Here is a 217,300-nt window from a genome sequence, read left to right as displayed (position 1 = left end):
GTCAGCGGGGCCATCCGGCGGCAGTCGGGCGTGATGTTTGCGGCCAGCCAATGCGCCATTTCGATCAGCGCAGGAATGGCAGTTTGAGGTGTTACGGCGCGCCCTGCGTTTACGCTATCGGCGCGCAGGATCAGGCCGTTTTCGCCCTGTTCCAGCCGGATGTCGGCGCTGTCACAGTGCAGCAGCGGGTGCGGGCCGCAATCCACGGCAAAGCCTGCTTTTGCGGGCAGGTCGGGCAAGCTGGCCAATTGCGCCAGCAGATCGCGGGTCAGCCGGTGGGTCATATCGCCTGATTGCCAGAAGGGATTGACCAGAATGTTGCGACGGCTTTCATGCGCAGGGTCGGCATCCAGCAGACCCAGATCGCCAAGCGCGTGCAGAACCCTGTCGTGACCGGTTGCGGTGACACCACGGATCTGCACGTTGGCGCGGTTGGTGATCTCTAACGTTCCGTGGCCAAAGCGTTGCGCCAGAGTGCACAGGCCCAGCATCTGGTTCGCCGTCAGCCGCGCCAAGACAGGGCGCACGCGCATCACCAGCCCGTCGGCGGCCATCATCGGGCGGTGCGCACTCGGGCACCAGCCTTTGACGCGGGGGGCGCTCATCGGGGCACCTCCACACCGGCCAGAACCGAGTTGCGCCTTGTGTGCCACAGACCTGCGTCCAGAAGGGCCGTGAACCGTTCCTGCATGGCGCGGTGCGCTTGCGGGTTGGCATCGCGCAGGAACGCGTCGGTTTCGGGATCGCCCAGTGTTGCGTCGTGGTAAAGATCGAACAGATGCGCAGGCACGGCCCCCGCCAGATGGGCAAAGCCTGCCATGTGGTCCAGCGTTGCGGCAATTTCGGCGGCACCGCGAAACCCGTGGTGTTTCATGCTGTCGATCCAGCCCTTACGGGTGGCGCGGGCATGCACCACGCGGGCGATTTCTTCGGTCAGGGCTCGGGCACGGGGCTGCGCGGGGTTGGTGTTGTCCAAATGGTACAACGCGGCCTTGCCCCCAGTCACGGCCTGCGCTGCGGCAAAGCCTGCCTCGTGGCTGGCATAATCGGCGGCCAGCAACAGATCGGTTTCGGGCAAGTCCTGCGGATGCACAAAGCTGTCGGCCTGCGCCACGCGTGCGCGGATGCCCGCAGAGTCGTGGCGTGCCTCGGTGCCGTCCAGCGCCCAAGCACTGGCCCGCAGCCACGCCAGACCGGCCTGTGTGCGGCCCGTTTCAGTGTAATCTTCCAGCGCGGCCCCCATGCCCAGACCGAACTGACCCGGTTGCGGGCCATAGACGCGTGCCAGACCGGTGGCTGCGACAAAAGGGTTCCAGTCGGGGGCTTCGTCGCGGGCGGCAAGGGCACGCACCGCTTGGGCAAACAACGCCAAAAGCGTGGGAAACACATCACGAAACAGGCCCGATACACGCAGGGTCACATCCACACGGGGGCGGTCCAGTTCGGTGATTGGCAGGACTTCGATCCCCGACACACGTTCAGATCCTGCATCCCAGATCGGGCGCACCCCCAGCAGGTGCAGCGCCATGGCGAATTCTTCGCCTGCGGTGCGCATAGTGGCCGACCCCCACAGATCGACGATCAGGGTGCGGGGCCAGTTGCCTTCGTCTTGCAGGTGGCGACGCACCAGCTCATCGGCCAGCCGCACACCTTGGGTATGGGCCGCGCGTGTGGGCACGGCGCGGGGGTCGGTGGTGAACAGGTTGCGCCCCGTGGGCAACACATCGCGTCGCCCGCGATAGGGCGACCCCGACGGTCCCGCCGCAATGCGCCGCCCGTCCAGCGCATCTAGCAGCGCCTGTCGTTCGGTTGCGACCGATTGTGCGGTGGCAAAGGGGGCATCGCCGCGCGGCGTGCGCCCCCAGATGTGCAGCCCCTCGCCAAACTGGCTTTCCTTGATGTCGCAGACAAACCTGTCGATCCGCGTGATCGCCTCGGCGCTGCACGTGGCACTGCCCAGCCCCAGATCCTGTTCGACGTTCTGTGCCTGTGCCTCGGCGCGGATGTCATCCTGAAGCCGGTCGCGGCGGCGCGGATCCAGACCGTCTGCGGTAGAAAACTCGTCCAGCAGGGATTCAAGCCGCGCCAGCCGTTCAGGGGTGCCGCTGGTGCGCAGGGGTGGCGGGATATGGCCCACTGTGACCGCGCCGATCCGGCGTTTGGCTTGTGCGGCCTCTCCGGGGTCGTTGACGATAAAGGGATAGATCACCGGCAGGGCCCCCGTCAGCACCTCGGGCCAGCATGTGTCGGACAGGGCAACCGATTTGCCCGGAAGCCATTCTAGCGTGCCGTGCGCGCCGATATGCACCAGCGCATCGGCGTGCGTTTGAAGCCACAGGTAAAACGCCACATAGGCATGACGCGGCGTGCGCGACAGATCGTGATAACTGTCGTCGCGCCCCTGTGCGGTGGCGCGTTCGGGTTGCAGCGCGACCAGTACCTTGCCGCATTGGATGGCTGCGAAGTGGAACGCGCCGCCCTGCACATCGGGGTCGTCTTCGGGGCGGCCCCAAGCATCGGTCAGCTGCGCGCGCAGGCTTGGTGGCAGACGCGCAATTGCGGCCCTGTAATCGGACAGCGGCCAGCGGGTGCTGCGGGCCAGCAGTGCATCTTGCAAGGGGCCGCAGCCCGCACCGGTGTCATAATCTGCGCTCTGCAAATCCTCCAGAATGGCACGGGCCGATTGCGGGGCGTCCAGCCCGACGGCGTGGCCCATGTTCCAGTCTTTGCCCGGATAGGTGGAGAGCACCAGCGCCACGCGCCGCTGTGGCGCAGGCGTGGCGGCCAGCCGTGTCCAACCCTGCACACGGTCAGCAATTGCGGCAACGCGCGCGGGGTCTGATCTGTGGGCAAAGCGGGAATATTGCAGGTCGGGGTCGCGTTTTTGCGGATCTTTGAAGCTGGCAACTCCGGCTGTGATGCGGCCGTCGACCTCGGGCAGGACCACATGCATGGCCAGATCGGCGGGCGAGAGGCCACGGTCGGCATCTGCCCATGCCTTGCGGGTCGATGTGGCCAGCGCCACCTGAAACACCGGAACTTGCGCCGTATCCAGCGGCGAGGTGTCGTCAGCGCCCTTGCCCGAAAAGGCAGTGGCATTGATCACGGCGGCGGGGGCAAACTGCGCGACCTGACGACGCAACCAGCCTGCCGCGTCAGGCGATTTCAGCGAGGGTGCAAAAACCGCGCCCACATCAAATCCGCGCTCCCGAAACGCAGCGAACAGGGCAGTGATCGGGTCAAGGTCGGCCGCAACCAGATAAGAGCGGTAGAAGACGATCAGGATGCGCGGCTTGGTTCCTTCGGAAACGGGCTGTGGCAAGAGCGTGACCAGCGGGCAGCAAGGCCCGGTTTCAGGGGTCCATGCGCCAACAGGCGACAAGGATTTGGCCCCGATCACCGGCCCCGCATACAGTCCCGCAGCAAGCGCCATTTGTGCCAGTGCAGCCTGCGCGGCCATTGCGCCGCCGGTATCGCACAACTGCGTCAGCCGTCGCAGGGTGGATATGGGCAGTGTCGACATGTCGTCCAGCCGCTCGTCCATGCGCCCGTCTGCCGGCAGCACGGCCAGCGCGATGTTCCTTTCCTGCGCAAGTGCGCGGATTTGCTGCAAACCGTAGGGCCAGTAAGGCACGCTGCCGATCAGCCGGATTAGAATGCCGCGTGCACCCGACAGCGTTTGTTCGATATAGGTATCGACCGAAAGCGGATGTTTAAGCGCAACGATATTGGCCAGTCGCAGGGACGGCAAGCGCCCTTGCGGACCGCCGCCACGACGCCAGCCCTCTGCAAAGGCGCCAAGGTCGGAATCCGACAACGATAGCACCACCAGATCCGCAACACTCTGACCCAGATCTGTTGGTACTTCGGTCTCGTCCAGCCCGTGGCTTTCGCGGAAAACGACATGCATTGGCGCGACTATCCGGCCACGACGGGCTGCGCTGCTGCATCCAGCGCCGCGCGGATCACCTGTACATTGATGTTGTCATGTTCGGCAATTACGACCAGCCGCCCTGCGCGGGTTTCGTCGGGTTTCCACGGGCGGTCGTACTGGTGGCGCACCCGCGCGCCCACAGCCTGAACCAGCAGGCGCATCGCCTTGCCCCGTACCGCAGCATAACCTTTGACCCGAAGGAGGTTGTGCGCCTGGGCCAGCTTTTCAATTGCCTGGACCAGATTTTCGGGATCGGCCAGTTCGGGCACGTCAACGACGATGCTGTCAAAGTCGTCGTGTTCGTGTTCGTCCGCCCCGTCGTGATGCGAGGGACGCGCATCCATGTCGTCTTCAGCGGCGGCATTCAGCCCCAAAATAATGCGCGGATCAATCAACCCTTCGGCCACTTCGACCATGCTGATCGGGTGCGGTGCCTTGGCGGCAATCATGGCGCGGGCACGCGCGACACCTTCGGGGCCGGCAAGATCGGGTTTGGTCAGCAAGATGATGTCGGCGCAGGCGATCTGGTCTTCGAACACCTCGGACAGGGGCGTGTCATGGTCAAGGTTGTCATCTGCCAGACGTTGCGCATCTACCGCCGCCACATCTGGGGCAAACCGCCCTGCGGCGACCGCTTCGGTGTCGGCCAGTGCAATCACCCCGTCCACTGTGATGCGCGACCGGATGTCGGGCCAGTCGAACGCCTTGAGCAGCGGTTTGGGCAATGCCAACCCCGAGGTTTCGATCAGGATGTGATCGGGGCGCGGGTCCAGCGCCATCAACGCTTCGATGGTTGGTATGAAATCATCTGCAACGGTGCAGCAGATGCAGCCGTTGGCCAGTTCAAGGATGTTTTCCGCGGGGCATTCAGGGATGGCGCAGCTTTTGAGTATCTCGCCGTCTACGCCCACATCTCCGAATTCGTTGACAATAACGGCCAGCCTGCGGCCTTGAGGATCAAGCATCAGTTGCCGGACCAGCGTGGTTTTGCCCGAGCCCAGAAAGCCGGTGATGACGGTGACGGGAAGTTTTGCAAGATCAGACATGGGGCACCTCCAAGGGCGGAATGCGGGCGACACAGTTGCGTTTGAAATGTTCGGGTCGTTCGCGCCACGGGATTATCCCGTCGGCGGTGGCAAGGTACTGTGCGGCACCGTTCAGGATCATCGCCGGATCGGCGTTTTCATCCACATTGCCATAGACATAGGTCCAACGCGCGCCGCCCCGAAGGGCGACGGTGCAGCCGTGATCGCAGTTTTGCAAACACTCAACCGCTGTCACCCGCAGCCCGGCAGGCCGGTCAAGTTGTGTTAATGTATCAAAAAGTGCCTGTCCGGACCGGCGGCTGTCTTTGGCCATCTGCTGTCCGGAGCGGCATTTGATACAGACCAGCAATTCGGTCTGATCGTTCATAGCTTCTGGCTCCATATAAAATGGAACGCGGCAAAAGGTGGCGAGGTGTTTCTGCAAGGCAGATCTGCCCCGACACCGGAACACCCCGTCCGGTTACGTCGTATGGTGATGGCAGGTCTCCCGGCTTACGAACTCGGAACCTTGCGGTCCTGCGACTGTGATACCTTCCCAGCGGGATGCCAGTGGCCTTACACAGTCTATTCGCTCACGGTCGCGGGGGCGGCTGTGCTTTACCGTGAAAGATCGCGGCTGCACATTCCCTTTTCACCTGCTTGCGCAGGCACCAATCACCCGCGCATCTGCGCTGAACGCAAAAGCCTTGTCAAGATAATGCTAACGACGCATCATCACACCTTACCCGAGCCTTAAGCTCTCTAGATGTTCAGTCCCGGCATCTGGTGGATCGGATTTAGGATGAATCTATCTGGCTCTGAAGTCCAGATTTTGCAGATGTATTCGTAGGGCGTGAGGCCGCTGAGGGTCTTGAGGCGGCGTGCGAAGTTGTAGGCTGCCATGAAATCGGCAAGGTGCGTGCGCAGCTGATCATGGCTGTCGTAATGGCCTCGTTTCACCGTCGCCTCCTTAATCGTTCGGTTCATCCGCTCGACCGGGCCATTAGTCCACGGATGGTTTGGCTTTGTCAGGCGGTGCTCGATCCCATTTGCCTCGAGTATGCTGTGTTCCGGTTGCGGGGCCGCTCGGCGAACTGGATGCCGTTGTCCATTGCCCGGCAGTGGATCGCTGTATTGCAGCTCTGACGGCGTGCGTGGTCGTGGCACTACCGTGACGAACTTGTCCCATAATGCTTCCTTCCAACCTGCGAAAGGATCGCACCATCAAACCGTGGGATCAAACATCTAGTGTACGTCTGAGAACATTTAACGTACCGGATCGAAAATGGCGTTTTTGATCCGGCAATCGCGCACCACGTCCCGCCCGCAGGGCACCGGCTTCAGATCGCGCGACAGGCATATGCGGGCCTCTTGGATCAGGCCGTTCTGGCAGGTGATGGTGATGCCGTCGCGTGCAAAGCCAGGGTTGGATTGCAGGAATGCCTCTTCGACAACCGAGGCGGGCAGCTTCATGCGGCTGGTGATCTTGCGAAAGACCGGCGGGCGCACCACAGCGGCATAAGCTTCGCGCGACAGAGCGTAATAGGCGTCAGCGCTTAGGCCCGTGCAGGTGCCGTGTTTCTTCCATTGGTGCCACGCCAATCCGGATGTGCCCATGATGTCAGCCATTTGCGCGGTCATACCCCGCGATGGCGGGCGTTCTGTTGTGTTGCAATAAGAGGGGTAGCCGCGATGGTATTGCGGCCACAGGCCATGCAAAATCCAGCCGTAATCATGGTGGGCATCGCATTGCGGTGACTTGCGCGCGTCGCCCTCAAGCACGCACCAGTTGGGCGACCATGACAGGGACAAAACGTAATAGTCGAACGCGCCCCCGCGGTCATTTCCGGCCCATGCAGGCAGCGCCATCATTAGCCAGAACAGTCCTGCGCGCATTCGCCTCTTCCCTTATGCCCCTTACGCCAGTATATAGCGCACAAGTTCCCCGACAATGGAAACCGTTCTGCCCCGCAGGACAGCCTTTTCAGGCGACGGGAAAGTTATGCTAGAAGGAGCGAGACAATGGCAAAACCGATTATGGCCAAGGCGACAGCCGTCTGGCTGGTGGACAATACGACAATCAGCTTCAAGCAGATTGCCGACTTCGTTGAAATGCACGAGTTGGAGGTGCAGGGCATCGCTGATGGTGACGTGGCCACGGGCGTCAAAGGCTTTGACCCTGTTGCCAACAACCAGCTGACGCAGGACGAAATCGACACTGCCGAGAAAAATCCGCTGCACAAGCTGAAGCTGAAATTCAACGCCGCCGCCCAAGGCGAGGAAAAACGCCGTGGTCCGCGCTATACGCCGCTGTCAAAGCGTCAGGACCGTCCGGCCGCGATCTATTGGCTGGTCAAGTTTCATCCCGAATTGGCGGATAGCCAGATTTCCAAGCTGGTGGGCACGACCAAACCGACCATTCAGGCAATTCGCGAGCGGACGCACTGGAACATCGCCAACATCCAGCCCGTTGATCCGGTGGCCTTGGGGCTGACCAAGCAATCCGAACTGGATGCCGCGGTGCAAAAAGCTGCTGCCAAAAAGGCTGCCGAAGGTGCCGTGATGACCGACGACGAACGCCGCAAGCTGGTCAGCACCGAACAAAGCCTTGGTATGGACGCCGAACCCAAGATCCCGACAGCGATCGAAGGTCTAGAGACCTTTAGCCTGTCGGGTCATGACGAAGAAGAAGACGAAGAAAAGAAAAGCGCCCACCTGGATGCTGGCAATCTTTTCAACCTGCCCGAAGGCAGCGACGACGAAGAAGACGACGACGCCTGATCGCACGGACATTGACACCATTCGGGGCGGTAGGAGAGATCCTGCCGCCCCTATTTGTTGGGGCGATCGTGGTGCGCAAATGTGCGGAATTTTAAAAAATGAATCCGGAGGCATTTTCTGTCTTGCACGAATCCACAATGCGTATAAACGCGCTTTCACAGACGCCAACGCACGCGCCTCTGGCCGGTCAGCCTAACTGACTGACCCGCGTTTATGTAGCGACGGTAACGTCTCTGATTCTCAACCCCGCCCTTCGATGGGCGGTTGTCATTGGAGATGACCATGAACGTTACATACCGCGGCATTGTCCGCGCCTCTTGCGCTATTTCATCTGATCGTGCGGCTGATTACATCGCCAGCCGCCAATTTGAACGCCCGACACTGGTGCTGGACCCCATGCGGGTGGCAACGCAGTATGATGCGCTGGCCGAAGGCCTGTCCGGTGCCCGCATCCATTATGCCGTAAAGGCAAACCCGCAACCCGAAATTATCGGCACACTCGTGGCCCGTGGATCGCGCTTTGACGCGGCCAGCCGGGCGGAAATCGAGCTGTGCCTGAGCCAAGGCGCACAGCCTTGCGACATCTCTTTTGGTAACACCATCAAGAAAGTCTCGGATATCGCGTTCGCATACGGCGTGGGCATCGACCTGTTTGCCGCCGACGCGGAAGCAGAGCTGCTGAAGCTGGCAGAGCACGCCCCCGGCGCGCGCGTCTACATCCGCGTGATTGTCGAGCATTCGCAAGCCGACTGGCCGCTGAGCCGCAAGTTCGGCTGCGCCGCGTCGAAGGTTGTGCCGCTGATGGATATGGCTGTTGAATTGGGTCTGCGCCCTGTGGGTATATCGTTCCACGTGGGCAGCCAGACCCGCCGTGCGGCGTTCTGGAACCCCGTTCTGGACGAGATGGTCAAAGTCTGGGCGATGGCGAAAGACGCAGGTCACGATCTGACCGTGCTGAACCTGGGCGGCGGTTTTCCCGCGTTCTACGGCGAAAGCATCGACACACCGCGCAGCTACGCGTCGGAAGTGATGCACGCCGTGCGCGCACGGTTTGGTGCTGTGGACTATGTGATGGCAGAGCCGGGCCGTGGTCTGGTGGCCGAAGCTGGCCACATCGCAGCCGAAGTCCTGCTGGTGTCGCGCAAATCGGATGATGACATGCACCGCTGGGTCTATCTGGACATTGGCAAGTTCTCGGGCCTTGCCGAAACCATGGACGAGGCGATCCGCTATCAGTTCGAAACCGCGCGGGATGATGACGAATTTGGCCCATGCGTACTGGCAGGGCCGTCATGCGACAGTGCGGACGTGCTTTACGAAAAGCGTCCAATGATGTTGCCTGTCAGCCTGAGTGCCGGTGACAAGGTGATGATTCGCAACTGTGGTGCATATACCACCACTTACGCGACCATCGGTTTCAACGGATTTCCGCCGCTGGATGTGATCGTTCTGTGAACGGTTGACCGCGCGGAATAGGGTCGTCTGCTTTGGGAGGAGCAGGCGACCTTTTTAGCTGTGTGACGATGAATTCAAACGGGTTTGCGGGCGCGCAAAGCGGCGGTGATCGTGCCGTCGTCAAGGTAATCCAGCTCGCCCCCGATGGGAACGCCTTGGGCCAAGGTGGTTAGCGTCACGCTGCCCTCAAGCTGGTCTGCGATGTAGTGGGCGGTGGTCTGTCCATCGATCGTCGCGTTTAGCGCAAGGATGACTTCGCGCACGTCTTCGGCGTCGATCCGGTCAATCAGGCGGGGTATGCGCAACTCTTCGGGGCCGACGGCATCCAGCGCCGAAAGGGTGCCCCCCAGAACATGATAGCGGCCCTTAAAGACGCCTGAACGCTCCATCGCCCACAGGTCGGCGACGTCCTCGACCACGCACAATTCGCCGTTCTGACGTTTGTTCGAGGTGCAGATGTCGCAAACGTCCGTGGTGCCGACGTTGCCGCAGTTCAGACATTCGCGGGCGGTGGCCGCGACGGTCTGCATGACATCTGCCAGCGGTGTCAGCAGCAGGGCGCGCTTGCGGATCAGATGCAATACCGCGCGCCGCGCCGACCGCGGGCCAAGGCCCGGCAGTTTCGCCATCATCTCGATCAGGGCGTCGATGTCATCGGTCGAGCTCACGCGTGGTCTTTCAGGTACATCCCTGCCCGGTAGGGGGGTGTTACAGCCCGACCCTCCGGGGGGAGTTTAAGGGGCAAGATGTAGCCCGTTCAGAAGGGCAGTTTCATACCGGCGGGCAGGCCGAGACCCTCGGTCATCTTGGACAATTCTTCTTGCGATTTTTCGGCAGCCTTGGCTTGGGCATCCTTGATCGCGGCAAGGATCAGATCCTCGACAACTTCCTTGTCGTCGCTGTTGAAAATGCTGGGGTCGATTTCCAGTGCGGTCAGGTCGCCTTTGGCCGTGGCGGTGGCCTTGACCAGACCCGCGCCGGATTCGCCGGTGACCATGACGTTTTGCAGTTCGTCCTGCATCTGCGCCATCTTGTCCTGCATTTCCTTGGCTTTTTTCATCATGCCGGCCATGTCGCCCAGCCCGCCCAGTCCTTTAAGCATTGGTGTCTCCTTGGGTGTGTCGTTTATCTGTTATGTGATGTCGTAGCCCGTTCAGGGCAAGGGTCAGTCTTCCTCGAAGGGGTCCCATTCGTCTTCGACCTCGGGCAGCGCTTCGCCCTGCGCCTCGGCGGCGATGTCTTCGGGGGTTCGGATCGCTGTAATCCGCGCCTTGGGGAATTGGGCCATGACGGCCATGACCAACGGATGTGCCTCGGCCTCGGCACGTTTCTCCAATTCGGCGGCATCGCGCACTTCGGCTATGGTTTTGCCGCCGCCGTCATTGACGATGCTGACAGCCCAGCGGTTGCCAGTCCACGTTTGAAGCCGTGCACCCAGCCGTTGGGCCAGATCGCGCGGGGCGTTTTCAGCAGGCACGAATTCAATGCGGCCCGGTTGATAGGCGGCCAGACGCAGCGAGGTTTCAACCTCAACCAACAGTTTCACGTCGCGGTTGGTGCGGATCAGTTCGATTACGTGTTCAAAGCTGGGAAAGCGGGCAAGCGCGCTGTCCGCATTGACCGCCAAAGCCGTCGTCGGACCGCCACCACTGTGTGAAGCGGGGCGTGCAACCTGTGCATAGGCCTGAGTAGCGCCACCAGATGGGGCACCACCGACCGAGCCACCGTTGCCGCCCGGTGCTGGGGGCGGTGTGCTATTGAGCTTGCGTACCAGTTCCTCGGGCGTGGGCAGGTCGGCCACATGGGTCAGGCGGATGATCGCCATTTCGGCGGCCATCATCGCGTTGGGAGCGGCGGCGACCTCGTCCAGCGCCTTGAGCAGCATTTGCCACAGGCGCGTCAGCACCCGCATCGGCAGGTTTTCGGCCATCGTCTGCCCGCGCTGGCGCTCGTCGGGAGAGACTGTCGGGTCTTCGGATGCCTCGGGCGTGATCTTGACCACGCTGACCCAATGGGTGATCTCGGCCAGATCGCGCAGCACTGCCATCGGGTCGGCCCCGTCGGCATATTGCGCCCCCAGTTCGGTCAGGGCTGCGGCGGCGTCGCCGCGCAGGATCATGTCCAGCAGGTCCAGCACGCGGCCACGGTCGGCCAATCCCAGCATCGCGCGCACTTGTTCGGCGGTGGTTTCGCCCGCGCCGTGGCTGATGGCCTGATCCAGCAGCGATGTTGCATCGCGCGCCGATCCTTCGGCGGCGCGGGTGATCAGGGCCAGCGCGTCATCGGCAATCTCGGCGCTTTCGGCGCTGGCGATCTTGCGCATCAGCGCAATCATCACTTCGGGTTCGATCCGGCGCAGATCAAACCGCTGGCAGCGCGACAGCACGGTGACCGGCACCTTGCGGATTTCAGTAGTGGCGAAGATGAATTTGACGTGGGCGGGTGGTTCTTCCAGCGTTTTCAGCAGCGCGTTGAACGCACTGGTCGACAGCATGTGCACTTCGTCGATGATGTAAATCTTGTAGCGGGCCGAGGCCGCGCGGTAGTGGACCGAATCAATGATTTCGCGGATGTCACCCACGCCGGTACGCGATGCGGCGTCCATTTCCATGACGTCCACGTGGCGACCTTCCATGATCGCAACGCAGTGTTCGCAAATGCCACAAGGTTCAGTTGTGGGCGTGCCGTTGCCGTCGGGGCCGATGCAGTTCATGCCCTTGGCGATGATCCGTGCCGTGGTGGTTTTGCCGGTGCCGCGAATGCCCGTCATGATGAACGCCTGCGCAATGCGATCCGCGTCGAAAGCGTTCTTCAACGTGCGCACCATCGCATCCTGGCCGACGAGATCGGTAAAGGTCTCGGGCCGGTATTTGCGGGCCAGAACCTGATATTGGACGGGGGGAGTATCGGTCATGGCAACCTTGCTGGATTCGAGTGACCGTATAAACCTATGTGCTGGGGGCGGCGGCGTCTACCGTCCAACCTCACAATGACCATAGGGTGATGCCGGTTCCGATTGTTCCCAGCGCCATAGTCACAGCGACGATGATGAAATAGCGTGGTGTTTTGATGGATGCGTCGCGTTGGCTGAGGCGGCTGTGGGTGCGTTTGGCCTGACGCTGGGCAGACCAGAACATGAACAGGGCGGCGGCCAGAAAGATCGACGCGACGGCTTTGGCGACCCAAGTTGGTTCGAAAGCACCGAATACGGCCCTAAGGCCGATGGCGACGGCGATTGACGCCATGCCTGTGCGCATCCAGCCCGCGAACGTGCGTTCGTTGGCAAGGCTGGTGCGGTCCTCTGCCCAGTCGGTGCGCTCTTCGGCCAACTCATTTTGGTCTGACATTGAACCAATGTGAGGCAAGGGTGCTGGCTTGACAAGCGAACCTAGTGCCAAAATGAAGAAAGATCATACGTTTGCCCGCCCTCAGGTTTCAGGCGGCTGTGATAGCTGGCAGGTTGGGCAATGCGATATATTTGCCGCGCAAGACCTGTGAATTTTGGGGAATGCCGCTTTGCCGTACAAAGAAGGCTAGGGTGAGAGATTGGACAACGACCCAAGCGGGACTCGTTACGGCTGCTTCCTTCCGGATCTGACCGGGTTGGCGAGGCGCTCGCCCGCGCCAACCTCTCACCGCCCCATATAGGGGGCGTGTCGCGGCATGGCAACCATTTGACTACATCGAGATGCGCAGTTTCAGAAATCCGGCATCTGTTATGCCGACGTGCGCTGGGGCCAGATCAGCGATCTGGTCCAGAAGCGGCATGGCTTCGGGTGCAGTTTGTAGCACAGCAGTGACGCCAAGACCCGTTTTAAACCGCCACGTGTCGGCGGCCATTGCCGGCGCGGGGCCCTCGGCCAGTGCATGCAGGGCTGCTGCGGTGACAGATACATCGGTGCGCAACGCTATTTTGTCAGGCGACAGGCCGGGAAACCCACCGCCCCCTGCAAGGCGAAAACTGTTGGCGGCCACCAGAAATTGCTGGTCGTGGTCGATCGGGCTGCCGTTCCAATGCGCGCTTGCAACGCGCCGCGCCCGAGGGTTGATCATGCGGCCCGCCGCGCAATAGCGGGGCGGTTGTGTGGGGTCGAATGTGACAGTCAGGCCAGAGATCACGTCAAAAAGGAAACCCGGAACATCGCGCCGGGTCAGGGTTTGATCGGGTATGTCGGGGCGGAGGTGTTCAAAGGCGATGGCACAGCGTTCCAACCACTCCAGTATCTCTGCGCCAGTGGCGCAAACGGCCCAGACCATGTCACTGTAGGGCAGGATCATCGCCACATGCCGGCGCTGGATGACGCCGGGTGGCACGTTCAAAAAGTTCTGGGGACCGGCAGTGCCACCTTTGGCTGTTGTGCAGGTGGCAGCAAGGATGGGCAAGGACTGATAGGCGGTATCGCGCACGGCAATCCGGACGGCGCGTTTCATGCCGTGGGCCAGCAGATGCGTGGCGTGATCAGCGCGGACATAGGCGAAAAAGCTGTGCAGGTGCATGTCGGTGTGGCCCACGGGTTCACCCATGTGGGCCTGCGTCAACCTGCTGGCGGCTGCGGTGGCTTGCAAGATGGCAGGGTGCTCGGGGGTGTCTTCGCTGGTGGCGTGCAGGGTGCAGTGGCTGTCGCACACCTGCCAACCGTTTGTCGTGCGCTCCAGCTTGATGTCGATCACGCCAAGCGCGCGTGCCGCGAAGCCGGGCATCACGGCGGGCACTTGGTCCAGTTGCCCGCTGTTGGCATCAACACCGTCGACGTCCCGGTGATCCGGTCCGGGCAAGGACAGGTGGGTGTGGCCGCAAATGATTGCTGTGACGTCGGGCAACCGTGCGGCGGACAGTGCAAAATTTTCGTCCCTGTCAGCCGCAGTATCCGGCACGATACCCGCATGGGCCAGCACAACGATCAGATCGGCCCCTTCGGATTTCATCTGCGGGATCAGCGCTGCCAGTCGGGCCATCGGATCGACGATGCGGGCGCTTTGGTTCAGTTGCAAATAGTTCCAGACCCCTGTTTGTTCCGGCAGGGCAGAAATCACGCCAATGCAAACCGGATGCAGGGCGCCATCATCGCCACGCACCTTGCGCCGCAACAGTGTATAGGGGCGCAAGAACGGCAAGGCCGCGGATTCGAAATTGGCGCTGAGTACGGGGCAGTTCGCCCCTTTTAACAGGCGGTGCGTGACGTGCAGGCCGTGGTCTACGTCATGATTGCCCAGACCGATGGCATCATAGCCTGCCAACGCCAGGCACGCCGTGATCGGGTGTTGTGCCAGATGCGCGGGGGTGGTCATGACATCTGCCATTGCGGCCCCTTGCAGCAAATCGCCGTTGTCCAGTGTTAGCACCAGCGCATCGGGCCGCGCTGCGCGGGCCTGCTCTATCAGCGTGACCACCCGCGACAGGCCGCCGGTCGGACGTGTGATGTCCAGCGTGTGGTCATGTGCGGTCAGCTGCATATGGATGTCGCTGGTGGCCAGAATGCACAGTTCGGCAGTGACCGAGCCGTTATCTGGGGGAGGCAAAGGCGAAATGGCGTTGACCATATCAACGATCCGTAAAGTAGAATTTTGGACAAATAAATCCCCTTGGGTTGCAAGGTGCAGGTCACAAGGATTTTTCATGGGATTGAACCCGTTTTGCCCGCGTGGCACAGGTAAAAATGGTACGAGGGAGACGACACAGATGCGATACGCAGAGCAGGTGACTTTCGGAGGTTCGGCGTTGGACCGCGCAGGCGAGATACGCGCAAACCCCGAGGCCATGGCCGCCGCCCGCACCCATCCCGACGCCCGTGCAATTGCGCTGTGGCGCGGCAAGCCGCTGATCGTGCGCATCCGGCCCACCATTCTGATGCGCCTGCCGATGGACCATCCGATTTTGCAGGATGCGGTGGAAGAACCTATATTTCTTGGCCGCGAAGACGGCGCACCACTTTTTGCCTTTAATCTGTCGAAGTGGGAGCCGGACCAGACCGATATGGCGGCACTGGGTGGCTTTCTGGACCCCAGCGAACAGCACCATCCGACGCTGGAAGACCTTGAAGTCTTTGCCGAGTTGCGCCGCGTTATGACATGGCTCAGCCCGCGCGATGCCGAACTGGCCGCCACTGCCAAGGCGATTATCGGCTGGCACGAAAGCCACGGCTTTTGCTCGAAATGCGGGGCCGCCAGCGAGATTGCCGATGCTGGATGGAAACGTGATTGTCCTGCCTGTCACGCCAGCCACTTCCCGCGCACCGATCCGGTTGTGATCATGTTGATTACCAACGGTAATTCGGTGCTGATGGGTCGCTCGCCGGGGTGGCCGGACGGGATGTATTCCTTGCTGGCTGGCTTTGTCGAACCCGGCGAGACGCTTGAGGCCGCCGTGCGCCGCGAAGTCTTTGAAGAAAGCGGTGTGCGGGTCGGGCAAGTGGACTATCTGGCCAGCCAACCCTGGCCCTTTCCGGCGTCATTGATGTTTGGCTGCCACGGCATAGCGACCAGTGAAGAAATCAACATTGATCCGATCGAGATCGAAGATGCGATATGGGTCAGTCGCGAGGAAATGGTACAGGCCTTTGCAGGTGAGCATCCGCGCATGTTGCCAGCGCGGAAAGGTGCAATCGCGCACTTTTTGCTGGAAAACTGGCTTGCAGACACACTGGATTAAGATGAAACTCTTTAAGATCTCAAAAAGAGAACAGGCCACACCATGAAATTTTCAACCCGCGAGGATATCGAGGCGCCGATTGATACGGTATTTGACATGCTGTGCGATTTCGAGGGCTTTGAACGGTCCGCCATGCGCCGCGGTGCCGAAGTGCAGCGCGTTGACCGGCTGGCTAAACCCGGCGTCGGGATGATGTGGGATGTGGTGTTCTCCATGCGCGGCAAGATGCGTAAGGTGCAGTTGGAGATGGCACGTTTCGAGCGGCCACAGGAGATGCTGCTGGTTTACCGCGCAGCGGGGCTTGAGGGGACTTTTCAGATCGAACTAATGGCGCTGTCACGTAGCCGCACGCGAATTGCGATATCGTTCGAGCTGGTGCCTATGAACCTGTCGGCACGGTTGCTTGTGCAGTCGTTGAAGCTGGCAAAAACATCGCTGACCAAGCGTTTCAAGCTGCGCGTGGCGGAATATGCCAAAGGCATGGAAGAACGGCACAAGCGCCTAGCGTGAGGCCGTACGTGGAAGTTTGAAAATAAAGCATGTGCCGGTATCGTCCGACTTTACCTGCATTTCGCCATTGTGCGCCCGCGCAATCTGGTCGGCAATATACAACCCCAGACCCAGACCGTTCTGGTTGTTGTCCGGTTCGGTGCCGGAAAACGGTTCGAAGACACCTGCTTTCCGCTCGGGTGGAATGGGCTTGCCGCTGTTGTGCACCTCAATGACCAGATCGCTGCCAACATCGCGGGCGATCAGGCGCACAGGCGTCGTATTGTCGCCATGTGTTGCGGCGTTTGCCAGCAAGTTCGAGATTAACTGCGAGATGCGCTTGTCATCGGCCAGCACCGGGTCGGCGAAATTCAGATCGGACTCGAACCGCGTGTCAGGATGGGCAAGCCGAGTCTCCTCTAGCGTGTGAACTAACACTTTGTGCAATTCTGCGTCAGAGGAGGTCGCCAGATTGATGCCGCTGCCCAGACGTGCGTGGGCAAAGTCCATCATATCGTCAATCAGCGCTGACATGCGCCCGACTGACTCCTTGATGCCGTTCATCAGCACTTGTTTGGTCGGGTCGCCCTCTTTGCGTTGCAACATACGTGTCGCGGCATTGATGGCGGCCAGCGGGTTGCGCAAGTCGTGGCCCAAAATGGCAATGAACTGTTCGCGAAAACGCGCTTCTTCCTCGCGGTTCTTCAGATTGGCCCTGTTCATTTTGTCTTCGGTAATGTCGCGGGCCGAGCAGAAATACCGGTCGCCTTCGGGCACACAGTTCCATGACAGCCAGCGATAGCTTCCATCGCGGTGCCGGTACCGGTTTTCAAAGCTCATGACCGGTTTGCCACTTTGAAGTATCTCGAAGGCGCGCGCGGTTCTGGCTACGTCATCGGGATGGACAAAGTTCAGAAACATCTCGGCTTCAACTTCATTGGCGCGCCAACCCAATACCTTGTACCATGCGGGGTTGGTGCCCTCAAATTTGCCATTGGCACTCAGTACGCCCAAAACTTCGGGAGTGGCATGCCAAGTCAGGCCGTATTTTTCGAAAGAATCAGGCATTTGTCGGACTCAAGTTTAGAGATGGTAAACATTGCCGCAAGCGCTGGGACAGAAGTCCGGTACTTCTGTCCAGAAGCTAATTCTATACTTCATACAATGCACAACTGTCTGAAGCAAATGGATATTAATGCGGCGGCGGCTTGCACTGTCCGCATTCAATCGCGCCCGTCCGCCGCAGGATACACGCCCAGAACCTTGATCATATTGGTGAAATACGCCAGTTCTTCCAGCGCACGGGCCACTGCCGGATCTTCGGGGTGGCCTTCGATGTCGGCATAGAATTGCGTGGCAGTAAACGCGCCGCCCACCATGTAGCTTTCCAGTTTGGTCATGTTGACGCCATTGGTCGCAAAGCCGCCCATCGCTTTGTATAGCGCCGCCGGAATGTTGCGTACCTCAAAGACAAAGGTGGTGATCATATGATCGGCGCGGCGGCTGTGATCGGCCTTGGGGGACATCAGCAGGAACCGTGTGGTGTTGTGGCCCTGATCCTCGATGCCATTGGCCAGAACGGTCAGCCCGTGGATTTCGGCAGCAACAGCCGAGGCCAGTGCACCCACGCCCGTTTCACCTGTGGCTGCAATCTCGGCGGCGGCACCGGCGCTGTCCGCTGCGGCCTCTGATGTGATGCCATGGGCGTCCAGAAACGCCCGCGCCTGCGGGATCAGCACCAGATGCGCACGCACGTGTTTGATATCGTCCAGCGTCTGGCCGGGGTTGGCCATTAGCGCGATCCGGACCCGAACAAAGGCTTCGTCCACGATGCGCAGGCCGGATTCGGGCAGCAACCGGTGAATGTCGGCCACACGGCCATAGGTCGTGTTCTCGACCGGCAACATGGCAAGATCGGCGGCACCGGTTTTGACGGCGGCAATAACGTCATCGAAAGTGGTACAAGGTACGGGAATCGCTTCGGGCCGTGCCTTGAGGCAGGCTTCGTGACTGTAGGCACCCAAATCTCCCTGAAAGGCGATACGTTCCGGCATGATTGATCCTTTGTCTTAGGGCCCGCTGTATTTTGCGGGGGGCAGGGCGATTGGTCGCGGTAACTACACCTTGCCACAGCCAAGGGGAAGCCGTAGAAACCGCGCCAAACCCATAGACGTGGATGCGAGATAAATGTTCGACACTATGACGATAACAAAGGTCGCCGGTGCCCTGTGTGGCGCTCTTCTGATTCTCTTGCTGGGCAAGTGGGCAGCCGAGGGCATGTATCATGCCCAAAGCCATGGCGAAGCGGCCTATGTGATCGAAGTGGCCGACAGCGGCGAAGATAGCGCCCCTGTTGAAGAGGTGAACTTTGACGAGCTTATGGCCGTCGCGGATGTTGAATCGGGTGCCAAAGTTTTCCGCAAATGCTCGGCCTGTCACAAGCTTGACGGTACGAACGGCACAGGTCCGCACCTTGATGGTGTTGTCGGCCGCGAAATCGCGTCGATTGGCGAATTCAGCTATTCGGGCGCTCTGACCGAGTTGCCAGGCGACTGGACACCAGAAGAACTGAGCCATTTCATCGAAAACCCGCGTGGCTATGCGCCGGGCACGGCGATGGGCTTTGCCGGCCTGAAAAAACCACAGGATCGCGCCGACGTGATCGCCTATATGCAAAGCGTCACAAACTGATCCGACCGTTTTGCGAATTTACAAAAGGCCGCTTGCTTGGTGCAGGCGGCCTTTTTCGTGCGCTCAAGCATTTGTGCTGACGTTTCTTTGCCGTTCACGGAAACTCAACTTGTAACCGGTGCTGCTAGCCCTTTAGCGTAGATGTGCCATATTGCGTTGAAACCAACGCCAAAAACGACCCCCACCAAGGAGGACAGGTATCATGATGTCACGCCCCCGCAGACCACAGGCCCAGGTTATCGCCAAGGCCCGCAGCGCTAAACCGGACACAGGTGTCTGGGCCGCGGGTCTTGCCGTGCTGCTGGCGCTGATGCTGGCCCTGCCGGTCTGGGCCGACAGCCATGCCGCGACCGACAGTGCGGACGCCCAAGACATTATCAACACCCACGGATATTCCTTTTACGGCGATCTGACCTATCCGCAGGATTACAAAAACTTTTCCTATGTGAACCCCGATGCACCCAAGGGCGGTGAAATCTCGCTGGGCGTGGTGGGTACATTCGATTCGATGCACCCCTACACCCGCAAGGGCCGCGCCGGGGCATTGTCGTCAATGATGTACGAAAGCCTGCTGGGCGATGGGCCGACAGGCGCATCGGTGCCTGCGGATGTTTACGGCGAATCCTATGGGTTGTTGGCAGAACGTTTGGAGTATGACGAAGGCAAGAATTGGGTGATTTTTTACATGCGCCCCGAGGCGCAATTTTCCGACGGCACGCCGGTCACAGCCTATGACATCGAATTTTCGCACAACCTGCTGCTGGACGAAGGTTTGAAATCCTATGCCGACGCGGTGCGCCAGCGTATTCCCAAGGTCGAGGTGATCGACGACCACACCATCAAATTCCACTTCACGCCTGGCATTTCGCGACGCAGCCTGATCGACCAGGTGGGTGCAGTGCCCGCATGGTCCAAAGCGTGGTACGAGAAAACCGGCGCTGGCCTGAACGAAAGCCGCCTCGAGGTATCGCCCGGCTCTGGCCCCTATGTGATCGACAGCGTCGATGTGAACCGTCGCGTTGTCTACAAACGCAACCCCGATTACTGGGGCGCCGATCTGCCGTTCAACGTCGGGCGCAACAACTTTGACCAGATCCGCATCGAATATTTCGGTGACGACACCGCGTCGTTCGAAGCATTCAAAGCGGGCGAATACACGTTCCGCCGCGAGAGCGATTCAAAGAAATGGGCGACGGGCTATGATTTTCCCAAGGTGAAAAGCGGCGCGATCAAGGTCGAAAACCTGCCGGACGGCTCGCCTCCTACGCCGGCGGGTATCGTGTTCAATCTGGATTCAGAGCCGCTGAAAGACCGCCGGGTGCGTCAGGCGCTTGCGCTTGCATTCAACTTTGAATGGACCAACGAAAGCCTGCAACACGGGCTGTTCAAACAGCGCGCTTCATTTTCGCAAGACACCGACGTGATGGCCAACGGGTTGCCCAAAGGGGCCGAACTGGAACTGTTGCAAAGCCTTGGTGATCTCGTGCCTCCAGAGATGCTGAACGAACCTGTGGTGATGCCCCACACGTCCAGCCCCGAACGTTTGCTGGACCGGCGCAACGCCCGTACCGCAATGAAACTGCTGGACGACGCCGGATGGGCCGTGGGTGATGACGGCATTCGCCGTAACGCTGCGGGCAAGGTTCTGAAGCTCAATTTCCTGTTCAACTCTTCGGCGTCGGGAACGCTGTCGGGGGTGATGGAGAACTATGTTTCGAACGTGAAGAAGCTGGGCGTCGACATCACCTTGGAAAAGGTTGATTCGTCGCAATACACCAGCCGCGAGCGGGACCGCGACTATGATCTGGTCTATGATCAGTATCTGACCTTCCTGATTGCCCACACAGGATTGAAACAGGCCTACGGGTCGGAAACCTCGGCGTTTTCGCTGTTCAACCCTGCGGGCCTGTCCAGCCCGTTGGTGGACGCCATCATTGACGCAGGCCTGAATGCCCAGACCAGCATCGAGGAAAAGACCGCGCTGACTGCGCTGGACCGTGCCTTGCGCTATGAATTCTTCATGATGCCCGTCTGGTACAACCCCAGTCATTGGGTTGCCTATTATGACCAGTACGAACATCCCGAGACGATCCCGCCCTTTGATTTGGGGTATATGGATTTCTGGTGGTACAATCAGGAAAAAGCCGACGCCCTGCGCGCGTCGGGCGCGCTGAGGTAAACAGCACATGGGCGCCTATATTCTAAGACGGCTGGCGTTGGTTATACCGACGCTGCTGGGTATCTTGTTGGTCAATTTCGTGCTGACCCAGTTCGTTCCCGGTGGTCCGGTAGAACAGGCCATTGCCCGTGCCCAAGGCGGCGGTGATGTGTTCGAAAGCTTTGCCGGCGGCAACAACGATGCCGGCGGAATGGACGCGTTGAACACCGCCTCGGATAGCAAATATATTGGCGCCCGTGGCCTGCCCCCCGAATTTATCGCCGAGCTTGAGAAAGAGTTCGGCTTTGACAAACCGCCCGTGGAACGGTTTTTCCGCATGGTCTGGAACTACATGCGGTTCGACTTTGGCGAGAGTTACTTTCGTTCGGTCAGCGTGGTCGATCTGATAATCGAAAAGTTGCCGGTGTCCATTACACTTGGTCTGTGGTCCACGCTGATCGCCTATATGATCTCGATCCCGCTGGGCATCCGCAAAGCGGTCAAGGACGGGTCACGGTTTGATACATGGACGTCGGGCGCGATCATCGCGGCCTATGCAATCCCCGGTTTTCTGTTTGCGATCCTGCTGCTGGTGCTGTTCGCGGGGGGATCATATTGGCAAATCTTCCCGCTGCGGGGGCTGACCTCGGATAATTTCGAAACGCTCAGCGCTTGGGGCAAGGCCAAGGATTACGTATGGCATATTACATTGCCGGTTCTGGCCAGCACCATCGGTGCCTTTGCCACGCTGACCTTGCTGACCAAAAACAGCTTTTTGGATGAGATCAAGAAACACTATGTGATGACCGCCCGCGCAAAGGGGTTGTCGGAACGCCGCGTGCTGTATGGCCACGTTTTTCGCAACGCCATGCTGATTGTCATCGCAGGTTTTCCGGCGGTGTTCATCGGCGTGTTCTTTGGCGGGTCGCTGATCATTGAAACGATCTTTTCGCTCGACGGTCTGGGCCGTCTGGGGTTCGAAGCCGCCGTGGCGCGTGACTATCCCATCGTGTTTGGCACTCTGTTCATCTTTGGTCTGATCGGTCTTGTGGTCGGCATCCTGTCGGACCTGATGTATGTGCTGGTCGATCCGCGCATTGATTTCGAGCGGAGGGAAGGCTGATGGCCCGCGAAACCGATCCCGTCATCGCGCAGCCTGTGCTGGCCCCGCGTCGCCGGTTTTTTGCCCTGTCGCCGCTGAACAAACGCCGCTGGAGCAACTTCAAGAAAAACCGCCGCGCTTTGTGGTCGTTGTGGATTTTTGCCGTTCTTTTCGGGCTAAGCCTGTTCGCCGAATTTCTGGCCTATGACAAGCCGATCCTCGTGCGATATCAGGGCGAATTCTACACGCCGATCTGGAATTTCTACTCTGAAACCGATTTTGGCGGCGATTTTCAGACCGAGGCTGTCTATCGCGACCCCGAGGTGAAATGTCTGATCGCCACAGGCGGTATGGATGCCTGTTTCGACGACCCCGACGCGCTGATCATTGATGCTGCAGACAGCGAGATTGATGGGCAGAAAATCCAGCGCGGCTGGGCGATCTGGCCGCTGATCCCCTATTCGTTCAATACCGCCGTGGACCGTCCGGGTGCAGCACCCTTGCCGCCCAACAGCCAGAACCTGCTGGGCACCGATGGCACCAAACGTGATGTGTTGGCGCGGGTCATCCACGGGTTCCGCCTGTCGGTTCTGTTTACGCTGATCGTGACGGGTGCAGCCAGTCTTTTGGGTATTTTAGCGGGGGCGGTTCAGGGCTTCTTCGGGGGATGGACCGATCTGATTTTTCAGCGGATTATCGAAATTTGGACGTCCACACCCAGCCTGTACGTCATCATCATCATGTTCGCGATATTAGGGCGTAGTTTCTGGCTGCTTGTGTTCCTGCTGGTGTTGTTCAGTTGGACGGGTCTTGTCGGGGTGGTGCGTGCCGAATTCCTGCGGGCGCGCAATCTGGAATATGTGCGTGCGGCGCGTGCCCTCGGCGTCGGTAACATGACGATCATGTTCCGTCACATGCTGCCCAACGCGATGGTGGCGACGCTGACAATGCTTCCTTTCCTCATTACAGGCACGATTTCGACGCTGGCGATCCTTGATTTTCTCGGCTTTGGCCTGCCGTCGTCGGCACCTTCGCTGGGCGAGCTGACCTTGCAAGCGAAACAGAACCTGCAAGCGCCGTGGCTGGCGTTCACCGCCTTCACTGTGTTCGCGGTGATGCTGTCGCTGTTGATCTTTATCTTTGAAGGCATCCGCGACGCCTTTGATCCGCGAAAGACGTTTTCATGACTGATCCCATCCTCAAGGTGGAAAACCTCAAGGTTTCGTTCCGGCAGGACGGCGCGCTGACCGATGCGGTCAGGGGCGTGTCCTTTACCGTCGCACGCGGCGAAACCGTGGCACTGGTGGGCGAAAGCGGCTCGGGAAAGTCGGTGTCGGCGCTGTCCACCGTGTCGCTGCTGGGTGACAGCGCCGAGGTATCGGGTTCGGTCACCTATGACGGGCAAGAGATGATCGGTGCCAATGACGCACTGCTGCGCAAGGTCCGCGGCAACGACATCTCGTTCATCTTTCAAGAGCCGATGACGTCGCTCAACCCGCTGCACACCATCGAAAAACAGCTGACCGAAAGCCTTGCTCTGCATCAGGGGCTAGCGGGCAAGGCTGCGCGCAGTCGTATTCTTGAACTGATGGACAAGGTTGGCATCCGCGACGCTGAAAGCCGTCTGGGCGCCTATCCGCACCAGTTGTCCGGCGGGCAAAGGCAGCGTGTGATGATCGCGATGGCACTGGCCAACCAACCGGACGTGTTGATCGCGGATGAACCCACCACGGCGCTGGACGTGACCATTCAGGCGCAAATCCTCAACCTGCTGGCTGATCTGAAAAAGACCGAGAATATGGGGATGCTGTTCATCACCCACGATCTGGGCATTGTCCGCCGCATTGCCGATCGCGTATTCGTCATGCGCCACGGCGAAGTGGTCGAAAGCGGCCCGACGGCCGAGATTTTTGCCAATCCGCAGCACGAATACACCAAGGTGCTGCTCAGCGCCGAACCCTCTGGCGCACCGGACGCCGTGGCCGTCGATGCGCCCGTGGTGGCCGAGACCGAGCATCTGAAGGTCTGGTTCCCGATCACCACTGGCCTGATGCGCCGTGTCACCGGTCACGTAAAGGCGGTGAACGACGCCAGCCTGACCGTGCGCGCGGGTGAAACCATGGGCATCGTCGGCGAAAGCGGTTCGGGCAAGACCACGTTGGCGCTGGCCGTGATGCGGCTGATCGCGTCCGAGGGTCGCATTGTCTACATGGGACAGGACGTGCGCAAATGGTCGACGCGCGAATTGCGGCGGCTGCGCTCGGAAATGCAGATCGTGTTTCAGGATCCGTTCGGATCGCTAAGCCCGCGCATGACCTGCGCCCAAATCATCGCAGAGGGGCTGACGGTCCACAAAGTGGACGCGCACCGCGATCGCCGCGAACTGGTCAGCGAGGTGATGGTCGAGGTGGGTCTTGATCCCGCCACGATGGATCGCTACCCGCACGAATTCTCGGGTGGCCAGCGACAGCGTATCGCCATCGCACGTGCGATGGTGCTGCGGCCCAATCTGGTGGTTCTGGACGAACCCACAAGCGCGCTGGATATGACGGTGCAGGTTCAGATCGTCGAGCTGCTGCGCAATTTGCAGAAAAAATACGGGCTGGCCTATCTGTTCATCAGTCACGACCTGAAAGTCGTGCGCGCGATGTCACATCAGGTGATGGTGATGAAGCAGGGCGACGTGGTTGAACATGGCAGTGCGGCCGAAATGTTCGACAATCCGCAAACCGAATACACCCAGACCCTGCTGCAAGCGACGCATTAGGGCTATTGCACTGACGTCAGCTGTGACGTGTGAACCGGCGTCACGTGCAGCGCGGAAATTCCCGCAACGGGTTGCGGTGTTGGCATGTTGGCCGCAATGACCAATGCCAGAGCAGCAAACAAGCCGGCTGCCGTCCAGAATGGTCTCTGCGGTGTACCCTTTTGCATATGTGACGTGGGTAATACGCAGGTGCGCCGAATTCCCGTCGCGGTTAGGCTTGGCTTACTGCCCGCACAACCTGTCAAACTCGGGGCGGTGGTTCAGAACGCTTGGCCTCGCGCTGGTCGTGTGGCCGCGTCTGTGCGAGCGGCTGTGGTCACTTTCAACAGATTGCTTACGTCCTGTCAGAACGAATGCTGTGTGAGGATTGCACGAACCAGTGACCTTTGGGCAGCCAGCGTTTGCGAGGCGTCGCTTGGGGGACGTCTCGCGTTTGGATTGTGCCGCTGCGTGTGGCGGTTCTGAAACTATTGGCGTAGATCATAAGCATGTTGCGTCCTTCCAGTTTGGTGTTTCGTTTCTTGTAATATGCAGCGAACGCGTGGATCATGCGACTCAATTGGAATTTCCTGATGTAAGCTGAGGTTTCATATGGATTGGCGCTACATGCCACCATTGGCGGCGCTACGGTCCTTTTCGGCCTTTGCTGAAAAGGGCACGCTGGTGGGTGCGGGCGGTACGCTGGGCGTCAGCCACGCGGCAGTCAGTCAGCAAATTCGCAGCCTTGAGGGTCACCTTGGCGTGCCGCTGGTTGATCGGACAGGGCGCAATCTGGAACTGACCGAGGCAGGGGTCGTACTGGCGCAAGCCTGCAGCGAGGGGTTTGGCAACATTGCCCGCACGGTCGAGGACATCACCGGTGTCAGCGACGCGCGCGCGGTCCATGTTTCGACCACGCCCACGTTCGCGGCCTCGTGGCTGATGCCGCGGTTGCCTGCCTTTCAGGTCGAAAACCCGTTGATTAAACTGCTGATCGACCCGACGCCCAAGCTGGCCGAGCTTTCCCCGGGCGGGATTGATCTGGCGATCCGCTACGGTGTCGGGCCGTGGGGGCGGTACGATTGTCAGATGCTTCTGGAATCACCGATTGTGGTAGTTGCGGCGCCTTCGCTGGTTGCCGGGCGACCGGTCGACAGCCCCGCCGATCTGGCCTGCTTGCCGTGGCTGGAGGAGTTGGGCACCACAGAAAGCACCACATGGCTGCACCGTCATGGTGTCGAACAGGGGGCTGTGGGGGCCTATATGCAGATGCCGGGCAATCTGGTGTTGGACGCCGCGCGGGGCGGGCAGGGAATCGCAGTAACCGTGCGCGCCTTTGTGGCGGCGGACATCAAAGAGGGGCGTCTGGTGGAGTTGTTTCAAGAGCCGCAGGCAGGTGCCGGCTATCATCTGGTCACCAGGGCGGGCGTGATGCGGCCCGGGTTGCGCACGTTTGTGCGCTGGCTGGCGCGTCAGGTTTCGGTCTGATCTGAGGGTCGAAGGATCAGGACGACGGGCCAACCATAAAGCATGTCATGTTGCGCGCCTGCAACCTGCGACAGGCCAGATCGGCGGTGTCGCGGGTCATGCCTACAAAATGCGCATCAAAGCCTTGCGGGCGGCGCACGACCTTGCGCAATGCGCCATCCAGTGTCGAAATCTCGGTCAGGGCTGTTTTCAACAGGACTTTTTCAGCCTGATAGCGGCTGGGGAAGCGGCCGACGTTCACGCCCCAATGCCGACCACCCGAGGTAGACAAACGGGTGACGATTTCAGGTCCAGGCACAGCTTCGGGTGCCGTGGCAGCGCTGGTGTTGACGCTGGCCAGAACCATATCCTCAGGGCGCGCGGCAGGGCGTATTGATGCAGTTTTGGGTGCGGCAATGGATGCTATCGTCGGTGTCGCATCAGCCAGTGCTGCGGCTTGTGCTTCGACCAGCGCAGCGGAAATGTCTGTGGGTGACACAGCAGGCGGCGGAGCTTGGGCCACAAGAACCGGTTGCGATGTTTCGCCCGGACGCAATGTGGGGCGCAGGCTGCGCGTGACGGCGCCCGTAACGCGAATGGTCTTTCCGGCACCCTGAAGCCTTTGGCCGTTGCCGGAAATCACAACAGGTTCGTCCGTATAAGATGGACCCGCAGGCTTGCGGACAGGCGCGTTGCTGGGGGAGCGGCGAAAGCCGAGGTCCATCAATTCAGCGACCTTGGCGTTGCGTGATGCGGTGGATTTACCGCCAAACACCGTTGCAATAACACGCTCGTTTCCGCGCTGTGCCGATGCGGTCAGGTTGAACCCTGCGGCGCGTGTATAGCCGGTTTTGATACCGTCGGCACCCTTGTAGGACGCCAGAAACCGGCGGTTGGTATGATACACCGTCTTGCCACCTGCATCCGCCGAACTGCGCGAAAACAGATTGTAGTACTGCGGATAGTCGTACAGCACATGGCGACCCAGAATTGTCATGTCACGGGCCGTGCTCAGGTGGCCTTCTTCGGTCAGACCGTTGGCGTTCTTGAATGTGGTTCGGGTCATACCCATCGCCTTGGCGGTACGGGTCATCCGACGGGCAAAAGCCGCCTCCGATCCGCTTATGGCTTCGCCGATGGCGGTGGCCGCGTCGTTGGCGGACTTCACCGCAGCGGCGCGGACCAGATAGCGCAGTTTGATCTTTTGACCGGGGCGTAAACCCAGCTTCGACGGCACTTCTGACGCTGCTTTTTTCGATACGGTCACCACCGTGTCCATCGAAATCTCGCCTTTGCTGACGGCCTCGAAGGCGATGTAAAGTGTCATCATCTTTGTTAGCGATGCAGGATGAAGGCGCGCGTTTGAATTGTGTTCGTGCAAAACCTCGCCTGTTCGGGCGTCGATCACATAGGCTGCATAGGGGGCAGCTAAGGCGCTTAGCGGCAGAACCACCAGCATCCAGAATGCCACGAAAAGAAATAGCCCGAAACGAGCCGGCTGAGCGCGCCGAACCTTCACTGGGAACCTGCCTTTTTTTATCTGCCTCGTGACCCCCGATTATTTCGAGTGGCCGATTATGGAATAATGCTAACACAGGTTGAATTGGTAAAACAGCCTTATTATTAAGGGGTTCTTAGAAATCTGAAGGGCGTTTTTGTCCATATCTAGGGGTTGATCGAACAACAGTGTCCACACCAAGTAATGTGTCGATAATGTGGCAGCGCCGCTACAAGACTCAGGGGTGCTTTGACAGCAGGTCGGGCAGCGCACCCAGATCGCTGATTTCACGAAAGCGCGGATGGTCTTTGGGCGCTTCTGCGTGCTCAATATCCCATAGCAGATCATGCGGAACATAAACGCCCCAGCCACCTGCCTCCAGCATCGGGCGCACGTCCGAGGCCAGAGAATTCCCGATCATCATGCTGCTTGCCGCACCGTCATAGGCATCAAAAATACGGGTGTAGGCGGCGGGCGTCTTGGCCGAAACAATCTGAATAGCGTCAAACATATCGCCCAAACCCGATTGGGCCACTTTGCGTTCCTGATCCAGCAGATCACCCTTGGTGATCAGCAGCACGGGGCCAACGGCCTGCGCGGCCCGCAAGGCGTCGGCGGCATGAGGAAGCAGGTCAACCGGATGTTGCAGCATGTCCTGCCCAGCGGCGATCAGCTCTGCAATGACGGTTCCGGGCACCGAATTGTCTGTCACCTCAAGTGCTGTTTCGATCATCGAGAGCACGAAGCCTTTGATGCCAAACCCGTAATGCCGGATGTTGCGCCGCTCGGCCTCTAGCAGACGGGTCATCAGCGCGTCGGGTTCAGTGTGGGGCGCCAATAACTCGGCAAACCGCTCTTGGGTCAGTTTGAAGAAGCGCTCGTTGTGCCACAGCGTGTCGTCCGCATCGAAGGCAATAGTTGTTAAGGTTTGATCCATAGCCGGGACTGCCTCTTTTCATGGGCCGTTTGGACGTTATATAGAGGACTCGGAAACACACAACGGATATGGGTGACGGCTTTGAAACTCCGACAGGCGCATATGATGGCGGGCAAGGTAGATGACGAGGGCGATTCCTCGGTCATTACCGAAACTAAGCCAAAAACAAAGCGGCCTCCGTTGTATAAAGTGCTGCTGCTGAACGATGACTACACGCCGATGGAATTCGTCGTGCTGGTGCTTGAACGCTTTTTCGGGCTGAACCATGCCCAAGCGTTCGAGATCATGCTAACCGTTCACAAAAAAGGTCTGGCCGTGGTTGGTGTCTTTAGCCACGAGATCGCCGAAACCAAAGTGGCACAGGTAATGGATTTTGCGCGGCGCCATCAGCACCCGCTGCAATGCACCATGGAAAAAGAAGACTGACGGCGATGTGGTCGCTGGGTTCTTGGGCCGCTTCCCTGTCAGGGAAGCGAGATGTGTTTATGGCAAAATTTCAGATGGGTGCCCCATGATCGGTGCGCGCTTGCCGCTGGCCGCCGAGGTCGGGTTCGACACTTCGGGCCGGATTGCGGTTTTTGCGCCTGCCGTTGGGGTCGACCTGAGCGCGCTGGCTTCTTGCGAGGTGATCTCGCCTTTGCGTCCTGTTCACGACCATTTCGAAGCAATGGGCCTGACCTGTCGCACCGCCCCCGAGGGGCGTTATGACGCCGCCGTGGTCTGCGTTCCACGCGCCAAGGCCGAGGCGCACGCGCTGATCGCCGACGCCTGCGCTGTGACAGAAGGCGCTGTGGTGATCGACGGGCAGAAAACAGATGGCATCGACAGTTTACGCAAAGAGATGCGCAACCGGTCCGGCGTAACCGATGCTATTTCCAAGGCGCACGGCAAGCTGTTCTGGATACAATCAAGCGACGCCTTCACGGATTGGGCCCAAGGCCCCGTTCTGACCGATGGCGGGTTCTGGACCGCGCCGGGCGTGTTCTCTGCCGATGGTATTGACCCCGCGTCGGAAATGTTGGCCGCTGCCTTGCCCGAAAAGCTGGGCAAACAGGTTGCCGATCTGGGCGCTGGTTGGGGCTTTTTGTCCGCCCACATCCTGACTCGCAGTGATGTAGAGGCAGTGCATCTGGTCGAGGCGCACCATCTGGCGCTGGAATGTGCGCGGCGCAACGTTACCGACCCGCGTGCGCAATACCACTGGGCGGACGCCATACGCTGGACCCCACCCGGACGGATCGACACCGTGGTGATGAATCCACCGTTTCACACCACACGCAACGCAGATCCGTCACTGGGACAGGCGTTTGTCGCGGCCGCAGCAAGGGTGTTGACCCCGCAGGGCAGCCTGTGGATGGTGGCAAACCGGCATCTGCCCTACGAGACGGCGCTGGAGCAACAATTTGCCCGTGTCGAAGAAGTGGGCGGCGACGGACGGTTCAAGTTGACGCGGGCGACCAAGCCCAGACGCAGGACATAAGGATCAGGCGATGTCATTTTCGATTTCAGGAAAGACGGCGATAGTGACGGGGTCGGCCAACGGTATCGGTCTGGCCATCGCGCGACAGTTTGCCGACAAGGGCGCCAATGTAATGTGCGCCGACATGGATGAAAAGGCGCTGATCCAGCAGCTTGGCGACAAGACGGACGAGGGCAAGATCCGCTATTTCGCCGGTGATTTGCGGCAACGCCTGACCATTGCAAATCTGGTGTCGGCCACGATCGACGCCTTTGACGGGATCGATATTCTGGTAAACGCCTCGCGGCAGGTGATGGAAACCGACGCACTGGATGTGGATGATACCAGCGTCGAAATCCTTTTGGAGCAGAACCTTATGACATCGCTGCGTCTGACGCAGCAGGTGGCGCGCCGCATGATCAAACAGGCCGAAGGGCAGACCGAGGGGCAAGTCGGGTCGATCATCAATCTGTCGTCCATCGCCGCACGGCACACACGCCCCGAACTATTGGGCTACTCCATCGCCTCGGCGGCTCTGGAGCAGATGACGCGGTCGATGGCGCTTGCGCTGGCGCATGACCGCATTCGGGTGAATGCCGTGGCCTTTGGTTCGGTCATGTCGGCCTCGCTCAAGTCGTCGATCATGGATCACCGCGAATGGCGCGAAGATATCGAAAACCACACACCGCTTGAACGCATCGCCAGCCCCAGCGAACTGGTGGATGCAGTGCAGTTTCTGGCCTCGGAAGGCGCGGGCTTTATCACCGGCGAGACGATCACGGTTGACGGCGGGCGCAGCCTGTTGGATCCGGTGCGCGCACCGGCACACTGAGGCATCCCCCTATGACAGATGAATTTGCTGTACAGAAAACGCAGGCAAGTGCGTGGTTTCGCAGCCTGCGCGACGAGATTGTCGCCGCCTTCGAAGGGCTGGAGCAAAGCCACGGCACCGGCCCGCTGGCCGATGCGCAGCCCGGATCGTTCGAGGTGACCGAAACCACGCGTGCCTCGGATGACGGGTCAGACGCAGGCGGCGGATTGATGAGCGTCATGCGCGGCGGGCGCGTGTTCGAAAAGGTCGGCGTGAACGTCTCGACGGTCTACGGCACGTTGGGTGAGCGGGCACAATCGGCGATGGCCGCGCGCAAGGGCATTCCGGGCATGACAGACGATCCGCGCTTTTGGGCGTCGGGCATCAGTCTGGTGGCGCATATGCAAAACCCGCATGTGCCTGCGGTTCACATGAACACCCGCATGTTCTGGACCCCCCATGCGTGGTGGTTCGGTGGCGGCTCCGATTTGAATCCCTGCATCGAATACGCCGAGGACACTGCCCATTTCCACGCCACGCAGCAGTCGCATCTGGACCCGCATGGCACGGATTTGTACCCGCGTCTCAAAGCATGGGCTGACGAGTATTTCTATATTCCGCACCGAAAACGGGCGCGTGGGGTTGGTGGCATTTTTATGGATGACCATTCGACCGGTGACTGGGATGCAGACTTTGCCCTGACGCAGGACATCGGGCGCGCATTCCTGCCCGCCTTTGTGCCATTGGTGGCCGCACGGCGGGTGATGCCGTGGAACGATGCGGACAAGGATGCGCAGCTTGTGCATCGCGGGCTCTATGCTGAGTATAATCTGGTCTATGACCGGGGAACCAAATTCGGGCTGGAAACCGGCCACGACGCCAATGCGGTGCTGATGAGCCTGCCACCTTTGGCAAAGTGGATCTGAGAGCAGGTTGACGTAGGCGCGGCTACGAGCTGCGCCAGCCCGCCTCCATCATCGCGGCGCGGTAGTTGGGGGCGGTGCGCATCTGCCCGCCCAGCCCTTTTGTCATAAGCAAGGCGTGCATCTTTGGAAGTTGCCAGCAGGGCACATGCATCACCATGTGATGTTCAAGGTGGTAATTAACGTAGTAGGGCGCAACCAGCGTACGGGCGACCGGCCCTGCATGCGTAGTGCGCACGTTTTGCAGTGGATTGTCCGACTGTTCGACCGCGCCATGTTCGGCGATGTTGCGCACGCGCAGGACAAACTGGAACCAAGTCAGATAGGGCAGTAGCCAGAACGCCAGCCCCCACCACCAATCGCCAACCAGACTGATGGCCAGCGCAATGCCGATAAACACCGGAAACGCGCGGCCAAGGGTGTTGGATTTAAACGCCTGCGCCGATTGTGTTTTTGCCGCATCAATGGCGTCGTCGTCGCCTGCAAGCTGGATGAACATCAGTATTTGCCCAGCCAGTTGCTTGATGCCGGTCTGCCCCGTCAGGTCGCGCAGAAACTTGCGCCGCATCGACGCGTGGCTGGTCGGGAACTTTAGGCTGAGCGCAAGGTCGGGGTCTTTGTCGGTCTGGGTAAAACGGTGGTGCGTCAGGTGATAATGCCGGTAAGCGTGCAGGTCGGCCATGATCGGCCAGCCGCACAGCCATTCGCCCACCCAGTCATTCAGCTTGCGCGATTTGAACAAGGCGCTGTGGGCGGCTTCGTGCATCAATATGGCAAGACCCAGCTGCCGTGATCCGATCAGAATGACCGCCAGCAGGAAGGTGGCGGGATTGGGCCAAAGGGCAAAAAGGCCAATGGCAAATGCGATGGTGCCCCAACAATGCGCAACCAACCATGCGCCCATCAGGTCGGAGCGTTGGGCAAGGGGGCGAATCTCGTCGCTGGTTAAAAATGCTTTTCCGGGTGTCATGGCGTAATCGTGGGGCGTGATGCCCGCTTGCGTCAAGTGGGACGCGGCGTTGCCTATGGGGCTCTGCCCCCGGCGCTGACGCGCCGTCCCCGGAGTTTTTCGGGCAAGATGAAGGTGCTAGTGCCAGTCGAAGAAGTCTGGGCCTGCCTTGGACAAAAGCTCTTGGGCAAGGTCGCGGCCCATGTGCGCGCCATCGGCAATCGGGCCGGTGCGGGTGCCTTTGATCGCCTCGGAGCCGTCGGGGCGAAGCACTTCGCCGCGTAAGGTCAGCGTGTCGCCATCCAGCAGGGCGAGGCCCGCGATGGGCGTCTCGCACGAGCCGTCGAGCGTGGCCAGAAAGGCACGTTCCGCAGCAAGACGCTGCCCGGTGGGCGTGTCGTGGATGGCCGCAAGCAGACGGGCGGTGGCGGCGTCACCCTCGCGGCGTTCGATCCCTATGGCCCCTTGGGCAATAGCGGGCAGCATGTCGGCGGGGTCGATCGGGGTGGCGGGCACGTCGGCCATGTTCAGGCGGTTCAGCCCTGCGGCAGCCAGAAAGGTCGCCTTGGCCACGCCATCAGCGAGCTTGCGCAGGCGGGTTTGCACATTGCCGCGAAATTCGACCACATTCAGGTCGGGGCGGCGGTGCAGCAATTGTGCACGACGGCGCAGCGACGAAGTGCCGACAGTGGCCCCCTGCGGCAGCTCTGCGATGGCGCTGTAAGTGGGCGACACGAAAGCGTCGCGCACGTCCTCGCGCGGCAGATAGGTGTCCAGCAGCAGGCCGGGGGGCTGCTCTGTCGGCATGTCCTTCATCGAATGCACCGCGATGTCGATCTTGCCTGCGGACAGGTCCTGTTCGATTTCGCGGGTGAACAGACCCTTGCCGCCGATCTCTTTCAGCGGGCGGTCCTGTATCAGATCGCCGGTGACCTTGATCACCACGATCTCGAACGCCTCTTGCGGCAGATCGAATGCGGCGGCCAGACGGTCGCGTGTTTCATAGGCCTGCGCCATCGCCAGCGGCGATCCACGGGTGCCGATTTTCAGAGGGCGGTCGGGGGATGGCAGGGTCACGTTGTGCGGGCCTTTGGTTGGGAGAAGGTGTGTCACGGTGTCCTGCCACTGCAGGCCCGACTTGACAAGTGCCCCTCGCCAATAGACCTCGGGCGCAGCAAGAAGGGGACAGCGGATGACCGAAGGCAAGACGATTTTGCGCGCACTGGTAGGCGAGACCCAAGCAGTGCCGCCGATCTGGATGATGCGGCAGGCGGGGCGCTATCTGCCCGAGTACAAGGCGACGCGCGCGCAGGCGGGTGATTTCCTGTCGCTCTGCTACAACCCCGAACTGGCCTGCGAGGTCACCTTGCAGCCGATCCGCCGCTATGGCTTTGACGCCGCGATCCTGTTTGCCGACATCCTGTTGGTGCCACAGGCTCTGGGCGCGGACCTGTGGTTTGTCACCGGCGAAGGGCCACGCCTGAGCACGGTCACCACGCAAGCGGATTTCGACAAGCTGGGTCCGGTCTCGGACATTCACGAGACGCTGTCGCCGGTCTATCAGACTGTGCGCCTGCTGACCGAAGCGCTGCCGCGCGAGACCACGCTGATCGGCTTTGCCGGCGCGCCGTGGACCGTGGCCACCTATATGATCGCGGGCCAAGGGACCAAGGATCAGGGGCCTGCGCACGCGCTGAAGGCCGAGAATGTCGCGCTGTTCGAGGCGCTGCTGGAGCGGATCACGCAGGCCACCATCGAATACTTGTCGGCGCAGATCGACGCCGGTGCCGAGGTGGTCAAGATCTTCGACAGCTGGGCCGGTTCGCTGAAGGGTGCGGATTTCGACCGCTACAGCCTGGAGCCCGCCCGCCAGATCACCGCAGCACTCAAGGCGCGGCATCCCGGCATTCCGATCATCGGTTTCCCGCGCGAGGCGGGCGAGAAATACATAGGCTTTGCCAAGGCCACCGGCGTCGATTGCGTGGCGCTGGACAATTCGGTGTCGCCCGAGTGGGCGGCGGCCAATGTGCAGGTCGACGGCTGCGTGCAGGGCAATCTGGCGTCTCACCATATGGTCACAGGTGGCCAGTCGCTGGTGGACGAAACGCGGGCGATCGTGAGGGCGTTCTCCAAAGGCCCGCATATCTTCAATCTGGGCCACGGAATCACGCCGGATGCCGACCCCGACAACGTCCAACGGATGATAGATACGGTTCGCGAAGGATAACGTCCGTTTCAGGGTTGACCTGACCGCGTGCCTGTCATACTTCGCACGCCGATGGCGCGGTAGCTCAGTTGGTTAGAGCGATCGACTCATAATCGATAGGTCGGGAGTTCAAGTCTCCCCCACGCCACCATTTCCAACCAACATTCAGGGCTTTTCCCGATTGCCGTCCGCCCATGCGGCGCGCCTTGGTTTAGGGCTGATGGCTTATAACAGGTCGGGCGCATCGGCGCGGTCGTGCTGGCGCAAACGCGGCAAGGCCCAGCCCGCAATGCTGACTGTCAGAACGATGCGAAACAGATGGTGGACCGTCACCGCCACAGGGCTGATACCCAAACTGAGTGCGACCAGCCCCATTTCGGTCACCCCACCCGGCGCAAGGCTGATGACCAGCGCGATGAACGGCAGGCTTGACCACGGCGCCAGAGCAGAAGCAAAGGCGACGGCTACGGCCAACATCGCGGCCACACTGATGCAGCCGAACCCGAACGCCCGCCCCAGGCTGCGTAGCGACGATCCGGCGAAAAGAGCTCCCAAACCCGCTCCGATCACCAGTTGCGCCGCTGCCAGCAGCCACCACGGGCTTGCCACGTCCAGCACGCCGGAACCGTGGGCAATTGCGCTGAGCAGCATGGGGCCAATCATATAGGACGCAGGCAGGCGCAGTTTGCGGCCCAGCCAGATGCCAATCACGCACAGAATGGCCAGTTCCACCAGATCAAGCAGCCCCGCAGGCGTGGCGTCAAATGACTGCCCTGCGGCGCTGCCAACCACGATGCCGGTCAGTAGGTAATAGGCCGTGGGGATTGCCACAATCACCAGAACGACTCGGGCAAAATGCTGGGTGCTCAGCAGGCGCGGGTCGGCGCCTGCGGCCTCGCCCAGCGTTACGGCTTCGATCAATCCACCGGGCATGGCGGCGAAAAAGGCGGTGGCGCGGTCCAACCGTGCCAGCCTGCGGTAAATCAGAAAGCTGAGCGCGTGGGTGATCACGACAAAGGGGATCACGGCCATCACCGACAACCATAACTGCGGCAATTGTTCCAGCAACGCGGGCGAAAACGTGGCGCCGATCATCACTCCGATCAGCGACACGCAGGCTTTGCGCAGGGTTTGCAGCATGGGCCGCGGCGAGGTGTCGGGCACGCCGGCACTGCGCCAGACCGACCAAGCGCCAACCAGTATCAATGCGCCAAGCAGAAAGGGCAGCGGCACACCCAGCCAGAGCGCAATGGCAGCACCGATCGCACCGATCAGCAGGATCAGACTGGTGGGGCGTAGTTCGGCGTGCAGGTCTGCTAGGGTCATTGGCATGGTGTTCGGCGCTGCTTTCGCGGTGTTTCACGCCATTTGCACAGAGACAGTTGCCGAATTCCAGCCCGCGTGGCGATTCTACTACCGGGGGTCAATGCTGTAGCATGTTGTGGGCTTGGTGGTTTCGCACAGCCATCGTCAGATTTTTCGGGTAAATCAGGGGTGCTTGCTTTAGCCTGTGGCATTATTGTGCCAATTATTTTGCCGCAGGTTCGTCAATTCCCGCAGGAAAACAACACCTGCACGCCGAAGCGGGTCCGAGGTGCTGTATTAAGTGATCCGTCAATAGCCAAAGTTTGTTCTATCTTGCACTATTGTCAAACAGCACCTTTGTTGCGGGTGCGGTTAAAGGTTACAAATTTGGGTGACAGCCCAACAACCTTGCCCTACCAATCGGCCGCAACGACACAAGACCGATGCGCCGCAAGAGTGCATCTTTAGGGAGGAAGACCATGAATATCACGCGTAAATCATTTCTGTCACTGGCAGGCGCCGCAGCGCTGGCGCTGGGGATGGGCATTGCACCTGCGTCCGCGCAAGAGGTCACGTTAAGTCTGCACCAGTTCCTGCCAGCGCAAGCCAACGTGCCCCGTCTGGTACTGGACGTTTGGGCCGACAATGTCGAAAAAGACAGCGGTGGCCGCATCAAGGTGGACCGCTATCCGTCGATGCAACTGGGCGGCACGCCGCCAGAACTGATGGATCAAGCGATTGACGGCGTTGCCGATGTTGTCTGGACCGTTGTGGGCTATACCCCCGGTCGCTATCCGTCGACCGAAGTGTTCGAACTGCCGTTCATGATGACCGATGCCCGCGCCGCAAGCCGCGCGTATTGGGAAATGTTCGAAACGCACATGAAGGACACAGAGTTCAAAGACGTACATATTCTGGGCACTTGGGTACACGGACCCGGCATGATCCACGCCAATCGTGAAGTGAAAGTTCCCGCCGACATGGAAGGCCTGAAAATTCGCGGCGGTTCGCGTCTGATCAACAACTATCTGTCGGAACTGGGTGCAACGCCCGTTGGCATGCCCGTGCCTGCCGTGTCCGAAGGCCTGTCCAAAGGCGTGATCGATGGCACCACGATCCCGTGGGAAGTTACGAGCGCGTTGAAAGTGCCGGAGTTGGTGAAAAACCACACCGAGTTCGAAGGCAAGGCGCTGTATGTTCTGACATTCGTTCTGGCGATGAACAAAGACCGTTATGAGGCGCTGCCCGATGATCTGAAAAAGGTGATCGACGACAACTCGGGTGTGGAATTCTCGGTCTTTGCCGGTGGCACTCAGGCCGATTCTGATGGTCCGGCACGCGAAGCTGCAGTTGCTTTGGGAAACAACATCGTCACCGTGCCCGAAGAAGACGCCAAAGCGTGGCGTGAAGCGGCCCAGCCTGTCTATGACGCGTGGATTGCCGACATGGAGACCAAGGGTATCGACGGTCAGGCCCTGATCGACGAGGCCACCATGCTGATGGAAAAGTACAGCCAGTAACCTGACTGGCACGCTGCTGCGGCGTGTGGAGGCACGCGCCGCAGCACTTTCTCTTCCTGATTACCCAAAACCGGAGTCCTCATGACACGCCTGGTCACCTGGCTTGCCCGTGCCACTGCCGTTCTCGGCGGTCTGGTTCTTGTTTTACTGATTGTACTGACAACCCTGTCGATCGCCGGTCGCAGTCTGAGCAAGCTGTTTCACACAGACTTTGCGCAATCAGCCTTTGGCGGGCTGTCGAACTGGGCAATCAATGCGGGTGTGGGCGAGATCAACGGCTCTTACGAGTTGCTTGAGGCGGGCGTTGCCTTTGCCATTTTCTCGTTCTTTCCGGTCTGCCAACTCTATGCCGGCCACGCGACGGTGGATGTGTTTACCTCGGCTTTGCCTCAGCGTGCGCTGATGGTGTTGCGGGCGTTTTGGGAAATCGTGCTGTCGGTAACGATCGTATTTCTGACATGGCGGCTGTCGGACGGCATGATGCGTTATGTGAACAATGGCGAAACCACGCTGTTTCTCGAATTTCCCGTCTGGTGGAGCTATGCCGCCAGTCTGGCAGCGGCCACCGTCGCCTCTGTCACCGCAGTCTATTGTGCCTGCGCCCGTATCGCCGAAGTGGCCCTGAGCCGTGCGATCCTGCCCAACGACCCGATGGGGAAATAACCGACAATGGAATGGTTTCTTGATCTTTTGCCGCTGGCAGACCTCAGCCGTCTCGAGCTTGGGTTTTGGTCCTTTCCGATCCTGCTGGGGCTGATCTTTTTGCGTGCGCCCATTGGCCTTGCCATGCTGTTGTGCGGATTTGGCGGCTGGTATTTCGCGATGAACGGCAACCCCACGCCGCTGCTGGCCAAGCTGAAGTCCGAGACCTATTCGACTTTTTCCAGCTATTCTTTGACGATCATTCCGATGTTTTTGCTGATGGGCCAGTTCGCCACACTGTCGGGCATGTCTACGGCGCTGTTCAAGGCCGCTGAGAGCTTTCTTGGGCACCGGCGCGGCGGTGTTGCGATGGCCTCTGTCGGGGCCTGTGCAGGTTTTGGCGCGATCTGCGGGTCGTCATTGGCCACTGCCGCCACCATGAGCCGCGTGGCCCTGCCGGAATTGCGCCGCTACGGCTATTCGGGCGGGTTTTCAACGGCGACGCTGGCGGCTGGCGGCACGCTGGGCATCCTGATCCCGCCCTCGGTCATTTTGGTGATTTACGCGATCATCACTGAACAGAACATCGCCAAACTGTTCCTTGCTGCCTTTCTCCCCGGCATCCTTGCGGCGCTGGGTTATGTCATCACCATCTCGATCTATGTGCGTCTCTATCCTGATTCCGCAGGCACCCGCGAACCGCAGCCGATGTCAGAGCGCTGGGCGGCGCTGGCGGAAACATGGCCTGTGCTGTTGATCTTTGGTCTTGTGGTGGGGGGCATCTATGCGGGCTGGTTCACGCCGACCGAAGGTTCTGCCGTGGGTGCTGCGGGCACCGGGCTGGTGGCGCTGGTTTCGGGCAACCTGAACTGGGCGGTGTTCCGCAATTCACTGATCGGCACTGCCAAAACAACCGCGATGATCTTTTTCATCGTACTGGGGGCGGGGTTCTATAACGGCTTTCTGGCGCTGTCGGGCGTGCCGCAATTTATGGCCGATTATGTGCTTGGTCAGGGCTTCAGCCCGTGGATGGTGCTGATCATCATTCTGGTTTTTTATCTGGTTTTTGGCTGCGTGATGGACAGCCTGTCGATGATCCTGCTGACAGTTCCGATCTTTTTTCCAGTCATATCGGTGATGGATTTCGGCATGACACCCGAGCATGTCGCGATTTGGTTTGGCATTCTGGTGCTGATCGTGGTCGAGGTCGGGCTGATCACGCCGCCCGTCGGTATGAATTTGTTCATCATCAACGCGATGGATCGCACCACGCCAATCACCGAGACCTACAAGGCTGTGATGTTCTTTGTCGGTAGTGATATTGTCAGGGTTGCGATCCTTGTCGCCTTTCCTGCCATCACCCTGTTCCTGATCCCCTGAAAGGCGACGCCATGACCCACACGCCAATTCTTGCCCCACATTCGGTGACGCGCGAGAATCGTGCGGATGGAACCATCGTGCTGACCGCCGATACGCCATTGGGCGAGGTGGCGCGCAACAGCGGTGTCTGGCTGGACCATTGGGCGCGAGCCACGCCGGATACCGTTTTTCTGGCCGAACGCTCGGGCGCGGATTGGCGGCGCGAAACCTATGCCAGCGCGCGGCAAAAGGCGCGGGCGATTGCGGGCTGGTTTTTGGGGCAGGGCATGGGGGCGGACACGCCGGTGTTGATCCTGTCCGGCAACAGCATCGACCACGCGCTGCTGACGCTGGGCGCGCACTATGTTGGCGTGCCAACGGTGCCAGTGGCCGAGCAATACACGTTGATCCCTGCTGCGCACGGGCGGCTGGATTATGTGGTGAACCTGATCAAACCCGCGCGGGTCTTTGCCGTTGATGGCGCAGCCTATGCGGCGGGTTTGGCGCGGGCTAAATGCCCTGCAATCGCATCAAGCCCCGGTGAAACGGGGGCGACCCCCTTTGCCGATCTGCTGGCCCATTCCGATGCGGGTGTGGATGCCGCCTTTGCCAAGGTCGGGCCGGATACGGTGGCGAAAATCCTGCTGACGTCGGGCTCTACCTCGGACCCTAAGGGGGTGCTGACCACCCAACGGATGATGACGACCAACCAGACCCAACTGGCCCAAGGTCTGCCGTTTTTGCGCCAGCGCCCACCGGTGATCGTGGACTGGCTGCCGTGGAACCACGTTTTTGGCGGGTCGCATAATTTTAACATGGTGCTGTCGGGCGGCGGCAGCCTGTATATCGACGACGGCAAACCGCTGCCGGCGCTGTTCGGGCGCACTCTTGAGAACCTCGCGATGGTGCCCGGCACGGTCAGCTTCAATGTGCCAGTGGGCTTTGCCCAGTTGCTGACCGCGCTGCGCAGCGATGATGCCCTGCGTGAAAGCTATTTCCGCGACCTTGATATGATCTTTTACGCAGGTGCGTCCCTGCCGCAGGAAACGTGGGTCGGGCTGGAAGAACTGGCGGCCCGGACAGGTCGGCGCGTGCCGTTGATCACCTCGTCGTGGGGGTTGACCGAAACCGCACCCGCTGCGCTGTTGCAACAGGTGCCGACCGAAGGCGCTGGCACCGTAGGCGTGCCACTGCCCGGCGTCACGGTCAAGCTGGTGCCAGATGCCGATATGCGCTGCGACGTGCGGGTCAGCGGGCCGTCGATCATGCAAAGCTATCTGAACAATCCGGCCAAGACCGCTGAAGCTTTTGACGACGAAGGCTTTTTTATCACCGGTGACGCGATGCGTTTTGTCGATGCGGGTGACCCGAACCTTGGGCTGCGCTTTGACGGGCGCATTTCCGAAGATTTCAAGCTGATGACAGGTACATGGGTGCAGGCGGCGAACCTGCGGCTTGTGATGTTGGGGTTGTTGGCCCCTTATGTGGCCGACATCGTGGTGACGGGGCAAGGGCGTGACCAGATCGGGCTGCTGATCGTGCCGAACCGCGCGGCGATCGAAAAGGCGCAGATTGATATGGAAACCGACGGCGGTGCCTGTATCAGCCCCGCGCTGGCCAATATTTTACGCGCCCGTTTGCGCGATAAGGCGACGGAGGCCACAGGCTCTGCCACCCGCGTCACCCGCGCGCTGATTCTGTCAGAGCCGCCCGACATGGGCGAAGGCGAAGTCACCGCCAAGGGCAACATCAACTTCGCCAAGCTGCTCAGCCGTCGCGCGGTGCTGGTGGACCGTCTTTACGATGACGCCGATCCGGCAGCCATTACGATTTAGCGCACGATCTTGCAATAAGTTGCGCAAACGCGCTCATCCTGTTGCGATACTCTGAAATAGGCGCACGATAGCGCATATTTGGGATGTCTTTGGGAGGAGCGTCAATGTGCAGCTTAGCCAGCGCGAATGCAGCCAGCTATTTCGTGGATCGCCATGTTCAAGAGGGTCGCGGCGACAAGGTTGCCTTTCGCGAATACGGCAGCGGGCGCAGCCTGACTTACGAGGCTTTGGAAGAGGTTTCGGGGCGTGTGGCGGCGGCCTTTTCGCAGCATGGAATTGTGCCTGAACAGCGTGTTGCCATGCTGGTGTTGGACACCATCGAATTTCCGCAGATATTCTGGGGCGCGATTAAGGCTGGGGTCGTTCCGGTTCCGCTGAACACCCTGCTGGCTACGTCGGTCTATGACGCGATCCTGCGCGACAGCCGCGCCACCACCTTGTTCGTGTCCGAGGCGCTGTATGACACAGTTGCGCCCGCGCTGGCGGACAATCCGTTTGTGAAGCATGTCATCCTGATCGGTGACGGGGTGCAGGCTGGCACAATTGCCTACCAGACTTTTGTCGAAAGCGCCGAAGCACCCGCAGCGGCTTTTGATGCATGCCCAGACGAAGTTGCCTTCTGGCTCTATTCCTCGGGTTCGACGGGTCAGCCCAAGGGCGTGCACCATATCCATTCCAGCCTGAAGGCCACCGCCGATACCTATGGTGCGCAGGTGCTGGGCGTGCGCGAGGACGATGTTGTGTTTTCGGCGGCGAAGTTCTTTTTCGCCTATGGGCTGGGCAACGCGATGACCTTTCCGATGGCTGCGGGTGCCACCACGGTATTGTTCGCGGGCCGCCCTACGCCGGATGCTGTGATTGACATTCTGAACACCGAAAAGCCAACCATTTTCTGCGGTGTGCCCACGCTTTATGCGGCGATAGTGGCCTTTATGGACAAGAGCGGGCCCCCCGCGGCCCCCTTGCGCAGTTGCATTTCCGCAGGCGAAGCACTGCCCGAGGATGTGGGCAACCGGTGGGAGAAACACACGGGCGTCGAAATCCTTGATGGTGTGGGTTCGACCGAGATGCTGCACATTTTCCTCAGCAACCGCCCCGGCGATGTTGTCTATGGCACCTCGGGTGTGCCGGTGCCGGGGTATTCCGTGCGGCTGGTGAACGAGGCGGGCGAGGACGTGGCCACAGGCGAGGTTGGCGAGTTGTTGGTGCAAGGCGACAGCGCAGCAAGCTGTTATTGGAACCAGCGCGCGAAATCACGCGTCACATTCGAGGGCGTATGGACCCGCACCGGCGACAAATACGAACGCCGCGCCGACGGGCGGTTCATCTACTGCGGGCGCACCGATGATATGTTCAAGGTCTCGGGCATCTGGGTCAGCCCCTTCGAGGTCGAAAGCGCTATCATCAGCCACGCGGACGTGCTTGAGGCCGCCGTGGTGGCTGCGCGGGATGATGACGGGCTGGAAAAGCCCAAAGCCTATGTGGTGCTGAACGCGGGCGTGTCGTCCGAAGGCATCGAGGCGGCGTTGAAAGAGCATGTGAAAACGAAAATCGGCAAATGGAAGTATCCCCGCTGGATCGCCTGCGTCGATGAATTGCCCAAGACGGCAACTGGCAAGATCCAGCGCTTTAAACTACGCGAGGACGCATGATGGACTGGACCAATGGATTTATCGAGATTGACGGGGCATCGTTGGAATACGCCTGCTTTGGCGCAGCTCCGGGGGATGCGCCGACACTGGTGATGCTGCACGAAGGCCTTGGCAGTGTGGCGCAATGGCGCGATCTGCCGCAGCAATTGGCGGACCGGACAGGCTTTGGCGTGCTGGCCTATTCACGAGCGGGCTATGGGCAGTCCAGCGCGGCCGCTTTGCCGCGCCCGTTGGATTATCAAACGCGCGAGGCGGTGGACGTTCTGGGTCCGCTGCTGGATGCGGCTGGTGTGCAGGATTGCGTACTGCTGGGCCATTCCGACGGGGCGACGATTGCCGCGATCTATGCGGGCAGCGTCAGCGACATGCGGGTGCGCGGGCTGATATTGATTGCGCCGCATTTCTTTACCGAAGCGGGCGGGTTGGCGGCGATTGCTGCGACCAAGACCGCCTATGAAACCGGTGATTTGAAACAGAAGCTGGCCAAGTATCACGCCCGCCCCGACAACGCCTATTACGGCTGGCACGACATCTGGACGCATCCCGATTACGCGGCATGGAATGTTGCGGACTGTATCGACCACTGGCGGATTCCGGTGCTGGCGGTGCAGGGCACGGACGATCCCTATGGCACGATGGCGCAGATCGACGAGATTGACGGGCGTATCTATTCGCCGCTGGAAACGCTGGTTCTGGACGGTGTCGGCCATGCGCCGCACCGCGAAGCCACCGAACAGACCGTTGCTGCCATCACCGAATTCTGCGCACGGTTGAAACGTATGGAAGAGGCCGAGGTGGAGCTTGCCTGAGTTACCTGGCGGCACCCCTGCGCCGACGCACGCCTATGTGCCCGGCCAGACGGCCCGCCACCCCGAGGGCTGGTTCGATCCGCTGAAAACCATCGATGCCGACCCTTTTGACAGTCCTGCAATGCGCGCCGGACTGGACTATTTGCACGCCGGCTACTTCTGGGAATGCCACGAGGTGCTTGAAGCTGTCTGGCTGGCGCTGCCCGATCCTTCTGTCGAACGGCATATGGTGCAGGCGGTGATCCAACTGGCTAATGCGCGTCTGAAACTGGCGATGGGGCGACCCAAGGCCACGTTGCGTTTGTGTGTGATGGTGCAGGAACATCTGGTTGCAGGCCGCGCCAGTCGACCGATTCCGGGCGCGACACCGCCCGAGTTGCTGGAATGGGCTGACAATACCGCCGAACTGGCCAAGCGGGTGACAAATGGTGAATTATAGTGCCATAAGGCGGCAGTATTGCGCCTTTGTGTTGGCTGAAATCGCCTAACTTTGTAACTATACTACACAACAAGCCAGTGCAGACCAATATGCACTCCGCCAAAAGGACACTGACACCGTGACCAAAATCATTGATTTTCGCACCGACCCCAGCAAATACCGCCACTGGCGCGTCGCATATGATGGCCCTGTGGCCAATCTGTTCATGGACGTGGACGAAGATGCAGGCCTGTTCGACGGGTATCAGTTGAAGCTGAACAGCTATGATCTGGGTGTGGACATTGAACTGGCTGATGTGGTGCAGCGGATGCGGTTCGAACACCCCGAAGTCAAAGTTGTGGTGATGCAGTCGGGCAAGGACAAAGTGTTTTGCGCCGGTGCAAATATCCGGATGTTGGGCGGCGCCCAGCACAGCCACAAAGTGAACTTTTGTAAATTCACCAACGAGACCCGCAACACCTTCGAGGCCGCTGAGGCCGACAGCGGCCAGAAATACATCGCTGCCGTCAAAGGCGCATGTGCAGGCGGCGGATACGAGCTGGCGCTGGCGTGCAACCACATCATGCTGACCGATGACAGCACGTCGTCGGTGTCTCTGCCCGAGGTGCCACTGTTGGCCGTTCTGCCGGGCACTGGCGGGCTGACCCGCGTTACCGACAAACGCAAGGTGCGCCGCGACCGCGCCGATATCTTCTGTTCGACCGAGGAAGGCGTGCGGGGCAAGCGGGCGCAAGAATGGCGTCTGGTGGACGAGGTTATTGCAAACTCGAAATTCGACGAAACCGTACAGCAGCGGGCCCGCGAGTTCGCCGGCAGCTCGGACAAGGCGGACGTGGCGCAGGGCATCACTCTGAACCCGATTGACCGGCAAATTGCGGATGATGGCAGCGTGTCTTACGAGCTGGTCGAAGTGGTTGTGGAACGCGCCGCCCGTCGTGCTACGATCACCATCAAAGGTCCGGATGAGGCCGCCCCCGTTGATATGAACGCGTTCACTGCCCAAGGCGATGCTGCGTATCTGCTGCGTTTGGCCCGTCAGCTTGATGACGCCATATTGCATCTGCGCCTGAATGAAATGGAAGCGGGCCTGTTGGTGTTCCGCACCCAAGGCGACCCCGAAGGTTTTGCAGCGCATGAAGCGTTGTTAATGGACAACGCTGGTCACTGGCTGGCCAACGAAGTGCTGAAGTATTGGAAGCGTATCCTGAAACGGATTGACGTGACCTCGCGCAGCATGGTGGCGCTGGTCGAACACGGATCGTGCTTTACCGGTATCCTTGCTGAAATCCTGTTCTCGGTGGATCGCAGTTACATGATGGAAGACGCCTTTGACGGGGACAACCGGCCGATGGCGACGATCACTCTGACGGGTGCGAATTTCGGCCCGATGCCGATGTCGAACGACCTGACCCGTCTGGAAACCCGTTTTCTGGGAGAACCCGAAGCGGTAGACAAAGCCAAGGCAGCCATGGGCGAGCAGCTAGAGGCCGAAGAGGCCGAAGAACTGGGTCTTGTGACCATGATCCTTGATGACATCGACTGGGAGGACGAGATCCGCATCTTCATGGAAGAGCGCGCCAGCTTCTCGCCCGATGCGATGACAGGGATGGAGGCCAACCTGCGCTTTGCCGGACCGGAAACGATGGAAACCCGCATCTTCGGCCGCCTGACTGCTTGGCAAAACTGGATTTTCAACCGCCCCAACGCGGTTGGCGCAGATGGCGCGCTGCAACGCTACGGCACGGGCAAGCGCGGCGATTACAACATGGAACGCGTGTAACTGAACCTTTGGTGCGCAGCCGCGTGCCATCTCGAAAACCGCAGGTGCCAGAGGCGCACCGACAGGGAGAACGAACATGATGGACCTGATCAACGTAAGCTATGACACCCAGATTCCCAACAACGTGGGGCTGAGCCAGGATAAGAAAGTGCTGAAGGCGCTGGAAAAATGGCACCCGGGTTACATCAACTGGTGGAACGACCTGATCCCGCAGAATTTTCAGGAATCGATGGTTTACCTGCGCACCGCTGTCAGCGTGGACCCCAAAGGCTGGGCCAAGTTCGATTATGTGAAGATGCCGGAATACCGCTGGGGCGTGCTGCTTGCCCCCGAGGTCGAGGGCCGTACGATTCCGATGGGTGAACATTACGGCGAACCCGCTTGGCAAGAGGTTCCGGGTGAATACCGCAACATGCTGAAACGGCTGATCGTGATTCAGGGCGACACCGAACCCGGATCGGTCGAACAGCAACGCTTTCTGGGTCTGACCGCGCCGTCGCTTTACGACATGCGCAACCTGTTCCAAGTGAACGTGGAAGAGGGCCGCCACCTGTGGGCGATGGTCTATCTTCTGCAAAAATACTTTGGCCGTGATGGCCGCGAAGAGGCTGACGATCTGCTGGTGCGGTCGTCCGGATCGGACGAAGCACCGCGTATGCTGGGGGCGTTCAACGAGGAAACGCCCGACTGGCTGTCGTTCTTCATGTTCACCTATTTCACCGACCGCGATGGCAAGATGCAGCTTGAATCGCTGGCGCAATCGGGCTTTGACCCGCTGTCGCGCACCTGCCGTTTCATGCTGACCGAAGAAGCGCATCACATGTTCGTCGGCGAAACCGGTGTGGGTCGTACGATTCAGGCAACGCTGGAAGCGATGGCGAAACACGGCATTACCGACCCGTATGACATCAACAAAATCCGCGATCTGGGTGTGATCGACCTGCCGACGATCCAGAAAAAGCTGAACCTGCACTATACGTTGTCGCTGGACCTGTTCGGCCAAGAGGTATCAACCAACGCTGCCAATGCCTTCAACTACGGTATCAAGGGCCGGTACATGGAGCAGCGGATCGACGACGATCACAAGTTGCAGAACGACACCTATGCCGTCACCTCGATCAAGGACGGCAAGATCGTAACCGAAGAGGTGCCCGCCCTGACAGCGATCAACATGCGTCTGCGTGATGATTATGTGCGCGACGCTGCCGGTGGTGTGGGCCGTTGGAATAAACAGATCGCCAAAGCGGGTGTCGATTTCGAACTGAAACTGCCGCACGAAGGCTTCCACCGTCAGATCGGCGTATTCTCGGCCGTGGCCGTGGACCCCGATGGCAATATCATCTCGTCAGAGGAATGGGCCAAGCGTCAGTCGGAGTGGCTGCCGACCAAGGCTGATGGCGATTATATCCAGTCGCTGATGAAGCCTTGCTATGAACCCGGTCAGTACGCGTCGTGGATTGCAGCGCCCAAAGTCGGGATCGACAACAAGCCCGGCGATTTTGAATACGTCAAACTGCACATGGCCTGATGCCTTGACCCAAGGCAGGGTATATCCTGCCTTGGGCGCACGCATTTCCCCTCTCGCTCAGGAGACGACCCATGCAAACCAAACGCGCCGTGGCATATGCGCCGCAAACCCATGCGCTGGCCGCTGATCTGGCCACGCTTGAAGGCCCCTGTGTCGGCTGCAAAGGCTGCGAAGGGCTGTGTCAGGCGCTGATCGACGCTGTGCTTGTCCCCGACATGATTCTGAACGGACGCACAGTATGAACAAGCCGTTGAAACAGCACCTGATCGACCCCGAGATTTGTATACGCTGTTACACCTGCGAAATGACCTGCCCCGTGGGCGCGATCGAGCATGACGACAATAATGTCGTGGTGGATGCGACCAAATGCAACTTTTGCATGGATTGTATTCCGGTTTGTCCCACAGGGTCGATTGATGAATGGCGTGTAGTGGAAACCCCTTATTCGCTGGAACAGCAATACGAATTCGAAGAACTGCCCGACCAGCAAGAGATAGAGACAGCGGCCCCGTCAGAGGGAAGCGACGAGGTTGCCGATCCCATCGCGGCGCTTTTGGCCGAGGCGCATCAGGGCGCGGGTGGCAAGGCGCGTGCCCCTATCAGCGCGGCCAAGGCGGCGGTGAATATGTACAACCTCGGCAAGCCGGCCAGGATGACGGTGCAGGGCAATTACCGACTGACAGACGATCCTGACCATGATGTGCGCCACATTATCCTTGATCCCGGCGCGCTGCCGTTTCCAGTACTTGAGGGGCAGTCCGTGGGTATCATCCCGCCCGGCAAGGATGCCGAGGGTAACGCCCATCTGCCGCGCCTTTATTCAATCTCAAGCCCCCGCGACGGGGAACGCCCCGGCTATCACAATATCTCGCTTACGGTGAAGCGTGAGGACGGGGGCCTTGCCTCGAACTATCTGTGCAATCTGGCGCAGGGCGACACTGTGAATGTCACCGGCCCGTTTGGCGCAACTTTTCTGATGCCCAACGACACCAAGGCGCGGCTGCTGATGATTTGTACCGGCACCGGATCGGCCCCCATGCGCGCCTTTACCATGCAACGGCAACGCAGCAATGCAACTGCGCAGATGACCATGTTCTTTGGTGCCCGCACACCTGACTCGCTGCCCTATTTCGGTCCGCTCAAGAAAATACCCGAAGCACAAATGAAACAGCATCTGGTTTTTTCGCGCACCGGTGACAAGGAATATGTCCAAGATCGCATGGTAGCCGAAGAAGAGGCGGTTGCCGATTTGCTGGCCGACGAAAATACGTATATCTACATTTGTGGCCTGAAGGGTATGGAGGAGGGCGTGGAACTCGCGTTAACCTCGATCTCCGAAAGTATCGGGCAGCAATGGACCGCTTTGCGCGATGTGATGCGCGAAGAGGGTCGATATCATGTGGAAACCTACTGACGTGCCAGAAAAAAACCCGCCTTTTGTCCATGAAATCCGAGTGGCATGGGGCGATTGCGACCCCGCGCGCATTGCCTATACCGGCCGCCTGCCGGTTTTCGCGCTGGACGCGATCAATGCATGGTGGGAGGCGCATCTGGACGGTGACGGCTGGTTCCAACTGGAACTGGACCGCAATGTGGGGACGCCGTTCGTGAACCTGTCGATGGATTTCCGCAGCCCCGTCACCCCGCGCCACCGGTTGATGTGTACGGTCTGGCCGCAGCGTCTGGGCGAGAAATCCATTACCTTCCGTGTGGACGCGCACCAAAACGGGGTGCTGTGTTTCGAGGGCACGTTTACCTGCGTCTTTACCGTGGCCGATATTTTTAAAAGCCAGCCCGCACCACCCGACATCCGCGCGGTGGTCGAGCCGTTGATCCGGCCATGATGCGTGATGACTGACCAATCCAACACACCCACCAACAACCCGCTGATCCAGCGGTTGGCCGCGCGGGTGCGCGAGGCCCGCAAGGCGCAGAAACTGCCGCGCCGTACATTGTCGGACCGCTCTGGTGTGTCACCACGGTATCTGGCGCAACTGGAATCGGGACAAGGCAATATTTCGATCCTGCTGCTTGCGCGCGTGGCCGATGCACTGGGTGTGTCTGTGTCGGCGTTGTTGGCGGATGATGCGCCGCTCAGCGATGACACATTGCGCGTGGCGCATCTGTTTCAGTCTGCGGGGCCGGATGTTCAGGGGCGCGTGCGCGCGATGCTGGCGCCGAATGCCCCCGGCGGGGCGCGGGCACAGCGCATCTGTCTGGTGGGCCTGCGTGGCGCGGGTAAATCGACACTGGGCAAGGCCGCGGCGGCAGCACTTGGTATCCGGTTTCTGGAACTGAACAAGATGATCGAGACTCAGGCCGGTATGCCGGTGTCCGAGGTAATGGCGCTGTATGGCCAAGACGGCTATCGCGATCTGGAGCAGGAAGTGCTGAACGATGTGATCGAAAGCGAAAGCCGGCTGATCCTTGCAGTTGGCGGCGGTATTGTGGCCGAAGAGCACACCTTTGGCACCTTGCTCGAGCGCTTTCATACGGTCTGGGTGCGCACCAGCCCAGCCGAACATATGGCCCGCGTCCGCGCCCAGGGCGACCTGCGCCCGATGAGGGACAATCCTGCTGCGATGGACCAGCTCAAGGCGTTGCTGACCGCCCGCACGCCGCAATATGAGCGCGCGCAGGCGCAGGTCGATACGGCCAATCGTCCTGTGCAGTCGTCGGTGAACGACCTGCTGGCCGTGATTGCCAAACACCGTTTTGTCGAAAGCATTTCCGTTTGATCAAGGCTGAAATCACAGCCGCCCTGCAAGACAGTTTTTGGTCGGCGGCAGATCATTTGCTGATGTTCCACACCAACCCGTGGGAACTGGACGAGGCACTGCTTGCCGCTGGTTACGGAATGGGCCCCTGCGAGGCGATGGATTTGCTGGGGCTGGATCTGGTGCTGGCACGGCGGCAGGTTTCTCCATCGCCCATTCTGCCGCGTATTGTTTCCGAAGGGCGCATGGGCAAGAAAGCCGGCGTCGGCCACTACCGCTATCCCGGTGGCGGCGGCGCGGTGATCGACCCGCTGATCGAGGATCTGATTTTGGAAGAGGCATGGTTCGCCAAGGCCACGCGGTATGAACTGCCCGACGCAGAACTGGTGGTGCGGATGCAGGCGGCGCAGGCGGCAGCGGTGGCGCAGTTGCTGGATCAGGGTATTGAACAGGATGACCTTACCAAAGCCTGCCGGACCGCACTTCACGCCCCATAGCCCTGTCGCAAAAAGGGGCGGCGCACGGCATCCCGATCTGTTCCCTTGCCTGCTTAGACCCAAGCCATCTCGGCGGGCCGGAACTCGAACGAGATGTGGTGGCCCGCGCCGACCAGCCCCTTGCGGGTGAAGTTATTCAGCGACCGCCAGTAGGGCTGAATGGTGACGCCGTCATCTTGCAATATCTTCTCGCCAATCTCCATCAGTTTGCGGCGCGCATCCGCGTCGGGTGTCGCCAGTGCCTTGGTCAGGTTCTCGTCGAAATCGGGGTTGGAATAGCCAAATTCGTTCCACGCTTCACCCGTGCGATACGCCAGCGCCCAGGTTTGCACGCCAAGGGGGCGGTGATTCCAGTCGGTCGACGAGAACGGATATATGTTCCAGTCGTTCCAAAAGGTTGAACCGGGCAAGATGGTTCGTTTGACCTTGAAGCCCGCGTCGCGCAGTTGCGCGGCCACCGCGTCGGTGGTGTCCTTGCGCCATACATCGTCAATCGAAATCAGTTCATGCTCGAAATCGGCCATACCGGCCTCTTCCATCAGGGCTTTGGCCGCTGCCGGATTCACAACGCGCGGGGGCAGCTCGAAATACTCGGGATGCATCGGGCCGATGTGGTGGTTTTCAGCAGGCATGCCGCGCCCGCCATAGCCCAGTTCCAGCAGTACCGCGTTGTCGACTGCCATGCTGATGGCCTGACGCACGCGCTTGTCTGCATAAGGCTTTTTACCGCCAATTTCGGCCAGTTGATTGGGCCGGATCACGATGGTGGCAGCGGTCACGATCTCGTTCTGCACCCAACCGTCAAGCGTGGTCATAATGTCGATGAATTCGCTTTCAATCGAATACATCCCGTCCACTTCTCCGGCCTCGGCTGCTGCCACCCAAGAAGTGGGGTCGGTGCCGTAGTCGATATAGGTCAACTTGTCGATATACGCGCCGTTGCCTTCGTTCCACCATGTGTGGTCGGTGTTCCGCTCAAGCACGGCACGCACACCAACGACAAGCTCTGTGGGCAGATAGGGGCCGGTGCCGACAGGGTTTTCGATCATGGTCTCGGGGGCGAATCCGGCCGGCACGATGGCCGCAGGATAGTCTGCCATGCCCGGAATTAGCGAGATGTCAGGTGCAGGAAGGTTCAGCTTGACGGTGTGATCGTCCACGATCTCGATGGCACCGTCCAGCGCCTTGCCGGTATCTTCGTCGATGATGGTGGCAAAACGGCCAGCCATCGAATTGCCTGCGACGTCTTTTTCACACCAGCCCGCGATATTGCGTGCCACGTCGGCGGCGGTAAATGCGGTCCCGTCGTTCCACGTCACACCCTTGCGCACGTGCAGGGTGTATTCGGTGGCATTGTCGTTAATGTCCCAGCTTTCCAGAAGCTGCGGCTTGAAGGTGCCGTCGTTTTCATAGGACACAAGATATTCCAGCCAGCCGCGCGAAAAGTTCGCGATCTGCGACCAGTCGAACGTGCGCGGATCTTTCATCGCGCGCACTTCCATTTGAATGCGGACTTCGCCGCCTGTCTTTTGGCTTTCGGCATTGGCAGGCGCTGCCATGCCCAACATGCCGTATGCCGTGGCGGCGGTGGCACCGAAGGCGCTGGCCAAGGCCAGAAATTCACGGCGGTCCACAGCATTGGGACCGATCTTTTGGGCTTGATTCGTGATCGTTGCAGGCAAGGGATGCCCTGTGCGAGTCAAAAACGTCATTTTGCTCCTCTCTTTTGACACCGGCTGCCCGGGCAAAGATGTCTTATGTGCATGCCACGCAGGGATGCGCGCACATGGTGTTGCAAATTGCCCGTACAGAACATCGCCCCGTTCAGAATGTAGGTTGAATTCAAATATTCAAACCTGACCCGTCCACTTATCGGCCAAAAAGCGCTGTCTTTGAAACAGCGCCTCTGTTTGACAGAACTTGCGCAGTGCGGATCGGAAATCCCGCTCGGGGGTTAAACCGGAGAAGCGGCCTGGCGGGCCTCTTGCAGCAGGGCTGCGATACGGTCGGCGTCGGCGACCTCATTGATCAGCATCAGCACAAGGCGGGCATTCAATGCGTGGCTTTCGGCTTCGGACAGGCCTTCGTGGGCGTGCATGAGGGCGGTGTAGATGCTGTCGCCCTGCGGGCCAAGGTTGTCTTGAAGGATCATTGTGTCTGTCCTTTGGCGCGGGCCAGTGCGGGGTTGATCTGGTCGGTGTCGCTGCTGTCGAAACGGGCGCAGATATGGCCGTCGGGGCGGATCAGGTAATAGCCTGCGCCATAACGCTGGACCAGTTCGGGGCCGGGGTCCGTGATATGCAGCGCGCGAACGCCATCGACTTGCGGGGCTGGATCGTCACCAAAGCTGAGCAGGGTAAAAGCACCCTGCGCACGTTCGATCAGCCAGCCATCGCTGGTCGGGGCGTCGATCAGGGATTGGCCGACCAGCGGGTGTTCGCCGCTTTGCAATGGCATGCCGTGCAATGAACAAGGCTGCGACAGACGGCCCGAGTTGATCAGCTTGCGCGCGAAGGGGTGGGTTTCGGCAAGGTTCAGAACCTCATTGCGAAACAGTGCCTCGATGGGGGTTTTGGGCGTCATGAAGTTGGTGGCACGGGATGAGTTCAAGATGTTCTCGGAAGAGCCGTGGCTGCGTTCGTCATGATAGCTGTCCAGCAGGCTGGCGGGTGCATCGCCCGACAGCACAGCCGCCAGTTTCCAACCCAGATTGTCCACGTCCTGAATGCCGCCATTGCCGCCACGCGCGCCAAAGGGTGATACCACATGGGCACTGTCACCGACGAACAACACGCGATTGTGGACGAAATTTTCCAGCTTGGCACAGCGGAATTTATAAACGCTCATCCAGTCCAGCCGGAACGGCGTGTCGCCGACGATGGCCTTGATCCGCGGGATCACCTTTTCTTCGGTGGCCTCGGCCTTTGGGTCGGTATCGGGGCCCAGTTGCAGGTCAATCCGGTAGATGTTGTCGGGCTGCTTGTGCAGCAACGCGGATTGGCCGTGGTGAAAGGGCGGCGCAAACCAGAACCAGCGTTCGGGGCTGTCGGTTTCAAACGGGCTTTTCTGCATTTCCACATCGACGATCAGAAAATGCTCTTCGAAGGTCTGGCCTTCGAATGATAATTCCATACGTTTGCGTGTGGGCGAAGCAGCCCCTTCGGCGGCGATGTAGTAATCGGCCTCCAGTTGATAGGGACCGTCGGGGGTTTCGATGTCGATTACGACATGATCACCGTTGTCGGTGTGTCCCGTCACCTTGTTGAGAAAGCGCAGGTCGATCAGATCGGGAAATTCCTGCGCCCGTTCCACAAGGTATTGTTCGACATAGTATTGTTGCAGGTTGATGAAGGCGGGGTATTTATGGCCCTCTTCGGGCAGCAGATCAAAGCTGTAAACCGGCTTTTCGCCATGAAACAGGCGACCTACTTTCCATGTCACGCCCTTGGCCAGCATCCGGTCACCCACACCGAGGCGGTCAAAGATTTCCAGCGTCCGCTTGGCCCAGCAAATGGCCCGCGATCCGACCGAAACCACGTTGTTGTCGTCCAGCACCACAGATTTCACACCGTGTTGCGCCAGATCAATCGCCATCGCAAGGCCAATGGGGCCTGCGCCCACGATCGCGACAGGGTGGCGTGGCTCGGGCGCGGTCAGGCCCGCAGGGGCTGTGTAGGGAAAGGCGGCGTAGTCATAGGCCATGAGCGGGGTCCTTCAGGGGCGGATCGGGGCGAAAATTGCGCTAAGCCCGACGATAAGGAAAAGCATTGCGGTGATTGCCATCAACCGCTTGAAATCACGGGGGCGGCTGCGCGCCCAGTCGCGCCATGCGGGCAACACGGCAAGGGGACCGGGCCACGTCTTGCCGCTGTTGGCGACGGCAAAGCGACGGGCCTGAAAAAGGGCGCGGAACATCAAAAAGGCCCAGAGGGCAAAAACTGTCCCCAGCGCCGTCAGGATCACCGCGCCCCAAGTCGTCATGATTGCAGGTCTTCCCACATTTCGACGTCGCGCTTGTCGGTCCAGATGCGGGGATGCGCGATGCCGCGTGCCTCGTCATAGGCGCGGGCGACGTTGAAAGGCAGGCAATGCTCGTAGATCGCGTAATCGGCGAACTTGGGGTCGCAAGCTTCGCGCACGGCGTTCCATGCGTCCTTGAGTGATCCGCCGCGTGCTGCAACACGGGCGGCGGCGGCATAGGTGCTGTCGACGAAATCACGGGTGTTTTCGATGGCGGCGTTTACCATTTCCTGACCCACCAGTGCATCGCCACGGCCCGGCGCGATGGCATCGACGCCGTAGGCTTTGATCTTGTCCAGCGTGGCACCCCATTCGCCAAAATAGCCGTCGCCGCAATAGCAGGCCGAGTGGTATTCGACGATGTCGCCAGTGAACATGACGTTCTGGTCGGGGACATGGGCCACGATGTCACCCGCAGTGTGGGCACGGCCCAGATGCATCAGGTCGACGCGGCGGTTGCCCAGATAGACGGTCATCTTGTCATTGAAGGTGGTGGTGGGCCACGTCAGGCCGGGGATGCTTTCGTGACCTTCGAATAGACGGGGGAAGCGCTGGAATTCGCTGTCCCAGTCCTCTTGGCCGCGTTCTGCGACCATGCCGCGCGCCATGTCGGACATGATGACCTGATTGGCGTCAAAGGCCGACGCGCCCAGCACGCGGACTGCGTGATAGTGGGTCAGCACGACGTGGCTGATCGGTTTGTCGGTGACGCTGCGCACGCAGTCGATGACCTTGTTTGCCAGGCGCGGGGTGGCCTGTGCCTCGATGATCATCACGCTGTCGTCGCCGATGATGACGCCCGAGTTCGGGTCGCCTTCTGCGGTGAAGGCATAAAGACCCTCGCCGACTTCGGTGAACGAGATTTTCTTTTCGGTCATGTCCCCTTGGGACGCGAATGCCTTGGCCATGAGTGTGGTCCTTTTTGGTCGGTGCCGGAGCCTCCGGCGGGAGTTTTTTTAGCAAGATGAAGGTGCGGTTAACGCTTGTAAGGATCATCCAGCGCAGGCAGCAGCGTGCCCAGACAGTCGCCAAAGCCGATGCGATAGCCGTCACCCGATGCGTGGCCATGCAGGCCCAGCGTGTCGCCGTCTTCGACAAAGCTGCGGGTTTCACCTGTGTCCAGGGTGATGGGTTCCTTGCCGCCCCAGCTGAGTTCCAGCAGGCTGCCGCGTTCGGATTTCTCGGCACCCGAGATGGTGCCAGAGCCGAGCAGATCGCCCGGTGTCATCGGGCTGCCTGCGGTTGTGTGGTGCGCCAGTTGCTGTGCCGCAGAGTAGTACATTTCATTATAGTTGGTGCTGGCAACAACGGTGGCGTCCTTGCCTTTGGGGGCAAGCGTGACGGAAAGGTCGATGTTGTAAAGCATCGGGCCGGTGTCCTTGAGGTGGTCAAGCAATTCGAATTCACGCTCGGGCGTCGAGGTGCGGAACGGCTCAAGCGCCGCTTTGGTCACGATCCACGGGCTGATTGTGGTGGCTGTCGCCTTGGCCTGAAACGGGCCCAGCGGCTGATATTCCCACGCCTGAATGTCGCGCGCCGACCAGTCGTTCAGCAGCACGTAGCCGAAAATCGCGGCGTCGGCCTCGTCCACGGTTAGCGGGCCGTCCGATGGGGTGCCGACGATGGCACCCATCTCAAGCTCGATGTCGAAGCGTTCGCAGGGGGCAAAGCGGGGCAGGTCGTCGTTCGGACCCTTCAGCTGGCCCCAGGGGCGGCGGATGTCTGTGCCCGACACCACAACCGAAGAAGCACGGCCATTGTAGCCGATAGGAATGTGCAGCCAGTTCGGCGGCAGCGCGTTTTCCGCGCCGCGGAACATGGTGCCGATATTGGTTGCGTGGTGGCGACCGGCGTAAAAGTCGGTGTACTCGGCCACGACCATAGGCATGTGCATCTGCGCGTCTGCCATTGGTACAAGCAGCGGTTCGATTTTGCTTTGCTCGGTGCTGCCGTCAGATAAGAGCTGGATCAGCCGTTCTCGCAGGGCAGCCCAGACAGCGGGGCCTTCTTCCATGACCTCGTTCCAGAAGGGCACATCGAACAGCGGGTATTCGGTGAGAGTCACAAGGCCCGCTTCTTCGGCGGCGGCCAGATCAAGGATCATGTCGCCGATTGCCACGCCGCAGCGCGGATCGTCGTCACCGACCGAGAACACGCCGTAAGGCAGGTTGTTCAGCGGAAAGTCGGTCTCGGCGGAGTTGGCGCTGGTGATCCAGCTTTTCATCAGGGGCATATGTGTTTCCTATAGAGTTCGGGTGGCCCATAAGAGCCACCCCGGTATTTCAGATCAGGACTGCGGCAAGCGTCATTTCTTGCCCGGCGTGCCGTCGAATTTCTTTTCGATGTCGGTCCAGCAGTCGATGTAGTTGTCCTGCAACGGGGCCTCTTTGGCGGCAAATTCGGTCAGGTGCTGCGGGAACCGTGTTTCGAACATGAAGGACATAGTGTTGTCCAGTTTCTCGGCCTTGAGGTCGGCATTGGATGCCCCTTCAAAGGCATTCTTGTCGGGGCCGTGGGGCAGCATCATGTTATGCAACGACATGCCGCCGGGGACAAAGCCCTGCGGTTTGGCATCATACTGGCCGTAAATATTGCCCATCATCTCGGACATAATGTTCTTGTGATACCATGGCGGGCGGAAGGTGTCTTCGGCCACCATCCAGCGTTCGCGGAATAGCACAAAATCGATGTTGGCCGTGCCCTCGACGCCGCTGGGGGCGGTCAGGACGGTAAAGATCGACGGGTCAGGATGGTCGAACAGGATCGCGCCAACGGGGCAATAGGTGCTGAGGTCGTATTTCACCGGCGCATAGTTGCCGTGCCATGCGACCACGTCCAGCGGGCTGTGCCCGATCTGGGTCTCGTGAAACTGACCACACCATTTAATCGTGACGGTGCTGGGTGCATCGCGGTCTTCATAGGCGGCAACCGGCGTTTTAAAGTCGCGGCGGTTGGCCATGCAGTTTGCGCCGATGGGCCCCCGACCCGGCAGGTCGAATTTCTGGCCATAGTTTTCGCAGACAAAGCCGCGCGCGGGCCCGTCCAGTACTTCGACGCGGTAAACAAGACCGCGCGGAATGATCGCTATTTCCTTGGGTTCCAGATCAATGACACCCAGTTCGGTGCAGAACCGCAGGTGGCCTTCTTGCGGGACGATCAGCAGTTCGCTGTCGGCGGAATAAAAGTAGCTGTCGACCATGCTGTCGGTGACCAGATAGATATGGCTGGCCATGCCCACTTGGGTGTTCACGTCACCGGCGGTGGTCATCGTGCGCATACCTGTCAGCCATGTATAGGACTTGTCGGAATGCGGCACCGGATCCCAGCGGTACTGGCCCAAGCTGGTGACATCCTGCGGGATATGCGGCGCCGATTTCCAATAGGGCAGGTCGATCCGTTCGAACCGGTGCGAATGCTTTACCGACGGGCGGATGCGGTAACACCACGTCCGTTCGTTCTGGTGGCTGGGCGCGGTAAATGCGGTGCCGCTAAGCTGTTCGCCATAGAGGCCGTAGTTGACCTTTTGCGGGCTGTTCATGCCTTGGGGCAGGGCGCCGGGCAGGGCTTCGGTTTCAAAATCGTTGCCAAAGCCGGGCATGTAACCGGGCGTGGTGCTGCCATTGTCAGGCGCTTGGACCATGGTGCTGGGTTTGGTGAGCGTGTTCATTGCGGTGTCTCCCGTGCAATGCCTGATGTGGCAGTCTTGCGGATTCGGTGTCGGTGTAATAGTTGAATTTGTAACTAACAACCATTGCAGGTGGAAAATGGCCGAAACCGACACATTCGATCTGCAAACATTTCTGCCCTACCTGCTTAACCAGGCCGCCGAGGCATCGTCGCTGGATTTCCAAAGCGTTTACAAAAGTCGCTATGGCATGTTGCGCAACGAATGGCGGGTTTTGTTTCACTTGGGTATGTACGGGCGGCTGACCGCATCAGACATCCGCGACCGGTCGGGGATGCACAAGACTAAGATCAGCCGCGCGGTTCAGCGTCTGGCCGAACGCCGGTTTCTGACGCGCGACCGTGACACACAAGACCGGCGGGCCGAGCATCTGGAACTGACCGCGCAGGGGCAGGCCGCCTATCGGGATTTGCGCAAGATCGCCAAGGATTATGACGACGCATTGGCCGAGATGCTGGGCAACGAAGACGTGGTCTCCCTGCGGCGTATGCTGCTGCGGCTGGCCCAGCGAGTGTCTTAGGCCGGTTAGAAGTCGACGGTTACGCCCGGCAGGTTCAGCGATTTGATCAGGTCGCGCAGCTCTTGCCGTGCGGCCACATTCGAGATGTTCAACTGCTTGACGCCGATATCCTTGAGGTCCAACAGGGTCAGCCCGCGCGGGAACAGCTCGCGGAACACCACGCGCTCGGAAAAGCCGGGGGCGATGCGAAAACCGATGCGTTTGGCCAGCATCTTGATCGCGCGTTCCATCTTTTCCTTGTTGACCATGCGCTGGGCACCCATGCGGTTGCGCACCACGATCCAGTCAATGGGCTGAAGCCCCGCCTGCGCGCGCAACTGCCGCGCGTTCCAGACCATTTCGGAATAGACAGACGGCCCAAGGATTTTGTCCCCCGTCGCATCAATCCGCGCCAGCAGATCGAAATCGACAAAACTGTCGTTGAGCGGCGTAATCAGCGTGTCTGCCAGCGAATGCGCCACCTGACTCAGGCGGGTGTGACTGCCGGGGCAGTCGATCAGAATAAAGTCGTTGTCAGGCTCCAGCGATGCAACGGCGGCACTCAGCCGATGGTCATAGATATTCTCGCCCGGTTTCAGCGTGCCGGGGTCGATCTCGGGCAGGTCGTGCACGTCGGGGCTGGGCAGGTTCAGTCCGGCGCTTTTCAGGAAAGATTGCCGGTTTTCGACATAGCGCCCAAATGTCCGCTGCCGCAGGTCCAGATCCAGTGCGCTGACCTTGTGGCCCATGCGCGCCAAAGCGGTTGCCACATGCATCGACACGGTAGATTTCCCCGCGCCGCCTTTTTCGTTTCCGACGACGATAATATGCGCCATGCCTGTCCCCTTGCATCCGCTGTTTGTGTGCGGTTTGCCTTCTTTGGCACACTATATGTTGTGGATCGACCTGTGAAAAGCAGGGAGAGGCGCAAAGCTGGCAAAAATGACAGGGTTACGGGTGCTTGATCGGGGTGGGCAGCGCTGCGTGTCTTGTGTTCGGGCCGGGTGAGGTTACGCAAATCCCGAAGAGCGGTCCTTGGAGTGCTGCGCAGAGAATGGCGGGTTTGAGCCCAGAGTTGCCGATGCTGCACCGAAACCTGCACCGAAACCTAATGTCGGCTTCGGCTTAAGATCCCCGCATTGCTGCAACAAACAGGTTTGGATCAACGGTCGCTTGTCGCATTGTCCTGCTTATGATGCGCAACCTCTTCGTTAACATACCGACGATTGCATTTCTGTTGCTGTTCCATTTGAGCGATGAACGGCTCGGGGCAGCATTTATAGGGATGCCGTTGGCTTGGGTGGTTGTTCTGTCCAAACAGCGCCAACCCGTCGTTGTGCGGGGACTCAACCTGCATTTCGCGTTGATCGTTCCATTGCTTTTTCTGGCGTGGCGTTTCGGTCCAGTGACGTTCGCGAACTGGACCGAGGCTTGGGTGATGGCATCAGTGGTTTGGGCAACGGCTGGGGCCGTGGTACACGCCGTATGACGGGAGGCACTTCCTAGTGTGACGGGTCTGTGGCGGTGATCGCTATGTCCCTTGCAACACGCTGGCTAGGCCGAGGAGATGCGAACGTACTTTTCTTTGCCACGAGCGTGACGACCGGCGCTGACGATTACCTCTGACAGGTAAAAGGCGAAACCAAAGAGCAAGCGCGTGCGACGGTGAGAGGCCGTGCGCAACTGGCCATTGGCGCAGATGAAGCGAAATGGTGCATTGCCCGCATACCAGCCCTTATCTAACCCTGACAGAACGCCCGCTTTCGGTCAGCGTCAAAGATGCGTCAGGTTCCACATTGTCCCCCGCTCCAACAAAAAGGGCGCGGCCATTGCTGGCCACGCCCTTTGTCATCACTGCAGGCAGGCTTAAAAGCCCAGACCGGCATATTTGTTCTTGAACTTCGACACGCGGCCGCCGGTGTCCATCAGGCGGCTGTTGCCGCCGGTCCACGCGGGGTGCACAGAGGGGTCGATGTCCAGCGACAGTTGGTCGCCTTCTTTGCCCCAGGTCGATTTCATTTTCACCACGGTGCCGTCCGTCATTTTGACGTCGATCATGTGATAGTCGGGGTGTGTATCGGCTTTCATGATCCGGATCCTTACGCGCTGGCGCCCGACTTGGGCTTGTAGTTGGTGACTTCTGCGATACGCGCGGATTTACCACGACGGGCCCGCAGGTAATACAGCTTGGCGCGGCGGACACGGCCACGACGCACGACGGTGATGTCTTCGATGTTTGTCGAGAACAGGGGGAACACACGTTCCACGCCCTCACCAAAGGAAATCTTACGCACGGTGAACGAACCGGCAATGCCTTTGCCGTTGTTGCGTGCGATGCAGACGCCTTCGTAGTTCTGGACACGGGTGCGTGTGCCTTCGGTCACTTTGTAACCGACGCGGATGGTGTCACCCGCTTTGAAGTCGGGGATTTCTTTCCCCAGCGCAGCAATCTGCTCCGCTTCGATCTGTGCGATCAGGTTCATCTGACCTTCTCCTTTATGCTCGTGGTTGCTCCACGAAGATTTGCGCGCCTCAGAGCTTCCTGTCTTCATCGGGTCCGGCATCGCCGCCCGCAGGGAGTGTTCAAGCACCGTTCCTTGTTACGTGTCCTGCGCTGTGTCGGTTCACCGAAGGGGTGCCACAGGCAAAACGGTCCGGGCGGCATGGACCGATTCCGAACTTGCGCGGTATAGGGTGGATATGCAGGCCCGGTCAAGGGGGCGGGGGCACGCGCGTGACACTGCGCGATGTGGCGCAGGCGGGTTTTACACTGGCGCGACGCTGTGGCTTTGCTAAAGAACCAGCATGACCCTGTTTACGCCACATCTGTATCGCAAGACAACCGCGCTGGTCCGCGCGATGCATGTGCTGTTGTTTGTGGCGTTCTCCTGCCTGACTCCGGGCACGATGCCGATGGCGCAGGCCGGTGGGCTGACGCTGGTGCTGTGTACCGGCGGCGGTACGACCACCGTGACGCTGGACGCCCAAGGCAATCCGGTCGAGGCCGGGCACAGCCGCTGTGACTGGTCCGCAGGCTTGGCGAATGTGGTGCTGCAAAGCCCGCTGATGGTACCCTCGGCGCTGCAAATCCGCGCCTATGTGCCAGTGATCAACACGGCTGCGCTGGTCACGGCGCAGGTCAAGCGTACCCAAAACCACACGCGCGGCCCGCCAGCACATCTCTGACACGACGCCCATTTTCAACACTCCTGTCAGAGGAACTTCTCATGGTCTCTATCGAGCCTGCAACCGCGCCTGCGCGGGTATCCGACACACATGCCTTTTACCGCGCCGCTTGGCGTTGGCATTTCTATGCGGGGCTTTATGTCATCCCGTTTTTCGCAATTCTCGCCCTCACGGGTATGGTGATGCTGTGGATCGCCTTTCTTGGCGGTCGCGATGGCGAACGCATCCCCGTGGTGCCGCAACAGGCTGTGCTGGCTGTCAGCGTTCAGGCCGATGCCGCGATTGCTGCCGTGCATGATGGTATGCTGGTGCAGTACATCGCCCCGCGTGCGGCGGACCGCGTTGCGGTGTTTCGCGTTGATGTGGACGATGCCGCCACGATGGTGGCCGTAGATCCTTACACCGCCCGAGTGGTGCAGACGTGGCCGCGCCGGTCGGGCTGGTACGATCTGGCGGACAACATCCATGCGGAACTGCTGCTGGGTGTCACCGGCGACCGGATGTTGGAAATCGCCGCGTCGCTTGGCATGGTTCTGATCGCGACCGGTCTTTATATGTGGTGGCCGCGTGGTGGCGGTTGGCGTCGGGCGCTGGTGCCGTCGCTGCGGGGCGGGCGCAGTGCATGGAAATCGCTGCACGGTTCCATCGGTCTGTGGCTTTCTGTGGTGCTGGTGTTCTTTTTGCTGTCCGGCCTGTCATGGTCCGGCGTCTGGGGGGAAAAGCTGGTTCAGGCGTGGAGCCAGTTCCCGACCGAAAAATGGGACAGCGTCCCGCTGTCGGATAAGACCCATGCCAGCATGAACCACGGCCCGAAAGAGGTGCCTTGGGCGTTGGAGCAAACGCCGATGCCAGCCTCGGGCAGCACAGCGGGCACACCTGCCGCGGCAGCCGCGCCCGACATCGACAGCATTGACACGCTGGCCCGCCAGATCGGTTTTGACGGGCGTTACCAGATGAACCTGCCGCGTGGTGCCGACGGTGTCTGGACGCTCAGCCGCGATTCCATGAACAACGACAGCCTCAGCCCGATGGCTGACCGCACAACGCATATCGACCGCTTCACGGGCAACATTCTCGCCGATGTGCACTTTGCTGACTATTCGCTGGCGGGTAGGGCGATGGCGGTGGGTGTTGCGCTGCATATGGGCATGCTGGGGTTGTGGAGCGTTCTGGCCAATACGTTGGTTTGCCTGTGCGTGCTGGCGCTGTGCCTGACCAGCGTGGTCATGTGGTGGAAGCGGCGCGCGGGCAGCGGTCTGCGGCTGGCCGCACCGCCGCTGCCGCGTGATATGCCGCTTTGGCAGGGCGCGGTTGTGGTGGGCCTTGCCGTGTCTTTGGCATTCCCGATGGCGGGCTTGACCCTGCTGGCGATACTGGCGCTGGATACGTTTGTGATCCAGCGCTTGGTGCCGCTCAAGCGGGTCTTGTCCTGACGGACGGCCTCGGCCCGCACTGTGTCGGGCCGGGGCCGTCTGCGCCAAGGGATGAAACACGCCGTTTGCGCGCTAGGTTCTGCAAGGCACAGAAAAAAGGACATATCGCATGCCCAACACAGCCCTGATCACCGGCGCATCCTCCGGGATCGGCATGGAATTCGCCCGCTATCACGCGTCCAAAGGTGGCGATGTGATCCTGACCGCACGGCGTAAGGACACGCTTGATGCGCTGGCTGCTGAAGTTCGGACTGCGCATGGTGTCAACGCCCACGTCGTTGCGCTGGACCTTGGTGCCGAAGGCGGGGCGCAAGCGCTTTACGATCATGTCAAAGAGGCGGGCCTGACCGTCGATATCCTGATCAACAACGCAGGCTTTGGCGGGCAGGGGAGGTTTCTGGATCGTGAATTGGCCAAGGATCTTGCGATGATTGATCTGAACGTAAAGGCGCTGGTGACGCTGACCCATTGCTTTGCCGCCGATATGGTTTCAAACGGCGGCGGCAGGATTCTGAATGTGGCCTCTACCGCTGGCTTCATGCCCGGCCCGTTGCAGGCGACCTATTTTGCCACCAAGGCCTTTGTGACGTCGTTTAGTCAGGCGATCGATCAGGAATACCGCAAGCGCGGGCTGACCTGCACCGCCTTATGCCCGGGCTACGTCAAGACCGAATTCGCAGACGTCAGTGACCTGAACGGGACCGATCTGGTCAGCAAGGGCGGCGCCACACCCGACGACGTGGCGCGCCATGGATACGAGGCGATGATGCGCGGCGCTCTGGTCACGGTGAACGAGGCCAAGCTGGGGTTTATGGTGAACTGGATCATCCCGCTGTTGCCGCGCCGCGCGGTGCTGAAAACGGTTCAGCGGATGCAGACCAAGAAATGACGCCGTTCATTCGCCCTTGTGGCGTGCCCACAGGTCGGGCCGCCGCTCGGCGGTGATCTTTTCAGACATCTCGCGCCGCCACTCCGCGATTTTCGCGTGGTTGCCCGACATCAAAACCTCGGGGATCGTGCGGCCCTGCCATTCGGCAGGCTTGGTGTATTGCGGATGTTCCAGCAGTCCCGCCGAGTGGCTTTCATCAACCGCGCTTTCCGCATTGCCCAGTACACCGGGCAACAGGCGTACGGTGGCGTCAATCATCGCCTGCGCCGCCAACTCGCCCCCTGTCATTACAAAATCGCCCAAGGACACTTCTGTGATACCAAAGGCTTCCAGCACCCGCTCGTCCACGCCTTCGAACCGCCCGCACAACATGGTCACACCATCGCAACGGGCCAGATCGCGGGCCATCGCCTGATCAAAGCGCCGACCACGCGGCGACATATACAGGATCGGCCAGCGTCCGCGCGCGTGGCTTTGTGCCTCGGCGATAGCGGGGCCGACCACATCGGCACGCAGCACCATGCCCGCGCCGCCACCTGCCGGAGTGTCATCGACGTTGCGGTGCTTGGTCAGCCCGTGTTCGCGCAAATCATGCGTGTGCAACTGCCACAGCCCGTCCTTCATGGCGCGTCCCGTCAGGCTTTCGCCCAACACGCCGGGGAAGGCCGCGGGAAACAGCGTGATAACCCGCGCCTGCCAGACGCCCGCCAGCGGAGCGGTTTCGTCCATCAGCGACGACGGTTTCAGCGTTGCCCGAATGCTTTTGCGGCCATGTGATTTCATGTGTTTTTTCCTCGGACTGCGGCCAGAATCGTTTGTTTTGCCGCCTTGCGCGCGTTGCGGGCGGCATGTGTGCGGTTGGCGTGCAATAACGCATCTAACACAGTTTGATCCAGTGCCGCATCGGCCATCGGGTGCGGTATGATCTGCGCCAGAGTTTCAGGCGGCACGCCACTTTGGCCTGCGAAATCTTGTCGCGCCAAGTGGGATAGCCGGGTGTGGCGTGCAGCAGGTCAGTCATTTGTGGCTTTAGCCGGATCGCCAGATGCGCTTTCAGCAATGCACGGTTGCCGCGCCGAACCTGCTGGGCGGTCGACATGCCGGTGTTGTGAAAGCCGATGTGCAACACCACCTTGGCAGGCATCAGAAACCCTCGCGCTTCAGCGCATCCCTTGCCGCGCGCCAGTCGGTATCGGACAAGTCGGATCGGTTCAGTGCCAGCACTGCATCAAGCACGCCCTGAGGTGGCGCAGGGTTTTCAGGGGCGCGTGGCGTTAATGTGTTCGTGTCGACACCGCCCAGCAGGTCCAGCAAGGAGGCAAGGGGCCCCAGTGGAGAAGTGCAGGTTTCCAACGGTCGGACGATCATCCGGATATCGGGCACGGCAGTGGCGATCTGCGATATGATTTCGTCCAGATTGGCAGAGGCAGCAAAATCAGCGACGTATTCGTCAACGCTCAGCGTGATGCGCTTGGCCCGCAAATGCTGCACATAGCAACTGCGCAACCAAGGCGTCGCCGCGCGGGTGGTGAAATACAGGATTTGCTCGGCGTCCGGTACGGCAGCGGCAAAGGCCTGCGTGATCGCGTTGATGATGCGGGGGGTGGCGTCATAGGACATCAGTCCGTGCCTTCCGGGCATGTGGCCTGACAGATCCTCGGAGCTGATCACCACGTCTTTGCCGCGCGGGGCCCAACCCTCGGCCAGCACGGTGGCCTCATATTGGATCAGCGCCAGATCGGACTGGCTGCGGCTGACCGAATAGGCACGAGCACTCTCGCAGAGGGCCACCATGTCGGGGCGCAGGATGATATGGCAGTGCGGGCGCAAGATTTTGCGGTTGGCCTGCAAGGTTTTTTGTACTGTGGTCGTGCCGGTCTTGTGAAATCCTGCGTGGATGATGATGCGCATGGCAGACGTCCGATCAGCCGCCATGCGCACGCAAAGGCAGTGTCACGCGATAGCGATGATGCCCAAGATGACCAGCAGGAACACCACCAGCGCCACAAGAATCAGTAATTTGGCAACGCTCAGCGCGGCACCCGACAGGCGGCCAAAACCAAGCAGGCCGGCGACCGCGGCCACCACAAGCAAGATGAGAATAATCTCTAACATGATCTATCCTTTTACAATCGGGCGCAAACCGCCCATCTGCAAAGGAAACGTTCAAGCCCACGCACGGTTCCGTGATCACGGCCACAGCCCGTCCGGCGGGTCGGCCACGATACGCCCTGCGGCCAGGTCCACGGTGGGCACGGCCGCCAGCGTAAAGGGCAGCAAAACCGTGGCGCTGCTGTCTGGCAAGCTTACTTCCAGCAGGTCCGCCGCACCGTGGTTCTGCACAGATTTGACGCGGCCCAGCTCGGTGCCGCCGGTGTCCACCACCGTCAGCCCCACCAGATCGGCCTGATAATATTCATCGTCCGGCAGCGACGGCAACTGGTCGCGATGCGCGTGCAGCGTCACACCCTTGAGCGTATCGGCCTGTTCTTTGGTCGCCACCTCTGCAATGCGCACGACAAAGCCGTTCTTGACCGAATGGACAATAGCCAGCGTAAACGACCGCGCACCAGTTTCATCGGTCAGCGGGCTATAGGCCTCGATGTCTTCGGGGGTTGCGCAGAACGATTTGATCCGCACTTCGCCCTTTACCCCGTAGGCCCCGCTGATGGCGCCCACGCAAACCAGTTCATCCTTGCTCACTTTACACCTCTGCAAATTCCGTCGCGCATCACGCCGCCCGCATCCGTGCATCGCTGTGCGGCAGTTTGACTTTCATAAATCCAACCGGCGGCGAAAGCGACCGGCAACAGGATAATCATACGAAAGAGTTTGAACACATTGACCACGCCCTATTGTCTCATTGATCCCGTTTACCCTGTCGCCCCCGCAACCGAGTGTCCAGAGCCGCAACTTTTGCCCTCTGCTCCGGTGCAAAAGACCGCCCGTGCGGGCTGTGTCGCGTGTATTCTCGCTTCGGCATCCACATCTCAACGGCAAGCCGCTGATTGTTGCCCGCTTTTCCGCCGGTGATACAACAGCTTACCAATTCTACCGGCTTCAGGGCAGGTCTCCCCTTGTACAGTCGCCAAGCACAGCCGATATGTGCTGCTATGAATTATTCCAGCGCCCTTCTCCAGCCGTCTTTGCGCACGCGCGTGGCCCGATTTACGGACCGGCCCGCAGTGCAGAACTTCATCCTTGCCGTGATCTTGTTCAACGCCATCATTCTGGGGTTTGAAACCTCGGACGCCGCGATGAAGGTCGCCGGACCGCTGATCAAAACACTGGATTCCGTCTGCCTCGGTATCTTTGTTGTCGAGATTGCGCTAAAAATTTACGGGCGCGGTTTCGCGTTTTTCAAAAGCGGCTGGAGCCTTTTCGATTTTACGATTGTGGCCATTTCGCTGATCCCTGCCACCCAAGGCCTCAGTGTGCTGCGGGCGATGCGGATCTTGCGATTGTTGCGGGTGATTTCGGTGGCCCCGTCGCTGCGTCGCGTGGTTGACGGGTTGGTCAACGCCCTGCCGGGTGTCGGATCGGTCTTTTTGCTGATGGGCATAATTTTCTACATCGGTGCCGTCATGGCGACCAAGCTTTTCGGCGGTGCATTCCCCGAATGGTTCGGGACTTTGGCGCGCTCTGGCTATTCACTGTTCCAGATCATGACACTGGAAAGCTGGTCTATGGGCATCGTGCGTCCGGTGATGGAGGTCTATCCCTATTCGTGGACGTTCTTCATTCCGTTCATCATGGTTACGACCTTTGCGGTGGTGAACCTGCTTGTCGGCCTGATCGTGAATTCGATGCAGGACGCGCACAACGAAGAAACCAATGAAAAGACAGACACATACCGCGACGAGGTTTTGCAGCGCCTTCTGGAATTGGAAGCCCTGATCAAAGCGCAAAACGACGTGCGCAAGGACTGAGAACTGTCAAGCCGGTGGCCAGGCCTGTCAGGGTGCTTCCATAATAAAGGCCCGCACCACTTGCATGGAACGGGCCCGAAATCAGACACTTGCCAGAGTTATTCCTCTGCAGCTGCCTCTGCCGGAGCGTTGGCGGCTTCTTCGAGGGCTGCTTTCTTGGCTGCTTTCTCTTCAACGCGCGCTTGGGCTTTCTTGCCGGGCGTACCCTTGTTGGGGTTGTTACGCTCGGTTTTCTCTTTCACGCCAGCGGCTTCCAGCATACGCGCGACACGGTCTGTAGGCTGTGCGCCCTGACCCAACCAGTGCTGGATGCGCTCGACGTCCATCTTCACGCGGTCTTCGCTGTCTTTGGCCAGCAGCGGGTTATATGTGCCCAGTTTCTCGATGAAACGGCCATCGCGTGGCATGCGGCTGTCGGCAGCAACGATACGGTAAAAGGGGCGTTTTTTGGAACCGCCGCGGGCGAGACGAATTTTCATGGCCATGGTTGGTATCTCCTAATTAATGGCTTGGACGGGGGTAAACCCGTTTCAGGTCTGGTGCTGTTTGTGGTGCTGAATGACTTCAGCGATGATGAAGTTCAGGAACTTCTTGGCGAATTCGGGGTCGAGGTCGGCCTCTTTCGCCAAATCTTCAAGCCGTGCGATCTGTGCGGCTTCGCGCGTGGGATCGGACGGGGGAAGGTCGTGTTCGGCTTTGAGTTTCCCCACTGCCTGTGTGTGTTTGAACCGCTCGCCCAAAGTGTAGACAAGGATGGCGTCCAGCCGGTCGATGCTGGCACGGTGGCCTTTCAGCAGCTCTGCTGCACGGGTGATGGCGTCGGTCATGTGGCGATCTCCTGTGGTCCGGGGTGCCGGTACACCCCCATCGCGCCATAGACGGGATGATGATAATCGTCCTGTCGTGTGGCGCCCAAGGCCGTGGCAACGCGCACTGAGGCATCGTTGCCTGTCGCGATCATGCTGACCAGGGTTGTCCAGCCGAGCGTCTCATAGGCATAGGCGCGCGCCGCGCGGCCCGCTTCGGTGGCGTAGCCCTTGCCGTTGTCGGACCAGATGTACCAACCAACTTCGGCTTCGGGCCAGTCAAGCGGATTGTGCAGGCCGACCAGGCCAATGGCGATGTCGTCGTCGCGTGTCGTTACGATCCAGCGCCCATAGCCGCGCATGGTCCAGTGACCCAGCACCTGACAGAGATAGCGCCATGTCTCCGCTTCGGTCATCGGGCCGCCCACAAAACGCGAGGCTTCCGACCTGTAGAATGCGGCGAAGGCAGGCACGTCCCGTGGCGCGGGCGCGCGCAGGACAAGCCGATCGGTCGTCAGCGTGGGAATATGCGGGGTTGCGGAGGTCATTTCTTCTTCCCGAAACCGGAGAGGCCCGAAGGCAGACCCATGCCGCCCCCGCCAAAGGGGTTCTGGCCGCCCATCTGCTTGGCGGCGGCTTCCAACGCCTTGGGGTCCATGCCTGCGGCCATGTCTTCGGGGCTGGGGCCGCCCTTGCCGAACATGCCTTTCATGGCCTGTTTTAGCATGCCGCCTTTGCCCATCTTGCCCATTTTCTTCATCATATCGGACATTTGGCGGTGCATTTTCAGCAGTTTGTTCAGCTCGGACACTTCCATGCCAGACCCGCGTGCGATGCGCTTTTTACGGCTGGCCTGCAGGATCTGGGGTGCCGCGCGTTCTTTTTTGGTCATCGACTGGATCATGGCGATCTGTTGCTTGAGGATCTTGTCGTCAAAGCCAGCTTCTTCGACTTGCTTGGCCATTTTGCCCATGCCGGGCATCATGCCCATCATGCCTTGCATGCCGCCCATCTTGATCATCTGTTCCAGCTGCATGCGCAGGTCGTTCATATTGAACTGACCTTTGGCCATGCGCTTCATCATCTTTTCGGCCTGTTCGGCCTCGATGGTTTCCTGTGCCTTTTCGACCAAGGCGACGATGTCGCCCATGCCCAGAATGCGGCCTGCGATACGCTCTGGCTCAAAGGTTTCAAGCGCGTCCATCTTTTCGCCGAGGCCGACGAACTTGATCGGCTTGCCGGTGACCGCGCGCATCGACAGGGCCGCACCGCCGCGCCCGTCGCCGTCCATACGGGTCAGCACCACGCCGGTGATGCCGATGCGGTCGTCAAAGTTCTGGGCGGTGTGCACCGCGTCCTGACCTGTCAGACCATCCACCACCAGCAGCGTTTCACGCGGGTTGGCGACGTTGCGCACTGCTTCGACCTGTTGCATCAGCTCTTCGTCGATCGACAGGCGGCCTGCGGTGTCCAGCATGTAGACGTCATAGCCGCCCATGCTGGCCTGCGTCTTGGCGCGTTTGGCGATGGCGACAGGGTCTTCGCCCTTGACGATGGGCAGGGTGTCGACACCGATCTGCTTGCCCAGAATTGCCAGCTGTTCCATCGCCGCCGGACGGTTGACGTCAAGCGACGCCATCAGCACGCGCTTGCCCTCGCGGTCTTTCAGACGCTTGGCCAGTTTCGCGGTGGTGGTGGTTTTCCCGCCGCCCTGCAGGCCGACCATCAGGATAGGCGCGGGCGCGTTGTCGATTTTCAGCGCACCGGGTTCGCCTTCGCCGGTCAGCGTGTCGATCAGCGCGTCGTGCACGATCTTGACGACCTGCTGCCCGGGGGTGATCGACTTGGTCACGGCCTGACCTGTGGCCTTGTCCTGTACCGCTTTGACGAAATCGCGGGCCACGGGCAGCGATACGTCGGCTTCCAGCAGGGCGACGCGCACTTCGCGCAGGGCGGTTTTAACGTCCTCGTCGGACAGCGAACCCTGTTTGGTCAGACGGTCAAAGACCCCGCCAAGCCGTTCGGATAGATTTTCAAACATGCCAAGCGCCTTTCGTGCCCGTTTCAGTCTGCCCCCTATGTAGGGAGCGGTGAGGAATTTCCCAAGTTCAAACCAAGAGCGCCCCCGTGGGCGCAACGCGCTGACGGAGGGCGATCCCTGATCTGTCAGGGACCGGAAGGCTGATGCTCCCGGAGTGTTGGGGGGCGTTTACGGCGCTGCGGCGCGCGAGTCAACAGTCTGGCGTTTACAGCTGGGCGCGCTGGAAGTGCATCAACCAACTGCTACTGTCGCGCATTTTCTGTTGGTTTCGCCCCGGCATAGCGGTCAATGTCACCAGCGTAGTCAGCGGTAGTGGTCAAGAGCAGACATTTCTTCTGAAAAAGACGCCGTAAAAGTTTGCGTAGATATGTACGTAAACCACCTCAAGCTGCCGTTTCGGGCAAATACTACTGTTTGAGCCAACCGTTGATTGCCGCCACGATCTTTGGCGGGCCGGACAGGTTGGAATAGGCTGTGATCAGCGGGTGCCGTCCTTCGCTCATGCCCTTGGTAATGACCAGAACAGGGCGAGACAGTTTATCTCCCTTGGACCCAATCGTGGTTTCCAGCTCGGCGTGGCTGACGTTGTCCAGATTGTGGGAAACCTGTGTGTACCGGCGCATGGATTTGCGCCGGATCGTCACAGTGCCCGCGTGCCGGTCAAAGATGATCTGCAACCGCTCGATCAGCATCGCCATGACCACAGCGCCGATGCCGCCGCCAAAGACGGCAAAAGCCAGTCCGAACAGCAGATTTTCGGACATGATGAACAGGCCACTGCCCACAAAAACCAGGATAAACCCCGCCAACAAAAGCGCGATCAACCATGGCGTTTCGTCAAGGATCAAACGGTCGGGCGTATCGTGCAGCACTTTCATGGCTTGTACTTCAACAGGGCGGAGGGACAGAATTCAGACATAAAAATCCGGCGCATTATTGCAATGCGCCGGATGCTAGAGCCGCTTGGGCATCTGTGTCAAAGCCTGTGTCTGACGCGCGCCAGACACCGCACTGTTCAGGCAGCCAATTCGGCCACTTGTGCCTTGGCTTCGGCGATCGAACCTTCGGCGTCGACCGACAGGCGATCAGCGGCAACAAGTTGAACGTCGGTGATGCCGATAAAGCCCAGAACGTGACGCATGTAGTTGGTGGCGAAATCGATCTCGGATCCAACGGGCGTGCCGCCGGTCGCTGCAACAAGAATGGCGCGTTTGCCGGTCAGCAGACCTTCGGGGCCAGCTTCTGTATAGCGAAAGGTGATGCCTGCACGGCAGATCATGTCGACCCACGCCTTGAGGTTGGTGGGGATGCCAAAATTGTAGACCGGCACGCCGATCACCAGCACGTCAGCAGCCTTCACTTCTGCGATCAGCTTGTCGGACAGGGCCAACAGTTCTTTTTGTGCGTCGGTGCGGTCGGCCTCGGGGGTAAAGTTGGCGCCGATCCAGCTTTCGTCGATGTGGGGCAGGGCGTCGAACAGGTCGCGGGTGACAACGTCGCCGTTCAGGCGGGCAACGACGTCTTTGCTCAGGTCGCGGGTGACGGATGTTGCGCGGCGGGCGGATGCATCAATGTGCAGAATCGATTTGGCCATTTTCAGGTCCTTTCAAAAGGAGGATACTTCGAAACAGAAAATAGCCATTGTAAAAACACACGCAATTGGCCAAAACTCACATTGACTGTTGAAAATTGCACACTTCTGAACTGGACTTCGGCGCATGGACAATTGGGACGAAATCAAGACCGCCTATCAGGTCGCGCGTATGGGCACAGTCAGCGGTGCAGCTGATGTGCTGGGCGTGCACCACGCTACGGTGATCCGCCATATCGACGCGCTGGAAGCCCGGTTGGAGGTCAAGCTGTTTCAGCGCCACGCACGCGGATACACAGCAACCGAAGCGGGTGAGGATTTGTTTCGCGTGGCCAAGGCGACCGATGACCAGTTTAGCCAGCTTGTCGGGCGTATCAAAGGACGCGGGGCGGATGTGTCGGGTGATCTGGTGGTTACCTCGCTGACCTCTCTGGTGCCGCGGATGGTGCCTATTCTGACTGAATTCCAGCGTGAAAATTCCGATGTGGTTATCCGCTATCTGACGGGCGCGCGCCTGTTCCGGCTGGAATACGGTGAAGCGCATGTGGCGATTCGGGCGGGCTCGCCGCCTGCGCAGCCTGACAATGTGGTGCAAAGCCTGGCGCATCAGCGAATGGGCCTCTATGCGTCCCGCCGCTATGTCGAGGAATGCGGACTGCCCAAGGATTGGTCACAGTGCAGCGGGCACCGTTTCGTCGGCACCAACAACGACCAAAGCCGCGCGCCGTTCAACAGATGGCTGCGCGAAAAGGCCCCCGACATCGTATTCAGCTTTCGCAGCGATGAAGACCGCGCCATCGAACAGGCTATTCTGAACGGCGCGGGTATCGGCTTTGCCGCCGTCCTAGAGGCGCGGGCCAATCCCGATCTGGTCGAGGTGTTTCCGCAAGAAGAGGAATGGTCGGCCCCGCTGTGGTTGGTCACCCATGTGGACTTGCACCGCACAACCAAGGTGCAGGCTTTTCTGACCTTCCTCAAGCGTGCGGCAAAGAGCTGGGACACATCAAATAATGTCTAAACTTTCTGCGGGTGCGCAGGGGCATCTGGCAATGCTGGCCTTTTCCGCGCTGGTGGCCGGGTCGTTTTCGCTGGGGGTTCAGGCCGCCAATGCGATTGACCCCACAGCGCTGAATGCCGCGCGGTTTGCGCTGGCGGCGGTGATTACCGGCGTTGTGGTTGCCGCTACAGGCAAGGCGCGTGCGGTACACTGGCAGGCGCCTTGGCGCTATCTGGTGCTGGGTGGGTTGTTCGGTATCTATTTTGTGTTGATGTTCGAAGGATTGAAAACCGCACCCGCCGTCAGTGCGGCGGCGGTTTTCACCCTGACGCCGATCCTTGCAGGGGGGTTCGGCTGGCTGGTATTGCGTCAGGTCACCACGCCACGCATGGCATTGGCACTGGCCATCGGGGCTGCGGGTGCTGTCTGGGTGATCTTTCGCGCTGATCTGGCAGCATTGAGGGCCTTTGAGGTCGGGCGCGGCGAGGCGATTTATTTCGTCGGCTGTATCAGCCACGCGCTTTACGCACCGATGGTGCGCAGGTTGAACCGCGGCGAACCTGCGTTGGTATTCTCGCTGGGCACATTGGTCGCGGGGTTTGTGTTGTTGACCATCTACGGCTGGTCCGACATCCGCGCGACCGACTGGCTGAACCTTCCCGCGATTGTATGGATCACGCTGGTCTATGTCGGGGTCTTTGCCAGCGCAGTGACCTCGGTGTTGCTTCAGTTTGCCTCGCTGCGGCTGCCCTCGGCCAAGGTGATGGCCTATACCTATCTGACACCATCATGGGTGATCATCTGGGAAATCGTACTGGGCAATGGCGCGCCGGGCGGCATGATCCTGATCGGCGTAGCGCTGACCACGCTGGCGCTTTATCTGCTGCTGCGCGATGACGGTGCCATAACCGGAAAGTGACCGGTCAGGGAACCTTTAAGATCGGTGCGGCGTTACCACTGCACAATTAAGGAAATAAAGGATCTCTCATGCGTGGTATTTTTTACATCATCGGCGTTGTCGTCGTCGTTCTGGTTATTCTGCGTCTGGCAGGTTTGGTCTAAACGCTAGCGTTCTGGCGTGTCGGACTGGCCATCGCCATCCAGTTCGAGCGCCAGAAAGCGTTCGAACGCATCAAGATTTACAGGTTCAAACTGTCCGAACCCCTGCATCCAGACGGACGCGGTGCGCATCGCATCGGGTTCCAATTTACACCATTTGACCCTTCCACGCTTTTCCTGTGCGATCAGGCCTGCGCGCGTCAGAATGGTCAGGTGCTTGGAAATCGCCGCCAGAGACATCTCGAACGGCTCGGCCACATCGGTGACGGCCATATCATCCTCAAGCAACATCGTCAGGATCGCCCGCCGCGTCGGGTCGGCCAGTGCCGCGAATACCTGATCCAGATCATGTGTCATGGCCTGTCATAGCGGGGCTTGGCGCCAAATAGAAGCGTCACCAGCGCGGATGGACCGGACCCTGCGATGGCCATCGGTGCGTGTGGCGCGCATAGGTGGCCGCATCCAACCCGATATCACGCGCCAAATGGGGGTTGATCCGGCGGATGTGCAAACCGCGGTGCGGGCAGACGGCACTGCAAAAGATCGCCAGTATCCGGACGATACGTGAGCCTTGAGCATAAGTTGCCGGACCGCTGAAAGCGGATGTTTTGAAGCAGCGTGCCATGATAAACCCGTGAAATATGAAGGTATCGAAGTATTGGGCCGAAACAGGCCGCCCTTCAATCCGGAATAGTTTGACAAGACCTGTGCGATAACTGCACACATTTGCCATGCAACGCCCGCTACCTCCTCTGAATGCCTTGCGTGCCTTCGAGGCCGCAGGCCGCCACGAAAGCTTTTCGCGCGCGGCGGATGAACTGCGGGTCAGCCATTCGTCAATCAGCCGTCATGTGCGCGGGCTGGAGGATTGGTTGGGCGCGCAATTGTTCCGCGATCTGCCGCGCGGTGTGGCCCTGACCCCGGACGGAGCGGCCTATCTGGCGGATGTGACTTCGGCTCTGGAAACGATCAGTACGGCGACCGACCGGCTAACCGCACGCCCTGCCGGCACCTTGGTGGTGAACGCCGAGCCGCTTTTTGCGACGAAATGGCTGGTGCCGCGTTTGGGTGCCTTTCATGCTGCCCATCCCGATATTGAAATCCGGCTTGAGGCGTCGACCGGTTTGGCCGACGTTGCCCGCTACGAGGCGGATATCGCGATACGTTTTTTGGCGGTTGCAGGTTCCGACCCTCAGGCGGTCCTGCTCAGCGATGCGCCGATCTATCCCTACGCGGCGCCCGATCTGATCCCTGTGCCACCGGATGATCCGGCCAAGTTGCTTCACTATCCCCGTTTGCGGGACCGTTACAAAGACACATGGGCGATCTGGGCCAGCCTTGCAGGTCTGCAACCGCCCGAGACCGATCCCGCATGGCGGATGCGGGCGCATCTGGCGATCGAGGCCGCCGTGGCGGGGCAGGGCGTCTATCTGGTGTCGTCGGATGTGGTGGCGCAAGATGTCGCGGCGGGGCGACTGCACCGCGTGTCGGACATCGGGTTTCGCGATGGCGGGTTCTATCTCAAGCAGGCCGAAGGCGGGACGCGACGCAAAGCCATCCGGATATTCTCCGACTGGATGCTGGAGCAGGCGGCACCTTGGCGCGTGGATGTCAAAGATCAACCAAATGGTTGAATATGCAAAAACGCCCGTGGCAGATGATTTCGGGGTTGGCCAATGACGCAATGTCCCAAAAGGGATGTCCATAAATACAATAGAAACAAATAGTTACGGCAGGTTATCTGCATGCCATCCTGCCATTGACTCAAATCCCGCATCGCCGTAGCTATCCCTTCAAGTTTCCAAGTGGGGGACACCGCGTGGCGGGGCCAGAAGAACAGCAGCGCATGCGGGATCTCGAGGCCAAGATCAAAGCCCTGAAAGGCGAGGATCAGCCCGAGGCCCACCACTACGACGACCATCACTCTCAGGCCCAGATGGCCTGGCGGATGGTGATCGAACTTGTAACTGGTCTTGGGATCGGTTTCGGGATCGGTTTCGGGCTCGACAGTCTTTTGGGCACCAAGCCCTGGCTGATGATCCTGTTCATACTTCTGGGCTTCGCGGCCGGCGTAAACGTGATGATACGCAGCGCCCGCGAAATGCAGAGAGACGGAATGGCCAAAGCGGCCAAGAGTGACGACGCCCCGCGGGGCACAGACGAAGGGCCCTGAGAATGGCAGACGAAGCACAAGCAGTAGCCGGCGCAGCACATGGTGCGGATGGTGGTCTGGTCTTTCACCCGATGGACCAGTTTCTGGTCAAGCCGCTGTTCGGCCATGCCGGTGATCCGGTGTTCTGGTACACGCCCACAAACGTGACGCTGTGGCTGGGTCTGGCTGTTTTGGCGATCTTTGCGCTGATGGTGCTGACCACGTCGCGCCGCGCCGTTATCCCCTCGCGCGGTCAATCGGTTGCGGAACTGGCCTATGGCTTTATCTACAAAATGGTCGAAGACGTGGCGGGCAAGGACGGGGTTAAGTATTTCCCGTACATAATGACCCTTTTCATGTTCATCGTTTGCGCCAACTTCCTTGGCCTGCTGCCCACGGCCTTTACGCCCACGTCGCACATCGCGGTGACCGGATTGCTGGCCATTGCCGTTTTCCTTGCCGTGACCGTTCTGGGCTTTGTCCTGCACGGATTTAAATTCCTTGGCCTGTTCTGGGTTTCGGCGGCACCACTGCCGCTGCGCCCGATCCTCGCCATCATCGAGATCATCTCGTACTTCGTGCGCCCTGTCAGCCACTCCATTCGTTTGGCGGGCAACATGATGGCAGGCCACGCAGTTATCAAAGTTTTCGCGGCATTTGCTGCGGTCACGGCCATCGCGCCGCTTTCGATCGCAGCCATTGCGGCAATCTACGGGCTCGAGGTTCTGGTGTCCTTTATCCAAGCCTACGTCTTTACCATTCTGACCTGCGTGTACCTGAAGGATGCTCTGCACCCTGCGCACTAAGGTTCGAACGACTACGCAAATCAAAATTCCATCGTAAGGAGAAAATCATGGAAGGCGATATCGCACAAATGGGTCAATTCATCGGCGCAGGCCTGGCCTCCGTCGGCATGGGTGGCGCAGCTATCGGTGTGGGCAACGTTGTTGGCAACTTCCTGTCGGGCGCCCTGCGCAACCCGTCGGCTGCTGCTGGCCAGACTGCAACAATGTTCATCGGCATCGCGTTCGCAGAAGCTCTGGGGATCTTTTCGTTCCTCGTCGCTCTGCTGCTGATGTTCGCCGTCTAAGCGTCTGACGATTATTCCTTACGCTGTGGGCGGCGCGGTCAGCCGTGTCGCCCATTGGACTGATTGTTTGACTGGAGGCCATGATGGCAACTGAACCTATCGACCTGGAGGTCGCAGGAACCTGTACAGATGCAGCTGGCAGTGCCATCGGCATGCCGCAGCTGTGTGACGCATGGTTCGGCAACCAGATTTTCTGGCTGCTTGTCACCCTGGTCCTGATCTATTTTATTCTGTCACGCATCGCTCTGCCCCGGATCGCAGCCATTCTGGCCGAACGTCAGGGGACGATCACAAATGACATCGCCGCAGCCGAAGACCTGAAAGCCAAAGCGCTTGAGGCCGAGGTTGCTTATGACAAGGCACTGGCCGATGCCCGTGCCGAAGCAGGTCGTATCGTTGACGCCGCCAAGGCTGATATGAAGGCTGATCTTGATGTTGCCATCAAGAAAGCCGACGCCGAGATCGCCGACCGCGCAGCCGAAGGCGCAAAAGCAATTGCCGAAATCCGCGAAGGCGCTCTTGTCGCCGTCAAAGACGTCGCCAAAGACACTGCGAAAGAAATCGTCGTGGCAATGGGTGGCAAGGCAGACGCACGCACCGTAACAGCTGCGGTCACCGCACGGATGAAAGGATAAGACGATGAAAAAACTGATCGCCCTGTCCCTCGTTCTGTCGGCATCGCCCGCTTTTGCGGCCACCGGGCCGTTCTTCTCGCTGCGCAACACCGACTTTGTGGTGCTGATCGCGTTCCTGATCTTTGTTGGCGTTCTGGTGTACCTTAAGGTGCCCGGTAAGTTGATGGGGATGCTGGACAAACGCGCGACCGGTATCAAATCCGAACTGGAAGAAGCCCGCGCTTTGCGCGAAGAGGCCCAAACCCTGCTGGCCAGCTATGAACGCAAGCAGAAAGAAGTTCAGGAGCAAGCTGACCGGATCGTCGCCGCAGCCAAGGAAGAAGCAAAAACCGCGGCTGAAGAGGCGCGCGAAGATCTGAAAAAATCCATCGCCCGTCGTATTGCGGCAGCAGAGGGTCAGATCGCTTCGGCAGAAGCTTCGGCAGTGAAAGAAGTGCGTGATCAGGCTGTGACGATCGCAGTCCAGGCCGCGCGCGACGTGATCGCCAAGCAGATGACCGCCGCTGAAGGCAACAAGCTGATCGACGACGCCATCAGCCAGGTGGACGCCAAGCTGCACTGATCCTGACAGGATCATACACATTTTAAACCCGGGGCCAGCGCCTCGGGTTTTTTCGTTTCAGGGCAGCTTGATCGCGTTTGCCTGATGTGAACCATGCCACAGCAGCCAGCGCGCAAATTGCGATTTCAATCGCAAACGTCCAATGAAGCAGGAACGATGCCACCCACCAATTGCGGGTTGCAGGCACCACCACCAATGGTGCGGCCCAATCTGTGACAGGCCAGCCCCATGTGACCTGCCCGACAATGCTGTCCAATAGCAGGTGCAGCATTGCCCCCGCAGCGACGCCAATCGTGACACTGCTACCGCGCCACCAACCGGCCAGACCCAGCAGTACCCAAAGTACGGGCTTGTGGGGCAGATAGGCGTGGTGATGGTGTTGTCGGGCATCCACCAGATAGAACCACAAAAGGTCAATGTCGGGCAGGACAGACCCTGCCAGAACGGCGGCGATCAGCTTGGGTGTTGCGTTTGGCCGTGCACAACGTATCACCAGATAGGCTGCGGGCAAATGTGCTACAAACATCAGTTGTGCGTTTCGTGGTCCAATCTCTGGCGGGCCACATCTTCGTTGCGTTCGGCCTTTTGCTGATCGCGCAAGGCGCGTTCGACATAGTCCAGATGCGTCTCGACGCATGCGCGGGCCGTGTCGGGGTCGCGGGCTTGTAATGCGTCGTTGATTGCGCGGTGCTGGTCCAGCAGGGCGCTGCGCGTCGTGCGCTGTTTGAACATGACCTGACGGTTGTAGAAAACCCCGTTGCGCAGCAAGTCGTACATCGACCGCATCATGTGCAGCATGATCACGTTATGCGATGCCTCGACGATGGCCATGTGAAACTGCGCGTCCAGCACGCTTTCGGTATCTGCGTTGCGGGCGGGGTGGGCCGCTTCCATCTTGTCGAAAATGGTCTGAACCACTTGAAGATCAGTGTTCGATGCCAGCCGTGCGGCGCGTTCGGCGGCCAACCCTTCCATATCGCGGCGGAACGACAGATAGTCGAACACCGCTTCGTCATGGCGGGCAAACAGTTGCGTCAACGCCGGCGAAAAGGCAGAGCCCAGAACATCGGCCACATAGATCCCCGCACCCGGACGGGCGGCCAGCAATCCGGTTTCTTGCAAGCTGCCAATGGCGTCGCGCAGGGACGGGCGGGACACGCCAAGGCGGTCAGCCAGTTCCCGTTCCGCAGGCAGACGCTCACCAGGCCGCAGGATGCCGCGCAGGATCAGCATCTCGATCTGGCGCACCACGGCGGATGAGAGTTTCTCGGGGGTTACGGGGCGAAAGGGCATCCGGTATCCTTTTGGAATTGGTCAAATTATATGACCGCGACCCCGCCTTGGTAAAGGGCAGCCTGTGCAGACGTTCATCAGATAGTAACCAAGTTGTACGTATTTTGAGGGAATGCGTACATTTCTTCTTATTGGACTTTGGCTGCTTCTGATGGCCTGCAACACGCCCGGCCCGCATTTTCGCGGATTACCTGCCACGCGCGTTACCGTGGACGGTTCGACTTTTGATGTCCGCGTGCGCGACCGGCTGGCCGAGGCACTGCGGATCAATCCCGAATACGCCCCGCGCTTTGGCCCGATCCGCGATCGTGCAGCGGTGGCGATGGAGAAGGTATCGGGCTGCACAGTGACCGAAGTGCGCGGCGATCAGGCGTTGGCCACCGGATTGCTGGATTGCGGTAGGGGGCCGCCACACCGCACCATGACAGCGGGCGGGCATTACGAATGCGTTGCGGTTGATACGCCGGGGGCGGCGGTTGGTTATCAGTGCGATCCGATTTAAGGCGGAAGGGTGCCTGAATCCGGACAAACAGGCGAATTGCCGCAATATCTTGTGGATAACTGCTTGAGGAAACGCTTTCCCTAGCGGTTATCGTTGACAGATCGTCATAGGCTCCGTCATCCTTTGATCCATTGGAATCGGACCAAAGGCAGCCGTTTGCGCTTTTCCAGACTGAAACTGACAGGCTTTAAAAGCTTTGTGGACCCCACCGATCTGATCATCGCGGATGGTTTGACCGGCGTTGTGGGGCCGAACGGCTGTGGCAAGTCGAACCTGCTTGAGGCGCTGCGCTGGGTGATGGGCGAAAACCGTCCCACGGCCATGCGCGGGGGCGGGATGGAGGACGTGATCTTTGCCGGTGCCGCCACGCGGCCCGCGCGCAACTTTGCCGAAGTCAGCTTGCACATCGACAATTCCGATCGTCTGGCCCCTGCGGGGTTCAACGATCACGACCACATCGACATCGTGCGCCGGATCACCCGCGATGTCGGTAGCGCCTACAAGGCAAGCGGTAAGGACGTGCGGGCCCGTGATGTGCAGATGCTGTTTGCCGATGCGTCCACCGGTGCCCATTCACCCGCGCTTGTCCGGCAGGGGCAGATTTCGGAACTGATCAACGCCAAACCCAAAAGCCGCAGGCGGATTCTGGAAGAGGCGGCGGGCATTTCCGGTCTGTACCAGCGCCGCCACGAGGCCGAGCTGAAGCTGAAAGGGGCCGAGGCCAACCTGACCCGCGTCGATGACGTGGTGGAACAGTTGGCCGCGCAATTGGCGCAACTGGCGCGGCAGGCCCGACAGGCGGCGCGCTATCGCGAGATCGGCACCGAGTTGCGCCGCACCGAAGGCATGTTGCTGTACCGTCGCTGGCGCGAAGCTGACGATGCGCGCGCCAATGCAGACGAAGCACTGCGCACGCGTGTGACCGCTGCGGCGCAGGCTGAGGGCCGTGTTCAAAGTGCGCTTAAGGCCCGTAGCGCGGCCGAAGACGGGTTGCCAGCACTGCGCGAGGAAGAGGCAATTGCCGCAGCTTTGGTCCAGCGCTTGATCGTGCAGCGCGACACGTTGACGGATCAGGAGGCGCAGGCGCAGCGCACTATTGAAACCTTGGTCAGCCGCATCGACCAACTGGCCCGCGACATCGAACGCGAGGGCGGGCTGAACCGCGACGCGGGCGAGACCATCGAGCGGTTGGAATGGGAACAGGCCGAACTGCGCAAGGGCGCGGAAGGGCATGAGGATCGTCTGGACGCCGCCATCGAGGCCGCTCACGAGGCCGCTTTGGTGCTGCAATCGCGCGAGGCTGATCTGGGTGGTCAGACCGAAGATGTTGCACGTCTGTCGGCGCGCCATGGTTCGGCGCAGCGGTTGCTGGATGATAGCCGCAAGACCGAAGACCGTTCGGAGAGCGAAGCGACCAAGGCACGGGATGCTGTCGCGGCCTCGCAGGAGGCGCTGGCCAAGGCCGGCACCGATTTCGAAGCAGCGGAACAGGCGTCACGCGTGGCCGAGGACGCAGCACTGCGGGCCGATGCGGCGCTGACCGAAGCAGAGACTGCCCGTGCCGACGCCCAGACCCGCGAGGCAGACGCCCGTGCCGAACGCTCGGAGGCGGAGGGCGAGATGAACGCCCTGCGTGCGGAAGTGGGCGCGCTGGCCAAGCTGGTCGAGCGGGACACGGCGGAAGGTGGTCAGATCCTGGATCGCTTGCAGGTGCAAAAGGGGTTCGAGAAAGCCCTGGGTGCGGCACTGGCTGATGATCTTCGTGCGCCGCAGGTCGAGGGGGATGGTCCGTCGGGCTGGGCCGTGTTGCCCGCCTATGACAGCGACCAGCCTTTGCCCCAAGGGGTCACGCCGATCACGCAACACGTGTCGGTGCCGGAGGTTCTGACGCGCCGTATGTCACAGATCGGGCTGTGCGATGCAGAGGATGCCGCCCGTCTGCAACAGCAGTTGAAACCGGGCCAGCGGCTTGTGTCGCCCGAAGGCGATTTGTGGCGCTGGGACGGTTTCCGTGCATGGGCAGAAGATGCACCTTCTGCGGCGGCACTGCGGCTGCAACAGTTGAACCGGCTGGAAGAATTGAAACAGGGGCTGGAGCATGCCAGCCAGCGGGCCGAAGGGGCGCGATCGGCGCATGAGACCCTGACAGCGCGGCTGGTGGAGCTGTCCAACGCCGACAAGGCCGCCCGCGAGGCGCGGCGCGAGGCCGATCGTCTGGTGGCTGACGCGGGCCGCGCGCTGAGCCGCGCCGAAGCTGACCGCAATCTGGCCGAGGGGCGTTTGGAATCGCTGTCGATGGCGGTGAAACGCCACGAGGAAGAAGCAATGACCGCCCGCGCCCGCGTGCTTGAGGCGCAACGGGCGCTGGACGAGTTGGACGATGTGGACGAAGCCCGCGCCGCTGTCGAAGACCTGCGGATGACGGTCGAGGCGGCGCGTATTACAATGATGTCGCGCCGTTCCAATCAGGACGAATTGCGCCGGGAGGGCGAGGCCCGCACACGCCGGTCGCAAGAGGTGACCAAAGAGCTTTCGGGCTGGCGGCACCGTCTGGAGACCGCCGAGAAGCGCAGCACCGAACTGGTTGAGCGCAAGGCGCAGTCAGAGGCCGAATTGAAAGCCGCACAGGCGCTGCCCACTGAACTGGCAGGAAAACGCGCCGAACTGTCCGAGATGATGTCCGAGGGTGAAGCACGCAAAGCCGCGGCGACCGATGCGCTGGGCGTGGCCGAAGGCGTGCTTCGTGAGGCAACCGTGGCCGAGCGCGAGGCAGAGCGCGCTGCCTCGGAGGCACGTGAGGCGCGTGCTGCATCGCAGGCCCGTGCCGAAGCTGCCCGCGAAACGGTGCAGGCCGCGGCAGAGCGCATCGCCGAAGAACAACAGCAAACGCCCAACCAGTTGCTGACCGCATTGGATGTCGATCCCGGCCAGATGCCCCGTTCGGAGGTGCTTGAGGCCGATGTGAACCGTCTGAAACGCCAGCGCGAAGCCTTGGGCGCTGTGAACCTGCGGGCCGAGGAAGACGCACGCGAGGTGCAGGAAGAGCATGATACGCTGGTCAGTGAAAAGGCCGATCTGGAAGAGGCAATCAAGACCCTGCGCGCGGGGATTGCCAGTCTGAACCGCGAGGGGCGCGAACGGTTGCTGACGGCATTTGAGCAGGTGAACAGCAACTTTTCGCTTTTGTTCACGCATCTGTTTGGCGGCGGCGAGGCCAATCTGGTGATGGTGGAATCTGATGACCCGCTTGAGGCCGGTCTGGAAATCATGTGCCAGCCGCCCGGCAAGAAACTGTCGACGCTCAGCCTGTTGTCGGGGGGCGAACAGACGCTGACGGCGATGGCATTGATTTTTGCGGTGTTTCTGGCCAATCCGGCGCCGATCTGCGTGCTGGACGAGGTCGATGCGCCACTGGACGATGCGAACGTGACGCGCTTTTGCGATCTGCTGGACGAGATGTGCCGCCAGACCGATACGAGGTTTCTGATCATCACGCACCATGCGGTTACGATGGCGCGGATGGACCGGTTGTTCGGAGTGACGATGGGCGAACAAGGTGTCAGCCAGTTGGTGTCAGTTGATCTGAAAAAGGCCGCGAAGCTGGTGGCCTGACCCCCGCCCACGAGAACGCCCGCCCCCGAAGGGACGGGCGGAATATTCAGTCAAAAGCGTGAATTATTTGGTTTCTTGCATCGCTTTCAGGCTGTCTTCGGTCATGTCGACATAGACGCGAACTTCGCCGCCGTCGTTACCACGCTGGATGTTCAGGCTTGCCATATCCACACGGACATGGTCTTCGCCAATACCGAGGAAGCCACCGATATCCAGCAGAGCGCCGGTCAGCTTGCCGTCTTCCGAGACATACAGCTCGCCCACTTCGCCGATGCCTTCCATCTGGGCGTCAAACACTGCGGCACCGGTCAGGTCTTCGGCTGTCAGGTCATCAAACTCGACCTGTGCCCAGCCGTCCATCGCAACGGTTGGAGGATTGGCGGTAAAGGTGTCATTGTTTTCCGACGCATCCATGTCCGCACCGGTTTTCATGTCTTTGTCGGCCGTCATGTCGGCAGTCGCTGCGGTGTCGGTGTTGTCGGTTGCTGCGGCATCTGCATCGGCTGCCTGTTCAGTGTCAGCCTGCATATCCGTCGCGGCGGGGTCTGTGGCAGCCGTGTCCGTTGTCATGGTGCTGTCCGTGGCATCGGCGTTGTCAGTTGCCGCGCTGTCTTCGGCCCACATGCCGATTACGGATGTGTCATATTCGGGGGCATTTTCCAGCGTCTCTGCTGTGCCTTTGAATACGACATAATATTCGCCGCGATCGCTCATGCCGCTGACCAGATTCAGTTGGTCAATATTTAGCGCAACGCTGCGTTCGCCAACGCCAAGAAAGCCGCCGATGTCCAGCAGAACGGCGTTAACTTCGCCGTCGGGGCTCATGATAAGATCATTCACGTCGCCCACGCGTTCCCATTCGATCGCATCTGTATCGATCTCTTGGGTCGTTACGTCTGCTTGGGTGACATAGACGGCCTTGCCGATCAAATCGGATGCGCGAACGGTCTGTGCGCTGCTGACTGCTTCAACTGTAGAGTCGACAAAAGGCGACTGCATCTGGGTTTGTGCAAAAGCCGAAGTTGCCAACAGGGCTGCGGCTGCGGTGGTTGCTAGAAACTGTTTCATGTGATCCTCCTGATCGTGTGACTTGATGTGGGAAGAACACGATGGAGTGAGACTTGTTCCCGCTATTTTCCTTTAAAATCGGTTCCTTATGTCATTTGATGTAGAGCGGATTTTAGCCGATGCAGAGGTGGGGGCAGGATTTACCTCTTGGTTTCAACGGGTCCGCCCATTTTCACCCAATCCGAGAAACCGTTTTTCAGGTGTGCAGATTTGAAACCCATGTCATTTAATGTGTCGACCGATATCGCCGAGCGCCATCCCGAGGCGCAATGAAAGACGAATTTGCGGTCCTCGGCGAAGATTTCCTTGAAGTAGGGGCTGTCGGGATCAACCCAGAATTCCAGCATTCCGCGCGGGCAATGAAAGCTGCCGGGGATAAAGCCCAGACGTTCGCGTTCGCGCGGGTCGCGCAGATCGACGATTTGCACGCCGGGGTCATCCATCATCGCAATCAGATCCGCAGTTTCGATTTCTTCGATACGGGTGCGGGCGTCGGCGACCATCTGGGCGCTGGTTTTTTTAAGAGCCATGTGGGGTGTCCTTTAGAGTTGGTTCAACAACGCCGGTGTCGGCCATGCGTCGGCGGGCAGGCCAAGGCGCTTTTGTTCGGCTTTCACTGCGCTGCGGGTGCCCGCGCCCAGAATGCCGTCAATCTTGCCAACATCATAGCCCCTGTCGCGCAGTGTTTGTTGCAGCTGTTTCATCTGGGCAGTATCCAGTCCGGCATCGGGGTTGCCCGCATCATAGATGTCGGCGCCTCCCAGACGGGTGGCGAAATAGGCGGCTGTCAGCACATAGGTGAACGACTGATTCCATTCGAAATAGACGCTGAAGTTGGGATAGGTGAGGAAAGCGGGCCCTTTGTGGCCTTGGGGCAGGATCAGCGATGCAGGCAGATCGGCCAAGGCGCCGCTGCGGGCAGTCACGCCCAAGGCCTGCCAGTCGGCAGCAGGTTTGACGGTGTCCAGCCCGCTTTGCGACCAATCCATCGTGGTCGGCACGCTGACCTGTTGCAGCCATGGTTGGTCCGGCTGCCAACCCAGGCTTTGCAGCATCTTTCCCCCCGAAGTCAGCGCGTCAACGGGCGAGGTTTTCAGCTCGATATGACCGTTGCCATCGGCGTCGACACCGTTTTCGATGATGTCCAGCGGTAGCATCTGCACCATACCGATTTCGCCGGCCCAAGCGCCGGTGGTGGTGCGTGGGTCGAATTCGCCGTCAGAGTGCAGGCGCATGGCGGCCAGCACCTGCGGGCGGAACAGATCGGGGCGACGGCAGTCGTGCGCCAGTGTGGCCAGCGCGTTGGCGGTGTTAAAGTCGCCTTGGAACGCACCATAATCGGTCTCGAACGCCCAGAAAGCCAACAGCACTGTGCGGTCCACGCCATAGGTCGCTTCGATGGCATCAAAGGTGCTGTCGTATTGCTGGGCCAGTTGCAGCCCTTTGTTCAACCGCTGGGACGAAATCAGTTGCCGCGAGAATTCGATAAAGGGTTTCTGGAACACACCTTGCGCCTGATCGGCCCTGAGAACGGCAGGATCCTGACGCACACCTGACAGGAACGCATCAGCCGAGGCTGCGGGGATACCCATGTTGACGGCTTCGGCTTTCAGCCCCGCTTTGAAGTCGGCAAAGGATCCACCGCATTGGGCAAAAGCCGCCGCAGGCAGGGTCAGGGCAAGAGCGAGAAAAGCAAGGCGCAACATAAATGGTCCAGTTCAGAGTAAGAATACGAGGGCTGTAAGACCCAGAAAAGCACCCCATGTCTTCCATAGGATCGCGCAGGCCGCGTCAATGTCTGCCGGTTTCAACGGCACACGACCGCCTGCGTTCACCCAGGCGAGCGGCTGGATCGCGCCATCATAGCTGCGGGGGCCTGCCAGTGCGATGTTCAGGGCGCGGGCCATTGCGGCCTCGGGCCAGCCTGCGTTGGGGCTGCGATGGCGGCGGGCGTCGGCGGTGATGGCGGACCACTGGTGCAAGCCGCCGGAGAGGGCGGCAATCAGCAGGGCGGTCAGACGTGCGGGAATCCAGTTCAGCACATCGTCCAGCCGTGCGGCTGCCCAGCCAAAGGCGCGGTATTTCTCGGTGCGATACCCTATCATGCTGTCGGCAGTATTCACGGCCTTGTAGATCACCAGCCCCGGCAAGCCGCCGATCAAAAACCAGAAGGCGGGTGCGATTACGCCGTCGCTGAGGTTTTCAGCCGCGCTTTCGATGGCGGCGCGGGCGGTTGCGCTGGTGTCCATGTCGCGGGTGTCGCGGCTGACGATCATTGCGACGTTGCGGCGGCCTTGTTCCTGCGACATTCGCAAGCCGTCGGCCACTGCGCTTACATGCTGCACCAGCGACCGCTGCGCCAGCAGGGTCGCGGCAGCGATTGTGACGATCACGGGGCCGAACAGGTTCAGCACTGCGCCAACAGCGCCGCCGCCCAGCACCAGCACCGCCACAGCCGCGACGCCGCGCCATTTGCGATGGGGGCCGGTGTTCAGCCGCGCGTCAAGCGCACCGACAGCGCGCCCCATCAGCACGGCAGGGTGCGGCAGGCGCACCCACAGCCATTTCGGTTCGCCCAACGCTGCGTCCAGCAGCAGGGCAAGGATCAGCAGCAGGGGCGTGTCCATTAGGCGGCCTCGATCCGGGCCCAGCAGTGGGGCGCGGGCAGGCCAAGACGCAGCCATGTGTCGGAATAGGGAAAGATGCGGCTCCAGATTTGCGCATCGGCAAGGCGGTCGCGCCAAGCAGTGGCATTATCGACGTCATAGAGGCGGAACAGATCGGTGCCCCCGACAACAGACGCGCCCTTGGCCGCCATGATCGTGTCCAGCCGTGCGGCATCCTGCGCCAGCCGCGCCCGCGTTTGCGCCGCCCAGTCGGGATCGGACAGCGCTGCGGTGCCCGTCGCCAGCGCGATGCCTGACACAGGCCACGGTCCCAGCATGGTGCGCAATGCGCCGATCAGCTTGGGATCACCAATGGCAAAGCCCAACCGCAGCCCTGCCAGCCCCCAGAATTTTCCAAAGCTCTTCAGGATCACCGTGCCCGAAGCGGCCGCCTGCGCCATCAGCGAAGCATCGGGGGTGACGTCGCAAAAGCTTTCATCGATTACTCGCAGGTCGTTTTTCAGATCATCAATGGTCCAGATCCGTCCGTCGGGATTGTTGGGGTTCACCAGAACCTGCGCCACGCCCCTTTGGGTGACCTCCCATCCATGTACCTGAAAGGCGGCAGCGTGTTCGTTATAGGTCGGCCCCGGGATCGCAACGCTGCCCGCTGTGGCCAGCCGTGGCATCTGCGCGATCAGCGCCGAGGCGCCGGGTGCGGCCAACACGTCGGCGTGATCTGGCACATTCCAGAACGCGCGTGCCGCGGCCTCGAGCCGGGCGGTTGCGGTGGCATCGGGCAGGGCGGTCCATGCCTCGGGCGCAAGCCGTGGCACCGGATAGGGCACGGGGTTGATCCCCGTGGACAAATCCACCCAATCGCTGTGCGCGCCGCCAAAGCGGGCAAGCGCTGTGTCCAGATTGCCGCCATGATCCCGATTTTGTGCCACTCAGGTGTCCTTTTGCCGTTTTTGGCTGATTGTCGCCCTATTCACACGGCCCCAACGGCGAAAACAAGCCGGTTTAGGATTGATTTACGACTTGTCAGGATTTGGGAGCTGTCATTAACACTTTGTTAAGGTGTTGGGCAGATTGCTGAGGTCAGGCCTAATTGGCGCCGGGGATTATGCGGATGATGGATGTTTTGATTGTCGAAAGCGAAGCGGGTTTGTGCGATCTGTGGCGCAAGCATCTTGTACGTTCGGGCATGAACGTGCGCGTGGCAACCACACAAGAGGATGCAACGCAGCAGATCGTAGAAGCCTGTCCCGACATTATTATCCTTGATCTGGTGCTCAGGGACGGCAGCGCGCTGGCGGTTTCGGATTTCGCCAGCTACCGCTGCCCCGACACGCAGGTGATCTTTGTGACCAACACGTCGTTCTTTTCCGATGGGTCGATCTTTGCCCACGCGCAGAACGCCTGCGCCTTTGTTCAAAGCCGGACCCCGCCCGAGGATCTTGCCGCGATGGTCGAACACTATGGTCTGAAAAACGTAGCTCACTCTGCCTGATCTAGCCGCGCCCGTGCGGTGCGTTGAAATCGGGGTTGGGGTTGATCGGGATGATCCGGTTCGGATTTATGGTGTCGTGGCTGTAGTGGTAGTGGCGCACGATGTGATCAAAGTTGACCGTCTCGGCCACGCCATCCCATTGATATAGCTCGCGCGTGTAGGCCCATAGGTTAGGGTAATCAACGATCCGCGCGCGGTTGCACTTGAAGTGGGTGTGATACACTTTGTCGAAACGGACCAGCGTGGTGAACAACCGCCAGTCAGCCTCGGTGATCTGGTCACCCATCAGATAGCGGTTCTGGCCCAGCCGTTCTTCCAGCCAGTCCAGCGTGTCGAACAACGGATGCACGGCCTCGTCATAGGCCTCTTGGGTGGTGGCAAAGCCTGACTTGTAAACGCCGTTGTTCAGTGTGTCGTAGATGCGGTGGTTCACGGGTTCGATCGCGGTGTGCAATTCCGCGGGCCAGTAATCGTCGGTGTTGCCGGTGATCGCGTCAAAGGCACTGTTCAGCATCCGGATGATTTCCGCGCTTTCGTTGTTAACGATGGTTTCGCGCTGCTTATCCCATAGGATCGGCACCGTGACGCGGCCCGAAAACGTCGCATCAGCGCGGGTGTAGATGTCGCGCGCATAGGGCAGGCCGAACAACGTGTCGCCGGTGGCACCGTCAAAATCTGTGTCAAAGGTCCATCCTTCGCCCAGCATCTCGGGATGCACGACGGACAGGCCGATGTGATCCTCCAGTCCCTTGAGCTTGCGAAACACCAGCGCGCGGTGCGCCCACGGGCAGGCAAGCGAAACGTAAAGATGGTAGCGCCCCGATTCGGCGGCAAATCCGCCCTCGCCAGATGGGCCGGCGGACCCGTCTGCGGTGATCCAGTTGCGAAACTTGGGCTGGGTGCGTTCGAATTTTCCACCCGAGGAATCCGTATCGTACCACTTGTCCTGCCACTTGCCGTCCACGAGCAAACCCATATCTATCTCCTTTGCTGGTTGACCCAAACCTAGGGCGCGCACGGGCAAAGGCACAGCGCAGTCATCGCGCAGCCCCCCTGCGCAGGCGCACATTTCGGCAACAGCCGCAGTGCAGCATTTTGAAGATCATGGTAAATTTACTTGATGCTAAGCAAAGATGCGCCAAGTTTTAACCCGACAACATTGGGGACGACCATGACGACATTTCTGCCAAAAGAGGTACAGGCCGGTCTGGACAGCGCCCGTTTGGCCAGTCTGAAGAAGGCTTCGCGCCTGCGTGTGAACATTGATGGGGTGACCCATCCGGTGCTGCGCATGTGGAAAACCGGCTTTTCGGTCGATGCGTCAAGTGCGCCTTATTTGCGTGGTTATGTCGATCTGTATGATGGTGCGATCCATCTGTTCCAGTGCCTGATCGTTGCCACAGACGAAGAGGCCGGCGAGATGATCTATGAATTCAAACGCGCGACCGCCGTCGCGGACAAGCCTGCGCTGGATTTTGAAAAGGTGCCGGATGCGCCTGTCGCCCTGCTGACCGACCGCCCTGTCGTCGAAATGTAATCTGCCGGAGTGCGGACGGCCTGTTGGGGTGTTTGACCGCGCCCCTGTCGGAGCGCAATCATGACCGTTCTGTTCAGGCGCATGCGCCTGAACGCCAAAGCCTTACTGCAAGTCGCCAAATGCCTTGGTCAGACGCGCCACAGCCTCTTGCACGCGGCTGCGCTGGGTGGCGATGTTGAAGCGCATGAATGTCTCGCCACCCGCGCCAAAGGTGGGTCCGTAGTTGGCGGCAATCTGCGCGTCTTTCTCGATACGGCGGGTGACTTCTTCGCGGCTCATGCCGGTGCCGGAAAAATCCACCCAGCTGAGGTATGTTGCCTGCAACGGCATCGACTTCAGACCCGGAATGGCGTTCACGCCCTCGTCGAAAATCCGCGCGTTTCCGGCGAGGTATTCCATCAACGCGTCAACCCAAGCTGCCCCTTCGGGCGAATAGGCCGCCGTTGCCATAAACAATCCGAATGCGTTGGGCGACAGGCCAAGGGCCCCCATGCGTTTGGCGAACTTGGCCCGAAGCGCTTCGTCCTGAATAATCACGTTGCCGACATGTGCACCCGCGATCGAAAAGGTTTTGGTGGTGGCCGACATCATTACCAGACGGTCCGCAATGCCGTCGATCTGGGCCATCGGGATGTGTGTATGGCCGGGCATTACCAAATCGTGGTGGATTTCGTCCGAGACGATGATCAGATCGTGCCGCTTGGCAAAGGCAGCGACGCCTTCCAGTTCGGCCTGCGTCCAGACGCGACCACCGGGGTTGTGTGGGCTGCACAGCAGCAACAGCGTTTCCGATCCGTCCATCTGCGCATCCCACGCGTCGAAATCCAGCGTATAGCGGCCATCGGTCAGGGCCATCTGGCATTCGACAATGCGGCGGTCGGCGGCCTCGATCACGCGGGCAAAAGCATGATAGATCGGCGTGAACATGACCACGCCGTCGCCCTGTTTTGTATAGGCGTCGATGCACATGGCGGCACCGTTCACCAATCCGTGGGTGCTGAAGATCCACTCGGGCTGGATGTCCCAGTTGTGGCGTTCTTTCATCCACCACTGGATCGCGGCGCGATAATCGCTGTCGTCACCGAAATAGCCGAACATACCGTGATCGACCCGCGCCTGAAGGGCGTCGATGACACATTTTGGGGGCTGGAAATCCATATCGGCCACCCACATTGCAAGACCGTCATCGGCAGAGACACCATATAGCTTCTCCATCATGTCCCATTTTGCGCAATGGGTGTCACGGCGGTCTATGATGTCGTCAAAGCTCATGGGGTCTCTCCTGTGATTGTGCCCGCATTGCTAACGTCCCTGCGGCCAAGCGCAAGGGGCCGTTGCACCGACGCCCGTGTTGTCCTACATGACCTGCCATGAAACGCCCTATCCTTTTGCACCCCGATCCACGGCTCAAGAAGCTTTGCGCGCCCGTCACTGATATGACGGACGAATTGCGCAGCTTGGGCGACGATATGCTGGCCACCATGTACGATGCGCCGGGTATCGGGCTGGCCGCGCCACAGGTGGGCGTTCTGGAGCGGCTGATCGTGCTGGACTGCGTCAAGGCCGAGGGTGAAGCGCCCCGCCCGATGATCATGTTCAATCCCGAAATTATCGCCGCATCGGACGAGACGAATGTCTACGAGGAGGGCTGTTTGTCGATCCCCGAGCATTTTGCCGACGTGACCCGCCCCGCTGAAGTACAGGTGCGCTGGATCGATCGTGACGGCAAGGAGCACACCCAAGAAATGGACGGACTGTGGGCGACTTGCGTGCAGCACGAGATCGACCATCTGGATGGCAAGCTGTTTATTGATTACCTCAAGCCGCTGCGCCGCCAGATGATTACCCGCAAAATGACCAAGCTGAAACGCGAACTGGCGCGTGACAAATCATGAGCACACGCCCGATTTTGACATGGCCCGATGCGCGCTTGACGGAAGCCTGCGCCGATGTTGGCGCGGTAACCGCAGATGTGCAGATACTGGCCGCTGATATGCTGAAAACGATGTACGCCGCACCGGGGCGTGGGCTGGCAGGGCCGCAAATTGGTGTGATGCAGCGGATTTTTGTCATGGACACCGGCTGGAAAGAGGGCGCGCCTGATCCGCTGGTGTGTATTGACCCGCAGATCGAGATACTGGACCAGACGCCTGCGACGCACAGCGAAGGCTGTTTGTCGATCCCCGGCGTTTCCGCCGAGGTCATGCGGCCTTCGAGCGTACGGCTGTTTTATACCGGCCTTGACGGCGTGCGGCAGAGCCGTGATCTGATCGGCTTTGATGCGGTCTGTGCGCAGCATGAATATGACCATCTGGACGGCGTTCTGACCTTTGACCGCATTGATGCAGAGGCGCGCGCCGCATTGCTGGCCGAATATGAAGCGATCGCTACATGACCGTGCGCCCGTTTGTCCCATGGCCGGACAAGCGTTTGCGCACGGCCACAGCGCCGGTCGAGACGATCACCGACGAGATTCGCGCACTGTGGGCCGATATGGTCGAGACGATGGACGCAATGCCCGGCGTCGGTCTGGCTGCACCGCAGATCGGGGTGATGCTGCAAGTGGCGGTGGTCGATGCCACACCGGACCGCAGTCGCCGTATTCTGCTGGCAAACCCGATGATCCTGACAGCGTCGGACGAGGTTGAAGCGGGCACAGAAGCCTCGCCCAATCTGCCCGGTGTCCATGCCGAGATTATCCGCCCCAAAAATGTGACTGTCCGGTTTTTGAACCCGCAGGGCATGATTGACCGCCGCGATTTCGAAGGGCTTGAGGCGCGTTCGGTGCAACACCAGATCGACCATCTGGCGGGGCGGATGTATTTTGACAATCTGGGCCGTGTGAAACGCGATATGCTGATCCGCAAGGCGCGCAAATCGCGTTAGTGCCTGACGGACAGGAAAGGACACCCTATGCGTATTATCTTTATGGGCACGCCTGATTTTTCGGTGCCGGTGCTGGACGCGCTGGTGGATGCAGGCCACGAGATTGCAGCCGTTTATTGCCAGCCACCGCGTCCGGCGGGGCGTGGCAAAAAGGATCGGCCCACACCTGTTCACGCCCGCGCCGCCGCGTTGGGGCTGGAGGTGCGTCATCCGGTGTCGTTGAAAGCGCCCGAAGCACAGGCGGAATTTGCTGCGTTGCAGGCAGATGTGGCCGTGGTTGTCGCTTATGGATTGATCCTGCCCCAAGCCATTCTGGATGCACCGGCGCGCGGGTGCCTGAATATTCACGCAAGCCTGTTGCCACGCTGGCGCGGGGCGGCACCGATCCACCGTGCGATCATGGCGGGCGATGCTGACACCGGCGTGTGCATCATGCAGATGGAGGCAGGGTTGGATACAGGGCCGGTGCTGCTGCGCGAGGTGACGCCAATTGGCGAGACCGAGACGACGGCCGAGTTGCACGACCGGCTGAGCGCGCTGGGCGCGGGCGCCATCGTCGCGGCGCTGGAACAACTGGACGGGTTGGAACCACAGGCGCAGCCCGAGGAGGGCGTGACCTATGCCCACAAGATTGACAAGGCCGAGGCGGCGTTGGACTGGTCGCGTGATGCGGTGGACGTGGACCGCCAAATTCGCGGGCTTTCGCCGTTTCCCGGCGCGTGGTTCGAACGGGAGGGCGTGCGCATCAAGGTGTTGGGCAGCCGTCTGGCAGAGGGGCAGGGTGCTGCGGGGGTGGTGCTGGACGATACGCTGTGCGTTGCGTGTGGTACGGGCGCCGTGCGATTGACCCGCTTGCAAAAGGCAGGCCGCGGGGCGCAGGATGTCACAGAGTTCCTGCGCGGTACGGCGTTGCCCGCAGGTACGCAGCTTTAGGAGAGACGCGATGTTTCCCGTCCTGATAGGCACCGTGGTGATCGCGGGCATCGTCGGCTATGTCTCGGAGCGTTCGGGCTTTACCCACAATGGCATCTTGCAAAGCATCATTATCTGCATTGGTGGTGCGTTTTTGTTTTATTTCGTGCGGCTGATGTTCGGGTTCGGGTTTTCCAGCGCGGGGCTGAACGCGATTGTGTCCAGCATCGGGGCGCTGGTTATTGTCCCGACCCATTGGCGCAGATAGCTGGCCGATTGCTGGGGTTCAGGATTTTGGCGGGGTTGACCGATAGGTTGGCAGTTGCCAGCCAAAGGCGAGTGATCCTGCACGCAAGATCCATGTGATACCCGCACCTGCGGCCAACGCAGGCAGCCCTGTTGCCACATAGGTTGACGTCACCCACAGCGCCAGCGCGCCGCCAAAGGCAGCCGAGACGTAAAGTTCGCCCTGCTTCAGTACAACGGGCACGTCACCCACTACGACGTCCCGCATCAGGCCACCCATGCAGCCGGTGATCATGCCCATCAGGACTACGATGGGTGCCGGCGCGCCAAGGTCCAGCGCAACACCGGCCCCCGCAGGCACGGCGATGGCCAGCGCAAAACTGTCCAGCCAGACCAGCGTGCGCAGGCGGCTTTCCAGCAGGTGGGCGGTAAAGAACACCACGATGGCCGCCCCGCAGGCGACGGCGATATACGTGGGCTGGGCAATCCAGAACACCGGATTGCGGTCCAGCAACACATCACGCAGGGTGCCGCCGCCCATTGCGGTCAGGCAGGCGATGAACAGAAAGCCGACGGGGTCCATCTGGGCGCGGCTGGCAACCAGTGCGCCGGTCAGCGCAAAGATCAGCACCGAGCCGAAATCGAGAAGCGCCAGCCAGCTCATAATGCACCCCTGATCCAGTCGAGCGCACGTTGATATACCTGTGCGATGTCGTCAGGTGCGGTGCCATCCAGCGCCAACCATCCGAAGCGTCGCAACTCGCCGTCCGGGTCTGCGTTTTGCCACAGGTCGCGCACAGGCGGTACAGTGCGGCACAGCGCAAAGTGCCAGCGCTCGGCTTTGACGATGTTGTCAGAGGTGCCCAGCAGCAGGGCTGCGCGTGTTTCCAGCCCGCCGACGGCAAAAAGCGCCTGTGCGGCCGCATTTTCAGGGCGTGCAGCCTGCGGTAGGGTGCTGTGCACCAGCGCAATTTGCGGGTGGGTCGCGATGGCCAGACGGCGTGGCGCACCATCGGGATGCAGGGCCACGGGGCAGACAACGGATTTCATTTCGACTTGGTCTTGTAAGGAGCCATCCCGGCGCGCGCCAGTGCATCGGCGCGTTCGTTTTCGGGGTGGCCTGCGTGGCCCTTGACCCATTTCCATGTCACGTCATGGCGGGCTTGGGCCTGATCCAGTCGCTGCCAAAGTTCTGCATTGGCCACCGGCTTTTTTGCGGCATTTTTCCAGCCGTTCTTTTTCCAGCCGAAGATCCACGACGTTATGCCGTTTTTGACATAGTTGCTGTCGGTCACCACGGTGATCTTGCTGGCGCGCTCCAGCGCCTCGAGCGCGTTGATCGCGGCCAGCAATTCCATGCGGTTGTTGGTGGTCGCAGCTTCGCCGCCGTGCAATTCGCGTTGCTTGACCACAGTCCCGTTTTCCATTGCCAGCATCAAGGCACCCCAGCCGCCCGGGCCGGGATTGCCGCTGCACGCGCCATCGGTATATGCAAATAAATCAGCCATGAGCGCGCAGACATAGCCAGTTGGCATAGGTGCCGTCCAGCCCCTTGTCACGTCCATGCGCGCGGGCGTCGATGACAAAGCCTGCCTGCGTCAGAAGTTCGGTCAATTCGTCTTCGGGATAGTAGGTGTAGAGCCGCCCGATGCTGTCGCGGGCCGCGCCGGTACCCAGTTTCATGCCGATGTGAAACAGCCCGCCGCTGCGCAGAGCCGTCTTGATCGCGGCCAGATGGCGGGGCATGTCAGCGCGTGGGGCGTGTAGCAGGCTGAAGTTGGCCCAGATGCCATCATAATGGCCGTTGATATCTTCAAAAGTGCCAAGTTGCGCCGTCACGCCACTGTGTTGTGCAGCCATTACCACCATTTCGGGAACTGCGTCCATTGCGACCACATCAAAGCCTGCCCGCGCCATTCGACCCGCCGCGCGGCCCGGACCGCAACCCAGATCCAGAATGCGGCCCCGTCCGAGGGCCGCCATGAAATCGGTCAGTTGCGGATCTTTGTGGTCGGTCATGGCGGCGTAATTTGCCGCTTGGGCCGCGTAGACTTCCAACGTGGCTTTGTCGCTCATGCAAAGACCCCGATGGCCAGACATATCAGCACGATGCCGGTCAGCAGAACCCGCAAGGGCATCCACCACACAGGGGCCAGCCCCCAACGCCAAAAGGCGAAATCAAGCAGCAGCAGCCCCGTGAAGCCCGCCATCAGGTTCAGCCCAGCCGCGACAGGTCCGTTGCCAGTCATTAGGAACGCCCAAAGTGCAGGGATCACTGACAGTGCATAGCCAGTGGCCGCTTGGGCCCCTTCGGCTTTGGTGGCAAACCCCCAAAGAACGCCCGACATAAACGACAGGATCACAGCGCCATAGAACAGCTGCACATAGGGGCCGACGAACCGCGACCCCAGCGTGCGCATGGACCATTCGGCAAGGTCGGCATTCAGGACAGTGGCCGCGCCCCAGACAAAGGGGATCAGGCCCAAAAGGCCCAAGATCAGCGGTGCTCGGGGGGGTGTGGTCATCGGGGGGCGTCCTGTCATGACAACCGGTGGCGAGGTGATGGGTCTCCGTCCCATACCAGTTCCATCGCGACGCCGCCCGGTTCGGCGAACATCATATGCTGTGCGGGGCCGTCGCCCACCGCTTGGGGCATGATGTCGACGGTGACACCGGGCCAGCCTGCGACCAGCTTTGCAGTTTCGATCAGGCTGTCTTGGTCGGGTACGGACAGCGCAAGTTGGTGCAGGTCGATCTGGGTGCGCCGATTGAACGACGTGGCGGCTGGCTGTGTCTGCCACAGGGTCAGGTGCAGATTGCCGTCAGAGACCGTGTTGCTTGGATAGGACAGGTCTTGGGCGATTTGCAGCCAACCCAGACATTTGACAAAGAAACCCGTTGTCGTGTCGAGATCGCGCACAGCAAGTCCGAGGTGGCTAAGGCCAGTGGTCTTGGGCATTCGGGTCTCCTTCGGGTGGGTCAGGCAGGGGTGCGTAGCACGCGCGGCACTTTGAACTCCACGTTTTCCACGGCGGTTTCGACCATTTCGGTGGTCACGTCGAACCGTGCTTTGAGGGCGTCGATCACCTCGTTAATCAACACTTCGGGTGCGGATGCGCCAGCGGTGATGCCGATAGATGCGATGCCTTCCAGGCTGCGCCAGTCGATGTCGTCTGCGCGTTGCACCAGTTGCGCATAGCCACATCCTGCGCGGGCGCCCACTTCGACCAGACGGCGCGAGTTGGAGGAGTTCGGCGCACCCACTACCAGCATGGCGTCGCATTTGGGTGCGATGGCTTTGACCGCTTCCTGACGGTTGGTTGTCGCGTAGCAGATGTCTTCCTTGTGCGGGCCGATGATGGTCGGGAAGCGTGCCTTGAGGGCGGCGACGATGTCGGCTGTATCATCCACGCTCAGGGTGGTCTGGGTGACGTAGGCCAGCTGCGCGGGGTCGCGCACGTCGATGCGGGCCACATCGTCGGGGGTTTCAACCAACAGCACCTCGCCTTCGGGCAACTGCCCCATCGTGCCGACGGTTTCGGGGTGCCCGGCGTGGCCAATCATGATCATTTGCAAGCCTGCCTCGGAATGGCGCTGGGCCTCGATGTGGACCTTGCTGACCAGCGGACAGGTGGCGTCGACATAGACCATTTTGCGGCCTTCGGCGGCGGCTGGCACTGCTTTGGGCACGCCGTGGGCTGAAAAAATCACGGGGCGGTCATCGGGGCATTCTTCCAGTTCTTCGACGAACACGGCACCTTTGTCGCGCAACCCGTCCACGACAAAGCGGTTGTGCACGATCTCATGGCGCACATAGACGGGCGCGCCCCACTTCTCCAATGCCATTTCGACGATCTTGATGGCGCGGTCCACACCTGCGCAAAATCCGCGCGGCGCGGCAAGATACAGGGTCAGGGGCGGTTTGGTAGGCATGGTCGGCTCCGGTCAGGATGATAGATGACAGGTAGGTCGTTGCACGGGCCACGTAAACCCCGCTCTGCGACAGTCGGTTGCTGGGCCGTCAGATCAGGCGTGCAACCTTGGTGCGGTTCGCCACGCCCGACTCGTGATTGGCGGGCGGAGGTGTTTCGGGGCAGCATGTGGCGAGATTTCAGCCATCTGCGTGCAATCTTTGTGGAAATTATCAAGAAAAAACCGGACCACTGTGCAAAGAGGTCCGGTTTCATTGATGCACCAGCAATGCCTGAAAAAGCCGCGTAAAACCGGTTGCGCCAGCTTGACAGCGACGCAGCGGCTTAGCGTTCGTTCGCAACCGCGCTGGGGCGTGGGGCGGGTTCTTCGCGGGGTGGGCGACCGATCACGTCGCGCAGCTCGTCCAGTTCGATGAAGTTGTCGGCCTGACGGCGCAGATCGTCCGAGATCATCGGAGGCTGGCTGCGGATGGTCGAGACGACAGAGACACGCACGCCCTGACGTTGCAGGCTTTCGATCAGCGGACGGAAATCACCATCGCCCGAAAACAGAACAATGTGATCCACACGCGGAGCAAGCTCCATCGCGTCAACGGCCAGTTCAATGTCCATGTTGCCTTTGACCTTACGGCGGCCCATCGAGTCGGTGTATTCTTTGGCCGGTTTGGTCACCATGGTGAAGCCGTTGTAGTTTAGCCAGTCAACCAGAGGGCGAATAGGTGAATACTCTTCATTCTCCAGAAGTGCGGTGTAGTAGAACGCGCGAAGCAATTTGCCACGACGCATGAACTCTTGTCGTAGCAGTTTGTAGTCGATGTCGAAGCCTAATGCCTTCGCAGCCGCATACAAATTGGACCCATCGATGAACAGCGCGAGCCGTTCGTCCTTGTAAAACATAAAACGTCCTTTCGAAAATCGCCCAGTCTGCCTGTTTCCGTGAGTGTATTGTTGAGTTAGGACAGGGCGTATCGCGCGAAAATAGGTATTTTTGAATATGTCGCAAGGCACCCGAGGGGTCAAAAGAGACATTGAGTTGTTACAATTCCGGTCAGATATACTGCTTGCCTTGGGGTCAAATCAGCGATCTTCCGCCGGAACGCCGCAGGAAACGCTGAATTCAGCCTGTGCGTGCATTGTAAATGCGGGTGGAGTGATTCGCGCGATAAGCCCGTTTTACGCCACGCCCTGCTTTCCCGCAGGCGCAGGGCCGGACTATGTAAACGCAGCCGTTGCGCTGAAATGGGATCGCACTGCCAAAGAGGTTCTGACCGCCCTGCACCGGATCGAGGCCGAGTTGGGTCGCAGCCGTGTCCAACGGTGGGGTCAGCGCACCGTCGATCTGGACCTGATTGCAATAGGCGATCAGGTAATGCCGGACGCGCAAACCTTTGCACATTGGCGCGATCTGCCGCTGGACCAGCAGATGAAAGAGGCGCCGGACCAGTTGATCCTGCCGCATCCACGGATGCAGGACCGGGCCTTTGTGCTGGTGCCGCTGGCCGATGTCGCGCCCGATTGGGTGCATCCGGTGTCGGGGTTGAGCGTGGTTCAGATGCGCGACGCGCTGGACCCTGCCGTGCGCGCCGAGGTGGTGGCGCTTTAGCCAGCGTCGCTGCGTCGCTATGACCCCTGTTTTCGCCTTGTCTTCGGGTGCGGATGCGCATAGATACACGTCTTCTGATGATATTATCCGATGCAGGAGCACCCAAATGGCCCGCGTAACCGTAGAAGACTGCGTAGATAAGGTTCCAAACCGCTTTGAGCTGGTGATGCTTGCCGCACACCGGGCGCGCGAGATTTCGGCTGGCTCGGCTGTGACTGTGGACCGTGACAACGACAAGAACCCTGTCGTGTCCCTGCGTGAAATTGCAGAAGAAACACAAGGTGCCGACGACCTGCGCGAGCGGATGATCGAAAGCAACCAGAACCAGATTGAAGTCGATGAGGCCGAAGAAGATGCAATGGCGCTTTTGATGGGCCAGGAAACAGCTGACAAGCCCGACGAAGACAGCATGACCGAAGAAATGCTTCTGCGCCAGTTGATGGCGGCTCAGGGACAAGGCTAACGCCTTAAGGTGCGGACCAAATGATCTCTGCCGATGACCTGATCGCGCTGGTCCGCAACTATAACCCCAAGACAAATGAAAAGCTGATCCGCGCCGCCTATGATTATGGCGGCGAGATGCACGAGGGGCAGTTTCGCCATTCGGGCGAGCCGTATTTTAGCCATCCGGTGGCTGTCGCCGCGATCCTGACCGAACAGCAACTGGATGATGCCACGATCATCACCGCGTTGCTGCATGACACGATCGAAGACACCAAAGCCTCTTACAAAACCGTGTCGGAACTGTTCGGCGATGATGTCGCCACGCTGGTTGATGGCGTGACCAAGCTGACCAATCTTCAGCTCAGCTCGTTGGAAACCAAACAGGCCGAAAATTTTCGCAAGTTGTTCATGGCCATGTCCAAGGACATGCGGGTGATTCTGGTCAAGTTGGCAGACCGCCTGCACAACATGCGCACGATCAAATCCATGCGCGTCGACAAGCAGGTGCAAAAAGCCCGCGAGACAATGGACATTTTTGCGCCTTTGGCGGGCCGCATGGGCATGCAGTGGATGCGTGAAGAGCTGGAAGATCTGGCCTTTCGCGTGCTCAACCCCGAGGCGCGCGCGTCGATCATCCGCCGTTTTGTCACCCTGCAACGCGAGACAGGCGATGTGATCCAGCGGATCACCAATGACATGCGCCACGAACTGGAAAAGGCCAAGATCGAGGCTGATGTTTTTGGCCGTGCGAAAAAACCGTTTTCGATCTGGCGCAAGATGCAGGAAAAAGAGCTGACCTTTTCGCGCCTGTCCGACATTTACGGATTTCGCCTGATCACCGAAAGCGAAGAAGATTGCTATCGTGCGCTGGGCGCGATCCACCAGCGGTGGCGGGCGGTGCCTGGACGGTTCAAGGATTACATCAGCCAGCCCAAGACCAACGGCTATCGGTCGATCCACACCACCGTATCGGGGCGCGACGGCAAGCGCGTCGAGGTGCAGATCCGCACCCGCCAGATGCACGACGTGGCCGAAAGCGGCGTGGCGGCGCATTGGTCCTATCGTGACGGGGTGCGGTCGCAGAACCCGTTTGCCGTCGATCCGGTCAAATGGATCGCGGGGCTGACAGAACAATTCAATGACGAAGACGATCACGACGATTTCCTCGAAGCGGTCAAGCTTGAGATGTATTCGGATCAGGTGTTCTGTTTCACGCCGAAAGGCGACGTGGTGAAGCTGCCGCGCGGGGCGACGCCGATTGATTTCGCCTATGCCATTCACACACGGATCGGCAACGCATGCGTCGGCGCCAAGGTGGACGGGATGCGGGTGCCGTTGTGGACGCGGGTGAAGAACGGCCAGTCGGTCGAGATTATTACCGCCGAAGGGCAGACCCCGCAGGCCACATGGCTGGAGATTGCCACAACCGGCAAGGCCAAGTCCGCAATCCGCCGTTCTTTGCGCGAAGAAGACCGCGAGCGGTTTATCAAGCTGGGTCAGGAACTGGCGCGTTCGGCGTTTTCCAACGTGGGCCGCAAGGCCACCGACAAGGCATTGGACACTGTGGCCAAACACCTGCGTCTGTCTTCTGGTGACGAGGTTCTGGCGCGTCTGGGCAGTGCCGAGCTGACGGGTCGCGAAGTGGTGCAGTCGATCTATCCCGATCTGGCCCCGAAGGCGGGCAAAAAAGTCGACAAACGCCGCGCGGTGATCGGTCTGCTGCCGGGGCAAAGCTTTGACCGTGCGACCTGTTGCCAGCCCTTGCCGGGCGAGCGCATTGTGGGCATCACCTATCGCGGTCAGGGCGTCGTCGTGCACGCGATCGACTGTCAGCGGCTGGTGGATTTCGACGACCAGCCCGACCGCTGGCTGGACCTGCACTGGCACGACGGCAGCCATCCGGCTGTTTATGGAGCAACACTGGATTTGACGATTGGCAACGATGCAGGTGTTCTGGGCCGGATCTGCACCCTGATTGGTGACAGCAGCGCAAATATTTCCAATCTTGAGTTTCTTGACAGGAAACCGGACTTTTACCGGCTGCTGATAAATGTTGAACTGCGGGACGTGGAGCATTTGCATTCGCTGATGCTGACACTTGAAGCCGAAAGCGAGGTTGCGTCTATCGAACGCTTCCGTGATGTCACCAAAGGTGCGGCCGATCCGGCACGCGCCCACTGAGCCCGAACGGGAAGGATCCAGCCCAGGTGATCTTCAAACGTCGAGATCCCAAACCGTTCCTTCGCGCACTGGCCGAGGCCTTGTGGCCGCGCGGAGGTTGGACACGGGCGTTTCACTATGTCAAACACCGGATGCGGCGCCTGCCCGACACGCCCGAGTGCATTGCGCGCGGCATCTGGGCAGGGGTTTTTACCACCTTTACGCCATTCTACGGGCTGCACTTTGTCGTAGCCGTGATTGTCGGCAAGGCGATGCGGGGCAATCTTCTGGCCGCACTGATGGCCACATTCTTTGGCAATCCGCTGACCTATGTTCCGATTGGCATCGCGTCGCTGCAAACGGGCAACTGGTTGCTGGGCACCAAAGTGGATCCTGACGCGCACCGGTCGTTCGGCGGTAAATTCTACGACGCGGCTTCGGACTTGTGGGGCAATCTGATTGCGGTGGTGCAGGGGCATCCAACTGACTGGAGCGGGCTGGAGCGGTTTTTCCACGAGGTGTTTTTTCCCTATCTGGTCGGCGGTATCATCCCCGGTATCATCTGCGGCACAATCGCCTATTACATCGCCGTGCCATTGCTGCGCGCCTATCAAAAGCGGCGCAAGGGGGCGATCAAGGCCAAATTCGAGGCGTTGAAGGCCAAGGCTGTGGAAAAAGCGGCGGCCAAGGCGGCCAGCAAATCGGACTCGTGGCAGGAACGGGATTAGTCGGGGGCGCTGCCCCCGCGCCATGCGGCGCTCCCCCGGAGTTTATCTGGCAAGATGAAGCAACGATGTATCGGTACAAAGAAGCCCTCGCGCTTGGGCTGTGGCGGTATTAGGCTGCGGCGCAAACAAGTTCTGGAGTAGCATTATGAAACCGCTCGGCCCCTTACGTCTTGGTGTGAACATCGACCACGTGGCCACTGTGCGCAACGCCCGTGGCGGTGACACGCCCGACCCGTTGCGGGCCGCACGGATCGCGCAAGAGGCGGGGTGTGACGGGATCACAGCGCACCTGCGCGAAGATCGCAGGCATATTTCGGACGCGGACATCGAAGGGTTGATGGACATGCTGAGCGTTCCGCTGAACTTCGAGATGGCGGCGACCGACGAGATGCAAAAGATAGCTTTGCGACATCGTCCCCATGCGGTGTGCATCGTGCCGGAAAAACGCGAGGAACGCACCACAGAAGGCGGGTTGGAAGTGGCACGCGAAGAGAACAAGCTGGCGCATTTCATAGCGCCGCTGCGTGAGGCGGGGTGCCGTGTGTCGATCTTTATCGCCGCGGACAAACGCCAGATCGAAGCGGCGCACCGCATCGGCGCGCAGGTCATCGAGTTGCATTCAGGGGCCTATTGCGATGCCCATCACGAAGGGCGTTTCGACGATCGCGACCGCGAACTGGAGGCATTGCGCGAGATGTCCGGTTTTGCGCACGGGCTGGGGCTGGAGGTGCACGTGGGTCATGGGCTGACGTATGAAACAGTGCAGCCGGTTGCCGCCTTTCCCGAGGTGATGGAGTTGAACATCGGACATTTCCTGATCGGCGAGGCCATTTTTCGCGGCTTGCAGCCCGCCATTGTCGAAATGCGCCGTCTGATGGAGGACGCCCGTGGATAACTATCGTTTCAACATCCCGCGCTTTGCCACCTTTTATCTGGGGTTGAGCATTGGCCTGCCCGTTCTGATTTATCTCATCCGCCAGTACGTTGGCATTAATCTGAGTTCGGGCGGGGTGTCGCTGATCCCGATCATGCTGACCACATTGAACGAAGGCGCGCGATTTGTACGGGCGACGGGCCGACGCCCCGAAGGCCGCGAGGCGTGGAAGATGGCAGGATTGTTTGCGCTGTTCGGTGTTATGTTGTCGATGCTTTTGGCGGCCGTTGTGCTGGTGGTGGCCCCTGCAATGCTGGGCGATCTGTCCAGCCTTGGATTCGGATTTGTGGCGGCGATGGTGGTGGTGATGGCTGTCGTTTATGTGCTGGTGGCGCGGGTTTTCTTTGGCTTGGGCGCACGCAGCGAAGCGCGGCGGCTGCCCTGAGTTGGCTGTGGCGCCGTGCGGCGCTAGACTGGTCAGAACGCTTGTGACCTATGGAAGGGTGATGACATGATATCTGCTGTTCTGCGCGCTGTTCTGGCGCAGGGTTTGATGGCGTGATTATGGCCGTTACGATCAATCCGGCCACCTGCGCGGACACCGCGCGATGATATTGGGCATCGGTACGGATCTGGCCAATATCGAACGGATTCAGGGCACGTTAAATCGCTTTGGCGACCGCTTTCGCAACCGCGTGTTCACCGAGGTCGAACAGGCCAAGTCCGAGCGGCGCAGGGATGTTGCGGGCACCTATGCCAAGCGATGGGCCGCCAAGGAGGCGTGTTCAAAGGCGTTGGGCACCGGATTGCGCATGGGTATTTCGTGGCGAGATATGGCGGTCAGCAATCTGCGCACCGGGCAACCGGTGATGCATGTCACCGGATGGGCCGCCGAGCGGCTGGCTGCCATGACCCCTGCGGGGCACGAGGCGATCATACATGTGACCCTGACGGACGATCACCCTTGGGCGCAGGCCTTTGTGGTGATCGAAGCGCGGCCCTTGGCAGGTTGACGCATTGGCCGCATCTGGCCTGCCTTGACACCTTGTCGCTGCACCCGCATGTAGCATGCTGACCCAAGCAGGAGCGCCCCATGGCTGCCAAGGAAAAGTCCGGCAACGGATTCGTCGAAACGATCAAGACAATTGTCTATGCGCTGCTGATCGCAGGTGTGTTTCGCACCCTGTTCTTTCAGCCATTCTGGATCCCGTCCGGTTCGATGAAAGAGACGCTGCTGATCGGTGATTTCCTGTTTGTGAACAAGATGGTGTATGGATATTCCTATGCCTCTTGCCCCAGTCTGATCCTGCCACGCTTTGGTGTCAACGTAGACGCCGAGGATATTTGCGGGGTCTTTGACGGTGACAACACGCGTCTGTTTGGCGGCACGCCGAAGCACGGCGACGTGGTCGTGTTCCGCCATCCGGTGTCGGGCCGCGACTATATCAAGCGGTTGATCGGGCTTCCGGGGGATACTGTTCAGGTCAAGAATGGCGTCGTGATCCTGAACGGCGAACCTTTGCCGCAGGAACCTGCAGGCACGTTTTCCGAGCCGATGCTCCGGCAGGGGCCGCAAGGACTGGTGCCACGCTGTGAAAACGGACCCGTCGGCGAAGGCGGCACCTGCACCAAGTCGCGTTTTACCGAGACGATGCCCAATGGTGTCAGCTATACAGTTCTGAATATGGCCAATCAGGGGTCCGACAACACCAATGTCTACCAGGTGCCCGAGGGGCATTATTTTTTCATGGGCGACAATCGCGACAACTCTGCGGACAGCCGGATTGCGCAACTGGCCGGTGGCGTCGGTTTCGTGCCCTATGAAAACCTGATCGGGCGTGCGGACCGGATCATGTTCTCGTCTGCGGGTCGTTCGATGCTGTTCTTCTGGACATGGCGTGGCGACCGGTTCTTCAAAGGTATTTACTAGGCGATTTGATGAAGATTTCGAGCGAGCTCAAAGACTTTCAAAAACGTATCGGACACGAGTTCGCCGATCCTGCACTGCTGACCGAGGCGGTGACCCACGCGTCGATGTCGTCGCCGACGCGTGGCGACAACCAGCGGCTGGAGTTTCTGGGCGACCGTGTGTTGGGTCTGGCGATGGCGCAAGCGCTGCTTGAGGCCGACACCGAAGCCGCCGAGGGCAAGCTGGCCCCGCGTTTTAACGCGCTTGTGCGCAAGGAAGCCTGCGCCGATGTCGCCCGCGAGATTGACGTGGGCGCTGTGCTGCGTTTGGGCCGGTCAGAGATGCTGTCAGGGGGGCGCCGCAAGGAGGCGCTGCTGGGGGATGCGATGGAGGCAGTGATTGCCGCGGTCTATCTGGATGCAGGCTTTGACGTGGCGCAGGCGATGATCATCCGGCTTTGGGGCAAGCGTATTGGCGAGGTCGACGCGGACGCCCGCGACGCCAAGACCGCCATGCAGGAATGGGCGCAGGCCCAAGGGTTGCAACCGCCGCGTTATGTCGAAGTGAACCGCGAGGGGCCGGATCACGCGCCCGTCTTTACCATTGCCGCGCAGCTGACCACTGGGGCCGCTGCCCAAGCCACTGCCAAATCGAAACGTCAGGCCGAACAGGCCGCCGCCGCCGCGTTGCTGGCGCAAATGGAGAAGTCCCAATGAACACCCGCGCCGGTTTCGTCGCCCTGATCGGAGAGCCGAACGCCGGCAAATCCACCCTGTTGAACCGGATGGTTGGGGCCAAGGTGTCGATCGTCACCCACAAGGTTCAGACCACCCGCGCCCGCATACGCGGTGTCGCCATCGAAGGTGATGCGCAGATCGTTTTTGTGGACACCCCCGGCCTGTTCCAGCCGCGCCGCCGTCTGGATCGCGCGATGGTTGCTGCCGCATGGGGCGGGGCTGCGGATGCCGACGTGGTGGTGCTGATGGTCGAGGCGCACCGGGGCGTGTCCGAGGGCGTCGAGCGTATTCTGGAAGGGTTGGCCACCATCGGCGACGGCCGCAAGGTGGCGTTGGCCATCAACAAGATCGATCGCGTGGAATCGCAAGTTCTGCTGGGACTGACCAAGGATATGAACGACCGCTATGCCTTTGCCGAGACGTTCATGATCTCGGCTGAAAAGGGCTTTGGCGTTGACGCGCTGCGCGCCTGGCTGGGCGGGCAGTTGCCCGAGGGGCCGTGGCTGTACCCCGAGGACCAGATCGCCGATCTGCCTATGCGTATGATTGCCGCCGAGATGACCCGCGAAAAGCTGACGCTGCGATTGCATCAGGAACTGCCCTATCAGTTGACGGTCGAGACCGAGAATTGGGAAGAGCGCAAGGATGGCACCGCGCGGATCGACCAAGTGGTGTATGTCAGCCGCGATGGCCACAAGGGCATTGTGCTGGGAAACAAAGGCGAGACGATCAAGTCGGTCTCTAAGGCCAGTCGCACCGAACTGGAAGAATTTCTGGGCCGTCGCGTGCACCTGTTCCTGCAGGTGAAGGTGCGCGAGAAATGGCAGGAAGAGGCCGAGCGGTATTCGCAGATGGGGCTGGATTTTAAAGATGGCAACGTCTGAAATTTTGGCAAACCGATCCTCCGGGGGGAGTTTCTCGGGCAAGATGAAGCTATGAGCCGTCTGACCGCACGGTTTTGGGTCGATGCCTATCTGACGCGGCTTCGTCTGTTTGATATTCCCGCTTTTGTGGTCTCGCACGGCGACGACACTGGTGGCGCTGTGCTGGTCAAGCTGAACACGCTGGACGGTCAGGCGACATTATTCCACCGCAGCTTTGATCTGGAGAGTGACGCACGGGTCTGGACCGAACTGGCCAAGGGGCCCGAGGCAGAAGTGGATGCTGTGCTGACGCGCCAGCGCGGGTTCGATCCCGATCTGTGGGTTATCGAGGTCGAGGACCGCGCGGGCCGGCATCTGCTGGATCACGACGGGCTGGCCTGAGCATGGACTGGCGTGGAACAGGCATTTTGCTGGCCGCACGCAAACATGGCGAGACGTCGGTGATCATCGAGGTATTCACCGAGGACCGGGGGCGTCATGCGGGCGTGGTGCGCGGTGGCACCAGCCGCAAGATCGCGCCGATCTTGCAACCGGGCGCGCAGCTGGATGTGGCGTGGCGCGCGCGGCTTGAAGATCATATCGGCAGTTTCACCGTCGAACCTGTGCGCAGTCGGGCGGCGCAAGCAATGGGCGACCGGATGTCGCTGGCGGGTCTGAATGCGGTGACGGCACTGCTGTGCTTTTGCCTGCCCGAGCGTGAGGTTCACGCCCCGCTGTACCGGCGGACCGAGGTGCTGTTGGACCTGTTGGGGCAGAACGATCTGTGGCCGCTGGCCTACCTGCGGTGGGAGTTGGCTCTGCTGGAAGAGATGGGTTATGGGCTGGATCTGTCAGCCTGTGCGGTTACCGGGGCGACCGAGGGGTTGGCCTATGTCTCGCCCAAGTCGGGGCGGGCTGTATCGGCTGAGGGTGCTGGTACATGGGCCGACCGGATGCTGCCCTTGCCCGATGTGCTGCGCGGACGCGGTGATGCGCCGGATGTCGAGATTGCACAGGGTTTACACACCACAGGGCATTTTCTGGAGGCGCATCTGGCAGCGGATCAGGGCAACCGCGCCTTGCCTGTGGCGCGTGCGCGATTTGTCGAAGCGTTCAGTCGGCGGCTCTGAACAGCATTTCGCGGCCTTTTTCGTTCTTCAGGATCATCACGTCACCCAAAACCTCGATCAGGGTCATGTCTTCCAGTGCGGTGAAGAAGCGGGCCTCGTCTGCAAGCGCGGGGCAGGCGCGGCGGGTTGCTTGCAACGGGCCTGCGTCAAACCACGGGTAGGGCGTGGTCATGGTGCCAGCAAACCCGTTACAGGGCCCTTGGCCTGCGATCTTGCCGGTTTCGGGAAAGCGCAGCGTCGCCGCGGCTTTGAATGCCTGACCGTCGATTTCGGTCAAAGTCCAGGTTTTGCCGCCCGCACCATAGGCACGTGCGGTTTCATCTGCTTTGCAGGACATGGCGAAGGTCAAGGCGAGGATGAGAAGTATGCGCATGGCGCTGACTAGCGCAACGCCAGCACAAGGTCGATCAACGCGGTATAGGCGTTGGCGGAATCGTGCCGTTTGGATTTGGGCAACATCGGCATTCCGATCAGCGCCCCATAGGCGGCGCGGGCGAAATCGGGGTTTTTGAGGCCCAGCTGTGTCAGCAAGGTCACCATATATGTCAGACGCTCGGCATCGACCTGCGCCAGCGCGTCGGCGGCGTCTTTGTTCTCTTGAGCCCAAGAGCGGATTGCGGGTGCTGTAGTATCGTCGAGAACATGCTTGCCAAATTCCTGAAGACGGCCGGCGGGGGTGCCATCACCTTCGAGCTGTGCGACCACGTCGGCAAAAGCCTGACTTTTCCAGTGATCCAACAGCGCCTGATGAAAGGCGGGAACATCGGTGAAGTGCCAGTAGAACGACCCTTTGGTCGTGCCCATCCGGCGGGCCAGCGGTTCAGCGCGCAACGCGGGTGGACCATCGCTGCGCAAGGCGGCGATGCCTGCGGTGATCCATTTCTCGCGATTGAGACGGGCGTGTTTCATGCCATCGGGTGTAGAGCGTCACAGGCCCCCTGCCAAGCGGCATATGCTGCAAGTGCAGCATATGCGCGGAAGCTTGCAGGGCATTTGGGCAGGTTGCCCGATAAACGGGCTGTTCGGGGTGGCGCTACCCCAGCAAACGGCGCGCGATGACCTGTGCCTGAATCTCGGCGGCACCTTCGAAGATGTTAAGGATTCGGGCATCGCACAGCACGCGGCTGATCTTGTATTCCAGCGCAAAACCGTTGCCACCGTGGATTTGCAGGCCGTTGTCGGCAGCAGCCCATGCCACGCGGGCCCCCAGCAGTTTGGCCATGCCCGCCTCGACGTCGCACCGGCGACCTTGGTCTTTTTCGAAGGCGCTGAAATAGGTCAGTTGGCGGGCGATCATGATCTCGACGGCCATCATCGCCAGCTTGTTCGCAACGCGCGGAAATTCGATCAGCGATTTGCCGAACTGTTTGCGGTCTTGGGCGTATTGCATCGAAATATCCAGCGCCGACTGCGCCACACCAATGGCGCGTGCTGCGGTCTGGATGCGGGCGGATTCGAAGGTTTCCATCAGCTGCTTAAAGCCTTTGCCCTCCTCTCCGCCCAGCAGGTTCTCGCCCTTCACGTGGAAGTCGTCGAAGGCCAGTTCGTATTCCTTCATGCCACGATAGCCCAGCACTTCGATCTCGCCGCCTGTCATGCCGTCGGAGGGGAAGGGGGTTGCATCGTCGCCCGGTGTTTTTTCGGCCAGAAACATCGACAGGCCTTTGTAGTCTGTGGTGTTGGGGTCGGTGCGCGCCAGCAGCGTCATCACATGGGTGCGCGCGGCGTGGGTGATCCACGTCTTGTTGCCTGTCACCTTGTAGTCGTTGCCATCCTTAACGGCGCGGGTGCGCAGGCTGCCAAGGTCGGAACCGGTGTTGGGTTCGGTAAAGACCGCTGTTGGCAGCTTTTCGCCCGACGCCAGCGCGGGCAGCCACTTGGCTTTTTGCGCGTCGGTGCCGCCGGCGATGATCAGTTCGGCCGCGATTTCCGAACGGGTGCCCAGCGAGCCAACGCCGATATAGCCGCGCGAGAGTTCTTCGGAGACAACGCACATCGACGCCTTGGACAGGCCAAGGCCGCCGTGCTCTTCGGGAATGGTCAGGCCGAAAACACCCATTTCGGCCAGCTCGTTGATCACTTCGATGGGGATCAGTTGGTCGTTTAAGTGCCAGTCGTGGGCAAAGGGTTCGACCTTTTCCAGCGCATAGCGGCGGAATTGTTCGCGGATCATTTCCAGTTCTTCATCCAGACCGGAGGCACCCACGGTGATTTCGGCGCTGCGTTCTTGCATCAGCTCGACCAGCCGGATGCGCGCGGCTTGGGTGTTGCCGTTCTGGACCAGTCCGGTGATCGCTGGTGTGGACAGGCCCGTCATGTCGGCAGCAGTCAGGCCCATATCGTGGGGGCGCAGCACTTCGCCCTGGTTCATGGGGATGCCGCCCTGAATTTGGGCAAGGTATTCGCCAGCGCCGATTTGCAGCAGCAACTGTTCCACTTCACCAAAGCGACCATTTTCGTTCAGTGCAGTGGCCCATTTGTGCATTTCATGCAGGGACTGCGCATAGGTTGCCAACCAAGCCAGCCCGTGGGCGGCTGTCTGGTTCTGTTCGACAAGGGTGGCTGACACGCGGCCGTTTTCGCTGAGCAGGACGCGCAGTTTGTCTTTGGCAATATCGAGAATGGCATCGACGGGCGCGATTGCGGCGCCGGTTGCTCCCAAAAGATCGTCCATAATCACCGAAGTCGCCCCAGTCATGTCTTGTCCATCGTGTGCCATGTTTCGCATCCCCTTGTTTGCTTGCCGGTTGGGATAGGGCCTTCGCAGGTGCAGCGCAACTTATTTGCGTTTAAGTGCGTCAATTTGATCGAAAGTTACGTCGTGTTTTTGAAGGTGCAGCCAGGAATGTGAGTGATATAGCGTCCATATGGACATTCTACTGACACTTCTCACCCCCGCGCAACTGGGCCTTGCCCTTGGGATCGCACTGCTGGCAGGGTTCGTCAAAGGGGTCGTGGGCTTTGCCATGCCTATGGTCTTTGTGTCGGGTCTGTCGACCTTTCTGGCGCCTGATTTGGCGCTGGCGATGCTGATGCTGCCGACGCTGGCGACCAACGGCATACAGGCATTGCGTCAGGGCCCCCGGGCGGCGTGGGAATCGATCGCCAAGTTCAAAGTTTACATGGGGGTTGGAGCGGTCGTGCTGATCCTTAGCGCGCAACTGGTCAGCGTGCTGCCCATGCAAGTGATGCTGGTGATCATTGGCGTGCCGGTGACGGCCTTTGCCCTGATGCAAATTGTCGGGTGGACGCTGGTGTTAAATGGTCAAAGCACCACGTTCGAGGCGGTCATTGGCATGGTTGCCGGTTTTTTAGGCGGAATCTCGGGGATTTGGGGGCCGCCGACGGTGATGTATCTGACGGCGCTTGGAACGCAGAAACACGAACAGATGCGTGCGCAGGGCGTGATCTACGGGCTGGGGGCGGTATCGCTGGTGGGCGCGCACATCGGATCGGGGGTGCTTAACGCGACCACTTGGCCGCTGAGCGCTGCGATGATCGTACCGGCGTTGATCGGGATGTTCTGCGGGCGTCAGGTCATGGACCAGATTGACCAGGTGGTGTTCCGCCGCGCGACGCTGTTCGTTCTGCTTGTGGCAGGGTTGAACCTGTTGCGTCGCGCGCTGGTTGGATAGCCCTTAGGCAGATTTGGCGACAGTGCGCCCCGATACGTCTTCGATAAAGGTGACGATACGGGATTTAACCTGTTCGTCTTTGATCGAAGCCACGGCACTTACGATATCAAGGCCGTGATCACGTGCCCCGACTTCTGGCGCATCGCCGAGACCTTCAAAGAAGTAGGCGGTCGGTACATCCAGAATACGCGACAAGTCGTAAAGACGGCTTGCTGCAATGCGGTTGGACCCAATTTCGTATTTTTGAATTTGTTGAAAAGAAAGTTTCAGGTGCCGAGCAACATCTGTTTGCGACATACGTCGCAGTGTGCGTGCCTGTTTCAGCTTGCGACCAACATGAATATCCACTGGATGAGACATCTGTCTTAGTACCTCCGGTTGTATGCGGGAAGTGATCCAGGAATTTCAGCCCATAATCAAGTGCATAGATTTTTACACTTAGGGTATATCTATGTTGCATTGTTGGGTGATTTATATACAGTCACTGTTAGTTAAGGTTGAAAAGAGGTGTAAAATCACACGCAGAGCCACTGATTTGCAGGCGGATCATCACCCGCTTTTGTTTGAAATGCTGCGGTCATTCACCACGTTGGCGCGACATTTAAATTTGTCACACGCGGTAGAAGAGCTGGGCAGCACACGTCAAACAGTGCGACGGCACATCACATTCCTTGAGCAAGCCAAGGGATTCGAGCTGTTTCGAATCAGGGACCGGCGTTACGAGCTGACCGAACGCGGCAAAAGCGCATTGCCCGAAGCATTGACCTTGTTGGCGCGTGGCAATGCATGGCTGACCTCTGAGGTCGGGTTTGAGTATGGCATGCTGCGCGTGTCTAAGGATGACGGTGATTGGCGGTTTTTCTTGCAGCAGCGGCCCTTGGCTGATCTGTGGCAAACCGGATCGAATTTCATGCGCGATTGTATGCGCTGCTGGGCAGAAGCGGGGGGGAACATCGAACACCCTGCGTTCCAGCCCGTGCGCCCCTATGCGATGGTATTTCGCCCGAACGAGCAGCAATGGGTCTGCGTGGACGTGGGGCGAGACTCTTCCTTTGCCACGTGGTTCGGATGGGAATGGCAGAGCAGTTCGATCGGCCGCCCACTTGACGCGCTGCCCGGCGGACCGGTGATCGGTGACCTTATGGAAGGCACGTTTCAAGAAATCGCCGCCAATAACGCGCTGCGGTTCGATCATATTCACACCACAGTTGCCCGGAAACCGGGCACTCCGCTTGTTCCGCTCAGCTATACGCGTTTGTTGCTGGGCGCGCGGTTTCCCGATGGCACATTTGCCTTGGTCAATATTATCGAGCGGACGAATGACCTGAAAATTGATGATTTGCCTGACAAATTCGTCAACGCGATGGATCCAGAGTGGGTCATGAACGTCAGCATCTAGCCACGTGGCCTCCTCTCTGGCAGGGCCTCGCAGGATCGGGCGCACCTTCTAAGCGATGCAAATGACACAGATTTGGTGTATGCCAAACTGTGGGCTGTGGCTGATGCGGACCCGACAGGATTTTCCGTGCCTCACCGTTCATCCCGTTTATGCGTCAAACTAGGAGAATCCTGATGAGCATACATGACGTTTTCGAGGGTTCGCGTCTGCTGACCGAAACTGTCGAATTGTTGGCGCAACGCCAGCTTTACCTGACAGTGGGTGACGACTTTAACGAATATAAAGCACTGATTTCACAAAGCCGCCCAAACCAGCCGGTCGGTTTGCCATTTGACCCGGCGCATTCAGATTTGTCCGGCGGCAAAGGTTTTTGGGCGGTCGGTCGCAACCCCCAAGGCAAGATCGTGCAAACCCAAGCAGTGCGTCTGATCGACCTGGAGGGGCAAACACTGGCCGATCATATGGAGCGCAACTTTCGCGCCTATCCGCCGTCGGGCGTGCCGATTGATCTGGACGATTCGTGGTATAAATCCGGCCCCGGTGCGCGCCGTATGTCGGGGCAGGTCTGCTATCACGGCGAGATGTGGATCAATCCCGAAGATGGCAATTACCGCGGGCGCGGCATCGTCGACATCCTCGCGCGCTTTGCCTTTTTGTCCAGCATGCTGCAGTGGCAGCCCGACTATGTATTTGGTTTTATGCCGCGCTCGATCGCGCGCCGTGGTCTGGCCGAGCGCGAGGGATATATGCACGTCGATCCCTTTTGCCTGAGCTGGAAGATTATCGGTCAGAACAAGCCGGTAGAAGGCAATATGGTTTATATGGGCAACGAAGACATCCAGCATATCATCCATGTCCCGCTGGATCTTGCGGCCTGATCCCTTTGTGTCGTATGAAAAAGTCCCCGCGCCTTCGGGCAACGGGGGCTTTTGTCTTTTGCGGCTGTGAAGCGCGGGCTTAGCCGATGGCCGCAGCGCGAACGTCATCGTCGATGTGCGGCAGATACTGTTCGAAATTCGATGCGAACATTTCAACCAGTTTGGTGGCTTGACGGTCATAGCTGTCGGCGTCGTCCCATGTGCGGCGGGGGTCCAGCAGGATATCGGCCACGCCGTCAACCGCGACGGGCACTTCAAAGCCGAAGTTCGGGTCTTTGCGGAACTTTGCCTTGCTCAGGCTGCCGTCCAGTGCTGCGGTCAGCAGCGCGCGGGTGGCGCGGATGGGCATACGGCTGCCTGTGCCATAGGCGCCGCCGGTCCAGCCGGTGTTGACCAACCAGCATGTGGCGCCGTGCTGGGCGATCTTTTCGCGCAGCAGGTTGCCGTAAACCTCGGGGCGGCGCGGCATGAAGGGCGCACCGAAACAGGTCGAGAATGTGGGCTCGGGTTCGGTCACGCCGCGTTCTGTTCCGGCTACTTTGGACGTGAAGCCTGACAGGAAGTGGTACATCGCCTGTGCGGGTGTCAGGCGCGCGATGGGAGGCAGCACGCCGAAGGCATCGCACGTCAGCATGATGATGTTCTTGGGGTGACCGCCCAGAGCATTTTTCGACGCGTTCGAGATGTAGTGCAGCGGATAGGCGCAACGCATGTTCGCGGTCAGGCTGTCGTCTGCAAAATCCAGATCTTTGGTTTCGTCGTCGAAGATCATGTTTTCAATGACTGTGCCGAACTTTTCGGTCGTGGCGTAGATTTCCGGCTCGGCTTCGGCGCTCAGGTTGATCGTCTTGGCGTAGCAGCCGCCTTCGAAGTTGAAAGTGCCGCGATCCGACCAGCCATGTTCGTCATCGCCGATCAGCGTGCGCGACGGGTCGGCGGACAGCGTTGTCTTGCCGGTGCCGCTGAGGCCAAAGAAAACGGCGGTATCGACAGGATTGCCGGTGGCGTGGTTGGCCGAGCAGTGCATCGGCATCACGCCCTTTTCGGGCAGCATGTAGTTCAACAGGGTAAAGACCGATTTCTTGTTTTCGCCCGCGTACTCTGTGCCGCCGATCAGGATAATCTTGCGGTCGAAGTTCAGCGCAATGACGGTATCGGACTTGCAATCATGCTTGGTCGGGTCTGCTTTGAAGGAGGGGCAGTTGATAATGGTGAAGTCTGCGACGAAGTCTTCCAGATCCTCGCGTTCGGGGCGACGCAGCAGGTGGCGGATGAACAGGCCATGCCATGCCAGTTCGGTCACCATGCGGACGTTGATCGCATAGGCCGGGTCGGCGCCGCCAACCAGATCCTGCACGAAGTAGTCGCGGCCCTTCATGTGGGCAACCATGTCGTCATAGAGGGTGTTAAAGCCGGCCTCGGACATCTCGGCGTTGTTTTCCCACCAGATGTTGTCGGTAACGCTTGCGGTTTTGACCACGTGTTTGTCTTTGGGCGAACGGCCAGTGAATTTGCCGGTGGTCACCAGAAAAGAGCCACCTTTGCCCAATGTGCCTTCGCCGCGCGCCAGCGCGGTTTCGACCAGCGCAGGCTCGATCAGGTTGTAATAGACATTGCCCAGCTCCCCGATCCCTTGATCTTCAAGCCGGAAATTCGGGTTCACCCGTCCAGATGTCATGTGTCGTCTCCCTGTCGCCGCCGCGGGCGGATGGTGCAATTACGACGCGTTTGCGCCGCGACCGTCATGGTCTGATCGCTCATAACATGACGTTTCCAGACATGAACAGGACGCTTTGGCACAGTTAGCGCCATCACTGCGATCTTTGGCTCATGCGCCCCATTTGCGCCCTTTTCCCGACTTCCCCCATTTAGGGAAAGTGCGTCAATTTAGCCATTCCTAACCAAATTGTGGCGCAATTGCGGCGTTAGTGCAGAATGATTCGCACTTAAGGATTGATTCGAACCAGTTAAATCTGGATGTATGAACGAAAAACTATATTGAGCAGCATAAAGGGGACAGGCAATGTCAAAGATTGCACTGGTGGACGACGACAGAAATATCCTGACGTCTGTTTCGATGACCCTCGAGGCCGAAGGCTTTGAGGTGGAAACTTATAATGACGGGCAGGCGGCTTTGGATGCCTTTAACAAGGGGCTGCCGGATATGGCGGTTCTGGACATCAAGATGCCGCGCATGGACGGTATGGACCTGTTGCAGCGGTTGCGTCAGAAAACCTCGATGCCGGTGATCTTCCTGACCTCCAAGGACGACGAGATCGACGAAGTCTTGGGCCTGCGCATGGGCGCTGACGATTATGTTAAGAAACCTTTCAGTCAGCGTTTGCTGGTGGAACGCATCCGCGCGCTGTTGCGTCGGCAGGATGCCGTCGCCACCAACGAAGTGGGCGACACCGAAGAGACCAAAGTGATGGAGCGCGGCGAACTGCGTATGGATCCGCTGCGCCATTCGGTCAGTTGGAAGGGCAACGATGTGTCCCTGACCGTCACCGAGTTCTTGCTGCTGCAAGCGCTGGCCCAACGGCCGGGTTTCGTAAAATCGCGCGACCAGTTGATGGACGTGGCCTATGATGATCAGGTCTATGTGGATGACCGGACCATCGACAGCCACATCAAGCGTTTGCGTAAAAAGATGCGCACAGCTGACGATTCCTTCTCGGCGATTGAGACGCTGTACGGGATCGGTTATCGTTATAACGAAGAGTGATGCGGGCAAATGGCGCTGGCCGAAAGGGACTTCTTGCGGGACATTGCACAACCTCCATCGCGTGACGGGGACGTTGTGCTTGGCGACGACTGGGTCGCGCCCGACCGGTCGGAAACCGGCAAGGAAATCCGGGCGAACCGCGCGCGGCGCGGGCTGTTGTCGCTGCGTGCATCGCCATTGACGCGCAAGATCATCACTTTCAACCTGATTGCGCTGAACGTATTGGTCGCAGGCATTCTATATCTGAATTCCTCGCGTGACAGCCTTGCGGTGCAGCGCGCCACGTCGATGGTCAGCGAAGCCGAGCTGATCGCAGATGTGATCGAGGCGCAATTGCCCGCAGGCGCGCCTGTTAATCTGGCCACCGGCGATGGCGTTGATGTTGTGGCAACCCTGCAAGGGCTGGACCTGCGCAGCGGGGTTGAGGTGCTGGTGTTCGATCCGACCGGCACATTGGTGTCCAGCGTTGATCGCGCGGAAAGCCAAGGTGCCCCCACGCAACCCGGCACAGGGAATCGTACGGTTCTGACTGACGGACTCAGCTGGCTTTGGGAAAAACTGTCCGCGCCTTTCGGATCTGACGCCGCCGATGGCGCCCCCACGGTCGAAGCGCAACTGCGCAAAATGGTCGCTGGCAGTCTGACCGGTGGCACCCAGGTGCACGACAGTCTTGATACCGCAGGCGGCACCCTGTTCAGCGTTGTCACGCCCATCATGCAGGATGGCACGGCTGTGGGTGTGGTTGGCATTACGTCTGCGGCGGGCGAGATCGACAATCTGGTCCGCAGCGAGCGCGAGCGCGTGTTACAGATGTTCGTGGTCGCCACGCTGGTGTCCGTGGGCCTCAGTCTTGTGCTGGCCTCTACCATTGCCAATCCGCTGGCCGATCTGGCCGCTGCCGCTGAACTGGGCCGTGATCGCAATCAACGCAAGGTCAATCCCGGTCGCATTCGTATTCCTGACCTGACTGCTCGTCCCGACGAGATTGGCCGCCTGTCCGGCGCGCTGCGCGGCATGATTGCCGCCCTCTATAACCGCATCGACGGCAACGAACAGTTTGCAGCCGACGTGGCCCACGAGATCAAGAACCCTCTTGCGTCCTTACGCTCGGCTGTCGGAACGCTGCGCCTGATCAAACGCGAGGACCAGCGCGAAAAGCTGCTGGACGTAATTGATCACGATGTGCGTCGCCTTGACCGTCTGGTCAGCGACATTTCCAACGCTTCGCGGTTGGATTCCGAACTGGTCAAGGAAGAAGAAGAACCTTTTGACCTGCTCAAGATGCTGGGCAATCTCAGCGAATATCTGGGCGAGGATGCCAAATCCAAAGGCATCGACTTTATCACAGATCTGCCCGCGCAACCCTTGCAGGTACACGGGCTGGAGGCGCGGCTGGCGCAGGTGTTCGTTAACCTGATCACCAATGCGATTTCCTTTTGCGAAGACGGTGACGCCATCCGCGTCTGGGCACGCAAGAAAGAAAATCGCGTGCTGGTGGTGGTCGAGGATACCGGCCCCGGCATTCCTGATCAGGCGCTGTCGAAAATTTTCAAACGCTTCTATTCCCAGCGCCCAGAAGAGCACTTTGGCAACAACTCCGGCCTTGGCCTTGCCATCTCAAAGCAGATTGTCGAAGCGCATGGTGGCGTGATCTGGGCCGAAAACATTCGTCCTACTGACGCGGATATCAGCAGCGAACCTTTGGGTGCGCGTTTCGTCGTGGGCCTGCCGGTCTGATATGTCGACCGCTGCGGACCCGGTCACGATCCACGCAACGACAGTGGCAGTACAAGGCCGCGCCGTCGTGATCACCGGCGCATCAGGTGCGGGCAAGTCTTCACTGGCGCTGCGTCTTCTGGCGTTGGGCGCGGTGCTTGTGGCTGACGACCGCACTGTCTTACGCCGCGATTCTGACCAGATCATCGCTGAGGTCCCTGACACTCTGCGCGGAATGATCGAAGCTCGTGGGGTGGGCATTCTGAACGCCACCGCAGCTGGGCCGACCCCTGTTGTGCTGGTGGTTGATCTGGACCAAACCGAAACCCGCCGCTTACCCCGGCCACATCACTACAAGCTGCTGGATGTCGCAGTGCCCTGCCTTCACAAGTGCGATACTTTGGCTTGGCCCGCTGCGATCGTGCAGTATCTTAAGGGCGGAGCCGCTCAGATATGAACCCGACAGAACCCACACACCGCCGCCTTGTGCTGATCACCGGACCGTCTGGGGCCGGGCGGTCCAGTGCGATCCGTGCGCTTGAGGATCTGGGGTTCGAAGTGATCGACAACATGCCCCTGCGTTTGATCCGCGCCCTGCTGGATGATCCGTCCAGCACGCGGCCACTGGCCTTGGGCATTGACCCGCGGACGCGCGACTTTTCCGTGAATGCGGTGATGGACGCCATCGGCCAGATCGCGGCCATTCCGGGTCTGGTGCCGGAACTACTCTATCTCGATTGCGATACCAATGTGCTTTTGCGCCGGTTCTCGGAAACGCGCCGCAGGCATCCGTTGGCCGATGGTGACCGCCCCGAGGCAGGCATCGCCCGTGAGATGGAGATGCTGGGCCCGCTGCGCGCCCGTGCCGACGTCCTGATCGACACCTCGCAACTGAACGTCCACCAGTTGCGTGCTGCGGTCGAAGAATGGTTTGCCCCCGGCGAGCAGGGGCACCTGTCGGTCTCGGTCGAGAGCTTCTCCTATAAACGTGGCCTGCCGCGCAGTGTCGATATGGTGTTCGATTGCCGGTTCTTGAAAAACCCCTATTGGGAGCCGTCCCTGCGTGCCGCCAATGGCACCGAAAAGGTGGTGCAGGATCATATCGCGACAGATTCGCGCTATGCGGAATTTGTCGCGAAAACCACAGATCTCGCGTTATGGTTGTTGCCAGCCTTCGCGGAAGAAGGGAAATCGCACCTGTCGATTGCATTTGGGTGTACTGGCGGGCAACATCGGTCGGTTGCCATGGCGGAAACCTGTGCTGTGGCCCTTGCGAAGGCAGGCTGGCAGGTGTCAATTAGGCATCGCGAATTGGACCGCCGGAAAAAGGACGGGGCAGAGTGATCGGAATTGTGATTGTGGCGCATGGTGGACTGGCACGAGAGTATCTCGCTGCCATCGAGCATGTTGTCGGATCGCAGTCAGGCGTCCGCGCCATCGCGATCGAGGCCAACCATGACCGTGCCGAAAAACAATCCGAGATTTGCACGGCAGCCGATGAGGTCGATGATGGCGACGGTGTGGTTGTGGTCACCGATCTGTATGGCGGTTCCCCGTCCAACCTGTCGTTGCTGGCCTGTCAGCCACAGGGGCGCCGTATCCTTTATGGCGCAAACCTGCCGATGTTGATCAAACTGGCGAAAAGCCGTCACAAACCTGTCGGCGATGCTGTACGTGCGGCACTGGATGCTGGCAAAAAGTACATCGACAGCCAGAACGTCAGTGCAGAAAGCCCAAACCACGTATGACCAAATGCACTTTGAAGATCGTCAACGAAAAGGGACTGCATGCACGTGCCTCGGCCAAGCTGGTCGAAGTTGTTGAGGCATTTGACGCGCAGGCCGAAGTGGCCAAGGACGGAATGTCGGCTTCAGGGGACAGCATTATGGGTCTTTTGATGTTGGCAGCCTCCAAAGGAACCTTTATTGACGTTGAAACCTCTGGGCCGGACGCCGAGGCGCTCGCAGAAGCGCTGACTGCACTGGTCGCGGACAAGTTCGGCGAAGGCGCCTGAGACATCGGCGACCTCAGACCTCACGGCATGACAAAGGGTGACACAGACGTGGTTGACAGCTCGCAGAGCGTAGCAGGCCTGACGCAGACGCAGGAAGAAACGGTCACGTTCACCAAATATGACCGCCGTAGCCTGTCTTATGCTTCGACCTTCGATGACCCGTGGAAAGCGCGCTTTATCCGTTTGATAGAGGCCTTCACCGGCAAGTTGACTATCCTGCGTCTGATCCGCAAATTCGAACGCCGTGGCGCACCGCAGGGTCAGGCGTTCTGGCGTGCTTGTCTGGACGTGATGGGGATCGAACTGACAACGCCGCAGTATCAGTTAGACCGGATCCCCAAAGAGGGTCCGGTGATCGTGGTGGCGAACCATCCGCACGGCATGGTTGACGGCATGATCTTTGGCGATCTGATTGGCCGCGTGCGCCCCGATTACCGCATTCTGACCCGCTCGTTGCTGACCGCTATCGACGAAGTTGCGGGCAGCTTCATGATCCCCGTGCCCTTCCCGCACGACCCCGACGCACAGCGCAAGGGCGTAGAGATGCGCGCCAAGGCGATGAAACATCTCAAGGAGGGCGGCGTCGTGGCGCTGTTCCCCTCAGGGCAGGTTGCCGCGTCCGAGGATTATTGGGGCCCCGCAATCGAGGCGGAGTGGAACGTTTTCACAGCTGCGCTGATCCGCAGGTCTGGCGCCACTGTCGTGCCGATGAAATTCCCCGGTCAGAACAGCCGTGCCTACCATATTGCCAACAAGCTTTCGCCTATGCTGCGTCAGGGCTTGTTATTGCACGAGATCGTCCATTCGCTGAACAAACCCCAAGGCCCCATTGTCGGTGACCCACTGCCTGCGGCAGACGTTAAGGCATGGGCCGACGACCCGCGCGGCTTTATGGCGTGGCTGCGCGAACATACCCTCAACCTCAAGGCCTGAGGCCAGTCAGACTTCATCTTGCCAGATAAACTCCGGGGGAGGCGCGAAAGCGCCGAGGGCAGCGCCCCCGCCCCCCTAGCGTGTGGGAACAGGTGTCTCGCCGCGATAATCGTAGAACCCACGTTCGGTCTTGCGCCCCAGCCAACCGGCTTCGACATATTTGGTCAGCAACGGGCAGGGGCGGTATTTGGTATCTGCCAAGCCGTCATGCAATACGTTCATAATCGCAAGACAGGTATCCAAACCGATAAAATCGGCCAACTCCAGCGGACCCATCGGGTGGTTGGCACCCAGCTTCATCGAACTGTCGATCGACTGCACACTGCCGACACCTTCGTAAAGGGTATAGACCGCCTCGTTGATCATCGGCATCAGGATGCGGTTGACAATAAAGGCGGGGAAATCTTCGGCACTGGCGGCGGTCTTGCCCAGTTTGTCCACGACCTTTTTGCACGCATCATAGGTCTCTGCGTCGGTGGCGATTCCGCGGATCAGTTCGACCAGTTGCATCACCGGCACAGGGTTCATGAAGTGGAACCCCATGAACTTTTCGGGCCGGTCCGTGCGGCTGGCAAGGCGGGTGATCGAGATCGACGATGTGTTCGACGTCAAAATGGTGTGCGGTTTCAGGTGTGGCAGCAGATCTTCGAAGATTGCCTGCTTGACGGTTTCACGTTCCGTCGCGGCCTCGATGATCAGATCGCTGGGGCCCAGATCTGTCAGCGTCACGGTTGTGGTGATCCGCGCCATGGCTTCAGCCTTGGTCTCGGCGCTGATTTTTTCGCGGCTGACCTGCCGTTCCATGTTGCTGTCAATCAGCGCGATGGCGGTTTTCAGCGCGTCATCGCTGATGTCTGTCATTGTCACGTCATAGCCCGCGAGCGCCATAACATGGGCAATCCCGTTGCCCATTTGACCCGCGCCCACAATTCCGACCGTTTTGATGTCCATGAAATGCCCCTTTTGTGTTAGCGCACCATATGCGTCCCGCCCGTCTGGCCGCAAGGTGTGAACAGCCGCGCGGTGGTGTCAGACCAAGTTAGCATTTCTTAAGGACCTGTTCGTTATACCCGACCTCGGGTGAAATTGAGAGGTGGGTGTAATGACCTATGATGCTGTGGGCCAAGGGTCCCTTGACTATCTTCCGTGCCGGTACGGCACATCCAAGGTGCTGTTTCGGGGGCCACGAAAGTCACTGAAAAAACCGTATATCGCATTTTTTGGCGGGACTGAAACCTACGGGAAATTTGTGGCCAAGCCGTTTCCGGATCTGGTCGAGGAACAAATCGGGATGACCTGTGTGAATCTGGGTTGCACCAACGCGGGGATCGAGGTGTTTGCATCGGATTCGTATCTGACGGAAATCGGGGCAGGGGCAAAAGTGACCGTCCTTCAGGTGCTGAGCGCACAAAATATGTCGAACCGGTTCTATTCGGTGCACCCGCGCCGCAATGACAGGTTCCTCAAGCCGTCTGGCCTGTTGGAGGCGATCTTTCGCGATGTTGATTTTGCCGAGTTCAATTTCAACAAGCATATGCTGACCCATTTGAATGCCGTGTCTCCCGAACGGTTCCGTACTGTTCGGGAAGAACTGCAAATCGCATGGGTCGGGCGGATGCGCCACTTGTTGGGCCGTATTCCGGGCAAGACTGTTTTGTTGTGGTTCGGAGAAGCTGACCCCGACAACCGCGACAACGGGATGACCCACGATCCGTGGTTGATCACCCGCGAAATGATCGAAACCTTGCGCAACGAGGTGACCGAAATGGTTGAGGTTCAAGCCTCGGAACATGCCCGTAGCCAAGGCACGATTGGCATGGTGTTTTCCGAAATGGAACGACCGGCGGCGCAGACCATGCTGGGCCCCGTGGCACATCAAGAGGCGGCAGCCGCGTTGGTTCCGGTGCTTGGAAAGCTGGTGGGGCACATGGTTTGAAACAGTGCTTGAAACGCAAAAAGGCCCGCCATTTCAGGCGGGCCTTTTATTGCTTCAGATGGGCGCGGCCCGTCCGTTTACAGTTTTTCGATCAGTTCCGGCACAGCCGTGAACAGGTCGGCCACCAGGCCATAATCGGCAACCTGGAAGATAGGGGCTTCTTCGTCCTTGTTGATCGCAACGATCACCTTGGAGTCTTTCATGCCCGCAAGGTGCTGGATCGCACCCGAGATACCAACCGCGACATAAAGTTCAGGAGCCACAACCTTGCCGGTCTGGCCAACCTGCCAGTCGTTCGGGGCATAGCCACTGTCAACCGCTGCACGCGATGCGCCAACGGCGGCGCCCAGTTTGTCGGCCAGTTGCTCGATCAGTTTAAAGTCTTCTTCCGAGCCAACACCGCGGCCACCCGAGACAACAACGCCAGCCGATGTCAGTTCAGGACGGTCGCTGGCTGCGACTTTGTCTTCGACCCACGACGACAGACCGGGATCGGCTGCTGCCGACACGGTGTCAACCGAAGCCGAACCGCCGGTTCCAGCCGCATCAAATGTCGACGTGCGGAAGGTGATGACCTTTTTGGCGTCTTTGGATTTGACGGTCTGGATCGCGTTGCCCGCATAGATCGGGCGTTCGAATGTGTCGCCATCAATAACGCCCGAGGCGTCCGAGATGATCATTACGTCAAGCAAGGCCGCAACGCGGGGCATCACGTTTTTGGCGTCGGTGGTGGCGGGGGCTACGATGTGCTCGTAGTCATCTGCCAGCGACACGATCAGCGCAGCTGTCGATTCCGCAAGGCGGTGACCCAGCGACGCATCTTCGGCGACCAGCACCTTGGACACGCCATCAATCTTGGCAGCCGCTTCGCCCGCCGCAGCGGCAGAGCCGCCCGCGCACAGAACGGTCACGTCACCCAAGGCCTTCGAGGCAGTGACAGCTTTGGCGGTGGCGTCCATCGCCAGTTCGCCATCGGTCACTTCAGCAAGAAGCAGAACAGCCATTACACGACTCCCTTTTCTTTGAGTTTGGCCACCAGTGCGTCCACGTCGGCCACGATTTCGCCAGCCGCGCGGGCTTCGGGCTCTTTCGTGCTGACCACTTCCAGATGCGGTGCCGTGTCGACGCCGTAATCGGCTGCGGTTTTCTCATCCAGCGGCTTTTTCTTTGCTTTCATGATATTGGGCAGCGACGCATAGCGCGGCTCGTTCAGGCGCAGGTCGACAGAGACAACTGTCGGCATGTTGACTTCGATCGTTTGCAAACCGCCGTCGACTTCGCGTGTGACCTTGGCCTTATCGCCGGAAATCTCGATATCCGAGGCGAATGTCGCCTGCGACCAGCCCAGCAGGGCAGACAGCATCTGGCCGGTGGCGTTCATGTCGTTGTCGATCGCCTGTTTGCCGCACAGCACAAGGCCGGGCTGCTCTTCGTCGACGATCGCCTTGAGGATCTTGGCGACGGTCAGCGGTTCGATGTCCTGATGTACGTCGTCCGCCGCAATCACAAGGATCGCACGGTCCGCGCCCATGGCCAAAGCGGTGCGCAGAGTTTCCTGCGCCTGCTTCACACCGATGGAGACCGCGATGATCTCATCGGCCTGACCGGCCTCTTTCAGACGGATCGCCTGTTCGACGGCAATCTCGTCGAACGGGTTCATCGACATTTTTACGTTTGCAAGATCAACACCCGATCCGTCCGCTTTGACGCGAACTTTCACGTTATAGTCGATCACGCGTTTGACAGGCACCAGCACCTTCATGAGCGTTCCTTCCTTGACAAAATCCGACTCACCAGATGGTAAGCCAACAATTCATTCCGCACGGTTTACCCAAGCCCGCGCTGCGGAAACAGGGTAAAATCGTCGCAATATGGGATGGCGACGCCGCGTTTTGGCCCCGCCGCCCCGTTTACATGGCGTCAGCGGTTCGCGCCGGGCACCCACAACACATCATCCTTGCCACTGTTGTTGGCGATGCGCGAGGCGACAAAGAACCAGTCGCTAAGCCGGTTGAGGTATCTAATTGCTGACGGGTTAACGGGTTCCAGTGTGGCAAGTTCCACCGCCAGACGTTCGGCGCGGCGCGAAACGGTACGGCAAACGTGCAGATGGGCCGCCAGCGCGGCACCACCGGGCAATACAAAACTGCGCAGCGGCTCAAGCTCGGCATTCATCACGTCGATCTCGGCTTCCAGCCGGTCCACCTGTGCGTCGATCATACGCAGGGGGGGGTAGTCGGCTTTGGCGTCGCTTTCCATGTCGGGGCGGCACAGGTCGGCCCCCAGATCGAACAGATCATTCTGAATGCGCGCAAGCGCGTCGTCCGTGGCGCCCGTCGCCTCAAGCCGTGCGACGCCGACAAATGCGTTCAACTCGTCCGAGGTGCCATAGGCGTTGACCCGCGCGGCGTATTTCACCACCCGCGTGCCGTCACCCAATGCGGTTTCGCCCTTGTCGCCGGTGCGGGTGTAAATCTTGTTCAGTACAACCATGTCAGCCTCCGGACTTGCGCCACAGAATGGCAATTACAATCAGAACCACGGCGGCAAACTGCGCCATGATCCGCATTCGCATCAGTTTGTTCGAGTTTTTTGATGCCCATCCGTCCCCTTTGGCAAAGCCGCCCAGTCCGGTGATCAGCACCAGAACGACAGCCGCGCAGGCCAGCAGGATCAAGATAAACATAGGATCAGAGGTCATGCCCAATTCCTTATTACGTCTTTGGTATCAGATGTAGCGGCCCACGCGACGAAAGCGAACCTGTTTGCGCCACCTCGGGTGCAAAGCCTAAGCACGGGTCAGCACCCAGTCCAGCGCACGCGTCGGCAAAATCCGTTTCAGCACACCCATCAGGTGGGTCGGCACCGTTACGAAATAGCGCGGACGCGGGCGGGGGCTTTCCACGGCGTGTATCAGTTTTTTCACCACCGCTTCGGGCGGCAGTTCAAAGGGATCGGGGCCCTTGTTTTCGGCGTAAAGCCGTTTCATCAGGCTGGTCTTGTACCGGTCGGCATGAGGCGAGGCCTGCCAGTCGATCCAGCGTTCGAAATGTTTGACAGCGTTGACGCGAAAGCGGCTGGTGACGGGGCCGGGTTCGATCAGGCAGATGTGGATGCCACTGCCGCGCATTTCGATCCGCAGCGTGCTGGTCAGCCCTTCGAGCGCGTGTTTGGACGCATTGTAGGCTCCGCGCCACGGCATGGTGACAAAGCCAAGTACAGACGAGCACTGCACAATCCGGCCGTGCCGTTGGGCCCGCATCACCGGAATAACGGCGCGGGTCAGGGTGTGCCAGCCAAAGAAATTCGCTTCGAACAGCGCGCGCAAACCATCGGTTGGCAGATCTTCGACTGCGCCGGGGGTCGCATGGGCACCATTGTTGAACAAAGCATCAAGCGTGCCGCCTGTGGCGTTTAGAACTTCGGTCAGTCCGGCGTCGATGCTGTTCGCGTCGGCATAGTCGATCTGTGGGCTGTCGAACCCCTCGGCCTTCAGGCGTGCGCAGTCCTCGGTCTGACGGCAGGCGGCAAATACGCGCCAGCCGCGTGCGCGCATCTGCTGCGCGGCGGCATAGCCGATGCCCGAAGAACATCCGGTAATCAGAATGGATTTCATACGAAAACTGCCCGCGATGATATGCGGGCAGGTGTGTCACGGGTTGTGAGTGTTGGCAATCAGCTGTTGGTCAGTAAAAAATCTGCCATCCAGCCTTCGGGGCCACCGTTCAAGGGGCGCAGCTTGACCCAGCCGTTGCCGGGGTCTTGAAGAATTTCGACCTCTTCGCCGCGTGTCAGGCTGGAGACCACGCCAAAATCCGTTCCCGGTCCGCCGCGCACGTTCACGCGGTTGCCAGAGACAGCACGCACGTCCAATGTGTTGAAATTTTCGTCTGTCATCACGTCATCCGCTGTCTGAACGGCGGGCTGTGCGGTGGGAATCAGGCTGGGAATCACGATTCTGTTCTCTTGATCTGTATCCAGAGATGCAGTGCTTAGCGTCGCGCCGTCGAATTTGGCAGGACCAGTGGTGGTCGGCAAAGGTTTGGCAGGGGCGATAATATCGCGGGTTGTTGTCAGGTTCAGGGCAACGCGGGTGACATCTGCGGTATCGCTGTTTTGCGAATCTATGCCTGCCAACAAGCTCTTAGGCGCCGACGGCGCCGCAGGAGCGGCATCTTCGATTTCGATACGCGACAGCCGCAATGCTTCACCGTCAAAACCGGCACCGCCGCTCATCTCGAAAAAGGCCCAGCCCAAAAATCCAAATGTCAGAACGATAAAACGCAGCATCATCTAGTCCCCCAGAAACACCCTGCAAGCGCGGCAGCTTTTGCGCGGGTCGGTTTATCTTATCAGGCGACCGCGAGACGCGCAGTGAGAAAACCAAGGAATTCTTCCCCGCATCCATCGCCGTGTCGAAATAACAACGCCGTTACTGCCCAAGTGGTTCCCCATTTCAGTTCGGGTGCTTTGCCCTCTTGTCCCGTTTGGGGCACATGGCTACACAGCATTTATGTCAGATATTACCCAGCCCCCCAATATGGACCTGTCCGAACCCCTGCGCCGCGCGCTGGGTGATCGGTATCTGACCTATGCGCTGTCCACGATCATGCACCGCGCACTGCCGGATGCCCGCGACGGGCTAAAGCCGGTACACCGCCGAATCCTGTTCGCGATGCGTGAATTGCGCCTATCTTCCAAAGGCGGATTCCGCAAGTCGGCCAAAATTTCGGGCGACGTGATGGGCAACTATCACCCGCACGGTGACGCCGCGATTTACGACGCGATGGCGCGTCTGGCGCAGGATTTCAACGTGCGCTATCCGCTGGTTGACGGTCAGGGTAACTTTGGCAACATCGACGGCGACAACCCTGCGGCCAGCCGCTACACCGAGGCGCGCATGACCGCCGTGGCCGAGGCGCTGCTGGACGGGCTGAACGAAAACGCGGTCGATTTCCGTGACAACTATGACGGCACGCTGACCGAACCGGTCGTGCTGCCCGCGCAGTTTCCCAACCTGCTGGCCAACGGTTCTTCGGGCATTGCGGTGGGCATGGCCACCAACATTCCACCGCACAACATCGCCGAGCTGTGCGATGCCTGCCTGCATCTGATCAAGACTCCAGATGCGCGAGACGACACGCTGCTGAATTTTGTCAAAGGCCCCGATTTCCCCACCGGCGGGATCATCGTCGAGCCACCCGAAAGCATTGCCGAAAACTATCGCACCGGCAAAGGCGGCTTTCGCCTGCGCTGCCGCTACGAAGTCGAGGATCTGGGTCGCGGGCAGTGGCAGATTGTCGTCACAGAGATTCCCTATCAGGTCCAGAAATCCAAGCTGATCGAAAAGCTGGCCGAGGTCATCCAGACCAAAAAGGTTCCGATCCTTGGCGATGTGCGCGACGAAAGCGCCGACGACATTCGGCTGGTGCTGGAACCGCGTTCGAAAAACGTCGATCCCGATGTGCTGATGGGAATGCTTTACCGCAATTCCGATCTGGAAGTGCGGTTCTCGATGAACATGAACGTGCTGATCGACGGCGTCACGCCCAAGGTCTGCTCGATGAAGGAAGTGCTGCGGGCCTTTCTTGATTTCCGCCGCGAAGTGCTGGAGCGGCGCAGCCTGCACCGCATGGAAAAGATCGACCACCGTCTGGAAGTGCTGGAAGGGTTCATTGTCGCCTTCCTCAATCTGGATCGTGTGATCGACATCATCCGCTATGACGACGAGCCCAAGGCCGCGCTGATGCGCGAAGACTGGGGCCGCGATCATGTGCGGGCGACGGACGAAAAAGACTATCAGTCGCCGCCCCTAGCCACCGAAGAATCGCTGACCGAAGTGCAGGCAGACGCGATCCTGAACATGCGTCTGCGCAGCTTGCGCCGTCTGGAAGAGCTGGAATTGCTGCGCGAGCAATCGGCCCTGATGGAAGAACGCGCAGGTCTTGAGGATCTTCTGGACAATCCGCATCTTCAGTGGGACGCGATCAGCGAACAACTGAAAGAAACGAAAAAGCAGTTTGGCAAGGACTGGGCAATTGGCGATACGCCGAATGCAGGTGCGCGCCGCACCACATTTGCCGAGGCCGGACAGGTCGAAGATGTGCCCCTAGAAGCGATGATCGACCGGGAGCCGATCACCGTTGTGTGCAGCCAGATGGGTTGGATCCGCGCGATGACCGGCCACATTGATCTGAACCGCGAACTGAAGTTCAAGGACGGCGACGCGCCGCGCTTTGTTTTTCATGCTGAAACCACCGACAGGCTGCTGGTCTTTGGATCAAACGGGCGGTTCTATACTTTGTCCGCCTCGAACCTGCCCGGCGGGCGCGGCATGGGCGAACCGCTGCGCCTGATGGTCGATCTGCCCAACGAGGCGCAGATCGTTGATCTGTTTATTCACAAACCCGACGCACGCCTGCTGGTTGCCTCTTCTGCGGGTGACGGTTTTGTAGTGCCGGAGAACGAAGTTGTCGCCCAGACACGCAGCGGCAAACAGGTGCTGAACGTGCGCGGCGATGTCTTTGCGCTGATCTGCAAACGGGTGACCGGCGATGCTGTGGCCGTGGTCGGCGAGAACCGCAAGGTTCTGGTCTTTGATCTGGACGAACTGCCCGAGATGGCCCGTGGCAAAGGCGTGCGTCTGCAAAAATACAAAGACGGCGGCCTGTCCGACGCCATCACCTTTACGCTTGCGGACGGTTTGACGTGGCTGGACCCTGCAGGCCGCACCCGTACCCAAGCGGAACTGACCGAGTGGCGCGGAAAACGCGCCGGTTCAGGCCGCATGGCACCTCGCGGATTTCCACGCGACAACCGATTCAACTAAAGGTATTCTTGCCATTGCAAGCCGTTGTATTGCTAGAACGGCGAACGCAGAATGCGCAGAAAACATGCGCACAAAGGCAAGCCTGGTTATAACGAAGGACATATAAAACAATGAGTGCGACCATTCACGGCCAGTATCATGGCAAAGCGGGGCCTTTGTTCTCGCTCTATTTCAAAACCGCAATTCTGACCCTGATTACGCTGGGCATCTATCGTTTCTGGGCCAAGACCCGCATTCGCAAATACATCTGGTCCGCGACAGCTGGCGACGGCGACAGCTTTGAATATACCGGCACCGGACTGGAAAAGCTGCTGGGCTTTCTCTTCGCCATCGTGGTGCTGGCGGTTTATCTGGGCATTGTGCAGATGGCGCTGTTCTACTTCGGCCTCAACCTGTTCTCCGAGCCGCGCAACGACATCGAAGTGATGGCGCAAGTTGGGGCGATTTATATCTCACTACTGGCAGTCTTGCCGCTGCTGTTGTTCGCCGTGTATCGCGCTCGTCGCTATAAAATGGCACGTACACGATGGCGCGGGTTGCGCTTTGGCATGGAGAACGGCGCGTGGGGATATGTCTGGCGGGCGCTGGGCCACGGGTTTCTGACAATCATCACTTTGGGCATTCTGTTGCCGCGCCAAACCTTCTGGCTGGAAAAATATATGACCGACCGCACATGGTACGGCGACGCCAGATTCGAACAGACCGGGCGCTGGCAATCTCTTTATCCGGGGCTCAAGCATGTGCTGTTCGCGGTACTGCTGATTGTAATCGGCAGCGCGCTTGCCGTGGTGGTCGAAATTCCTGTGTTGGCCGTGGTTTCGGTTCTGGTTGGCTATATCTGGCTGATCGTGGGGGGTGTCTATTACCGCATTTACGCATTCAATGTGCTGACCCGCGCCAAAATGCTCGACGGGGCTGTGACCTTTGATTCCGGCGCACGCACAGGCCGCGTGATCGGCATTACGCTGACAGGCATCGCTGCGATCATCGGCGCCGCGATCATCGGCTTTTTGTTCATGGGGCTGGTTCTGATGGCGACCCTAGGCATGAGCTTTGGCGCGTTGGGGGCGCTTTTTGGTGGCTATGCCAGCCCGGATGATTTCAACGCAGCCGGTGGTATTCTGGGCGGTATCGTGGTTGCTGTGCTTTACGTGGCGCTGATCCTTGCGCTGGGCGGGCTGTCGCTGGTGATGATCACACAACGCATCATCGACCATGTGGTTTCTTCCGTGGTGGTGGCCAACGCCCCGCATCTGGATCACATCAACCAGCGTGCCCCCGATCCCGGTGCCGACGCCGAGGGCTTTGCCGACGCGCTTGACATCGGTGGAGCGATCTAGGTGGAGGCGCAAGCGCGGTATTTCGATGGCGAAACAGGTCTGCGTCTTGACGTAGACCTGTCGATCGATCCTGCGGCGCTGATGCTGACCTTGCACCACCCCGATCTGCCGGGCGGTGTGCAGCACTGGCCGATGGGTGCGCTGCGTGCCTTGGGGGGGCAGGCGCGCACCGACCAGTTGGTGATCAGCCTTCAGGCCGCCCATTCCCATGACAGCGCGCTGATCGTTACGGCCCGTCTGACGGTGTTAGACCCGCAGATGGTTCAGGACATCACGCGGCTATGCCCCGACCTGCAGCGACGCGACATCGCACCGGGCACCACGCGGCGGGTGCTGACCCGTCTGGGGCTGGCGGCTGGTGCGCTGGCGGTGATGATCTTTGTCATCCTGCCCGCGATGGCCAGCACAATGGCCCTGATCATTCCAATCGAGAAAGAGGTCGCTTGGGGCAAGTCCATAGTGCGCCAGATGGAACGCTTCTTGGGCGGCAACGAGGCTGGCACGCTGGTCTGCTCCAGCCCCGAAGGGGATGCCGCACTGACCAAGCTGACAAATACGCTGACCACCTCTACGGGTGTCGAATATGACCTGAACGTCGTGGTGATGAACCACGAGATGGTGAATGCCTTTGCCGCACCGGGCGGCCAGATCGTTCTGGTAAACGGCTTGCTCGCTGCAGCCGAGACACCAGAAGCAGTTGGTGCTGTACTGGCGCATGAAATCGCCCACGTCGAAAACCGTGACAGCACGCGCGGTGCCTTGCGCGCGGCAGGATCGGCGGGGCTGTTGGGGCTGGTGCTGGGCGATTTCGCAGGCGGCACTGTCGCCGTGGCGATGGCCGAATGGATGCTCAATTCCAGCTACACCCGCGAGGCCGAGGCCAAGGCCGACCTTTACGCCCTGACCATGCTGGACAAAGCCGGTGTCACCACCGAAGGCTTTGCCGATTTCTTTGACAGTCTGGCCGATCTCGAAAGCATCATGCCCGATCTGCCTGTCTATATGTCCAGCCACCCCGAAACCGCTGCCCGCGCTGACGCCGCCCGCACTTTTGCCGCAACGCAGGGCCCGACAAAACCGCTTTTGACCAAGGCCGAGTTCAAAGCCCTGCAAGACATCTGCGACTGACCTCCCTTCATCTTGCCAGAAAAACTCCGGGGGAGGCGCATAGCGCCGGGGGCAGCGCCCCCGACCTTAAACCGCCTCAGCCGTCAGCCAGACACCGCCTTCGGGCCGCAGGGTCAGGATCATCACCGGCTCGGGGTCACGCCCCGCCACAGGTTTGAAGCGGAACCGTGATAGCAGTGTCGCCAGTATGATCACCGCCTCTTGCAGCGCAAAAGAGGCTCCGATGCAGATACGCGGCCCGTCGCCAAAGGGCAGATAGGCATAGCGGTCAATCGCCTTGCGGTTGGCAAACCGTTCGGGCCGGAAAGCGTCGGCGTCTTCCCACAACAGCTTTGACCGCCCCAACGCATAAATCGGGATCATCACCGTATCGCCGGGCAAAATCTCGCGTCCGCCCAGGGTGTCCTTTTTCAAAGCAGTGCGCGATACGATCCCCGCAGGTGGATACAACCGCAGTGCCTCGTCGACGATCTGGCGGATATAGGGCAGATCGGCCACGTCCTCGGCGCCTGCCGCGCGTCCTTGCAGCACCGATTGTGCCTCGGCGCGGGCGCGGTCCTGCACGTCTTGGTCAAAAGCCACCAGATACATCGACCATGCCAATGTCAGCGCGGTCGTCTCGTGGCCCGCTACGATAAAGGTCAAAAGGTTGTCGCGCAGTTCGGCGGTGGACATGGTGCGACCCGACTTGGGGTCTTCCCCTGCCAGCAGCAGGTCCAGCAAATCGGGCACCGCGCTGGTGCCGCGTGCGGCGCGATCTTCGATCGCCTTGTCCGCCACCGATTTCATTTCTTTCAGGGCTTTGCCCGACATCACCCGGCCCGGGCGCGGCACCCAGTCGGGAAAGCCCAGAATATCAAACAAAGAGATCTTGCCCGCCTCGGCGATATAGCTGTCGATGGCGTTGTGTACCCCGTCGCGGTCAAAAGTATCACCGCCCGAAAACGTCACATCGGCGATCACGTCAAAGGTTGTTGTCACCATCTCGTCCAGCAGATTCACCGCACGTGGCCCTGCCGCTGCGATCCGGTCGCAGGCCCGCTCGGCTGCGGCTGACATGATCGGTGCCAGCGCCGAGACGTTGCGATGCGAAAACACCGGTGCCGCCGTGCGTCGCTGCCAGCGCCAGTGCGCGCCTTCGGCGATGAACAGCGATTCTCCGATGGCGGGCTTCAGCAGGTTCTTGGTAACCAGAGATTTGGGGTATTGATCCAGCCGGTCCAGCAACATTTCGCGTATGGCCTGAGGGTCCATCACCATATGCCAGCGTTTGCCGGTCTTGCCTGACACCATTGGCTGGGTCGTTGCAATCTCAGGGATGATCGACAGCACGTTGCGCCGCGCCTCTTGCAGGCTTTTCAACAGGCCCCACGGCTCGCTGACCAATGGTACGCGGACAGGAAGCGGGCTTTGGGCGGCTTGTGGTAGAACCGTGTCGGGCATCGTGCTCTCCTTGTTCTACCATGATATAAGTGCATCTGCGCGGCCTGCAATCGCACAGCGGCCAATTGCGCCTGTGACGATCATCCGTTAGGCCTTGGCTGAACAATCCTTTTGGGAGGACTGCAATGCTGCGGCTTGCGATGATGATGTGTGTGATGGGTCTGCTGACGGCTTGTGGTGGCGCCAATGATATTAACGACAAACCCGTGCCGCTGGGCAATTTTAACCTGTTGCACAATGTCGTTGTCGCCCCGAAGGCGCAAAAAGGTCCGCTCAGCCGCGATGCCACAGAAGAGCAGCTGACGACCGCTGTGCAAAAAGCCATCGCCCAGCGGTTCGACCGTTATGACGGTAACAGCAACTATCACTTTGGTGTGTCGGTCGAAGGCTACGTGCTGGCCGCCCCCGGTGTACCTCTGGTGTTGTCGCCAAAATCGATCCTGATCATCAACTTGACGGTCTGGGACGATGCGGCGGGCAAAAAGTTGATGGACAAACCCCATACCATCACCGTGCTGGAAACATTTGGCACCGGCACGGTGGTCGGGTCGGGCTATACCCTGTCCGCCGAGGAACAACTGGAGCAATTGTCCGAAAACGTGGCCAAGGCGATCGAGCGTTATCTGGTTAAACAGATGAAAGAAGAAGGCTGGTTTGTCACGACCGGGGCTGGTCGGGTCAGCGCGGATGCGGACACGGCTGTACCAGAGGCGGCGATCGCTGCCGAGTAAGCCACGCAAAGGCCGCTTTGCATGCTGCGGACCGCGCGCGGAGATTTGTACCGAAACGCGGCAGATGTGTACATCTGCGCAACTCCAAAACCGTGAAGACCGCTTGATTTTCCTGCGCAATGGCAATACATGCCCCGCGGAACGCATTGGGTCTGCAAGGATTCCACTAACAAAAAGGGCGCCGAGACATGGCTAAGGAAAAGTTTGAACGCAATAAACCGCACGTTAACATCGGCACAATCGGCCACGTTGACCACGGTAAAACGACGCTGACAGCTGCGATCACCAAATACTTTGGTGACTTCAAAGCCTACGACCAGATCGACGGCGCGCCCGAAGAAAAAGCCCGCGGCATCACCATTTCGACCGCACACGTCGAATATGAAACCGAAGCGCGCCACTATGCGCACGTCGACTGCCCCGGCCACGCCGACTACGTCAAGAACATGATCACCGGTGCTGCCCAGATGGACGGCGCGATTCTGGTTGTGAACGCAGCAGACGGCCCGATGCCGCAAACGCGCGAGCACATCCTGCTGGGCCGTCAGGTGGGCATCCCCTACATGGTTGTCTACATGAACAAAGTGGACCAGGTGGACGACGAAGAACTGCTGGAACTGGTCGAAATGGAAATCCGCGAGCTTTTGTCCTCGTATGATTACCCTGGCGATGACATTCCGATCATCCCCGGCTCGGCTCTGGCCGCTATGGAAGGCCGCGACCCCGAGATCGGCGAAGAGTCGATCAAAAAGCTGATGGCCGCTGTTGACGAGTACATCCCGACACCCGAGCGTGCCGTGGATCAGCCGTTCCTGATGCCCGTCGAGGACGTGTTCTCGATTTCGGGTCGTGGTACAGTTGTGACCGGTCGTATCGAGCGTGGCGTGATCAACGTTGGCGACGACATCGAAATCGTCGGCATCCGTGACACCAAGAAAACGACCTGCACAGGCGTTGAAATGTTCCGCAAGCTGCTGGATCGTGGTGAAGCTGGTGACAACATCGGCGCCCTGCTGCGCGGTATTGACCGTGAAGGCGTCGAGCGTGGTCAGGTTCTGTGCAAACCCGGTTCGGTGAACCCGCACACCAAGTTCGAAGCCGAAGCCTATATCCTGACCAAGGATGAAGGTGGGCGTCACACGCCGTTCTTCGCGAACTACCGTCCGCAGTTCTACTTCCGGACGACAGACGTGACCGGCACCGTGAACCTGCCCGAAGGTACGGAAATGGTTATGCCCGGTGACAACCTGAAGTTCGACGTTGAACTGATCGCGCCGATCGCCATGGAGCAAGGCCTGCGCTTTGCGATCCGTGAAGGTGGCCGCACAGTGGGCGCCGGCGTGGTGTCGAAGATCACCGAATAAGCCGCTGAGCGGGCCACCGGCCCGCCATCGCTTCAATAGAAAAGGCCGCAGCACTAGCTGCGGCCTTTTTTGTGCGGTGTCGCTGCTGTGTTCTTCAAGGACGCAAGCTGTCGCGCGAAGGGGGTGCAAAAGGCTGTTGGTGGTTCGAGAGCGACGCAGACCATGTGCAAAAGGACCAGCCGCTGATGACTGACACAACGTCCCCCGCCGATCTTCGGCTTCGGGATTGCCCGAACTGGACCTATTTGCTGCGCGAGTTCGATGTGCTGTACCGCAACGGCACCGCAGGGGGCAGCCCGTCGATCCGCAGTCACCGCAAACGGGTGCGCGACAGGCTGTCGGCCTGTGTGGCATCCAACCCCGCGATTTTGTCCCGTCCGCACGAGGTTAAGCCTGTGACCGCACATTTCGCCCGTGCGCTGGATCTGGGTGAGCGGTCGGCGATGCAGGGCATGGCGCGGGCTTTGCGCGAAGTGCGCGGCGATCTGGCGTGGGAATATGGCTATGACAAGCTACCCAAGGCGCTGGCGCAGAAATACGCCTATTGCGAGGTTTTGGGCCCGAAGGGGCCGGTGCAGTCCGACGGGTTGATTTTGGGCTTTGTGCTGTTCGCGCCCGCCACCACCTATCCCCAGCACAGCCATCAGGACATCGAGGAAAGCTATATCTCTGTTTCGGGTGCGTGGTCTGAAAATGACACGGCCGTTTACGCGCCGGGGTCGTTGATTCTGAACCGTTCTGGCGACGAACATCGGATCACCACAGGAGAGCTGGACCCCTGTCTTCTGGCCTATGCGTGGACAGGTGCAGCAGGGCGGTTGGCCGAGCCGATGATGAAGCTTACGGCCACGCGCAAGGCAGGGGCGATCACGGCCAAATCACGTGGGCCATACTGAGCGGTTTGACACGAAAGAGGCCAGCGCGATGTCTGGCCTCTTTTCGAACGGTTTTGAAACCGGTCAAGCTGCGGCTTTGTTAACGCCGCCGGTGGCGATTTTCGTCATGTGGCGGTCGCCATCATACGTATCGTCCAGAAGTTTTTGCAGCTTGGCTGCGTCCTCGTCCAGACCAAGACGGTTGGCAAAGGCGACGACACTGCCGTAACCGGCAAGTGCATAGTGCACCATGCGCTGATACTGGGTGATGATCACCGCATCGCGCGCGTCGTGGTCGGAAATGTCGGCTTTGACGCCGTGGGCACGGGCTTCGGTTGCCAGACCTTCGGAAATGCCATTCACACCAGCGATCAAGGCTTTGCTCAGCTCTTTGTCTTTTGCGGCACGGCCCAGATCGGCGGTGGCTTCCATCGATTGGTTGCAGGCACTGTGCAGGTCTTGGAGTTGATCGAAATAGACGTCTTTGAGATTGTTAATGGTCACGGTGATCTCCTCATGTGATCTGTTTTGTTGGGTTCGGTGTCTCAACACATCGTGGCGCATTGCGGTTCCCGAGGGACGCTGCCGCGGGTGGCAATCCGCGCAAGCGCAGACCTGACCCTGATCCATCCCGCTATGCTGACCAAGAGGGCGCCATCTGCAGGCGCGCTGGTCGTAAAACCTGCGCTGGCGCATGCGGGTGTGACGTTCCTTGGCATTTGTGCTCAAATCGGACTTGCAATGCTGCCGCGTGCCGCGTAATCACGCAGCGATCGCGTAGGGGTATAGCTCAGCTGGTAGAGCGACGGTCTCCAAAACCGTAGGTCGAGGGTTCGAACCCTTCTGCCCCTGCCATCATTGTCCATACATCGGAAATACCGCCTTTGTTCTGCTGCAGTCTTGCCGCTGTGGCTGCGCATTTCGCCTTTATGTCGGCATGGTTCGTTCATCCTGTTCAAAAGGTTCTCCTATGTCCGATTCTGCCAAAGCGGGACTTGGTCCTGAAACCCTGTCGTTGATCCGTGAACTTGTATCCGGCGAAGCCGTCACCCTGCCACCCGAAGCGCCACGCGGGCCACTTGCGCACAGGATCGTGTCACCGCAGGAAGCATTGCCCGCGCGCAGGGGAGTGCCCGACGTTGTCACGCAGCGGTTTGCGCGCTTGCGGGCCTTGCGCCCCAGCCGTCGTCAGAGTGTTTGGGCCGCCGTTGCGTTGATCGTGCTGCTACGGCCTGCTTGGGTTGTGCTGACGCTGGTGCTGGGCGCGTTCGTGATGTTGGGCATGGTTGTGGCCTTTGGCGCTGATCGCGTCTGGTCCGGATCGGTTGGTTTATTGAAATGGTACACGGGCCGCGCGCCCGAACGTGGGGTGCGGCTGGCAGCACGCATTGACAGATTCGCCTGTCGCTGGGACAGTTTGCTTGACCGGTTTCCCGATGGCTGGGTCGATGGATTGTACTTGCCTGACCTGCAATCGCTGCTGGACGCCGAGGACCGGCACGATGCCGTTATGGCCACCCGTTTGCAGCGGATGCACGACCAGTTGCCTGACCGCGAGGCCACCGTTTGAACCCGCGGCCCCGCAAGGGGCCTTGAAATCACGGTCGCAGCCCGTTACATGGGCCGGACCAATCCGATAGGAGCCTATTATGGCCACCACCAATCCGCTACAGTTTATCCAGCAAGTGCGCACAGAAGTCAGCAAGGTCGTTTGGCCCACGCGGCGCGAGGTGATGCTGACCACTGTTATGGTGTTCATCATGGCGGCACTGGTTGCCGTGTTTTTTGCGCTGGTCGACATTCTGATCCGCGGTGGATTGCAGCAGATTTTGGGATTTTTCGGCTGAGCCTTTCGTGCTTTGTTGATCCCGGTCAAATGACCCACAAAACCGATCAAGGCCTTGAAACTCTGCGACTGTCGGAGTAGATGGCAACCCTGACCTGACAGAGGGCGTGCGGCGATTCGTGTTGCGCGCCGATTTTTTGTTCAGGTTGGTCAGGCTAAGTGTCTGAGAATTATCAAGAATTTGACACGTTGTCGTGTCGCACCAAGAGAGGCAGACGAGCTTATGGCGAAACGATGGTATTCGGTCAGCGTTCTTTCGAACTTCGAAAAGAAAATTGCCGAACAAATTCGTACAACCGCCGTCGAGCAGCAGCTCGAAGGTGAAATCGACGAAGTTCTGGTGCCGACCGAAGAGGTCATCGAGGTGCGCCGCGGCAAGAAAGTCACGACCGAACGGCGCTTTATGCCCGGTTATGTGCTGGTCCACATGGAGATGTCCGACCGCGGGTATCACCTGATCAGTTCGATCAACCGCGTCACCGGTTTTCTGGGCCCGCAAGGCCGCCCGATGCCGATGCGCGATGCCGAAGTGAACCAGATCCTGAACCGCGTTCAGGAAGGCGAAGACAGCCCGCGCACTCTGATCCACTTCGAAGTGGGCGAGCGCGTCAAGGTCAACGACGGTCCGTTCGAAGATTTCGACGGCATGGTCGAAGAAGTGGACGAAGATGCGCAGCGCCTCAAGGTGACGGTATCGATCTTCGGGCGCGAAACGCCCGTGGAACTGGAATTCACTCAGGTCACCAAACAGTCCTGAGTGCAAATTGTGGGAGGCGAGGGTGCCGCGGCATCCGGACCGGACCACACAACATAAAGCCCCAAGGGACGCGTCCTGCGGGGGTTGAGATAGGAGAAGGCCCATGGCCAAGAAACTCGTCGGCACTATGAAGTTGCAAGTGCCCGCCGGTCAAGCAAACCCATCCCCGCCGGTCGGTCCGGCGCTGGGTCAGCGCGGCATCAACATCATGGAATTCTGCAAGGCGTTCAACGCCAAAACCGCAGACCTGGAGCCCGGTGCGCCGTGCCCGACCGTGATCACGTATTATCAGGATAAGTCCTTTACGATGGACATCAAGACGCCCCCGGCGTCGTATTTCCTGAAAAAAGCGGCCAAGGTGAAGTCTGGTGCAAAAACGCCCAGCCGTGAAACCGTCGGTACTGTGACCACCAAGCAGATCCGCGAAATCGCCGAAGCGAAGATGAAAGACCTGAACGCCAATTCGATCGAAGCGGCGATGCAGATCATCCTGGGCTCTGCCCGCTCTATGGGCATCGAGGTGAAGTAAGATGGCAAAATACGGAAAACGCACCACCGCTGCTCGTGAAGCATTCGCTGGCAAAGAGAACCTGTCGGTTGAGGATGCCGTTGCGCTGATCAAAGGCAACTCCAAAGCCAAGTTTGACGAAACTGTTGAAATTTCGATGAACCTGGGCGTCGACCCCCGTCACGCTGACCAGATGGTTCGCGGCGTGGTTGGCCTGCCCAACGGTACAGGCAAAGACGTGCGCGTTGCTGTCTTTGCTCGTGGCCCGAAAGCCGACGAAGCCAAGGCAGCCGGAGCCGACATCGTTGGCGCCGAAGACCTGATGGAAATCGTGCAAGGTGGCAAGATCGAATTTGATCGCTGCATCGCAACACCCGACATGATGCCGATCGTTGGGCGTCTGGGTAAGGTTCTGGGTCCCCGCAACCTGATGCCGAACCCCAAAGTGGGTACGGTCACAATGGACGTGGCGGACGCGGTCAAAGCTGCCAAGGGCGGCGAAGTCCAGTTCAAAGCCGAAAAAGCGGGCGTCGTGCACGCTGGCGTTGGCAAGGTATCGTTCGACGCGGCCAAGCTGGCTGAAAACATTCGCGCCTTTGTTGGTGCCGTGGCCAAGGCGCGTCCCGCCGGTGCCAAAGGTACTTACATGAAAAAAGTTTCGCTTAGCTCCACTATGGGCCCGGGCGTGTCGGTTGACGTGGACAACGCTGTCACCGAATAAGCATTTCGGGGCGAGGAATACCTCGCCCTGTTACGAGATCCCGCGCAAGCGGGTTGGCGGGGACGCCTTTCGAGGTTCCCCCGTTCTGTCCGAGACGGAGGGTGGTTGCTGACGCATCCATAATTCCTTCCTGAGATGGGAAACGAGATTTGAAGGATCCGCATTGCGGTGATTTTGGCCTCGGTCCCTGAAACGGACCTAAGTGGTGGCCCCTCGGGGTTGCTGAATTGAGCCGGGGGGAAACCCCCATACTTGGAGTGAAACTGTGGATAGAGCCCAGAAAGAGAAAGTGGTCGAGGAACTCGGCCAAATCTTCGAAAGCTCTGGCGTCGTTGTGGTTGCCCACTACGCCGGTCTGACAGTTGCGAACATGCAAGAACTGCGTGCCCGTGCCGCCGAGCACGGAAGCGCAGTGCGTGTTGCCAAAAACAGGCTCGCCAAAATCGCCCTTGAAGGACAGCCTTGCGCAAGCATCGGTGAATTCCTGACGGGTATGACCGTTCTGACCTTCTCTGAAGATCCCGTGGCTGCGGCCAAGGTTTCCGAAGGCTTTGCCAAAGACCACGACAAATTCGTGATCCTTGGTGGTGCAATGGGTGAGAACGCTCTGGACCGGGCTGGTGTTACAGCTGTGTCGAAAATGCCTTCGCGCGAGGAGCTTATCAGCACCATCGCGGGCATGCTTGGCGCACCTGCAAGCAACATTGCCGGGGCCATTGGCGCACCTGCAAGCAACATCGCATCCATCTTGTCCACAATTGAGGACAAGGCGGCTGCATAAAGCAACGTCATACTGGCGTGTGGTTACCCCATCACGTTGGAACACACATATCGTAACGGAAAGAGCTGAACATGGCTGATCTGAAGAAACTGGCAGAAGACATCGTTGGTCTGACCCTGCTGGAAGCACAAGAACTGAAAACAATCCTCAAAGACGAGTACGGCATCGAGCCTGCAGCCGGTGGCGCAGTCATGATGGCGGGTCCTGCTGACGCCGGTGGCGCAGCTGAGGAAGAGAAGACTGAATTCGACGTCGTTCTGAAAAACGCAGGCGCATCGAAAATCAACGTCATCAAAGAAGTCCGCGGCATCACAGGCCTGGGCCTGAAAGAAGCCAAAGACCTGGTCGAAGCCGGTGGCAAGATCAAAGAAGGCGTGTCGAAAGACGAAGCCGAAGAAGTCAAAGCCAAGCTGGAAGCAGCTGGCGCCGAAGTCGAACTGGCGTAAGCCATTTCGTGGGGCCTGTCCCCGCGGTCTTAACTTAGGGCTGGATCCGGAATTTTCCGGGTCCAGCCGAACCTGTCTTGGCAAGGGCTTCCGAGGAAGCGTTTTCCAGGATGTGGTTTCAAAGGTCGGGAGGCACTCGGTGGGACGAGGGCCATGAATTGACCGAAACCCAACCATCTCGACTGGGCGGTGTACCGTGGCCCGACGGTGCGCGCGCTCGCAGAGAATCTGAAAGGTGACAGTTCACATGGCGCAATCCTTCCTTGGCCAGAAACGTCTTCGTAAATACTACGGCAAAATCCGCGAAGTGCTGGAAATGCCGAACCTGATCGAGGTTCAGAAATCCTCGTACGATCTTTTCCTGAATTCCGGCGATGCTGAGACCCCCACCGATGGTGACGGGATTCAGGGTGTGTTCCAATCGGTGTTCCCGATTAAGGATTTCAACGAAACTTCCGTTCTGGAATACGTCAAATACGAGCTGGAAAAGCCGAAATATGACGTTGAAGAATGCCAGCAACGTGACATGACCTATAGCGCACCACTGAAAGTGACGCTGCGCTTGATTGTGTTTGATGTCGATGAAGACACAGGCGCGAAATCGGTCAAGGACATCAAAGAACAAGACGTGTTCATGGGCGACATGCCCCTGATGACGCCGAACGGCACATTCGTCGTGAACGGCACCGAACGTGTTATCGTTTCCCAGATGCACCGTTCGCCCGGCGTGTTCTTTGACCACGACAAAGGTAAAACCCATTCTTCGGGCAAACTGCTGTTCGCTTGCCGCATTATTCCCTATCGCGGCAGCTGGCTTGACTTTGAATTCGACGCCAAGGACATCGTCTTTGCACGGATCGACCGCCGTCGGAAGCTTCCGGTCACCACCCTGCTTTATGCGCTGGGGCTGGATCAAGAAGCGATCATGGACGCCTACTATAAAACCGTCACGTTCAAGCTGGAAAAGAACAAGGGCTGGGTCACGCCGTTCTTCCCCGACCGTGTGCGCGGCACCCGTCCCACATATGATCTGGTGAACGCAGCATCGGGTGAAGTGATCGCCGAAGCGGGCAAGAAAATCACCCCTCGTGCCGTCAAGCAATTGATCGACGCGGGCGAAGTCGAGAACCTGTTGGTTCCCTTCGATCACATCGTTGGCAAATTTGCTGCCAAAGACATGATCGACGAGGAAACCGGTGCGATCTACATCGAAGCCGGTGACGAACTGACGCTGGAATACGACAAAGAAGGCGAGTTGATCGGCGGCACCGCGAAAGAGCTGATCGACGCAGGTATCACCGAGATTCCCGTGTTGGACATCGACAACATCAACGTCGGTCCGTACATGCGCAACACGATGCACAACGATAAGAACATGAACCGCGACACCGCGCTTATGGACATCTACCGCGTGATGCGTCCGGGCGAACCGCCCACCGTCGAAGCGGCGTCGAACCTGTTCGACACGTTGTTCTTTGACAGCGAACGCTATGACCTGTCCGCTGTTGGCCGTGTGAAAATGAACATGCGTCTGAACTTGGATGCAGATGACACCCAGCGCACGCTGCGCCGCGAAGACATCGTGGCCTGCATCAAGGCGCTGGTCGATCTGCGCGATGGTCGTGGCGACATTGACGACATTGACCACTTGGGCAACCGTCGTGTGCGTTCGGTCGGCGAACTGATGGAAAACCAGTACCGCGTGGGCCTGTTGCGCATGGAACGTGCGATAAAAGAACGGATGTCATCGGTCGAAATCGACACCGTGATGCCTCAGGATCTGATCAACGCCAAACCGGCTGCTGCTGCTGTGCGCGAATTCTTCGGCTCCAGCCAGCTGTCGCAGTTCATGGACCAAACCAACCCGCTGTCCGAAGTGACACACAAACGCCGCCTGTCGGCGCTTGGGCCGGGCGGTTTGACCCGCGAGCGTGCAGGCTTTGAGGTGCGTGACGTCCACCCGACCCACTATGGTCGGATGTGCCCGATTGAAACACCCGAAGGTCCGAACATTGGTCTGATCAACTCGCTGGCCACTTTTGCCCGCGTGAACAAATACGGTTTCATCGAAACTCCCTATCGTGTCGTCAAAGACTCGGTGGTGACCGATGAGGTTCACTATATGTCCGCGACCGAGGAAATGCGTCACACTGTGGCGCAGGCGAACGCCAACCTCGACGCGAACATGCGTTTTGTGAACGATCTGGTGTCCACGCGGAAATCGGGTGACTACATGCTGTCGCCGAACGAGAATGTCGATCTGATCGACGTCTCGCCGAAACAGCTGGTTTCGGTTGCCGCCTCGTTGATCCCCTTCCTTGAAAACGACGACGCCAACCGTGCTTTGATGGGCTCGAACATGCAACGTCAGGCCGTGCCGCTTTTGCGGGCCGAGGCGCCGCTGGTCGGCACCGGCATCGAAGAAGTTGTGGCGCGCGACTCGGGCGCTGCGATCATGGCGAAACGGGCCGGTATCATCGATCAGGTCGATGCGACCCGTATCGTTGTGCGCGCCACGTCCGATCTGGAACTGGGTGACGCGGGTGTGGACATCTACCGCATGCGCAAATTCCAGCGTTCGAACCAGAACACCTGTATCAACCAGCGTCCACTGGTAAAGGTGGGTGACACCGTTCAGAAGGGCGAAGTGATTGCCGATGGTCCCTCGACCGATATGGGCGAGCTGGCCTTGGGCAAAAACGTGGTCGTCGCGTTCATGCCGTGGAACGGCTACAACTACGAAGACTCCATTCTGATCTCGGAGCGCGTGTCGCGTGATGACGTTTTCACCTCGATCCACATCGAGGAATTCGAAGTTGCGGCCCGTGACACCAAGCTTGGGCCAGAGGAAATCACCCGCGACATTCCCAACGTCGGTGAGGAAGCGCTGCGCAACCTCGACGAGGCTGGCATCGTCTACATCGGTGCGGACGTCGAGCCGGGCGATATTCTGGTGGGCAAGATCACACCCAAGGGCGAAAGCCCGATGACGCCGGAAGAAAAGCTGTTGCGTGCCATCTTTGGTGAAAAGGCATCGGACGTCCGCGATACATCGCTGCGTGTGAAACCGGGCGACTTCGGTACAGTTGTCGAAGTGCGCGTGTTCAATCGCCACGGCGTTGAAAAAGACGAACGTGCCCTGCAAATCGAGCGCGAAGAGGTCGAAAGCCTTGCTCGTGACCGTGACGACGAACTCGCGATCCTTGACCGCAACATCTATGCCCGTCTGGGCGACATGCTGCTGGGCAAAGAAGTGGCCAAGGGCCCCAAAGGCGTCAAAGCCGGCAGCACAGTTGATGCCGACACGCTTGAGGCTTACCCGCGGTCCGCTTGGTGGCAGATTGCTCTGAAAGATGAGCAATCGGCACAGGTGATCGAGGCCTTGAACGAGCAATATGAAGTGCAAAAGCGCACTTTGGATGCCCGTTTTGAGGATAAAGTCGAAAAAGTCCGTCGCGGCGACGACCTGCCGCCGGGCGTGATGAAGATGGTCAAAGTCTTTGTCGCGGTGAAGCGCAAGCTGCAGCCGGGTGATAAAATGGCGGGCCGCCACGGGAACAAAGGGGTTATCTCCAAGGTTGTTCCCATGGAAGACATGCCATTCCTTGCCGATGGTACACCTGTCGACTTCTGTCTGAACCCGCTGGGCGTGCCGTCGCGCATGAACGTCGGTCAGATTCTCGAAACCCACATGGGCTGGGCCGCACGCGGTTTGGGCATAAATGTGGACGAGGCATTGCAGGAATACCGCCGGTCGGGTGATCTGACGCCGGTGCGCGAAGCGATGCATCTGGCCTATGGTGATGATGTCTATGACGAGGGCATCAAGGATATGGAAGAGCAAGTGCTGCTGGAAGCGGCGGGCAACGTGACCCGCGGCGTTCCGATCGCCACGCCCGTTTTTGACGGTGCGAAAGAGGCGGACGTGAACAACGCGCTCAGCCGCGCAGGCTTTGACACATCGGGTCAGTCGATCTTGTTCGATGGTCGCACAGGCGAGCAATTTGCACGCCCTGTAACTGTCGGCATCAAGTACCTGCTGAAACTGCACCACCTTGTGGACGACAAAATCCACGCGCGTTCGACCGGGCCGTACAGCTTGGTTACCCAGCAGCCGCTGGGTGGTAAGGCGCAGTTCGGTGGCCAGCGCTTTGGTGAGATGGAGGTCTGGGCTCTGGAAGCTTATGGTGCCGCCTACACCCTGCAGGAAATGCTGACCGTGAAGTCGGACGACGTTGCCGGACGGACGAAAGTCTATGAAAGCATCGTCAAAGGCGAGGACAACTTTGAAGCCGGCGTGCCGGAGAGCTTCAACGTTCTGGTCAAAGAAGTCCGTGGCCTCGGCCTGAACATGGAACTCCTGGACGCTGAGGAAGACGAATAATGGCGGCGGGCGGGAATTCTCCCGCCCTCCCGTTCGCCTCTTCCAATGCCTCCCTTTCAAGGATTTGAAAATGAACCAGGAACTTACAAACAACCCGTTTAATCCGGTCGCTCCGGTCAAAACGTTCGATGAAATCAAGGTCTCGCTGGCCTCGCCAGAGCGGATTCTGTCGTGGTCCTTTGGTGAGATCAAAAAGCCCGAAACCATCAACTACCGCACGTTCAAACCTGAACGTGACGGTCTGTTCTGCGCACGTATCTTTGGCCCGATCAAAGACTATGAATGCCTGTGCGGAAAATACAAACGCATGAAATATCGCGGCGTTGTCTGCGAGAAATGCGGCGTGGAAGTCACCCTGCAAAAGGTCCGCCGCGAGCGGATGGGCCACATCGAACTGGCGTCGCCGGTTGCACACATCTGGTTCCTGAAATCGCTGCCCTCGCGCATCGGTCTGATGCTGGACATGACACTGCGCGATCTGGAACGCGTGCTGTATTTCGAGAACTACGTCGTGATCGAGCCCGGCCTGACGGACCTGACTTACGGTCAAATGCTGACCGAAGAAGAATTCATGGACGCGCAAGATGCCTATGGCATGGACGCTTTCACCGCCAATATTGGTGCCGAAGCGATCCGTGAAATGCTGTCGATGATCGATCTTGAAGCAGAGGCTGACAACCTGCGCGCGGATCTGAAAGAGGCCACAGGCGAGCTGAAGCCCAAAAAGATCATCAAGCGTCTGAAAGTCGTGGAATCTTTCCTCGAATCCGGCAACCGCCCCGAGTGGATGGTTCTGACCGTGATCCCCGTGATCCCGCCGGAACTGCGCCCGCTGGTGCCGCTGGACGGTGGCCGCTTTGCGACCTCCGACCTGAATGACCTGTACCGCCGCGTGATCAACCGGAACAACCGCTTGAAGCGTCTGATCGAACTGCGTGCGCCCGATATCATCGTGCGTAATGAAAAGCGCATGTTGCAGGAATCCGTCGACGCGCTGTTCGACAACGGCCGCCGTGGCCGCGTGATCACTGGTGCCAACAAGCGTCCGCTGAAATCGCTGTCGGACATGCTGAAGGGTAAGCAAGGTCGCTTCCGTCAGAACCTTCTGGGCAAACGCGTCGACTTTTCGGGTCGTTCGGTCATCGTGACTGGCCCCGAACTGAAGCTGCATCAATGTGGTCTGCCCAAGAAGATGGCGCTGGAGCTGTTCAAGCCGTTCATCTACTCGCGGCTTGAGGCAAAAGGTCTGTCTTCGACCGTGAAGCAAGCCAAAAAGCTGGTTGAAAAAGAACGTCCCGAGGTCTGGGATATTCTCGACGAGGTCATCCGCGAACACCCTGTCATGCTGAACCGTGCGCCAACGCTGCACCGTTTGGGCATTCAGGCGTTCGAACCGATCCTTATCGAAGGTAAAGCGATCCAGCTGCACCCGCTGGTTTGTTCGGCCTTCAACGCCGATTTTGACGGTGACCAAATGGCGGTTCACGTGCCCCTTTCGCTGGAAGCCCAGTTGGAAGCACGCGTTCTGATGATGTCGACCAACAACGTTCTGTCGCCCGCCAACGGCGCGCCGATCATTGTTCCTTCGCAGGATATGATCTTGGGTCTGTATTACACGACCCTGGAGCGGACCGGCATGAAGGGCGAAGGCATGGTCTTTGGCTCGATCGAAGAAGTTCAGCACGCGCTGGACGCCGGTGTGATCCACCTGCATTCGAAGATCGTGGCACGTGTGCCGCAGATCGACGACGACGGTCAGGAGATCATGAAGCGTTACGAAACCACTGCGGGCCGTGTCCGTCTGGGCGCGCTTCTACCGTTGAACGCCAAGGCACCTTTCGATCTGGTTAACCGTTTGCTGCGCAAGAAAGAAGTGCAGCAGATCATTGATACCGTTTATCGGTATTGTGGCCAGAAAGAGAGCGTCATCTTCTGCGACCAGATCATGACGATGGGCTTCCGCGAAGCGTTCAAGGCCGGTATTTCCTTTGGCAAGGACGACATGCTGATCCCCGAAACCAAGTGGACCATCGTTGATGAGACACGTGACCTGGTCAAGGACTTTGAACAGCAGTACATGGACGGCCTGATCACTCAGGGTGAAAAGTACAACAAAGTTGTCGACGCATGGTCGAAGTGTAACGACAAGGTCACCGACGCCATGATGGGCGCAATCTCGGCGGTTCAGATCGACGAAACGGGTGCTGAAATGGAGCCGAACTCGGTCTACATGATGGCCCACTCCGGTGCGCGTGGCTCGGTTACCCAGATGAAACAGCTGGGCGGGATGCGCGGTCTGATGGCGAAGCCGAACGGCGACATCATCGAAACGCCGATCATCTCGAACTTCAAGGAAGGTCTGACCGTTCTTGAATACTTCAACTCGACTCACGGTGCGCGTAAGGGTCTTTCGGATACGGCGTTGAAAACGGCGAACTCGGGTTACCTGACCCGTCGTCTGGTGGACGTGGCCCAAGACTGCATCGTGCGCATGATCGACTGCGGCACCGAAAAATCGATCACGGCTGTTGCGGCTGTGAACGATGGTGAAATTGTGTCGTCGCTGGCGGAACGTGTTCTGGGTCGTGTCGTGGCCGAGGACGTGCTGAAACCCGGCACCGACGAGATTCTGATCGCACACGGTACGTTGATCGATGAACGCATGGCCGACTCGGTTGATGAACACGGTGTTGCATCCATGCGCATCCGTTCGCCTTTGACCTGCGAAGCCGAAGAGGGCGTTTGCGCCACCTGCTACGGTCGTGACCTTGCGCGCGGTACGCGCGTCAACACCGGCGAAGCGGTCGGCATCATCGCCGCCCAATCCATCGGTGAACCTGGTACACAGTTGACGATGCGGACATTCCACATCGGCGGCGTTGCACAGGGTGGTCAGCAATCCTTCTTGGAAAGCAGCCACAGCGGTAAGGTCCGGATCGAGAACGGCATCACCATCGAAAACGAAGCTGGTGAAGTCATGGTCATGGGTCGGAACATGAAGCTGTCGATTCTGGATGAAAACGGTGAGGAACGTGCCAGCCACAAGGTCGGCTATGGTTCCAAGCTGTTCGTCAAGGACGGTGACACCATCGTGCGCTCGGCCAAACTGTTCGAATGGGATCCCTACACCCTGCCGATCATCGCCGAGAAATCGGGTACAGCCAAGTTTGTCGATCTGGTCAGCGGTATCGCCGTCAAAGACGAGACCGATGACGCGACAGGCATGACCCAGAAGATCGTGATCGACTGGCGCGCGGCCCCCAAAGGCAACGAGCTGAAACCGGAAGTGATCCTTGTGGGTGAAGATGGCGAACCGGTCCGCAACGATGCGGGCAACCCGGTGACCTATCCGATGTCTGTGGATGCGGTTCTGTCGATCGAAGACGGCCAAGAGATCAAGGCCGGCGAGATTGTTGCGCGTATCCCGCGTGAAGGCTCTAAAACCAAGGACATCACCGGTGGTCTGCCGCGTGTGGCCGAACTCTTTGAGGCACGCCGCCCCAAAGACCACGCCATCATCGCGGAAATCGACGGCTATGTGCGCTTTGGCAAGGACTACAAAAACAAGCGTCGCATCGCGATCGAAAGCTCGGAAGATCCGGACCACAAGGTCGAGTACATGGTGCCCAAGGGCAAGCACATTCCCGTTGCGGAAGGTGACTTTGTCCAGAAGGGCGATTATATCATGGACGGCAATCCGGCACCGCACGACATCCTTGCCATTATGGGTGTCGAAGCGCTGGCGGACTACATGATCGACGAGGTGCAGGACGTTTATCGCCTGCAAGGTGTGCGGATCAACGACAAGCACATCGAAGTCATCGTGCGTCAGATGCTGCAAAAATGGGAAATCCAGGACAGTGGCGACACCACGCTGCTGAAGGGCGAACACGTCGACAAGCAGGAATTCGATCAGGCTAACGCCAAAGCGATTTCCAAAAAGGGCCGTCCCGCAACGGGCGAACCGATCTTGTTGGGCATCACTAAGGCAAGCCTGCAAACCCGCAGCTTTATCTCGGCGGCGTCGTTTCAGGAAACCACACGCGTTCTGACTGAGGCATCGGTTCAGGGTAAGCGCGACAAACTGGTTGGCCTGAAAGAGAACGTCATCGTGGGCCGTCTGATCCCTGCGGGCACCGGTGGTGCAACGCAACAGATGCGCAAGATCGCCTCGGACCGCGACAACGTTGTGATCGAAGCACGCCGCGAAGAGGCCGAAAAAGCCGCTGCGTTGGCCGCACCCGAGCCTTCTGCACAGGACGACGTGGTTGGCGGCGACGTCTTCAACACCGTCATCTCGGACGAAGACAGCCGCGATTGATCGCACAGACATGACATTGCAAAATCCCCCGGTGCGCCGGGGGCTTTTTGCGTTGGGGGGCAGGGCGGTAACGGTTTTACGGTCGGCTGCCCTGAAATCGTGCATAAAGGCTTTTTCGTTACAACATCATCGCTTAGCGTGATGTCGAACAAGGCAGGGCGCGGCATGGCGAAGAACAATAAGGTACAGATCAAAGGTTTGATCCGGTTTTCCTATCTGTCCGAAAACGGTTTCGCCAAATCCAAGCAGGGCGTCGATAAAATGCGCGAGATGCTCTATGATCCCGACCGGCTGGAACGTCGGTTCGCGTGGTTCGAAAAGCTCGCCTTTTATACGCTGGCCTTGCAGGACGACACCGATTTTTCCGCCGCCATCTTGATTGGTGACAGTTTCCCTGACGCAGCACGCACCCGGCTGGAAAATCTGGTTGCGGGGTTTGCCCCCGTGCAGATCGTGGCGCTGCCGCCGATGACCCATGTGCAGGCGGTCAAACAGGCCTATTTCGCGCTGCCTGATGATCCGGACGCCACGCACATCGCCACCTTCCGTCAGGACGATGACGACGGAATGCACCGCACCACCACCGCCCGTATCCGCAAGGTCGCCAAGGCCCTGCTGGGCGTCCGCTCGGGCGATGCGCCCTTTGTTATTGGCTTCAATCGCGGGTTCTACCTGAACACCAAGGCCGACCCGATGCTGACCGAGCGGTTCGAGAGGACGCCTCTGGGGATCGGTCTGACACTGGTCGCCCGCAAGGGGGATCATGCCACTGTGTTCCGCCGCAACCACCGGCAATTTACTCAATACTACGACTGCTACACCGAAGTGAGCGAACCGATGTTCATCCGTTCGGTGCATCAGGATAATGATTCAGGCGCCGAACCTTCAGGTCGCGAAGGGACGTTGCAGCCGCGTGCGATCCAGCGTGTTTTACGCAAGGGATTTGGGCTGACACCCGAGATGCTGGAAGGTCTTTGATGTCACCGAATGTTTTTGGGGCGCTGCTGATGATGGCGTCGATGGCGTGTTTCACTTTCAACGACACCGTGATCAAAATGACCGACGGGGCGCTGCCTCTGGGCCAGCTTCTGACATTGCGGGGCATCTTTTCCACGGTTCTGATCTTTGCGCTGGCCCGCTATCTGGGGGCGCTGCGGTTTGATCTGCGGCGGCGGGACTGGATATTGGTTGGCATCCGCTCTACCAGCGAAATCTCGGCGGCCTATTTCTTTATCACGGCGCTGATGAACATGCCCTTGGCCAATATCTCGGCCATCATGCAGGCGTTGCCGTTGACCGTGACCTTGGGCAGCGCACTGGTGTTCCGCGAGTCGGTGGGCTGGCGGCGTGCGGTGGCGATCGGGGTGGGGTTTGTCGGCATGTTGCTGATCGTGCGCCCGGGCACCGACGGGTTTAACGTCTGGTCGCTTTACGGGCTGCTGGCTGTTTTGTCGGTGACGGTACGCGATCTGTCGACACGGCGGCTGTCACCCGATGTGCCGGGTATGACTGTTACGCTCAGCGCCGCGTTGGCCGTCTTGCTGTTCTTTGCGGCCTTCAGTTTGGGAGAAACCTGGCAACCGGTGACGCCGCGCTTGTGGGCGATGCTGGCAGGATCGGCGGTGTTTGTTTTTGGTGGTTACTATTTCAGCGTGCAGGTGATGCGCACGGGCGACATCGCGTTTATCGCGCCGTTCCGGTATACAGGGTTGATCTGGGCGCTGTTGCTGGGCTGGCTGGTGTTTGGCGACTGGCCTGCGCCGCTAACCCTGTTGGGGGCGGGCATTGTGGTGGGCATGGGGCTGTTCACGCTGTACCGCGAGCGGCAGTTGCTAAAGCGCTGAATACACGCGGCGGACATGATCCGCGTCAATGTTGAAGACGTCGCGCAAATACGCTTCACCGTCGGCATCCAGCAGGTCCAGTGGTACGGGTTTGACGTTGCTCTTTTGGCGGCTATCGTTGAAGTCATTATGTCCGCGCAGCACCATGTCTTCGTTGGTGATCGTCACCGTGGGCATGTTCTGTGCAACTTTGACGTGGGCAAAGTTCATCACGCTCATCACAATCTTGGGTTTGAACATCAGGGCCAGACCGGCAGTGGTATAGGGCAGTTTGGTTGGCATCGCTTCGATCCCTTTGGCGCTGGCACGCGCGACAAAGCCCTGATTGAAATCGATGGCCAGGTATCTGTTCTTGGCAGCCAATCCTTTGACATCCTGCGCCACCTCGCGCAGTCGCTCGACGTAACGCACACCGACAGCATCGTCGTCATCCATGCGGAATTGCAGGCAGTGTTGCCCGTCAAAGGCGCGCACTTCGTTGATTGCATCCTGCATGATCTTGCGATGGCGAAGTGGCGGATAGGCGGCGATGACTGCTTGGGGAATGTCCCTCAGCAATGCTTCAAGCCGTTGACGGTAGTGATCTGGCAGGCTGTCACCAATCACGACCAGAAAGGTAAAGTCAGGGTCGGTCTGCGCACGCAAAGGGGGCAGGGTGATCGTCTCGAATGTGGCAAAACGCTCTTCCATCCGTGCCGGCGCATACAGATATGCAATGCGCTCTTCCATCGTGGGGTGATCCACCTGAAAACCGCCGATGGCGGGATAGGAAAACCGGCACAACCCGATCACTTGCATTGCAACGCCCTTTTGTTCAAATACACTTGGCCGACCATACAAGCGGTGCATCGCGGCGCAAGACGGTGGATGCGGGAGCGCGGCACCTGCCAGGTACTGTTGACACCCGTTGCGACTCCCCCTATACGCGCGACATCTCGGTGAGGGAGCGGCCTGCTCTCGTCCCGAAATCAGATTTGATGTGCTCACGAACCGGCCTCCTATGGGCTCGTTCCTCTGGTAACACACCGCAACGTTCGCCTCGGTACGGGAACGTCGCGGTCATTTCTGCATTGGCGTGTTATGCGCAACGTATATCGCATCTTTCGGGATGCATCAGAGTTGGTCCGTGGACGCGCGGACGATTGAATTGAAACCGCGGGGTTCTCCCGCAGCACATGTGTAAGACGGGGAAAAAACCGGAATGCCAACGATCCAACAGCTGATCCGCAAGCCGCGCCAGCCTAAAATCCGACGTTCGAAATCGACGCACCTGCAAGAATGCCCGCAAAAGCGCGGCGTTTGCACACGCGTTTATACAACAACGCCCAAGAAACCGAACTCGGCCATGCGTCGCGTTGCGAAGGTTCGCCTGACCAACGGTTTCGAAGTCATCAGCTATATCCCGGGTGAAGGCCACAACCTTCAGGAGCACTCTGTGGTTCTGATCCGTGGCGGCCGCGTAAAAGACCTTCCCGGTGTCCGTTACCACGTTCTGCGCGGCGTATTGGACACCCAAGGCGTCAAGGACCGGAAACAACGCCGTTCGAAATACGGCGCGAAACGTCCCAAATAATGCTCGGCGCTTTCACCATGCCTACCGCACTGGTGAAAGCGCTTTGGGTCTTGTGGCAACGCAGGGCCTTGCACGGTCTGAATGCAGATTAACTGCATGCTAGATTGGAAAAATTCGCTCTCGCATCTTGCGATACATATCAAAACACCGCCACCGCAGTCATGAGACACGTTGTGCGGCCACCGAAGAGGGAAGCTGAGGATGTCACGTCGTCACGCCGCTGAAAAACGCGAAGTCCTGCCCGACGCCAAGTATGGCGATAAGGTTCTGACAAAATTCATGAACAACCTGATGCTGGACGGTAAGAAATCGACCGCCGAACGCATCGTCTACAACGCACTTGAGCGCGTTGAAGTCAAAATCAAGCGCGCCCCCGTGGAAGTGTTTCACGAAGCGCTGGACAACATCAAACCCTCCGTCGAAGTGCGTTCGCGCCGCGTCGGCGGTGCGACTTACCAGGTTCCCGTCGAAGTGCGCCCCGAGCGCCGCGAAGCCCTGGCAATCCGCTGGCTGATCAAAGCCAGCCGCGCACGGAACGAAAACACCATGGAAGAGCGCCTTGCAGGCGAACTGATGGACGCCGTTCAGTCCCGCGGTACAGCGGTCAAAAAGCGCGAAGACACACACAAGATGGCCGACGCCAACAAAGCGTTCAGCCATTATCGTTGGTAATACGTCGGTTCTCCGACGCAATCTCTGAGGAAGCAGCCCAATGGCACGCGATTATCCGCTCGACCGCTACCGCAACTTCGGCATCATGGCACACATTGATGCTGGTAAAACAACCTGTTCGGAACGTATTCTGTTCTATACAGGCAAGTCGCACAACATCGGTGAGGTGCATGATGGCGCCGCCACCATGGACTGGATGGAACAAGAGCAAGAGCGTGGCATCACGATCACCTCGGCTGCGACCACCACGTTCTGGGAGCGCACCGAAGACGGTGAGACACCCGACACGCCCAAGCACCGCATGAACATCATCGACACCCCCGGCCACGTTGACTTCACCATTGAAGTCGAACGTTCACTGGCGGTTCTTGATGGTGCGGTTGCCGTTCTTGACGCCAACGCGGGTGTCGAGCCGCAGACCGAAACCGTGTGGCGTCAGGCCGACCGCTACAAAGTTCCGCGGATTGTCTTCGTCAACAAGATGGACAAAATCGGCGCGGATTTCTTCAACTGCGTTCGCATGATTCAGGACCGCACCGGCGCGACCCCTTGCCCGATCCAGATTCCGATTGGCGCCGAGACCGAGCTGGAAGGCATGATCGATCTCGTGACCATGGAAGAATGGGTCTGGGAAGGCGAAGATCTGGGCGCAAGCTGGTTCAAGCGTCCGATCCGCGACAGCCTGAAAGACCAAGCTGACGAATGGCGCGCGAAAATGATCGAAGTTGCCGTCGAAATGGACGACGACGCGATGGAAGCATATCTTGAAGGCGAAGAGCCCGATGTGCCGACACTGCGCCGCCTGATCCGTGCGGGTACACTGGCGATCAAATTCATCCCCGTTCTGTGTGGTTCCGCGTTCAAGAACAAAGGCGTCCAGCCTCTGCTGAACGCTGTGATCGACTATTTGCCGTCGCCGATGGACGTTGTAGATTACATGGGCTTCAAACCCGGTGACGAAACAGAAACACGCAACATTCCGCGTCGCGCGGATGATACGATGGCGTTCTCGGCGCTGGCGTTCAAAATCATGAACGACCCCTTCGTCGGCACCCTGACCTTTACACGCATCTACTCGGGCGTGCTGAACAAGGGTGACACGCTGTTGAACTCGACCAAGGGCAACAAAGAGCGTGTTGGCCGAATGATGATGATGCACTCGAACGAGCGTGAAGAGATCACCGAAGCGTTCGCGGGCGACATTATCGCGCTGGCAGGTCTGAAGAACACCACAACCGGTGACACGCTTTGCGCCGTCAACGACCCTGTTGTTCTGGAAACGATGACGTTCCCCGATCCCGTGATCGAGATCGCCGTCGAGCCCAAGACCAAAGCCGACCAGGAAAAAATGTCGATGGGCCTGCAACGTCTGGCCGCCGAAGACCCCTCCTTCCGTGTGGAGACCGATATTGAATCCGGTCAGACCATCATGAAGGGCATGGGCGAACTTCACCTCGACATTCTGGTTGACCGCCTGCGTCGCGAGTTCAAAGTCGAGGCGAACATCGGTGCGCCGCAAGTGGCCTACCGCGAGACCATCGGCCACGAAGTCGAACACACCTACACCCACAAAAAGCAATCGGGTGGTTCGGGTCAGTTCGCCGAGGTGAAGATGATCATCTCGCCGACAGAGCCGGGCGAAGGTTTCTCGTTCGAGAGCCGCATTGTTGGTGGTTCGGTGCCCAAGGAGTACATCCCGGGCGTTGAAAAAGGCATCCGTTCGGTCATGGACAGCGGCCCTCTGGCTGGTTTCCCCGTGATCGACTTCAAGGTTGCGCTGATCGACGGTAAATTCCACGATGTGGACTCGAGCGTTCTGGCGTTCGAAATCGCAGCGCGGATGTGTATGCGTGAAGGCATGCGCAAGGCCGGTGCGAAGATGCTGGAACCGATCATGAAAGTCGAAGTTGTGACGCCGGAAGAATACACTGGCGGCATCATTGGCGACCTGACATCGCGTCGCGGTCAGGTTCAGGGTCAGGACACCCGCGGCAACGCGATTGCGATTGACGCATTCGTGCCGCTGGCCAACATGTTCGGCTACATCAACACCCTGCGTTCGATGTCCTCGGGTCGTGCGAACTTCTCGATGCAGTTTGATCACTACGAAGCCGTACCGCAAAACATCTCGGAAGAGATCCAGTCCAAATTCGCATAACGGGATGGCGGGGCAGGCCCCGCCCTACCCACCACACGTAGGGCGGGGCCTGCCCCGCCGCCCAAACAAGACAAATAGGAGGCCTCTCATGGCTAAGGAAAAGTTTGAACGCAATAAACCGCACGTTAACATCGGCACAATCGGCCACGTTGACCACGGTAAAACGACGCTGACAGCTGCGATCACCAAATACTTTGGTGACTTCAAAGCCTACGACCAGATCGACGGCGCGCCCGAAGAAAAAGCCCGCGGCATCACCATTTCGACCGCACACGTCGAATATGAAACCGAAGCGCGCCACTATGCGCACGTCGACTGCCCCGGCCACGCCGACTACGTCAAGAACATGATCACCGGTGCTGCCCAGATGGACGGCGCGATTCTGGTTGTGAACGCAGCAGACGGCCCGATGCCGCAAACGCGCGAGCACATCCTGCTGGGCCGTCAGGTGGGCATCCCCTACATGGTTGTCTACATGAACAAAGTGGACCAGGTGGACGACGAAGAACTGCTGGAACTGGTCGAAATGGAAATCCGCGAGCTTTTGTCCTCGTATGATTACCCTGGCGATGACATTCCGATCATCCCCGGCTCGGCTCTGGCCGCTATGGAAGGCCGCGACCCCGAGATCGGCGAAGAGTCGATCAAAAAGCTGATGGCCGCTGTTGACGAGTACATCCCGACACCCGAGCGTGCCGTGGACCAGCCGTTCCTGATGCCCGTCGAGGACGTGTTCTCGATTTCGGGTCGTGGTACAGTTGTGACCGGTCGTATCGAGCGTGGCGTGATCAACGTTGGCGACGACATCGAAATCGTCGGCATCCGTGACACCAAGAAAACGACCTGCACAGGCGTTGAAATGTTCCGCAAGCTGCTGGATCGTGGTGAAGCTGGTGACAACATCGGCGCCCTGCTGCGCGGTATTGACCGTGAAGGCGTCGAGCGTGGTCAGGTTCTGTGCAAACCCGGTTCAGTGAACCCGCACACCAAGTTCGAAGCCGAAGCCTATATCCTGACCAAGGATGAAGGTGGGCGTCACACGCCGTTCTTCGCGAACTACCGTCCGCAGTTCTACTTCCGGACGACAGACGTGACCGGCACCGTGAACCTGCCCGAAGGTACGGAAATGGTTATGCCCGGTGACAACCTGAAGTTCGACGTTGAACTGATCGCGCCGATCGCCATGGAGCAAGGCCTGCGCTTTGCGATCCGTGAAGGTGGCCGCACAGTGGGCGCCGGCGTGGTGTCGAAGATCACCGAATAAGCCGCCGAGCGGGCCGGTGGCCCGCCATCGCTTCAATAGAAAAGGCCGCAGCACTAGCTGCGGCCTTTTTTGTATTCCAGTGCCTGCCGGGGCTGTGGGTGTTTACTCTTGCGACTGACCAGACAGGCGTTGTGCGTATTCTTTCTCGGCGGCGGCTTGGGCGCAGACGGGTTCACTGTTGGTAGACATTGGCGTCAGTTCAGGAAACAGGTCCACTACTTGCCCTCGGTCACTCTTGTGGCGAGCCTTGGTATTTCCGGGCTGAAAGCTGTCCGACCACACTCCGTCGCCCATCACCACGGGATGCAGGTCAAACACCAGATGGATATAGGTGACGTCGGACGCCGCGACACGTTCGACCCCGTCACGGTCCTGCAAGGCGCTGATGGCCACTAACCCTTCGGGCGCGTCGTGCGGATCATCTTCGGCGTTGATGATCAGGATCCGCTGGTTCGGGTTCAACAAGGTGTCGCACAGCGGTTGCTTTTTCGCCAGTGCGCCCTTGCGGACCAGCACAGGTTGCAACTGCGGGTTCTGGTTTAACTCAGCGGCGGTCAACTGGCTGGAGCCGATCCAGCGGATCGGCTGATAGCCACGTTCGCGGGTGATCACTTCGTCATCGACCTCGAGGTTCTCAACAGCGACAAGCCCTTTCCGGGTGGAAATACGGGTGCCGGGGGTAAAGCTGACCATGCGGCGTTCAAGGTCGGGAACGGTGGTCATTTTCATGGCGTCCGGCATTTCCGGGCCTGTGCCGGCATGGTTCTGATCAGGTGTGCTCTGTTTGGTCATCGCTGAGGCTCCACTGGTTCGAGGATGGCCCGGCAAAGCCTTGGGCTGCCGGGCGATGCGTATTCACGTCATTGCGGCCTGGCGGTTGGTGTGAGGGGCCCAGCCGTGACCGGGGCATCACCATCGGGATGATGCCCCCTGCAGAGCGCCCGATGGTGGACCGGTGCGGCAAGAGTACACGCACGGGGAAAGTGTGGCGACCCGAAGATCGCCCTATTCCCCTGAAAGGGACAAAAACAGAGCCTGTTTTTGCTGGTCGGTTTCCCGCATCGGATCAATCGTGACGATGTGGCCCCACTGTTCTGTTTTCGCGTTCCGGGTGTGTTTCGGCCCACGAATCAATTTCGTAATGCGGGGCGCAAGACGTGGTTAACCGGCCACGCTTTGGATGCCAAAAAAGATCACTGCAGACAGTGTGGCCGCAGCGGGCACGGTGATGACCCAAGCGGCGATGACCGTCATGAAATGCGAGCGGCGAACCAGCTTGCGGCGGCGGCGTTCTTCTGGCGCAAATCTGGCGCGGTCGGGCATTGCGACTTTGGCTTTTCGGATGCGCCGCTCGGCGTCCCATTCGCGGAAGAACCCGACGCCGAAAACGCCGCCCACCGCGATGTGGGTTGAGCTGACAGGCAGGCCCAGCCAACTGGCCACGATAACCGTAATCGCTGCCGATAGCGCGACGCAATAGGCGCGCATCGGGTTCAGCTTGGTGATCTGACCGCCGACCAAGCGGATCAGCTTTGGTCCGAACAGGAACAGTCCGAACGAGATCCCGAAGGCTCCCATGACCATCACCCATGTCGGGATGCTGACAGCCTCGGTAAAGTTGCCCGTGCCCGAGGCCTGAACGATTGCGGCAAGTGGCCCAACGGCGTTGGCCACATCATTGGCCCCGTGCGCAAAGCTGAGCAAGGCCGCCGAAACGATTAACGGAATACCGAACAGCACTTTTAGCGACTTGTTGCGGTTCTCCAGCCCCTCGGATTGCCTGCGGATCAGCGGGATCATAACCGCCCACGTGACCAGACCGATGCCCAACCCGATCAGCAGCGTGGTGTAAATTTCAATCTTGATGACTTTGTTCAGCCCTTTAAGCGCCAGATAGCTGGCAAAGGAACCCGCCATGACGCCCACCAGAACCGGCACCCAGACGCGCGCAGCTGCGATCTTGTCTTCGCGGTAGATGATGCGGGATTTGATCAGGGCAAGAAACAGTGCGGCCACAGCCCCGCCCAGCACCGGCGAGATCACCCAACTGGCGGCAATCTTGCTCATCGTGGGCCAGTTCACGGCGGCAAAACCCACGGCGGCAATACCTGAGCCCATCACGCCGCCCACAACGGAATGCGTGGTGGACACAGGAGCACCAATCCATGTGGCAAGATTGATCCAAAGCGCTGCCGACAGCAGCGCGGCCATCATTGCCCATATAAAGGCGTTGGCGGTGCCCATGCTTTCAGGGGCGATGATACCCTTGGCGACGGTCGACACGACGTCGCCACCTGCCAGCAACGCACCTGCGCTTTCGAAAACAACGGCAATGGCAATCGCCCCGCCCATTGTCAGCGCGTTGGCGCCCACTGCGGGGCCCATGTTGTTGGCCACGTCGTTGGCGCCAATGTTCAGCGCCATATAGGCGCCGAGGCAAGCGGCAACGACGACAATAACCGAATTGTTGGCCTGACCAAAGAACAACGCCGCAGCCAATCCGGCCATCACTACAAAGATCAGTGCGATGCCGGTGCTGACCATCGGACGTGACACATACAGTGCCGCAAGCTCCACATTGGAAAAACGCGCAAGATCGCGGTCAAGTGTTTCAAGGTGGCGCGGATCGCCTTCTGTGTCGCTCATGTGTCCGATCCCTTTTGCAATTGACCGTACTTGCCTCATGCGTCGCCTGTGATCAAGCGCAGCTAGGCATGAAGCGTCGTTACAGTTGGCGCAAAATCATCTGTAACTCGGGCTCGGCAACCATGTTGGCAGCATCGTTTGGCGACACCCATCTGCGCGTGCGTTCATGCGCTTCGGGGAAATCTTCGCTCAGCTCGGTGACGGCTACGGAATACACAAGCGTTTCCACCGGCATATCCCAACCTGTGTTCTGGCGTTTGTCATAGGTATAGGTGCCGATAGGGGCTTCGATTGCCTTGCTGTTGCGCACTCCGGCTTCTTCCCATGCTTCTTGCAAGGCGGCCTCGGATGATTTCAGCCCGCGGATCGGCCAGCCTTTGGGGATGATCCAGCGCCCCGTGTCGCGGCTGGTGACCAACAAAACCTCGGTGTTGCTGCCCTTGGTGCGGTGGCACAGGGCCGCTACTTGCAACCGCCGGGGGCGCTGCAACATTGGGGCCAGGGTATGACCCCAGATATTCTTCAGGACTTCAAACATATCAAACTGCTCAGCGATCTTCTTGTTTTTTTTGCTTTATATAGCGTGCTGGCTGGATTATGCAAATTTGACCCCGGACAGGGGCGATTTTGCGCGCAAGTTTTTGCAAGATGCCCATTGCATTTGCACACGACTCCTCGTAAACGGCCCAGATTATCAGAAGGGTGCGCCTATGCGTGCCCTTCTTGGTTCTACACAATACGCGACGAGGGGTGACGATGAGCGCCATTCCTCCAATCCGTTGAAATCCCAAGTCAAGGGATATGCACATGGCACAAAGCCAAAACATCCGCATTCGCCTCAAGGCGTTTGACTATCGGGTGCTTGATGCTTCCACTCAGGAAATCGTCAACACCGCGAAGCGCACAGGCGCTTCGGTTCGCGGCCCCATTCCGCTGCCGAACAAGATTGAAAAATTCACCGTTCTGCGTGGTCCCCACGTTGACAAGAAATCCCGTGACCAGTTCGAGATCCGCACGCACAAGCGCCTGCTGGACATCGTTGATCCGACTCCCCAGACCGTGGACGCGCTGATGAAGCTCGACCTGGCCGCCGGTGTGGACGTCGAGATCAAGCTGCAATCGTAAGCGTAGGAGGGTAATCATATGTTGCGCTCAGGCGTTATCGCGAAAAAAGTCGGCATGACCCGACTGTTCATGGAAGACGGCAAACAGATTCCTGTAACCGTTCTCCAGCTCGACAAATTGCAGGTTGTTGCCCAACGCACACCCGAGAAAGACGGCTATACAGCTGTTCAGCTCGGCGCGGGCACAGCCAAAGTCAAACGCACAAGCCAGGCGATGCGCGGTCACTTTGCTGCCGCTTCGGTTGAGCCCAAGCGTAAAGTTGCCGAATTCCGCGTCGATCCCGAGGCCATGCTGGCAGTGGGTGAGGAAATCATCGCTGACCATTACTTTGAAGGTCAGTTCGTGGACGTGGCAGGCACATCCATCGGTAAAGGTTTTGCCGGTGCGATGAAGCGTCACAACTTCGGTGGTCTGCGCGCGTCGCACGGTGTTTCGATCTCGCACCGTTCGCACGGCTCGACAGGTCAGTGTCAGGATCCCGGCAAGGTTTTCAAAGGTAAGAAAATGGCCGGTCACATGGGCGCTGCCCGTGTCACCACGCAAAACCTGCAAGTGATCCGCACCGACAGCGACCGTGGCCTGATCATGGTCAAAGGCGCCGTTCCCGGTTCCAAAGGTGGTTGGGTGACAGTCAAGGATGCGGTCAAAAAACCGTTCCCCGACAGTGCAATCCTGCCCGCCGCGCTGCGATCCGCTGCTGACGAAGCCGCCAAGGCAGCTGAAGAAGCCGCCGCCGCCGCCGCAGCCGAGGCCGAAGCAGAAGCCAAGCGTCTGGCCGAAGAGCAAGCCGCCGCAGAAGCCGAAGCGCTGAAAGCAGCTGAAGCCGATATCGCAGCTGAAGGTTCGGACGCCGACAACTCGGACGCCGAAGACAAGAAAGAAGGTGACGCATGAAACTCGATGTCATCAAAATGGACGGCGCCAAAGCCGGTTCGGTAGATCTGGACGAGGCCCTGTTCGGTCTCGAGCCACGTGCCGACATCCTGCACCGCGTCGTGCGCTGGCAGCGCAACAATGCGCAACAGGGTACGCACAAGGTCAAGACCCGCTCGGAAACCTCCTATTCGACCAAGAAGATCTATCGCCAAAAAGGCACCGGCGGCGCACGCCACGGTGACCGTAACGCGCCGATCTTCCGCAAAGGTGGTATCTACAAGGGTCCGACCCCGCGTTCGCATGGCCACGAGCTGACCAAGAAGTTCCGCAAACTGGGCCTGCGTCACGCACTCAGCGCCAAGATGAAAGCGGGCGAACTGGTTATCATCGATGCGGCAGTCGCCGCCGGTAAAACCGCCGCTCTGGCCAAACAGGTCAAAGACCTTGGCTGGAAGCGTACACTGGTGGTTGACGGGGCTTCGGTCAACGAAGACTTCCTGATCGCATCGCGCAACATCGAAGGCCTGGATATTCTGCCGTCGATGGGCGCAAACGTCTATGACATTCTGAAAAGTGACACACTCGTGCTCACCAAAGCAGGTGTCGAAGCACTGGAGGCCCGTTTGAAATGAGCGCCAAAGCAAACCACTACGACGTGATCCGCAAGCCGATCATCACCGAGAAAGCAACAATGGCTTCTGAAGCCAATGCCGTTGTGTTCGAAGTGGCGATGGACAGCAACAAGCCGATGATCAAAGAGGCCGTCGAGGCCGTCTTCGGCGTCAAGGTGAAGGCCGTGAACACGTCCATCACCAAAGGCAAGACCAAGCGTTTCCGCGGCCATCCCGGTCGTCGGAAGGACGTCAAAAAAGCCTATGTGACCCTCGAAGAGGGCAACACCATCGACGTGTCCTCGGGACTGTAAGTCGTTCGGTATAGTATCGGGAAACCCCGGCTGCGCGAGTGGTCGGGGTTTTTCTGTTCCGGTCAAGGCTGCGGGCGCGCGGTCAAAACACGGGTGGCCTATATTCTCAAGCCTTACCGCTTGACCCCGTCCCTTTGCTCCCCTAAACGACCACATCGGCACCAGCCCCGGATTCGTCCGGGGCTTTGCCTTTGTTTTCGGTCGAAGCACAGGCTTAGGCCAAAGAACATTCCAAACGGGGACCTTCGGGGCCCTACAACCACGGCGACTTTGGTCGCTGACAAGCAAAACGGAAGACAGCAAACATGGCACTTAAGTCGTATAAGCCGACGACGCCGGGCCAGCGCGGGCTGGTACTGATCGACCGTTCGGAGCTTTGGAAAGGCCGCCCGGTCAAAGCCCTCACAGAGGGTCTGACCAAAAATGGCGGACGGAACAACACCGGACGGATCACGATGCGCCGCAAAGGCGGTGGGGCGAAACGCCTCTACCGGATCGTCGATTTCAAACGTAATAAATTTGACGTGGCGGCCACAGTCGTTCGCATCGAATATGACCCCAACCGGACCGCGTTTATCGCATTGGTACAGTACGAGGACGGCGAACAAGCCTATGTTCTCGCGCCCCAGCGTCTGGCAGTGGCGGACAAGATCGTGTCGAGCCAAAAGGCTGACATCAAACCCGGTAACGCGATGCCTTTCTCGGGCATGCCCATCGGCACGATCGTACACAACATCGAAATGAAACCCGGCAAGGGTGGTCAGATCGCGCGTGCCGCAGGCACATACGCCCAGTTTGTGGGCCGCGATGGTGGCTACGCCCAGATCCGCCTGTCGTCCGGCGAGCTGCGTCTGGTGCGTCAGGAATGCATGGCCACCGTCGGTGCCGTGTCGAACCCCGACAACAGCAACCAGAACTTTGGTAAAGCTGGCCGTATGCGTCACAAGGGCATCCGCCCGTCCGTGCGTGGTGTCGTTATGAACCCGATCGACCACCCGCACGGTGGTGGTGAAGGCCGTACATCGGGTGGTCGTCACCCCGTATCGCCTTGGGGCAAGCCCACGAAGGGTGCTCGCACTCGCAACAAAAACAAAGCGTCGCAAAAGCTGATCATCCGCTCGCGTCACGCCAAGAAGAAGGGACGCTAATAGATGTCTCGTTCCGTATGGAAAGGCCCGTTCGTCGACAGCTACGTCCTGAAAAAGGCCGAAGCGTCGCGTGAAGGCGGCCGCAACGAAGTGATCAAGATCTGGTCGCGTCGCTCCACCATTCTGCCCCAGTTCGTGGGCCTCACATTTGGCGTGTACAACGGCCACAAGCACATTCCGGTGAACGTCACCGAGGATATGATTGGCCAGAAGTTCGGTGAATTTTCGCCGACGCGTACCTATTACGGTCACGCCGCTGACAAGAAGGCGAAACGCAAATGAGCAAGGATAAGAATCCGCGCCGCGTGGCCGACAACGAAGCCATGGCAAAAACCCGCATGCTGCGCACCAGCCCTCAGAAGCTGAACCTGGTTGCACAGATGATCCGCGGCAAGAAAGTCGACAAAGCGTTGACCGACCTGACGTTCTCGAAAAAACGGATCGCGCAGGACGTGAAGAAATGTCTTCAGTCAGCGATTGCGAATGCTGAAAACAACCACAACCTGGACGTTGACGAACTGATCGTTGCGGAAGCGTGGGTTGGCAAAAACCTGACCCTGAAACGCGGTCGTCCGCGCGCCCGTGGCCGGTTTGGCAAGATCATGAAGCCGTTTGCCGAAATCACGATCAAAGTGCGTCAAGTCGAGGAGCAAGCCTGATGGGTAACAAAGTCAATCCGATCGGTATGCGTCTTCAGGTGAACCGCACCTGGGACAGCCGTTGGTACGCCGACACCAAGGATTACGGGAACCTTCTGCTGGAAGACCTGAAAATCCGTGATTTCATCAAGGATGAGTGCAAGCAGGCCGGTATCGCCCGCGTGATCATCGAACGTCCGCACAAAAAGTGCCGCGTTACGATCCACACGGCACGTCCCGGCGTGATTATCGGCAAAAAAGGCGCCGACATCGAAGTGCTGCGCAAGAAGCTGGCCAACCTGACCGACAGCGAGCTGCACCTGAACATCGTTGAGGTGCGCAAGCCGGAACTGGACGCGGCACTGGTGGGCGAAAGCATTGCACAGCAGCTGGAGCGTCGGGTGTCTTTCCGTCGCGCCATGAAGCGTGCGGTTCAGAACGCCATGCGTATGGGCGCCCTGGGCATCCGTGTGAACGTCGCTGGCCGTCTGGGCGGCGCCGAAATTGCGCGGACCGAATGGTATCGTGAAGGCCGCGTGCCTTTGCACACCCTGCGGGCCGACATCGATTACGCACACGTCGAAGCGACAACTGCTTATGGTATCATCGGGATCAAAACTTGGATCTTTAAAGGTGAAATCATGGAGCACGATCCGCAGGCGCGTGACCGTAAAGCACAAGAACTCCAGGATGGTCCTGCGCCCCGTGGCGCTGGTGGCCGTCGCTAAAGGGGAATAGAGATGCTTCAACCAAAACGCACGAAGTTCCGCAAACAGTTCAAGGGCTCCATCAAGGGGCTGGCGAAGGGCGGGTCTGACCTGAACTTCGGCACCTACGGTCTCAAAGCCCTTGAGCCCGAGCGGGTTACAGCACGTCAAATCGAAGCGGCACGCCGCGCGATGACACGTCACATGAAACGCCAGGGCCGTGTTTGGATCCGGATTTTCCCGGACGTTCCCGTCACAGCCAAGCCCATCGAAGTTCGTATGGGTAAAGGTAAGGGTTCGGTCGACCGTTGGGCGGCCAAAGTTAAGCCCGGCCGTGTGATGTTTGAAATCGACGGCGTCGGCGACGACATTGCGCGCGAGGCCCTGCGCCTTGCTGCGATGAAGCTGCCGATTAAAACCCGCGTCGTGGTTCGCGAAGACTGGTAAACGTCGCGCTTTGGCGCGACGGGGCGGAGGCAGGGTATTTGCAAGGCAAATGCCCGTTCCGCTCCGGTAGAGATAAAAGCCCCCGTCGTGCAATCGGCGGGGGCTTTTTCTTTTGCTCCAAGCGCCAAGCCTGAAATTCGAGTGCGCTGCCCTTTGTGACTTGTGTCAGACCGAGGCTGGCCAACGCTCCCAAACCCAATTACCGTTGCCGCAGACGACGTTCCGCTTCCCAAAAAAGGCCACTGCGATGAAACAAGTCCCCAAGCCCACCACCGACGCCGAGCTGATCCAGCAATTTCTGGACAAGGGCGGCAACATCAAAAAGGGCAAGACCAAGCCGATGCCCGACGATCTGGGGCTAAGCAACAACGTCTGGGGGAACAAGCTGACCAAAGAGGAAAAGCTTGCCAAGAAAAAGAACGCCGAAAAGGCAAAATAGGCCCGAGCCAAGCGGCGCCTGCTAACGCCAGCGCCCGTAAAAGCGCAGCTTTTGTCGCACGCCATCGGGTTCAAGATGGCGATACTTGCCCTTGGAATAATGTCCGCCGTCCAGCGCCAGACCTTGTTTGATGATCTCGGCCCCGATGTCGCGCCCGTCGGGCAAGTAACAGGTGCCGACCAACCGGTCATAAGATGTCTCGCCTGTCAGTTCGACGCGGATGGTTTGGCCTTTACACAAACGCACCATCGCCCATTTTGACTTCTGACCCCACGGTTGATCCAGTTCGGGTGCGTCAATGCCCGCAAGGCGGATTTTGATCCGTTCAATCGCAATGGTATCGCCGTCGATGACATAGGCGCGACCCTTCAGTTGCCGCGATGCCGGAACAGGTGGCGGCGGCGCGTGGTCCTTGTGTTTTTGCGGGGGATAGAGATGCGCCGGTTCAGACTGTGCTGGTTGCCGGGGCGCTGGCATCTTGGTGAAACGCTCTGCACTTCCAAGCGGCTCGATCTTTGCGGGGGCCAATGGTGTTGGGGCTTTCGGGGGCGCAGCCCGCTTGCCTGAATTCAACTTTGGCTTGAAAATAAAGGCAAAAGAGACCGCAACCAACAGGATGAAAAGGACGATCTCAAACATTCTAAGCGCAACCTCTGCACAGTTCACATGCAGAGGTTCAGGGAATTTTACCCCCAGTCAAGGTTTTACGCCTAAATCTTAGGCGCAATTAGGATCGGGAAGTCACTCCCAGCGATAGTTGAACGACACCGAAACCCGCTCGTCTTCGCTCATATTCATTGGCACCTCGTGGCGCAGCCAGCTTTCCCACAGCAAAATATCACCGACTGCGGGCGCGATGTAGATGAACGGTTTCATCTCTTCGCGCACGTCTTTAACGCGGGGCGGGGCTGCCATCATCATTGCGTGGCGGGGGTCTTCGAATTTGATCGCGCTCGCGGCCTCGGGCATGGCGACATAGGTGGTGCCGGACACGACCGAATGGGGGTGGATATGCCCCGAATGGCTGCCGCCTTCGGGCAGGATGTTGATCCACAGATCTTCCAGCACCAGCTTGCGCCCATCCAGATCAAAACCCGCGTCCTTGGCAAAGGCCGCCACGTGTTTGTCCAGCGCCTTGACCAGATCGGCAAATATCGGAAACCGCCAAGGCAGGTCCGTCAACGACGCATAGGACGTATACCCCGGATAGCCGTTTTCTTCGCACCAGTCCTGTCCCGCCTCGTCATCTTCGGCGATGGCATAGCAAGACACGCTCATTTCATCCGCGTCGATGGCGGGGGCGTGTTCGGACAGTTGGGCGTGATACAGGCGGGTTACGAAAAGCGATGAGATTTTGGACATGGGGGCAACTTTCTAACAGAGGGTTAAGTGCGCAGGGCAGGCAGGCCCACGCCGGTGCTGTCGAACCCACCGTCTGAGGCGACGATCTGACCGGTGACATAGCTGGCCTTGTCCGAGCAAAGGAACGTGATCACCTCCGCGATCTCGTTTTCGGTGCCGTAGCGGTTCAGCGGGATCGCGTCGTGATAGGCGTCGATAATCTCTTGGGTGTGCACCGCCATCGCCAGTTTGGTGCGCACAGGGCCGGGGCAAACGCAGTTGGCTCGAATGCCATATTCGCCCAGTTCGGCGGCCTGTTGTTTGGTCAAATGGATCACGGCCGCTTTGGATGTGCCATAGGCCACCCGCAGCGTCGACGCCCGCAGCCCCGAGATCGACGCGATGTTCAGCAGCGCGCCACGGGTTTCCCTGAGCGATGGGATGCAGGCCTGCGAGACCAGAAATACGCCGTCCAGATTGGTCTCCATCACACGGCGCCAGCGGGCAAAATCGGTTTCCTCGATCGGCCCGAAATCCGCGACACCTGCGTTGTTCACAACCGCGTCGATCCGGCCAAAGGTGGTGCGTACGTCTGCAACCATCTGGTCCACTTGATCAGCCTGCGACACATCGCACACGAAAGGAGAGGCCTCGTTGATGCCCTTGGCGACATTGGCCAGCTCATCTCCGTCACGGTCCACCATAGCTACGCGCCAGCCCTGTTCGACAAACAGATGTGTGGTGGCAAGGCCGATGCCGCGTGCGGCACCCGTGACAAGGGCAGTTTTCTGGGTCATAATGTTCTCGCTAATACAGATCTGCTTTGCCGATACCAGCTTGCCCCCCTCGGGATCAATCGCCCGCAGGCCACAGTGCGAGATTACGACAGGCATATCCCGCAAAGGGGTTGCCATGTTGGGTCATCCCGCGTATTGGCACCTTTCATCATGAACTCCACCAGAATCATGGTCACCCCTCAGGGGCCTACTGGTGATGTTGAAAGGAAAATGGGATGAACGCCCAAGAACTGCGCGACATGACGCCGGACCAGCTGCGCGACAAGCTGGCCGAGCTGAAAAAAGAAAGCTTCAACCTGCGCTTCCAGCAAGCGACAGGCCAGCTGGAAAACCCTGCTTTGATCCGCATCGCACGCCGCAACGCCGCGCGTGTGAAGACGATCCTGAACCAAAAGGCTGCCATCGCAGCTACAGCTGAATAAGGAAGGCCGACATGCCCAAGCGTATCCTGCAAGGCGTCGTGACTTCCGACGCAAACGAACAAACCATCACCGTGAACGTAGAGCGTCGCTTTACGCACCCGGTTTTGAAAAAGACCATTCGTAAGTCCAAGAAATACCGGGCGCACGATGAACAGAATGCCTTCAAGGTCGGTGACACAGTCCGCATTATTGAATGTGCGCCGCGCTCGAAGACAAAACGCTGGGAAGTGTACGCAGGCGCTGACGCCTGAGTCACACTCTCAACATTAATCGAAACCCTGGGGATCAGGCACGCATCGCCCCCCAAAGGTCGGGAGAAACCAAATGATCCAGATGCAAACCAACCTGGATGTTGCTGACAACAGCGGCGCTCGCCGTGTTCAGTGCATCAAGGTGCTGGGTGGTTCCAAGCGTAAATACGCGTCCGTCGGCGACATTATTGTCGTGTCGGTCAAGGAAGCCATTCCGCGCGGCCGTGTGAAAAAAGGCGACGTCCGCAAGGCCGTCGTTGTTCGCACCGCCAAAGAAGTTCGTCGCGAAGATGGCACCGCCATCCGTTTCGACCGCAACGCAGCCGTCATTCTGAACAACAACAACGAGCCCATCGGTACACGTATCTTTGGCCCGGTTGTTCGCGAACTGCGCGCCAAGAACTTCATGAAAATCATCTCGCTGGCTCCGGAGGTGCTCTGATGGCTGCGAAGCTAAAAAAAGGCGACAAAGTCGTCATGCTCACCGGCAAGGACAAAGGTAAACAAGGCACAGTTGCCTCGGTTGACCCCAAGTCGAACAAAGCCGTGGTTGATGGCCTGAACATCGCCATCCGCGCCACACGCCAAAGCCAGACCAGCCAAGGCGGCCGCATCCCCAAAGCGATGCCGGTTGACCTGAGCAACCTTGCTCTGCTGGACGCAAACGGAAAACCCACCCGTGTGGGCTTTAAAGTGGAAGGCGACAAGAAAGTGCGCTTTGCCAAGACAACAGGGGACGTGATCTAATGCTCGACGACGCAAAATACACTCCCCGCCTGAAGGAGCAGTACCGCGACGCAGTCCGCGCTGCTCTGAAAGAAGAGTTCGGCTATAAGAACGAGATGCAAATCCCGCGTCTGGACAAAATCGTCCTGAACATCGGTTGTGGTGCAGAAGCTGTCCGTGACAGCAAGAAAGCCAAATCCGCTCAGGAAGACCTGTCCGCGATCGCAGGCCAGAAGGCTTTGACCACAGTCGCCAAGAAATCCATCGCGGGTTTCCGGGTGCGCGAGGACATGCCTTTGGGTGCCAAAGTCACCCTGCGTGGCGACCGCATGTACGAATTCCTCGACCGTCTGATCACAATTGCAATGCCTCGTATCCGCGACTTCCGCGGCGTATCGGGCAAATCTTTCGACGGCCGTGGCAACTATGCCATGGGTATGAAAGAGCACATCGTGTTCCCTGAAATCAACTTTGATAAAGTTGATGAAACCTGGGGCATGGACATCGTGATCGCCACGACGGCGAAAACCGACGCAGAAGCCAAGGCGCTGTTGAAAGCTTTCAACATGCCCTTCAATTCGTAAGCGCGGGAAGGATTAGAGAAATGGCTAAGAAATCCATGATCGAGCGCGAGAAAAAGCGCGAAGCCCTGGTTAAAAAGTACGCCGCCAAACGCGCCGCACTGAAACTGATTATCAACGACGAAAGCCAGCCGATGGAGGACCGTTTTCGCGCTTCTCTGAGGCTGGCGAAACTGCCGCGCAACAGCTCGGCCACACGTTTGCACAACCGTTGCCAACTGACCGGCCGTCCGCACGCGTATTATCGTAAACTGAAAATTTCGCGGATCGCGCTGCGTGATCTTGGCTCCAGTGGTCAGATCCCCGGCATGGTCAAGTCGAGCTGGTAAGGAGGGCTTTGGTATGAACGATCCTATCGCAGACATGCTGACACGCATCCGCAACAGCCAGATGCGCGGCAAATCCACAGTCATGACACCAGCCTCCAAGCTGCGTGCATGGGTTTTGGACGTGCTGGCCGACGAAGGCTATATTCGCGGTTACGAAGCAAAAACAGGCGCTGACGGCCACCCGGCCATCGAAATCAGCCTGAAATATTACGAAGGCGAACCCGTCATTCGCGAAGTGAAACGGGTTTCAAAACCCGGTCGTCGCGTTTACATGGGCGTCAATGACATCCCCGTTGTCCGTCAGGGCTTGGGTGTGTCGATTGTCTCCACACCCAAGGGTGTGATGTCGGATGCAAATGCACGCGCAGCCAATGTTGGCGGCGAAGTGCTTTGCACCGTATTCTAAGGAGGGTTTCATGTCTCGTATTGGTAAGAAACCGGTCAGCCTGCCCAGCGGTGTTTCCGCGACGGTCAGCGGCCAGTCGATCGAAGTCAAAGGCCCTAAAGGCACACGTTCGTTCAAGGCAACGGATGACGTGACCCTGACGGTCGAAGACAATGTGGTCAAAATCACGCCCCGTGGCAAATCCAAGCGCGCGCGCCAGCAGTGGGGCATGAGCCGCACAATGGTCGCAAATTTGGTCACAGGCGTATCCGAAGGCTTTAAAAAAGAGCTGGAGATCAACGGTGTGGGTTACCGCGCCCAGATGCAGGGCAACACCCTGCGCCTGAACCTCGGCCTGTCTCACGACGTTGATTATCTGCCGCCCGAAGGGGTGACAGTTACCGCGCCGAAGCAGACCGAGATTTTGGTCGAAGGCATTGATGAACAACTCGTCGGTCAGGTTGCTGCGAACATTCGCGCCTGGCGGAAGCCCGAGCCCTACAAAGGCAAAGGCATCAAATACAAAGACGAGTATATCTTCCGCAAGGAAGGCAAGAAGAAGTAAGGACCAGACAGATGGCAAACAGCAAACGGACCCTGTTCCTCAAGCGCCGCCTGCGCGTCCGGAACAAACTTCGCCGCGTGAACGCAGGGCGCATGCGTCTTTCGGTTCACCGCTCGAACAAGAACATCAGCGTTCAGCTGATCGACGATGTAAATGGTGTCACTTTGGCATCGGCTTCCAGCCTCGAGAAAGATCTCGGCGTTGTTGGCAAAAACAACATCGACGCGGCCACCAAGGTTGGTTCCTTGATTGCAGAGCGCGCGAAGAAGGCAGGCGTGGAAGAAGCGTACTTCGACCGCGGCGGCTTCCTCTTTCACGGCAAGGTGAAGGCTCTGGCCGACGCTGCGCGTGAAGGTGGTTTGAAAATCTAAGACCAATGTAGGTCGCCCCCTGCTGATGCAGGGGGCGGCTTCGATGATCCGGGGGCATATGTCCCACCAGGATTGATCCATTCGGCGCAAGCCACCAATGAAAGGGATGTTCTCATGGCAGAACGTGAAAACCGCCGTGGCCCGCGCCGCGATCGGGAAGAAACACCGGAATTCGCCGACCGTCTGGTCGCGATCAACCGCGTCAGCAAAACCGTCAAGGGTGGTAAGCGCTTTGGCTTTGCCGCTTTGGTTGTTGTAGGCGATCAGAAAGGCCGCGTCGGCTTTGGCAAAGGTAAAGCGAAAGAGGTCCCCGAGGCTATTCGCAAAGCCACCGAGCAAGCCAAACGCCAGATGATCCGCGTACAGCTGCGCGAAGGCCGCACTCTGCACCACGACATGGAAGGTCGCCACGGCGCCGGCAAAGTCGTGATGCGGACAGCACCAGAAGGTACTGGGATCATCGCCGGTGGTCCGATGCGTGCCGTTTTCGAAATGCTCGGCATCAAGGACGTTGTGTCCAAGTCGATCGGTTCGCAAAACCCGTACAACATGATCCGCGCCACTATGGACGGCCTGAAGAAAGAGGCTTCGCCTCGTTCGGTTGCCCAACGTCGTGGTAAAAAAGTGGCTGACATTCTGCCCAAGCGTGAAGACAACGTCGAGTCGTCCGCTCAAGTGGTTGAGGAGGCATAAGCATGGCCAAGACTATCGTCATTAAACAAATCGGCTCCCCGATCCGCCGCCCTGCAAAACAGCGCGCAACACTGATCGGACTGGGCCTGAACAAAATGCACCGTGTGCGCGAACTGGAAGACACACCTTCCGTCCGCGGCATGATCAACTCGATCCCGCATATGGTCGAGATCATCGAAGAAAAAGGCTGAACATCTGACGGGGTATATAGCCCGACAGATAGTCAACTGGATATTAAACGCCCCGCAGAAAACTGCGGGGCGTTTTTCTGTTACGATTCCTCTGCGCACTTTGATGTTGGTTCAGATCGACATTGAGGTGGAGTTCAGGGCGCACACCACCGCACGCAGGCCTCATCACCCCTTAACCGTCACGGCGTAAACCTCCTCCCGTTGCAACACCCGCCGGAACGGCTGACACCCCTCCGGCATTCTTAGGATAAGAGGCCTCTGACAAAGGCCACACTGAACCGTTCAGGGTGCAGGCTCCCAAAGCCTGTCTCGTTACATCCGATCTGGCGGCGCCGCCCTTTTACGGCCCCTACCACTTCCCTCCAGACACCGGACGACCCAGAACTGCCCCGACCCCATGTCGGCGCAGCGCATTGGTGTGTCCAAGTGCCGCTGTCGCGCGCAGCGCGGGGAACTGCCTCTTGCCCCATCCGGTCTCATCCCTTATACGCCCCCAGTGGCCATCACTGCGGCACACAAGAATCATGAAACGCCGCGTTTGACCGCTCCCGTCGCTGGGGGTCACATCCGGCAAAAGGAGAAGCGACATGAAACTGAATGAACTGCGCGACAACGAAGGCGCCACCAAGAAACGCAAGCGCGTTGGTCGTGGCCCCGGGTCCGGCACCGGTAAGATGGGTGGCCGTGGTATCAAAGGTCAGAAATCCCGTTCGGGTGTGGCGATCAACGGCTACGAGGGTGGCCAGATGCCGCTCTATCAACGTCTGCCTAAGCGCGGCTTTACCAAACCGAACCGCAAATCTTATGCCGTTGTGAACCTGGGCTTGATCCAGAAATTTATCGACGCCAAGAAAATCGACGGCTCTGCCACGATCACCGAAGACGTATTGATTTCGTCGGGTCTGGTGCGTCGTAAGCTGGACGGCATCCGCGTTCTGGCAAAGGGCGAAGTGACGTCCAAGCTGGATCTGCAAGTGACCGGCGCGTCCAAATCGGCGATCGAAGCGGTGGAAAAAGCTGGCGGTGCGCTGACAGTCACAACCACGGCAGCGGCTGAGTAAACCTTACTCGAACCTTGTGGGTCGGCGCTGTCCGGCTTACATAGCCTTGAGTTTTCCTTAACGCCGCCCGCCGGAAAACGGCTTGGGCGGCGTTTTCGCAACAGAAAGAGCCGATATATGGTATCCGCCGTCGAAAACATGGCCGCCAACACCAGCTGGTCTGCGTTGGGCAAGGCCACTGACCTGCGCAACCGCATTTTGTTCACGCTGGGCCTGCTGATTGTCTATCGTTTGGGCACATTTATCCCGGTTCCGGGCATCGACGGCGCGGCATTGCGCGAGTTTATGGAAGGTGCAGGGCAGGGCATTGGCGGCATGGTGTCGATGTTTACCGGCGGTGCGCTGGGGCGGATGGGCATTTTTGCCCTTGGTATCATGCCCTATATTTCGGCTTCGATCATCATCCAGCTTCTGACCTCGATGGTGCCTTCGCTTGAGCAGCTCAAGAAAGAAGGTGAACAGGGGCGTAAGAAAATCAACCAATACACCCGCTACGGCACTGTGGCGCTGGCGACTTTGCAGGCCTACGGCCTTGCCGTCAGCCTTGAGGCGGGTGATCTGGTTACTGATCCGGGTCTGTATTTCCGTGTGGCCTGTCTGATCACACTGGTCGGCGGCACGATGTTCCTGATGTGGCTGGGTGAACAGATTACAGCACGCGGTATCGGCAACGGTATCTCTCTGATCATCTTTGTCGGCATCATCGCAGAAGTTCCTGCCGCTATGGCGCAGTTCTTTATCAGTGGTCGCAGTGGTGCGGTCAGCCCTGCGGTGATTGTCGGGGTGATCATCATGGTGATCGCGACCATCATGTTCGTGGTGTTCATGGAACGTGCCCTGCGCAAGATCCACATCCAGTACCCACGGCGTCAGGTCGGCATGAAGGTATATGATGGCGGTTCGTCGCACTTGCCCGTCAAAGTAAACCCCGCTGGCGTTATTCCTGCGATCTTTGCCTCGTCGCTGTTGCTGCTGCCCGTAACTGTCAGCACCTTCTCGGGCAACTCGACCAACCCGATCATGAGCTGGCTTTTGGCCAACTTCGGCCCCGGTCAGCCGCTGTACTTGCTGTTCTTCGTCGCGATGATCGTGTTCTTCGCCTATTTCTATACGTTCAACGTTAGCTTCAAACCTGACGAGGTTGCGGACAATCTGAAGAACCAGAACGGATTTGTGCCCGGCATCCGTCCCGGCAAGAAAACTTCGGAGTATCTGGAATATGTGGTGAACCGGATTCTGGTTCTGGGTGCCGGTTACCTTGCGGCGGTCTGTCTGCTGCCAGAAATTCTGCGAGGCCAGTTTGCCATTCCCTTCTATTTCGGCGGGACATCGGTGTTGATTGTTGTGTCGGTGACGATGGATACAATCCAGCAAGTCCAATCCCACTTGCTGGCCCACCAGTATGAAGGTCTTATTGAGAAATCGAACCTGCGCGGCAAAGGCAAAGGGGGCAAACCCCGCAAGAAACGGAGCCCTGTGCGTCGATGAATATTATTCTGCTTGGACCGCCCGGCGCGGGTAAGGGAACACAGGCCCGCATCCTCGTCGAGGAACGTGGCATGGTTCAGTTGAGCACCGGCGACATGCTGCGTGCCGCCAAGGACAGCGGCACCGAAATGGGCGATATCGTGGCCGACGTCATGGCCCGTGGCGCGTTGGTAACAGACGAGATCGTGATCGGTCTGATCCGCGAGCAGTTGAATACGGTCAAGGCGTCCGGTTTCATCTTTGACGGCTTTCCACGCACGCTGGCACAGGCCGATGCTTTGACCAATCTTCTGGCCGCCGAGGGCGAGAACCTTGACGCCGTGGTCGAAATGGAAGTCGACGATGAAGCGCTGGTGGCGCGTATCACCGCGCGTTCAACTTGTGGCAACTGTGGTGAGGTCTACAACGACACCACCAAGCCGCAACCTGCGGATGGCAAGTGCAGCAACTGTGGCGCCTCTGATTTCCGCCGTCGTGCAGACGATAACGAGGAAAGCCTCAGAACCCGTCTGATGGAATATTACAAGAAAACCGCGCCGCTGATCGGTTATTACTACGCCAAAGACATGTTGACCAAAATCGACGGTCTGGGCGAGATTTCCCAAGTCAAGGCAGCGATCGACAAGGCGCTGTCCTAGGCAGACAAAGAGGGGCGGCGCATGGCATCAAACAGATTTTCGCGGCAACGCTTTCATCTTATGCTGCCCTGCCAGTGAGACACGTCGCTGTCTCACGCCCCCGGACTGCGCGCAGAAGTGAACGCACGGCGTGACGGACAAGACGGCCCCACCGATCTGCGGATGGGGATTGCGGTGAATGACCAAGGTCGCGTGACATTGACGGAGATGACCGGCAACACCGTCTTGCCCGATTACTATTTCCCCTGTGACTGTTGGGGTTTCAAAGGGTGAAGCAATCCTTATCCACAGGGGGTTGACCCTGCGCGCTCAGACACATAATTAGCGCTATCTCGAAAGAGAATCGCAGGTTCTGACTGGGTCGCACCCGACAAGAACAGATCACCTGATCAGCGGCGGCCCGTAGCAGCGATGCTTCGGGCTTATGTTGTGAAAAAAGGGCCCGGAACTACGGGCTCGCAACGAAAAGGAATATGACACGTGGCACGTATCGCCGGCGTTAACATCCCCACTGCAAAGCGGGTTCCAATCGCCCTCACTTACATCACCGGTATCGGTAACACTTCGGCCAAAGCCATCTGCGAAGCAGTGGGCATCGACGCATCGCGTCGTGTGAACGAACTGTCCGACACCGAAGTTCTGAAAATCCGCGAGCACATCGACGAAAATTACACCGTCGAAGGTGACCTGCGTCGCGATACCCAGATGAACATCAAACGTCTGATGGATCTTGGCTGCTACCGTGGTCTGCGTCACCGTCGTAACCTGCCCGTTCGTGGTCAGCGTACTCACACCAACGCACGTACTCGCAAAGGCCCCGCAAAGGCCATTGCTGGTAAGAAGAAATAAGGGAGGCTCTGATCAATGGCACGCGATAAGACACGTACAAAGAAAAAAGAGCGTAAGAACATCGCCGCTGGTGTGGCGCATGTGAACTCTTCCTTTAACAACACCAAGATTCTGATCTCGGATGTTCAAGGCAACGCAATTGCATGGTCGTCCGCAGGTACCATGGGCTTCAAAGGGTCGCGTAAATCGACACCCTATGCTGCCCAGATGGCCGCTGAAGATGCAGGCAAAAAAGCACAAGACCACGGCGTGAAAACGCTGGAAGTCGAAGTGCAAGGCCCCGGCTCGGGTCGTGAGAGCGCCCTGCGCGCTCTGGCGGCTGTTGGCTTCAACATCACGTCGATCCGTGACGTGACACCGATGGCCCACAACGGTTGCCGTCCGCCGAAGCGCCGCCGCGTCTAAGCCGACTTTTACTTTCGGGGCTGCGTGTAAGCACGCGGCCCCGATCCGCTTTTTTGAAACCTCGGGAGTCTGCTCCTTAAGGACATGGGGAACAGACAGGAATGGAGGGACGCATGATCCACAAAAATTGGGCTGAATTGATCAAGCCTCAACAGCTTGACGTCAAGCCGGGCAATGACCCGGCCCGTCAGGCAACCGTCATCGCCGAGCCGCTGGAACGCGGCTTTGGTCTGACAATGGGCAACGCCCTGCGCCGCGTGCTGATGAGCTCGCTGCAGGGTGCGGCCATCACTTCGGTGCAAATCGACAATGTGCTGCACGAGTTTTCGTCGGTGGCCGGTGTCCGTGAAGACGTGACCGACATCATCCTGAACCTGAAGGGCGTCAGCCTGAGCATGGAAGTCGAAGGGCCCAAGCGCCTGTCGATTTCGGCAAAAGGTCCGGGCGTTGTCACTGCCGGTGACATTTCGGAAAGTTCGGGCATTGCGATTCTGAACCGCGAGCACGTGATCTGCCACCTTGATGATGGTGCGGATCTGTACATGGAACTGACGGTTAACACCGGCAAAGGCTATGTCGCGGCTGACAAGAACAAACCCGAAGATGCGCCCATCGGTCTGATCCCGATCGACGCGATCTATTCGCCTGTCAAACGTGTCAGCTACGACGTGCAGCCGACACGCGAAGGTCAGGTTCTGGACTATGACAAGCTGACAATGAAGATCGAAACAGACGGTTCCATCACGCCGGACGACGCTGTGGCATTTGCCGCGCGTATCCTGCAGGACCAGCTGGGCATCTTCGTCAACTTCGACGAGCCTGAATCGGCATCGCGTCAGGACGACGACGACGGTCTCGAGTTCAACCCGCTTTTGCTGAAGAAAGTGGACGAACTGGAACTGTCCGTGCGTTCGGCGAACTGCCTGAAGAACGACAACATCGTCTACATCGGCGATCTGATCCAGAAGACCGAAGCAGAAATGCTGCGCACGCCGAACTTTGGCCGCAAGTCTCTGAACGAGATCAAAGAAGTGCTGTCGGGCATGGGTCTGCATCTTGGCATGGACGTCGAGGACTGGCCGCCAGACAACATCGAGGATCTGGCGAAGAAATTCGAAGATTCCTTCTAAGACAGCCTCAAGGCGGGGGAATCCCCGCCTTGAACCACGACCGGGCCTGAGAAGCCCCAAGGAGAGCCCAAGACACGCATCGCGGGCCAGACAAAGCAAAACCGCCCGTAGAGGGCACATCTAGGAGAACGAACATGCGTCACGCACGTGGATACCGCCGCCTGAACCGCACACATGAGCACCGCAAGGCGCTGTGGGCGAACATGGCCGGCTCGCTCATCGAACATGAGCAAATCAAAACAACCCTGCCCAAAGCGAAAGAGCTGAAGCCGATCATCGAGAAAATGATCACTTTGGCAAAACGCGGCGACCTGCATGCCCGTCGTCAGGCGGCCAGCAAGCTCAAGCAAGACGCCTTTGTCGAGAAACTGTTCACAGTTCTGGGCCCCCGTTACAAAGACCGCCAAGGTGGTTATGTGCGCGTGCTCAAGGCCGGTTTCCGTTATGGTGACATGGCACCGATGGCGATCATCGAATTCGTAGACCGCGATCGCGACGCCAAAGGCGCCGCAGACAAAGCGCGTCTGGTCGAAGTCGAAGCCGAAGATTGATCTTTAGTCCGGTCCGTTCAGGACCGGATACGAAAACGCCGCCCCGAATGAGGGGTGGCGTTTTGCGTTTCTATGTGCCGGACTTCAAGCTGCTTCCAGTGCATCCTTGACGATCTTCTCGATTTCGCCAACGGGATGGTTGGTCAGCGTTTTCGGAATTTCGGCGACGATCTTGCTGGTCACTTCCGAATGCATCTCGTCGCGCAGCACCCCCAGCACCTGTGGGCTGGCGACGATGATCAGCTTGTCGAAATGCCCTTGATGCGCCTCTTTGTATAAAAGGTCGGACAGATCCTTGGCAAAGCGATCCTTGGCCAGTTCGTGCCAATCTGTGTCATCCATCGCAGACCGCTGCTGCACACCGCTGTCCTGTTTGCGTCCGGGACGGTTGGCAGACTGTTCGCGATCTGACGGATTGTCCTGCTCTTCGCTGCCCGTCACTTCGAAATTCGGGTCCTGAAGGTCGGTCAGATTGCGCATGAACAGCGCTTTTTCGCTGTCAGTGACAACGATCCAAGTGCCTTTTGCCAGTTTTGCCATATCAGTCGTCCTTTCCGGTGCCGTGATGCCCGCCAAGGTTGCCTTGGCCTTTTTCATCGGATTTACGTACGCGCGTAGCACCTGCATCGCCTTTTTTGGCGCGTTTGAGTGTGTCGCGCGTGCCGACCTTGCGTTCCAGATTGCCACCCGAGCGTCCCTGATCGGCGGGCGTGTCGGCATCCTCCAGAAATTCCTTGGTCTCTTGGGTGCCATCGCTTGATCTGTGACGGTCTGCCATGCTCGCTCTCCTTTTATGATCTATATGAACCAAACGGATGCCGACCGCCGCTGGTTCCCACGCACGCTTGCAATTGCCAGCGCGTCTGGGCATATCCCGAGGGTAAGCCGGAGGTGCCATGAGACGTCTAATCCTTGCCGCAACGTTGGTTTTCACTGCTTTGGCTGTACAGGCACAAAGCTTGCCCGAAGTGCCTCAAAGCCAGAGCGAAATATCGCTCAGCTTTGCGCCTGTGGTGCGCAAGGCTGCACCGGCGGTCGTCAACATCTATGCCAAATGGGTGACCGAGGGCCGCCAGACCCCGTTCATGGAAGATCCGTTTTTCGAGCGCTTCTTTGAGGGTTTCGGCCGACGAGAGCCGCGTGTGCAAAGCTCGTTGGGGTCGGGCGTGATCCTCAGCGCCGATGGTCTGATGGTGACAAACTATCACGTTGTGGGCATGGCCACCGAAATCCGTGTGGTTCTGACCGATCGCACTGAATACGACGCCGACGTGCTTCTGGCCGATCAGGACAGCGATCTGGCGGTGCTGCAACTGGATGGCGCCCGGGACCTGCCGTTTGTGACCCTGCGCGACAGCGCCACCGTCGAGGTGGGCGAACTGGTGTTGGCCATCGGCAACCCGTTTGGCGTGGGGCAGACGGTGTCCAGCGGCATTGTATCCGGTCTTGCACGGTCCGGCGGGGCAGGGGGCGCGGGCCACGGCTATTTCATCCAGACCGATGCGCCGATCAACCCCGGAAACTCGGGCGGTGCGCTGGTGGATATGGCGGGGCGCGTGATCGGCATCAACACCCGCATCGTCAGCAAATCCGGCGGGTCGAACGGCATCGGCTTTGCGATCCCGGCCGGTCTGGTCCACAGCTTTGTCGAGCAGGCACAGGCGGGAGCCACATCCTTTGGTCGTCCGTGGGCGGGTATGTCGGGTCAGGCGGTTGATTTTGACATGGCGCAGTCACTTGGATTGCCAACGGTCGGCGGTATTGTGGTATCGGGCATGCATCCCAGCAGTCCGTTCCTGATGGCAGGTTTTGAAGTGGGCGACGTGATTGCCGCAGTGGACGGTCTGCCGGTCAACACACCCTCCGAGATGGTCTATCGCATGACGGTCGCCGGACTTGGCAAAACCTCGCTGATTACGCGGTTGCGCGACGGCGAGGCACAGGACATCGCCGTACAACTGGTCGCGGCCCCCGACACGCCTGCCCGCAATCCGCAAAGCTTTGGACCACAGTCCCGTTTCCCAGGTTTGACTGTGGCGCGGATCAATCCTGCGGTGATCGCGGAAATGAACCTGCCAATTGAGGCCGAAGGTGTGGTGGTGACACAACTCGAAGGCCCGGCCGCCCGCTCGGGTCTGCGCCCCGGCGATATTATCGAGACATTGAACAACGTGCCCATCACCGATCCCGAGACATTCACAGAAACCTTGCAAGCCTCGGGTCGCTGGTTCGTTTTCGGTCTGATCCGTGACGGACGGCGCGCCGGATTGCGGTTGCGCGGTGGCTGATCTGTTTGACACCCCCGGCGGGCCGGAAGCCCCCGCCAAAGGTCGCCCGCTGGCGGACCGTCTGCGCCCTGCGGCGCTGGATCAGGTCATCGGGCAGGATCACATCCTTGGGCCGGACGCGCCTTTGGGTGTGATGCTGGACAGCGACACGCTTGGCTCGCTGATTTTCTGGGGCCCTCCGGGTGTCGGCAAAACCACCATTGCGCGGCTGCTGGCAGGCGAGACGGACATGCATTTCGTGCAGATCAGCGCGATTTTCACCGGCGTGCAGGATCTCAAGAAGGTCTTCGAGGCCGCGCGCATCCGCCGTCAGAACGGACAGGGCACGTTGCTGTTCGTTGATGAAATCCACCGTTTCAACAAGGCGCAGCAGGACGGGTTCCTGCCGCATATGGAAGACGGTACAATTCTGTTGGTGGGTGCCACCACAGAAAACCCCAGCTTTGAGCTGAATGCCGCCCTGATGTCGCGTTCGCAGGTTTTGGTGCTGCAACGGCTTGAGTTGAAAGACCTTGAGCGACTGGCGCAACGTGCCGAACAGGAACTGGACCTTGCTCTGCCGTTGGACGGCCCGGCCCGCGAGGCCCTGCTGGAAATGGCCGATGGCGACGGGCGTGCGTTGTTGAACCTGATTGAACAGGTCAGCGGCTGGAAGGTCGACGCCCCCCTTGGCCCCGATGCGCTGGCCACGCGGCTGATGCGTCGTGCCGCGCAATACGACAAAAGTGGCGAACACCATTACAACCTGATCTCTGCTCTGCACAAATCCGTGCGCGGGTCCGATCCTGATGCGGCACTCTATTGGTTCGCGCGGATGCTGGAGGGTGGCGAAGACCCCCGTTATCTGGCCCGCCGCATCACCCGTATGGCGGTCGAGGATATCGGCCTTGCCGATCCCAACGCCCAAGCGGTCTGCCTGCAAAGCTGGGAAACCTACGAACGTCTTGGCAGCCCCGAGGGCGAACTGGCGCTGGCGCAGGCACTGACCTATCTGGCGCTCGCGCCTAAATCGAACGCTGCCTATGTCGCCTACAAGGCCGCGCGGCAGGCGGCAAAAAAGACCGGTTCGATGATGCCACCCAAACATATCCTGAACGCGCCCACCGGCATGATGAAGGATCAGGGATATGGCGCCGGCTATGCCTATGACCACGACGCCGAAGACGGGTTTTCAGGGCAGAACTATTTCCCTGACGGCATGCAGCGCCCCGTTCTGTACGCGCCGGTCGAACGCGGGTTCGAGCGGGATCTGAAAAAGCGGCTGGATTACTTCGTCAAGCTGCGTGCAAAGCGCGATAGCTGAGGAAAACTTGACTCTGGCGCGTGGCCGCGCGATGGACGCGCCATGATCTTGACCCTAACCCTTGTTGCTTTCGGCGGTGCCCTCGGTGCCAGTCTGCGCTATTTGTTTGGCGTGGCCGTGATGCGCGTGGCCGGTGCCACCCAATTCCCCCTTGCGATCATCGGGGTGAACGTCCTCGGATCGTTTCTGATGGGGGTTTTTGTGGTGGTTGCGGCTAATCGGGGGCTGACGCATCTGTCACCCTTGGTGATGACAGGGCTGTTGGGCGGGTTCACCACATTTTCCGCCTTTTCGCTGGAAACCGTTGGCCTGATCGAGCGGGGCCAGCTCGGTCTTGCCGCTGCCTATGTCACCCTGTCTGTGGGGTGTTCGGTGCTGGGCCTGATGCTGGGCATGATACTTGCCCGAGGAGCTTTTGTATGAGCCGTGTTCAAACTGTCACCGTGGGCAGCGACGAGGGCGACCAACGCCTTGACCGCTGGATGAAGCGCCGCTTTCCACAGGTAAGCCAGGGTATGATCGAAAAATATTGCCGCAAGGGCGAAATTCGCGTCGATGGCGGGCGGGTGAAATCCTCAACCCGTCTGCAAGAAGGACAACAGGTGCGCATTCCGCCGCTGCCGGACGAGTCCGCGCCGGTCATCCAGCGTACGCGCGTGTCCGATGCGGATGCCAAGATGATCCGCAATTGCGTGATCTACCGCGATGATCACGTGATCGCGCTGAACAAACCTCCCGGTTTGGCAGTGCAGGGCGGATCGGGGCAGGCGGACCGCCATGTTGATGCGCTGTCTGACGCGTTGATGTTTGATCTGGACGAAAAACCGCGCCTTGTTCACCGGCTGGATCGGGACACTTCGGGCGTGCTGCTGCTGGCGCGAACGCGGCTGGCGGCCAAGGCGCTGACAGCGTCGATGCGGCACCGCGAAACGCGCAAGATTTATTGGGCCATCGTGGCCGGCGTACCGACGCCCTATCTGGGTGAAATCAGATACGGATTGGTCAAGGCAGGCGGCCACGGCAAAGGCGGCGAGGGCGAAAAGATGATCGCCGTGCATCCACGCGATGTCGACAGCACACCGGGCGCAAAACGGGCCCATACGCTTTATGCCACGCTGTTTCGTGTCGGGTCGCGTGCGTCATGGATCGCGCTGGAGCCGGTGACAGGCCGCACCCACCAATTGCGCGCGCATATGGCCGAAGTGGGTCACCCGATTGTCGGTGACGGCAAATACGGTGGCTCTGGTCAGGAAAATATGGGCGACGGCTGGGGCGCGCAACTGGGCGGGGTTATCTCGAAGAAGTTGCACCTGCACGCGCGGATGATGCGGTTTGAACATCCCGAAACCCGCAAAGTGATCACGGTCACGGCGGAATTGCCCGACCATATGGCCCACAGCTGGGAAACCTTTGGCTGGACCGAAGATCTGGCAGCAGAAGACCCTTTCGAGACGTTGAAATGACGACCCCGTTGCGGTTGGTGATCTTTGATGTTGATGGCACGCTGGTCGACAGTCAGGGGCACATCGTGGCCTCGATGACGATGGCGTTTCAGGCGCTGGGGGCCAAGGCCCCCACCCGGGAGGCGATCCTTGGCATTGTGGGCCTGTCGCTGACCGTGGGCGTGCCGCTGCTGGCACCGACACTGACAGGGGTGCAGCATAGCGCGCTGGTGCAGGGGTATAAGGACAGCTATGCGCATCTGCGCGAAACGCACGGGGCGGCTGAGGCCTCTCCGCTTTATCCGGGTGCGCGTGAGACGTTGCAAAAGCTGCACCAAAACGATGATATTCTACTTGGCGTCGCCACCGGCAAATCCAAACGCGGTCTTGATGCGCTGATCGAGGCACACGGGCTGGAGCGGATGTTTGTCACCCGCCAGTGCGCCGATTTCCACCCGTCCAAGCCACATCCTTCGATGGTCCACACCGCCCTTGCTGAGGCGGGCGTTGATGCCGCCGATGCGGTAATGGTTGGTGATACCAGCTTTGACATGGATATGGCCCACACCGCTGGGGTTACGGGCATCGGCGTTACGTGGGGCTATCATGCTCCGGTTGCGCTGACGGCGGCGACCCATATTGTGCAGGACTTTGATGCCCTGCACAGCACGATCAACACCCATTGGAGCCTGCCCGTATGAGCGAGTGGAAGCAAAAGAAGTTCTGGACCAAGTCCGACGTGACCGAAACCGAGGGCGGCTTTGGCGTGGCATTAGACGGGCGTTCGGTCAAGACACCGGCCAAGGCGCCCTTGGTGGTGCCGTCGCGCACGATGGCGCAAGCGATTGCCGATGAATGGGCCGCGCAAGAGGGCACCGTGGACCCGATGACCATGCCCTTTACCCGCAGCGCCAATGCCGCCATCGACAAGGTGCGCGTCCAACACGCAGAAGTGGCCGATCTGGTTGCCGCATATGGCGATGCCGATCTGCTGTGCTATCGCGCGGCCAATCCCGAAGGGCTGGTCGCGCGACAGATCGAAAACTGGGATCCGATGCTGGATTGGGCGCAGGTCGCACTGGATGTGCATTTGACGACCTTGCAGGGCGTGATGCATGTGCCGCAAGATCCGCTAGCGTTGGAGGTACTGGCGCGCAGAACGCATGCGCTGGACCCGTTTGAATTGACGGGATTTCACGATCTCGTCAGCTTGTCGGGGTCGCTGATCATCGGTTTTGCCGCCTTGCATGACGCTAGGGCAATATCAGAATTGTGGCATTTGTCGCGTCTGGACGAGGAATGGCAGGCCGAATTCTGGGGTAATGACGACGAAGCCGACGCCCATGCTGCGATCAAGAAGGCCTCGTTTTTACACGCAAAATCCTTTGTGGACGCCCATCGCGCTGGCTGATTTTGCCGCGCGCAAAAAACATAGGCATTTGGCGGTTTCGATCCATCGTTTTCCGTGATCCTGCTCTTGACGTATGAAGATGAATCCTAGCACACTGATCCCTATCGGCAGGGGCATACCCCTGTTTATATCGCCTCCGGCTGCAAAAGCCGGTCGAACCGCTCGTACGGGGCGGAAAATCAGGAAGAGGTAACAATGAAAAAATCAGTAATTTTTGGCGCGTTGACCGTGGCTGGCCTTGCGGCCGGTGCCGCAGCAGCTGGCACACTGGATGATGTCAAAGCGCGCGGCAAACTGAACTGCGGCGTAACGACAGGTCTGGTGGGCTTTGCTGCTCCCGACGCGGACGGCAACTGGGAAGGTTTCGACGTTTCTGTATGCCGCGCAGTTGCAGCTGCAGTTCTGGGTGACGGCAACGCCGTTGAATTCGTTCCGACGACAGGTAAAACACGCTTTACCGCGCTGTCCTCGGGCGAAATCGATATGCTGGCCCGTAACACTACATGGACCTTCTCGCGCGATGTCGACCTGAAGTTCACCTTCGTCGGCGTAAACTACTATGACGGTCAAGGCTTCATGGTGCCCAAGGCGCTGGGTGTGTCTTCGGCCAAAGATCTGGACGGCGCGACCGTCTGCATCCAAACCGGTACAACAACCGAGCTGAACCTTGCGGATTTCTTCCGCACCAACAACATCAGCTATGAGCCCGTGCCCGTTGAAACCAACGCAGAAGGCCAGCAGCAATATCTGGCTGGCGCATGTGACGTTTACACAACCGACGCATCGGGTCTGGCCTCAACACGTGCCACATTCGAAGCACCCGGCGATCACACCCTGCTGCCCGAAATCATTTCGAAAGAGCCGCTGGGCCCACTGGTCCGTCACGGCGATGACGAATGGGGCGACGTGGTTCGTTGGACGCTGAACGCACTGATCGCAGCAGAAGAGCTGGGTGTAACATCGGCCAATGTCAGTGAAATCGGCACCAGCACCAACAACCCCGAGATCAAGCGTCTGCTTGGCACCGAAGGTACGCTTGGTGAAATGATGGGCCTTGATGCGGACTGGGGGGCAAAAGCCATTGCGGTCGGCGGCAACTATGGTGAAATCTTTGCCAAGAACATCGGCGAAGAAACACCCATCGGTCTGGCCCGTGGCCTGAACGCACAGTGGACAAACGGCGGCTTGCTCTATTCGCCTCCTTTCCGCTAAATCCAAAACGCCGAAGGGCGCGGGACACTCCCGCGCCCTTCGCGCAACCGGCATGATTTTGGTGCCAAACTAAAAAAACGAACCGGCCGATATAAGCATCACAAGATGCACCATCACAGGCGCGGGACACAGGGAACAGTTTCATGACAACACTCACCGACCCCCCAAAGGGTGCGTTCCGACCTTCTATGCTGCTGTACGATTCGCGCTATCGCTCGCTGACCTTGCAGGCGATTGCGGCAATTGTTCTGGCGCTGTGCTTTTTGTATCTTTATTCAAACGTCGCCGCCAACTTGCGCGCCGCGGGTTTGAATATTTCCTACAGCTTTCTGGGCAACACTGCCGGATATGACATCAACCAGACGCTGATTGAATATACCAGCCAGTCCACCAACTGGCGGGCGGCGATTGTCGGCATCCTCAATACGCTGCTGGTCGCCTTTCTGGCCTGTATAACCGCCACGATCTTTGGGGTTCTTGCGGGTGTTCTGCGGTTGTCGCCGAACTGGCTGGTGCGCAAGCTCATGGCCTTTTACGTCGAGATTTTCCGCAACATTCCGGTGCTGATCTGGATCATCATTATCTTCACCATCATGACGGCGGTGCTGCCAGCACCCAGCGCGTTTCGGGGAGACGACTCTGACAGTTCGATGTTGTTCAACCTTGCGGCCTTTACCAACCGTGGCGTTTACATTCCGGGCCCGTATTTCACACGCGGCTTTGGTGCCGAAGGCAATGGCGCGCTGAACTGGCTGTTGGTTATCGCGGTGCTGGTGGGGTCGCTGATCGCGACGCGCGCGGTGTCAGCCTCTGCCAATGCCAAACAGGCAGCGACCGGAGTGCGCCCCAAAACTCTGTGGCTGAACCTTGCTATCTGGTTTGTGCCGGTCATCATCGTGCTGTTCGCTTTGGGCTTGCAATGGGATACCCCAGCACTGCGCGGCTTCAACTTCCAGGGAGGCTTGAAAATTGGCGGTCCACTGATCGCGCTGTGGTTTGCCCTGTCGATCTACACCGGTGCCTTTATTGCGGAAAACGTTCGTGCGGGTATTCAGGCGGTGTCCAAGGGCCAGACCGAAGCCGCAGCCGCCCTTGGCCTGCGTCCGCGCCGTGTCATGAGCCTTGTTGTGCTGCCGCAAGCGTTGCGGGTGATCATTCCACCGCTAATTTCGCAGTACCTGAACATCACCAAAAACTCGTCACTGGCCATCGCCGTTGGCTATGCCGACATCACCGCGACGCTTGGCGGGATCACCCTGAATCAGACGGGCCGCGCGATTGAATGCGTTTTGTTGTTGATGCTGTTCTATCTCATCATCTCGTTGCTGATCTCGGCGTTCATGAACGTCTACAACAACACAATGAAGCTGAAGGAGCGCTGAGCCATGTCAGACACACATGCAGAATCCATCCGCTTTGTGCGTGAAACAACATTGCCGCAGGCGGAACCGCCCGTGGCAGAGCGCGGCGTTTATAAATGGGGACGGGAGAACCTGTTTGCCACCCCTGCCAACACACTGCTGACACTGGTTTCGCTCTATGTGATCTATCTGGTGTTGTCGGCAATCCTGCCGTGGTTGCTGAACGGTGTATGGAATGCAAACAGCCTGACCGAGTGTCGCGAGATTCTGGCGGGTGAAACCGGCGGTTGCTTTGCCGTTCTGGTTGACCGTTGGAGCCAGCTTTTCTTTGGCTTCAAATATCCTTCCGAGGAGTACTGGCGCCCGACGCTGACCTTTTTGCTGTTCTTCCTTGCGGCGGCGCCGGTGCTGTTCTTTGACCTGCCACGCAAGCTGCTGATCTTTACAGCGATCTTTCCCTTTCTGGCCTATTGGTTGATCTGGGGCGGTCCGGTTCTGGTGCCGGTTGTTGCGCTGATCGGCTTTATTCTCGGCTACCTCGTCTATGCCCGTCTGGTCACCCAAAACTTTGCGGGCGGCTTTTTCGGCGGCGTGGCGGCGGCAGTTGCGGTGTGGTTTCTGGGCGGCTATCTGGTCGAATGGACATCGGGCCCCACGTCGCTGCTGGCAGCCGTGCCGAGCCGCGATCTGGGTGGCTACATGCTGAACTTTATGCTGGGTGTCTCCTGTGTGTCGCTGTCGGTGCCCATCGGCATCGCATTGGCGCTGGGGCGGCAATCCTCGATGCCGCTGATCAAATGGGTCAGCGTCGTGTTCATCGAATTCATACGCGGTGTGCCGCTGATCACCTTGCTGTTCGTGGCAAGCGTGATGCTGGCCTATTTCTTCCCGCCTGAATCGACGGTTGATCTGTTCCTGCGTGTGGTCATCATGATCACCATGTTCTCTTCGGCCTATATCGCCGAGGTGATCCGTGGTGGTCTGGCGGCTTTGCCCAAGGGCCAGTACGAGGCCGCAGACAGTCTGGGGCTGGACTACGCGCAGGCCATGCGCCTGATCATCCTGCCGCAGGCGCTGAAAATCTCGATCCCCGGTATCGTGAACATCGCGGTGGGCCTGTTCAAGGACACCACGCTGGTCTCGGTGATCTCGATGTTCGACCTTGTCGGCATGATCCGTGGGCCGATCCTCGCCTCGACCGACTGGAACGGCGTCTACTGGGAACTGCTGGGCTTTGCCGCGCTGCTGTTCTTTGTCGTTTGCTATGGCATTTCGCAATATTCGCAGTGGCTGGAACGCCGTCTTGCGACAGACCACCGTTAAGAGAAAGGTTCAGACATGACTGAAACCGTAATGACCCCCGCCCAAATGGCTGTCTCTGACGAGGTGGCGATTTCGATCCGGAACATGAACAAATGGTACGGATCTTTTCACGTCCTGCGCGACATTGACCTGACGGTCAATCGCGGTGAACGCATCGTGATCTGCGGCCCTTCGGGGTCGGGAAAATCGACGCTGATCCGCTGTATCAACGCGCTGGAAGAGCATCAGAAAGGGTCGATTGAAGTGGATGGCACACTGCTGTCCTCGGATATCAAGAACATCGACAAGATCCGGTCGGAAGTTGGCATGTGCTTTCAGCATTTCAACCTGTTCCCGCATCTGACCATTCTGGAAAACTGTACGCTGGCCCCGATCTGGGTGCGCAAGACGCCCAAGAAAGACGCCGAAGAAACGGCGATGCATTTCCTGGAAAAGGTGAAGATCCCCGATCAGGCCGACAAATACCCCGGCCAGTTGTCGGGCGGCCAGCAACAACGTGTGGCCATCGCCCGCAGCCTGTGTATGCGTCCGCGCATCATGCTGTTTGATGAACCCACATCGGCGCTGGACCCCGAGATGATCAAAGAGGTGCTGGACACCATGATCGAGCTTGCCGAAGAAGGCATGACCATGCTGTGCGTCACACACGAGATGGGCTTTGCCCGTCAGGTGGCGAACCGCGTGATCTTTATGGACCAAGGCCAGATCGTGGAACAGAACGAACCCGAAGAGTTCTTCAACAACCCGCAATCGCCACGGACCCAGTTGTTCCTTAGCCAAATCCTAGGTCACTAAGACGGCTGTGGCGGCACCCTACGGGTGCCGCCTACATCACATCGCCGGGAACAGCAAAATCCAACGGCTGCCCCGAGTGCCCGCCGACTTTTGTCCAGCTGTCCACATTGAACCGCACCACCAGAGTCGCGCAGGTGGGGTAATCGGCATAGCGCGGATGCGCAGGCTGGGTGGCACAAAGCCGCCACGCCATATCACCGATGCCGGGGTTGTGGCCCACCAGCAAAACCGTGGGCGCGGTGGCCTTGCGCAGAACGCCAATCATCACATCACTGCTTTTGAGGTAAAGATCGGTGGTAAATTGCACCGGCACGTCAAAACCAAGCCTTTGAAAGGTTTCAGTCGTGCGCGCAGCTGAGGATACCAGCGCCGCATCCGGCACATGTCCCCGCGCCCGCAGCCAGTTGCCCATCGCGGTGGACCCGTCGCGCCCGCGTGGGTTCAGGGGTCGGTCGTGATCGCTCAGATCTTCGTGGTTCCAGTCGGATTTGGCATGGCGCATCAGGATCAGGGTGCAGGTCATGTCGGGTGAAATGCTTTCATATGGAAATGGGATTGGGCATAGGGTCGGTCAAAGCGTTGGCTGACAGGGCAGGCACGACGTACCTTGCAGCCTTTGGTCATACAGTTCTGGCCTGCTGTAGTGTTCAAATACCCCTTGCAGGCTGGAACGTCATAGGGCGGTTGCGCAGACAATGCCCCCACCGGACAGGCTGTAATGCAAGGTTTCGTGGTGCAGCTGTCACAAGGGCTGGTCGCGGGGGTAGGCGGGAAATCTGGGATGTGGTCAAAGATCAAAGCCCCCCGGATCGAGATCATCAAGCCCGCGACATCGTGTACCATCATGCCCACAGGGCTTTGAAAAAATCGACCCGTGTCCATCGCCCAAGCAATAAATGGCGCATAGGGCGGCCCGTCCGAAGGATACGCAGTGGCGGCCCCCAAGGGGCTGGCGATGCTTTCGATGATGCGTTTGGACCAGCGGTCAACCGGATCGGGCGCACCATCGCTGTATTCGGCGCTGGCCGTGAACACATCCCAAAAGCCAACATCGCAGCCCACCAGCACACGCCCCCCGCTGGCTCCCATCACCATCAGCCCGTGCGGTGCGCAGGCGCTGGAGATACCGCGCAGTGTCACTTGCGTGCGAAGGGCAGCGCCAGTGACCAGCCAAAGCGGGCAGGGCGGTCGTCCTGCCATTCCAGTCCCGTTTTCATGGCGTCGTGCCCGCCCTGCGGCTGTGCGATGTAGGTTCCGAACATACGGTCCCAGACCGACAGCGAAAAGCCGTAGTTGCTGTCATGTTCGGCGCGGTCTACCGAATGGTGGACGCGGTGCATGTCGGGGGTGACCAGCACGCGCCGCAACGGGCCGTCAAGCCAGGCAGGCAGTGCGATGTTCGAGTGGTTGAACATGGCTGTGCCGTTCAGGATCACCTCGAACAGGATAACCGCCAGTGCGGCGGGCCCCACCAGATAGACCAGCCCGATTTTCAGCAGCATCGACAGGGCAATCTCTACCGGATGAAAGCGGATCGCGGTTGTTACGTCCATGTCGACATCGGCATGGTGGACACGGTGCAGCCGCCACAGCAGCGGCACTTTATGCGTCACCAGATGCTGCGCCCAGATCGCCAGATCAAATATCAACACGGCCAGCGTAATCTCGACCCACACGGGCCAGTCCAGCATGTTGAACAGACCCCAGCCATTTGCCGCCGCATCCACAGCAGCCCCGACAGCCAACAGGGGCAAGGCCAGCGCCAGCAGGCGCAAGGTGGCGGTTCCAGCAAGGATAATGCCCCAGTTGGTCACCCAGCGCCGTGTGCGGCCCTGTGCACGGGCACGGCGCGGGATCAGCACCTCGGCCAGCGCCAAAAGGGCAAAAAGACCCAGAAAGACGCTTAGCCGGATGGTGGTTTCATATTCCATGCCACCTAGTTAGCCTTGGGAAGTGTGCTTGCCAAGCTTGCAGCGCGTCACAAGCCTGTCAGCGACGGATGATGCTGCCTGCGCCGTGGTCGGTGAACAATTCCAGCAGGCAGGCATTTGGCGCCCGTCCGTCCAAAATGACAACGGCGCGGACCCCTGATGCGATGGCATCCAGCGCGGTTTCGGTCTTGGGGATCATGCCACCGGCGATGGTGCCGTTGGCCGTCATCTCACGGATTTGTGCGGCAGTCAGTTCGGTCACGACCTCGCCCTCGGCATTTTTGACACCCGACACATCCGTCAGCAACAGCAGCCGGTCGGCCTTGAGCGCACCGGCAATCGCACCCGCCGCCGTGTCGCCGTTGATATTGAACGTCTCGCCATTCGCACCCGATCCCAGCGGCGCGATCACCGGAATGATCTCTTGCGCAAACAGGGTTTCCAGAATGCGGGGGTCCATTTTACTGGGCGTGCCGACCAGACCCAATGCAGCGTCGGTGGGCACACATTCGATCAGGTTCGCATCCTTGCCCGATAGCCCCACGGCCCGCCCGCCTTGGGCGTTGATCGCCTGCACGATACGTTTGTTGACCAGCCCCGACAGGACCATTTCGACCACATCCATCGTCGCCTTGTCGGTGACGCGTTTGCCGTTCACAAACTCGGATTTGATGTCGAGTTTTTCCAGCATGGCGTTGATCATCGGCCCGCCACCATGCACGATCACAGGGTTTACGCCCACTTGGCGCATCAGCACCACGTCGGCGGCGAATGTCGCCATCGCCTCGTCGCTGCCCATCGCGTGACCGCCCAGCTTGATCACCACGCGCGCACCGGCATAGCGTTGCATATACGGCAAGGCCTGACTGAGTGTGCGGGCTGTGGCGATCCAGTCGCGGTTCATTTCTTGCTTTCTCATATGCGTCCCTCGTGCCCTGTTATCGGCAAAGGTTGCGGTGCCTGCAAGCTATTCCAGCGTGGCAATCAAAGCGCGCAGGGTGGGGATGCCCCAGCCCTTCTCGCTCGAAGTGACGACGATTTCGGGATAGGCGGCGGGATGCTTGGCCAAGGCTCCGCGCACCTGTTCGATGATCGCGGTGCGTTCGGCCTCTTTGACCTTGTCTGCCTTGGTCAGAACGCATTGAAATGTCACCGCGGAACTGTCGAGCAGCGACATAATCTCGTCATCGACCTTTTTGACACCGTGGCGCGCATCAATTAGCACAAAGGCACGGCGCAGGGTTTGTCGTCCGCTGAGATATTGTTTCAACAGCCGCTGCCATTTCTCGACAACCTGCAACGGCGCGTTCGCATAGCCATAGCCCGGAAGGTCAACCAGATAGAGCTCTTCTCCGGCGGTGAAAAAGTTGATCTCTTGCGTGCGGCCGGGCGTGTTCGAAGCACGCGCCAACGCCTTGGTGCCGGTCAGTGCGTTGATCAGGCTGGATTTGCCCACGTTCGACCGTCCGGCAAAGCACACTTCCATGCGGTCGGGATCGGGCAGGCCGGACATGGCGACCACGCCTTTGACAAACACGGTTTCGCCCGCAAACAGCAAACGGCCCTGTTCGGCGATCTGGGGTTCAGGCTCTTCCGCCAGTTTGAAATTGATCTGCATCAGAGAACCTCGACCTTGTCGCCCAGAGAAATAGTACCGCCCGCGATCACCTCGGCGTAGATGCCGAAATCCTGATGGCCGAACTGCCCGCGCAACGCGCCCAGAGTGTCGGCATCACGAACACCGTTGTGCGGGTTCGATGCGGTATGCATACACCGCTTGATCCGTTCGCGCACGCGCAGCATGGCACCGCCGATCGCCAAATTGCGGTCGATCCAGTCGAATTCGGCCCATGCATCCAGCCCGTCCAGCCAGATATTGCCGCGCCAGCGTTCGGGTTCCAACGGTGCGTTCAATGCGTCCTGAACCGCAGCATGAGACGCGACGTTCATCACTGAAATCGACGGGAATGCGCTGTCGGTCAATCCGCGCCCCTGCACCGATGCGATGCCGTCTGGCAGCAGGCGGTCGGCGGGGCACAACGGTGTGACCCATGCCAGAAACCGCTGCACATCTGCGGCGTCGTCGGGGCAGAACGTCAGCTTTCCCAGATCTACATGGGTGAGCGTAATGGTGCGCGACGCTTCGTCCAGTTCGGCCCATAATCCTGCCAGTTTTGGCGTAAGCGTGCCAAGCATAAAGTTGCGGCAGGAAACCCATTCGGGGGTTTGCGCGTCAAATTTGGTCTTGTCGTGCGTCACGGCCCAAGTGCGATCCCATGGCATTGTCTGGCCTTCGGTCAGGGAGACCGAATGGATGACTTCGCGCCCGTGGCTTTTGATGGGATGGCGCCACAGGGCCGTGACGGCGATCATTTTTTGGCATCCTTGGGCGTGCGTTTAAAGCCGCCTTTGATGTTGCCAAGGATGTCTGGCGTGTACCCTTGTGATCGCATGATCAGATACTGTTGGGTGAACGTGATCGTGTTGTTCGCGATCCAGTAGACCACCAGCCCGCTTGCAAATCCGCCCAACATGAACATGAACACCCAAGGCATCCACGCAAAGATCATCTGCTGTGTCGCATCGGTGGGGGCCGGGTTCAGCTTTTGTTGCAGGAACATCGAGATACCCAGCAACAGCGGCAAAATACCGATAAAGATCAGCGCCATCACCGAACCTACTTCGGGAACTCCCCAAGGCATCAGGCCGTAGAAATTGTAAATCGACGTTGGATCAGGTGCGCTAAGATCCTGAAACGGGCCGAAGAAGGGGGCGTGGCGCAACTCGATCGTGACAAAAATCACTTTGTAGAGCGAGAAAAAGATCGGGATCTGCATCAGGATCGGCAAGCAGCCCGCAGCGGGGTTCACCTTGTTCTTCTTGTACAGCTCCATCATGCCTTGCTGCACTTTTTGACGGTCGTCGCCTGCTTCGGCTTTCATCTTCTCCATCTCGGGCTGCAGCTCTTTCATCCGCGCCATCGAAACGTAGGACTTGTAGGCCAGCGGGAAGAGAACAGCCTTGATGATCAGTGTCAGGGTGATGATCGACAGACCCATGTTGCCAATCAGCTTGTTCAACTCGTGCAGCAGCCAGAAGATCGGCTTGGTCAGGAAAAAGAACCAGCCCCAGTCGATGCTGTCGACAAAACCGTCAATGCCGGATTGCTGATAGGCTTGCAGCGCTTCCCATTCCTTGGGGCCCGCGAACATCTGGGTGTCGCTGGTCACGGTCTGGCCGGGTTCGATGGTGCGTGTGGGCAGGCGGGTGACGGCGCGGTAGACGTCCGCGGCTCTGTCGTATGTCAGGGCCTGATCAAAGGTGCTGCCCGCTTCGGGAACAAGGATCGACTGCCAGTAGTGGTCGGAAAACCCGATCCAGCCTTCGGTAACATCGTTGGTTACGATGGCGGGGCGGCCCCATGCGGGATCGACGTCGGCGTCGGGGATTTCATCCCACTGGATTTCGGACAATTCGCCATTGGCCATCGCCACGGCACCTTCGTGCAGGATAAAGAATTTTTTCAGGTCCGAGGGCTCGCCATGGCGCACAATCATGCCATAGGGGGCGGCCCGAACGGCTGTGTTGCCGTCGTTGCGCACGCTTTGGCTGATGTCGAACATATATTCGTCGTCAACGGAAATCTCGCGGCGGAAGGTCAAGCCGTTGCCGTTGTCCCATTCCAGAACGACAGGGCTGGTGGGGGTCAGAATGCCCTGACCCACTTGGGTCCATTCGGTAGAGGGGCCGGGCACCGCATTTGCAGCCAGATCGCCCGCGGGCGCCCAGCCCTGCAGGGCATAATAGGCGTCAGGCGATCCAACAGGGGCCAGCATCGTCACGATTTCGGAATCGGGTTCGTTGGTAACCCGGTAGTTTTTCAGGCGCAGATCGTCGATGCGACCACCGGCAAGCGAGATCGAGCCGTCCATGCGGCTTGTGTCGATCTTGATGCGCGGTGCTTCGGCTGCTGCTGCGGGTGTCTCGACGCCAGGCGCTGCCGCCGTGGGCGGGTCGGCCGTCACCGCAGGGACAGAGCCGCTGCCGTCGGTGGTTTGCACCTGCTCTGTCGGAGTTTCCGCGACCGGATCGGGTTCGGGCGGTGGAAACATCACGAACCAAACAAGGATCACGACGAAACTGAGAGCTGTTGCAAGAATAAGGTTCTTGTTCTGATCGTCCATAGGGACCGGCACCTGCGCAATTTGTATATCACGCAGGGTTCAACAGAGGTGGGCCCCAAAGGTCAAGCGGATTCGGGGATTCTCGGGTCGGTTGACCGCGCCCATTCCGCGCAGGCAGGCTGTATTATCAGGGGCAATTGCCCCGCCTGCCGGTGATCGAAGGGGCATCTGCCAGTTTGGCGTCGTGGGACCGTATCCATGTCAGCGTCTGCTCGAAGGGAATGGGTTTGCAGATGCCAAAACCCTGAACGTGATCGCAGCCCAACTGCGCCAGCAGCGCATGTTCACCAACTGTTTCAACCCCTTCGGCCAAGGTCTCGACCTGTAACCGCTCGGCCATCGTCAAGATGGCGCTGATCATTCGCTGTTGTTCGGGGTCGCGATCGGATTTCATCACAAAGCTGCGGTCGATCTTGATGCGCGTGACCGAAAACCGCCGGATCGCAGCAATCGAGGCATTGCCGGTGCCAAAATCATCCAGATCAATCCGGCAGCCCAATTTGCCCAATCCGCTCAGGTTGCGGCAAACCACGTCATCGGGGGTGGCTGTCACGACCGTTTCCAGAACCTCGACCGCCAGCCGTTCCGGCGCTAGATCGAAACGGTCCAGTTCCCATGTGATCTTTTCCACCAGCCGGGGATTGCGCAATTCGCTGCCCGAAAAGTTCACCCCCACTTGTGGCACCTGCACGCCGGCGGCGTCCCATGCCTTGAGCGCGGTAAAGGTATGATACATCATCACTTCGGACAGACGTTCCAACAGGCCAGCTTCGTCCAGCGCGGGCAGGAACTCTGCGGGCGAAATGACGCCGCGATCAGGGTGAACCCAGCGCGCCAGCGCCTCAAAGCCCGTCACCCGCCCTGTGTCGGTGGAAATTTGCGGCTGGTACCAAGGCTGGATATGACCGCTTTCCAGTGCCACCGCAGCCTCTTCGCGCAGAGCGGTGCGGGCGGTTTTGGCCAATTGCATCTCTTGGGAATAGGCGCGGATCGTCGATGGCCCGCGCCGCCGCGCCTCGAGCAGGGCGGTACGCGCGGCGGTCATCCAGCTTTCCGCATTGGATTCGGGCGCGCGCGAATTCAGGCAGAACCCAACAGCACAAGACATATAGACCGTGGTGCCATCCACCGCGATCGGCTCTTCGATGGCGCATTGGATCCGGCCCGCCAGTTGAATGCAAATTTCAAGGTCAATGCGCGCGGAGGGCGCACAGCAAATGGCAAAACGCGCGTCGCCGGTGCGGGTTACCACGTCGTCGTCGCGCAGCGCGGTAACGATGCGCTGCATTACCCGCGCGGCGACCGTATCGGCAGCGGCCTGTCCATGCTGGTTCATCAGCCCGTCAAAGTCATCCAGTTCCAGAAACAACAGGGCAGACGCCGTTTGTCCGTCACGTGCTGCTTGCCAGATGTGCGCAACCATATCCTCGAAATGGGCCCGTTGCAGCACGCCGGTGCCGGAATCGCGCATGGGCGGGATGCCGTTTGGTCCGGATGAATGCAAAGCCAGCAGAAGAACGGGTACGATAATACCAATACCAACCAACACGGTTTCGCCGCCCCACCAATAGGCGGCCAGCATCACAGCAGACAGAAACGCCAGCGCCTGTGGGCCGTAAAAGACCACCCGAAGGTTTTCACGCAACCGGGTCAAAAATCGTGGCGCACGTTTGGCCATTAGAATCCCTCGCTGGACATAAGCGCAATAGGGCGCAAAGCACCGGCAGAGTGCGACGAAGGATGTAAGGCCGGAGTTAACGCAGGTCGGGAATACCGTCCTGATTTGCGTCAAATCCTTCCGATTTTAGCATCAACCCCGCAAAATCGAACAGTTTCGGGTCCAGCAGATGCGAGGGCCGGGCGTTCATCAGGGCGCGGAACATCACCTGGCGGCGGCCGGGGCTGTTGGCCTCCCAGCCGTCCAGAATTTGCTTAACCTGTTGACGTTGCAGGCCGTCCTGACTGCCGCACAGATCACAGGGGATGATCGGATAATTCATCGCGCGGGCAAATTTTTCGCAATCGGCCTCGGCCACGTGGGCCAGCGGACGGTAGAGGAACAGGTCGCCCTCTTCATTGACCAGCTTTGGCGGCATCGTGGCCAGACGCCCGCCATGGAAAAGGTTCATGAAAAATGTCTCTAGAATGTCGTCGCGGTGATGGCCCAGCACAACGGCACTGCACCCTTCCTCTCGCGCGATCCGGTAGAGATTGCCGCGCCGCAGACGTGAACACAGCGCACAAAATGTGCGGCCAGCGGGCACTTTGTCGACAACGATGGAATAGGTGTCTTGGTATTCGATCCGGTGCGGGACGCCCATGCGTTCGAGAAACTCGGGGAGAACGGTCGCGGGAAAGTTCGGCTGTCCCTGATCCAGATTGCAAGCCAGCAGGTCCACGGGCAGTAACCCGCGCCATTGCAGTTCGTGCAGCACGGCCAGCAAAGTATAACTGTCCTTGCCACCCGACAGGCAAACCAGCCATTTCTGCCGCTTGGCACCGGGTTCATGCGCGCCCGCTTCGATCATGCCGTATTGCTCGATCGCCTCGCGGGTATAGCGCACGATGCGTTTGCGCAGCTTGCGAAATTCGGTGCTGTCGGGGGCGCCTTCAAAAAGCGCGTGTATCTCTGAAATCTCGTCACGCATGGGGCCTGATACTCCTATGCCACGGTCAAATCCAGTGGCCTTGCGCCGTTGTCGGGTCAGTCGTGGGTATGGTCGGGAACCGGGTCATAACCGTCGCCACCCCACGGGTGACAGCGCCCGATCCGCCGTGCCGCCAGCAGGCTGCCGCGCAGGGCGCCGTGTTTTTCCAGCGCTTCCAAAGCATAGGCACTGCAGGTGGGCTGATAGCGGCAGTTGAACCCGACCCAAGGTGAAAACACCAGCCGGTAGGCACGCACCGGCAGGGCGAGCAGATGGGCCAGCGGGCTCATTTGGGGGCCAGAGCGGCGCGCAGGTCGCGGCGCATCTGTTCAAAGTCGCGGGTTGCGGTGACCTGATGGCGACCGATCAGCACATAATCGGTGCCTGCCGCGCCGTGCGCAGGCAGCTCCAGCCGTGCGATTTCACGCAGGCGGCGCTTGGCACGGTTGCGGGCTACGGCATTGCCGACCTTTTTCGAGCAGGTAAAGCCGACGCGCAGCGGCGCATCGTCGCCACGGGCGCGAATCTGCAATACAAATCCGGGGGTGACCACACGGGGGCCACGCGCCGCACGCAAGAAATCGGCGCGGTTTTTCAGAACCTGATCGCTTTTGAGAGCTGCCAAACGTGACAAACCCGCCCGAGGCTGGTCCGATCCAGCGCGAACGCTGTCTGCGGGGGCCTCCGGCGGGGTCATGTCGAAATACCGTGACGCAGGGCGCTTACGCGCTCAGCGACTTCCGGCCACGTGCGCGACGGGCGTTCAGGATCTTGCGACCTGCTTTTGTCGCCATGCGCGAGCGGAAACCGTGGCGCCGTTTGCGCACGAGGTTGCTTGGTTGAAAGGTGCGTTTCATCGCTCCGTCTCCGTCTTTTCGGATGGGCTGCGCGGAATCGCTAGGCCCGGAATGTGTTCAAGGCCCGTGCTCTAACCGCCGTGGGGGGGCAAGTCAAACCCTCAATCCGACAAAACGCGCCATAAGGTGCAACATTTGCACTGCAGGGGTCGTTTTAATGTTTCAAAACCGCTCCACAAGCTGAAAACAGGCCCGATCCGATCACCGCTGATCACCCGCGCGTGAATGTCCTGTTACAGCCATCGGAACACGCGCACCTTTCGTCTACACCATGCCCAGTTCATTGCCAAAGGCCGCAATTCCATGCACCAAGATCAGATGAAGCCACAAAAATCTGCGCTGCTGCGCCGCTTGCCACTGATTGTGATACTGGTGGTGGCGGGCATCGGTGCCTTTACCCTGCGCGATTACCTGAGCTTCGACACCCTGCGCGACAACCGCGCGGCGCTGCTGGCGTTTCGCGACGACAATTATTTCCTGACGGCGCTGGGCTTTATCGCGGCCTATGTGCTGGTCGTGGCCTTTTCGTTGCCGGGGGCGACGATTGCGACGCTTACGGGGGGATTCCTGTTCGGCACGGTACTGGGAACGGCGTTCAATGTTACGGCGGCCACCATCGGGGCCACGTTGATCTTTCTGGCGGCGCGGCACGGACTGGGCGCGCAACTGGGTGCCAAACTGGAGACCAGCAAAGGTGTGGTCAAACGGATCAAGGACGGGATCGACGCAAACCAGTGGTCGATGCTGTTTCTGATCCGGTTGGTGCCTGCGGTGCCGTTTTTCGTGGCGAATCTGGTGCCTGCCTTTATGCAGGTTCCGCTGTATCGTTTTGTTGTGTCGACATTCTTCGGAATCATGCCGGGGGCTGTTGTTTATACTTCGGTGGGCGCGGGTCTGGGGCAGGTGTTCGCACGGGGTGACACGCCTGATCTTGGCATTATCTTTGCACCACACATTTTGTTCCCCCTGATGGGTCTGGTTGCGCTGGCGCTGCTGCCCATCCTGTACAAAGCCGTCACAGGCAAGAAAGACGTTCTGAAATGAACAAGATCAAAACCGATATTCTGATCATTGGCGCAGGTTCTGGTGGACTTTCAGTGGCGGCGGGCGCTGTGCAGATGGGGGCGGATGTGACCCTGCTGGAGGGGCATAAGATGGGTGGCGATTGTCTGAATTACGGCTGCGTTCCATCCAAGGCGCTGATCGCGTCGGCCAAGGCGGCCTATGGGCAGCGGCACAGTGCCCAATACGGTGTCGCCGATGCGGCAGGTGCTGTCGATTACGCCGCTGCCAAGGATCACGTGGCCGATGTTATTGCCCAGATTGCCCCCGTCGACAGTGTCGAGCGGTTCGAGGGATTGGGCGTGCGTGTTCTCCGCGAATGGGGCCGCTTTACCTCTGACCGCACGGTGCAGGCGGGCGACACCGAAATCACTGCGCGCCGCGTCGTCATTGCCACAGGCTCATCGCCCTTGGTGCCGCCGATTCCGGGACTGGACGAGGTGCCATATGAGACCAACGAGACCCTGTTCGAGCTGCGCGAACAGCCCGAGCACCTGTTGATTGTCGGCGGCGGGCCCATCGGCATGGAAATGGCGCAGGCGCATGTGCGCTTGGGCAGCAAGGTCACCGTGATCGAGGGTGACAAAGCGCTGGGCAACGATGATCCGGAACTGGCACAAGTGGTGCTACAATCGTTGAAAGACGAGGGTGTGGAAATTGCCGAAGGCGCCACGGCGTCCCGCATCAGCGGTACAGCGGGCGACATCACCATCGAGACCGGGGATGGGCGGAGCTTTCACGGCTCGCATCTGCTGATGGCCGTGGGCCGCAAGACCAATACCGAACGGCTGAACCTGACCGCAGCGGGGATAGAAACCACCACGCGCGGCGTCAAGGTGGATGCCAGCCTGCGCACCACCAACCGCCGTGTTTATGCCATCGGCGATGTGGCGGGCGGCATGCAGTTTACCCATGTGGCGGGATACCACGCGGGCGTGATCGTCCGGTCGCTTCTGTTTGCTTTACCGTCCAAGGCCAAGACGGCGCATATTCCGTGGGCTACCTATACCGACCCCGAACTGGCGCAGGTCGGCCTGACCGAGGCGCAGGCGCGCGACACATATGGCGACAGGCTTGAGGTTGTCCGCTTTGATTACCACCACAACGACCGCGCCATTGCCGAACGCAAGTCACGCGGCTTTATCAAGGTGATGGTGGTCAAGGGCCGCCCTGTCGGTGCATCCATCGTGGGTCATCAGGCGGGCGAGTTGATCAACCTGTGGGCGCTGGTTCTGGCCAACAATATGAAAATGAGTCAGGTCGCTGCGATGGTGTCGCCCTATCCGACCATTGGCGAAGTGAACAAGCGCGCCGCAGGCGCCTATTTCAGTCCGCGCTTGTTTGACAGTAAGCTGGTCAAAACTGTCGTTGGACTTGTCCAGCGCTTCATTCCCTGACACCGTAAACGCACAATGTTGAATTCTCTGTCCGGCCGATTTCTGATCCTGACCACCATCTTTGTGATGTTGGCCGAGGTATTGATTTTTGTGCCCTCGATTGCGCGGTTTCGCGAAGACTATCTTTTGTCGCATCTTGAGCGGGCGCAGATCGCGTCGCTGGCTTTGCTGGCGGATGACATGCTGAACCCTGATCTGGAAAAGGAACTGTTGGAGAACGCGGGCGTGTTCAACGTGGTGCTGCGCCGCAACGAGGCGCGCCAGTTGATGTTGTCGTCGCCCATGCCGCAGCCGATCGCGGCCACCTTTGATTTGCGCGATGCCAGTGCGATGACGCTGATCAAGGACGCGCTGACGCGGTTGGTGGACACGGATCAAGAGGTGATCCGCGTGATCGGCGCACCGGTGCGCGAAGCGGGGCTGTTGATCGAGGTGACGATGGACGCAGCACCCTTGCGGGCGGCAATGGTTGAGTACGGCATACGTATTCTGATTCTGTCGGCGGTAATCTCGATCATCACGGCGTTGATGCTGTTTCTGGCGGTGCGTGCGTTTTTGGTGAAGCCGATCAAACGGGTGGTGGGGCACATGCAGAATTATGCCGCAGCACCAGAGGATTCGCGCCGCATCATCACGCCTGGCGCGGGCATCCGAGAACTGCGCGAGGCTGAAACTGCCCTGCAATCGTTGGAAACCGAACTGACACAGGCGCTGCGCCAAAAAGAACGGTTGGCGCAACTGGGCGGGGCAGTCAGCAAGATCAGCCATGATTTGCGCAACATCCTGACCTCGGCGCAGTTGTTCGTGGACCGTATCGAGGGATCTGACGACCCGCTGGTGCGGCGGATGGCGCCGAAACTGGTGGGGTCAATCACCCGCGCCGTTCATCTGTGTGAAAGCACGCTGGCCTTTGGAAAGGCCGAAGAGCCGGGCCCGACGCTGGCGCGGGTGCAACTGGCCGAAACCGTTGCCGAAGTGATCGAGGCCGAGCGTCTTGCCGTGGACGGCTATGATCTGAGCTTTGCCGAAGACGTCCCCGCCATGCTGACGCTGCGGGCCGATGTCGAACAGCTGTTTCGTGTGCTGTCCAACCTTGTGCGCAACGCGCGGCAGGCAATCGTCGCCTCGGGCAAGCCCGGCGAAATCGCGGTTTCTGCCCGCGAGGACGCCGAAGCCTGGTGGATCGAAGTCGCCGATACGGGCCCCGGCCTGCCGCCCAAAGCCCGCGAACACCTGTTCACGGCCTTTCAGGGCGGCATCCGAAAGGGTGGCTCGGGCCTTGGCCTTGCGATCAGTCAGGAACTGGTGCGCGGTCACGGCGGCACGCTTACCCTGCTGCACAGCGGCCCCGACGGAACGACCTTTTCGATCTGCCTGCCCAAAAACGACGGCACCCTTTAACCGGCGCCATTGCCGATACGGATTTTCCTGACATAAATCGCGGATCAGGGCTTGCACCCGCGCGCCAGTCCGACTAAACCCCGCGCCAGTGGACCAATAGCTCAGCTGGATAGAGTACTTGACTACGAATCAAGGGGTCGGGGGTTCGAATCCTCCTTGGTCCGCCACTACCCCAAAACAGATTTGTTTTTGTTAGGTAATTCCTGATTCTTGGGAGCTATGGTTCTGCGACTGGGAACTTTCTGTTCCCGTTATGACCCTGCGAAGGTCTGCGGACTTGCTATAGCGCGCGGCTTCAGTGGCGGTTTCGTGGCCCAGAATCGCCATGCGCTGATCGGATGCGGCCCCATTTTCTTTGAACACGGCGGCGCGGTGTTTTCTTATCCCGTGAGCTGTTTTGGTGCTGTTCAACTCTGCCGCCGTACACGCTCGGGACAACCACTGTGCGGCGCTCTTGGGGCTGCGTGGTGCTCCCTGGGCGGTGACAAGGTAGGTCATGTGCCGATGGCTTTGTTTTCAGGCATTGGGCAAGGTTGCCGTCGGCTTCAAACCCGTCTGGACCGGACACAGTGAAAGGGCAGGTTGCCTCGTTGCCGGATTTCTGGCGGCGGTAGATCAGCCAGCCGTCATTGACCATTCCTTCACCAAGTCGACAGGTGTCCCCGATTGATGTGCAGGTTCGACGCATCAACTCGAACGCAAGCCGCTGGGGCGTTCAGATCGGCGTTGTTGCATTACCCACATATGAGACGTGACTTCCCCTTACCCCGTTGACGTTATGATACGCGTTCGATCTCGGTGGTGCCGAGGGCCGAGAAGCGGTTCATGAGGGCGATGCGAATGTGGATTCCGGCGATCTGGCGGTTGGGGTCTCTCGCGGCAATGCGCTCGCCGAAGGCTTTCAGGCAGCGCATGCCGCCGGGCAGTCTTCCTTCCACAATCGACCATTCTTGCGGATTGGAATGATCGGGACCGCGTCGCGCACGAGGATCGCGCTGTGGCACCGGCGCGTGTCATAGGCGCCACCCACTGCCCGACGGGATCATGCTGCGCAATGCCCTGCCGGTCAGCGGATCAGCAGAGATCCACGCTTGGGCAGCGCCGCGTTGTAGCTGGACCAGTTCGTCGTACGATAGCGGGTGAGAGGTGGCTTGCTCATGCAGCCCGTGTAACCGTATGGATTCGCGAAGTGAATCCTATGGCGTCAGATATCTGCAATAACGCCGGTCCAAACCAGCATAATATTCCATCCGTCGGTTCCTTTCTGTTGTTGCCTGTTCATTATACCGGCCGACTGGCAGAGACAGATCGGGATTACTCCATGTTGAAAAACTCTTTGCTGCACCTGAAAATTTTGGAAAAGCGGGAAATCGTCCCCCGAAAAACTGATTGCACCCTGTGACGCCGTTGTAATTTTGGAAATTCGGAGTTTTACTCTTCTAAATTTGGCCCCAACACGCTGTATGGGAGTTTTTCAACAGAATAAGCCCAAAGTGATCAATGCTGCGGCTTGCGCGAGTGTCTGCTATTCCCAGTGCCGCCAAAGACGTGACAAAATAAAAGCGCTTTTTGCCAAGGGCTTGTAGTATAAGATTTTTCAAAAATTATGGTGGAAACGACCCACCTACCCAAAAGCCATCATTGCATGAAACTGATCCTCTTGACATGAGCGACCGCCCAACTCGACCCTATCAGCACAGTGATATCCCTTGGATTGTTGGGGGGCTACTGCTCGGGCTCTTTATGGGAGTGGTTTTCACCGGAGTCGTAGTCTTTGTCTTGTTTGATTTCGGCTGGATGATCATCGCGCTCTTTTGGCCGTTGTTGCTGATCCAGATGTTTTTCGAAGGCCTTGTTTCTGGTCTGGTTGCTCTTTGGCACAAATGGCGTGGCAAACCCCCGCCCCCTAAGCGCCTGATCGACCCAATCCCGTGGCAAAGACGGTATAGCCTACTTACAGGTAGCGCAGTTGGCAGCCTCTATGTAGTTTATTCTTTTTGGAATACCGGTGGGTTTTCTTGAGTAGCGGCGGAGCGTAGGCTATTTAAAATAGCGGTTTATTGAAAGGCAGCCTTAAAGCGAACGTTGCTGTAGTCTCAGCGGAATGACGCCTTGTCCCGCATCTTACCAGTTCGCGACCCGCGCGGGGAAGATCAGCTATCGCAGATTCGCGCCAAGGGCCATGGGGCCGCTTCGGGCTGATCACCCTCCGGGGCAAGGTCGTGACCGGGGATGCGCGATGTCGAGGATATGTTGGCCGAACGGGGCGTAATCATCTCGTATGAAAGCGTCCGGGTGTGGTACCAGCGGTTCGGAACGCAGATAGCGGCCAAAATCCGTCGCGAATGCCCGGTTCCTGCCGGCAAATGGCACCTGGACGAGGTCGTGATTTCAATTCGAGGGCGAAAACACTGGCTTTGGCGAGCGGTTGACGCAAACGGAGACGTGCTGAAGATACTGCTGCAAAGCCGCAGAAATGCCCACGCCGCCAAGCGTTTTCTGATAGCGATGGGGTGTGCCACGCGTCCTCGTGACGGACAAACTGCGCAGCCAGAGGTGAATTGCCGAAGAACAGCATCGCGCCTGTGCGCGGTCAAGGTCGCAACCGTTCGGGCAGGCGGCCTGCATGTCGATCACCTCGACGCCCGGCACAGTGGTGGCGGCTTTGGCGAGGGCAGCATTGGGATCTGAGCGCGGGGCTTCCGCAGGAGAGCTGCCATTTTACCGTCCTACGTCAGGCGATGGCCGGAGACGCGCGCGTTCCGGCAGGTGTGTATTTCGGCACGAACAGCGGCTCGGTCTTTGCGAGCTTCGACGAAGGAGACAACTGGCAGGAAGCCGCCCGCCATTTGCCGACAATCCTTGCGGTGGAAATTCTCGACCAAGCGAAGGGATTGTGGTCGTCAGCCAACGTGCGCTGGCGGCACGGAGGCCTTCCGTTGTGGGCTCGTTGCCGACCTAGGCCGCATTTCAGCACCAAGCTGAACCACGGGCCACCTCATTGTCATGGACGGCCCAGAGCGGAAATTTGCTGGGTTGAGTGGCGCCGCAGTGCAGCTTCACCAGACCGCCAGTCGTGAATCGCTCAGCAATTCCGATTGCTGAAGGTCCGCAGATCGGGACAAATCAGCCCTCGGGTGATCAGCAGAAGCTCTTGATAGCAAGAACGCAATCCGCCTTCGTGGTCTTGAACTTAAAGACATGGCTGAAACGACGTTCGCGGCCATCGGCAAGTTTCGTTGTCCCACTCGCCGCACCAACCTTGCCGTGGGAAATTGCGTGCTCGACCTTGATGATCAATGGCACCTCGCGCTCCTCGACCTTTGCCAAAACCGCTGTTCTTCCTTCGATCAGACCCTCCAAAGAATTCTCCCAGGTCACATCCTCACTGAAATCCTTCGGGTCAGCCTGACCGCTCTCAATCGCGGCGGCCACCTCTTGAACAAACTTGTTCTTCGGTGAATTGCCGCAATCCCTGCTTCCAACCAGTTCGACCATTTCCATCTTCCTATGCGAACGATATGAGCAGTATCATGGAATTGATAAGAGCCCAACTGGGCACGAAGCCGCGCCACGGTGGCACGGCGCAGCTTCCTGGCGTCTCGTCCTGGGGATCAACGGTCCCGGTCCTTTACTGCCGTCCAGTGGCGCCGAGCTATGCTGCGACGTGGCCCGTTAAACCCGCTGTTCGCTGCAGCTGCACGATCTAGGCTTGGCTAAGCGGCTGAGTGATCGGCTGTACCATACATTGTTCTAGGTTCCCGAAAGCCGGTGCGACTTGCCCCGTGTCCTTGCTGTGGATAACACGTCGCCATCGCAGTCCATGAACGCAGACCTTGCAGCCGAAGGTTCCCGGCTCAGGCCCTCCGTTTTAGAGCCACGCGCATGATGCGCTTGAATCGCGGACACTCCAGGTGGTTCTCCGCGGAGCAGTTCATAATATGGCGAATGCCGTCCCGTAGGACCGTCAGCTCGCTGATCTGTTGGTCGATCGTTTCGGCCCTCTGGCCAAGCGCGGCAAGATCCAGCGCCGGTTGGCCCTCGGCCCCGATCAGCCTGCGTATTTCGGTCAACGAAAAGCCAGCCGTCTGTCCAAGCGATATCAGCGCCAAACGCGTGGTTACCTCCTCTTCGAACAGCCTTTTTAGTCCCTTGCGCCCAATAGATCGGATCAGTCCGATCTCTTCGTAATAGCGTAGCTTCGAGGCGGGAAACCCAGTGCGGCGGGACAATTCGGAAATGTCGAGCATGGCCTTGACCTCAAGCTGGCTTGAAGTTGTATGTGGGGCACCTCGTGCAAAACGTCAATGGAGTATGAGGTCAATGACCATCTCGAATACCACCAATCTCCCGTTTGCTTCGCCAAGGCTTGCTTTCCCGCTGCTGGCTCTGGTGCAAGCGATCCTGATTTTCACCATCACCCTCATCAGCGTACCTCTGCCACTTATTGGCAGGGAATTCGGACTCGACACCGCCGAACTCGTACTGCTGCAGGTGTCCTATGGTTTGCCGTATAGTGGCCTGCTTCTCCTTGGGGGCGGGCTCAGCGACCGGTTCGGCGGCACGCCCGTCCTGCACATTGGCTTATGGATTTTCGGACTCAGTTCTCTTGGTGCGGCGCTCTCCACGTCCTTCGAACAACTCGTGGCGATGCGGGCCGTGCAAGGCATGGCTGCTGCAATGATCGCTCCCGCTGCAGTCGCACATGTCGCAGTACTTTACCCCGATGCGCAGGACTTTGATCGTGCCATGGCACGTTGGGGAGGCGTATCGGTCCTCGGTGCCGCAGCCGGAACCGTGCTGTCAGGCGTACTGACGACTTGGGTTTCCTGGCGCTGGATGTTTGCTGTGCCCTGCGTGACAGTGTTTGTCGCCCTGGTTCTGCGCGGACGCGTATTCCCGGTAGTACAGGCGCACGCACTGCAAGGTCGGCTGGATGTACTCGGCGCAGTCCTCGCGCTATTGGCTTTCGTGAGTGGAGGTTATGCGCTGAGCATGGGCAGCGAACACAGTTGGCTGTCTGCCTCGGTCGCTGGCGCCGGTATTCTGGCCGTGTTGGCCATGGCGGGGTTCGTCTGGTGGGAACGTCGCGCCGCCCTACCGCTTCTGCCGCCAGATTTTTTTGATGACCGTCGGCGAGTAATTGGCAGTTTGGGCATTCTCCTTGCGGCGGCCAGCATGGGGCTCGTGACATTCATTCTAGCGCTTTATCTGCAGGACGGGCCGGGTTGGAGTCCGTTGGCCACGGCGATGGCCATGGTTCCCTATCTTGCCGTGCTGGTCCTTGGCGGCGTCCCAGCGACCGGAGCTGTCCTACGGCTCGGCGCCGCTCGCGCGATGGTTCTCGGCCTCTGCCTTGCGGTGGTGGGGCTCGGGCTGCTTTCTGGTTTCGGACCTGACTATCTCGCCCAGATCTTGCCGGGCTTGGTGATCCTTCCGGCCGGGACGTCACTGATGTTTGCCTCATCTGCGGTGCTGCTCACCCAAGGCATGGCGCCCGAGCGAATGGGGCTCGCCGCCGGCGTCATGAACACGGCGATGGAACTCGGCCCCACTGCCGGCATGGCCGGGTTCCTCGCTTTTACCGCGCTGCGGCACGAACTCAAGGACGGCTGGTCCTTGGCTCTGATGGCCGCAGCGGGTGTTGCATTGATGATCGCGCTCTACGCGGCGCTCGGGCAGAAGGAGCGCGGGAATGGGTGACACGCTTCTCGACGCTGTTGTCGTCGGTATCGGCGCCACATTGGTCATGGACTTGGTGGCGGTGATCCTGAAACGCGGCCTAGGCATTCAACCGCTCAACTATGCCCTTGTCGGACGCTGGTTCGTCTACCTCACGCGGGGGCAAGTGTTCCATCGTCCGATTACCAAGAGCCCGACGGTCGGAGGCGAAAAGCCGATCGGCTGGTGCTTGCATTATCTGATCGGGATCGTGTTCACTGCCGTGTTCCTGATCTGGACCGGAGAGGGCTCGTCTGCAGTTCCTCGTCTCGTGCCGGCGCTTGCGTTCGGTGCGCTGACCGTATTGGCACCATTTCTCGTCCTTCAGCCGGGCATGGGGGCTGGACTGGCTGCACGTTGTACACCTCGTCCGGGTATATCGCGCCTGAAAAGCCTGGTGGCACATCTCAGTTTCGGCGCAGGCATCTGGCTGGCGGGAAGGTGCTGGTCCGCCTTAGTCTGAGACTTTTTAGTTATTGTTGCCGGACGCGCCGTCATGTTGGGCTGACGGCATGCGTTCGGCGACACGCCAACCGCGCAGAGCCGCTTTGCCTCGGGCAGTGATGCCTGCACTGATATTCTGCCATCGAACCGCAGCCGTATCTCAATCCCAGCCCGACCGTTCACGCGGTCGGTTTTTTTACGTTCGTGACATTGCCCCAGACGGGGCATAGGTACCAATTATCGGGGTAAAGGCGTTTCCCGAAAAGCCATGCTTGCCCGCTATTTTGCGGGTGAATTCAGGGTTTTGTTGGGAAATGGTTGTTGTTTTCTTCTTCTGGGCGGCGACGTATCGCAGGGTACTTGATATGGGGGAGGCCGTGGTGAAGCCGGTTGCCATCAACTTTTGTATGCTGCCCAATCCGAAGGCAGTGTGTAATCTTCACGGTTGGATACGTTGGGCTTATCTAACGGATGCGGCAAGTTGGTTTGCAGTTGCGCGTTTTTGACGAAATCATGTCTGAGCAGGGTTAGCTCAAGAACCGGCGGTACGTTGATGCCAGCAGCCGTGACAAGTGGTGCGCAGTTATTCACATGAGTGTGGACGACAGTGTAATGACATAACAATTTGTCCATCATCGCTTCGTATTCTGCAAGTTTACCTGCGCGAAACACGCGTCCCATATTGTGCAGTTCAAGCACGACGATGCGAAATCGAGATAATGTGGTGTCGCTGACCGTTGGCAAGGTCGTAAATTCGGCCCCTTCGATGTCCATTTGCAATATCATATCACCGCTCTTCGGAGCGTAGCGCGCGACCCAGTCATCAAGCGTAATGAATTCGCCATCTGTTTTGGGACCGATGAATAATTTGTCGAATGTGGCAAGCGGGTGGTCTTCCACCAATCCGTCAACCGAGGCATCGGCCATGAAAGACGGAACGCCTCGGTTCATCATATCCATGTCAAAATCCATCGATTCGCTGACGCCTGGAGAGAAGCAAGCCACCAGACCGTCCAGCACATCGGGCACCAGATAGCCCCCGTCGGCTGCACCGCCGATGCGAACCAAGGGCACATCGGATTTGTACGGCATCAGTTTGAAGAGAAAGGATTTGATCCGGGCCTTGGAAAGTCCGGGCTGCAGGTAATACGCGAGGTTAGCTTTGAGATTGCGGCGATGGCGTTTGTAGGTATCGGACAAACTGGAGGCTCCCGGCTGGTGTAATCAAAGTGCCACAGCATTGCCCGGCAGCGGTTTCGAAAGCAACAACCAAGAGGTTGGAATGCCATCGACGTGCAGCAAAGCCTTGGCGTTGAAAAGGGGTTAAAAGGTAATGGTTAAATCGATAACGCTTGGCACATCCCCCCACACGCCAAAAATCTTCCACCCTGACAAGATACGAGAACACATTGGGAACTGGGCTTGTAACCGATTGACTCTGCATACGTCCATTTGCGGGAATAATCCTACCTAACTAATTGATTTATATGTGGTCGGCGTCGTTCGCCACTACCACATTTTCTACAGTTTGAATGGGTTGCCTTGGGCGGCCTTTTTATTTTGGTGTTGGGGTTTCGTCCGCCGCATATAAAAGTGTCGCTCGGATTGCTTTTTACTGTGCCCGAGCTTTTGCGCAGCGTGCCCGCAGTCATGGGACCGGCAAGGGCGTCTTCAAGATGCCGCCGCCCCATATAAAACGGATTGGCCCTCGGCGTGGGCACCTACGAGGAAATAGGGCAAAAAAAATGCACCGACACGGTATGTGCGGCGCTTTGGGCAATTCGTCGGGGTGATCAGTTGTGTGGACGACGCGGCTTTGGACAGCGGCGTCGTTCGGAAGGTCATCAAAAAGGGTTTAACCCTTTACGCAGTAGAGCTTTGGGCGAGTGAACGTTGTTTCATCCTGACAATCGCGTGCAATCACTTCAAGCCGCTGTGCCAATGTCTCAAGCTCGACGCCCGATCCTGCTGGCAAATCATACCGGACTGCCCGAAGATATCCGGCAAGGTCTGACATCACTTGTTTCGCTTCAGAAACCGCATCCTCGGCGCGACCACTCATAACCTTGACCTTTCAACCAGTGTTTTTAGTAACTTATTGCTACTAGCAACCAAATCAAGGCAAAAGTGTGACGGTGGGGCAATTCGTTAACAAAAAGTTAACGCAACGCAGCGGCAACTGCGCTCAATAGTTCCGCCCTGAGGAACGGTTTTTGCACGAATGCGACCGCACCGCTGATGTCGGCAATGGCTTGGGTTGTCTCAAGGTCCGTGGCAGGGTTTCCGCCGGAAATAATAATGATTGGAATGCCTTTCAGATCGGAGTGAAGGTCGTCCATCAATCCGACTGCATTGTCATTTCCCAGCCAGAAATCGAGAATTGCGAGGTCGATGTCGGTTCGTTCCGCCAGCACTTTTCGGGCCTGATCGGGGCTGTCAGCCTCGTGTACGTCTGCGCCACCCTGTGTCAGAAATTTTACAATCAGACTGCGAACGGCGGGATCATCTTCAACTAAAAGTATCTGTGTCGGCACTGTCATCATCCACTGGTTTGGGAGGGTGTGTCACGCCCAATGCGATCGACCGGATGGACTTGATAAAGTCCCTCCGCTCATTCTCGGGTAAGGTATCAATTCGTGAAGCTACTGAGATGATAGGATCTTGGCGCAAGGCATCAACCCCTAATTCCGTCAGGGTTATCGTCTTGATCCGGCTGTCGGTTTCGCTGACGCGCTGCGTAAGCATACCTCTTTGCGCCAGCGTCGTCAGGGCGCGGGCAACGGGGGCTGCGGTCAGGTTCAGGAACGGCGCGATGCGGCTGAGTTGCCGCTGGTCTTCGGGCACGCGGGCCAGATACCGCAGGATGGACCACTGCAACGGCTGAATTTCTGACGAGTGACGCGCAGGATAGGCGTCACGGATCAACCGTTCCATCAAGATGGCAGCCGCCACCGTGGTTCTGGATGTCGGGGCCCCGGTCATTTTGGTAGACCTTGGCAAGAACAAGGGGCCATTTGGGGGACAGCTTTGTTGTAGGTTACCGCGATATGGAAATAGTTAATCATTCGGATCCTTTGGAACATCGCAACTATTAGGAGTGCGAAAGATAGTGTTCTCGCGCGTCGCTTCCAGCTTGGTCCGGCGAAACGGTTTCTGAGGCAATATTCCGCCTGCTGCTAACATTCCGTTATTGGGCGCTGTGTTTCGGAGAAACCCGAAACAAGGATCGTTTCTGCATCTGCAGTGTTGCGCAGCATCAGTAACACTTCGGCGGGCTGTTGGTACAGCGCCTCCGGTCAGATTGGTCACGGCAGTTGAATCGTTAGTCAGATGTCGCAATTGAAACGGACAGGATGGGATCGGGCGGGGACAGTTCTCAAAACAGGGAGCTTGAGTATGAAAATCGGGTTTATCGGTCTGGGCAATGTGGGTGGCAAATTGGCGGGCAGTTTGATCCGCAACGGTCAGAACGTGGTGGTGCATGATCTGGATTCCACCTTGGTGGCGCAAAAGGTGGCGGACGGGGCCATCGCAGGGCACGACCCTGCGCAAATGATGCGCGATTGCGATGCTGTCATCACTTGTCTGCCCTCGCCTGCAGCATCGGCGGCGGTGGTGCAAGAGATGTTGCCGCAGGTCAGCGAGGGAAAGATCTGGATCGAGATGTCCACGACCGATGCGTCCGAGATCAAGCGCCTTGCCGGTCTGGTGGCCGCACAAGGCGGCAAAGCGGTTGATTGCCCCGTGTCGGGCGGATGCCACCGTGCAGATACAGGCAATATTTCGATCTATGCGGGCTGCGACCGTGGCACATTCGAACGGGTGCTGCCGGTGCTGACCTATATGGGCCGGCGCATCCTTCATGTGGGCGAGATCGGCACAGCATCGACGTTGAAGGTGATGACCAACTATCTGGCCACGGCCAATCTGCTGACCCTATGCGAGGCGCTGACGGTGATGAAGGCGTCTGGCGTTGATCTGGGGCTGACCTATGAGGCGATCGCCATGTCGTCGGGCAACAGCTTTGTGCATGAAACCGAAAGCCAGCTGATCTTGTCGGGCTCGCGCGATGTGAATTTTAC

237 protein-coding genes, 3 tRNA genes, 1 other RNA gene, 4 pseudogenes and 1 riboswitch (2 of these 246 cut by a window edge) are annotated in these 217,300 nt (G+C 59.3%); of the genes and pseudogenes, 146 read left to right on the top strand and 99 right to left on the bottom strand.

What is annotated here, in order from left to right; all coding sequences use genetic code 11:
* The 6 genes and pseudogenes from SULPSESMR1_RS13790 to SULPSESMR1_RS13765 form a co-directional block, all read right to left on the bottom strand.
* Positions 1-605, bottom strand: partial view of a cobalamin biosynthesis protein CobG gene (locus SULPSESMR1_RS13790; RefSeq protein ID WP_089421346.1) — the 5' portion only. Its footprint begins 529 nt before the window's first position; only the first 605 of its 1,134 coding nucleotides appear in the window; the start codon lies at positions 603-605; the stop codon falls past the left edge of the window.
* Entirely contained in the window at positions 602-3,910 is a 3,309-nt protein-coding gene (gene cobN / locus SULPSESMR1_RS13785) for a cobaltochelatase subunit CobN (RefSeq protein ID WP_089421345.1), read from the bottom strand. The genes SULPSESMR1_RS13790 and cobN overlap by 4 nt, the downstream gene beginning before the upstream one ends.
* Positions 3,911-3,918: 8 nt before the next feature.
* Positions 3,919-4,980: a cobalamin biosynthesis protein CobW gene (cobW, locus tag SULPSESMR1_RS13780; RefSeq protein WP_089421344.1), complete on the bottom strand. Its 1,062-nt coding sequence runs from the start codon at positions 4,978-4,980 to the stop codon at positions 3,919-3,921.
* Complete coding sequence (locus SULPSESMR1_RS13775; protein ID WP_089421343.1) at positions 4,973-5,347, bottom strand: DUF1636 family protein; 375 nt, start codon at positions 5,345-5,347, stop codon at positions 4,973-4,975. The genes cobW and SULPSESMR1_RS13775 overlap by 8 nt, the downstream gene beginning before the upstream one ends.
* 93 nt (positions 5,348-5,440) lie before the next feature.
* Positions 5,441-5,651, bottom strand: a riboswitch (cobalamin riboswitch).
* Between the two features lie 70 nt (positions 5,652-5,721).
* A pseudogene (locus SULPSESMR1_RS13770) lies at positions 5,722-6,086 on the bottom strand (integrase core domain-containing protein); the annotation flags it as partial.
* 139 nt (positions 6,087-6,225) lie between these two features.
* Complete coding sequence (locus SULPSESMR1_RS13765) at positions 6,226-6,855, bottom strand: ribonuclease T2 family protein (RefSeq protein ID WP_089421342.1); 630 nt, start codon at positions 6,853-6,855, stop codon at positions 6,226-6,228.
* A 126-nt stretch (positions 6,856-6,981) separates the two neighbouring features.
* Between SULPSESMR1_RS13765 and SULPSESMR1_RS13760 the strand changes: the two genes are divergently transcribed.
* Positions 6,982-7,740, top strand: coding sequence for a DUF1013 domain-containing protein (locus SULPSESMR1_RS13760; RefSeq protein WP_089421341.1), 759 nt, complete (start codon positions 6,982-6,984; stop codon positions 7,738-7,740).
* A gap of 276 nt (positions 7,741-8,016) precedes the next feature.
* Positions 8,017-9,195: a type III PLP-dependent enzyme gene (locus SULPSESMR1_RS13755; RefSeq protein WP_089421340.1), complete on the top strand. Its 1,179-nt coding sequence runs from the start codon at positions 8,017-8,019 to the stop codon at positions 9,193-9,195.
* A gap of 74 nt (positions 9,196-9,269) precedes the next feature.
* On the opposite strand, the gene recR is transcribed toward SULPSESMR1_RS13755, so the two are convergent.
* The 6 genes from recR to SULPSESMR1_RS13725 form a co-directional block, all read right to left on the bottom strand.
* On the bottom strand, positions 9,270-9,863 hold the full coding sequence (gene recR / locus SULPSESMR1_RS13750) for a recombination mediator RecR (protein WP_089421339.1): 594 nt from the start codon (positions 9,861-9,863) through the stop codon (positions 9,270-9,272).
* 89 nt (positions 9,864-9,952) lie between these two features.
* Positions 9,953-10,297 carry a YbaB/EbfC family nucleoid-associated protein gene (locus tag SULPSESMR1_RS13745; RefSeq protein WP_089421338.1) on the bottom strand — a complete coding sequence of 115 codons (345 nt, stop codon included), beginning with the start codon at positions 10,295-10,297 and terminating at the stop codon, positions 9,953-9,955.
* Positions 10,298-10,360: 63 nt separating this feature from the next.
* Positions 10,361-12,109, bottom strand: a complete 1,749-nt coding sequence (locus SULPSESMR1_RS13740; RefSeq protein ID WP_089421337.1) for a DNA polymerase III subunit gamma/tau — start codon at positions 12,107-12,109, stop codon at positions 10,361-10,363.
* Between the two features lie 70 nt (positions 12,110-12,179).
* Complete coding sequence (locus tag SULPSESMR1_RS13735; RefSeq protein ID WP_089421336.1) at positions 12,180-12,542, bottom strand: YidH family protein; 363 nt, start codon at positions 12,540-12,542, stop codon at positions 12,180-12,182.
* Between the two features lie 189 nt (positions 12,543-12,731).
* Positions 12,732-12,830, bottom strand: an RNA gene (ffs, locus tag SULPSESMR1_RS13730) — signal recognition particle sRNA small type.
* 43 nt (positions 12,831-12,873) lie between these two features.
* Complete coding sequence (locus SULPSESMR1_RS13725) at positions 12,874-14,736, bottom strand: 5'-nucleotidase C-terminal domain-containing protein (RefSeq protein ID WP_162791910.1); 1,863 nt, start codon at positions 14,734-14,736, stop codon at positions 12,874-12,876.
* A gap of 139 nt (positions 14,737-14,875) precedes the next feature.
* On the opposite strand from SULPSESMR1_RS13725, the gene nudC reads away from it, so the two are divergent.
* Positions 14,876-15,844 carry an NAD(+) diphosphatase gene (gene nudC / locus SULPSESMR1_RS13720; protein WP_089421334.1) on the top strand — a complete coding sequence of 323 codons (969 nt, stop codon included), beginning with the start codon at positions 14,876-14,878 and terminating at the stop codon, positions 15,842-15,844.
* A gap of 42 nt (positions 15,845-15,886) precedes the next feature.
* The gene (locus SULPSESMR1_RS13715; RefSeq protein WP_089421333.1) at positions 15,887-16,354 is read left to right on the top strand and encodes an SRPBCC family protein; all 468 of its coding nucleotides are present in this window, start codon (positions 15,887-15,889) and stop codon (positions 16,352-16,354) included.
* Here SULPSESMR1_RS13715 and SULPSESMR1_RS13710 read toward each other — a convergent pair.
* Positions 16,346-17,401 carry a PAS domain-containing sensor histidine kinase gene (locus SULPSESMR1_RS13710; protein WP_240311447.1) on the bottom strand — a complete coding sequence of 352 codons (1,056 nt, stop codon included), beginning with the start codon at positions 17,399-17,401 and terminating at the stop codon, positions 16,346-16,348. The genes SULPSESMR1_RS13715 and SULPSESMR1_RS13710 overlap by 9 nt on opposite strands.
* 155 nt (positions 17,402-17,556) lie before the next feature.
* Complete coding sequence (locus SULPSESMR1_RS13705; RefSeq protein ID WP_089421332.1) at positions 17,557-18,387, bottom strand: prephenate dehydratase; 831 nt, start codon at positions 18,385-18,387, stop codon at positions 17,557-17,559.
* 133 nt (positions 18,388-18,520) lie between these two features.
* Between SULPSESMR1_RS13705 and SULPSESMR1_RS13700 the strand changes: the two genes are divergently transcribed.
* The 6 genes from SULPSESMR1_RS13700 (at position 18,521) to SULPSESMR1_RS13670 (ending at position 26,518) form a co-directional block, all read left to right on the top strand.
* Positions 18,521-19,024, top strand: coding sequence for a c-type cytochrome (locus SULPSESMR1_RS13700; protein WP_089421331.1), 504 nt, complete (start codon positions 18,521-18,523; stop codon positions 19,022-19,024).
* 310 nt (positions 19,025-19,334) lie between these two features.
* A complete protein-coding gene (locus tag SULPSESMR1_RS13695) occupies positions 19,335-21,203 on the top strand; it encodes an extracellular solute-binding protein (RefSeq protein WP_089422331.1) in 1,869 nt (622 codons plus the stop codon).
* A 7-nt stretch (positions 21,204-21,210) separates the two neighbouring features.
* Complete coding sequence (locus tag SULPSESMR1_RS13690; RefSeq protein WP_089421330.1) at positions 21,211-22,305, top strand: microcin C ABC transporter permease YejB; 1,095 nt, start codon at positions 21,211-21,213, stop codon at positions 22,303-22,305.
* Positions 22,305-23,471 (top strand): ABC transporter permease, encoded by a 1,167-nt coding sequence (locus tag SULPSESMR1_RS13685; RefSeq protein WP_089421329.1) that lies wholly within the window; start codon positions 22,305-22,307, stop codon positions 23,469-23,471. The genes SULPSESMR1_RS13690 and SULPSESMR1_RS13685 overlap by 1 nt, the downstream gene beginning before the upstream one ends.
* A complete protein-coding gene (locus SULPSESMR1_RS13680) occupies positions 23,468-25,051 on the top strand; it encodes an ABC transporter ATP-binding protein (protein ID WP_089421328.1) in 1,584 nt (527 codons plus the stop codon). Before SULPSESMR1_RS13685 ends, SULPSESMR1_RS13680 begins: the two co-directional genes overlap by 4 nt.
* Positions 25,052-25,642: 591 nt before the next feature.
* Positions 25,643-26,518, top strand: a complete 876-nt coding sequence (locus SULPSESMR1_RS13670; RefSeq protein WP_089421326.1) for a LysR family transcriptional regulator — start codon at positions 25,643-25,645, stop codon at positions 26,516-26,518.
* Positions 26,519-26,534: 16 nt separating this feature from the next.
* Here the strand turns inward: SULPSESMR1_RS13670 and SULPSESMR1_RS13665 are convergent, their stop codons facing one another.
* Together SULPSESMR1_RS13665 and SULPSESMR1_RS13660 are read right to left on the bottom strand one after the other, a co-directional pair.
* On the bottom strand, positions 26,535-28,016 hold the full coding sequence (locus SULPSESMR1_RS13665; RefSeq protein WP_240311448.1) for a D-alanyl-D-alanine carboxypeptidase family protein: 1,482 nt from the start codon (positions 28,014-28,016) through the stop codon (positions 26,535-26,537).
* Between the two features lie 217 nt (positions 28,017-28,233).
* Positions 28,234-28,932 (bottom strand): HAD family hydrolase, encoded by a 699-nt coding sequence (locus SULPSESMR1_RS13660; protein WP_089421324.1) that lies wholly within the window; start codon positions 28,930-28,932, stop codon positions 28,234-28,236.
* A 102-nt stretch (positions 28,933-29,034) separates the two neighbouring features.
* Between SULPSESMR1_RS13660 and clpS the strand changes: the two genes are divergently transcribed.
* The 4 genes from clpS (at position 29,035) to hemF (ending at position 32,128) form a co-directional block, all read left to right on the top strand.
* The gene (gene clpS, locus SULPSESMR1_RS13655) at positions 29,035-29,358 is read left to right on the top strand and encodes an ATP-dependent Clp protease adapter ClpS (RefSeq protein ID WP_089421323.1); all 324 of its coding nucleotides are present in this window, start codon (positions 29,035-29,037) and stop codon (positions 29,356-29,358) included.
* 85 nt (positions 29,359-29,443) lie between these two features.
* Positions 29,444-30,412 carry a class I SAM-dependent methyltransferase gene (locus SULPSESMR1_RS13650; protein WP_089421322.1) on the top strand — a complete coding sequence of 323 codons (969 nt, stop codon included), beginning with the start codon at positions 29,444-29,446 and terminating at the stop codon, positions 30,410-30,412.
* A 10-nt stretch (positions 30,413-30,422) separates the two neighbouring features.
* Positions 30,423-31,223, top strand: coding sequence for an SDR family NAD(P)-dependent oxidoreductase (locus tag SULPSESMR1_RS13645; protein ID WP_089421321.1), 801 nt, complete (start codon positions 30,423-30,425; stop codon positions 31,221-31,223).
* 11 nt (positions 31,224-31,234) lie between these two features.
* Positions 31,235-32,128 carry an oxygen-dependent coproporphyrinogen oxidase gene (gene hemF / locus SULPSESMR1_RS13640; protein ID WP_089421320.1) on the top strand — a complete coding sequence of 298 codons (894 nt, stop codon included), beginning with the start codon at positions 31,235-31,237 and terminating at the stop codon, positions 32,126-32,128.
* 22 nt (positions 32,129-32,150) lie between these two features.
* On the opposite strand, the gene SULPSESMR1_RS13635 is transcribed toward hemF, so the two are convergent.
* Entirely contained in the window at positions 32,151-33,095 is a 945-nt protein-coding gene (locus SULPSESMR1_RS13635; protein WP_089422330.1) for a fatty acid desaturase family protein, read from the bottom strand.
* Between the two features lie 117 nt (positions 33,096-33,212).
* A complete protein-coding gene (hemC, locus tag SULPSESMR1_RS13630) occupies positions 33,213-34,187 on the bottom strand; it encodes a hydroxymethylbilane synthase (RefSeq protein ID WP_275888371.1) in 975 nt (324 codons plus the stop codon).
* A 79-nt stretch (positions 34,188-34,266) separates the two neighbouring features.
* Here hemC and hemE point away from each other — a divergent pair, with 79 nt between their 5' ends.
* Both hemE and SULPSESMR1_RS13620 read left to right on the top strand, forming a co-directional pair.
* The gene (gene hemE, locus SULPSESMR1_RS13625; RefSeq protein ID WP_089421319.1) at positions 34,267-35,301 is read left to right on the top strand and encodes a uroporphyrinogen decarboxylase; all 1,035 of its coding nucleotides are present in this window, start codon (positions 34,267-34,269) and stop codon (positions 35,299-35,301) included.
* 53 nt (positions 35,302-35,354) lie between these two features.
* Positions 35,355-35,431: transfer RNA gene (locus SULPSESMR1_RS13620), tRNA-Met, on the top strand.
* A 74-nt stretch (positions 35,432-35,505) separates the two neighbouring features.
* Here SULPSESMR1_RS13620 and SULPSESMR1_RS13615 read toward each other — a convergent pair.
* The gene (locus SULPSESMR1_RS13615) at positions 35,506-36,606 is read right to left on the bottom strand and encodes an AbrB family transcriptional regulator (RefSeq protein ID WP_157729017.1); all 1,101 of its coding nucleotides are present in this window, start codon (positions 36,604-36,606) and stop codon (positions 35,506-35,508) included.
* A 458-nt stretch (positions 36,607-37,064) separates the two neighbouring features.
* Here SULPSESMR1_RS13615 and SULPSESMR1_RS13610 point away from each other — a divergent pair, with 458 nt between their 5' ends.
* The 14 genes from SULPSESMR1_RS13610 to SULPSESMR1_RS13550 all read left to right on the top strand — a co-directional run bounded on the left by SULPSESMR1_RS13610 (position 37,065) and on the right by SULPSESMR1_RS13550 (position 51,363).
* Positions 37,065-38,105, top strand: coding sequence for a TRAP transporter substrate-binding protein (locus SULPSESMR1_RS13610; protein ID WP_089421317.1), 1,041 nt, complete (start codon positions 37,065-37,067; stop codon positions 38,103-38,105).
* Positions 38,106-38,186: 81 nt separating this feature from the next.
* The gene (locus tag SULPSESMR1_RS13605) at positions 38,187-38,768 is read left to right on the top strand and encodes a TRAP transporter small permease (RefSeq protein ID WP_089421316.1); all 582 of its coding nucleotides are present in this window, start codon (positions 38,187-38,189) and stop codon (positions 38,766-38,768) included.
* A gap of 6 nt (positions 38,769-38,774) precedes the next feature.
* Positions 38,775-40,127, top strand: a complete 1,353-nt coding sequence (locus SULPSESMR1_RS13600) for a TRAP transporter large permease (protein WP_089421315.1) — start codon at positions 38,775-38,777, stop codon at positions 40,125-40,127.
* Positions 40,128-40,138: 11 nt separating this feature from the next.
* Positions 40,139-41,941, top strand: a complete 1,803-nt coding sequence (locus tag SULPSESMR1_RS13595; RefSeq protein ID WP_089421314.1) for a feruloyl-CoA synthase — start codon at positions 40,139-40,141, stop codon at positions 41,939-41,941.
* A gap of 104 nt (positions 41,942-42,045) precedes the next feature.
* The gene (locus SULPSESMR1_RS13590) at positions 42,046-43,593 is read left to right on the top strand and encodes a benzoate-CoA ligase family protein (RefSeq protein ID WP_089421313.1); all 1,548 of its coding nucleotides are present in this window, start codon (positions 42,046-42,048) and stop codon (positions 43,591-43,593) included.
* Positions 43,590-44,402 carry an alpha/beta fold hydrolase gene (locus SULPSESMR1_RS13585; protein WP_089421312.1) on the top strand — a complete coding sequence of 271 codons (813 nt, stop codon included), beginning with the start codon at positions 43,590-43,592 and terminating at the stop codon, positions 44,400-44,402. The genes SULPSESMR1_RS13590 and SULPSESMR1_RS13585 overlap by 4 nt, the downstream gene beginning before the upstream one ends.
* Positions 44,395-44,841, top strand: coding sequence for a DUF309 domain-containing protein (locus SULPSESMR1_RS13580; RefSeq protein WP_089421311.1), 447 nt, complete (start codon positions 44,395-44,397; stop codon positions 44,839-44,841). The genes SULPSESMR1_RS13585 and SULPSESMR1_RS13580 overlap by 8 nt, the downstream gene beginning before the upstream one ends.
* Positions 44,842-44,959: 118 nt before the next feature.
* Positions 44,960-46,621 (top strand): 2,3-epoxybenzoyl-CoA dihydrolase, encoded by a 1,662-nt coding sequence (boxC, locus tag SULPSESMR1_RS13575; protein WP_089421310.1) that lies wholly within the window; start codon positions 44,960-44,962, stop codon positions 46,619-46,621.
* Positions 46,622-46,697: 76 nt separating this feature from the next.
* Positions 46,698-48,149, top strand: a complete 1,452-nt coding sequence (gene boxB, locus SULPSESMR1_RS13570) for a benzoyl-CoA 2,3-epoxidase subunit BoxB (protein ID WP_089421309.1) — start codon at positions 46,698-46,700, stop codon at positions 48,147-48,149.
* A 71-nt stretch (positions 48,150-48,220) separates the two neighbouring features.
* Positions 48,221-48,391, top strand: a complete 171-nt coding sequence (locus SULPSESMR1_RS25250) for a hypothetical protein (protein WP_198362799.1) — start codon at positions 48,221-48,223, stop codon at positions 48,389-48,391.
* The gene (boxA, locus tag SULPSESMR1_RS13565; RefSeq protein WP_089421308.1) at positions 48,388-49,563 is read left to right on the top strand and encodes a benzoyl-CoA 2,3-epoxidase subunit BoxA; all 1,176 of its coding nucleotides are present in this window, start codon (positions 48,388-48,390) and stop codon (positions 49,561-49,563) included. Before SULPSESMR1_RS25250 ends, boxA begins: the two co-directional genes overlap by 4 nt.
* The gene (locus SULPSESMR1_RS13560; RefSeq protein WP_089421307.1) at positions 49,547-49,993 is read left to right on the top strand and encodes an acyl-CoA thioesterase; all 447 of its coding nucleotides are present in this window, start codon (positions 49,547-49,549) and stop codon (positions 49,991-49,993) included. Before boxA ends, SULPSESMR1_RS13560 begins: the two co-directional genes overlap by 17 nt.
* Positions 49,994-49,999: 6 nt before the next feature.
* Complete coding sequence (locus SULPSESMR1_RS13555; protein WP_089421306.1) at positions 50,000-50,887, top strand: helix-turn-helix transcriptional regulator; 888 nt, start codon at positions 50,000-50,002, stop codon at positions 50,885-50,887.
* Positions 50,884-51,363, top strand: coding sequence for a 3-hydroxyacyl-CoA dehydrogenase family protein (locus tag SULPSESMR1_RS13550; protein WP_089421305.1), 480 nt, complete (start codon positions 50,884-50,886; stop codon positions 51,361-51,363). The genes SULPSESMR1_RS13555 and SULPSESMR1_RS13550 overlap by 4 nt, the downstream gene beginning before the upstream one ends.
* 53 nt (positions 51,364-51,416) lie before the next feature.
* Here SULPSESMR1_RS13550 and SULPSESMR1_RS13545 read toward each other — a convergent pair whose 3' ends face one another.
* From SULPSESMR1_RS13545 to hmgA, 7 genes are all read right to left on the bottom strand, one after another.
* Positions 51,417-53,075, bottom strand: a complete 1,659-nt coding sequence (locus SULPSESMR1_RS13545; protein ID WP_089421304.1) for an ABC transporter substrate-binding protein — start codon at positions 53,073-53,075, stop codon at positions 51,417-51,419.
* 242 nt (positions 53,076-53,317) lie between these two features.
* On the bottom strand, positions 53,318-53,515 hold the full coding sequence (locus SULPSESMR1_RS13540; RefSeq protein ID WP_089421303.1) for a DUF2783 domain-containing protein: 198 nt from the start codon (positions 53,513-53,515) through the stop codon (positions 53,318-53,320).
* Positions 53,512-55,065, bottom strand: coding sequence for an FAD-dependent oxidoreductase (locus tag SULPSESMR1_RS13535; protein WP_089421302.1), 1,554 nt, complete (start codon positions 55,063-55,065; stop codon positions 53,512-53,514). Before SULPSESMR1_RS13535 ends, SULPSESMR1_RS13540 begins: the two co-directional genes overlap by 4 nt.
* 12 nt (positions 55,066-55,077) lie before the next feature.
* Positions 55,078-55,344 (bottom strand): hypothetical protein, encoded by a 267-nt coding sequence (locus tag SULPSESMR1_RS13530; RefSeq protein WP_089421301.1) that lies wholly within the window; start codon positions 55,342-55,344, stop codon positions 55,078-55,080.
* Positions 55,341-56,291 (bottom strand): MBL fold metallo-hydrolase, encoded by a 951-nt coding sequence (locus SULPSESMR1_RS13525; protein ID WP_089421300.1) that lies wholly within the window; start codon positions 56,289-56,291, stop codon positions 55,341-55,343. The genes SULPSESMR1_RS13530 and SULPSESMR1_RS13525 overlap by 4 nt, the downstream gene beginning before the upstream one ends.
* Positions 56,292-56,359: 68 nt before the next feature.
* Positions 56,360-57,616: a fumarylacetoacetase gene (gene fahA, locus SULPSESMR1_RS13520; RefSeq protein ID WP_089421299.1), complete on the bottom strand. Its 1,257-nt coding sequence runs from the start codon at positions 57,614-57,616 to the stop codon at positions 56,360-56,362.
* A 72-nt stretch (positions 57,617-57,688) separates the two neighbouring features.
* Positions 57,689-59,050, bottom strand: a complete 1,362-nt coding sequence (gene hmgA / locus SULPSESMR1_RS13515) for a homogentisate 1,2-dioxygenase (RefSeq protein ID WP_089421298.1) — start codon at positions 59,048-59,050, stop codon at positions 57,689-57,691.
* A gap of 97 nt (positions 59,051-59,147) precedes the next feature.
* Between hmgA and SULPSESMR1_RS13510 the strand changes: the two genes are divergently transcribed.
* Positions 59,148-59,588, top strand: a complete 441-nt coding sequence (locus SULPSESMR1_RS13510) for a MarR family winged helix-turn-helix transcriptional regulator (RefSeq protein WP_089421297.1) — start codon at positions 59,148-59,150, stop codon at positions 59,586-59,588.
* 5 nt (positions 59,589-59,593) lie between these two features.
* Here SULPSESMR1_RS13510 and SULPSESMR1_RS13505 read toward each other — a convergent pair whose 3' ends face one another.
* Positions 59,594-60,403, bottom strand: a complete 810-nt coding sequence (locus tag SULPSESMR1_RS13505) for a division plane positioning ATPase MipZ (protein WP_089421296.1) — start codon at positions 60,401-60,403, stop codon at positions 59,594-59,596.
* Between the two features lie 356 nt (positions 60,404-60,759).
* Between SULPSESMR1_RS13505 and SULPSESMR1_RS13500 the strand changes: the two genes are divergently transcribed.
* Entirely contained in the window at positions 60,760-61,056 is a 297-nt protein-coding gene (locus SULPSESMR1_RS13500) for a hypothetical protein (RefSeq protein ID WP_089421295.1), read from the top strand.
* Positions 61,057-61,433: 377 nt separating this feature from the next.
* On the opposite strand, the gene rpmE is transcribed toward SULPSESMR1_RS13500, so the two are convergent.
* Together rpmE and rplS are read right to left on the bottom strand one after the other, a co-directional pair.
* Positions 61,434-61,655 (bottom strand): 50S ribosomal protein L31, encoded by a 222-nt coding sequence (gene rpmE, locus SULPSESMR1_RS13495; RefSeq protein ID WP_089421294.1) that lies wholly within the window; start codon positions 61,653-61,655, stop codon positions 61,434-61,436.
* A gap of 11 nt (positions 61,656-61,666) precedes the next feature.
* On the bottom strand, positions 61,667-62,050 hold the full coding sequence (rplS, locus tag SULPSESMR1_RS13490) for a 50S ribosomal protein L19 (protein ID WP_089421293.1): 384 nt from the start codon (positions 62,048-62,050) through the stop codon (positions 61,667-61,669).
* Between the two features lie 322 nt (positions 62,051-62,372).
* Between rplS and SULPSESMR1_RS13485 the strand changes: the two genes are divergently transcribed.
* From SULPSESMR1_RS13485 to SULPSESMR1_RS13475, 3 genes are all read left to right on the top strand, one after another.
* A complete protein-coding gene (locus SULPSESMR1_RS13485) occupies positions 62,373-62,753 on the top strand; it encodes a hypothetical protein (protein WP_089421292.1) in 381 nt (126 codons plus the stop codon).
* 41 nt (positions 62,754-62,794) lie between these two features.
* On the top strand, positions 62,795-64,186 hold the full coding sequence (locus SULPSESMR1_RS13480; protein ID WP_089421291.1) for a PepSY-associated TM helix domain-containing protein: 1,392 nt from the start codon (positions 62,795-62,797) through the stop codon (positions 64,184-64,186).
* Between the two features lie 109 nt (positions 64,187-64,295).
* Positions 64,296-65,075, top strand: coding sequence for an SDR family NAD(P)-dependent oxidoreductase (locus SULPSESMR1_RS13475; protein ID WP_089421290.1), 780 nt, complete (start codon positions 64,296-64,298; stop codon positions 65,073-65,075).
* A gap of 6 nt (positions 65,076-65,081) precedes the next feature.
* Here SULPSESMR1_RS13475 and trmD read toward each other — a convergent pair whose 3' ends face one another.
* From trmD to rimM, 5 genes are all read right to left on the bottom strand, one after another.
* Positions 65,082-65,858, bottom strand: a complete 777-nt coding sequence (gene trmD / locus SULPSESMR1_RS13470) for a tRNA (guanosine(37)-N1)-methyltransferase TrmD (RefSeq protein ID WP_089421289.1) — start codon at positions 65,856-65,858, stop codon at positions 65,082-65,084.
* Positions 65,859-65,952: 94 nt separating this feature from the next.
* Positions 65,953-66,219 carry a hypothetical protein gene (locus SULPSESMR1_RS13465; RefSeq protein WP_089421288.1) on the bottom strand — a complete coding sequence of 89 codons (267 nt, stop codon included), beginning with the start codon at positions 66,217-66,219 and terminating at the stop codon, positions 65,953-65,955.
* Positions 66,219-66,986, bottom strand: a complete 768-nt coding sequence (locus SULPSESMR1_RS13460; protein WP_157729016.1) for a hypothetical protein — start codon at positions 66,984-66,986, stop codon at positions 66,219-66,221. The genes SULPSESMR1_RS13465 and SULPSESMR1_RS13460 overlap by 1 nt, the downstream gene beginning before the upstream one ends.
* Before the next feature lie 42 nt (positions 66,987-67,028).
* Positions 67,029-67,190 (bottom strand): DUF1328 family protein, encoded by a 162-nt coding sequence (locus tag SULPSESMR1_RS13455; protein ID WP_089421286.1) that lies wholly within the window; start codon positions 67,188-67,190, stop codon positions 67,029-67,031.
* A gap of 75 nt (positions 67,191-67,265) precedes the next feature.
* Positions 67,266-67,778: a ribosome maturation factor RimM gene (gene rimM / locus SULPSESMR1_RS13450; protein ID WP_240311450.1), complete on the bottom strand. Its 513-nt coding sequence runs from the start codon at positions 67,776-67,778 to the stop codon at positions 67,266-67,268.
* A gap of 410 nt (positions 67,779-68,188) precedes the next feature.
* Between rimM and SULPSESMR1_RS13445 the strand changes: the two genes are divergently transcribed.
* Entirely contained in the window at positions 68,189-69,004 is an 816-nt protein-coding gene (locus SULPSESMR1_RS13445) for an ion transporter (RefSeq protein ID WP_089421284.1), read from the top strand.
* Positions 69,005-69,102: 98 nt separating this feature from the next.
* Here SULPSESMR1_RS13445 and rpsP read toward each other — a convergent pair whose 3' ends face one another.
* The 6 genes from rpsP to SULPSESMR1_RS13415 form a co-directional block, all read right to left on the bottom strand.
* Positions 69,103-69,489 carry a 30S ribosomal protein S16 gene (gene rpsP / locus SULPSESMR1_RS13440; protein WP_089421283.1) on the bottom strand — a complete coding sequence of 129 codons (387 nt, stop codon included), beginning with the start codon at positions 69,487-69,489 and terminating at the stop codon, positions 69,103-69,105.
* A 45-nt stretch (positions 69,490-69,534) separates the two neighbouring features.
* The gene (locus SULPSESMR1_RS13435) at positions 69,535-69,831 is read right to left on the bottom strand and encodes a chorismate mutase (protein WP_089421282.1); all 297 of its coding nucleotides are present in this window, start codon (positions 69,829-69,831) and stop codon (positions 69,535-69,537) included.
* On the bottom strand, positions 69,828-70,358 hold the full coding sequence (locus SULPSESMR1_RS13430; protein ID WP_089421281.1) for a GNAT family N-acetyltransferase: 531 nt from the start codon (positions 70,356-70,358) through the stop codon (positions 69,828-69,830). The genes SULPSESMR1_RS13435 and SULPSESMR1_RS13430 overlap by 4 nt, the downstream gene beginning before the upstream one ends.
* A complete protein-coding gene (gene ffh, locus SULPSESMR1_RS13425) occupies positions 70,355-71,851 on the bottom strand; it encodes a signal recognition particle protein (RefSeq protein WP_089421280.1) in 1,497 nt (498 codons plus the stop codon). Before ffh ends, SULPSESMR1_RS13430 begins: the two co-directional genes overlap by 4 nt.
* A gap of 407 nt (positions 71,852-72,258) precedes the next feature.
* On the bottom strand, positions 72,259-72,729 hold the full coding sequence (locus SULPSESMR1_RS13420) for a hypothetical protein (RefSeq protein WP_089421279.1): 471 nt from the start codon (positions 72,727-72,729) through the stop codon (positions 72,259-72,261).
* Between the two features lie 137 nt (positions 72,730-72,866).
* On the bottom strand, positions 72,867-73,445 hold the full coding sequence (locus SULPSESMR1_RS13415) for an FMN-dependent NADH-azoreductase (protein WP_089421278.1): 579 nt from the start codon (positions 73,443-73,445) through the stop codon (positions 72,867-72,869).
* Positions 73,446-73,569: 124 nt separating this feature from the next.
* On the opposite strand from SULPSESMR1_RS13415, the gene SULPSESMR1_RS13410 reads away from it, so the two are divergent.
* Positions 73,570-74,460, top strand: a complete 891-nt coding sequence (locus SULPSESMR1_RS13410) for a LysR family transcriptional regulator (protein ID WP_089421277.1) — start codon at positions 73,570-73,572, stop codon at positions 74,458-74,460.
* Positions 74,453-75,358, top strand: a complete 906-nt coding sequence (locus SULPSESMR1_RS13405; protein ID WP_089421276.1) for a DMT family transporter — start codon at positions 74,453-74,455, stop codon at positions 75,356-75,358. The genes SULPSESMR1_RS13410 and SULPSESMR1_RS13405 overlap by 8 nt, the downstream gene beginning before the upstream one ends.
* A gap of 146 nt (positions 75,359-75,504) precedes the next feature.
* Here the strand turns inward: SULPSESMR1_RS13405 and SULPSESMR1_RS13400 are convergent, their stop codons facing one another.
* Positions 75,505-75,855 (bottom strand): ArsR/SmtB family transcription factor, encoded by a 351-nt coding sequence (locus SULPSESMR1_RS13400; RefSeq protein WP_089421275.1) that lies wholly within the window; start codon positions 75,853-75,855, stop codon positions 75,505-75,507.
* Positions 75,856-76,229: 374 nt separating this feature from the next.
* Between SULPSESMR1_RS13400 and SULPSESMR1_RS13390 the strand changes: the two genes are divergently transcribed.
* From SULPSESMR1_RS13390 to SULPSESMR1_RS13365, 6 genes are all read left to right on the top strand, one after another.
* Complete coding sequence (locus tag SULPSESMR1_RS13390; RefSeq protein WP_089421273.1) at positions 76,230-77,132, top strand: LysR substrate-binding domain-containing protein; 903 nt, start codon at positions 76,230-76,232, stop codon at positions 77,130-77,132.
* Positions 77,133-77,344: 212 nt separating this feature from the next.
* Entirely contained in the window at positions 77,345-77,671 is a 327-nt protein-coding gene (locus tag SULPSESMR1_RS13385) for an AtpZ/AtpI family protein (RefSeq protein ID WP_240311451.1), read from the top strand.
* Positions 77,672-77,673: 2 nt separating this feature from the next.
* Positions 77,674-78,456: a F0F1 ATP synthase subunit A gene (locus SULPSESMR1_RS13380; RefSeq protein WP_089421271.1), complete on the top strand. Its 783-nt coding sequence runs from the start codon at positions 77,674-77,676 to the stop codon at positions 78,454-78,456.
* A gap of 47 nt (positions 78,457-78,503) precedes the next feature.
* Complete coding sequence (locus SULPSESMR1_RS13375; protein ID WP_089421270.1) at positions 78,504-78,740, top strand: F0F1 ATP synthase subunit C; 237 nt, start codon at positions 78,504-78,506, stop codon at positions 78,738-78,740.
* 83 nt (positions 78,741-78,823) lie between these two features.
* Positions 78,824-79,375: a F0F1 ATP synthase subunit B' gene (locus SULPSESMR1_RS13370; protein ID WP_089421269.1), complete on the top strand. Its 552-nt coding sequence runs from the start codon at positions 78,824-78,826 to the stop codon at positions 79,373-79,375.
* Between the two features lie 4 nt (positions 79,376-79,379).
* Positions 79,380-79,937 (top strand): F0F1 ATP synthase subunit B, encoded by a 558-nt coding sequence (locus tag SULPSESMR1_RS13365; protein ID WP_089421268.1) that lies wholly within the window; start codon positions 79,380-79,382, stop codon positions 79,935-79,937.
* Between the two features lie 22 nt (positions 79,938-79,959).
* Here SULPSESMR1_RS13365 and SULPSESMR1_RS13360 read toward each other — a convergent pair whose 3' ends face one another.
* Both SULPSESMR1_RS13360 and SULPSESMR1_RS13355 read right to left on the bottom strand, forming a co-directional pair.
* Entirely contained in the window at positions 79,960-80,463 is a 504-nt protein-coding gene (locus tag SULPSESMR1_RS13360) for a metal-dependent hydrolase (protein WP_089421267.1), read from the bottom strand.
* A complete protein-coding gene (locus SULPSESMR1_RS13355) occupies positions 80,463-81,230 on the bottom strand; it encodes a FadR/GntR family transcriptional regulator (RefSeq protein ID WP_089421266.1) in 768 nt (255 codons plus the stop codon). Before SULPSESMR1_RS13355 ends, SULPSESMR1_RS13360 begins: the two co-directional genes overlap by 1 nt.
* 151 nt (positions 81,231-81,381) lie before the next feature.
* Here SULPSESMR1_RS13355 and SULPSESMR1_RS13350 point away from each other — a divergent pair, with 151 nt between their 5' ends.
* The gene (locus tag SULPSESMR1_RS13350) at positions 81,382-81,732 is read left to right on the top strand and encodes a hypothetical protein (RefSeq protein WP_250161459.1); all 351 of its coding nucleotides are present in this window, start codon (positions 81,382-81,384) and stop codon (positions 81,730-81,732) included.
* A 156-nt stretch (positions 81,733-81,888) separates the two neighbouring features.
* Positions 81,889-85,344, top strand: coding sequence for a chromosome segregation protein SMC (gene smc, locus SULPSESMR1_RS13345; RefSeq protein ID WP_089422328.1), 3,456 nt, complete (start codon positions 81,889-81,891; stop codon positions 85,342-85,344).
* 63 nt (positions 85,345-85,407) lie between these two features.
* On the opposite strand, the gene SULPSESMR1_RS13340 is transcribed toward smc, so the two are convergent.
* The 5 genes from SULPSESMR1_RS13340 to SULPSESMR1_RS13320 all read right to left on the bottom strand — a co-directional run bounded on the left by SULPSESMR1_RS13340 (position 85,408) and on the right by SULPSESMR1_RS13320 (position 89,968).
* The gene (locus SULPSESMR1_RS13340) at positions 85,408-86,412 is read right to left on the bottom strand and encodes a PRC-barrel domain-containing protein (protein WP_089421265.1); all 1,005 of its coding nucleotides are present in this window, start codon (positions 86,410-86,412) and stop codon (positions 85,408-85,410) included.
* Between the two features lie 140 nt (positions 86,413-86,552).
* Positions 86,553-86,942 carry a rhodanese-like domain-containing protein gene (locus tag SULPSESMR1_RS13335; RefSeq protein WP_089421264.1) on the bottom strand — a complete coding sequence of 130 codons (390 nt, stop codon included), beginning with the start codon at positions 86,940-86,942 and terminating at the stop codon, positions 86,553-86,555.
* 12 nt (positions 86,943-86,954) lie between these two features.
* The gene (locus tag SULPSESMR1_RS13330) at positions 86,955-88,118 is read right to left on the bottom strand and encodes a lytic murein transglycosylase (RefSeq protein WP_089421263.1); all 1,164 of its coding nucleotides are present in this window, start codon (positions 88,116-88,118) and stop codon (positions 86,955-86,957) included.
* A 12-nt stretch (positions 88,119-88,130) separates the two neighbouring features.
* On the bottom strand, positions 88,131-89,039 hold the full coding sequence (cbiB, locus tag SULPSESMR1_RS13325) for an adenosylcobinamide-phosphate synthase CbiB (RefSeq protein WP_089421262.1): 909 nt from the start codon (positions 89,037-89,039) through the stop codon (positions 88,131-88,133).
* Entirely contained in the window at positions 89,039-89,968 is a 930-nt protein-coding gene (locus SULPSESMR1_RS13320) for a threonine-phosphate decarboxylase (RefSeq protein ID WP_089421261.1), read from the bottom strand. The genes cbiB and SULPSESMR1_RS13320 overlap by 1 nt, the downstream gene beginning before the upstream one ends.
* A gap of 185 nt (positions 89,969-90,153) precedes the next feature.
* Between SULPSESMR1_RS13320 and SULPSESMR1_RS13315 the strand changes: the two genes are divergently transcribed.
* Positions 90,154-90,531, top strand: coding sequence for a response regulator (locus SULPSESMR1_RS13315; protein WP_089422327.1), 378 nt, complete (start codon positions 90,154-90,156; stop codon positions 90,529-90,531).
* Position 90,532: 1 nt separating this feature from the next.
* Here the strand turns inward: SULPSESMR1_RS13315 and SULPSESMR1_RS13310 are convergent, their stop codons facing one another.
* A complete protein-coding gene (locus SULPSESMR1_RS13310; RefSeq protein ID WP_089421260.1) occupies positions 90,533-91,507 on the bottom strand; it encodes a glutathione S-transferase family protein in 975 nt (324 codons plus the stop codon).
* Between the two features lie 195 nt (positions 91,508-91,702).
* Between SULPSESMR1_RS13310 and SULPSESMR1_RS13305 the strand changes: the two genes are divergently transcribed.
* Positions 91,703-92,068, top strand: coding sequence for a hypothetical protein (locus tag SULPSESMR1_RS13305; protein ID WP_089421259.1), 366 nt, complete (start codon positions 91,703-91,705; stop codon positions 92,066-92,068).
* Between the two features lie 102 nt (positions 92,069-92,170).
* On the opposite strand, the gene SULPSESMR1_RS13300 is transcribed toward SULPSESMR1_RS13305, so the two are convergent.
* Complete coding sequence (locus SULPSESMR1_RS13300; RefSeq protein ID WP_089421258.1) at positions 92,171-93,340, bottom strand: MalY/PatB family protein; 1,170 nt, start codon at positions 93,338-93,340, stop codon at positions 92,171-92,173.
* Positions 93,341-93,438: 98 nt separating this feature from the next.
* On the opposite strand from SULPSESMR1_RS13300, the gene def (SULPSESMR1_RS13295) reads away from it, so the two are divergent.
* Genes def (SULPSESMR1_RS13295) through SULPSESMR1_RS13275 form a run of 5 tightly spaced genes read left to right on the top strand, consistent with a single transcriptional unit; the run spans position 93,439 to position 96,134 of the window.
* Positions 93,439-93,963 carry a peptide deformylase gene (gene def, locus SULPSESMR1_RS13295; protein WP_089421257.1) on the top strand — a complete coding sequence of 175 codons (525 nt, stop codon included), beginning with the start codon at positions 93,439-93,441 and terminating at the stop codon, positions 93,961-93,963.
* A complete protein-coding gene (gene def, locus SULPSESMR1_RS13290) occupies positions 93,960-94,463 on the top strand; it encodes a peptide deformylase (protein WP_089421256.1) in 504 nt (167 codons plus the stop codon). The genes def (SULPSESMR1_RS13295) and def (SULPSESMR1_RS13290) overlap by 4 nt, the downstream gene beginning before the upstream one ends.
* Positions 94,460-94,954 carry a peptide deformylase gene (gene def / locus SULPSESMR1_RS13285; protein WP_089421255.1) on the top strand — a complete coding sequence of 165 codons (495 nt, stop codon included), beginning with the start codon at positions 94,460-94,462 and terminating at the stop codon, positions 94,952-94,954. The genes def (SULPSESMR1_RS13290) and def (SULPSESMR1_RS13285) overlap by 4 nt, the downstream gene beginning before the upstream one ends.
* A 27-nt stretch (positions 94,955-94,981) precedes the next feature.
* Entirely contained in the window at positions 94,982-95,887 is a 906-nt protein-coding gene (gene fmt / locus SULPSESMR1_RS13280; RefSeq protein WP_089421254.1) for a methionyl-tRNA formyltransferase, read from the top strand.
* A 10-nt stretch (positions 95,888-95,897) separates the two neighbouring features.
* Entirely contained in the window at positions 95,898-96,134 is a 237-nt protein-coding gene (locus tag SULPSESMR1_RS13275; RefSeq protein ID WP_089421253.1) for a hypothetical protein, read from the top strand.
* An 18-nt stretch (positions 96,135-96,152) separates the two neighbouring features.
* On the opposite strand, the gene SULPSESMR1_RS13270 is transcribed toward SULPSESMR1_RS13275, so the two are convergent.
* The 8 genes from SULPSESMR1_RS13270 to SULPSESMR1_RS13235 form a co-directional block, all read right to left on the bottom strand.
* Positions 96,153-96,776 (bottom strand): trimeric intracellular cation channel family protein, encoded by a 624-nt coding sequence (locus SULPSESMR1_RS13270; protein WP_089421252.1) that lies wholly within the window; start codon positions 96,774-96,776, stop codon positions 96,153-96,155.
* Entirely contained in the window at positions 96,773-97,162 is a 390-nt protein-coding gene (locus SULPSESMR1_RS13265; protein ID WP_114284830.1) for a hypothetical protein, read from the bottom strand. The genes SULPSESMR1_RS13270 and SULPSESMR1_RS13265 overlap by 4 nt, the downstream gene beginning before the upstream one ends.
* Positions 97,159-97,620, bottom strand: a complete 462-nt coding sequence (rnhA, locus tag SULPSESMR1_RS13260) for a ribonuclease HI (RefSeq protein ID WP_089421250.1) — start codon at positions 97,618-97,620, stop codon at positions 97,159-97,161. The genes SULPSESMR1_RS13265 and rnhA overlap by 4 nt, the downstream gene beginning before the upstream one ends.
* On the bottom strand, positions 97,613-98,188 hold the full coding sequence (locus tag SULPSESMR1_RS13255) for a class I SAM-dependent methyltransferase (protein WP_089421249.1): 576 nt from the start codon (positions 98,186-98,188) through the stop codon (positions 97,613-97,615). The genes rnhA and SULPSESMR1_RS13255 overlap by 8 nt, the downstream gene beginning before the upstream one ends.
* The gene (locus SULPSESMR1_RS13250; protein ID WP_089421248.1) at positions 98,185-98,637 is read right to left on the bottom strand and encodes a DUF3429 domain-containing protein; all 453 of its coding nucleotides are present in this window, start codon (positions 98,635-98,637) and stop codon (positions 98,185-98,187) included. The genes SULPSESMR1_RS13255 and SULPSESMR1_RS13250 overlap by 4 nt, the downstream gene beginning before the upstream one ends.
* A 14-nt stretch (positions 98,638-98,651) precedes the next feature.
* Positions 98,652-99,071: a VOC family protein gene (locus tag SULPSESMR1_RS13245; RefSeq protein ID WP_089421247.1), complete on the bottom strand. Its 420-nt coding sequence runs from the start codon at positions 99,069-99,071 to the stop codon at positions 98,652-98,654.
* Positions 99,072-99,091: 20 nt separating this feature from the next.
* Complete coding sequence (ispH, locus tag SULPSESMR1_RS13240; RefSeq protein WP_089421246.1) at positions 99,092-100,045, bottom strand: 4-hydroxy-3-methylbut-2-enyl diphosphate reductase; 954 nt, start codon at positions 100,043-100,045, stop codon at positions 99,092-99,094.
* Between the two features lie 323 nt (positions 100,046-100,368).
* On the bottom strand, positions 100,369-100,941 hold the full coding sequence (locus SULPSESMR1_RS13235) for an NYN domain-containing protein (protein WP_089421245.1): 573 nt from the start codon (positions 100,939-100,941) through the stop codon (positions 100,369-100,371).
* A gap of 97 nt (positions 100,942-101,038) precedes the next feature.
* Here SULPSESMR1_RS13235 and folK point away from each other — a divergent pair, with 97 nt between their 5' ends.
* The 12 genes from folK to recO all read left to right on the top strand — a co-directional run bounded on the left by folK (position 101,039) and on the right by recO (position 110,492).
* Complete coding sequence (folK, locus tag SULPSESMR1_RS13230) at positions 101,039-101,647, top strand: 2-amino-4-hydroxy-6-hydroxymethyldihydropteridine diphosphokinase (RefSeq protein ID WP_089421244.1); 609 nt, start codon at positions 101,039-101,041, stop codon at positions 101,645-101,647.
* 106 nt (positions 101,648-101,753) lie between these two features.
* Complete coding sequence (gene rpoZ / locus SULPSESMR1_RS13225; RefSeq protein WP_089421243.1) at positions 101,754-102,110, top strand: DNA-directed RNA polymerase subunit omega; 357 nt, start codon at positions 101,754-101,756, stop codon at positions 102,108-102,110.
* Between the two features lie 20 nt (positions 102,111-102,130).
* Positions 102,131-104,272, top strand: coding sequence for a RelA/SpoT family protein (locus tag SULPSESMR1_RS13220; protein WP_089421242.1), 2,142 nt, complete (start codon positions 102,131-102,133; stop codon positions 104,270-104,272).
* A 26-nt stretch (positions 104,273-104,298) separates the two neighbouring features.
* A complete protein-coding gene (locus tag SULPSESMR1_RS13215) occupies positions 104,299-104,979 on the top strand; it encodes a DUF2062 domain-containing protein (protein WP_089421241.1) in 681 nt (226 codons plus the stop codon).
* A gap of 145 nt (positions 104,980-105,124) precedes the next feature.
* Entirely contained in the window at positions 105,125-105,874 is a 750-nt protein-coding gene (locus SULPSESMR1_RS13210) for a pyridoxine 5'-phosphate synthase (RefSeq protein ID WP_089421240.1), read from the top strand.
* Complete coding sequence (locus tag SULPSESMR1_RS13205) at positions 105,867-106,298, top strand: ABZJ_00895 family protein (protein WP_089421239.1); 432 nt, start codon at positions 105,867-105,869, stop codon at positions 106,296-106,298. Before SULPSESMR1_RS13210 ends, SULPSESMR1_RS13205 begins: the two co-directional genes overlap by 8 nt.
* Before the next feature lie 163 nt (positions 106,299-106,461).
* Positions 106,462-106,866, top strand: a complete 405-nt coding sequence (acpS, locus tag SULPSESMR1_RS13200; protein ID WP_089421238.1) for a holo-ACP synthase — start codon at positions 106,462-106,464, stop codon at positions 106,864-106,866.
* 80 nt (positions 106,867-106,946) lie between these two features.
* Complete coding sequence (lepB, locus tag SULPSESMR1_RS13195) at positions 106,947-107,783, top strand: signal peptidase I (protein ID WP_089421237.1); 837 nt, start codon at positions 106,947-106,949, stop codon at positions 107,781-107,783.
* A gap of 8 nt (positions 107,784-107,791) precedes the next feature.
* The gene (gene rnc, locus SULPSESMR1_RS13190; RefSeq protein ID WP_089421236.1) at positions 107,792-108,478 is read left to right on the top strand and encodes a ribonuclease III; all 687 of its coding nucleotides are present in this window, start codon (positions 107,792-107,794) and stop codon (positions 108,476-108,478) included.
* Positions 108,475-109,383 carry a GTPase Era gene (era, locus tag SULPSESMR1_RS13185; RefSeq protein WP_089421235.1) on the top strand — a complete coding sequence of 303 codons (909 nt, stop codon included), beginning with the start codon at positions 108,475-108,477 and terminating at the stop codon, positions 109,381-109,383. The genes rnc and era overlap by 4 nt, the downstream gene beginning before the upstream one ends.
* A 51-nt stretch (positions 109,384-109,434) precedes the next feature.
* Positions 109,435-109,764: a DUF1491 family protein gene (locus SULPSESMR1_RS13180; protein ID WP_089421234.1), complete on the top strand. Its 330-nt coding sequence runs from the start codon at positions 109,435-109,437 to the stop codon at positions 109,762-109,764.
* 2 nt (positions 109,765-109,766) lie between these two features.
* Positions 109,767-110,492, top strand: coding sequence for a DNA repair protein RecO (recO, locus tag SULPSESMR1_RS13175; RefSeq protein ID WP_089421233.1), 726 nt, complete (start codon positions 109,767-109,769; stop codon positions 110,490-110,492).
* Here the strand turns inward: recO and SULPSESMR1_RS13170 are convergent.
* The 3 genes from SULPSESMR1_RS13170 to SULPSESMR1_RS13160 all read right to left on the bottom strand — a co-directional run bounded on the left by SULPSESMR1_RS13170 (position 110,476) and on the right by SULPSESMR1_RS13160 (position 113,211).
* Entirely contained in the window at positions 110,476-110,865 is a 390-nt protein-coding gene (locus SULPSESMR1_RS13170) for an META domain-containing protein (protein ID WP_089421232.1), read from the bottom strand. The two genes, recO and SULPSESMR1_RS13170, sit on opposite strands and share 17 nt — an antisense overlap.
* Before the next feature lie 8 nt (positions 110,866-110,873).
* Positions 110,874-111,401, bottom strand: a complete 528-nt coding sequence (locus SULPSESMR1_RS13165; protein ID WP_089421231.1) for a TetR/AcrR family transcriptional regulator — start codon at positions 111,399-111,401, stop codon at positions 110,874-110,876.
* A 124-nt stretch (positions 111,402-111,525) separates the two neighbouring features.
* Positions 111,526-113,211, bottom strand: coding sequence for an acyl-CoA dehydrogenase family protein (locus SULPSESMR1_RS13160; RefSeq protein WP_089422326.1), 1,686 nt, complete (start codon positions 113,209-113,211; stop codon positions 111,526-111,528).
* A gap of 148 nt (positions 113,212-113,359) precedes the next feature.
* On the opposite strand from SULPSESMR1_RS13160, the gene SULPSESMR1_RS13155 reads away from it, so the two are divergent.
* Positions 113,360-114,127, top strand: coding sequence for a sulfite exporter TauE/SafE family protein (locus SULPSESMR1_RS13155; RefSeq protein ID WP_089421230.1), 768 nt, complete (start codon positions 113,360-113,362; stop codon positions 114,125-114,127).
* A gap of 3 nt (positions 114,128-114,130) precedes the next feature.
* Here SULPSESMR1_RS13155 and SULPSESMR1_RS13150 read toward each other — a convergent pair whose 3' ends face one another.
* Positions 114,131-114,487, bottom strand: a complete 357-nt coding sequence (locus SULPSESMR1_RS13150; protein ID WP_089421229.1) for a helix-turn-helix domain-containing protein — start codon at positions 114,485-114,487, stop codon at positions 114,131-114,133.
* A 247-nt stretch (positions 114,488-114,734) separates the two neighbouring features.
* Here SULPSESMR1_RS13150 and SULPSESMR1_RS13145 point away from each other — a divergent pair, with 247 nt between their 5' ends.
* Entirely contained in the window at positions 114,735-115,526 is a 792-nt protein-coding gene (locus tag SULPSESMR1_RS13145) for a LysR family transcriptional regulator (RefSeq protein ID WP_240311453.1), read from the top strand.
* Positions 115,527-115,699: 173 nt separating this feature from the next.
* Positions 115,700-116,404, top strand: a complete 705-nt coding sequence (locus SULPSESMR1_RS13140) for a hypothetical protein (protein WP_089421227.1) — start codon at positions 115,700-115,702, stop codon at positions 116,402-116,404.
* Between the two features lie 79 nt (positions 116,405-116,483).
* Here SULPSESMR1_RS13140 and SULPSESMR1_RS13135 read toward each other — a convergent pair whose 3' ends face one another.
* Positions 116,484-118,082, bottom strand: a complete 1,599-nt coding sequence (locus SULPSESMR1_RS13135; RefSeq protein WP_089421226.1) for a phosphoenolpyruvate carboxykinase — start codon at positions 118,080-118,082, stop codon at positions 116,484-116,486.
* Between the two features lie 345 nt (positions 118,083-118,427).
* On the opposite strand from SULPSESMR1_RS13135, the gene SULPSESMR1_RS13130 reads away from it, so the two are divergent.
* The 7 genes from SULPSESMR1_RS13130 to SULPSESMR1_RS13100 are packed head-to-tail and all read left to right on the top strand — an operon-like array spanning position 118,428 to position 123,792.
* Complete coding sequence (locus tag SULPSESMR1_RS13130; RefSeq protein WP_089421225.1) at positions 118,428-119,129, top strand: response regulator transcription factor; 702 nt, start codon at positions 118,428-118,430, stop codon at positions 119,127-119,129.
* Between the two features lie 9 nt (positions 119,130-119,138).
* Complete coding sequence (locus SULPSESMR1_RS13125; protein ID WP_089421224.1) at positions 119,139-120,866, top strand: sensor histidine kinase; 1,728 nt, start codon at positions 119,139-119,141, stop codon at positions 120,864-120,866.
* Position 120,867: 1 nt separating this feature from the next.
* Positions 120,868-121,302 carry an HPr kinase/phosphorylase gene (locus SULPSESMR1_RS13120; protein WP_089421223.1) on the top strand — a complete coding sequence of 145 codons (435 nt, stop codon included), beginning with the start codon at positions 120,868-120,870 and terminating at the stop codon, positions 121,300-121,302.
* Entirely contained in the window at positions 121,299-122,189 is an 891-nt protein-coding gene (gene rapZ, locus SULPSESMR1_RS13115) for an RNase adapter RapZ (protein WP_089421222.1), read from the top strand. The genes SULPSESMR1_RS13120 and rapZ overlap by 4 nt, the downstream gene beginning before the upstream one ends.
* Positions 122,186-122,593, top strand: a complete 408-nt coding sequence (locus SULPSESMR1_RS13110; RefSeq protein WP_089421221.1) for a PTS sugar transporter subunit IIA — start codon at positions 122,186-122,188, stop codon at positions 122,591-122,593. The genes rapZ and SULPSESMR1_RS13110 overlap by 4 nt, the downstream gene beginning before the upstream one ends.
* A complete protein-coding gene (locus SULPSESMR1_RS13105) occupies positions 122,590-122,859 on the top strand; it encodes an HPr family phosphocarrier protein (RefSeq protein ID WP_089421220.1) in 270 nt (89 codons plus the stop codon). The genes SULPSESMR1_RS13110 and SULPSESMR1_RS13105 overlap by 4 nt, the downstream gene beginning before the upstream one ends.
* A 27-nt stretch (positions 122,860-122,886) precedes the next feature.
* Positions 122,887-123,792 carry a lysophospholipid acyltransferase family protein gene (locus SULPSESMR1_RS13100; RefSeq protein ID WP_198362798.1) on the top strand — a complete coding sequence of 302 codons (906 nt, stop codon included), beginning with the start codon at positions 122,887-122,889 and terminating at the stop codon, positions 123,790-123,792.
* A gap of 75 nt (positions 123,793-123,867) precedes the next feature.
* Here SULPSESMR1_RS13100 and SULPSESMR1_RS13095 read toward each other — a convergent pair whose 3' ends face one another.
* Positions 123,868-124,743 (bottom strand): 3-hydroxybutyryl-CoA dehydrogenase, encoded by an 876-nt coding sequence (locus SULPSESMR1_RS13095; protein ID WP_089421219.1) that lies wholly within the window; start codon positions 124,741-124,743, stop codon positions 123,868-123,870.
* Between the two features lie 151 nt (positions 124,744-124,894).
* Between SULPSESMR1_RS13095 and SULPSESMR1_RS13090 the strand changes: the two genes are divergently transcribed.
* Entirely contained in the window at positions 124,895-125,728 is an 834-nt protein-coding gene (locus SULPSESMR1_RS13090; protein WP_089421218.1) for a DUF6473 family protein, read from the top strand.
* Between the two features lie 77 nt (positions 125,729-125,805).
* Here SULPSESMR1_RS13090 and SULPSESMR1_RS13085 read toward each other — a convergent pair whose 3' ends face one another.
* From SULPSESMR1_RS13085 to SULPSESMR1_RS13060, 6 genes are all read right to left on the bottom strand, one after another.
* Positions 125,806-126,732, bottom strand: a complete 927-nt coding sequence (locus SULPSESMR1_RS13085; protein WP_089421217.1) for an electron transfer flavoprotein subunit alpha/FixB family protein — start codon at positions 126,730-126,732, stop codon at positions 125,806-125,808.
* Positions 126,732-127,490 carry an electron transfer flavoprotein subunit beta/FixA family protein gene (locus SULPSESMR1_RS13080; protein WP_089421216.1) on the bottom strand — a complete coding sequence of 253 codons (759 nt, stop codon included), beginning with the start codon at positions 127,488-127,490 and terminating at the stop codon, positions 126,732-126,734. The genes SULPSESMR1_RS13085 and SULPSESMR1_RS13080 overlap by 1 nt, the downstream gene beginning before the upstream one ends.
* Before the next feature lie 158 nt (positions 127,491-127,648).
* Positions 127,649-128,221: a cob(I)yrinic acid a,c-diamide adenosyltransferase gene (locus SULPSESMR1_RS13075; RefSeq protein ID WP_089421215.1), complete on the bottom strand. Its 573-nt coding sequence runs from the start codon at positions 128,219-128,221 to the stop codon at positions 127,649-127,651.
* Position 128,222: 1 nt separating this feature from the next.
* Positions 128,223-128,429 carry a twin transmembrane helix small protein gene (locus SULPSESMR1_RS13070; protein WP_089421214.1) on the bottom strand — a complete coding sequence of 69 codons (207 nt, stop codon included), beginning with the start codon at positions 128,427-128,429 and terminating at the stop codon, positions 128,223-128,225.
* Positions 128,430-128,516: 87 nt separating this feature from the next.
* Positions 128,517-129,344 carry an SDR family oxidoreductase gene (locus SULPSESMR1_RS13065; RefSeq protein ID WP_089421213.1) on the bottom strand — a complete coding sequence of 276 codons (828 nt, stop codon included), beginning with the start codon at positions 129,342-129,344 and terminating at the stop codon, positions 128,517-128,519.
* Positions 129,345-129,403: 59 nt separating this feature from the next.
* A complete protein-coding gene (locus SULPSESMR1_RS13060; RefSeq protein WP_089421212.1) occupies positions 129,404-130,021 on the bottom strand; it encodes an SH3 domain-containing protein in 618 nt (205 codons plus the stop codon).
* Between the two features lie 220 nt (positions 130,022-130,241).
* Here SULPSESMR1_RS13060 and SULPSESMR1_RS13055 point away from each other — a divergent pair, with 220 nt between their 5' ends.
* From SULPSESMR1_RS13055 to SULPSESMR1_RS13045, 3 genes are all read left to right on the top strand, one after another.
* Positions 130,242-132,557 carry a DNA topoisomerase IV subunit A gene (locus tag SULPSESMR1_RS13055; RefSeq protein ID WP_089421211.1) on the top strand — a complete coding sequence of 772 codons (2,316 nt, stop codon included), beginning with the start codon at positions 130,242-130,244 and terminating at the stop codon, positions 132,555-132,557.
* A 110-nt stretch (positions 132,558-132,667) separates the two neighbouring features.
* Positions 132,668-133,897: a YjgN family protein gene (locus tag SULPSESMR1_RS13050; RefSeq protein ID WP_089421210.1), complete on the top strand. Its 1,230-nt coding sequence runs from the start codon at positions 132,668-132,670 to the stop codon at positions 133,895-133,897.
* Positions 133,898-135,025, top strand: coding sequence for a M48 family metallopeptidase (locus SULPSESMR1_RS13045; protein WP_089421209.1), 1,128 nt, complete (start codon positions 133,898-133,900; stop codon positions 135,023-135,025).
* Between the two features lie 66 nt (positions 135,026-135,091).
* On the opposite strand, the gene SULPSESMR1_RS13040 is transcribed toward SULPSESMR1_RS13045, so the two are convergent.
* Positions 135,092-136,468 (bottom strand): cytochrome P450, encoded by a 1,377-nt coding sequence (locus SULPSESMR1_RS13040; protein ID WP_089421208.1) that lies wholly within the window; start codon positions 136,466-136,468, stop codon positions 135,092-135,094.
* 125 nt (positions 136,469-136,593) lie between these two features.
* Here SULPSESMR1_RS13040 and SULPSESMR1_RS13035 point away from each other — a divergent pair, with 125 nt between their 5' ends.
* The 3 genes from SULPSESMR1_RS13035 (at position 136,594) to SULPSESMR1_RS13025 (ending at position 139,459) form a co-directional block, all read left to right on the top strand.
* Positions 136,594-137,199, top strand: a complete 606-nt coding sequence (locus SULPSESMR1_RS13035; RefSeq protein ID WP_089421207.1) for a hypothetical protein — start codon at positions 136,594-136,596, stop codon at positions 137,197-137,199.
* A gap of 188 nt (positions 137,200-137,387) precedes the next feature.
* Positions 137,388-138,563 (top strand): elongation factor Tu, encoded by a 1,176-nt coding sequence (tuf, locus tag SULPSESMR1_RS13030; RefSeq protein WP_089421192.1) that lies wholly within the window; start codon positions 137,388-137,390, stop codon positions 138,561-138,563.
* Between the two features lie 185 nt (positions 138,564-138,748).
* A complete protein-coding gene (locus tag SULPSESMR1_RS13025) occupies positions 138,749-139,459 on the top strand; it encodes a dimethylsulfonioproprionate lyase family protein (RefSeq protein ID WP_089422324.1) in 711 nt (236 codons plus the stop codon).
* A 63-nt stretch (positions 139,460-139,522) separates the two neighbouring features.
* Here the strand turns inward: SULPSESMR1_RS13025 and SULPSESMR1_RS13020 are convergent, their stop codons facing one another.
* The gene (locus SULPSESMR1_RS13020; protein WP_089422323.1) at positions 139,523-139,942 is read right to left on the bottom strand and encodes a DUF892 family protein; all 420 of its coding nucleotides are present in this window, start codon (positions 139,940-139,942) and stop codon (positions 139,523-139,525) included.
* A gap of 275 nt (positions 139,943-140,217) precedes the next feature.
* Between SULPSESMR1_RS13020 and SULPSESMR1_RS13015 the strand changes: the two genes are divergently transcribed.
* The 12 genes from SULPSESMR1_RS13015 (at position 140,218) to SULPSESMR1_RS12960 (ending at position 155,046) form a co-directional block, all read left to right on the top strand.
* A tRNA-Trp gene (locus tag SULPSESMR1_RS13015) sits at positions 140,218-140,293 on the top strand.
* A gap of 115 nt (positions 140,294-140,408) precedes the next feature.
* Positions 140,409-141,008, top strand: a complete 600-nt coding sequence (locus tag SULPSESMR1_RS13010) for a hypothetical protein (RefSeq protein ID WP_089421206.1) — start codon at positions 140,409-140,411, stop codon at positions 141,006-141,008.
* 79 nt (positions 141,009-141,087) lie between these two features.
* Positions 141,088-141,285 carry a preprotein translocase subunit SecE gene (gene secE, locus SULPSESMR1_RS13005; RefSeq protein ID WP_089421205.1) on the top strand — a complete coding sequence of 66 codons (198 nt, stop codon included), beginning with the start codon at positions 141,088-141,090 and terminating at the stop codon, positions 141,283-141,285.
* A 222-nt stretch (positions 141,286-141,507) separates the two neighbouring features.
* Positions 141,508-142,041 carry a transcription termination/antitermination protein NusG gene (nusG, locus tag SULPSESMR1_RS13000; RefSeq protein ID WP_089421204.1) on the top strand — a complete coding sequence of 178 codons (534 nt, stop codon included), beginning with the start codon at positions 141,508-141,510 and terminating at the stop codon, positions 142,039-142,041.
* A gap of 103 nt (positions 142,042-142,144) precedes the next feature.
* Positions 142,145-142,570 (top strand): 50S ribosomal protein L11, encoded by a 426-nt coding sequence (rplK, locus tag SULPSESMR1_RS12995; protein WP_089421203.1) that lies wholly within the window; start codon positions 142,145-142,147, stop codon positions 142,568-142,570.
* Between the two features lies 1 nt (position 142,571).
* Positions 142,572-143,270 (top strand): 50S ribosomal protein L1, encoded by a 699-nt coding sequence (rplA, locus tag SULPSESMR1_RS12990; protein ID WP_089421202.1) that lies wholly within the window; start codon positions 142,572-142,574, stop codon positions 143,268-143,270.
* A gap of 265 nt (positions 143,271-143,535) precedes the next feature.
* Positions 143,536-144,051 (top strand): 50S ribosomal protein L10, encoded by a 516-nt coding sequence (gene rplJ / locus SULPSESMR1_RS12985; RefSeq protein WP_089421201.1) that lies wholly within the window; start codon positions 143,536-143,538, stop codon positions 144,049-144,051.
* 71 nt (positions 144,052-144,122) lie between these two features.
* A complete protein-coding gene (gene rplL / locus SULPSESMR1_RS12980) occupies positions 144,123-144,497 on the top strand; it encodes a 50S ribosomal protein L7/L12 (RefSeq protein WP_089421200.1) in 375 nt (124 codons plus the stop codon).
* A gap of 247 nt (positions 144,498-144,744) precedes the next feature.
* A complete protein-coding gene (gene rpoB, locus SULPSESMR1_RS12975; RefSeq protein ID WP_089421199.1) occupies positions 144,745-148,881 on the top strand; it encodes a DNA-directed RNA polymerase subunit beta in 4,137 nt (1,378 codons plus the stop codon).
* A 70-nt stretch (positions 148,882-148,951) separates the two neighbouring features.
* Entirely contained in the window at positions 148,952-153,202 is a 4,251-nt protein-coding gene (gene rpoC, locus SULPSESMR1_RS12970; RefSeq protein WP_089421198.1) for a DNA-directed RNA polymerase subunit beta', read from the top strand.
* 165 nt (positions 153,203-153,367) lie between these two features.
* Positions 153,368-154,180 (top strand): glycosyltransferase, encoded by an 813-nt coding sequence (locus SULPSESMR1_RS12965; RefSeq protein ID WP_157729014.1) that lies wholly within the window; start codon positions 153,368-153,370, stop codon positions 154,178-154,180.
* Positions 154,180-155,046 carry a DMT family transporter gene (locus SULPSESMR1_RS12960; RefSeq protein WP_089421196.1) on the top strand — a complete coding sequence of 289 codons (867 nt, stop codon included), beginning with the start codon at positions 154,180-154,182 and terminating at the stop codon, positions 155,044-155,046. Before SULPSESMR1_RS12965 ends, SULPSESMR1_RS12960 begins: the two co-directional genes overlap by 1 nt.
* Here SULPSESMR1_RS12960 and SULPSESMR1_RS12955 read toward each other — a convergent pair.
* Positions 155,035-155,844, bottom strand: coding sequence for a putative rhamnosyl transferase (locus SULPSESMR1_RS12955; RefSeq protein WP_089421195.1), 810 nt, complete (start codon positions 155,842-155,844; stop codon positions 155,035-155,037). The genes SULPSESMR1_RS12960 and SULPSESMR1_RS12955 overlap by 12 nt on opposite strands.
* A gap of 403 nt (positions 155,845-156,247) precedes the next feature.
* On the opposite strand from SULPSESMR1_RS12955, the gene rpsL reads away from it, so the two are divergent.
* The 4 genes from rpsL to tuf (SULPSESMR1_RS12935) all read left to right on the top strand — a co-directional run bounded on the left by rpsL (position 156,248) and on the right by tuf (SULPSESMR1_RS12935) (position 160,713).
* A complete protein-coding gene (gene rpsL / locus SULPSESMR1_RS12950) occupies positions 156,248-156,619 on the top strand; it encodes a 30S ribosomal protein S12 (RefSeq protein WP_028957955.1) in 372 nt (123 codons plus the stop codon).
* A 201-nt stretch (positions 156,620-156,820) separates the two neighbouring features.
* Positions 156,821-157,291 carry a 30S ribosomal protein S7 gene (gene rpsG, locus SULPSESMR1_RS12945; protein WP_089421194.1) on the top strand — a complete coding sequence of 157 codons (471 nt, stop codon included), beginning with the start codon at positions 156,821-156,823 and terminating at the stop codon, positions 157,289-157,291.
* Positions 157,292-157,331: 40 nt separating this feature from the next.
* Positions 157,332-159,449, top strand: a complete 2,118-nt coding sequence (gene fusA, locus SULPSESMR1_RS12940; RefSeq protein ID WP_089421193.1) for an elongation factor G — start codon at positions 157,332-157,334, stop codon at positions 159,447-159,449.
* 88 nt (positions 159,450-159,537) lie between these two features.
* Positions 159,538-160,713 carry an elongation factor Tu gene (gene tuf / locus SULPSESMR1_RS12935; protein WP_089421192.1) on the top strand — a complete coding sequence of 392 codons (1,176 nt, stop codon included), beginning with the start codon at positions 159,538-159,540 and terminating at the stop codon, positions 160,711-160,713.
* 102 nt (positions 160,714-160,815) lie between these two features.
* Here the strand turns inward: tuf (SULPSESMR1_RS12935) and SULPSESMR1_RS12930 are convergent, their stop codons facing one another.
* From SULPSESMR1_RS12930 to SULPSESMR1_RS12920, 3 genes are all read right to left on the bottom strand, one after another.
* Entirely contained in the window at positions 160,816-161,505 is a 690-nt protein-coding gene (locus tag SULPSESMR1_RS12930; RefSeq protein WP_089421191.1) for a Hint domain-containing protein, read from the bottom strand.
* A 369-nt stretch (positions 161,506-161,874) separates the two neighbouring features.
* Positions 161,875-163,359, bottom strand: coding sequence for an inorganic phosphate transporter (locus SULPSESMR1_RS12925; protein WP_089421190.1), 1,485 nt, complete (start codon positions 163,357-163,359; stop codon positions 161,875-161,877).
* Between the two features lie 79 nt (positions 163,360-163,438).
* Positions 163,439-163,897, bottom strand: a complete 459-nt coding sequence (locus SULPSESMR1_RS12920; RefSeq protein ID WP_089421189.1) for an NUDIX hydrolase — start codon at positions 163,895-163,897, stop codon at positions 163,439-163,441.
* Positions 163,898-164,166: 269 nt separating this feature from the next.
* Between SULPSESMR1_RS12920 and rpsJ the strand changes: the two genes are divergently transcribed.
* The 10 genes from rpsJ (at position 164,167) to SULPSESMR1_RS12870 (ending at position 169,664) form a co-directional block, all read left to right on the top strand.
* Positions 164,167-164,484, top strand: a complete 318-nt coding sequence (rpsJ, locus tag SULPSESMR1_RS12915; RefSeq protein WP_005849850.1) for a 30S ribosomal protein S10 — start codon at positions 164,167-164,169, stop codon at positions 164,482-164,484.
* An 18-nt stretch (positions 164,485-164,502) separates the two neighbouring features.
* Positions 164,503-165,378 (top strand): 50S ribosomal protein L3, encoded by an 876-nt coding sequence (rplC, locus tag SULPSESMR1_RS12910; RefSeq protein WP_089421188.1) that lies wholly within the window; start codon positions 164,503-164,505, stop codon positions 165,376-165,378.
* Positions 165,375-165,992 carry a 50S ribosomal protein L4 gene (rplD, locus tag SULPSESMR1_RS12905; protein WP_089421187.1) on the top strand — a complete coding sequence of 206 codons (618 nt, stop codon included), beginning with the start codon at positions 165,375-165,377 and terminating at the stop codon, positions 165,990-165,992. The genes rplC and rplD overlap by 4 nt, the downstream gene beginning before the upstream one ends.
* Entirely contained in the window at positions 165,989-166,285 is a 297-nt protein-coding gene (locus SULPSESMR1_RS12900) for a 50S ribosomal protein L23 (RefSeq protein ID WP_089421186.1), read from the top strand. The genes rplD and SULPSESMR1_RS12900 overlap by 4 nt, the downstream gene beginning before the upstream one ends.
* 305 nt (positions 166,286-166,590) lie before the next feature.
* The gene (gene rplB / locus SULPSESMR1_RS12895) at positions 166,591-167,433 is read left to right on the top strand and encodes a 50S ribosomal protein L2 (RefSeq protein WP_089421185.1); all 843 of its coding nucleotides are present in this window, start codon (positions 166,591-166,593) and stop codon (positions 167,431-167,433) included.
* Between the two features lie 3 nt (positions 167,434-167,436).
* On the top strand, positions 167,437-167,715 hold the full coding sequence (gene rpsS, locus SULPSESMR1_RS12890; protein WP_028957238.1) for a 30S ribosomal protein S19: 279 nt from the start codon (positions 167,437-167,439) through the stop codon (positions 167,713-167,715).
* Positions 167,712-168,092 (top strand): 50S ribosomal protein L22, encoded by a 381-nt coding sequence (gene rplV, locus SULPSESMR1_RS12885; RefSeq protein WP_037915861.1) that lies wholly within the window; start codon positions 167,712-167,714, stop codon positions 168,090-168,092. The genes rpsS and rplV overlap by 4 nt, the downstream gene beginning before the upstream one ends.
* A complete protein-coding gene (rpsC, locus tag SULPSESMR1_RS12880) occupies positions 168,092-168,799 on the top strand; it encodes a 30S ribosomal protein S3 (RefSeq protein WP_028957240.1) in 708 nt (235 codons plus the stop codon). Before rplV ends, rpsC begins: the two co-directional genes overlap by 1 nt.
* A gap of 12 nt (positions 168,800-168,811) precedes the next feature.
* Positions 168,812-169,225: a 50S ribosomal protein L16 gene (gene rplP / locus SULPSESMR1_RS12875; protein WP_089421184.1), complete on the top strand. Its 414-nt coding sequence runs from the start codon at positions 168,812-168,814 to the stop codon at positions 169,223-169,225.
* Positions 169,226-169,472: 247 nt separating this feature from the next.
* The gene (locus SULPSESMR1_RS12870; protein ID WP_089421183.1) at positions 169,473-169,664 is read left to right on the top strand and encodes a hypothetical protein; all 192 of its coding nucleotides are present in this window, start codon (positions 169,473-169,475) and stop codon (positions 169,662-169,664) included.
* 21 nt (positions 169,665-169,685) lie between these two features.
* On the opposite strand, the gene SULPSESMR1_RS12865 is transcribed toward SULPSESMR1_RS12870, so the two are convergent.
* From SULPSESMR1_RS12865 to SULPSESMR1_RS12855, 3 genes are all read right to left on the bottom strand, one after another.
* Positions 169,686-170,303 (bottom strand): thermonuclease family protein, encoded by a 618-nt coding sequence (locus SULPSESMR1_RS12865; RefSeq protein ID WP_240311454.1) that lies wholly within the window; start codon positions 170,301-170,303, stop codon positions 169,686-169,688.
* A 102-nt stretch (positions 170,304-170,405) separates the two neighbouring features.
* Positions 170,406-171,026 carry a 2OG-Fe(II) oxygenase family protein gene (locus tag SULPSESMR1_RS12860; protein ID WP_089421182.1) on the bottom strand — a complete coding sequence of 207 codons (621 nt, stop codon included), beginning with the start codon at positions 171,024-171,026 and terminating at the stop codon, positions 170,406-170,408.
* Between the two features lie 23 nt (positions 171,027-171,049).
* Positions 171,050-171,802, bottom strand: coding sequence for an SDR family NAD(P)-dependent oxidoreductase (locus tag SULPSESMR1_RS12855; RefSeq protein WP_089422321.1), 753 nt, complete (start codon positions 171,800-171,802; stop codon positions 171,050-171,052).
* A gap of 215 nt (positions 171,803-172,017) precedes the next feature.
* Here SULPSESMR1_RS12855 and rpmC point away from each other — a divergent pair, with 215 nt between their 5' ends.
* The 18 genes from rpmC (at position 172,018) to rplQ (ending at position 182,438) form a co-directional block, all read left to right on the top strand.
* Positions 172,018-172,224 carry a 50S ribosomal protein L29 gene (rpmC, locus tag SULPSESMR1_RS12850; RefSeq protein WP_089421181.1) on the top strand — a complete coding sequence of 69 codons (207 nt, stop codon included), beginning with the start codon at positions 172,018-172,020 and terminating at the stop codon, positions 172,222-172,224.
* Positions 172,225-172,235: 11 nt separating this feature from the next.
* On the top strand, positions 172,236-172,475 hold the full coding sequence (rpsQ, locus tag SULPSESMR1_RS12845; RefSeq protein WP_089421180.1) for a 30S ribosomal protein S17: 240 nt from the start codon (positions 172,236-172,238) through the stop codon (positions 172,473-172,475).
* A gap of 73 nt (positions 172,476-172,548) precedes the next feature.
* On the top strand, positions 172,549-172,917 hold the full coding sequence (gene rplN, locus SULPSESMR1_RS12840) for a 50S ribosomal protein L14 (RefSeq protein WP_011567679.1): 369 nt from the start codon (positions 172,549-172,551) through the stop codon (positions 172,915-172,917).
* The gene (rplX, locus tag SULPSESMR1_RS12835; RefSeq protein WP_089421179.1) at positions 172,917-173,222 is read left to right on the top strand and encodes a 50S ribosomal protein L24; all 306 of its coding nucleotides are present in this window, start codon (positions 172,917-172,919) and stop codon (positions 173,220-173,222) included. Before rplN ends, rplX begins: the two co-directional genes overlap by 1 nt.
* Positions 173,222-173,785: a 50S ribosomal protein L5 gene (gene rplE / locus SULPSESMR1_RS12830; protein WP_089421178.1), complete on the top strand. Its 564-nt coding sequence runs from the start codon at positions 173,222-173,224 to the stop codon at positions 173,783-173,785. Before rplX ends, rplE begins: the two co-directional genes overlap by 1 nt.
* A 20-nt stretch (positions 173,786-173,805) precedes the next feature.
* Positions 173,806-174,111, top strand: coding sequence for a 30S ribosomal protein S14 (rpsN, locus tag SULPSESMR1_RS12825; RefSeq protein WP_089421177.1), 306 nt, complete (start codon positions 173,806-173,808; stop codon positions 174,109-174,111).
* A 13-nt stretch (positions 174,112-174,124) separates the two neighbouring features.
* The gene (rpsH, locus tag SULPSESMR1_RS12820; RefSeq protein WP_089421176.1) at positions 174,125-174,517 is read left to right on the top strand and encodes a 30S ribosomal protein S8; all 393 of its coding nucleotides are present in this window, start codon (positions 174,125-174,127) and stop codon (positions 174,515-174,517) included.
* A 10-nt stretch (positions 174,518-174,527) separates the two neighbouring features.
* Positions 174,528-175,061 carry a 50S ribosomal protein L6 gene (rplF, locus tag SULPSESMR1_RS12815; RefSeq protein WP_089421175.1) on the top strand — a complete coding sequence of 178 codons (534 nt, stop codon included), beginning with the start codon at positions 174,528-174,530 and terminating at the stop codon, positions 175,059-175,061.
* Between the two features lie 11 nt (positions 175,062-175,072).
* Positions 175,073-175,432 (top strand): 50S ribosomal protein L18, encoded by a 360-nt coding sequence (gene rplR / locus SULPSESMR1_RS12810; protein WP_089421174.1) that lies wholly within the window; start codon positions 175,073-175,075, stop codon positions 175,430-175,432.
* Positions 175,433-175,546: 114 nt separating this feature from the next.
* Positions 175,547-176,125, top strand: coding sequence for a 30S ribosomal protein S5 (gene rpsE, locus SULPSESMR1_RS12805; protein ID WP_089421173.1), 579 nt, complete (start codon positions 175,547-175,549; stop codon positions 176,123-176,125).
* A 2-nt stretch (positions 176,126-176,127) separates the two neighbouring features.
* On the top strand, positions 176,128-176,316 hold the full coding sequence (gene rpmD, locus SULPSESMR1_RS12800) for a 50S ribosomal protein L30 (RefSeq protein WP_028957254.1): 189 nt from the start codon (positions 176,128-176,130) through the stop codon (positions 176,314-176,316).
* Positions 176,317-176,903: 587 nt separating this feature from the next.
* Positions 176,904-177,377 (top strand): 50S ribosomal protein L15, encoded by a 474-nt coding sequence (rplO, locus tag SULPSESMR1_RS12795; RefSeq protein WP_089421172.1) that lies wholly within the window; start codon positions 176,904-176,906, stop codon positions 177,375-177,377.
* 117 nt (positions 177,378-177,494) lie between these two features.
* Positions 177,495-178,865: a preprotein translocase subunit SecY gene (gene secY / locus SULPSESMR1_RS12790; RefSeq protein ID WP_089421171.1), complete on the top strand. Its 1,371-nt coding sequence runs from the start codon at positions 177,495-177,497 to the stop codon at positions 178,863-178,865.
* A complete protein-coding gene (locus SULPSESMR1_RS12785) occupies positions 178,862-179,503 on the top strand; it encodes an adenylate kinase (RefSeq protein ID WP_089421170.1) in 642 nt (213 codons plus the stop codon). The genes secY and SULPSESMR1_RS12785 overlap by 4 nt, the downstream gene beginning before the upstream one ends.
* 480 nt (positions 179,504-179,983) lie before the next feature.
* Complete coding sequence (gene rpsM, locus SULPSESMR1_RS12780; protein WP_089421169.1) at positions 179,984-180,352, top strand: 30S ribosomal protein S13; 369 nt, start codon at positions 179,984-179,986, stop codon at positions 180,350-180,352.
* A gap of 15 nt (positions 180,353-180,367) precedes the next feature.
* A complete protein-coding gene (rpsK, locus tag SULPSESMR1_RS12775) occupies positions 180,368-180,757 on the top strand; it encodes a 30S ribosomal protein S11 (protein WP_028957260.1) in 390 nt (129 codons plus the stop codon).
* Positions 180,758-180,870: 113 nt separating this feature from the next.
* Positions 180,871-181,887 carry a DNA-directed RNA polymerase subunit alpha gene (locus SULPSESMR1_RS12770; protein WP_089422320.1) on the top strand — a complete coding sequence of 339 codons (1,017 nt, stop codon included), beginning with the start codon at positions 180,871-180,873 and terminating at the stop codon, positions 181,885-181,887.
* Positions 181,888-182,021: 134 nt separating this feature from the next.
* Complete coding sequence (gene rplQ / locus SULPSESMR1_RS12765) at positions 182,022-182,438, top strand: 50S ribosomal protein L17 (protein ID WP_089421168.1); 417 nt, start codon at positions 182,022-182,024, stop codon at positions 182,436-182,438.
* Positions 182,439-182,522: 84 nt separating this feature from the next.
* Here the strand turns inward: rplQ and SULPSESMR1_RS12760 are convergent, their stop codons facing one another.
* Together SULPSESMR1_RS12760 and SULPSESMR1_RS12755 are read right to left on the bottom strand one after the other, a co-directional pair.
* A complete protein-coding gene (locus SULPSESMR1_RS12760) occupies positions 182,523-182,978 on the bottom strand; it encodes a host attachment family protein (RefSeq protein ID WP_089421167.1) in 456 nt (151 codons plus the stop codon).
* A gap of 1 nt (position 182,979) precedes the next feature.
* The gene (locus SULPSESMR1_RS12755) at positions 182,980-183,216 is read right to left on the bottom strand and encodes a hypothetical protein (RefSeq protein ID WP_089421166.1); all 237 of its coding nucleotides are present in this window, start codon (positions 183,214-183,216) and stop codon (positions 182,980-182,982) included.
* Between the two features lie 118 nt (positions 183,217-183,334).
* On the opposite strand from SULPSESMR1_RS12755, the gene SULPSESMR1_RS12750 reads away from it, so the two are divergent.
* The 10 genes from SULPSESMR1_RS12750 (at position 183,335) to SULPSESMR1_RS12705 (ending at position 193,573) form a co-directional block, all read left to right on the top strand.
* Positions 183,335-184,726 carry a trypsin-like peptidase domain-containing protein gene (locus SULPSESMR1_RS12750; RefSeq protein WP_089421165.1) on the top strand — a complete coding sequence of 464 codons (1,392 nt, stop codon included), beginning with the start codon at positions 183,335-183,337 and terminating at the stop codon, positions 184,724-184,726.
* Complete coding sequence (locus tag SULPSESMR1_RS12745) at positions 184,719-186,029, top strand: replication-associated recombination protein A (protein WP_089422319.1); 1,311 nt, start codon at positions 184,719-184,721, stop codon at positions 186,027-186,029. The genes SULPSESMR1_RS12750 and SULPSESMR1_RS12745 overlap by 8 nt, the downstream gene beginning before the upstream one ends.
* Positions 186,030-186,071: 42 nt before the next feature.
* The gene (crcB, locus tag SULPSESMR1_RS12740) at positions 186,072-186,452 is read left to right on the top strand and encodes a fluoride efflux transporter CrcB (RefSeq protein ID WP_089421164.1); all 381 of its coding nucleotides are present in this window, start codon (positions 186,072-186,074) and stop codon (positions 186,450-186,452) included.
* Positions 186,449-187,492, top strand: coding sequence for an RluA family pseudouridine synthase (locus SULPSESMR1_RS12735; RefSeq protein ID WP_089421163.1), 1,044 nt, complete (start codon positions 186,449-186,451; stop codon positions 187,490-187,492). Before crcB ends, SULPSESMR1_RS12735 begins: the two co-directional genes overlap by 4 nt.
* A complete protein-coding gene (locus tag SULPSESMR1_RS12730) occupies positions 187,489-188,172 on the top strand; it encodes an HAD-IA family hydrolase (RefSeq protein ID WP_089421162.1) in 684 nt (227 codons plus the stop codon). Before SULPSESMR1_RS12735 ends, SULPSESMR1_RS12730 begins: the two co-directional genes overlap by 4 nt.
* A complete protein-coding gene (locus SULPSESMR1_RS12725) occupies positions 188,169-188,882 on the top strand; it encodes an ATP12 family chaperone protein (protein WP_089421161.1) in 714 nt (237 codons plus the stop codon). Before SULPSESMR1_RS12730 ends, SULPSESMR1_RS12725 begins: the two co-directional genes overlap by 4 nt.
* Before the next feature lie 195 nt (positions 188,883-189,077).
* Positions 189,078-190,094, top strand: a complete 1,017-nt coding sequence (locus tag SULPSESMR1_RS12720; protein ID WP_089421160.1) for an amino acid ABC transporter substrate-binding protein — start codon at positions 189,078-189,080, stop codon at positions 190,092-190,094.
* 143 nt (positions 190,095-190,237) lie between these two features.
* Positions 190,238-191,476, top strand: coding sequence for an amino acid ABC transporter permease (locus tag SULPSESMR1_RS12715; RefSeq protein WP_089421159.1), 1,239 nt, complete (start codon positions 190,238-190,240; stop codon positions 191,474-191,476).
* 3 nt (positions 191,477-191,479) lie between these two features.
* Positions 191,480-192,778, top strand: coding sequence for an amino acid ABC transporter permease (locus SULPSESMR1_RS12710; RefSeq protein ID WP_089421158.1), 1,299 nt, complete (start codon positions 191,480-191,482; stop codon positions 192,776-192,778).
* A gap of 15 nt (positions 192,779-192,793) precedes the next feature.
* Positions 192,794-193,573: an amino acid ABC transporter ATP-binding protein gene (locus tag SULPSESMR1_RS12705; RefSeq protein ID WP_275888372.1), complete on the top strand. Its 780-nt coding sequence runs from the start codon at positions 192,794-192,796 to the stop codon at positions 193,571-193,573.
* 31 nt (positions 193,574-193,604) lie between these two features.
* On the opposite strand, the gene SULPSESMR1_RS12700 is transcribed toward SULPSESMR1_RS12705, so the two are convergent.
* The 12 genes from SULPSESMR1_RS12700 to rpmH form a co-directional block, all read right to left on the bottom strand.
* Positions 193,605-194,096, bottom strand: coding sequence for a SixA phosphatase family protein (locus SULPSESMR1_RS12700; RefSeq protein ID WP_089421157.1), 492 nt, complete (start codon positions 194,094-194,096; stop codon positions 193,605-193,607).
* Entirely contained in the window at positions 194,093-194,773 is a 681-nt protein-coding gene (locus SULPSESMR1_RS12695) for a ferredoxin (protein WP_240311455.1), read from the bottom strand. The genes SULPSESMR1_RS12700 and SULPSESMR1_RS12695 overlap by 4 nt, the downstream gene beginning before the upstream one ends.
* On the bottom strand, positions 194,710-195,504 hold the full coding sequence (locus tag SULPSESMR1_RS12690) for a sterol desaturase family protein (RefSeq protein WP_089421156.1): 795 nt from the start codon (positions 195,502-195,504) through the stop codon (positions 194,710-194,712). The genes SULPSESMR1_RS12695 and SULPSESMR1_RS12690 overlap by 64 nt, the downstream gene beginning before the upstream one ends.
* A gap of 58 nt (positions 195,505-195,562) precedes the next feature.
* Complete coding sequence (gene argB / locus SULPSESMR1_RS12685) at positions 195,563-196,423, bottom strand: acetylglutamate kinase (RefSeq protein ID WP_089421155.1); 861 nt, start codon at positions 196,421-196,423, stop codon at positions 195,563-195,565.
* A gap of 48 nt (positions 196,424-196,471) precedes the next feature.
* Entirely contained in the window at positions 196,472-197,122 is a 651-nt protein-coding gene (yihA, locus tag SULPSESMR1_RS12680) for a ribosome biogenesis GTP-binding protein YihA/YsxC (protein ID WP_089421154.1), read from the bottom strand.
* Positions 197,122-197,877 carry an MOSC domain-containing protein gene (locus SULPSESMR1_RS12675; RefSeq protein WP_089421153.1) on the bottom strand — a complete coding sequence of 252 codons (756 nt, stop codon included), beginning with the start codon at positions 197,875-197,877 and terminating at the stop codon, positions 197,122-197,124. Before SULPSESMR1_RS12675 ends, yihA begins: the two co-directional genes overlap by 1 nt.
* The gene (yidC, locus tag SULPSESMR1_RS12670; RefSeq protein ID WP_089421152.1) at positions 197,874-199,688 is read right to left on the bottom strand and encodes a membrane protein insertase YidC; all 1,815 of its coding nucleotides are present in this window, start codon (positions 199,686-199,688) and stop codon (positions 197,874-197,876) included. The genes SULPSESMR1_RS12675 and yidC overlap by 4 nt, the downstream gene beginning before the upstream one ends.
* A gap of 127 nt (positions 199,689-199,815) precedes the next feature.
* Positions 199,816-201,366, bottom strand: coding sequence for a putative bifunctional diguanylate cyclase/phosphodiesterase (locus tag SULPSESMR1_RS12665; protein WP_089421151.1), 1,551 nt, complete (start codon positions 201,364-201,366; stop codon positions 199,816-199,818).
* Positions 201,367-201,442: 76 nt separating this feature from the next.
* Positions 201,443-202,336, bottom strand: a complete 894-nt coding sequence (ttcA, locus tag SULPSESMR1_RS12660) for a tRNA 2-thiocytidine(32) synthetase TtcA (RefSeq protein WP_089421150.1) — start codon at positions 202,334-202,336, stop codon at positions 201,443-201,445.
* A 56-nt stretch (positions 202,337-202,392) separates the two neighbouring features.
* Positions 202,393-202,626 (bottom strand): membrane protein insertion efficiency factor YidD, encoded by a 234-nt coding sequence (gene yidD / locus SULPSESMR1_RS12655; RefSeq protein ID WP_089421149.1) that lies wholly within the window; start codon positions 202,624-202,626, stop codon positions 202,393-202,395.
* Positions 202,623-203,033, bottom strand: coding sequence for a ribonuclease P protein component (rnpA, locus tag SULPSESMR1_RS12650; RefSeq protein ID WP_089421148.1), 411 nt, complete (start codon positions 203,031-203,033; stop codon positions 202,623-202,625). Before rnpA ends, yidD begins: the two co-directional genes overlap by 4 nt.
* A gap of 25 nt (positions 203,034-203,058) precedes the next feature.
* Positions 203,059-203,193: a 50S ribosomal protein L34 gene (rpmH, locus tag SULPSESMR1_RS12645; RefSeq protein WP_072775959.1), complete on the bottom strand. Its 135-nt coding sequence runs from the start codon at positions 203,191-203,193 to the stop codon at positions 203,059-203,061.
* A gap of 303 nt (positions 203,194-203,496) precedes the next feature.
* On the opposite strand from rpmH, the gene SULPSESMR1_RS12640 reads away from it, so the two are divergent.
* The 4 genes from SULPSESMR1_RS12640 (at position 203,497) to SULPSESMR1_RS12625 (ending at position 207,220) form a co-directional block, all read left to right on the top strand.
* Entirely contained in the window at positions 203,497-204,237 is a 741-nt protein-coding gene (locus SULPSESMR1_RS12640) for a TVP38/TMEM64 family protein (RefSeq protein ID WP_240311456.1), read from the top strand.
* Positions 204,234-205,652, top strand: a complete 1,419-nt coding sequence (locus SULPSESMR1_RS12635; RefSeq protein WP_089421147.1) for a dihydrolipoyl dehydrogenase family protein — start codon at positions 204,234-204,236, stop codon at positions 205,650-205,652. Before SULPSESMR1_RS12640 ends, SULPSESMR1_RS12635 begins: the two co-directional genes overlap by 4 nt.
* A 15-nt stretch (positions 205,653-205,667) precedes the next feature.
* Complete coding sequence (locus tag SULPSESMR1_RS12630; protein WP_089421146.1) at positions 205,668-207,053, top strand: sensor histidine kinase; 1,386 nt, start codon at positions 205,668-205,670, stop codon at positions 207,051-207,053.
* Between the two features lie 90 nt (positions 207,054-207,143).
* Positions 207,144-207,220 (top strand) — tRNA-Arg (locus SULPSESMR1_RS12625).
* A gap of 609 nt (positions 207,221-207,829) precedes the next feature.
* Here SULPSESMR1_RS12625 and SULPSESMR1_RS25245 read toward each other — a convergent pair.
* A pseudogene (locus tag SULPSESMR1_RS25245) lies at positions 207,830-208,077 on the bottom strand (IS5/IS1182 family transposase); the annotation flags it as partial.
* Positions 208,078-208,718: 641 nt separating this feature from the next.
* Here SULPSESMR1_RS25245 and SULPSESMR1_RS12610 point away from each other — a divergent pair.
* From SULPSESMR1_RS12610 to SULPSESMR1_RS25415, 3 genes and pseudogenes are all read left to right on the top strand, one after another.
* Positions 208,719-209,075, top strand: a complete 357-nt coding sequence (locus tag SULPSESMR1_RS12610) for a hypothetical protein (protein ID WP_089421144.1) — start codon at positions 208,719-208,721, stop codon at positions 209,073-209,075.
* A gap of 210 nt (positions 209,076-209,285) precedes the next feature.
* Positions 209,286-209,604, top strand: a pseudogene (locus tag SULPSESMR1_RS12605) (IS6 family transposase); the annotation flags it as partial.
* 139 nt (positions 209,605-209,743) lie between these two features.
* Positions 209,744-209,941: pseudogene (locus SULPSESMR1_RS25415) on the top strand (exo-alpha-sialidase); the annotation flags it as partial.
* Positions 209,942-210,194: 253 nt separating this feature from the next.
* Here SULPSESMR1_RS25415 and SULPSESMR1_RS12595 read toward each other — a convergent pair.
* Both SULPSESMR1_RS12595 and SULPSESMR1_RS12590 read right to left on the bottom strand, forming a co-directional pair.
* Positions 210,195-210,551, bottom strand: coding sequence for a hypothetical protein (locus SULPSESMR1_RS12595; RefSeq protein ID WP_089421143.1), 357 nt, complete (start codon positions 210,549-210,551; stop codon positions 210,195-210,197).
* A 359-nt stretch (positions 210,552-210,910) separates the two neighbouring features.
* Entirely contained in the window at positions 210,911-211,303 is a 393-nt protein-coding gene (locus SULPSESMR1_RS12590) for a helix-turn-helix domain-containing protein (protein WP_089421142.1), read from the bottom strand.
* A gap of 73 nt (positions 211,304-211,376) precedes the next feature.
* On the opposite strand from SULPSESMR1_RS12590, the gene SULPSESMR1_RS12585 reads away from it, so the two are divergent.
* On the top strand, positions 211,377-212,756 hold the full coding sequence (locus tag SULPSESMR1_RS12585; protein ID WP_089421141.1) for an MFS transporter: 1,380 nt from the start codon (positions 211,377-211,379) through the stop codon (positions 212,754-212,756).
* Entirely contained in the window at positions 212,749-213,237 is a 489-nt protein-coding gene (locus tag SULPSESMR1_RS12580; protein ID WP_089421140.1) for a DUF2938 domain-containing protein, read from the top strand. Before SULPSESMR1_RS12585 ends, SULPSESMR1_RS12580 begins: the two co-directional genes overlap by 8 nt.
* Positions 213,238-213,614: 377 nt before the next feature.
* Here the strand turns inward: SULPSESMR1_RS12580 and SULPSESMR1_RS12575 are convergent, their stop codons facing one another.
* From SULPSESMR1_RS12575 to SULPSESMR1_RS12560, 3 genes are all read right to left on the bottom strand, one after another.
* Complete coding sequence (locus SULPSESMR1_RS12575; protein WP_089421139.1) at positions 213,615-214,418, bottom strand: FkbM family methyltransferase; 804 nt, start codon at positions 214,416-214,418, stop codon at positions 213,615-213,617.
* Positions 214,419-215,377: 959 nt separating this feature from the next.
* On the bottom strand, positions 215,378-215,758 hold the full coding sequence (locus SULPSESMR1_RS12565) for a response regulator (protein WP_240311460.1): 381 nt from the start codon (positions 215,756-215,758) through the stop codon (positions 215,378-215,380).
* Positions 215,727-216,200: a MarR family winged helix-turn-helix transcriptional regulator gene (locus tag SULPSESMR1_RS12560; RefSeq protein ID WP_089421136.1), complete on the bottom strand. Its 474-nt coding sequence runs from the start codon at positions 216,198-216,200 to the stop codon at positions 215,727-215,729. The genes SULPSESMR1_RS12565 and SULPSESMR1_RS12560 overlap by 32 nt, the downstream gene beginning before the upstream one ends.
* A 348-nt stretch (positions 216,201-216,548) precedes the next feature.
* On the opposite strand from SULPSESMR1_RS12560, the gene SULPSESMR1_RS12555 reads away from it, so the two are divergent.
* A protein-coding gene (locus SULPSESMR1_RS12555; RefSeq protein WP_114284836.1) for an NAD(P)-dependent oxidoreductase crosses the window boundary here: on the top strand, positions 216,549-217,300 show its 5' portion. It continues 259 nt past the right edge of the window; 752 of the gene's 1,011 nt are visible here — the first part of the coding sequence; its start codon is at positions 216,549-216,551; its stop codon lies beyond the right edge, outside the window.

Source organism: Pseudosulfitobacter pseudonitzschiae (assembly GCF_002222635.1).
Lineage (GTDB): Bacteria > Pseudomonadota > Alphaproteobacteria > Rhodobacterales > Rhodobacteraceae > Pseudosulfitobacter > Pseudosulfitobacter pseudonitzschiae_A.
Note: the sequence above shows the minus strand (reverse complement) of the source record. Positions and strands in the feature narration are given on the sequence as shown.

Excerpts from the sequence above, each read along its gene's own strand:
- SULPSESMR1_RS12865 (WP_240311454.1), bottom strand. The coding sequence starts at position 170,303 with ATGTTTGAGATCGTCCTTTTCATCCTGTTGGTTGCGGTCTCTTTTGCC.
- SULPSESMR1_RS13105 (WP_089421220.1), top strand. The coding sequence starts at position 122,590 with ATGACCAAATGCACTTTGAAGATCGTCAACGAAAAGGGACTGCATGCA.
- SULPSESMR1_RS13255 (WP_089421249.1), bottom strand. The coding sequence starts at position 98,188 with ATGAGCGACAAAGCCACGTTGGAAGTCTACGCGGCCCAAGCGGCAAAT.
- rpoB (WP_089421199.1), top strand. The coding sequence starts at position 144,745 with ATGGCGCAATCCTTCCTTGGCCAGAAACGTCTTCGTAAATACTACGGC.
- SULPSESMR1_RS13080 (WP_089421216.1), bottom strand. The coding sequence starts at position 127,490 with ATGAAGGTGCTGGTGCCTGTCAAACGCGTGATCGACTATAACGTGAAA.
- SULPSESMR1_RS13435 (WP_089421282.1), bottom strand. The coding sequence starts at position 69,831 with ATGACCGACGCCATCACCCGTGCAGCAGAGCTGCTGAAAGGCCACCGT.
- SULPSESMR1_RS12695 (WP_240311455.1), bottom strand. The coding sequence starts at position 194,773 with ATGGCAGGACGACCGCCCTGCCCGCTTTGGCTGGTCACTGGCGCTGCC.
- SULPSESMR1_RS13430 (WP_089421281.1), bottom strand. The coding sequence starts at position 70,358 with ATGACCTCCGCAACCCCGCATATTCCCACGCTGACGACCGATCGGCTT.
- SULPSESMR1_RS13525 (WP_089421300.1), bottom strand. The coding sequence starts at position 56,291 with ATGGCCAAGGCATTCGCGTCCCAAGGGGACATGACCGAAAAGAAAATC.
- SULPSESMR1_RS13100 (WP_198362798.1), top strand. The coding sequence starts at position 122,887 with ATGACAAAGGGTGACACAGACGTGGTTGACAGCTCGCAGAGCGTAGCA.
- rplE (WP_089421178.1), top strand. The coding sequence starts at position 173,222 with ATGCTCGACGACGCAAAATACACTCCCCGCCTGAAGGAGCAGTACCGC.
- SULPSESMR1_RS13760 (WP_089421341.1), top strand. The coding sequence starts at position 6,982 with ATGGCAAAACCGATTATGGCCAAGGCGACAGCCGTCTGGCTGGTGGAC.
- SULPSESMR1_RS13460 (WP_157729016.1), bottom strand. The coding sequence starts at position 66,986 with ATGCGCATCATCATCCACGCAGGATTTCACAAGACCGGCACGACCACA.
- SULPSESMR1_RS12700 (WP_089421157.1), bottom strand. The coding sequence starts at position 194,096 with ATGACCTGCACCCTGATCCTGATGCGCCATGCCAAATCCGACTGGAAC.
- secE (WP_089421205.1), top strand. The coding sequence starts at position 141,088 with ATGGCCACCACCAATCCGCTACAGTTTATCCAGCAAGTGCGCACAGAA.
- rnpA (WP_089421148.1), bottom strand. The coding sequence starts at position 203,033 with ATGACCCCGCCGGAGGCCCCCGCAGACAGCGTTCGCGCTGGATCGGAC.
- SULPSESMR1_RS25250 (WP_198362799.1), top strand. The coding sequence starts at position 48,221 with ATGCAAACCAAACGCGCCGTGGCATATGCGCCGCAAACCCATGCGCTG.
- fmt (WP_089421254.1), top strand. The coding sequence starts at position 94,982 with ATGCGTATTATCTTTATGGGCACGCCTGATTTTTCGGTGCCGGTGCTG.
- rpsP (WP_089421283.1), bottom strand. The coding sequence starts at position 69,489 with ATGGCCATGAAAATTCGTCTCGCCCGCGGCGGTTCCAAAAAACGCCCC.
- SULPSESMR1_RS12715 (WP_089421159.1), top strand. The coding sequence starts at position 190,238 with ATGACAACACTCACCGACCCCCCAAAGGGTGCGTTCCGACCTTCTATG.
- SULPSESMR1_RS12750 (WP_089421165.1), top strand. The coding sequence starts at position 183,335 with ATGAGACGTCTAATCCTTGCCGCAACGTTGGTTTTCACTGCTTTGGCT.
- SULPSESMR1_RS12785 (WP_089421170.1), top strand. The coding sequence starts at position 178,862 with ATGAATATTATTCTGCTTGGACCGCCCGGCGCGGGTAAGGGAACACAG.
- rplQ (WP_089421168.1), top strand. The coding sequence starts at position 182,022 with ATGCGTCACGCACGTGGATACCGCCGCCTGAACCGCACACATGAGCAC.
- SULPSESMR1_RS13125 (WP_089421224.1), top strand. The coding sequence starts at position 119,139 with ATGGCGCTGGCCGAAAGGGACTTCTTGCGGGACATTGCACAACCTCCA.
- rpmD (WP_028957254.1), top strand. The coding sequence starts at position 176,128 with ATGGCCAAGACTATCGTCATTAAACAAATCGGCTCCCCGATCCGCCGC.
- SULPSESMR1_RS12705 (WP_275888372.1), top strand. The coding sequence starts at position 192,794 with ATGACTGAAACCGTAATGACCCCCGCCCAAATGGCTGTCTCTGACGAG.
- SULPSESMR1_RS13050 (WP_089421210.1), top strand. The coding sequence starts at position 132,668 with ATGAGTGCGACCATTCACGGCCAGTATCATGGCAAAGCGGGGCCTTTG.
- ispH (WP_089421246.1), bottom strand. The coding sequence starts at position 100,045 with ATGCCTACCAAACCGCCCCTGACCCTGTATCTTGCCGCGCCGCGCGGA.
- hemE (WP_089421319.1), top strand. The coding sequence starts at position 34,267 with ATGACCGAAGGCAAGACGATTTTGCGCGCACTGGTAGGCGAGACCCAA.
- SULPSESMR1_RS13010 (WP_089421206.1), top strand. The coding sequence starts at position 140,409 with ATGTCCGATTCTGCCAAAGCGGGACTTGGTCCTGAAACCCTGTCGTTG.
- yidC (WP_089421152.1), bottom strand. The coding sequence starts at position 199,688 with ATGGACGATCAGAACAAGAACCTTATTCTTGCAACAGCTCTCAGTTTC.
- tuf (WP_089421192.1), top strand. The coding sequence starts at position 137,388 with ATGGCTAAGGAAAAGTTTGAACGCAATAAACCGCACGTTAACATCGGC.
- SULPSESMR1_RS12560 (WP_089421136.1), bottom strand. The coding sequence starts at position 216,200 with ATGACCGGGGCCCCGACATCCAGAACCACGGTGGCGGCTGCCATCTTG.
- SULPSESMR1_RS13210 (WP_089421240.1), top strand. The coding sequence starts at position 105,125 with ATGAAACCGCTCGGCCCCTTACGTCTTGGTGTGAACATCGACCACGTG.
- rpsQ (WP_089421180.1), top strand. The coding sequence starts at position 172,236 with ATGCCCAAGCGTATCCTGCAAGGCGTCGTGACTTCCGACGCAAACGAA.
- SULPSESMR1_RS13135 (WP_089421226.1), bottom strand. The coding sequence starts at position 118,082 with ATGACATCTGGACGGGTGAACCCGAATTTCCGGCTTGAAGATCAAGGG.
- SULPSESMR1_RS13035 (WP_089421207.1), top strand. The coding sequence starts at position 136,594 with ATGCTGCGGCTTGCGATGATGATGTGTGTGATGGGTCTGCTGACGGCT.
- rpsL (WP_028957955.1), top strand. The coding sequence starts at position 156,248 with ATGCCAACGATCCAACAGCTGATCCGCAAGCCGCGCCAGCCTAAAATC.
- rplN (WP_011567679.1), top strand. The coding sequence starts at position 172,549 with ATGATCCAGATGCAAACCAACCTGGATGTTGCTGACAACAGCGGCGCT.
- SULPSESMR1_RS12590 (WP_089421142.1), bottom strand. The coding sequence starts at position 211,303 with ATGCTCGACATTTCCGAATTGTCCCGCCGCACTGGGTTTCCCGCCTCG.
- SULPSESMR1_RS12565 (WP_240311460.1), bottom strand. The coding sequence starts at position 215,758 with ATGACAGTGCCGACACAGATACTTTTAGTTGAAGATGATCCCGCCGTT.
- trmD (WP_089421289.1), bottom strand. The coding sequence starts at position 65,858 with ATGAAATCACATGGCCGCAAAAGCATTCGGGCAACGCTGAAACCGTCG.
- SULPSESMR1_RS13475 (WP_089421290.1), top strand. The coding sequence starts at position 64,296 with ATGCCCAACACAGCCCTGATCACCGGCGCATCCTCCGGGATCGGCATG.
- SULPSESMR1_RS13370 (WP_089421269.1), top strand. The coding sequence starts at position 78,824 with ATGGCAACTGAACCTATCGACCTGGAGGTCGCAGGAACCTGTACAGAT.
- SULPSESMR1_RS13165 (WP_089421231.1), bottom strand. The coding sequence starts at position 111,401 with ATGAAACACGCCCGTCTCAATCGCGAGAAATGGATCACCGCAGGCATC.
- rplL (WP_089421200.1), top strand. The coding sequence starts at position 144,123 with ATGGCTGATCTGAAGAAACTGGCAGAAGACATCGTTGGTCTGACCCTG.
- SULPSESMR1_RS13380 (WP_089421271.1), top strand. The coding sequence starts at position 77,674 with ATGGCAGACGAAGCACAAGCAGTAGCCGGCGCAGCACATGGTGCGGAT.
- SULPSESMR1_RS13605 (WP_089421316.1), top strand. The coding sequence starts at position 38,187 with ATGACACGCCTGGTCACCTGGCTTGCCCGTGCCACTGCCGTTCTCGGC.
- SULPSESMR1_RS12755 (WP_089421166.1), bottom strand. The coding sequence starts at position 183,216 with ATGGCAGACCGTCACAGATCAAGCGATGGCACCCAAGAGACCAAGGAA.
- SULPSESMR1_RS13650 (WP_089421322.1), top strand. The coding sequence starts at position 29,444 with ATGATCGGTGCGCGCTTGCCGCTGGCCGCCGAGGTCGGGTTCGACACT.
- SULPSESMR1_RS12635 (WP_089421147.1), top strand. The coding sequence starts at position 204,234 with ATGAACAAGATCAAAACCGATATTCTGATCATTGGCGCAGGTTCTGGT.
- rplR (WP_089421174.1), top strand. The coding sequence starts at position 175,073 with ATGGCAAACAGCAAACGGACCCTGTTCCTCAAGCGCCGCCTGCGCGTC.
- SULPSESMR1_RS12665 (WP_089421151.1), bottom strand. The coding sequence starts at position 201,366 with ATGGCCAAACGTGCGCCACGATTTTTGACCCGGTTGCGTGAAAACCTT.
- boxA (WP_089421308.1), top strand. The coding sequence starts at position 48,388 with ATGAACAAGCCGTTGAAACAGCACCTGATCGACCCCGAGATTTGTATA.
- rpsJ (WP_005849850.1), top strand. The coding sequence starts at position 164,167 with ATGGCACAAAGCCAAAACATCCGCATTCGCCTCAAGGCGTTTGACTAT.
- rplV (WP_037915861.1), top strand. The coding sequence starts at position 167,712 with ATGAGCAAGGATAAGAATCCGCGCCGCGTGGCCGACAACGAAGCCATG.
- cobN (WP_089421345.1), bottom strand. The coding sequence starts at position 3,910 with ATGCATGTCGTTTTCCGCGAAAGCCACGGGCTGGACGAGACCGAAGTA.
- SULPSESMR1_RS13710 (WP_240311447.1), bottom strand. The coding sequence starts at position 17,401 with ATGCCTGATTCTTTCGAAAAATACGGCCTGACTTGGCATGCCACTCCC.
- rplO (WP_089421172.1), top strand. The coding sequence starts at position 176,904 with ATGAAACTGAATGAACTGCGCGACAACGAAGGCGCCACCAAGAAACGC.
- SULPSESMR1_RS13420 (WP_089421279.1), bottom strand. The coding sequence starts at position 72,729 with ATGAAAGTGCTGCACGATACGCCCGACCGTTTGATCCTTGACGAAACG.
- SULPSESMR1_RS13245 (WP_089421247.1), bottom strand. The coding sequence starts at position 99,071 with ATGCCCAAGACCACTGGCCTTAGCCACCTCGGACTTGCTGTGCGCGAT.
- SULPSESMR1_RS13385 (WP_240311451.1), top strand. The coding sequence starts at position 77,345 with ATGCGGGATCTCGAGGCCAAGATCAAAGCCCTGAAAGGCGAGGATCAG.
- SULPSESMR1_RS13410 (WP_089421277.1), top strand. The coding sequence starts at position 73,570 with ATGGACAATTGGGACGAAATCAAGACCGCCTATCAGGTCGCGCGTATG.
- SULPSESMR1_RS13315 (WP_089422327.1), top strand. The coding sequence starts at position 90,154 with ATGGATGTTTTGATTGTCGAAAGCGAAGCGGGTTTGTGCGATCTGTGG.
- yihA (WP_089421154.1), bottom strand. The coding sequence starts at position 197,122 with ATGCAGATCAATTTCAAACTGGCGGAAGAGCCTGAACCCCAGATCGCC.
- SULPSESMR1_RS13300 (WP_089421258.1), bottom strand. The coding sequence starts at position 93,340 with ATGAGCTTTGACGACATCATAGACCGCCGTGACACCCATTGCGCAAAA.
- SULPSESMR1_RS13350 (WP_250161459.1), top strand. The coding sequence starts at position 81,382 with ATGGCCTGCAACACGCCCGGCCCGCATTTTCGCGGATTACCTGCCACG.
- nudC (WP_089421334.1), top strand. The coding sequence starts at position 14,876 with ATGCGATACGCAGAGCAGGTGACTTTCGGAGGTTCGGCGTTGGACCGC.
- fahA (WP_089421299.1), bottom strand. The coding sequence starts at position 57,616 with ATGCCCCTGATGAAAAGCTGGATCACCAGCGCCAACTCCGCCGAGACC.
- SULPSESMR1_RS12725 (WP_089421161.1), top strand. The coding sequence starts at position 188,169 with ATGAGCGAGTGGAAGCAAAAGAAGTTCTGGACCAAGTCCGACGTGACC.
- SULPSESMR1_RS12580 (WP_089421140.1), top strand. The coding sequence starts at position 212,749 with ATGGGTGACACGCTTCTCGACGCTGTTGTCGTCGGTATCGGCGCCACA.
- SULPSESMR1_RS12930 (WP_089421191.1), bottom strand. The coding sequence starts at position 161,505 with ATGACCAAACAGAGCACACCTGATCAGAACCATGCCGGCACAGGCCCG.
- SULPSESMR1_RS13055 (WP_089421211.1), top strand. The coding sequence starts at position 130,242 with ATGTCAGATATTACCCAGCCCCCCAATATGGACCTGTCCGAACCCCTG.
- SULPSESMR1_RS13335 (WP_089421264.1), bottom strand. The coding sequence starts at position 86,942 with ATGGCTCTTAAAAAAACCAGCGCCCAGATGGTCGCCGACGCCCGCACC.
- SULPSESMR1_RS13615 (WP_157729017.1), bottom strand. The coding sequence starts at position 36,606 with ATGACCCTAGCAGACCTGCACGCCGAACTACGCCCCACCAGTCTGATC.
- SULPSESMR1_RS12855 (WP_089422321.1), bottom strand. The coding sequence starts at position 171,802 with ATGACCCAGAAAACTGCCCTTGTCACGGGTGCCGCACGCGGCATCGGC.
- SULPSESMR1_RS12960 (WP_089421196.1), top strand. The coding sequence starts at position 154,180 with ATGTCACCGAATGTTTTTGGGGCGCTGCTGATGATGGCGTCGATGGCG.
- SULPSESMR1_RS13265 (WP_114284830.1), bottom strand. The coding sequence starts at position 97,162 with ATGAAATCCGTTGTCTGCCCCGTGGCCCTGCATCCCGATGGTGCGCCA.
- def (WP_089421255.1), top strand. The coding sequence starts at position 94,460 with ATGACCGTGCGCCCGTTTGTCCCATGGCCGGACAAGCGTTTGCGCACG.
- ttcA (WP_089421150.1), bottom strand. The coding sequence starts at position 202,336 with ATGCGTGACGAGATTTCAGAGATACACGCGCTTTTTGAAGGCGCCCCC.
- SULPSESMR1_RS13065 (WP_089421213.1), bottom strand. The coding sequence starts at position 129,344 with ATGAAATCCATTCTGATTACCGGATGTTCTTCGGGCATCGGCTATGCC.
- SULPSESMR1_RS12640 (WP_240311456.1), top strand. The coding sequence starts at position 203,497 with ATGCACCAAGATCAGATGAAGCCACAAAAATCTGCGCTGCTGCGCCGC.
- SULPSESMR1_RS13465 (WP_089421288.1), bottom strand. The coding sequence starts at position 66,219 with ATGCCTGCCAAGGTGGTGTTGCACATCGGCTTTCACAACACCGGCATG.
- boxB (WP_089421309.1), top strand. The coding sequence starts at position 46,698 with ATGATGGACCTGATCAACGTAAGCTATGACACCCAGATTCCCAACAAC.
- tuf (WP_089421192.1), top strand. The coding sequence starts at position 159,538 with ATGGCTAAGGAAAAGTTTGAACGCAATAAACCGCACGTTAACATCGGC.
- rnc (WP_089421236.1), top strand. The coding sequence starts at position 107,792 with ATGAAGATTTCGAGCGAGCTCAAAGACTTTCAAAAACGTATCGGACAC.
- SULPSESMR1_RS13310 (WP_089421260.1), bottom strand. The coding sequence starts at position 91,507 with ATGGGTTTGCTCGTGGACGGCAAGTGGCAGGACAAGTGGTACGATACG.
- SULPSESMR1_RS12710 (WP_089421158.1), top strand. The coding sequence starts at position 191,480 with ATGTCAGACACACATGCAGAATCCATCCGCTTTGTGCGTGAAACAACA.
- SULPSESMR1_RS12760 (WP_089421167.1), bottom strand. The coding sequence starts at position 182,978 with ATGGCAAAACTGGCAAAAGGCACTTGGATCGTTGTCACTGACAGCGAA.
- def (WP_089421256.1), top strand. The coding sequence starts at position 93,960 with ATGAGCACACGCCCGATTTTGACATGGCCCGATGCGCGCTTGACGGAA.
- SULPSESMR1_RS13690 (WP_089421330.1), top strand. The coding sequence starts at position 21,211 with ATGGGCGCCTATATTCTAAGACGGCTGGCGTTGGTTATACCGACGCTG.
- nusG (WP_089421204.1), top strand. The coding sequence starts at position 141,508 with ATGGCGAAACGATGGTATTCGGTCAGCGTTCTTTCGAACTTCGAAAAG.
- rpsK (WP_028957260.1), top strand. The coding sequence starts at position 180,368 with ATGGCACGCGATAAGACACGTACAAAGAAAAAAGAGCGTAAGAACATC.
- SULPSESMR1_RS13705 (WP_089421332.1), bottom strand. The coding sequence starts at position 18,387 with ATGCCGGAACGTATCGCCTTTCAGGGAGATTTGGGTGCCTACAGTCAC.
- rpoZ (WP_089421243.1), top strand. The coding sequence starts at position 101,754 with ATGGCCCGCGTAACCGTAGAAGACTGCGTAGATAAGGTTCCAAACCGC.
- SULPSESMR1_RS12610 (WP_089421144.1), top strand. The coding sequence starts at position 208,719 with ATGAGCGACCGCCCAACTCGACCCTATCAGCACAGTGATATCCCTTGG.
- SULPSESMR1_RS13610 (WP_089421317.1), top strand. The coding sequence starts at position 37,065 with ATGAATATCACGCGTAAATCATTTCTGTCACTGGCAGGCGCCGCAGCG.
- SULPSESMR1_RS13740 (WP_089421337.1), bottom strand. The coding sequence starts at position 12,109 with ATGACCGATACTCCCCCCGTCCAATATCAGGTTCTGGCCCGCAAATAC.
- SULPSESMR1_RS13270 (WP_089421252.1), bottom strand. The coding sequence starts at position 96,776 with ATGAGCTGGCTGGCGCTTCTCGATTTCGGCTCGGTGCTGATCTTTGCG.
- SULPSESMR1_RS12675 (WP_089421153.1), bottom strand. The coding sequence starts at position 197,877 with ATGATCGCCGTCACGGCCCTGTGGCGCCATCCCATCAAAAGCCACGGG.
- SULPSESMR1_RS13085 (WP_089421217.1), bottom strand. The coding sequence starts at position 126,732 with ATGGCTGTTCTGCTTCTTGCTGAAGTGACCGATGGCGAACTGGCGATG.
- SULPSESMR1_RS13130 (WP_089421225.1), top strand. The coding sequence starts at position 118,428 with ATGTCAAAGATTGCACTGGTGGACGACGACAGAAATATCCTGACGTCT.
- SULPSESMR1_RS13700 (WP_089421331.1), top strand. The coding sequence starts at position 18,521 with ATGTTCGACACTATGACGATAACAAAGGTCGCCGGTGCCCTGTGTGGC.
- SULPSESMR1_RS13590 (WP_089421313.1), top strand. The coding sequence starts at position 42,046 with ATGTGCAGCTTAGCCAGCGCGAATGCAGCCAGCTATTTCGTGGATCGC.
- SULPSESMR1_RS13180 (WP_089421234.1), top strand. The coding sequence starts at position 109,435 with ATGAGCCGTCTGACCGCACGGTTTTGGGTCGATGCCTATCTGACGCGG.
- cbiB (WP_089421262.1), bottom strand. The coding sequence starts at position 89,039 with ATGGACACGCCCCTGCTGCTGATCCTTGCCCTGCTGCTGGACGCAGCG.
- SULPSESMR1_RS13510 (WP_089421297.1), top strand. The coding sequence starts at position 59,148 with ATGGCCGAAACCGACACATTCGATCTGCAAACATTTCTGCCCTACCTG.
- SULPSESMR1_RS13275 (WP_089421253.1), top strand. The coding sequence starts at position 95,898 with ATGTTTCCCGTCCTGATAGGCACCGTGGTGATCGCGGGCATCGTCGGC.
- SULPSESMR1_RS13545 (WP_089421304.1), bottom strand. The coding sequence starts at position 53,075 with ATGACGTTTTTGACTCGCACAGGGCATCCCTTGCCTGCAACGATCACG.
- era (WP_089421235.1), top strand. The coding sequence starts at position 108,475 with ATGAACACCCGCGCCGGTTTCGTCGCCCTGATCGGAGAGCCGAACGCC.
- rplK (WP_089421203.1), top strand. The coding sequence starts at position 142,145 with ATGGCCAAGAAACTCGTCGGCACTATGAAGTTGCAAGTGCCCGCCGGT.
- rpsS (WP_028957238.1), top strand. The coding sequence starts at position 167,437 with ATGTCTCGTTCCGTATGGAAAGGCCCGTTCGTCGACAGCTACGTCCTG.
- SULPSESMR1_RS12900 (WP_089421186.1), top strand. The coding sequence starts at position 165,989 with ATGAGCGCCAAAGCAAACCACTACGACGTGATCCGCAAGCCGATCATC.
- SULPSESMR1_RS13455 (WP_089421286.1), bottom strand. The coding sequence starts at position 67,190 with ATGTTAGAGATTATTCTCATCTTGCTTGTGGTGGCCGCGGTCGCCGGC.
- SULPSESMR1_RS12690 (WP_089421156.1), bottom strand. The coding sequence starts at position 195,504 with ATGGAATATGAAACCACCATCCGGCTAAGCGTCTTTCTGGGTCTTTTT.
- SULPSESMR1_RS13695 (WP_089422331.1), top strand. The coding sequence starts at position 19,335 with ATGCTGGCCCTGCCGGTCTGGGCCGACAGCCATGCCGCGACCGACAGT.
- SULPSESMR1_RS13635 (WP_089422330.1), bottom strand. The coding sequence starts at position 33,095 with ATGACACCCGGAAAAGCATTTTTAACCAGCGACGAGATTCGCCCCCTT.
- recO (WP_089421233.1), top strand. The coding sequence starts at position 109,767 with ATGGACTGGCGTGGAACAGGCATTTTGCTGGCCGCACGCAAACATGGC.
- SULPSESMR1_RS13155 (WP_089421230.1), top strand. The coding sequence starts at position 113,360 with ATGGACATTCTACTGACACTTCTCACCCCCGCGCAACTGGGCCTTGCC.
- SULPSESMR1_RS13505 (WP_089421296.1), bottom strand. The coding sequence starts at position 60,403 with ATGGCGCATATTATCGTCGTCGGAAACGAAAAAGGCGGCGCGGGGAAA.
- SULPSESMR1_RS12955 (WP_089421195.1), bottom strand. The coding sequence starts at position 155,844 with ATGCAAGTGATCGGGTTGTGCCGGTTTTCCTATCCCGCCATCGGCGGT.
- SULPSESMR1_RS12770 (WP_089422320.1), top strand. The coding sequence starts at position 180,871 with ATGATCCACAAAAATTGGGCTGAATTGATCAAGCCTCAACAGCTTGAC.
- SULPSESMR1_RS13715 (WP_089421333.1), top strand. The coding sequence starts at position 15,887 with ATGAAATTTTCAACCCGCGAGGATATCGAGGCGCCGATTGATACGGTA.
- SULPSESMR1_RS12965 (WP_157729014.1), top strand. The coding sequence starts at position 153,368 with ATGGCGAAGAACAATAAGGTACAGATCAAAGGTTTGATCCGGTTTTCC.
- clpS (WP_089421323.1), top strand. The coding sequence starts at position 29,035 with ATGATGGCGGGCAAGGTAGATGACGAGGGCGATTCCTCGGTCATTACC.
- SULPSESMR1_RS13365 (WP_089421268.1), top strand. The coding sequence starts at position 79,380 with ATGAAAAAACTGATCGCCCTGTCCCTCGTTCTGTCGGCATCGCCCGCT.
- SULPSESMR1_RS13160 (WP_089422326.1), bottom strand. The coding sequence starts at position 113,211 with ATGGCACACGATGGACAAGACATGACTGGGGCGACTTCGGTGATTATG.
- SULPSESMR1_RS12860 (WP_089421182.1), bottom strand. The coding sequence starts at position 171,026 with ATGTCCAAAATCTCATCGCTTTTCGTAACCCGCCTGTATCACGCCCAA.
- SULPSESMR1_RS13025 (WP_089422324.1), top strand. The coding sequence starts at position 138,749 with ATGACTGACACAACGTCCCCCGCCGATCTTCGGCTTCGGGATTGCCCG.
- SULPSESMR1_RS13445 (WP_089421284.1), top strand. The coding sequence starts at position 68,189 with ATGAATTATTCCAGCGCCCTTCTCCAGCCGTCTTTGCGCACGCGCGTG.
- SULPSESMR1_RS13305 (WP_089421259.1), top strand. The coding sequence starts at position 91,703 with ATGACGACATTTCTGCCAAAAGAGGTACAGGCCGGTCTGGACAGCGCC.
- SULPSESMR1_RS13680 (WP_089421328.1), top strand. The coding sequence starts at position 23,468 with ATGACTGATCCCATCCTCAAGGTGGAAAACCTCAAGGTTTCGTTCCGG.
- rpsG (WP_089421194.1), top strand. The coding sequence starts at position 156,821 with ATGTCACGTCGTCACGCCGCTGAAAAACGCGAAGTCCTGCCCGACGCC.
- SULPSESMR1_RS12735 (WP_089421163.1), top strand. The coding sequence starts at position 186,449 with ATGAGCCGTGTTCAAACTGTCACCGTGGGCAGCGACGAGGGCGACCAA.
- SULPSESMR1_RS13120 (WP_089421223.1), top strand. The coding sequence starts at position 120,868 with ATGTCGACCGCTGCGGACCCGGTCACGATCCACGCAACGACAGTGGCA.
- SULPSESMR1_RS13745 (WP_089421338.1), bottom strand. The coding sequence starts at position 10,297 with ATGCTTAAAGGACTGGGCGGGCTGGGCGACATGGCCGGCATGATGAAA.
- SULPSESMR1_RS13660 (WP_089421324.1), bottom strand. The coding sequence starts at position 28,932 with ATGGATCAAACCTTAACAACTATTGCCTTCGATGCGGACGACACGCTG.
- SULPSESMR1_RS13235 (WP_089421245.1), bottom strand. The coding sequence starts at position 100,941 with ATGTTTTACAAGGACGAACGGCTCGCGCTGTTCATCGATGGGTCCAAT.
- def (WP_089421257.1), top strand. The coding sequence starts at position 93,439 with ATGAAACGCCCTATCCTTTTGCACCCCGATCCACGGCTCAAGAAGCTT.
- rpsH (WP_089421176.1), top strand. The coding sequence starts at position 174,125 with ATGAACGATCCTATCGCAGACATGCTGACACGCATCCGCAACAGCCAG.
- SULPSESMR1_RS13595 (WP_089421314.1), top strand. The coding sequence starts at position 40,139 with ATGACCCACACGCCAATTCTTGCCCCACATTCGGTGACGCGCGAGAAT.
- SULPSESMR1_RS13535 (WP_089421302.1), bottom strand. The coding sequence starts at position 55,065 with ATGGCCTATGACTACGCCGCCTTTCCCTACACAGCCCCTGCGGGCCTG.
- SULPSESMR1_RS13555 (WP_089421306.1), top strand. The coding sequence starts at position 50,000 with ATGACTGACCAATCCAACACACCCACCAACAACCCGCTGATCCAGCGG.
- SULPSESMR1_RS13075 (WP_089421215.1), bottom strand. The coding sequence starts at position 128,221 with ATGGTTGTACTGAACAAGATTTACACCCGCACCGGCGACAAGGGCGAA.
- rplC (WP_089421188.1), top strand. The coding sequence starts at position 164,503 with ATGTTGCGCTCAGGCGTTATCGCGAAAAAAGTCGGCATGACCCGACTG.
- rplS (WP_089421293.1), bottom strand. The coding sequence starts at position 62,050 with ATGAACCTGATCGCACAGATCGAAGCGGAGCAGATTGCTGCGCTGGGG.
- SULPSESMR1_RS13400 (WP_089421275.1), bottom strand. The coding sequence starts at position 75,855 with ATGACACATGATCTGGATCAGGTATTCGCGGCACTGGCCGACCCGACG.
- SULPSESMR1_RS13375 (WP_089421270.1), top strand. The coding sequence starts at position 78,504 with ATGGAAGGCGATATCGCACAAATGGGTCAATTCATCGGCGCAGGCCTG.
- SULPSESMR1_RS13540 (WP_089421303.1), bottom strand. The coding sequence starts at position 53,515 with ATGATCCTTCAAGACAACCTTGGCCCGCAGGGCGACAGCATCTACACC.
- SULPSESMR1_RS13480 (WP_089421291.1), top strand. The coding sequence starts at position 62,795 with ATGGTCTCTATCGAGCCTGCAACCGCGCCTGCGCGGGTATCCGACACA.
- hmgA (WP_089421298.1), bottom strand. The coding sequence starts at position 59,050 with ATGAACACGCTCACCAAACCCAGCACCATGGTCCAAGCGCCTGACAAT.
- rpsE (WP_089421173.1), top strand. The coding sequence starts at position 175,547 with ATGGCAGAACGTGAAAACCGCCGTGGCCCGCGCCGCGATCGGGAAGAA.
- SULPSESMR1_RS12920 (WP_089421189.1), bottom strand. The coding sequence starts at position 163,897 with ATGTTTGAAGTCCTGAAGAATATCTGGGGTCATACCCTGGCCCCAATG.
- SULPSESMR1_RS13735 (WP_089421336.1), bottom strand. The coding sequence starts at position 12,542 with ATGTCAGACCAAAATGAGTTGGCCGAAGAGCGCACCGACTGGGCAGAG.
- lepB (WP_089421237.1), top strand. The coding sequence starts at position 106,947 with ATGGCTGCCAAGGAAAAGTCCGGCAACGGATTCGTCGAAACGATCAAG.
- SULPSESMR1_RS13140 (WP_089421227.1), top strand. The coding sequence starts at position 115,700 with ATGAGCATACATGACGTTTTCGAGGGTTCGCGTCTGCTGACCGAAACT.
- rplD (WP_089421187.1), top strand. The coding sequence starts at position 165,375 with ATGAAACTCGATGTCATCAAAATGGACGGCGCCAAAGCCGGTTCGGTA.
- rapZ (WP_089421222.1), top strand. The coding sequence starts at position 121,299 with ATGAACCCGACAGAACCCACACACCGCCGCCTTGTGCTGATCACCGGA.
- SULPSESMR1_RS13585 (WP_089421312.1), top strand. The coding sequence starts at position 43,590 with ATGATGGACTGGACCAATGGATTTATCGAGATTGACGGGGCATCGTTG.
- SULPSESMR1_RS13485 (WP_089421292.1), top strand. The coding sequence starts at position 62,373 with ATGACCCTGTTTACGCCACATCTGTATCGCAAGACAACCGCGCTGGTC.
- SULPSESMR1_RS13530 (WP_089421301.1), bottom strand. The coding sequence starts at position 55,344 with ATGACGACTTGGGGCGCGGTGATCCTGACGGCGCTGGGGACAGTTTTT.
- SULPSESMR1_RS13765 (WP_089421342.1), bottom strand. The coding sequence starts at position 6,855 with ATGCGCGCAGGACTGTTCTGGCTAATGATGGCGCTGCCTGCATGGGCC.
- SULPSESMR1_RS13405 (WP_089421276.1), top strand. The coding sequence starts at position 74,453 with ATGTCTAAACTTTCTGCGGGTGCGCAGGGGCATCTGGCAATGCTGGCC.
- SULPSESMR1_RS13040 (WP_089421208.1), bottom strand. The coding sequence starts at position 136,468 with ATGCCCGACACGGTTCTACCACAAGCCGCCCAAAGCCCGCTTCCTGTC.
- yidD (WP_089421149.1), bottom strand. The coding sequence starts at position 202,626 with ATGAGCCCGCTGGCCCATCTGCTCGCCCTGCCGGTGCGTGCCTACCGG.
- SULPSESMR1_RS12925 (WP_089421190.1), bottom strand. The coding sequence starts at position 163,359 with ATGAGCGACACAGAAGGCGATCCGCGCCACCTTGAAACACTTGACCGC.
- SULPSESMR1_RS13725 (WP_162791910.1), bottom strand. The coding sequence starts at position 14,736 with ATGGTCAACGCCATTTCGCCTTTGCCTCCCCCAGATAACGGCTCGGTC.
- SULPSESMR1_RS12595 (WP_089421143.1), bottom strand. The coding sequence starts at position 210,551 with ATGGTCGAACTGGTTGGAAGCAGGGATTGCGGCAATTCACCGAAGAAC.
- SULPSESMR1_RS13775 (WP_089421343.1), bottom strand. The coding sequence starts at position 5,347 with ATGAACGATCAGACCGAATTGCTGGTCTGTATCAAATGCCGCTCCGGA.
- fusA (WP_089421193.1), top strand. The coding sequence starts at position 157,332 with ATGGCACGCGATTATCCGCTCGACCGCTACCGCAACTTCGGCATCATG.
- SULPSESMR1_RS13645 (WP_089421321.1), top strand. The coding sequence starts at position 30,423 with ATGTCATTTTCGATTTCAGGAAAGACGGCGATAGTGACGGGGTCGGCC.
- acpS (WP_089421238.1), top strand. The coding sequence starts at position 106,462 with ATGATATTGGGCATCGGTACGGATCTGGCCAATATCGAACGGATTCAG.
- rpsN (WP_089421177.1), top strand. The coding sequence starts at position 173,806 with ATGGCTAAGAAATCCATGATCGAGCGCGAGAAAAAGCGCGAAGCCCTG.
- SULPSESMR1_RS13090 (WP_089421218.1), top strand. The coding sequence starts at position 124,895 with ATGACCTATGATGCTGTGGGCCAAGGGTCCCTTGACTATCTTCCGTGC.
- SULPSESMR1_RS12585 (WP_089421141.1), top strand. The coding sequence starts at position 211,377 with ATGACCATCTCGAATACCACCAATCTCCCGTTTGCTTCGCCAAGGCTT.
- ffh (WP_089421280.1), bottom strand. The coding sequence starts at position 71,851 with ATGTTTGAAAATCTATCCGAACGGCTTGGCGGGGTCTTTGACCGTCTG.
- SULPSESMR1_RS13355 (WP_089421266.1), bottom strand. The coding sequence starts at position 81,230 with ATGCCCTTTCGCCCCGTAACCCCCGAGAAACTCTCATCCGCCGTGGTG.
- folK (WP_089421244.1), top strand. The coding sequence starts at position 101,039 with ATGTCGCAAGGCACCCGAGGGGTCAAAAGAGACATTGAGTTGTTACAA.
- rplA (WP_089421202.1), top strand. The coding sequence starts at position 142,572 with ATGGCAAAATACGGAAAACGCACCACCGCTGCTCGTGAAGCATTCGCT.
- SULPSESMR1_RS13250 (WP_089421248.1), bottom strand. The coding sequence starts at position 98,637 with ATGACCACACCCCCCCGAGCACCGCTGATCTTGGGCCTTTTGGGCCTG.
- SULPSESMR1_RS12870 (WP_089421183.1), top strand. The coding sequence starts at position 169,473 with ATGAAACAAGTCCCCAAGCCCACCACCGACGCCGAGCTGATCCAGCAA.
- SULPSESMR1_RS13070 (WP_089421214.1), bottom strand. The coding sequence starts at position 128,429 with ATGACCTCTGATCCTATGTTTATCTTGATCCTGCTGGCCTGCGCGGCT.
- cobW (WP_089421344.1), bottom strand. The coding sequence starts at position 4,980 with ATGTCTGATCTTGCAAAACTTCCCGTCACCGTCATCACCGGCTTTCTG.
- rpsC (WP_028957240.1), top strand. The coding sequence starts at position 168,092 with ATGGGTAACAAAGTCAATCCGATCGGTATGCGTCTTCAGGTGAACCGC.
- rnhA (WP_089421250.1), bottom strand. The coding sequence starts at position 97,620 with ATGGCTGATTTATTTGCATATACCGATGGCGCGTGCAGCGGCAATCCC.
- SULPSESMR1_RS12730 (WP_089421162.1), top strand. The coding sequence starts at position 187,489 with ATGACGACCCCGTTGCGGTTGGTGATCTTTGATGTTGATGGCACGCTG.
- SULPSESMR1_RS13500 (WP_089421295.1), top strand. The coding sequence starts at position 60,760 with ATGATGCGCAACCTCTTCGTTAACATACCGACGATTGCATTTCTGTTG.
- SULPSESMR1_RS13170 (WP_089421232.1), bottom strand. The coding sequence starts at position 110,865 with ATGCGCATACTTCTCATCCTCGCCTTGACCTTCGCCATGTCCTGCAAA.
- rpmE (WP_089421294.1), bottom strand. The coding sequence starts at position 61,655 with ATGAAAGCCGATACACACCCCGACTATCACATGATCGACGTCAAAATG.
- SULPSESMR1_RS13560 (WP_089421307.1), top strand. The coding sequence starts at position 49,547 with ATGTGGAAACCTACTGACGTGCCAGAAAAAAACCCGCCTTTTGTCCAT.
- crcB (WP_089421164.1), top strand. The coding sequence starts at position 186,072 with ATGATCTTGACCCTAACCCTTGTTGCTTTCGGCGGTGCCCTCGGTGCC.
- SULPSESMR1_RS13150 (WP_089421229.1), bottom strand. The coding sequence starts at position 114,487 with ATGTCTCATCCAGTGGATATTCATGTTGGTCGCAAGCTGAAACAGGCA.
- argB (WP_089421155.1), bottom strand. The coding sequence starts at position 196,423 with ATGAGAAAGCAAGAAATGAACCGCGACTGGATCGCCACAGCCCGCACA.
- rplF (WP_089421175.1), top strand. The coding sequence starts at position 174,528 with ATGTCTCGTATTGGTAAGAAACCGGTCAGCCTGCCCAGCGGTGTTTCC.
- SULPSESMR1_RS12720 (WP_089421160.1), top strand. The coding sequence starts at position 189,078 with ATGAAAAAATCAGTAATTTTTGGCGCGTTGACCGTGGCTGGCCTTGCG.
- SULPSESMR1_RS13060 (WP_089421212.1), bottom strand. The coding sequence starts at position 130,021 with ATGATGCTGCGTTTTATCGTTCTGACATTTGGATTTTTGGGCTGGGCC.
- rpoC (WP_089421198.1), top strand. The coding sequence starts at position 148,952 with ATGAACCAGGAACTTACAAACAACCCGTTTAATCCGGTCGCTCCGGTC.
- rplX (WP_089421179.1), top strand. The coding sequence starts at position 172,917 with ATGGCTGCGAAGCTAAAAAAAGGCGACAAAGTCGTCATGCTCACCGGC.
- SULPSESMR1_RS13600 (WP_089421315.1), top strand. The coding sequence starts at position 38,775 with ATGGAATGGTTTCTTGATCTTTTGCCGCTGGCAGACCTCAGCCGTCTC.
- SULPSESMR1_RS13330 (WP_089421263.1), bottom strand. The coding sequence starts at position 88,118 with ATGTTGCGCCTTGCTTTTCTCGCTCTTGCCCTGACCCTGCCTGCGGCG.
- SULPSESMR1_RS13415 (WP_089421278.1), bottom strand. The coding sequence starts at position 73,445 with ATGGCCAAATCGATTCTGCACATTGATGCATCCGCCCGCCGCGCAACA.
- SULPSESMR1_RS13220 (WP_089421242.1), top strand. The coding sequence starts at position 102,131 with ATGATCTCTGCCGATGACCTGATCGCGCTGGTCCGCAACTATAACCCC.
- SULPSESMR1_RS13340 (WP_089421265.1), bottom strand. The coding sequence starts at position 86,412 with ATGAAACAGTTTCTAGCAACCACCGCAGCCGCAGCCCTGTTGGCAACT.
- rpmH (WP_072775959.1), bottom strand. The coding sequence starts at position 203,193 with ATGAAACGCACCTTTCAACCAAGCAACCTCGTGCGCAAACGGCGCCAC.
- SULPSESMR1_RS13095 (WP_089421219.1), bottom strand. The coding sequence starts at position 124,743 with ATGGACATCAAAACGGTCGGAATTGTGGGCGCGGGTCAAATGGGCAAC.
- SULPSESMR1_RS12630 (WP_089421146.1), top strand. The coding sequence starts at position 205,668 with ATGTTGAATTCTCTGTCCGGCCGATTTCTGATCCTGACCACCATCTTT.
- SULPSESMR1_RS13685 (WP_089421329.1), top strand. The coding sequence starts at position 22,305 with ATGGCCCGCGAAACCGATCCCGTCATCGCGCAGCCTGTGCTGGCCCCG.
- SULPSESMR1_RS13670 (WP_089421326.1), top strand. The coding sequence starts at position 25,643 with ATGGATTGGCGCTACATGCCACCATTGGCGGCGCTACGGTCCTTTTCG.
- secY (WP_089421171.1), top strand. The coding sequence starts at position 177,495 with ATGGTATCCGCCGTCGAAAACATGGCCGCCAACACCAGCTGGTCTGCG.
- rplB (WP_089421185.1), top strand. The coding sequence starts at position 166,591 with ATGGCACTTAAGTCGTATAAGCCGACGACGCCGGGCCAGCGCGGGCTG.
- rplP (WP_089421184.1), top strand. The coding sequence starts at position 168,812 with ATGCTTCAACCAAAACGCACGAAGTTCCGCAAACAGTTCAAGGGCTCC.
- rpmC (WP_089421181.1), top strand. The coding sequence starts at position 172,018 with ATGAACGCCCAAGAACTGCGCGACATGACGCCGGACCAGCTGCGCGAC.
- SULPSESMR1_RS13360 (WP_089421267.1), bottom strand. The coding sequence starts at position 80,463 with ATGTTTGTAGCACATTTGCCCGCAGCCTATCTGGTGATACGTTGTGCA.
- hemF (WP_089421320.1), top strand. The coding sequence starts at position 31,235 with ATGACAGATGAATTTGCTGTACAGAAAACGCAGGCAAGTGCGTGGTTT.
- SULPSESMR1_RS13755 (WP_089421340.1), top strand. The coding sequence starts at position 8,017 with ATGACCATGAACGTTACATACCGCGGCATTGTCCGCGCCTCTTGCGCT.
- SULPSESMR1_RS13390 (WP_089421273.1), top strand. The coding sequence starts at position 76,230 with ATGCAACGCCCGCTACCTCCTCTGAATGCCTTGCGTGCCTTCGAGGCC.